Raw genomic sequence first — 230,686 nt, forward strand, 5'->3', positions numbered from 1 at the left:
TGATATTTTGAACGAGTTAAAAGAAGAAAACCAGTTTTTTCTTTATACTTTATGGAAAGACACATATTTACAACCATTTCAGAATGTTTTTGAGCAATTAGAAGTTAGCGGAACAATTCGCGAAGATGTTACTGCTGAACGTGCTGCTCGTTTTTTCCTTTCAGCAATCAGTCCACTTTTCTCTCGAATGAGTAGGTTTGAAAGCAATGAACCGATAAGTGTTCGTGTGAAAGAGAAGGTTGACTTTATTTTGTTTGGATTGTGCGAAAAAGAGGTATAACTTAATCAGAGTGATGACGAATGAATGTTACTATCTATATGCTATAACGGGAGCATGTGAGTAGTATCGCTTGTTGTCATTTTTTTTAAGCATATTTATCGATTGATAAGTGAAAATATGGTATTCTATTTATCAGTTGATAAATGAAGGGAGAAGTGAAAATGAATCATTTTTTAGAAAAAATTGCTGATGGCGTTGGAGGGAAGAAAGGGCGTTTTGTGACGCTTTCAATTTGGGTTCTTGCTGTAATTTTGTTACAACTCTTCTTGCCAAGTGCAGATGAATATAAAGATGATGCAGCAAGCGATCTTCCAAGTAATGAGCCGTCGGTTGTAGCGGACAATAAAGTAAAAACTTATTTTGGCGGACAGGCTGGAACGCCGCTTCTTATTACTTGGTATAGCGCAGATGGTTTAACGAATGAGGAACTGACAAATATTCAAGCCATTAATGCGTCGCTTACAAAAACACCTGTGGCACATCAAGAAGCAACCATTCCGATTGAAAAAATGCCGCCAATTATCTTAAAAAAACAACTTTCAGAAGATAAGACGACATTTATCCAAACCATTTTAATGGATGAATCTGCCACCGCAGATGAACTTAAAATTGGGATGGATGAAATAAAGACGCGTGCAGAAAGCGTGCTTGGCGAAGATCCTTTTAGTAAAAAAATATCAAGTAAAAATGAGCTAGTCGCTCGAACTACTGGGCCAGCTGGTATAAGTGTTGATGCGACAGGGCTGTTTCAGGATGCCGATGTGTCACTGCTCATTGCAACGGTACTCATCGTGTTGATTATCTTACTTATTATCTATCGTTCGCCAATATTGGCGCTTATCCCACTTGTTGCAGTTGGGTTTGCCTACATGATTATAACCCCATTACTTGGCTTCTTAGGCGAACAAGGGCTTATCACATATGGTTCACAAGGTCTTTCAATTATGACCGTACTTCTATTTGGAGCCGGGACCGATTATTGCTTGTTCCTTATTACACGTTATCGCTCTGTTTTACGTCATGAGGAAAACCGTTTCAAGGCTTTCCGAACAGCGTTTAGTGGAACGTCGGGCGCGATTTTACTAAGCGGACTTACTGTCATGGCGGCACTCTTAATGCTACTTGCTGCACAGTACGGTTCATTCCACAACTTTGCGATTCCGTTTAGCCTTGCCATTTTAGTTATGCTACTTTCGTCGCTTACGCTAGTCCCAGCACTCCTTGGCCTGTTCGGTCGCGTCTCATTTTGGCCATTTATCCCGCATCCAAATAAAAAACATAAAAGAGGCAATCAATTTTGGAATCGTGTTGGGAAATTGGCGACAAAGCATCCTGTTATTGTGACTGTCGTCGCACTCTTTTTATTGGGAGGAGCGGCACTTCAAACGACCAACGTTTCTTACACGTATGACACACTCTCTACTTTCCCAAAAGATATGCCTTCGCGAGAGGGTTTTAAGCTAATCAGTGACCATTACGGGGCTGGGTATTTAGCTAAGGTAGAGGTGCTCGCTGAGAATCCGACTGAGGCTTTAAAACAAGATTTAGAGAATGTAAAAGGTGTGGAATCGGTCGGTTTACCTGAGAGAAGCAAAGAGGATTCAAGTATGGTGAAATACGATATTGTGCTTGGGATGAATCCATATAGCAATGAAGCAATGGATTTAATTCCTAAAATCAAACAAGTGGCAAATGATGATGCGACAAACGCATATGTCGCTGGCCAAACGGCTTCTCAGTATGATAGTCGTGTGGTAACGGAACACGATGAAAAAGTGATTATTCCGCTTGTTATTGCGCTTATAAGTATTTTGTTACTCACCTATTTGCGTTCGATTACGGCGACGCTTTATCTCGTTCTTTCCGTGTTAATTTCTTATGCTTCTGCAATCGGGCTTGGTTGGCTCATTTTACATCACGGTTTTGGTGTACCTGCCATTTCAGGACTGATACCGCTCTATGCGTTTGTATTTATTGTGGCACTTGGCGAAGATTACAACATCTTTATGATTTCGAGTATTTGGAAAAACACGGAAAAATGGTCGCTACGAAAAGCTGTTCAAGAAGGTGTACATCAAACGGGTGGCGTTATTACATCGGCAGGAGTCATTTTAGCTGCAACTTTCTTAGTTTTAACAACATTACCAATTAATCTACTCGTTCAATTTGGGCTCATTACAGCAATTGGAATCTTACTTGATACATTTTTAGTCCGACCACTACTCGTCCCAGCTGTAACAACGCTATTTGGCAGATGGGCATTCTGGCCAGGCAAGAAATATAAAACAGTGGAGAAAGGTTAGAAAGAGCTTGGGACATAAATAAAAAATAGGTAAAAATCCAGTAAAATCCATTTTTTTAAATAGCAGGTTTACTGGATTTTTGCATATCTACTTTCTTTTTTTATAAGACAAAATCTAATTATCTCCCAAGCTCTTTTTTTGAAAAGAATAAAAATATTGTTTTTTGTAAAAGTCGCTATCTGAGTAATATTTCTAACTCTGTATTTGTCTAATCCTTCTGCGTTAAACCTCATCATTAATATGATGGAAAACATTATAGGAATACTGCAGGAACAATACAACAAACTCAAGAATAAGTTTCATAAAGTAGAAGCTGAGCTAATTTTCATTATAACAATCGCTCAAGTTCAATCCAATGATAAAAGCGGCATAAGATGCGGACTAACAAAGAGAACAAGGATGTATTATTCATGTGTGGTACTTTCAAATAATCATGTTCGAAAGCAGTATTTGCAACTTTCTAACAGACATAAGGCACTCGTGGAAATAACTAGCGCAGAAAGTATTATTAAATAAACAGTGGAATTTATGTGTCGGTGAACTGGTAATTCAGCATTTTTTTGTTTGAGATTTACTTTTTGTCAAGAAGGAAGATTGTAATTATAAATCTTCTTACACCCAAATAGGCATACTTTAAAAGTATTAGTTATGGTATGCTCGATTTGCCTTATAAAAAAGGAGAAATGAAACAGTGAATTATTTAGATTCAAAACAAAAGTATTCTGCATAAAGTAAGCCAACACCTATAATATAACTTATGTCTCTGTTTCTACAACCATAGGGAAACTTAAATTATATGTAGAAGGGGTGAATAAATGGTAAATACTAGTATTCTAGGCCTAGTGCTAGCGGCTGTTTTAGCGGTCTTAGTAATATTTATAGTTTTAAAGATAATCCAGAGGCTAAAAAAATCACACTTGTTAATTGAAGTTAGTCACTTGTGTAAAGTGCAATTCTTCGATAAGGAAATTAGAGAAGGTTTGCCAATCAACCAGGTTACGGAGAAAAATAAGATTAGATGACCAGCCATCTATCGAATTATACTTACGAAAGAATAGTAAAAATAGCTTACTTCATATGAAATATAGGATCACCATCTGCTATAGAGATACACATTGTAGAAGAAACTTGCTTCAAAACGATATAAAGGGATATAGCTGATATCTCAAGTGTGTGAATGCTGGCTGTTAAATTGGAGTCTACTTCACTTAAAATAAGGCTAACGTCTTGCGGTTTTAATTATTTAGAATAAAATTTTTTTAATACAGTTTTAAAATTGAGTTTCAAATACAAAAATAGGGGTAACTTAATTTAGTACCATAAATTAAATTGAGGGGGATATGTAATGATAATTACGAAGAAAAAAACCTTCTTAGGATTACTCTTTTTGTTAGCTTTATTAGTTGGGATTTCAGTTTTCAGTACTAATTCGAAAGCGGCAAGTATTAGTTTGCTAAAAAACAGTTCGTTAACTTCTGAGTACACCAATCAGCAATTAGACTTAAAACTAACGGGACAAACAGGGCTTGAAATTTCGCTTTTGACATCACAGTATGTTGGATTTAAAGTGGACGATAACCTCAAAGAGTTGCTATCGGACCAAACAGTAGCAGACTCTTTAAAAATTGATTATAGTGTTCCAACTCTGCTTGGTAATAAGACAGGAGTAGTGACGACTCTGGAGGTAAATCCGACTACAGGAATCATTTCCGGGCGCATTCCATTTAGTTTATTGAATATTGCTATTGGACAAACAGCAACATATCATTTAAGTAGCAATATCAACATACCAGCTGGTTCTTATGATTTTGAAGCGATTGCAGCTGATACACCAATCGATTTGCCACTTTTAGGGACAAGTGGAGCAAAATCTTCTATGACTGTTATTCCAACAAAGACACCAATTGAATTCTTTATTGGAACTACTCCAGAAGGAAACACATATGTTACATTTAGCCATGCCATTCCGGATACTTTTATTTCTTTCTTCCCATCTGAGGGTGGAGGAACAAAAACGGAAGCCGGCGAGGATGGCACCGGGAAAGTTACATTTAACAAAAAATTAACGGCTGGATCGACTATAGAGGTAACAATTAGTGAGCCGGATGGATCTGTTTATAAGGAAACGCTAGTAGTTCCTGCAGAGCCATTTTAATTAGGTAAACAATTAAGTGGCGTATGACGGTAATTTTGTCATACGCCACTAACGCAAATAGTTTAACATTATTTTTTGGATTCTGATGTTACAAAAAAGAATGAAAAATATACTATGAAATTTGTTAGAGGAGACTTTCTAAGAAGCGAGCTAGCAAATTATGTTGCATCAAATATGGGTATAAAGAGTCTAATAAAATAAAACGCGAAGAAGGCGTATCGGAAACAAAGCTTAATCAACTTTTAAGAAGCAGATTGATAAGTAAATAAAAAAACAGGCTACTTTGATATTTGTTCAGTAGCCTGTTTTTTATTCGCACTTTTTACCCTTGTTTTTATTTTAGATTCAGTTAAAGACAGGTGGTGATTTTTAAATATAAAACATATACCCGTCCTGAGGCTCATCTTTACTTTCGTTGGCCAGTAAATCTGCTAATGTAGTGTTATCTAAAACATTTCGAACGGCATCGCGCATGATAGTCCAAAGCTCACGTTGTGCTGCTTCCTCGTCTTCCATGCTTTCCACTAAAACAATAGGTCCCTCAAGCGTGCGAATCACATCTCCCGCAGTAATTTCACTTGGGTCAGCATTTAAAATATAGCCACCATGTGCACCGCGAATACTTTTGACGATACCAGCATTTCGAAGTGGACCGATTAGTTGTTCTAAATAATGTTCTGATAACTTTTTTTTCTCTGCAATACTCCGAAGAGATGTTGGACCTGTTCCTATTTGTCGTGCAAGTTCAAGGGCAATCGTTAAACCGTAGCGCCCTTTCGTTGTAATTTTCATGCTTAATCCTCCACTATTCCGCTAGACTTTATATAGAATCATTATAGCGGAAGTTTAGCTAGTACGCAACGAAGTCACCGCATATGGTATAATGTATTTGGAAATAGAGGAGGAAGAGAGTTTATGGCGATTCAACCTTTAGCATACCGAATGCGACCACGAAATTTAGATGAAATAGTTGGACAAAGTCATTTGGTAGGAAAAGATAAAATTATATATCGAATGGTAAAAGCGAAGCAACTATCGTCGATGATTTTATACGGGCCACCGGGTACTGGGAAAACATCCATTGCAAGCGCGATAGCAGGGAGCACAAAATACGCGTTTCGGACATTAAACGCGGTAACGAATAACAAAAAAGACATGGAAGTTGTGGCAGCTGAAGCGAAAATGAGCGGTACCGTGATTTTACTTTTAGATGAGGTGCATCGTTTGGATAAAGCGAAACAAGATTTTCTATTGCCGCATTTAGAGAGTGGCGCAATCATTTTAGTTGGGGCGACAACGAGCAATCCTTATATCGCCATCAACCCTGCCATACGGAGTAGAACGCAAATTTTTGAATTAAAGCCGCTTTCTGTTGCTGATATTGAAAAGACAATCGATAGGGCGCTTTCTGATTCAGAACGGGGACTTGGAAAGTATGATGTAGAACTTGAGGCGGATGCAAAAACGCATTTTGCGACCGCTAGTGGTGGAGATGTTAGGAGCGCGTTAAATGCACTTGAACTAGCTGTCATCTCGTCAGAACCGAATGAGGCAGGGAAAATCCATGTGTCACTTGCTACTGCTGAAGAGTGTTTACAAAGAAAAAGTTTAGCACATGATAAAGACGGTGATGCTCATTATGATGTGCTTAGTGCATTTCAAAAATCCGTACGCGGAAGTGATGTGAATGCTGCTCTACATTATATGGGACGTTTAATTGAAGCGGGAGATTTGGTGAGTATTTCAAGACGTCTTCTTGTGATGGCTTATGAAGATGTGGGGCTTGCGAATCCGGCTGCTTGTGCAAGAACATTATCGGCCATTCAAACGGCTGAAAAAGTTGGTTTCCCAGAAGCACGAATCCCGCTTTCAAATGCTGTTATTGAACTATGTTTATCACCAAAATCAAATTCTGCCATCTTGGCAATTGATGCGGCTCTTTCAGATATCCGAAAAGGGATAAGCGGCGAAGTACCTGATCATTTGCGTGATGGGCATTATTCGGGAGCAGAGAAGCTTGGCCGAGCAATTGATTATAAATACCCACATAATTATGAGAGCGCTTGGGTGGATCAAGAATATTTGCCGAATGCGCTTAAAAATAAACTGTACTATGAACCGAAGAAAAATTCGAAATTTGAACAAGCTTTTGCTGCGGTTTATGACAATATTAATGCGAATAAAAAGGGTGGGAAAAACAAAAAATAAAGCCACTAAAATTGAAAATTTACTTTAAATATGCTATTCTATTGTTAATAAAAGAAACCCTAATGTATTCGTTACAGTGCCATATATTTTTGAACCGAACAATTATGATTACCTTGGGAGCTTGGTGTTCAGACGCGGCGCAAATGCCTTCACACGAGGACTTGCAAATCGCCTGACAGAGCACCCACCTGTTTTTAAGCAGGTTCAAAGGGAGGGACTCCAAACGGTACGATTGGGGTTTCTTTTTGCTTTTTAGACACTAACTATTTGTAAGGAAGTCAGGTTGCTTTCGCTAGAAATAGTTGTTACAATAAGAAACGATTAAAGGCATAAAGCCGAAAAAAGGAAGAGATACATGATGGAAAATAAAATTTATTTAGATCATGCGGCAACGAGCCCGGTTCACCCAGAAGTCGTCCAAGCGATGCTCGGTGTGATGACAAATGATTACGGTAATCCGTCAAGTGTTCACTATGCGGGGCGTTCGGCACGTAAAACGCTTGATGAGGCACGTGCAAAGATTGCGAATCAAATTGGTGCTGCTCAGCGAGAAATTATTTTTACGAGTGGTGGAACGGAAGGCGATAATACGGCTGTCATTGGGACGGCGCTACACTTAAAGGAGCAGGGCAAACATATTATAACCTCACAAATCGAACATCATGCGGTCTTAAAATCGTGCGTTTATCTCGAGAGTCTTGGTTTTTCGGTAACTTATTTACCAGTAGATGAAAATGGTCTAGTACGTGTTTCAGACGTTCAGGCGGCGCTACGTGAGGATACGATTTTAGTTACCATTATGTATGGCAATAATGAAATGGGGGCTATTCAACCAATTGCTGAGATTGCAGAACTATTGAAAGGGCATCATGCGGTGTTTCATACGGATGCCGTTCAGGCGTTTGGGCTAGTTCCAATTGATGTTTCTGAGCTTGGCGTGGATTTACTAACGGCCTCTGCGCATAAAATTAACGGACCGCGTGGTGTGGGCTTTCTTTACGTCAAACAAGGTGTAGCACTTGAATTTCCATTTCACGGCGGCGAACAGGAACGCGCGCGGCGAGCGGGGACGGAGAATTTGGCGGGCATTGCGGGCTTTGCAAAGGCAAGTGAAGTCATGATGGCGAACAGGACGGATAAAGTTGCTGAATATGAAGAGTTTAAGGCGACTATGGTTGAAATTTTCTCCCAAAATGAATTGGCTTTTGAAGTAAATGGTGCAAAAGAAACGAGTTTACCGCATATTTTGAGTGTGCGTTTTCACGGTATTTCGGTGGAGCAGTTGCTTATGAATCTTGATATGGCGGGGGTTGCGGTATCAAGTGGTTCGGCGTGTACAGCGGGAACGGTAGATCCATCTCACGTTCTTGTGGCGATTTTTGGTCAAAATCATCCGGGAATCACTGAAACGGTACGTATTAGCTTTGGTCTTGGGAACACTTATGAGGAAATAGTGCTTGCAGCGAGCAAGATAACGGATGTTGTGAATCGTTTAGCGAAGCGGAAGGAGCAAAAGACGTGACGAAAAAAGAAAACAAAGATAAACGCGTGGTTGTGGGGATGTCAGGCGGTGTTGACTCCTCTGTAACCGCATATTTACTGAAAGAACAAGGGTATGACGTCATTGGTATTTTTATGAAAAATTGGGATGATACGGACGAATTTGGTGTCTGCACGGCAACGGAAGATTTTGAAGATGTCATTCGTGTTGCAAATCAAATTGGGATTCCGTATTATGCGGTTAATTTTGAGAAGGAATATTGGGATAAGGTGTTTACGTATTTTTTAGAGGAATACAAGCTCGGTAGAACGCCAAACCCGGATGTTATGTGTAACAAGGAAATAAAATTCAAGGCGTTTTTAGAACATGCGGCAAGTCTAGGAGCGGACTATGTAGCGACAGGGCATTATGCGCGGACAATCCGTGAGGACGGTGAAGTGAAATTGCTCCGCGGTGTGGATAACAATAAAGATCAAACGTACTTTTTGAATCAATTATCACAAGAACAGCTGTCACACGTTATGTTCCCACTAGGTGAAATGGAAAAAAGTGAAGTTCGTGAAATTGCGCAAAAAGCGGGTCTTGCGACGGCAAATAAAAAGGATTCCACGGGGATTTGTTTTATTGGCGAACGTAATTTTAAGCAGTTTTTAAGTGAATACTTGCCTGCAAGTCCGGGCGAGATGCAGACACTTGCTGGGAAAAGCATGGGTAAACATGATGGCTTAATGTACTATACAATTGGGCAACGCCATGGTTTAGGTATTGGCGGTGACGGAGAAGCTTGGTTTGTGGTTGGAAAGGATTTAGCTAAAAATGTTCTTTTTGTTGAACAAGGTTTCCATCATGATAGTTTATATTCGAATTCATTAATTGCTACGGATGTATCGTTTACTTCCAATAAACCAAAAGAACAACATTTTACGTGCACAGCGAAATTCCGTTATCGTCAAGTAGATTCTCTTGTTACAGTGCATTTACGTGCAGATAATACAGCTGAAGTGGTTTTTGATGAGCCAGTTCGCGCAATCACACCAGGGCAAGCTGTTGTTTTTTATGACGGTGAGGAATGTATTGGCGGGGCAACGATTGATACGGTATGGAAAGCAGACGAGCAATTAGATTATGTGGGGTAAATAGATTTTTGAACAGGGAAGTTGCATTTTAGGCGGCTTTCCTGTTTTTTATGTGCCAATCGTTATTTTTTAGTAAAAATATGGTAAAATATGAAACGAACGAGTGAAATGAGGATGAATATGAAAAAGATAATTGGCTTTTCAAGTATAGTGATTGTAGTACTTCTTTCGGTTTGGGGGTATTTTTATTTTAATACCTCGCCAAGTAAAGTAGCAGAAGAAGCTGCTAATTCTACAAAAATGGTAAATGTTTTTGAGGAGAATAATACACTCATTTTTGAGCCGAAAAAGAACCAGCAAGAAACAAGCGTGATTTTATATCCAGGTGCATTTGTGAATGCACTTAGTTATGCACCGCTTGCAAAAGAGCTTGCCGATTCTGGGTATAAAACGTATGTTGTTGAAATGCCTTTAGACCTCGCGGTGTTTGGGAAAAATAAAGCGGAGGCGATTATGAATGAGAATGCCGATGAGCATTTCGTAATTGGTGGTCATTCGCTTGGCGGGGTGATGGCGGCAAGGTTTGCGCATGAGCACACATCTGATTTACGTGGTGTGTTTTTCCTAGCGAGCTATCCAGATAAGAAGGGTTCTTTAAAACAAACTACACTTCCTGTTTTATCAATAACAGCTTCAAATGATGGAGTTTTGAATTTTAAAAAGTTTGAGGAAAACAAAAAGTACCTATCAGATGAAGCGACTTTTCTTAGCATAAAGGGTGGAAATCATGCGCAATTTGGTTCATACGGAAAACAAAACGGGGATCATAAAGCGAGTATTTCTGCGGAAATGCAAACGGATGAAACGGCGGAAGCGATGCTAAACTGGCTTCAAAATTCTGTAAACTAAAAGGAGGTATAAAATGGATAAAAATCAGCAAGGTATTGAGTTTATGCAGGAAGGTAAGTTAGAAGAGGCAGTTCAAATGTTTACAGAAGTTATTGAGGAGCATCCGACTGATCCAGTTGGCTATATTAACTTTGGTAATGTTTTACTTTCGATGGATGATTTTGAACGTGCGGAGTTATTTTTTAAACGAGCTACTGAACTGGATGCTACAGTTCCGGCGGCCTATTATAGTTTAGGTACGCTATACTTTGAACTTGAACGGTATCAAGATGCGATTCAAGCTTTTGAAAATGCCATTAGCCAAGGAATGGAAAATGCGGATGTGTTTTTCATGCTCGGAATTAGTTTTGTGAACGCTGACCAAAATACGTTAGCACTTGCTTATTTATTGCGCAGTACGGAGCTTAATCCAAATGATGCTGAAAGTGTTTTTCAATACGGGATTGCACTTGCAAAGGAAGGGTTATATGAAGAGGCGGAATTTCAATTGGAACGTGTGCTCACGCTAAAACCAGATGATGCAGATGCGCTATACAATTTGGGGGCGGTGTATTTGGCATGGCAAGGTGACATTGTTGTCTCAAAAAATTATTTTCTGCGTGCGGTAGCCGCTGATGAAAATCATGTGCTGGCTCAAAACGCGCTTATTGCCATTTCGGATTTGGAGAGAGACGTGGAATAGGCGTTTTATAAAAGAAAAGGGGTGAAAAATATGGCGACACAGGAATCGCTGGCACTTTTTCAACCGGAAAATGAGGAATGGTTTATGAAGGGCACGGTGCTGTCGACGATTTTTCATAACCCTGACAATTTATTTTCGGTTGTGCGTTTGCTTGTTAAGGAAACGAATACGACTTGGGACGAGAAAGATATTATTGTGACGGGGGTTTTTCCGAAGTTGCATGAACAAGAAGTATACATGTTTTACGGAAAAATCACAGAACATGCAAAGTTTGGTGAGCAATTTAAGGCAGAGAAGTTCCGAAAAGAGATGCCGCAAACAAAGGCGGGCATCGTGCAATATTTATCAGGTGAACTGTTTAAAGGCGTTGGGAAGAAAACAGCGGAAAATATTGTAGAGGTGCTCGGGGAAGACGCGATTTCAATCATGATGGCGGATCCAGACAGGCTTAACGATGTGCCAAAACTCCCTAAAAATACGGCGGATACGCTTATTGCGACGCTTCGGGAAAACCAAGGCTTAGAACATGTTATGATTGGTTTAAATGAATATGGCTTTGGTCCACAACTTTCGATGAAAATTTTTCAAGTCTATAAACAAAATGCGCTAGAAATTTTGGAAAAAAGCCCGTATAAGCTCATTGAAGATGTGAAAGGGATTGGTTTTCAGCGTGCTGATGATTTGGGAAGAAAGCTTGGTCTTGGCGGGGAACATCCGGAACGCATTCGCGCGGGTTTATTATATGTGATAGATACGGAATCAATTCGAAATGGCGATGTCTATTTGGAGCGAGCGGACTTCATTCGTGCGGCGCAAAATCTGCTGGAAGAAAGCGACCCTGTACCAATTCACGAGGAAAATGTGGAGCGCGAAATAAACTATTTATGTGATAGTGATAAAATTATTATTGAAAATACACGCGTTTATTTGCCGTCGTTATATTTTGCGGAAAACGGCCTAGCGCATCATATCAAACGGCTTATGGCCCAGTCTGAATATGCGGAACAATTTCCTGAGTCGGAATTTTTGCTCGCGCTTGGTGATTTGGAGGAGCGGATTCAAGTTTCTTACGGGGAGTCGCAAAAAGAGGCACTTCAAACGGCGCTACAGTCGCCTATGCTCGTTTTAACAGGCGGTCCTGGAACTGGGAAGACGACGGTCATTAAGGGAATCGTGGAGCTTTATAGCGAACTAAACGGTGTTAGTCTTGATCCGCATGCCTATAAAGACGGAGATAAGTTTCCAGTGCTACTAGCAGCGCCAACTGGGCGGGCAGCAAAACGGATGAGCGAATCTACTGGGCTTCCTGCCATGACGATTCACCGCTTGCTAGGAATGAATGGGCAAGAACAGTTAGATGATGAATCGGAACGCTTAATTGAAGGGCGACTTTTAATTGTTGATGAGATGTCGATGGTGGATATTTGGCTTATGAATCAATTGTTCCGCGCACTTCCAAGTCATATCCAAGTCATTTTAGTTGGCGATAAAGATCAGTTGCCATCTGTTGGACCGGGGCAAGTTTTAAAAGACATTTTAGAATCGAAAGTGATTCCAACGGTGGAATTAACGGATATTTATCGCCAAGAAGATGGCTCTTCGATTATTGAAATGGCGCATGACATTCGAGAAGGCTTCTTGCCGCAAGATTTTACAAAAAATCGCAAGGATCGCTCGTTTTTCCATTGCCATGTGAACCAAATTGCTGACGTTGTGGAACAGGTTGTGCAAAACGCAAAATCAAAGGGGTTTCGAGCGAAGGACATCCAAGTTTTAGCCCCCATGTATAGAGGTCCTGCGGGAATTAATGTGCTAAACAAAAATTTGCAGGAGATTTTCAACCCTAATGATACGGGGAAAAGGAAAGAACTGATTTTTGGGGATATAAAATACCGTGTGCATGACAAAGTGTTACAACTGGTCAATCAGCCGGAGAAGAATGTATTTAACGGTGATATTGGTGAAGTGGTATCGATCATGTATGCTAAGGAGAATACGGAAAATCAAGATATGATGGTGGTGCAGTTCGATCAAACGGAAGTAACATACTACCGCCAGGAATTTACACAACTTACGCATGCGTATTGTTGTTCGATTCATAAAGCTCAGGGGAGCGAATTTCCAATTGTCATTATGCCTGTTGTGCGAAGTTATTACCGTATGCTTAGACGTGATTTGCTTTATACAGGGGTGACGCGTAGCAAAAAGTTTCTAATTTTGTGCGGTGAGGAAGATGCTTTTCGCATGGGAATTGAGCGAACGGGTGAAACGGAGCGACAAACGACGCTACTTGAACGTTTGACAACTGATGAGACGCTTGAACTTGTTAGCAGCGTGAAGCGTCTTACGGAGGAGAATATGGCAGAAATTGATCCGATGATTGGGATGAGTGATGTTACGCCGTATACATTTATGTCAGCGTGACACATTAAGTACATTCAAAATAAAAACCAGTAAAATCCATTACAAATGGCGTTTTTACTGGTTTTTAATTTACACATCATTATCACGATAAAACGGCAATCGAATCGTAAAGGTCGCACCAGCGCCTGGCGAACTTTCTGCCTCAACACGACCACCATGATTTAAGACAAGTTGCTTCACGATGGAAAGCCCAATACCAGATTCCCCAAATGCTGTGTTCGTTCTCGAAATATCCGCTTTATAAAATCGCTCCCAAATCTGCTCGAGTTCCTCAGTATTCATACCAATTCCAGTATCTTGAATTTGCAAAATGGTCTCTTTATAATCTTTTAAGCCACGAAGAGTGATAGTCCCATTTTCGGTGAACTGAATACTATTTTTTACGATGTTTAAAACAATTTGGGTCAGCCGGTCATAATCTGCATAAACCTCTAAATCGAATGGTGCTTCGACAATCAATTTGTTATTTTTCTTACTGGCTAAAGGCTCTAATTGTTCACTAAGCAAATCAAAAAAGGCATGAACACCAAATTTTGTTTGGTATAAAACGATTTTATTTGCTTGAATGCGTTCGTAATCCAAGTTTTCATTCACCAATTTTGTGAGCCTTTTCGCTTCCGTATCAATCAACTGAACTGCTCGATTTGTTTCGCTCTCAGGAATGACATCATTTACAAGACCTTCCGTTAGCCCGCTAATTGTAGTGAGAGGCGTGCGCATTTCATGAGAGACATCCGCAATAAATTGCTGCCTACGCCGTTCTTGCCGTTCAATTTCCTCACGAGATTCGGCCAAGTTTTCCGTCATTTTATTGAAATCATGAGCTAGCTCGCCAATTTCATCAAACGAATTTTCCTTAAGCCGCGTCTCGTAATCTCCGCGTGTGACACGCTTTGTCGCATCGCGCAATTTATTAATCCGATTTACTTGGAATTTTGACATGAGTAAACTTAAAATTAAAGCTACCACAATCGAAATGAGAATGGTATAAAACATATATTGATTAATAGTACCAAGCACTTTCTCCGTTCCACTTATTGGCGCATTTAAAATCACAGAACCGAGGTAGCTGTCACCATTCATGATGGGCACGTACACCACAGACATTTCCTGATTAAAACGATCGTCCACTTTTATCGTGACGGTTTCACCTTTTTCCAGTTTCTCCATATCCGCGTCTGAAATTTTGAAATTAGGAGGCAAAGGGCGACTAGTATCTGGATAAATGGTTTGGTCATCAGTATTCATAATCGTATAGTGAATATTATTCACATCTAAAATTCGCTGATATGAATTCAACACCGATACTGTCTGATTTCCCGGCGCATATTTAATATCATTTGAAATCGTATCCCCGTATTTCGATAAAACACCTACCTGTTCCTCGAAAAAATAGTCCTTTAAAAAATGCGAAACAGATAGGCCAATCATCAAACAAGCAATGAGTAGAATGACAAATTGCGTTAAAAAAAGTTGATAAATATATTTAAATTTCAAAGCCATCATTCCGTTTCATCAAATTTATACCCAACACCCCAAATTGTATGGAGAAAAGGATGATTTTCCGTTGCAATTTTTTGGCGAAGTCGTTTAATATGCACATCAACAGTCCGTTCATCACCATAAAATTGATAACCCCAAACGCGTTCCAAAAGTTGCTCTCTTGAAAAGACTTGGCGCGGATGTTGCATTAAGAAATAAAGCAAATCGAACTCTTTTGGCGTAAGAGCTTCTAAAAGCTGATTGCCGTAAAAGACTTCCCGTGTTGTTTTACTAATTTTAAAATAGGTCGTCTGTAGAATGGAATCGTCTTCATTTGTAGAACTAGATCCAGCATGGCCACGTCTAGCGACAGCTTTTATTCGAGCCATCAAAGTAAGTGGACTAAATGGTTTTGTCACATAATCATCTGCGCCAATTTCAAGCCCTAAAACTTGGTCAGACTCTGATTCTTTCGCTGTTAAAATAATAATGGGCACATCGCTTGTTTCACGGATTTTTTTACATATCGTCATCCCGTCCATGCTTGGGAGCATTAAATCAATAATTATCATATCAAAATCTTCTTTTAAAAAAGTTTCATATCCAAGTTTACCATCATGCTTGAAAGTTGCTTCGATATTTTCTTTCATAAAAAACATTTCAATCATTTGGCAGACACTTTCGTTATCTTCAATCATTAATAGTTTCACTTGAATCCACTCCTCATAGATTAAAATTTAGACCAAAAACTTGAATTTAGCAAGCAATTACAGAAAGTTTAAAAGTTTGTTCATATTTATTTCATATACTTCAACTAATCTAGGTTTACTAGCAGTGAATGGAGGAAAAAGTATGAATTTTATTAAACGTGCATTTTTTAGCATGAAAGCGAGAATGGGTCGAACAGCCTTACAACTTATTATATTTACGATTGTTTCTGTACTTATATTATCCGGCTTTACGATTCAGTCTGCTGCAAATAAAGCAAGTGAAATGGCAAAAGAACAACTGGGCGGGACTGTAACACTTACAGTTGATAGGGAAAAGCAAATGGAAAAGCAGCAAACAAAGCAAAGCGAGAGTGACTCTAGCGAAAGAATGCCCCTGTCGTTTGAAAGCACACCAATTTCTTTAGAAAATGCGGAAAGTTTAGCGAAATTAAATCATGTTGCGAGTTACAATTATTACTCAAGCACGCAAGCCTTGGCGAAAGATTTTGACCCAGTAAAGTCTTCTTTGGACAATTCAACGACCAGCGAATCCGGGAATACTAACATGCCGCAAATGGGTGCAAACGAGAGTTCTGATCGGCAAATGACGCAAGCAGATTTAAGCATTAGTGGGGTGTTAAATTCTGCAACTTCAACGGATTTTGACGGCGGAACTGCGGAGCTAACAAGCGGGCGCGCTTTAACGAGTGACGATGTGAATAAAAATGTTGTGCTTGTAGAAGAAACACTTGCTAGTCAAAACGAATGGAAAATTGGCGATAAAATTAACATTCAATCTAGCGATGAGGCGTCGACAGTTGAGCTTGAAATTGTTGGCATTTATAAAACAAGTGATTCTGGAAATGACATGGCGAGCAATTTTTCGTTTTTAAATCCGTATAACAAGTTGTATGTTCCGTATACGGTCGCAAATACGCTAAAAGGCTCGGATTATAAAGACACAATTGATTCAGCTGTATACACGATGGATGATGCTGCCAATATTTCAAGTTTTGAAAAACAAGCGAAACAGGTAGATTCAATTGATTGGGATACTTTTAAATTAGATACGAATGATGCGCTTTATAAACAAATGGTGGGACCGATTAATAATGTGGCTGCATTTTCGAAAAATGTCGTTTACATTGTATCAATTGCTGGTGCATTAATTTTAGCATTACTCGTGATGATGCAAATTAGAGAACGTAAATATGAAATGGGCGTTTTACTCGCGATTGGCGAAAATCGAATGAAACTCATTGGTCAATTTTTCGTGGAAATTTTAATAGTTGCCTTGATTTCATTCATGATAGCAGGATTTAGCAGCCACTACGTTGCACAAATGGCTGGAAATCAATTGCTTTCGCAGCAGTCGGAAACGGAACAAACACAAGATGGAAATTCTAGTCCAGGTCCTGGTGGTGGCATGATGCGCGGAGGGTTTTCAAGCTTGACGCAAAATACCGAAGAAATTAAAGAACTGGACATTCAAGTTAACCTTCAAGATATGCTTAAAATGGGCGGAATTGGCGTTGGAATTGCTTTTATTTCAGTACTTCTACCTGCCATGACTATCTTACGAATGAATCCGAAAATGATTTTAACGAAACAGGAATAGAGGTGCACTGATGACAAAAATTTTAGAATTTGAGCAGGTTCATTATTGGTATAAAACGCAAGAAGAAAGTATTTTAACAGCAATTAATTACGTATTTAAGGCAGGGGTATTCTACACAGTTGTCGGTAGTTCAGGCTCTGGGAAAACAACGTTCCTTTCCTTAGCAGGTGGTTTAGACACACAAAAATCAGGCGAAATTTTTTACAAAGGGCGTTCTTTAAAAGAAATTGGATTATCATCATTTCGGAATAAATATGTTTCTATCGTTTTCCAAAGTTATAATCTTTTGACGTATATGACAGCACTTCAAAATGTGACAACAGCAATGGAAATTACAAAAGCGAAGCATCCCGACCGAAAAGAATTTGCTTTAGACATGCTTAGGAAAGTGGGTATTGATGAAAAAATGGCGAAGCAGCGTGTTTTGACACTTAGTGGTGGACAACAACAGCGTGTTGCGATTGCAAGAGCATTGTCTTGTGAAACAGATTTAATTGTTGCAGATGAACCAACTGGAAACCTTGATGAGCGGACAAGTAAGGAAGTAGTCCGACTGTTCCAAGATTTAGCACATAAAGAGGGAAAATGTGTTATTATGGTTACGCATGACCCGGAAATCTCTAAAGTGTCTGATGTGAAACTAACGCTTAAAAATGGGGAATTTCTTTCAAGAGATCAAATGCAATTTAACGGTTGACAGATAGGTGCGGCTTCTCTATAATTTAATTGAATATGCTAGACTTTGTAAGAACTTAATTTTAGAGTAGCTTACTTAAAAAGAGAACTTTTCCTTGGCTGAAAGAAAAGTAGAGGCCTCTATAAATCGCTCTCTTACACGTGAAAGTCCGTTCATCTGCGTTAAAGATGCTAAAGAGGTAATGATACAAGTCTTGTATCGTTGCAAACAGGGTGGTACCGCGAAAAACTCGTCCCTGTAGCAACGATTACAAGGCTTATTTTTTTCGAGGAGGAAAATAAAATGAAGCAACTAACGAGCAGTGAAGTAAGACAAATGTTTCTTGACTTTTTTAAAGAGAAAGGGCATGCTGTTGAGCCAAGTGCGCCACTTGTTCCTGTAAATGATCCGACACTTCTTTGGATTAATAGCGGTGTGGCAACGATGAAAAAATATTTTGATGGCTCTGTCATTCCGGATAACCCGCGCCTTGTTAATGCACAAAAATCGATTCGGACGAATGACATTGAAAATGTTGGTAAAACAGCGCGCCATCATACGTTTTTCGAAATGCTTGGGAATTTTTCAATTGGGGATTATTTTAAAGAGGGCGCTATTCAATTTGCTTGGGAATTTTTAACAAGCCCGAAATGGATTGGTTTTGACCCTGAGAAATTATATGTTACGGTGTACCCAGAAGACAAAGAAGCAAAAGCAATTTGGAAGGAAAAAATTGGGTTAACTGATGAACATATCGTTGAAATTGAGGACAATTTTTGGGATATTGGCGGCGGTCCATGCGGTCCAGATAGTGAAATCTTTTATGACCGCGGGGAAGCATTTGGAAATGATTCGAATGACCCGGAACTCTATCCAGGCGGTGAAAATGAACGTTATTTGGAAATTTGGAACTTAGTTTTTTCGCAATTTAATCATAATCCTGATGGCTCCTATACACCGCTTCCAAAACAAAATATTGATACGGGAATGGGTCTTGAACGCATGGTTTCCATTATTCAAGATGCAAAAACAAATTTTGAAACGGATTTATTTATGCCTATCATTCGTGAAGTGGAGCTTATTTCTGGCGAAAAATACGGTGTATCGGACGAAAAAGATGTTGCTTTTAAAGTTATTGCAGATCATATTCGTACGGTAGCTTTTGCTATTGGTGACGGGGCACTACCTTCTAACGAGGGGCGTGGTTATGTCCTTCGTCGTTTACTTCGTCGTGCGGTGCGCTATGCTAAACAACTTGGCATTAGTGATCCGTTTATGTTTAAACTTGTTCCGACTGTCGGCAAAATTATGAATGCTTTTTATCCGGAAGTTGAAAAACAACAAGCATTTATTGAAAAAGTAATTCGTAGTGAAGAGGAACGCTTCCATGAAACGTTAAATGAAGGTTTAGCTATTTTAGAAGATATTTTAAAAGAAGCGAAAAATGGTAAAGGTATTATTTCTGGAAAAGACATATTTAAATTATATGATACGTATGGTTTTCCGGTTGAATTAACGGAAGAATACGGTCTCGACCACGGTCTAAAAATTGACCATGAAGGTTTTGAAGCAGAAATGAAATTACAGCGCGACCGTGCGCGTGAGGCTCGTGCTGATGTACAGTCGATGCAAGTTCAAGGCGAACTGTTAGCGAATTTAACGGACGAAAGTGTTTTTGTAGGCTACGGTCAAACGGCGGTGGAGTCAGTTGTGTTGCACATCATTTCAGATGACCAGCTTGTTGGTGAGGCACCTGCCGGAAGTGATGTTCAAGTTATGTTTAAGGAAACTCCTTTTTATGCTGAAAGTGGGGGTCAAGTAGCGGATCACGGAACGGTGCAAAGCGATACGGGGCTGGCGTTTGTGAAGGATGTTCAAAAATCACCGAATAAGCAAAATCTGCACCGAATTTTGGTGAAAGAAGGTGTCATCAAAGTTGGTGATAAAGTCCAACTTACGGTGGATGAGTATGACCGCAAAAAAACGGTGAAAAACCATACGGCAACTCACCTTCTGCACCGTGCGCTAAAAGATGTGTTAGGGGAGCACGTTAACCAAGCTGGCTCACTCGTTGCACCAGATCGTTTACGCTTTGACTTCTCGCATTTCGGACAAATTACAGAAGAGGAACTGTCTAAAATGGAGGTAGTTGTAAATGAGAAAATCTGGGCGCAACTTGCCCTTGACATTCGCGAAATGCCAATTGATGAGGCGAAAGCACTGGGGGCGATGGCTCTTTTTGGAGAAAAATATGGTGATGTGGTGCGTGTTGTTAAAATTGGGGACTATAGCATTGAGCTTTGCGGTGGTGTCCATGTGAAAAATACGGCGGAAATTGGTTTATTTAAGATTCAAAGTGAAACAGGTATTGGTGCTGGAACACGCCGTATTGAGGCAGTCACTGGTGAGGCGGCTTATCATTTTGTGACAGAACAAGAAAATACGTTAAAAGAAGCAGCGAAAACTTTGAAAGCGAAACCTTCTGATACGCCACAAAAAATTGAACAGCTGCAAAATGAACTTCGCGAGGTACGTCGTGAAAATGATTCATTACAGGCGAAATTAGCAAGTGCTGCGAGTGCCGATATTTTTGCTAATGCAGAAGAAATTGATGGTGTTAAGGTAATCTACAAACAAGTAAATGCGAAAGATATGGCGAGCTTGCGCCAATTTGCGGACAATTGGAAGGATAAAAAAATCGGCGGTGTACTCGTTTTAGGCGCGGTTTCTAATGATAAGGCCAACTTAATCGCGGCAGTTTCGAAAGAGGCAATTGAAGCTGGTTTACATGCAGGTAAAATCATTAAGGAAGTGGCGACAATTTGCGGTGGTAACGGCGGCGGAAAGCCTGATTTAGCGCAAGCGGGCGGTAAAGATCCAGCGCTACTTGAAAAAGCGCTTGGCGCGGTGCCTGACATCATTTGCAAGCTGAAATAAGGGTGCCAAACAATTGGGTGTTTGTACGCTTGGCTTAAACTCTCAGTGTGTTGTTTTTGTGAACTCGTTTTAGACAATATTAAAATTGTGTTAAACATATATAATTTCTTTGTCAATTCTAAGTGGTTAGTGTAAAATAGGTGGAAGAGCGAAGGAATTGAGGTGTTTAGAATTATGGGTACTAAAGATCAAACAATGCATTATAATTTCGGTGACGGTTCCATTGAAGAAGATGTCAAAAAGATTATGAGCCAAGTCTACTCAGCGCTTGAAGAAAAGGGATATAACCCTGTCAATCAAATTGTTGGTTATTTGCTTTCTGGTGATCCGGCATATATCCCGCGTCACATGGATGCCCGAAACTTAATTCGTAAACTGGAACGTGATGAAATCATCGAAGAACTAGTTCGCGCATATTTAAAAAACAACGAAATTGGTGAAAAATGAGAATAATGGGTTTAGACGTCGGCTCAAAAACGGTCGGCGTTGCGATAAGTGATGCACTAGGCTGGACTGCACAAGGTATTGAAACGATTCCGATTAATGAAGAAGCGAAACAATTTGGCTATAATCGTGTACAGGAACTAGTAACAGAATATGATGTAGAAAAAATTATCGTGGGCTTACCTAAAAATATGAACAACACGCTAGGTCCACGTGCTGAGAGCTCCGAGAAGTACGCTGAAGTTCTTGAAAATCGGACGGGGATAAAAGTCGAGCTTTGGGACGAGCGTTTAACGACTCAAGCGGCTGAACGCACGCTTTTAGAAGCGGATGTAAGTCGAAAAAAAAGAAAGCAAGTCATTGATAAGTTGGCAGCTGTGATGATTTTACAGTCCTACCTAGATGCAAATAATTAAATGAGGTGACGTCTATGTCAGAAAACCATAATCACGAGGAAGAACAAAATTTTATTACGATTGTGAATGAAGAAGGTAAAGAAGAACAATTTGAAATTTTATTTAATTTTGATTCTGAGGAATTTGATAAATCATACGTACTTTACTTTCCCGCAGGGGCTAGCGAAGACGAAGAGATTGAAATTCTAGCCTCTTCTTACATTCAAGATGAAGAAGGAAGTAAGGGGCAATTGATGCCGGTTGAAACCGACGAAGAGTGGGATATGATTGAAGAAATCCTAGCTACTTTTTTAGCGGACGAAGATGAAGAATAATAATCAAGCCAAAAGGTATCCCGTTTCGGGATACCTTTTGTTTTAATTTTTTGCGCGTGCTTTTTTATTCCAAATTTTATAAGCGAGCCAGACGACAAAAATGATACAGAGGAGTAAAATTCCATATGAGATGGGGCGTGTATATTTTTCGACGATTGACCAGTTAGCTCCAAGCGTGTAGCCGAGCCATGTTAAAAATAAATTCCACGGAATACAGCCAAGAATTGTATAAAGAATAAATTTTGAAAGGTTCATTTTGGCGATTCCGGCCGGAAGTGAGATGAACGTTCGGATAACTGGGAGAATTCGACCAAAGAAGACGGCACTTGATCCGTAACGATTAAACCAGATTTCAGCCTTATCAAGATGTTTGACGTTTAGGAAAATATATTTCCCGTATTTTAAGACGAGTGTTCGTCCGCCAGCTTTTCCAATGTAGTAGGCAATAAGCGAGCCAACTAAGTTTCCAGCGATACCAGCAAATACGACAAGCCAAAAATTGAGCTTTCCAGCTTCGGCCATAAAACCACCAAATAACATCACAACTTCACTAGGAAGAGGGATACAGACGCTTTCAATGAGCATGGCAAGGAAAATCCCAAAATGCCCAAAGGTATCAATTAAATACATGACAAAATCTTGAAGGCTTTGAATAATGGTATGTAACATAAAAAGACTCCTTCTAAATACAATGTTAACTTTGTTATTATAGCACAAGGAAATCAAAACGCGTTATTTTTTATAAAAAAGGGTTTTTATATGTGTTTTTGTTTAATTTTTGTTATGATAGTTTTATTCGAAAAAACGAAAGAAGGGTTACCATGGAAAAATTTGTTGTAACGGTTCATATGGTGAGTGGGCGTACATATAGCAAAACGGTAGATAGCGATTCGCAGAAAAAAGCGATTTCAGAGGCATTAGTACCAACTGGAGAAGGAACATTTCTACTGGATGACAATGAAGGTCGTTCTGTTAGATTATATAAACGTAACATTGAATCGGTGGAATCCATTGAAGCTTAAAAGTGCCGAAAATTCTGAAAGTGACTTAGCTTTCAGGATTTTTTTTGTGAAATATTAAAATTTGTTAAAAAAAATAAATACGCATAGTAATGTGGGAAAAAAATCGGTATAATGAACTGGATAATGTAAAGAAACGAGGGGTCTACTTGAGTAAGTCTAAAGGTAAAAAAATGACCATTATTATTTCTGCTATTGTTCTAGTCCTTATCATCGCAACTTTTTCAGGTTATTTTTATATTCAAAGCCAACTAGGTGCAAAGGATGCAAGCAGTAAAAAAGAAGTTATTGTCGAAATTCCATCAGGATCCAATGTGAAAGATATTGGCAACCTATTAGAAGAAAAAAACGTTATTAATGATGCAAGAGTTTTTTCATATTATGTCAAATATACGAATGAGAGTAATTTAAAAGCTGGTAAATATCAACTTAGTCCAGCAATGGATACAGACGAAATTGTAAAAGTTCTGAAAGAAGGAGACACTGTTGCTCCCGAGAAGCTTGTCATTCCAGAAGGATATGCACTTGACCAAATTGCAGAAAGAATTGTGAATTACCAACCGAATTTGAAAAAAAGCGATGTTTTAAAAACAATGGATGACCCAAATTTTGTTAAAAAAATGATTAAAAAATATCCTGATACGCTAACAAATGCTGTGTTGAATAAAGAAATTAAACATCCGCTAGAAGGTTACTTATATCCAGCCACGTATACGTTTAAAGATTCAAATGCAAGTGCTGAAACAATCATTGAAGAAATGATTAAAGCAACGGACACAAACCTAGCACCGTACCGCGAAGAATTAACGAAGCAACAAAAATCAGTTCACGAATTTTTGACAATGTCTTCTTTAATCGAGAAAGAAGCAACGCAAAACGTAGACCGCAAAAAAATCGCGAGTGTTTTTTACAATCGTTTAGATGAAAATATGCGCTTACAAACCGATCCAACAGTTCTTTACGCACTCGGTGAACATAAAGATAGAACCCTTTATTCTGATTTAAAAGTAGATTCACCTTACAACACTTATCGTGTGAACGGCTTGCCGCCTGGACCGATTGCAAATAGTGGTCAAAGTTCCATGGAAGCAGCCCTTTATCCAGAGAAAACGGACTATCTATACTTTTTAGCAAATACAAAAACAGGGAAAGTTTACTTTTCAAAAACATTAGAGGAACATAATCGCTTGAAAGAAGAACATATTACAAGCAATCAAGAGTAAGAGGGGAAGTTTATGAATCAAACTATGCAAGATTACCTAGTTGCGCAAATTCCGAAACGTTCCGCTTTTTTTGCGGAAATGGAAGAGTTTGCGAAAGAAAATCATGTACCAATTATGGAAGCAGATTCCTTGCACGCGATGCTACAAATTATGGCAATTCAAAAACCAAAGCGTATTTTAGAGCTTGGGACAGCAATTGGATATTCAGCATTACGGATGCACGAAGTAATGCCAGATGTTGAAATTGTGACTATTGAACGTGATGAGTGGCGTTACCAATTGGCTTTAAAAAATGTTGAACGTTACGGAGCCAGAAAAATCGATTGCGTACTCGGAGATGCTCTCATAGATGCCGATAAATTGCTTGAAAAAGGACCGTATGATGCTATTTTTATAGACGCGGCGAAAGCGCAATATGAAAAGTTTTTCGCACTTTATACACCTGTTCTAAATCAAAGTGGCGTTTTATATAGCGATAATGTTTTATTTAAGGGACTAGCGCTTGATGAAACCGATGAGGTTAAGAAAAAGGCGCGTGTTGCTCGTAAAATGCGAGATTTTAACCAGTTTTTAGTACAACAAGAAAATTTTGTTACGACAACAATTCCGCTAGGAGATGGACTTGCAATTACTAGGAGGAGCGAAATATCATGAAGAAAAAGCCAGTTGTTGTTGGTGTCACAGGTGGATCAGGTTCTGGAAAGACAAGCGTATGTAAAAAAATATTCGATCATTTTGATGAGCATTCCATTTTAATGATTGAACAAGATTTTTACTATAAAGATCAAACGGAACTTTCTTTTGAAGAAAGACTAAAAACGAATTATGATCATCCTCTCGCATTCGATACAGATTTATTAATCGAACATATTAAGCAACTCATTCGCTTTGAAGCAATTGATAAACCTGTCTATGATTATACGAAACATACGCGTTCTGATATGCTTATTCATCAAGAACCACGCGATGTTATTATTTTAGAGGGAATTCTAATTTTAGAAGATCCTAGGTTGCGTGATTTAATGGATATTAAAGTATACGTGGATACAGATGATGACATTCGTATTATTCGCAGGTTGCTTCGTGATATTAAAGAACGTGAGCGTTCACTTGATTCTGTTATCGAGCAGTATTTAACAGTTGTAAAACCGATGCACAATGAATTTATTGAGCCAACAAAAAAATACGCCGACATTATTATTCCAGAAGGCGGACAAAATCATGTGGCGATTGATTTAATGACAACGAAAATTGCCAGCGTGCTTCAAGAAAATATGTAAGAGAAGATTCGTTGGGCTTGTCAAAGTATCCAAATTACTGTAAAATTTGCGTTATGAAATGAAAGAGATTTGCTTACTACTTGAAAGAATTGCTATCTTTCTCGCGTGAAGTAAATATTCGATCATGGTACGGAGATCGTCTCCGTGCTTTTCTATACAAAGAAATGTTCTAAAAGGAGAGAAACTATTTTGGCAACTGAAAAAGTATTTCCAATGACCCTTGATGGGAAAGCAAAATTAGAAAATGAATTGCATGAATTAAAAACGGTAAAACGTAAAGAAGTCGTAGAGCGTATTAAAATTGCGCGCGGTTTTGGTGATTTATCCGAGAACTCCGAATACGATTCTGCAAAAGATGAGCAAGCATTTGTTGAAGGACGCATTACAACAATTGAAAACATGCTTCGTAATGCGCACATCATTGATGGCTCTGAAGTGGACAACGATACGGTTTCACTTGGTAAGAAGGTAACATTTTTAGAAGTACCAGGCGGCGATGAAGAAACGTACACGATTGTTGGTAGTGCGGAAGCTGATCCATTTGAAGGACGTATTTCTAACGATTCCCCAATTGCAAAAGGTTTAATCGGCCATGAAGTTGGTGAAGAAGTAAATATTCAAACGCCTGGTGGCGATATGACCGTTAAAATTATCAAAATTGAAGCATAATCTTGCTTTTTAACAAGGTGGTGAGACTCAAATATGGTGACAAAGCAAAATAAAAATCGCCGTGTGAAACAAAATAGCGTGGAAGGATCTAGGCTAGAGTCGAACACGAAACGTAAAAAAACAAACTTGATTTTAAATATTTTAATCATCATTGTATCGCTTTTAATCATTACGTCGCTTTATTTCGTCATTTTAGCAACAGATAATTCTGATGCACCAACAGAAACGAAAACGGCATCTCAGACAACGAAAAAAGAAGATGCCGCTAAAGGCGAAAAAGATAAAAAAGTGGAAAAACCGGATGAGTCTGAACCGAAAGAAACGACAACAACCGAAAAAAGTGATGACCCAAACGTTAATCAAGTTATTACTAAAGACTGGAAATCTGTTGGTACAAAGCAATCAGGTGATCATGTTAACTCCTATGACGCGACAAGCCAAGATTGGAAAGAAAAAATTCAAGCTTTTTCGGAGGCAACTGGAATAGACGCAGATAACATGACACTTTGGTTTGTAGGACGCGGCGCAGATCCAGCAACAGAATCGATTGGAACAGTTTCAGAAAAAAGCACACCTGACAAAGCGTATCGTGTGTACATTGCTTGGCGTGACGGTGAGGGCTGGCAACCGATGAAAGTAGAAGAGTTAAAACAAAATGATAAGCGATAAACGCTGGTAGATTTCCGGCGTTTTTATTTAGATTAAAAGGAGGTTTTCCTTGTGATAGGAATTATTGGGGCGATGGAAGAAGAAGTAAAAATTTTAAAAGAGCAAATGACATTGCTTTTAGAAGAAGAAATCGCAGGAGCAAAATTTTATCGTGGGACGATTTATGAACAAGAAGTTGTGCTACTTCAATCAGGAATTGGCAAAGTCAATGCAGCTATTTCGGCAACAATTTTATGTGACCATTATAAGCCAGAATGTATTATTAATACTGGTTCAGCAGGTGGTATTGGTCAAGATTTGAATGTGTCTGATGTGATTATTTCAAACCAACTTACTTACGGAGACGTGGATGCAACGGTTTTTGGTTATACGTTCGGTCAAGTACCTCAAATGCCGGCCGTCTACCTTCCAGATTCCAATTTAATAAAGAAAGTTGAAAAAGTATATGTGAATCAATTACAAAAGACAACAAATAAAGCCGTTTTTGGATTAATTGCGACAACGGATTCTTTTATTTCAACAGAGGAACAGCGCGAAAGAATTACTAAGCATTTTCCAGAAGTAAAGGCGGTCGAAATGGAAGCAACAGCCATCGCACAAGTGGCGCATCAGTTTGATATTCCCTTCGTAATTATCCGAGCATTATCTGATGTGGCAGATAAAGAAGCTGCTCTTTCCTTTGAAAGTTTTCTTGAAACAGCTTCTAAAGCTTCATCGGAATGTATTTTAGCACTTTTAAAAGAATGGAATTAATAAAAGCGAGAATCCACTGGATTCTCGCTTTTGGCTTATAAATCATCCGTCAATTTTAGGAATTCATTGACATCATCTGCGGTAATTTGAACGGCACTTTCCCAAAAATCAGGTTTTGTTAAATCAACGCCAAGATGTTTTTTAGCCAGTTCTTCTGTTGTCATGGCACCAGTATCTTTTAATAGCGCGATATATTTATCTTCATAGCTTTCGCCTTCTTTTATAGCTTTATTGTAAATGCCAAGTGAGAAAAGGTAACCGAATGTGTACGGGAAGTTATAAAACGGCACTTCTGAAATGTAGAAATGAAGTTTTGAAGCCCAAAACTCAGGATGGTATTCATCAAGTGCATCTAAATACGCTTCACGCTGTGCCTCTTCCATTAAACGATTCAGTGCATCTACAGATAAAATGCCTTCTTTACGCGCTTCATAAAAGCGTGTTTCAAATAAGAAGCGGGCATGGATATTCATGAAGAATGCCACACTGCGACCAATTTTATCTTCAAGAAGTGTTATTTTTTCTTCCTTTGTGCTTGCTTCTTTTACAGATGCATCCGCAATAATCATTTCAGCAAATGTAGAAGCCGTTTCAGCAACATTCATCGCGTAATCCGTATTTTCAAATGGCTCATCACGAATTACATATGAATGAAACGCATGCCCAAGCTCATGTGCCAGTGTCGCAACAGTACCAGGCGCTCCGTCATAGGTCATAAAAATGCGACTTTCTTTAACTAAGGGAAAGTCTGTGCAAAAACCGCCTGGACGTTTATTATCACGATCTTCCGCTTCAATCCACTTGTTGGCGAAAGCATGTTCAGCAAAATGTGCCATTTTTGGACTAAATTTTTTGAACTGTTCAATGATGAATTCTGCGCCTTCTTGGAAAGAATATTTTTTCGCTTCTTCACTAAAAACTAGAGGAGCTTCTACGTCATAAAAGCTGAGTTTAGGAATACCAAGTAATTTGGCTTTACGGTCTAAGAACGCAGTAAATGTACTTTTATGTTCGCGAATCACGTTCCACATTGCATCTAAAGTACCTTGTTCCATACGATTTATCGAAAGTGGTTCAGCGAGCACATTGTCCCAATTGCGCATGCCATAGCTAGCCAAGCGAAAGCCAGCTAAATGATTTAATGTGTCAGCAAATAACCGTCCTTGTTCTTGCCAACTTTCTGTATAAGCTTGGAATACAGCTTTTCTGACGTCGCGATTTGGATGGTTCAACATGTTAAGTGCTTGTCCAGCTGAAAGGTCCTTTGCTTCGCCTAGAATATCGACTTTAACGCGAACTTTTGATACTACTGTGTCATAATGATCAGACCAGCCGCGGTAGCCGTCGACGGAAAGCGCATTAATAGCGGCTTCAATTTCTTTTGATCCTTTCTTTTGACGATTTGTACGCGCTTCATTTAAAACAAAAGCAATTTGTTCAAAGCCATTTTGTGCAAGGATTTCATTCCAAACACGGTCAGATACCTTAGCAAACTTTTCATGCCACTCATCTTCTGCCGTCTGTAAAATGGATTGATGCTGGTACACAAGAGCAGCGAGTTCAAGCGCACGTTCATCCCTAACATCAGCTGAAGATAAACATTCCAGATACGAACTTGCGGTTAGTAAAACGCGAGAAATATCAGCATTTTGATTAATTAAAATGAGAAATTCCGACGTATCTTCTGTATTTTCTGGGATACTCCAATCGTGAATGTTTTGCACAAATTGATCGAGCTCTTGTTTGTTTTTTTTAAGTGCATCACGGAGTTCAGTTGAGCTACTTCCCCCGCTATAAATTGAATCGAGATCCCAAATAAGGGAATAGTCTTTTGCCATATTTTTTTCCTCCCTAAAAACGCGTAATGATATGAGTATTTCTCCATCATTATAGCATTAAACCATTCTTTTTTTGTAAAAAATGCAGAAAGATGGTAAAATTTGTAGATTATCTTTGTAAATAACGGTATGATAGTATTTGCAGAATTTATACTATATAAAATGGGGTGCGAAAGAGTGCTAAAGCAATTTTCACCAGATCGGATGTTAAATTCTCCGTTTGGAATTACGGCAACGCATATTAAAAGTTTGGGAAAGACAACAATTTTAACTGATTTAGATAATACGCTTCTTGCTTGGGATGAGATGGATGCGACGCATGAAATTATCAACTGGTTTACACTACTTGAAGCGGAAGGCATTAAGGTGATGATTTTATCGAACAACTCGGAGGAACGCGTTGAACGTGTCGCACGCGCCACACGAATTCCATATTTAGCCAAAGCAAAAAAGCCACTTAGTAAAAATTTTAAAAAGGCACTGCGTGAGCTTGACTCGGCGCCGGAAGAAACGATTATGATTGGCGATCAGATTATGACGGACATTTTTGGCGGCAATAGGCAAAAATTGATGACGATTTTTGTACGCCCTGTGAAAGAAACGGACGGACTTGCGACAAAATTCAATCGTTTTATGGAGCGTATTATTTTGAAACGGTTAGCGAAAAAGCAACCGATGGAATGGGAGGATTCACTTTGACCGAAGAATTAAGATGTATTGGGTGTGGCGCGATTATCCAGTCTGTGGACAAATCAAAACCAGGCTATGCACCAAAGTCATCACTGGATAAAGAACAAGTCATTTGCCAGCGCTGCTTCCGCTTAAAACACTACAATGAAATCCAAGATGTTTCTTTAACAGATGATGATTTTTTGAAAATCTTAAATGATTTGGGGGCTAAAAAAGCACTCATTGTGTACGTTGTCGACATCTTCGACTTTGATGGGAGCTGGTTGCCTGGACTTCACCGCTTTGTTGGCAATAACCCAGTACTTCTTGTCGGAAATAAAGCAGATTTATTGCCCAAGTCTTTAAAACGAGATAAATTAACACGTTATATGCGCACGCGAGCAAAAGATTTAGGCTTACGTGCAGCAGATGTGGCCCTAATTAGTGCCGAAAAGGGTTATGGCTTTGAATCGCTGATGGAACAAATTGAAGAACTACGAGACGGTGAGGATGTTTTCGTTGTGGGCTGTACAAATGTTGGCAAATCAACCTTAATCAATCGCATTATTAAGTTTGCAACGGGGGAAAATAATGTCATTACAACTTCGCAATTTCCAGGAACGACGCTTGATAAGATAGAGATTCCACTGGAAGGAAACCGTGTGTTAGTAGATACGCCAGGAATTATTAATCATCATCAAATGGCACATTTTATCGGGCCAAAAACATTGAAGCTCATTACACCAAAAAAAGAAATCAAACCTGTTGTTTACCAATTAAATAGCGCGCAAACATTATTCTTTGGTGCACTCGCTCGTCTTGACTTCACAGAGGGTGAACGCTCATCGTTCATTGTTTACATGTCGAACCAGCTTGAGCCGCACCGGACGAAATTAGAAAAAGCGGACCATTTATATGACACACAAAAAGGCTTGATTTTAAGCCCGCCGAGCGAAAAAGATTTGGCAGATTTACCAGAACTCATCCCGCATACATTTGTCATTCGTGAAAAAGCGGACATCGTTTTTTCAGGTTTAGGCTGGGTATGCGTTCCAAATGGCCATGTTAAAGTAACCGCATGGGTGCCAAAAGGCGTTAATGTGACGATTCGCGAGCCACTAATTTAGGAGGCAATCAGGATGAAAAAACTAGCTGTAATCGGGAACCCAATTGCGCATTCGCTCTCACCAGAAATGCATCGTGCGGCAATTCGTGCGCTTAGTATAGATGCTGACTACACGCGCCAAAAAATGAGTGTTGAACATTTTGAAACAGAAATACCACTTTTTATGGAGAAAATGGATGGTTTTAATGTGACTGTGCCTTTTAAAGAACGGATTATTCCTTTTTTGGATGGCCTAGATGAATTTGCTGAAAATTGTGGCGCTGTAAATACGGTTGTTCGGGAAAACTCAAAATGGATTGGCTATAATACAGATGGCCTTGGCTATCTTTTAGGCCTAGCCGAAATTCATCCACTACACCCAAATGATACGGTTTTAATAATTGGTGCGGGTGGTGCGAGTAAAGGGATTTATTTCGCCATCAAGGAAAAAATTGGTTGCCATGTGGCAGTCACAAATCGCACCGTCATGAAGGCAAAAGAGATGATTTCTGACTATCCAGAAGATGCAGTGTTGACGATTTCAGAAGCAGAAAAGCAATTGGGGACATTTTCCGTTGTTATTCAAACCACTTCCGTTGGTCTTATGAAAACAGCGAACGAAATGCCACTTGCGCTTGATAATTTACGTCAAGGTACAGTGGTTAGTGATATTATTTATAATCCGAAACAAACACGGTTTTTAAAAGAAGCGAGTAAAAAGCAGGCCATCATTCAAAACGGCTTACCGATGTTTATTCATCAAGGTGCGCTAGCTTTTGAAAAATGGACGGGGCAAAAGCCTGATACAGAAATCATGAAACAGGCTGTGCTTGCTTCATTATAGGAGGAAAACAATGCTAACAAATCCACAAAAACGCTATTTGCGAAAAAGTGCGCATTCGCTTAACCCGATTTTTCAAGTTGGAAAAGGTGGAGTGTCACCTAATATGGTGATTCAAATTGCGGAAGCGCTTGAAGCTCGCGAACTTATTAAAATTTCCGTTTTACAAAATTGTGAGGTTCCAAAAGAAGAAGTAGCGGATACAATTTGCGGGCGTGCCCGTGCCGAGCTTGTTCAAGTGATTGGTCGCACAATTATTGTATATAAAGAATCGAAAACGAAAAAACAAATTGTATTACCTTAAATTTGAGGTGAAACCATGAAAAAACGCGTTGGTATTCTAGGTGGCACTTTTGATCCGCCACACATTGCACATTTGATAATTGCAAACGAGGTCAGGGAAGTGCTGAACTTGGAACAAATTATTTTCCTCCCAAATTCAGTGCCCCCACATAAACAAAGCGGAAACGTTTCGGCTAATGATCGCGCTACCATGTTGCAACTTGCGATTTCTAATAATCCGCATTTTGTGATGGATTCTAGGGAGCTTTTACGTGCGGGAAAATCTTTTACCTTTGACACCATGAAAGAAATGGTGGAAGAAAATCCAAATACAGATTACTATTTTATTATCGGTGGGGATATGGTAGAATACTTACCAAATTGGTATAACATTGACCAGTTGGTGGAGCTTGTTCAATTTGTGGGTGTAAACCGCCCAGAATATTGCCTTAAAACGCCCTATCCGGTTAAGAACGTGTCTGTGCCAGAAATGTCTATATCGTCTTCGCTCATTCGCGAACGTATGGCAAAAAAGATGCCGATTGATTACTTTTTACCGACACAAGTTGTGCGGTATGTGAAGGAGCATCAGTTATATGAATCGTGATGAAATGCTTGAAAAAGTGCGCCAAGCAATGCCAGAAAAAAGGTTCATTCATACGCTTGGTGTGGAGGAAACGGCTGTAAAGCTTGCAAAAATTTATTTTGAATCGGAAGAGAAGGCAAGTATAGCCGCAATTTTACATGATTATGCGAAATATCTTGATGACGAAAAAGCGCGCGCGATTATCATTCGAGCGAAAATGAATCCGGAATTTCTACGCTATCAAAATGCAATTTGGCATGCGCCAGTCGGGGCTTACTTGGCGGAACATGAATTTGGCATAACCGATACATTGATTTTAAATGCGATTCGCTGGCATACGACTGGTACGGAAAACATGTCGTCACTAGATAAAATTATTTTTTTAGCTGACTATACGGAGCCCGGTCGAGACTTCCCTGGCGTAGAAGAAGCGAGACAAATCACAGCGGCTTCTTTAGACAAGGGAATGTTATTTGCTCTTGGTCGTACGATTGGCTATTTAGCAAGCAAAGAGCAGCCGATATTTCCCGATACATTTTTAGCGTATAATTACTATGCCTGTTTAATTAAAGAAGGAGATGTTTTGAAATTTGAATAGTTACGATGTACTCATGTTAGTTGCAAAAGCGGCTGATGATAAACGTGCGGAAGATATTTTAGCACTAAATATGAAAGGTTTGTCCAGTTTTGCTGATTATTTTGTCATTTGTCATGGTAATTCTGATAAACAAGTAGAAGCTATTGCACGTGAAATTAAAAAACAAGCACAAGAAAACGATGTAGAAGTTAAACGTCTAGAGGGCTTAGAGGCAGCTCAGTGGGTGTTGATTGATTTAGGTGATGTGATTGTTCACGTATTCCACCGCGATGAACGCTCTTACTACAATTTGGAAAAATTATGGGGAGATGCCCCGCTTGAAGATGTTTCAAAGGCATTTACGTCATAAAGGAGATGTAGGGCTTTGAGCTACGAATTTTTCCCGCAAGTGTACGACGAACTAATGGATGCGGAATTGTATGATGAGTGGGCAGATTTTGCTCAAAAGCTACTCCCAAAAGGTAAAAGGACTTTACTTGATTTGGCTAGTGGCACCGGGGAGTTCGCCATTCGCATGCATTTCCGAGGCTACGAGGTCACAGGTCTTGATTTATCTGAGGAAATGATACGCGTGGCAGAAGCAAAAATAAACGCCACCAATTTACCCATTTCTTTTTTTGCAGAAAATATGACCAATTTTTCTTTCCAAAAGAGCTTCGATGTTGTGACATGTTTTTGTGATTCACTCAACTATTTAGAAACCGAAAAAGAGCTAGATGAAGCATTCATGCGAGTTTACGAGCATTTAAATACAGACGGAGTGTTCTTATTTGACGTACATTCAGTTTATAAAATAGATGTTGGCTTTGAAAATTATAGTTATGGCGACAGCGATTTAAGTGTCTCAACGATATGGAATTCATTTCCCGGAAAAGCGCCTCATTCGGTCGAACATGAGTTGACTTTTTTTGTTGAAAATAGCGATGGCTCCTACTTTAGGAAAGACGAACTTCATAAAGAAAGAACGTATCCGATTTCAACCTATGAAAAAAAATTAATTGCTGCCGGATTTAGCGAAATTCGTGTATATGCAGACTTTTCACTAGAAAAACCGCATGAAAAAAGTGAAAGGCTCTTCTTTTTAGCAAGAAAGTAGTGTAAAAAACTACTTTCTTTTTTTTATGTATTCGAGAGGAATTTAATTAGAGGTGTCGAATAAGTAAAAATAAAAGGAGTTCAAACATGAAAGAACTATATCAGAAGTATCCGAAATGGTTTTGGTCGCTTGGCGTAATCGCGTTTAGTGTCTTTATAGCAAGCTACTTCTTGCTTCAGCCCGAAACAAGTAACGCTACAGAAGACACAGGTTTTTCCAGTTTGTCAAATAAAGAAGGAACTGAAATAGAGGACACCAAAGTGAGCAAAACGGTCATGGTTGATGTAAAAGGTGCAGTAAAAAATCCAGGCGTTTATGAAATCGCGCTTGATGGGCGTGTAAAAGATGCCATTGCCGTATCAGGCGGTTTAACTGCCGATGCGGATTTAAATGCAATTAATTTAGCAGAAAAACTAAAAGATGAGATGATTATTACCGTCTATAAAATTGGAGAAGCTAAGCAAACTGTACAAAATAGCTCCGCAGACAAAACTGATTCTGGACAAAAAATAAATGTGAATCAAGCTTCAATTAGTGACTTACGGCAAGTTCCAGGCATTGGGGAGGCAAAAGCAAAAGCCATTATTGAATACCGAGAAAAAGAAGGGCTATTTCAAACGTTAGATGATTTAAAAAATGTGAGTGGAATTGGCGAAAAAACAGTAGACAAGTTAAAAGAACATTTAGAAGTATAAAATTTTTGATTGACTACCTAAAACATCAAACTTATACTTAAAAGTGAAAGCGAGGTAGAATCATGAAACGTATTGCTTGGGACCAGTTTTTTATGGCGCAAAGCCATCTCATTTCCTCTAGAAGTACATGTACGCGTCTAATGGTAGGGGCAACAATTGTACGCGATAAACGTATCATCGCAGGCGGGTATAACGGCTCTATTGCAGGTGGTGATCATTGTGCTGAACATGGTTGCCTAGTCGTCGAAGGTCACTGCATCCGAACAATTCATGCTGAAATGAATGCGATTTTACAATGTGCGAAATTTGGCGCATCGACTGATGGGGCGGAGATGTATGTGACACATTTCCCGTGTGTTGCCTGTTGTAAATCCATCATACAAGCTGGTATTCAAACAGTTTGCTATGCAGAAGATTATAAAAACCACCCATATGCTGTTGAATTATTTCAACAAGCGGGAGTGGAAGTGAAAAAAATCCCGTTTGATTCACATATTTTTGCGGGAGAAAAAGTAAATAAGGAAACGCTACTTCGTGAAGTCAAGGAAGCGGCTATTTCTGAACAAATACCTGATGAGTATATTCAAAAGCTCTATGCAAACTTAGAAAACAGACTATCTTAAGAAACGGAGTGAAGGCCATCGAACGATATATATTTTTTTCGGTTGTGGTGCTCATTTTTTCCATTCTAGGAGTCTTTTCGACTCCTCTTTTTTTAGCTCTTAGTTGCTTGTTCTGCCTGTTAATGACCTTAAAAGATAACAAATTCATTCTCTTGTTTTTTGTAGCCATAGCTAGTTTCATATATATGACAGTAATGGAGCAACACAATGTAAGCAAGTTGAAACCAGAAAAAATAAAAATAATTGACTCCATTCAATCTGAATTAAAAATTGACGGGGACAAGCTTCAGTTCATTTCTAGCTATCAGCAAGAAAAAATTCTTGTCACGTATAAAATGACTTCAAAAGAAGAGAAGGAACTTTTTCGAAAATTAAAACTCGGTATGACTTACAAGGCTAACGCAGTACTGGAACTACCATCACCGAACCGTAACGAGGACCAATTTAATTATCAAAATTATTTGAAGCGAAAAGGAATTCATTATATAGCAAAAGTGACGGCTATTCAATTTAGCGAATCAAAAAACGAGAACGTTCTCCAAAAGATTGCAAATATCAGACATTCAATTATCGACTACATTGAGCAAACTTTTGATAAAAATACATCGCCATACATCGCTGCTTTAATTGTTGGCGAAAAAAGTTTATTCGATGATAATATCTTTAGTCAATATCAAAAATTAGGAGTTGTGCATCTTTTAGCTATTTCAGGATTACATGTTAGTTTGTTTGTTTCTTTTTGCTTTCACTTATTCATTCGTGCTGGGGTAACACGTGAAGGAAGTCGCAACTTGCTCCTCATTTTGATTCCTGCCTATGCCTTATTAGCAGGGTTTAATCCACCGGTTGTTCGGGCAGCTGGCATGAGTTTTTTAATCTTACTTTCTACGCAAAAGCTGTCAACGCTATCCGCCATTTCTCTTACCTTTATTCTCTTTTTTATTTTCAACCCATATGTTGTTTTTGAAGTGGGTTTTCAATTAACCTATAGCGTTGCCTTTGCCCTCATTTTATCAAAACGAATTATCAGTCGAACGACAAATACGTGGCTACTAGGTCTTATTATATCGATTATTTCCACTTTGGCTTCTTCAATTGTGATGATGTTTCATTTTTACGAATTCTCAGTTATCGGAATCTTACTTAACATTTTTTACGTGCCATTATTTTCCGTTATCATCGTTCCACTTGTCTTTTTTTGTTTTCTCACTTCGCTACATCCATTACTTTTTGCTGTTCCAAATGCAATACTCACGCTACTTCTTCAGTTAACCGAACAAGTGACACAATTTTTGACGGCTTTTCCTTTTAAGAGCATAGTAACTGGCAGACCAAGTGGGATTTTCCTCTGTTTATTTATTGGAATGCTATATCTTTTTTTCTACTTATTTGAAAAACAATATTTGAAACGAGCCTTTTTAGTTTTGTTGGTTTATTTATGCTTATGCAATTGGCAAAATTTCCCGTTTAAAGGAGAAGTCGTAATTATTGATGTGGCACAAGGGGATAGCATTTTGATCCAGCTACCTCTGAATGCTGGAACCTTTTTAATTGATACAGGGGGAACACTTCCTTTTGCAAAGAAAGAGTGGCAATTAAAACAAAAAGAGTTCTCGGTAGGAGCAAATGTGCTGGCACCTAGCTTAAAAGCACGTGGGATTAAGCGGCTTGACAAAGTTTTTATCACACACGCTGATGCAGATCATATGGAGGCACTAGATGAGCTGGCGAGGGAAATACGAGTGGAGCAACTGTATATTGGTGCGGGTGCTGCTCAAAAAGCAATTTTACGAACCACCCTTTTAGAGTTAAGCGATATTCCAGTTCAAGAACTCACATCAGGTGCTTACTTTAATTACGGAGAAAACAGTTTGACAATTTTACATCCGAGTGAGAGGAGTGACGGTAGTAATAATGATTCACTTGTTATAAAAGCTAAGTTAGATGGCCTAACATGGCTTTTTACAGGAGACATTGAAGCTCAAGCTGAGGAGGTGCTTCGCCGTAGCGACATCCGAGCTGATGTTTTAAAAATAGCGCATCACGGGAGTAAAACTTCTACAACAGATGCTTTTGTGAAGGCAGTTGGTCCACATATAGGCTTGATTTCTTGTGGCTTGAATAATCGTTTTGGACACCCACACGCAGAAACACTTGCGACTCTTGAAAAAAATCAAGTTACAGTTTTTCGAACGGATCAAACTGGTATGATTACGTATGTTTTTGGTGAGGGGTTTCGTTTTACGCTTGAAAAGAAGGCGGGATTGGATTAGGATGGGAGAGAGGAGTGGTTGTTTTGATAGATGAGTGGAAGAAAATAGAACAAAAAAAGATTGCGCCAGTATACTTAATTATTGGCGTGGAAGATTATATTATTAACGAAACGAAAAAACGACTGCTTGAAAATGTTCTTTCGGAAGAAGATATGGAATTTAACTATGTCCATTTTGATTTAGATGAAACGCCCATTCAGTCTGTACTTGAAGAAGCAGAAACTTTGCCATTTTTTGGTGAGAAGCGTCTTGTTTTAGCTAGTAATCCAAGTTTTCTTACGACTGAAAAAAATAAAAGCAAGGTGGAGCATCAGACGGAAAAGTTAGAAGCTTATTTAAATGAGCCAGTTGATTATTCGATTTTATGTTTTATTGCACATGTTGAAAAACTAGATGAGCGCAAAAAACTTACGAAGTTACTTAAAAAGACAGCGACAGTTATTGAAGCAAAACGACCAAATGAAAAAGAATTTACTAGCTGGATTCAAAATAAAGTACAGCAAAATCAATTTGAGATAAAACAAGATGCCATTCTTCGTTTACTCGAACTAACTAGCGGAAATCTAACAACAGCGATGAATGAACTGGACAAACTTATGCTTTTTAAATTTGAGGAAAAAGAGATTGGGGTAAGTGACGTCGATAATTTAGTTGTTCGCTCACTCGAGCAAAATATTTTCTTACTGCTAGACAAATTGATTGCCCAAGATATTTCAGGTGCGCTTCGAATTTATTATGACTTGTTAAAACAAAAAGAAGAGCCAATTAAAATTATGGCTTTGATTGGAAGTCAGTTTCGTCTGTTAAGTCAGCTTAAGATTTTAGAAAAAGAGGGCTACAGTTCTCAACAAGCTGCAGGTACATTAAAAGTTCACCCTTTCCGGGCAAAATTAGCCGCAAAACAAGCACGTGGATTTAGCCAGGACGAGCTCCAGTATGCTTTGTTACGCATTTCAGAGATTGATTTAGAGCTTAAAACAGGAATTGGGAATAGAGAACAAAAGTTGGAATGGTTTTTGTTTGAACTAGAAGACTATCGTAAAAAGCAAAAAGGCCTTGTTTGAAAAGATGCAGACTGATGACAAATGAGATTCTTCGTAGATAAAGCCTACTCAGGTGCGCTCCGCTTTTGTACTTGGCTTTGTTTAGAATTTTACGATTCTGTTATCAGTCTAATTTTACACAAACAAAAAACACCACTGACAGTGATGTTTTCATCAATTATTTAACTTTAGCAGCTAAGCGAGATTTGTTACGAGCCGCTTTGTTTTTATGAATCAAGCCTTTAGATACAGCAGAATCGATTTTTTTGCTCGCAGCAACAAATAATTCTTGTTTATTGTCAGCGTTAGTAGCAGCAGCTTCTTCTACTTTTTTAATGGCTGTACGCATTGCGGAACGTTGAGCAACGTTACGGCTGTTGCGTGTTTCAGTTGTTTTTACACGTTTAATCGCAGATTTAATATTTGGCATTCCATTCACCTCCGTCCAAACTAATGAGGTACTATTTATTTCAAAACATACCCTTTTTAAATTACATCAGAACAAATGCTATTATACATAAAGATTGGCGGATTTGCAATAATACTTTCTGATTTTTATTTAAAAATCATTTATTTTTGAAAGAAGTCATTGAATAATCGTGTTTCTACTGATATAATCAAGCTTAGCTTGCCATCTTATAAGGGATGAGCCAAAATCAGGAGCTGGGATAATGAATAAAAAAGAAATGCTAGATAGACAAAAGAAAATAAGAAATTTTTCCATTATCGCTCATATCGACCATGGGAAGTCAACGTTAGCTGACCGAATTTTAGAAAAAACACATGCTTTGACACATCGTGAAATGAAAGATCAGTTACTTGATTCGATGGATCTTGAAAGAGAGCGTGGAATTACGATTAAATTAAATGCCGTTCAACTTAGCTACACTGCTAAAGACGGAGAAACATACACCTTCCACCTAATTGATACCCCAGGACATGTTGACTTTACTTATGAAGTATCGCGAAGTCTTGCTGCATGTGAGGGAGCGGTTTTAGTCGTGGATGCCGCCCAAGGTATTGAAGCGCAAACATTAGCAAATGTTTATTTAGCGCTTGATAATGATTTAGAAATATTGCCTGTTATTAATAAAATTGATTTACCTGCAGCCGATCCAGAACGAGTTCGCGAAGAAATTGAAGACGTTATCGGTCTTGACGCGAGTGAAGCGGTGCTCGCTTCTGCAAAGGCAGGGATTGGCATTGAAGATATTTTAGAGCAAATTGTGGAGAAAGTTCCGGCGCCGCAGGGAGATATTGATGCCCCTTTACAAGCGCTCATTTTTGACTCGGTATTTGATGCGTATCGCGGTGTTATTGCGAACATTAGAATTGTTGAAGGAACAGTAAAAGCAGGGGATAAAATCCGTATGATGTCAAATGGCAAGGAATTTGAAGTCACGGAGGTTGGTGTTTTTAAACCAAAAGCAACGGCTCAAGATGTTTTAATGGTTGGAGATGTCGGATATTTAACGGCATCAATTAAAAATGTTGGAGATACGCGTGTTGGGGATACAATTACACTTGCAAATAATCCTGCGAAGGAAGCGTTGCCTGGGTATCGAAAGTTAAACCCAATGGTATATTGTGGGTTGTACCCCATTGATTCTTCAAAATACAATGATTTGCGTGATGCGCTTGAAAAATTAGAATTAAATGATTCTGCACTACAATTTGAAGCTGAAACTTCTCAAGCACTAGGCTTTGGATTCCGTTCTGGATTTTTGGGACTATTGCATATGGAAATTATTCAAGAGCGGATTGAACGTGAATTTAATATTGATTTGATTACAACAGCGCCGAGTGTTATTTATCATGTGAATTTAACTGATGGGGAACAAATCATTGTAGATAATCCAGCAGAAATGCCTGAACCAGGTGTTATTGAATCAGTTGAGGAACCCTATGTGAAGGCAACTGTGATGGTTCCTAATGACTATGTTGGTGCGGTTATGGAACTTGCACAAAATAAACGTGGAAACTTCATTACGATGGAATATTTAGACGATATTCGGGTGAGTATCATTTATGAAATCCCACTATCTGAAATTGTGTATGATTTCTTTGATCAGTTGAAATCTAGCACAAAAGGATACGCCTCATTTGACTATGAGGTCCTAGGTTATCAGACTTCGAAACTCGTGAAAATGGATATTTTACTCAACGGGGAAAAAGTCGATGCACTTAGCTTTATTGTTCACCGAGACTTTGCTTATGAGCGTGGTAAAATTATAGTAGAAAAATTACGTGAACTGATTCCGCGCCAGCAATTTGAAGTGCCTATTCAAGCTGCAATTGGTACAAAAATAGTTGCTCGTTCAACGATTAAAGCTCTACGTAAAAATGTTTTAGCGAAATGCTACGGTGGAGACGTGTCGCGTAAACGCAAACTTCTCGAGAAGCAAAAAGAAGGTAAGAAGCGGATGAAGCAGATTGGTTCTGTGGAAGTACCGCAAGAAGCCTTTATGGCTATTTTAAAGATGGACGACAATCAATAAAACAAAAGAGTTGCCACTCGGTTTTGGCGGCTCTTTTTTAAAGAAAGAAGTGTGGCATGAATGACGGCCGTATATATTCATATTCCTTTTTGTGAACATATTTGTTATTATTGTGACTTTAATAAAGTATTTTTAGAAGGGCAACCAGTGGATCGCTACGTTGATTTGCTCATTCAAGAAATGGAGATGACGACAGCTGGGGAAAAATTAGATGTTGTTGAAACCGTATTTGTTGGGGGAGGGACGCCAACAACTTTAAGTGAGAGGCAGATTGAACGCCTTTGTGAAGCGATTTACCGGATTTTCCCACTTTCTCAAAATGTAGAGTTTTCTTTTGAGGCAAACCCAGGTGATCTTTCTCTATCGAAATTAAAAGCAATGCAACAAAATGGTGTGAATCGAATTAGTATGGGTGTTCAAAGTTTTAATAACGAGCTGCTAGAGAAAATTGGTAGAATTCATACAGTAGCAGATGTGTATCAGTCGATTCAGAATATGGAAAAAGTCGGTTTTGAAAATGTTAGTATTGATCTAATTTTTAGTTTGCCAGGACAAACGGAAGATGACTTTAAAGATACACTTCAAAAAGCTTTAACGCTTGATTTACCGCATTATTCTGCTTACTCGCTTATTATTGAACCGAAAACAATATTTTATAATTTAATGCAAAAAGGACAACTTATTTTACCAAGCCAAGATGCGGAGGCAAATATGTATGACTTTTTGATGAATGAAATGGAGCGGCACGGGAAAAAGCAATATGAAATTAGTAATTTTGCAAAAGAGGGCTTTAGGAGCCGCCATAACATCGTTTATTGGAGCAATGAGCATTATTTCGGCTTTGGAGCAGGGGCGCACGGATATTTAAATAATACACGGTACAGTAACTTTGGTCCGCTTAAGCAGTACATGACACCGCTTCTGGAAGGACGACTTCCGATTTTCCAAACCAAAGATTTATCTCTTAAAGAAGAGATGGAGGAAGAGATGTTTCTAGGTCTGCGTAAGGTAGATGGAGTAAATAAGGGACACTTTTTTGAGAAATTTGGGCAGGAATTAGAGACGACTTTTCAAAAGGCAATCGTAGCTACGAAAGAAAAAGGATGGCTTGAAAATACGAATGAAGTTGTAAAATTAACAAGAGCAGGTCGATTTTTAGGAAATAATGTTTTTCGTGAGTTCCTTTAAATCGCATGGTTGACCAATTTTGACCAAATAAGTCAGTCTTTAGTCGGAAATGAAGTGTTTTCAGTTGACTAGAGCTGATTTGTTTGGTAAATTTATACTTGTATTTAGCACTTGGACGTTTTGAGTGCTAAAAAAGAGGTGAAAGGTATGTTGACGGAAAGGCAGCTTCAGATTTTTCGAGCGATTATCGATCATTTCACTTGGACTGTTCAGCCTGTAGGTTCTAAAAATCTACTGAAAGAAAGCGACCTTCCTTACAGCTCTGCAACAATTCGAAATGAAATGAGTGTGCTTGAAGAGTATGGATTTATTGAAAAAACACATTCCTCTTCGGGACGTGTTCCTTCTGAGCAGGGTTACCGATTTTATGTGGATTATTTATTAAAGCCAAAGGAACTTTCAAAAGAAGATCAAAAACTAATTCAGTCGGTATTTCAAGCCGATTATGATGAGGCAGAAGAGCTTATTCAGAATTCGGCATCGCTACTTTCAGAATTGACGAGCTATACATCGATTGTCCTTGGGCCACATTCAGCGGCAAATCGGTTGAGCGGTTTTCGGTTTGTGCCAATTAGTCGTCAGCAAGCCATGCTTATTTTAATTACCGATCAAGGGCATGTAGACAATCATTTGGTGACACTTCCGAATGATGTGACACTTTCTGATATGGAGCGAACAGTAAATATTTTAAACGATCGCTTGGTCGGAGTTCCGCTTGATGCACTGGAAAGCCACATCGCGCACGAAGTACAGGCGCTTCTTACCGAACATGTTGAAAATGCTAACCACATGAGCGATATTTTGCTCAATACGCTACACCGAGTGAATAAAGAACGCATTTATCTCGGAGGGAAAACGAATATTTTAAATCAACCTGAGTTTCAAGATATTGCGAAAATTCGTGGTTTCTTGCAGCTCGTTGAAGCGGAAGATGTCCTTTATGATTTATTCCGCGATATTCCTGACGGGGTAGCGGTCAAATTTGGTCGTGAACTAAACAATGAGTTCATGGATGATTTGAGTATCATAACAGCGACCTACCAAATTGCTGATGAGCGTGTTGGTGGCATTGTTCTCCTTGGGCCAACGAGGATGGAGTATAGCCGAATGCTCGGGCTTGTTGATGTATTTAGTCGCGATTTAACAACGGTTTTAACAAAACTTTATCATGAGAACCAAAAATAGAAAGGGCTGAAGAAACGAGCGTTTTTTCAGGAGGTGACACTTTTGTCTGAGAAAAAAGATAAGCAAGCTAAAATTGAGGAAGAACTTCAAAAAGAAGCAGATGTTGAAACAAATGAAGTAGAAGTTGAGATGGAAGAACAGGAAACAGCAAAAGCTTTGGAAACAAAAATTGAAGAGTTAGAAGCAGAACTTGCTAAACAAGAAGATCGTTATTTGCGTTTACATGCTGATTTTGAGAATGTCAAAAAACGAAACACACTAGACCGTGAGGCAGCGATGAAGTTTCGTTCGCAAAGTTTAGCGGAGGATTTACTTCCAGCGCTTGATAGTTTTGAAAAAGCGCTTGATTCTGAATCGGAAAACGAGGAAGTACAGGCGATTTTAAAAGGAATGAATATGGTTTATAGTCAAATTATGACAGCTTTACAAAAAGAAGGCATCGAAAGCATTCCGGCTTTAGGCGAGCAATTCGATCCGAATTTCCATCAAGCGATTATGCAAGATCAAGATGAAAATGCGGCAAGCAATGAAATCACTGCAGAATTGCAAAAAGGCTATAAGATTAAAGATCGCGTCATTCGACCTTCCATGGTCAAAGTAAACGAGTAAACAACTTTATTTTATATATTCAGGAGGAAATGAAATTATGAGCAAAATTATTGGTATTGACTTAGGAACAACAAACTCAGCAGTCGCAGTATTAGAAGGTGGCGAAGCAAAAATTATCCCAAATCCAGAAGGTGCGCGTACAACTCCATCTGTTGTTGGGTTTAAAAATGGTGAACGTCAAGTTGGGGAAGTTGCCAAACGTGCAGCAATTACAAACCCGAACACAGTAAGCTCCATCAAGCGTCACATGGGAACTGATTACAAAGAAACCATTGAAGGTAAAGACTATTCACCACAAGAAATTAGTGCGATTATTTTACAATATTTAAAAGGCTATGCAGAAGATTATTTAGGTGAAAAAGTAGATAAAGCAGTTATCACAGTACCTGCGTACTTCAATGACGCTGAACGCCAAGCTACTAAAGATGCAGGTAAAATTGCTGGACTTGAAGTAGAACGAATTATCAATGAGCCAACTGCAGCAGCACTTGCATATGGCATGGATAAAACTGAACAAGACCAAACCATTTTAGTATTTGACCTTGGTGGTGGTACATTTGACGTTTCTATCCTTGAACTAGGCGATGGCGTTTTCGAAGTACATTCGACAGCAGGTGATAATCATCTTGGTGGTGATGATTTTGACCAAAAAATCATTGATTATTTAGTTGCTGAATTCAAAAAGGAAAATGGCATTGACCTTTCGAAAGACAAAATGGCATTACAACGTTTGAAAGATGCGGCTGAAAAAGCGAAAAAAGACTTATCTGGTGTTACAAGTACTCAAATTTCTTTACCGTTTATTACAGCAGGCGAAGCCGGTCCGCTTCACTTGGAAGTTAGTTTAACACGTGCGAAGTTTGATGAACTTACTCATGATTTAGTTGACAGAACAATTGGCCCAACTCGTCAAGCGCTTAAAGATGCAGGACTTTCTGCAAGTGATATTGACCAAGTTATCTTAGTTGGTGGATCAACGCGTATCCCGGCTGTTCAAGAAGCGGTTACAAGAGAGCTTGGGAAAGAACCTCATAAAGGCGTAAATCCTGATGAAGTTGTTGCAATGGGTGCAGCAATTCAAGGTGGCGTTATTACTGGTGATGTGAAAGACGTTGTGCTTCTTGATGTAACGCCTTTATCGCTTGGTATTGAAACAATGGGTGGCGTCATGACAGTCTTGATTGATCGTAATACAACTATTCCAACTTCTAAATCACAAACTTTCTCAACTGCGGCGGATAACCAACCAGCTGTTGACATCCATGTGCTTCAAGGTGAACGTCCAATGGCGAAAGATAATAAAACGCTTGGTCGCTTCCAACTTACGGATATTCCAGCAGCACCGCGTGGTATTCCGCAAATCGAAGTATCGTTTGATATCGATAAAAACGGTATTGTAACGGTTCGTGCAAAAGACCTTGGAACTGGTAAAGAACAAAATATCGTGATTAAATCTTCCTCAGGTTTAACAGATGAAGAAATTGATCGCATGGTAAAAGATGCAGAAGCAAACGCGGAAGAAGATAAGAAAAATAAAGAACATGCTGAACTTCGAAACAACGCTGACCAACTTGTCTTCACAGTAGATAAGACTCTTAAAGAGCTAGAAGGCAAAGTCGATGAAGAAGAAGTGAAAAAAGCAGAAACAGCACGTGACGAACTTCAAGAAGCTCTTAAAGGCGAAGATTTTGAAGCGATTCAAGCCAAAACAGATGCACTAAATGAAATCGTTCAAAACTTATCGGTTAAGCTTTATGAACAAGCTGCGGCTGAACAACAAGCGGCACAAGGTGAAAATCCTGAAGCAGCTGGTGGTTCTTCTGACGATGTGGTTGATGCTGAGTTTGAAGAAGTAAATGATGATGAGAAAAAAGAAGATAAATAAGTATGAAGTAGAAAAGGTCAAAGTCATAATGACTTTGGCTTTTTCCGGCTTATAGGCTGTTCTTAAAAGAGGTCTTGTGATACAATACGTAAGGATAATGAAAAGGAGTGATGGCGGATGGCCAAACGCGATTATTATGAAGTACTTGGCGTTTCAAAAAGCGCTACGGCAGATGAAATCAAAAAAGCATACCGGAAACTGTCTAAAAAGTACCATCCGGATATCAATAAAGAGAGTGGCGCTGATGAGAAATTCAAAGAGATTTCTGAGGCGTATGAAGTATTAAGTGATGACAATAAACGTGCACAGTACGATCAGTACGGACACGTTGATCCAAATCAAGGTTTTGGTGGCGGTTATTCAGGCGGCTATTCGAGTGGAGGTTTTTCAGGGTTTGAGGATATCTTTGACACCTTTTTCGGTGGCGGAGGCGCGCGTCAAGACCCGAATGCTCCGCGCCAAGGAAATGATTTACAATATACAATGCGCTTGAAATTCAAAGAAGCTGTTTTTGGAAAAGAAGCTGAAATTGAAATTCCACGTGAAGAAGAATGTGATACTTGTCATGGTTCAGGAGCTAAACCAGGAACGCATCCTGAAAAATGTTCGCACTGTGATGGTAAAGGCTCGATTAATGTGGAACAAAACACACCGTTTGGACGAATTGTTAATAAGCGTACATGTAGTTATTGTAACGGAACAGGTAAAGAAATTAAGGAAAAATGTTCTACATGCCACGGTACAGGACGCGTGAAAAAGACGAAAAAAATCAAATTGAAAGTTCCTGCCGGTGTTAATGACGGTCAACAAATGCGTGTTGCAGGTGAAGGTGAAGCTGGAATTAACGGTGGACCGAGCGGTGATTTATTCGTTGTCTTTGTCATTATCCCAGATGAATTTTTCGAACGTGATGGCGATGATATTTTTGTAGAAGTGCCGCTTACGTTTGTTCAAGCAGCATTGGGTGATGAAATTGATGTACCTACCGTACACGGTAAAGTCCGCCTGAAAATCCCTGCAGGTACCCAAACTGGCACGACTTTCAGGATGCGCGGTAAAGGTGTTCCACATCTTCGCGGCAACGGAACAGGCGATCAACATGTTTCTGTTAAAGTAATCGTTCCAAAAAAACTCGATGATAAACAAAAAGAAATTCTACGCGAGTTTGGAGCGACAACAGGAGATAAAGTGGACGAACAAACATCAGGTTTCTTCGACAAAATGAAAAAAGCTTTTAAAGGCGATTAAATGAAAACCGTATGTTGACTAAAAGTAGGTTTTTCAACATACGGTTTTTTACATAGGAGGAGTGAAACAAGTGGAGTGGTCTGAGGTTGAAATCCATACGTTAAATGAAGCAGTAGAACCAGTAGCCAATCAGCTAACAGAATACGGGGCTAGTGGTGTTTCGATTACAGATGCAAATGATTTTCACCGCGAGCGCGAAGATAAATTTGGCGAAATTTATGCGTTAAGTGCGGCCGATTACCCAAAAGATGGTGTAGTCATCAAAGCATACTTTTTAAAAACAGATGAATTTGTTGCCCAACTATCTGAAATGGAGGAAAAAGTCCGCGCTTTAGAACAATTTGATATTCCTTTAGGTGAACTTCGTTTTCAAGTCAATGATGTATTTGATGAAGACTGGGCAACGGCGTGGAAAAAATATTATCATCCTGTTCAAATTACTGAAAATATTACTGTAGCACCAACTTGGGAAAGTTATGTGGCTGGTCAAAATGAGATTGTCATTGAACTTGATCCAGGTATGGCCTTTGGAACGGGGACACATCCAACAACACAGCTTTGTTTGCGAGCGATTGAAACGTATTTAAAGAAAAATGATACCGTTATCGATGTCGGGACAGGTTCTGGGGTGCTTTCTATTTTATGTGCGAAACTAGGCGCGAAGGAAGTACTGGCAATGGATTTAGATGAGGTCGCAGTGCGAGCGGCACAGGAGAATATCAATCAAAACCAAGTGGAGGCAATTGTCACACTCAAACAAAATAACTTGCTCGAAGGTTTAAACGAGCGGGTCGACCTTATTGTGGCTAATATTTTAGCCGAGGTTATCTTGCTTTTCCCAGAAGATGTCTACCAAACATTAAAACCGGGTGGTATATTTATCGCTTCAGGGATTATCGCGGAGAAAAAGGAGGTTGTCCTTGAAGCAATTGTTTCGGCTGGTCTGACGATTGTTCAGACAGAAACGCAAGGGGATTGGGTCGCGATTATCGCAAAACGAGGTGAGGCGTGAGATGCAACGATATTTTATAAGTCAAAAAGTAGAGGTGGCAGAGCCTTTTCTAATTGATGGTAATGATTTTCATCATATCTCACGTGTCATGCGTATGAAAGTGGGTGACCGAGTTTTTGTTGTAGATGGAAGTGAGACTGCTTTTGTCGCAGAGCTTACGAATTTAACGGCTGAGTCTGCTGAACTTTGCGCTGTAGAAAAACTTGCTGAAAGTTCGGAGTTACCCGTACAAATTTCAATTGCGAGTGGCTTGCCAAAAGGTGATAAGTTGGAACTCATTGTGCAAAAGGCGACGGAATTAGGCGCCTATGCTTTTTTTCCTTTTGCAGCTGAGCGTTCAATTTCAAAATGGGAAGCAAAGAAAGTGCATAAAAAGCTCGAGCGCTTGGAAAAAATTGCGAAAGAAGCGGCGGAACAATCGCATCGTACACATATTCCAACTATTTCTTTTGCTGACAGTTTAACAACTTTAATGGCGACTTTTAAAGAGTATGACTATGTGCTTTGTGCGTACGAAGAAAGTGCACGTGAGTATGAAACAAAAACACTTGCTCTGACTTTTGAAAAAATGCAACCTGGTGAGAAGCTTTTAGTGCTTTTTGGTCCAGAAGGCGGCTTCAGTGAAAATGAAGTTGCTCGTCTAGTGGGAAAGGTAAAACTTGCTGGACTTGGTCCACGAATTTTACGAACTGAGACAGCTCCGCTCTATTGTTTAGGAGCAGCATCCTATTATTTTGAACTTCGTTAAATTGTCACTGGCTATTTTTTTAAGAAAGTTAGCGATTTCATGTTGACGCAAAAACAGCTTTCATATATAATTTTATATGAGTGAATGCTTATCCTGTTATGCTTTCAGAATTTTGCTAACAGTTCGCTAGCATTCTGAAGCCTTATAAGGACTTTCACTAGTCCATGTAAGTGTCGGAGGGAGGGAAAGAGAGATGTCAAAAACAGTAGTTCGTAAAAACGAATCGCTTGAAGATGCTCTTCGTCGCTTTAAACGTACTGTTTCCAAAAGTGGAACTTTGCAGGAATCTAGAAAGCGCGAATTTTATGAAAAACCAAGCGTAAAACGTAAGAAAAAATCAGAGGCAGCAAGAAAACGTAAATTCTAATATTAAGGCGATGATATCGTTGACACTGCTTGACAAATTAAATGAAGATATGAAGCAAGCTATGCGTAGTAAGGAAAAAGAAAAACTTTCTGTTATTCGCATGTTAAAAGCTGCTTTGCAAAATGAAGCGATTAATCAAGGTGGAACTCTTTCCAAAGATGATGAAATCACTGTTCTCGCTCGTGAAATGAAACAGCGTCGAGATTCTTTGTCTGAGTTTGAAAAAGCTCAGCGGGAAGATTTAGCTGAAAAAGTTCGTGCTGAAATAGTTATTGTGGAACACTATTCCCCGAAACAATTAACAGACGATGAGCTTGAAGAAATTGTAAAAGTAACGATTGCAGAAGTTGGCGCCACATCAAAAGCCGATTTTGGTAAAGTGATGGGTAAAATAATGCCGAAAGTAAAAGGCAGAGCTGACGGAAATGCAGTGAATAACTTTGTTAAAAAATATCTTTCATAAAATGTTAAAAAGGCTAGTCATTATGCTAGCCTTTTTTTGTTGCCAACGAGGCATCAGCCCGAGTTTTTCTTATGCTGCATTTTCGTGTATAATAGAAGTGAAATTTAGTTTAAACGATAAGGGGTTAAAGCATGCAAAATGAGTCCTACAATGAAATCATTGAATTAAATGAAATGACCGATGGGCGTGATTTATTCGGCAACAATGATGCTAACATCGATGTTTTAGAAGATTCTCTGCAAGTTAAAATTGTGACGCGTGGAGGCGATGTTTCTATTACAGGTACTGAAGAGGCCGTTTCTGAGACGAAACATGTCATTTTAGCTTTGATAGATGTGCTTAAAAAAGGTGTACACATCGATGGACGCGATGTGGCTCAAGCGATAAAAATGGAAAAAGGCGGGACGCTTGAATACTTTCCAACACTATTTGACGATGAAATTACAAAAAACGCACAAGGAAAACCAATCCGTCCGAAAACCTTCGGACAGCGGAAGTATATGCAAATGGTTCGTAAATATGACATCGTTTTTGGTGTTGGTCCAGCAGGAACAGGAAAGACATACTTAGCTGTTGTCATGGCCGTTGATGCTTGGAAAAAAGGGAAGGTAAGTAAAATTATTCTAACCCGTCCAGCGGTTGAAGCAGGAGAGAGTCTGGGATTTTTACCGGGCGATTTAAAAGAAAAAGTTGATCCATATTTGCGCCCCGTTTATGATGCACTGTATGATATTTTTGGTGTTGAACATACAACGCGTTTGATGGACCGAGGAGTCATTGAAATTGCGCCGCTTGCTTATATGCGTGGACGAACATTAGATAACGCCTTCGTCATTCTAGATGAGGCGCAAAACACAACGATTGCGCAAATGAAAATGTTCTTAACTAGGCTTGGCTATGACTCAAAAATGATAGTAAATGGTGATATGACACAAATTGATTTACCAAAAGGTGCGGTTAGTGGTCTAGTCAATGCTGAACAAGTTTTAAGCAACGTAAAAAATATCGGTTTCGTTTATTTCGAGCATCATGACGTGGTAAGGCATCCGCTTGTGGCAGAGATTATTAAGGCATATGAGCGAATTTAGCCGGGAAAGGGCTGTAATATAGGTGAGGCAAAAATGGCAAAACTTGTATAGCAAACACAAAGAAAAAGTTTTCATTCCATTATTTATCGCAGTTCTTTTTTTCGCGTCCTATTTTTTGCTCATTCAAGTGACAAAGCCTGAATCCTATCAGGCGAAGTTGTTTTCAGTTTCCGAAAAAACCATTCGATCTCCTCAAACGGTTGTGGATACGGAAAAAACAGAAGAGGAGAAGCGAAAAGCAAGCGATGAAGTGGAAGATGTCTATGTCTATAACCGGGAAACAGCCACAAATCAAGTTGCGTTTACAAAATCCATTTTTGATTATATCAACGAAGTAAGAACAGAAACAGCAGATGCTGAGAAAGAAGCTAAAGCGGAGGCTGATGCAAACAATAAGCCAGCACCAAAGCCTACAACGGACGAAAATAAACTTAAAAATTTCAAGGAAAAACTCGTCGGGGATCATGCTGAAAATATTACCGAAAATATTTCGGACACAACATTTATTAATCTTTTGAACGCCTCACAAGCTGATTTAAAAGCAATAGAAGACCAAGTTGTTTCTGAAGTAGAACGTGCTATGAGTGACCGCATTCGCGAAAGCAATTTAAATGCTAAAAAAATTCAAGCGCGTGATGCAATCGAATTGTCTGCTGTGCCATCAAATTATAAAACAAGCGCTAAATCGCTCGTCTCAAATGCCATTATTCCTAACGAAACGGTGGATAAAGATCAAACTAAAGCGCGAAAAAAAGAGGCTGCAGAAAATGTCGTTCCTGAAAAAATATTGCAAGGTCAGGTCATTGTCCAAGAAGGGCAAATTATTGATAGAGAAACATATCGCCAACTAGAATTACTCCATTTAATTGACCAAAAAATGCCCATCAAACAATATACAGGATATGCATTTTTAGTTTTAGCACTCTTTCTTTTACTTTATTTTTATACAAAGAAAAGAAAATACCCACCTAAAAAACGCCGTCAAACAATCTTGATTTTTACAAGTGTTTATGTGACAACGCTCGTCTTCTTCCTTGTTATACGCTGGCTTGAAGGGGCGAATATTATCAATATCGCTTTTGTCTTTCCAGCCGCCTTTATGCCAATGGTGTTGAAAATTCTTTTGAACGAACGCTTCGCTTTCTTCGGTATTATTGTTATGGCGATAACAAGCTTGTTTGCTTTTGAGTCAGATACAACAAGCATTATGAATGTACTAATGGTTGCTTTCATTCTCTTAAGCGGACTAACGAGTGTCGTCGCGCTAAAAGATTACAGCCGGCGCATTGCCATTTTTCAAACGGGCATCATTGTAGGCGCGCTAAACGTCGTCTATGCCATGTTACTTTTAGGGATTAATAATTCCACGATTCTTAGTTTAAACGCCATCCAAGTTATTTTTTACGCATTTTTAGGTGGAATAGGTTCATTTATGTTAGGCTTGGCGCTTATCCCGTTATTTGAAACAATGTTTGGTATTTTAACAACGAGTCGCCTCATTGAACTTGCGAATCCAAATCACCCGCTGCTCAAGAAAATTTTAATGAAAGCGCCTGGAACGTATCATCATAGTATGATGGTTGCAAACCTTGCTGAAACATGTGCAGATGAAATTGGTGCAAATAGTTTACTGGTGCGAGTGGGTTGTTTCTACCATGATATAGGCAAGACACTTCGGCCGCCGTATTTTGTGGAAAACCAATTGCATGGCATTAATCCGCACGATAGATTGACACCAAAGCAAAGTCGCGATATTATTTTAGCGCATACAACGGACGGGGCAGAAATTTTAAAGGAAAACCATATGCCACAGCCAATTATTGACATTGCACTTATGCATCATGGCACGACAATTTTGAAATATTTTTATGTGAAAGAAAAAGAAAACCATCCAGATGTAAGCGAAAATGAATTCCGCTATAGCGGACCAAAGCCGCAAACAAAGGAAGTTGCCATTATTAATATTGCGGACAGTGTGGAAGCCGCTGTACGTTCTTGTGATGCCCCGACGAAAGAAAAAATAAGTAATATTGTCGACGGGATTATTCGTGAACGTATTTTAGATGGTCAGTTCACAGAATGCGAGATTACACTCCGTGAAATTGAAATGATTCGTGAGACGTTAAAACGAACGCTACACGGGATATACCATCAGCGGATTCAATATCCTGATGATTCGAAAGGGGAAAATGAATGAGTGATTTTGAACTAGACTTATTTGACGAAACAGAGCAAGTAAGCGAAAAAGAACAAAACTTTATTCGTGATATTTTAAATTTTTCTGTAGATTATTTAAAACTAGAGGGTATGATTGAAATGTCAGTCACATTAACAGATAATCCGCGCATTCAAGAAATAAACCGCGAATATCGCGGGAAAAATCAACCTACAGATGTGATTTCCTTTGCACTCGAAGAACTTTTCGAAGATGAAATAGAAATTGTGTCAGAAGAAGAAATGCCGCGAAATATTGGCGATATTATCATCTCGATTGAACGTGCCAAAGAACAAGCTGATGAATATGGACATACTTTTGACCGTGAACTTGGATTTTTAGCCGTACATGGACTACTCCACTTGCTCGGATACGACCATATCGAGCCAGAGGACGAAAAGGAAATGTTCGGACTTCAAAAAGAAATGTTGGATGCTTATGGGTTACAAAGATAGAAAATATAAGCGAAATCGCAATTTATTTGAGTCATTTAAACATGCTTTTACGGGGGTAAAAACGGCAGCAGCCGAAGAGCGGAATATGCGAATTCACCTCCTAGTCACACTTGTCGTTTTGATTGCCGCCAAAGTATTTTCTGTGACAAAAACCGAATGGCTGATTCTTCTTGTCTGCATTTTCATTGTGATTATACTTGAAATGGTGAACACTGCAATTGAACGCGCAGTAGATGCCATTACAACTGATTTTTCCCCTGAAGCCAAAAAAGCCAAAGATGTAGCAGCAGGCGCCGTTTTAATTGCCTCGTTCATGTCTTTTGTTATCGGACTAATCATTTTTTTACCATATGTATTTGCTATTTTTTGAAAGATAGGAGTTTAAAACTATGAGAGAAAGTAATTTTATTGAGCTTGCCAAGCGCGCACGTGAATTTGCCTACGTGCCGTATTCCAAGTTTCCAGTTGGCGCTGCACTTGTGACAGAAGACGATGAAGTGGTTTTAGGCTGCAACATTGAAAACGCCTCATTTGGGCTAACAAATTGTGCGGAGCGAACGGCGATTTTTAAGGCCGTGTCAGAGGGAAAGACGAATTTTAAAAAACTGGTAGTCGTTGCAGATACAGACGGACCCGTTTCACCTTGCGGGGCATGCCGCCAAGTCATCAGTGAGTTTTGTGATAAAACTATGCCAGTTGTACTAACAAATCTAAAGGGCGATGCAGTTGAAGTGACAGTTGAACAATTGCTTCCTGGCGCCTTTACGAGTGGGGATATGGATAATGAACGATACGTTTAAGTCTGGTTTTGTTGCGATTGTTGGGCGCCCGAATGTAGGAAAGTCCACGCTTTTAAACCAAATAATAGGTCAAAAAATTGCGATTATGAGTGATAAGGCGCAAACAACTCGAAACAAAGTGCAAGGGGTTTATACGGAGAGTGATGCGCAAGTGGTGTTCATCGATACGCCAGGCATCCATAAACCTAAACATAAGCTTGGCGATTTTATGGTCAAAGTGGCCTTAAACACTTTTCGTGAGGTCGATTTAATTTACTTTGTAATTGATGCAGAAACAGGTTTTGGTCGCGGCGATGAATTTATCATCGAGAAATTAAAAAACGTGGAAACACCAGTTTTCTTACTTATTAATAAAATTGATTTAATCTCCAAAGAAAAATTAGTGGAGCTTATCGAAAAATATAAAGAGTTACTCGATTTTGCGGAAATTATTCCTATTTCGGCACTGCAGGGCGATCAGGTGCCAAATCTACTAACCGAAACGAAAAATTACTTAGATGAAGGTCCGATGTACTATCCAAAAGACCAAATCACTGACCACCCAGAGCGCTTCATTATATCTGAACTTATCCGTGAGCAAGTGCTCCAATTAACACGTGAGGAAGTCCCGCATTCGGTGGCGGTTGTCATCGAAGGTATCGAAAAAAATCCGAAAACGGAGAAGCTCACAATTATGGCAACAATCATTGTTGAACGTAGTACGCAAAAAGGTATTATTATCGGCAAACAAGGCCAAATGCTTAAGCAAATTGGTATGCGCGCAAGAAAAGAAATCGAACTTTTAATGGGTTCCAAAGTATTTTTAGAAGTTTGGGTGAAAGTCCAAAAAAACTGGCGCGACAAAGAGCATTATTTGCAGGATTATGGGTTTAATCAAGATGAATATTAAGAGACAGCGAGGAGCATTCCTCGCTGTTTCTTAGTTCCAAATTAAATTATCATACTCCATCTCAAGAAAACCATCATCACCTAAATACTCATAATAAATCGAAAAACTCACCGTTTTTCCAGGATCAATCTTTTCATGAAAGTAATCTTTCTTCTCCACATCGGCGTAATCATCGGCATCATATTGGAACAAATAAAAATCTTTTGCAGACACATAAATCGGTTCTTTACCGTCATTACGCATTCTGACATCGACTTTATAATATTTATCAATCCCACGCTCATCAACTTTGTATGTTGTTGGCTCTTTGACAAGGACAGTTGCATTCTCACTAGATTTCCCTTCTTCACCATAAGAGAGTTCCAAGTAATCTTCATCACTATACTCATCCGTATAACCATCACTATAATCGCTTGAGATTCCAGTATCGCTAGAGGCACTATGCTCGCTCATATAAAAAATAAATGCAGCAAGCCCAGTCAGACAGCTAAGTAAAAAAGCAGCTCCACCAATACTTGTAAATAAAACCCCCATAAGCTTCTTTTTCTTTAAAAGTAAGAATGCGACACCCGTAATGGTAGCGGCAAACGAAATTAAACAGACTAACCCAATGATAATCGAATAAATCATACGCGTTTCTCCTTTTTATGTATTACTAACATTGTACCACCTCCGCAGAGTTTAGAGAACTATAAGTGCATCAAAAAATAAAAATACAAGAGTGCGGTATAGATTTTTTTGATATAAAAGAATGAGGATTAATTTCGGTTGGCCTTTGCCTGGTACAAGAAAATCCTATCTTTTATTACGCTATTAAAATCGCTAACTCATTAAAAGAATAATGGAAGAAGATAATCATTATATGGATATATCTAACTAGACAGTTCATTCTGATTATGAAAAATCGTTTGTTTTAGAGTAATGACTATTTATCCTAAAAACGAATTTAGCATTTTATTTAAACTAACTTACGATTTTATGTTCTCATCTTTTTGGTATGACTATAATGTTACAGATGCTTTTAGAATATGCTTTTTCCGTGTATAATAAAAATTTAGGGGGTGTTCGAGTGGAAAAATGTGAAGGTATTGTTTTGCGTGCTAGCAATTACCGGGAGTCAGATAAAATTGTAGTCGTTTATACGCGTGAATTCGGGAAAATCGGAATGGTTGCACGCGGAGCTAAAAAAGGACAAAGTCGTCTTGCTGCTGTGACGCAACCTTTCACACAAGGAAACTTTACTTTTTTTGGAAATAAAGGGCTCGTAACACTCCAACAAGGCGATTTGATTCATAATTTTTCAGATATCCAAACAGATATTTTTTTAACAGCGTACGCCGCTTACGTTTGCGAACTACTTGATAAATCAGTAGAAGAGCGGAAACCAAACGCTTATATATACGAACTTGTTTCAGAAATTCTAAACGACATTGATGAAGGCTATGATGCGCAAATTTTAGTGCAGATTTTTGAAATGAAAATGTTGAATGTTTTAGGGCTTTATCCTGTTATGGATAAATGTGCGATTTGTGGGGCTACTTCCGGACATTTCGATTTTTCAACGCACGCAGACGGTCTTGTTTGCCACCGCTGCTTTGAAAAAGATCCTTATCGCTTACATTTACCAGAAAATGTTGTGAAACTTTTACGTTTATTTTATATTTTTAAGCTGGATCGCCTTGGCGAAATTAATGTAAAACCAGAAACAAAAGCGATACTTGAGAAAACCATTGATACGTATTACGAAGAAAAAACGGGACTCTTTTTGAAAAGCAAACGTTTTTTGCGTGACATGTCAAAGTGGGATCACATGTTGAAGAAAGAAGATAGCGATTGACAAAGCTAAAAAAATGAAGTATCTTGTAAATAAGATTTAAATAGGTACGATGATGAAAAAAAGTAGAAACAAGCTCTTTATTTAGCGAACTTGGATAGGTGAGAGCCAAGTGAAATCTTGTTTTGAAAAGGCATTTCGGAGTACAGACGAAATCAAGGTGGGAATTGTATAATTCCAAATAGGGTGGAACCGCGAGATAACTCTCGTCCCTATATGTTGTCATGGCATATAGAGACGGGAGTTTTTATATGGCCGTAAAACTTTGGAGGTGCTAGAAATGAATGTACAAAAAATGATTCGCACATTGCAAGACTATTGGTCAGAACAAGGCTGCATCATGTTGCAATCCTATGATGTTGAAAAAGGGGCTGGAACAATGAGTCCTTACACATTTTTAAAGGCAATTGGACCAGAGCCTTGGAAAGCGGGATATGTTGAGCCATCTCGTCGCCCAGCAGATGGTCGGTACGGGGAAAACCCTAACCGCTTATTCCAACATCATCAATTTCAAGTGGTTATGAAGCCATCACCAGTCAATATTCAAGAGCTTTACTTAGGCTCACTTGAAAAACTGGGCATTGATCCGTTAAAGCATGACATTCGCTTTGTTGAGGACAATTGGGAGAATCCTTCGCTAGGCTGTGCTGGTCTAGGCTGGGAAGTATGGCTTGATGGTATGGAAATTACACAATTCACTTATTTTCAACAAGTAGGTGGGTTGGAGTGCTCGCCAGTCACATCGGAAATTACTTACGGGTTAGAGCGTCTGGCAAGTTATATTCAAGATGAAGAAAATGTCTTTGATTTAGAGTGGACTGAAGGCATTTCGTATCGCGATATTTTCTATCAAGCAGAATATGAAAATTCGAAATATGCATTTGAAACATCCAATACGGAAATGTTGTTATCGCTATTTGACACATATGAGCGCGAAGCAGGCAACCAAATGGGCGAGGGACTTGTTTTCCCAGCATATGATTATGTACTAAAATGCTCACACACCTTTAATTTGCTCGATGCAAGAGGTGTTGTCTCTGTAACAGAGCGTGCACAGTATATTGGGCGAATTCGGAATCTCGCAAGACGAATCGCACGCACCTTTTATGAGGAACGCGAAAAACTTGGCTTCCCTTTAATAAAGGAGGAACAAAATCATGAATAAAGATTTTTTACTTGAAATCGGACTTGAAGAAATGCCTGCAAAATATATTTCGGCTTCAGCAGAACAGCTAAAAGAACGTGCCAGAGATTGGTTTAAAGAGAAAAAAATTGCAGTTGAAAAAATTCAAACATATTCATCGCCAAGACGACTTACAATTTTAGCGAAAAACGTTGCTGCACAACAAGAAGACCAAATAGAGGAAGCAAAAGGCCCTGCTAAAAAAATCGCTTTTGATGAAAACGGTGACTGGTCAAAGGCCGCTCAAGGATTCGCGAGAAGTCAAGGTGTTACACCAGATGACTTAACTTTTCGGGAAATAAAAGGCACCGAGTATATCTATATCAAAAAAGAAGTAAAAGGCCTCAAAACGTTTGATTTACTCCCTGAATTCCAAAAAATTATAACGGACATGACTTTCCCAGTTAGTATGCACTGGGCGGACCTCGATTTGCGCTATATTCGGCCAATTAAATGGCTAGTTGCATTATATGATACGGAAATTGTCCCATTTATAGTGGCTGGTGTGAAAACGGGAAATGAAACGCGGGGGCATCGCTTTCTTGGTAAGTCTACAATTGTGAAAACGCCATCTGATTATGAGCATCTACTCCTTGAACAATTTGTTATTGCAGATGCGGAAGCAAGGAAGGCGGCGATTTGCGAACAGATTGCGGAAGTCGAAACGATTCAGAACTGGCAAATTCCGACCGATGCAGATTTACTCGAGGAAGTAAATAATCTTGTCGAATATCCAACTGTTTTATTTGGAAATTTTGAGAACAAATATTTAGAGTTGCCAAAAGAAATTTTAATCACAACAATGAAGGAACACCAACGCTATTTCCCTGTATTTAGTAGAGATAAGGACTTATTGCCACATTTTATTACAGTTCGAAATGGCAATCATGAACATTTAGAAATTGTCCAAAAGGGAAATGAAAAAGTGCTTCGGGCACGGCTATCAGATGCCGATTTCTTCTATCAAGAAGATTTAAAAATGACGATTGATGAAGCGGTTCATAAACTTAAAAATATTGTATTTCATGAACGTCTTGGCTCTTTAACCGAAAAAATGAAACGGGTTCAAAAAGTGGCGCTTCTTCTAGCTGATTATTTGAACTGGACAGAAGATGAGAAAAAAGATATTTATCGTGTGACAGATATTTATAAATTTGATTTAGTCACCAATGTTGTTGGAGAATTTCCAGAATTGCAAGGGATTATGGGTGAGAAGTACGCCAAACTTCAAGGTGAGAACGAAGCTGTTGCAACTGCAATTCGGGAACACTATTTGCCAATTTCTTCTGAAGGCGAATTGCCAAAATCAGATTTAGGTGCGCTCATTTCTGTAGCGGATAAACTTGAAACGTTAATTAGCTTCTTCTGTATCAATATTATTCCAACTGGCTCAGCAGATCCATTTAGTCTTCGCCGTAGTGCATTTGGAGTTATGCGTATCATTCAAGCAAATGAATGGGATTTACCATTTGCAGAAGTACTGGCAGAAGTTGTTGGCATCGAACGGAAAGAAGGTTTTTCTGACTTACCAGGCGAAGAAGTTTATCAAGTGGCACAAAATTTCATGAAAAATCGCCTTCGTGTCATTTTACGCGGTCATAATGTGCGCCAAGATATTATAGAAGCTGTTGTGAGCGGTGAACCAAATCAAATCCCGCAAGTGATTGATAGTGCAAAAGTATTAAATGAATCGGCAAAAGATGATTGGTTCCGTCCGACTGTAGAAGCTTTAACACGTGTCACAAATATTGCGAAGAAGTATGATAATCATGAACCAGTAAACCCGAGCTTATTTGAAAATGAGTATGAGAAAGAACTCTTTGAAACCGTGCAGGAGTTAAAAAATGATTACCCAAATATGACAATTGTAGAGCGATTGAAGCGCTTTGCTAAAATTCGTCCCATCATTGATGCTTATTTTGAAAATACTCTTGTCATGAGTGAGAATGAAGCGCTAAAAGCAAATCGATTAGCCCTTCTTGTTGAACTCTCAACCTTTATCCGTGAATTTGCACAAATGGATGAAATTCAGGTAAAATAAATAGATAAAGTAAAGCAGGAATTTTTCTTGAAATGAAAGTTCCTGCTTTTTAAAGGAGACGTGTGTAATGACCCAACCAGCCGTTTATGTCGTTTCCGATTCAACTGGTGAAACTGCTGAACTTGTAACGCGAGCTGCACTAGCTCAATTTGGACAAACGCCAAAATTTATTCACCGCTTTCATCATGTTGATTCGCTTGAAATGATTGAAGAAATTATTGATTTAGTCGCTGTTAACAACGGTATTATTGTTCATACTGTCGTTTTAGAGGAAGTTCGTGTTCGCTTAAATGAAACAGCTGAAGCATATGGCGTTCCAATTATTGATATTTTCGGACCACTACTCGCCCAACTTGAAAAAACATACAAAATTAAGCCATTGTCTGAACCCGGCCGTGTCCGCTCGCTAGATGAAGCATATTTTAACAAGGTGGCTGCAATTGAATTTGCTGTAGAGAATGATGACGGAAGAAATCCCCGTGGCATTTTACAAGCAGATTATGTTTTAATTGGAATTTCACGGACATCTAAAACACCTTTGTCCCAGTATTTAGCTTTAAAAGGACTAAAGATTACGAACATCCCCATTGTGCCTGAAGCAAGTATTCCAGAAGAGTTATTTGAAATTGATCCTAAAAAGATTATTGGCCTTAAAATTAATAAGAAAAAATTAAATCAAATTCGCTCTGAACGATTAATTTCAATGGGATTAAGTGGGAAAGGTATGTATTCTAGCGGTGACAGAATTGATGCGGAACTGAAGTTTTTCAAAAAGTTAACGGATAAACTAGGCTGTTTTGTGCTAGATGTGACAAATAAAGCAGTTGAGGAGACAGCAAATGAAATTTTAAGCCATATCGGACAACTTGATGAAGAAAAATTTGATTTTTAAGAAGGAATTTTAACTTTTATGTCGAATATATATATTATACGTGCTTTTTAAGCTTGAAAATAAGATTTAATCGCGCGTATAATGCAATTTTGTGATATGCAAAATGACGATGCATAAAACGGGTGATCAACTCGTTTTTTCGTTTGTCATAAGCTGAAAAGGAGGGAATGATTTGCCAAAATTTATTGTGGATGCAGATGCATGCCCTGTAAAGACAGAAATAAATCAGCTCGCTAAAGAATTTCAGCTTGACGTTATTTATGTAGCGTCTTATAACCATTTTAGAAGTGTGGCAAATGATGAAACTTGGATTTATGTAGATACAGAAAAGGAGTCTGCAGATATTCGGATTGTCAATTTAGCTCAAAAAAACGATATTGTCGTCACGCAGGATATTGGCCTGGCGAGTATGCTACTTGCGAAATGTGTTGTTTTTTCTAACCGAGGTGAAATCTACTTGGAAGAAAGAATGACAATGATGCTTGAACAGCGTAACGATAGACGTAAAGAGCGGAAGCTTGGGAAGTATAGCAAAGGACCAAAGGCGATGACTGACCAAGATCGCAGGCACTTTTACCAAAATGTCCGTAATTTTTTAGAAAATAAAGTGGAGTTGACGATAAAAAATGAAAAGGATTCCTGAAGAAACGATTGACCGCATTCGGAATCAGACGGATATTGTAGATATTGTTGGTCACTACGTGCAACTCAAAAAACAAGGACGAAATTACATTGGTTTATGCCCTTTTCACGGCGAAAAAACACCTTCTTTCTCCGTTTCACCTGAAAAGCAGATTTTTCACTGCTTTGGTTGCGGAAAAGGCGGCAATGTATTTTCCTTTTTAATGGAACATGATCATCTAACTTTTACAGAAGCCGTTCATAAGGTAGCAGAAATGGGACACGTTGATGTGGATCTTCCCAAACTCTCAAGTGATGAAACTCTATCAGCACCTAAGAATACTAGTGAAGCTCAAAAAATGATTGATATGCATCAACTTGCTGCTAAGCTCTATCATTATTTACTCCTAGAAACCGAAGAGGGTCTCGAAGCTTTAGAGTATTTGAAGGAACGAGGGATGAGTGAGGAACTCATTCAAACTTTTCAAATTGGTTTTGCACCGAATCAACATGCAACGCTCACTTCCTTTTTTGAAAAGCGCGAGTTGGATTTACATCTGGCTGTTCAGGCTGGTTTGCTTTCTGAACGTGATGACGGGAAAATTGTTGACCGCTTTCGCAATCGAATTATGTTTCCCATAACAGATGATAGAGGGCAGCTTGTTGGCTTTTCAGGAAGGTTATATAATCAAACAGACGGTCCGAAATATTTAAATAGCCCGGAAACCCCTATTTTTAACAAAAGAAAGCTGTTGTATCATTTTTCAGAAGGTCGTCAGGCGATTCGAAAACATGAGGAAGTGCTTCTTTTAGAAGGTTTTATGGATGTTATTTCGGTAAGTGCGGCGGGGCTTTCAAATGGTGTTGCTTCGATGGGGACTAGTTTGACGGAAGAACATATTGGGCTGATTAAACGCGTGGCTAATCGTGCTGTTATTTGTTATGACGGAGACCGCGCAGGAATTGAGGCGGCTTTTAAGGCAGGGAACCTACTAGCGCAAGGAAGAGTAGAAATTTTTGTCCTGAGTCTGCCGAGCGGAAAAGACCCAGATGAATATATTCGAACGCACGGGGCAGAAAAATTTAACGCGCTTTATATGCATGAGCGGCAAACATGGACGGCGTTTAAATTGTATTATTTGAGCCGAAACCGCAATATGGCAAATGATACGGAACGCCTAGCCTATATTGATGAAGCACTGCTTGAGATTGGCAAAATTGACCAAGCTGTTGAACGCGAATTTTATTTAAAGCAACTCTCTCTTGAGTTTGATATTACAATCCCGACACTAAAAGAGCAACTTCAGCGTGCGATGCAAGAGTTAGCACGCCAAAAACCACGTGAAACGCAATTTGATGACTTTGCAAATCTGGCCCCACCACCAGATGATGATTTAAGTTTTGTATTTGAGCAACCAAGAGAACAGCAAAAACGTGAAGCACATTTTGTGGCAGAACAGCATTTACTGAAGGCGATGATTGAAAATCAAGATGCCTTTAGCCAAATTCATCAACTTTTAGAAGGTCTCGTTTTTTACAACGATGATTTTCAGGCGCTATATACACATTTAATTGCCTATTATTTAGACGGAAACGAAGCAAGTGCATCAAGGTTTATGGATCATATGACAGATATGCGCTTAAAAAATGTTGTATCAAGTCTTGAAATGTTGGAGTCACCTGAGGAACAAACGATAGAAGCTTATTCTGACTATATTTTAAGTATGAAAAAATATCGTCTTGAAATAAAGATTAAACAAAAGGAACAGGAAGTATCTGAAAAAATGCGTTTGCAAGACCATGAAGGGGCAATAAAGGCCTCTAGTGAAGTGATTCAGCTTCGAAAAAGTCTTGCTAATAAGGATTATGATTCTGCAATTGATGAAACGTTTTAAAACCGCGAAATGATGGTAATGACTAGTAGTTGGTCGTAACGCGGTATTTTGGGAGGAGGAAACAGGCAGTATGAGTGAAAAAGCACAAGAATTAAAACAAGAAACAATTGAACAAGCGAAAGAAGGACTAGTTGAAGAAGGTAAAAAGACAGGGATTTTAACCTATAGTCAAGTAGCTACTAGATTAGCTCCCTTTACACTAGATTCAGAGCAAATGGATGAGTACTTGGAACAGCTTAGCGAAGCAGGAATTGAAGTCGTAGATGATGACGATGATGCTGATCCAGATGAAACTGAGCTTGTAAAAGAAGAAACTGAAGAATTTGACCTCACAGATATGAGCGTTCCTCCTGGTGTTAAAATTAATGACCCTGTCCGCATGTATTTGAAAGAAATCGGTCGAGTGGACTTATTATCTGCTGATGAAGAAATTGCTCTTGCAAAACGTATTGAAGCAGGTGACATTGAAGCAAAAGGTCGTTTAGCAGAAGCGAATTTACGGCTCGTTGTAAGTATTGCCAAACGCTATGTTGGTCGTGGAATGCTTTTCCTCGATTTAATTCAAGAAGGAAATATGGGCTTAATGAAAGCTGTTGAAAAATTTGATTTTAACAAGGGCTTTAAATTTAGTACGTATGCCACATGGTGGATTAGACAAGCGATTACCCGCGCTATTGCTGACCAAGCACGTACAATTCGAATCCCAGTGCATATGGTCGAAACCATTAATAAGTTAATTCGAGTACAACGTTCCTTGCTTCAAGATTTGGGACGTGACCCATCTCCAGAAGAAATTGGAGAAGAAATGGATTTACCAACTGAAAAAGTTCGTGAAATCCTAAAAATTGCACAAGAACCGGTCTCGCTTGAAACACCAATTGGTGAGGAAGACGACTCTCACTTAGGTGATTTTATCGAAGACCAAGAGGCTACGTCGCCATCCGACCATGCAGCATATGAACTGTTAAAAGAACAACTTGAAGATGTGCTTGACACGCTGACTGACCGCGAGGAAAATGTACTTCGCCTTCGCTTTGGTTTAGATGATGGTCGTACACGTACACTAGAAGAAGTAGGCCGCGTGTTTGGCGTGACGCGTGAGCGTATTCGCCAAATTGAAGCGAAAGCACTTCGGAAGCTACGTCACCCAAGCAGAAGCAAACAATTGAAAGACTTTTTGGAATAAAAATAAGAGGTTTGAACTGGGCTTTTTACGCCTAGTTCCAACCTCCTTTTTATAGGGAGTGTCATAATGAACGAACAAAAACTATCAAAGCGCCTCACCAGTGTGGCAAATTACATACCTAAAGGCAGCCGAATTGCAGACATCGGTAGTGACCACGCTTACTTGCCTTGTTACGCCATTTTAAATGAAATGGCAAGTTTTATAGTGGCAGGCGAGGTCGCAAAAGGCCCGTTTGAATCGGCAAAGGAGCAAGTCCTAAAATCAGAACTGTCAGGAAAAATTGATGTGCGTTTTGGAGATGGACTGGCAGTCATAGAGTCGAAAGATGCCATTGACACAATTGTTATTGCAGGAATGGGTGGCACGTTAATTCGAATGATTTTAGAAGCAGAACCTGAAAAATTATCGACTGTTACGCGGCTTATTTTGCAGCCTAATATTGGGGCTTGGCAAATTCGTGAATGGGCGGAAAAAAATCAGTTCATGCTTGTTGCGGAAACCATTTTACGTGAAGATAATAAAATTTATGAAATTCTTGTCCTAGAGAAAACGGCAGAAAAAGCATACTATACGGACAAGGAGCGTCTACTCGGTCCATTTTTATTAGCCGAAAGAAATGAGATTTTTCTTGCAAAATGGCAACATGAGTTAGCAAATTGGCAACGAATTATTGAAGGGATTCAAAACGGGCAAGAAAGTGAACAAAATACGGACAAAATTGAAGAACTTACAAAAAAAATACAAATAGTAGAGGAAGTGCTCAGATGAAAGTAGCAAATGGTTATGAGTATGTTGCAATGCTAGAAGAGATTGCTCCAAAAGAGCTTGCTACGGAAGGTGATCCCATTGGCCTTCAATTGGGTGATCTCTCTAAAAAAGTACGCAAAATTATGTTCACCTTAGATGTCTTAGAAAGTGTTGTAGAAGAAGCAGTTAGTCAAAATGTTGATATGATTATTGCGCACCACCCATTTCTATTTCGACCGCTCAAAAAAATTGATATGACAAACTCGGAAGGGCGTATGATTCGAAAGCTAATCAAGCATGATATTATTGTTTACGCAGCGCATACCAATTTGGATATTGCAAACGGCGGGGTTAATGATATATTGGCAGAGCTTTTGCAGCTTGAAAATACGGAAATCATTGTGCCCACACATCGCAAAAATCATATGAAAATTTCTGTTTATGTTCCGGAAGATAACGTAAATGAAGTGCGGTTAGCCCTTATGCAAAACGGGGCCGGCAAGATTGGTGCAGAATACGAGGAATGTAGTTTCCAAACACTTGGAACGGGAGAGTTTAAACCAAGTGAAAAAGCAAACCCAACAATTGGTGAAAAGGGGGAGTTAACAGCTGTTTCTGAGGTTAAACTGGAAGCAGTAGTCCCTTCTAGCGTAGCTGATAACGTCATAAAAGCAGTACGCATTGCTCATCCTTACGAAGAGCCAGCGATTGATTTAGTTCGCCTGCAAAATCTGCATGAAACAAAAGGACTTGGCCGAATTGGTACACTAAAAAAAGAAATGAGCATCCTAGCTTTCATCGAAGAATTAAAGGGCGCACTCGCAATTAATCATGTTCGTTTCATCGGAGATCCTAATAAGCGTATTAAAAAAGTGGCTGTAATCGGTGGTGACGGAAACAAATTTATTCATGATGTCAAGCGTAGTGGGGCAGATGTTTTTGTAACGGGAGATATTTATTATCATACAGGCCACGACTTATTAGCAATTGACCTACCTACGATTGATGCGGGTCATAATATTGAAAAAGTAATGAAACGCTATTTAAAGACAGAATTTGAGAAAAGAGCGGAAAACTTACAGTATGAAGCAGAATTTGTTATTTCAGAAGCTCATACTGATCCGTTTATATTTTTATGAAAACAAAACTTATTCTTTTGCGTGGTAACTCAGGTAGTGGGAAAACGACGCTTGCACACGATTTAAATGCAAAATTACCAGGAACTAAATTACTTATTTCGCTAGATGTTGTTCGGCGGGAAATGCTTTTTGTAAAGGATGAGCCAAATAATCTTTCTATTGATTTAATCCAACAAATGGCCATTTATGGTAAAAATCGTGTTGATTATGTGATTTTAGAAGGCATTTTTGTGAAAAAAATTTACGGTACAATGTTAACCGAGCTTATTCAGCTGTTTGATGAGCAGGTCATCATTTGTTATTTTAATTTGTCGTTTCAAGAAACGTTAAAAAGACACCACACAAAAAAAGAAATAACGGAGTTTGGCGAAGTAGAGCTCAGACGATGGTTTAGAGAAAATGATGAACTGGGTGTTCCAAATGAAATTATTTTTACAGGTGATATGTCGTTAGAGCAGACTTTTCATTTGATTTTCCCCTAAACATTTAAAAAAAGTATATAACTACTGTAGAAACTCACAAAAATGCAACTTATAATATGTTATATGTAATGTTAAAATCCAAGTATCCTAAATATACTTAAGAAAGGTTTGGAGTAATAATGAAATTCATTATTGAGGATATATTAGATTATGTTCAAAAAAATGTATTTATTTCTGAATTGAAGGTAGAAGACGTTGCCGCTCATTTTGGATATGATAAATATTATTTTAGTAGAGAATTCAAGAATATAACTGGATATTCTCTTAATGAATATATTTCGAGCATAAGGACTGAAAAAGCGATTGAAATGATTCCTTCTGAAAAGAATGTTACCACTATCCAATCTTCGGTTGGCTATTCCAGTTCTGGGAGTTTTTCTACTATTTTTAAAAGATATACGGGATGTTCTCCAAAACAATATATGGGGGAAATGGATGATATATATACTCAAGTTAAAAATTTTGAATCTAGTACAAATAAAGCGTTAGAATATTACGAAAGCAGTAATAACTCCTTTTGTCATGTCACAATCGATGTGCCAAGTAGTTTTAAAACAGGAATTATCTTTATAGGCTTATTCCATACACCGATTCCAAACCATAAACCCATTTCTGGATTAGCAACTAAACAAAGACATCTCAATACGTTGAAAAGTATTCCTGATGGTGAATATTATTTATTAGCATGCGCGATTGATGCTTCAAATAATGCTTTTTCGTACTTTAATTTAAAAAATTGTTTACGAGGGAAAGTGAATGCAAAGTTATATTTTCCAGAGTGTAATGGTGCTCATTATACAATCAAGTTAAGACAACCAATACCAGAAGACCCGCCAATTTTGATTAATGCAGCTAAACTTTTAGCTTCTGTTTTTAAAAAAACCACAATGTAGAATAATATTTTTCGTTTCGTTCATGGTAAGATAAAATAAGATTGGAGGTGGTAATATGATTAAAACAAGCGTTCCTTATTTAGTGTATCAAGATGAGTGTGAACTAGCTTTAGCGTATTATGTTGATATTTTTGGTGCTGAAATTATTGAAAAAATAACATTTGAAGATATGGGATTTACAGAGGATGTAAATCGTAAATCATGCATTGGCCATGCTGTATTTAAATTAGGCGAAAGCATACTATATGCTTCTGACGCAACCGAAAATGAATATTTTCATAATAAGTCGACTAATGCGCAAATAGCTATTTGGCTTGAAATTGATTCAGTAGAAGCCATTACTTCATTAGAAAAGAAAATGCTTCAAACGGGTTCAACAAGTATTGATCCTTTACATGAAACCTTTTGGGGTTCAAAATATGCTAAAATCAAAGATAAATTTGGTATTTCATGGGAGCTGAATGCACAATTATAGATTTAGCCAATTATATTTAGATGGATTTGCGACCAAAACTAAACCTGATGACAGAAGTGCCAATATTCTGCTATCGGGTTTTATATATTGTTACTAAAAAATAAAGGCATGACGATAAAAAAATCTGCTCCGTTTTTCTACTTTTTATAGTTTCGTATAAAATGTATTCCTAGTGACAACTACTTTTCATCATAAAAAATCTTAGATTAAAGTATAACCAATTGATTGCGCGCTTGTGATTGATATATAAATCATAGGAACGTTTTTTTATGTGCGAAATGTTACTATAAACAAAAAAGACCAAAGATAAAGAAATAAAATTCTTTCAGACTGCTGACAAACGGCAATCTTCGTCGTTAAAGCCTCCGTTCCGATGCTCACGTACTCGAGTACGCTCCACTTCGGTACTCGGCTTTGCCTAGAATCTCACCATTTGTCAGCAGTCTGATTTTGCGTGGGTCGTTTTGTTTTGTGTGAACTTTAAGTTTTTCTTCAAGCTGAAAGAAATAAAATTCTTTGTCTTTGGTCTTTGGGGCGAGTAAATTTGCCTTTAAAGTAATGCTTTTTTGATTCTTTAACGACCGCCATTTTTTAAGTGTTCTAATCGCACGCGGCGTTTCTCTTCCATATTTTTCTTTTTGGCACGGGGGAGAATGGCTTCAGCGCTGACTTGGTGATGGCGTTCCCAAGTTGTTGGATCATTTGGTTCGTATTGTTCCAAGAAGATAAGTACTTCTCGGATAACATGTGTTGGTGTACTGGCACCTGCTGTTACAGCGACTTTCTTTGCATCTTTAATCCAGTCTAAATTGATTTCACTAACATCAGCCACTCGGTGCGCTGGAACTAAAGCTTTTTCAATAGACACTTGGGCGAGGCGATTTGTGTTGTTGCTTCTCGGATCACCTACAACAATCGTAACATCTGCGCCGACAGCTTGTTCAGCAACAGCCTCTTGGCGCGTCTGTGTCGCCATACAAATTTCCTTATGGTTTTCTGCTTGGGGGTATTTTGTTTGAATGTAGTCCATCAAATCGAGCACATCCCACTGACTCATCGTTGTCTGATTCGTGACGAATATTTTTTCAGAAGAAAGGTTTAAAGCATCAATATCGGCTTCTGTTTCAACGAGATGAACGATGTCTGGTGCGGTACCATATGCACCTTCTGGCTCTGGGTGCCCTTTTTTTCCAATATAAATGACATGATAACCTTCACTTTTTTTCTCTAAAATAAGGTCATAAGTGCGCATAACATCCGGACAAGTGGCATCAATCGTTACAAGTCCCTTTTCTTGTGCGATTTTTTTTACGCGAGGAGAAGTACCATGTGCTGTGAAAATAACCGTTCCAGTGTCAATTTTGTCGAGAATGGCCTCTCGATTATCGCCGTCAACGGTGTAGATGCCGATTTCTTCAAAAGCATCGGTAACATGTTTATTATGAACAATCATACCTAAAATATGAATAGGACGTGGTAAATTGGGGTCGAGTGAAGCGTTTTTAGCGATGACCATGGCATCGACAACGCCGTAACAATAACCGCGTGGGCTAATTTTGATAATTTCCATTGTATCCTCCTAAACTAAAAAAGCGAGTTCTACTCTTATTATAACGAAGAATCTTTTTTTTTGCTAGAACGGTTTTTTCTGTATTTTTTTGTCGCGGTCATGCGCTGTAGATGGTATAATGGCACAAGGAACTGAAACGGAGTGAAATGATGAATATGAAAAAGACAAGGTTTGAACAATTTGGTTTTCAACCTTTTATCAATGTTGCTATTGAAAAATTAGGTTTTTATGAACCAACAGAAGTGCAACAAAAGTTAATACCGGGTGTCATGCGCGGAGAGAGTATCATTGGGCAATCACAAACTGGAACGGGAAAAACACATACTTTTTTACTGCCGATTATTGAAAAAATTAATCCGCATAAGGACGTTTTGCAAGCGGTTATCACGGCGCCGAGTCGCGAACTGGCTACACAGATTTATAATGAGGTAAAAAAAATCACCCAATATAGCGAAAATGAAATTAGCGCGCAACTTATTATCGGCGGTACGGATAAAAAACGTGCAATCGAAAAGCTTAAAAAGCAGCCGCAAATTATTGTGGGGACACCGGGGCGTATAAATGATATGATTCGGGAAAACGCGTTACAAATTTATACGGCAAATGTACTGGTCATTGATGAAGCCGATATGACGCTTGATATGGGCTTTTTAAACGATGTGGATCAAATTGCTGGGAAAATGCCTCCTGAACTACAAATGTTAGTATTTTCGGCAACAATTCCGCAGAAGCTAAAACCTTTTCTTAAAAAATATATGGAAAATCCGCGTTATGAGCATATTACACCAAACGTAGTGGCATCTAAATCAGTGACACATGAACTAATTGCAGCTAAGAGTAAAAATAAAATGGACTTACTAAAGGATTGTCTTGTGACGTTCCAACCATTTTTAGCGATTGTGTTTACCAATACGAAACAAACGGCAGATGAAGTTCATGAGGGGCTTGTTAGTCGCGGTTTAAAAGTAGCTAAAATTCACGGTGATGTGAATCCACGTGAACGTAAACGGACGATGAAAGCCATTGAAAATATGGATTACCAATATATTGTCGCAACTGATCTTGCGGCAAGAGGAATCGATATTCAAGGCATAAGTCATGTGATTAATTATGAACTTCCGGACGATAATGATTTTTACATTCACCGTACAGGTCGAACAGGTCGGGCGGGGCATTCTGGTATTGCCCTCACCATTTTTGAACCTGCGGATGAGGATCGTTTAAATCAATTGGAAAAACTGGGAATTAGCTTTAAACATGTAGAGCTTAAAAAGGGCGAATTTGTTGAAGTACAAGATCGAAATAAACGCGCGAAACGTGAGGCAAAGCGCGAGGCGGCGGATCCACGTGAAATTGGTATGCGCAAAAAAGCGAAGCAGAAACGAAAACCTGGTTATAAGAAGAAAATTAACTATAAAATGGCGGAAATTAAACGTCGTGAAAATCGGAAAAAGAATCGAGGGAAAAAATGAGCAATTTAAGAATTGGTTCGCACGTTTCAATGAGCGGCAAAAAGATGCTATTAGGTGCAAGTGAGGAAGCAGCATCTTACGGAGCCAACACTTTTATGATTTATACGGGAGCTCCGCAAAATACGCGTCGAAAACCTATTGCTGAATTAAACATTGAAGCAGGTCAGACGCATATGGCGGAAAATGATATGCAAGATATCGTTGTTCATGCGCCGTACATTATTAATATCGGAAACGCGGTCAAGCCAGAAACATTTGAGCTTGGTGTAAGTTTCTTGCGTCAGGAAATTGAACGTACAGCGGCACTTTCTGCGAAGCAAATTGTGCTACATCCAGGTGCACATGTTGGAGAAGGTGCGCATGTTGGTATTAAGCAAATTATTAAAGGCTTAAACGAAGCACTCGATCCTAGTTTTGATGTGCAAATTGCGCTTGAAACAATGGCTGGAAAGGGAACGGAAATTGGACGTTCTTTTGAAGAAATCGCACAAATTATGGATGGTGTGACACATAACGAGCTTTTATCGGTCACTTTTGACACGTGTCATACGCATGATGCTGGGTATGATATTGTGAATGACTTTGATGGCGTTTTAAATGAGTTTGATAAAATGATTGGTATCGATCGCTTAAAAGTGCTTCACATCAATGATAGTAAAAATGTTTGTGGTGCGCATAAAGATCGCCATGCAAATATTGGTTTCGGGCACATTGGTTTTGATGCTTTGAATTATATCGTGCATCACCCTCAGTTAATGTCTGTTCCAAAGATTTTAGAAACACCTTATGTAGGTGAAGATAAAGCAAATAAAAAACCGCCATATCGATTCGAAATTGAGATGCTGCATAAGCAAAAGTTTGATGCTGATTTAATCGAGAAAATTATGGCTGATGAATAAGGAGAGATAAATATGGAAAAAATGTTAGTTTTTGGGCATAAAAATCCAGATACCGACACAATTTGTTCGGCTATTGCCTTCAGTGAACTAAAAAAAGCAGAAGGTTTTGATGTAGAAGCAGTTCGCCTTGGTGAATTAAATTCAGAAACAGAATTTGTTTTAAAAAGTGCAGGCATTGAAGCTCCGCGCTTAGTCCAAACAGTTGCAAATGAAGTCAATACAGTTTGCCTTGTCGACCATAACGAAGCGCAACAAAGCGCAGATGACATCAAAAATGTGACGGTACATACGGTCATTGACCATCATCGTATTGCAAACTTTGAAACAACAGACCCACTTTATTACCGTGCGGAGCCGGTTGGTTGTACCGCGACAATTCTTTTAAAACTTTTTGCAGAAAAAAATATAGAAGTATCAAATCTCGTTGCAAAATTAATGGTTTCCGCCATTATTTCGGACACACTTCTTTTTAAATCGCCAACATCAACAGCAGAAGACAAAGCTGCGGCAGAAAAACTAGCGAACATTGCGGGCATTGATTTACAATCTTACGGCATGGAAATGCTTCGTGCGGGCGCCGATGTAAGCAAAAAATCAGTTGCCGAGCTATTACTTGATGCGAAAGAATTTGATATGAACGGTCATAAAATTGAAATCGCACAAATTAATGTGGTAGATGAAGAAGATGTGTTATCACGTATGAGTGAAGTGGAACCTGTTATCCAAAAAGCAATCGCAGATAAAGGCTTAGGTTTATATCTATTCATCATCACAAATATTCTAACAAACGATTCTGTTGGCGTAGCCATTGGAACAGAAACAAAAGCTGTAGAAGAAGCATATAACGTAAAAATTGTAAACGGCAAAGCACCACTTAGAGGGGTTGTTTCACGTAAAAAACAAGTTGTTCCAATATTAACAGAGATTTTCTCTAAATAAAAAATAGCCAAGCGAAGTTGATCGCTTGGCTATTTTTTATTTGAATTGTTTTAAACGAAACCAATTTAACATGAAAATCATAATGGCCATAATGAGCGCCGTATAAGCGACAAAGGGCGCGAAGGCATAATCACGAACAAAAATACCAATAAATGCCCAAACAAAAACAAGTGGAACGATAAAATCATTTTGCTTGTAGCGAAAGACGAGAACGAAAAAGCTAGCTAAAAGGAGTATCACAATGGTTGCGCCTGATTGGAATGCCGTTAAACCTAAGACATTAAAGTAATAACAAATGTTAGCAATTGCCGCTACAAAAATCCAGCCAAGGTAAACGGAAATGGGCATGCGCCACAAACGCCGCTTTGAAATTTGCTTTTGATAGGCATAAAATAATAAAAGTGAAGTAAGGAGTAGTAGCATAACAATGATTGATAAAAAAATTAAGTTGAAATGCCACATAAAAATCCAAAGCACATTCAAAAGACTGCTAGTAATAAATACAAATGCAAGTTGATTTGTCACGTAAGCGTGCTTTATTGTGATGCCTACAAGCCAAATAAATAAGAGCAAATAAATAATACCCCAGATTGAAAATACATAGCCAGAAGGTGTAAACAAGGTTTGGTACCGGTTACTCACCTCACTTGTTGTTACCCCATTTAAAGGCAAAATATTGGCAAAAAGATTTACAGCCACCATGATAAAATACGTTATGTACATCCAGATTAATTTCATCTGTCACACCCCCTGACAACTTATTTCCCTAAAGTAGTAGAAAATAATCTTTTTTCTTAATCAGATTCATTACGATTTACATTTTATGATAAATCCGCTATACTAGGAAAGTGCTTGAGAAGCTCAAAAAGGAGTTTTGAAAATGAAGGAAATTTTGGAGATAAAAGGACTATCCTTTCATTATGACCATGAGGAAGTTCTTTCAAACATACACTTTTCTGTTAAAAAAGGAAGTTTTACAGGTATCATTGGGCCAAATGGCTCTGGCAAGTCAACGCTTTTAAAATTAGTTTTAGGGCTTTTAAAAAATCAAAAGGGAAGTATTTCTTTGTTTGGCGAGAAGCAACAAAATTTTCGCCATTTCGAAAAAATTGGTTTTGTTTCCCAAAAATCAAACGCGTTCAATTCAGCGTTCCCGGCTACCGTGAAGGAAGTTGTGGCGAGTGGTTTAACCAAGAAAAAAGGGCTTTTTAAAAGGCTAAATAAAGCGGATAATGAAGCTGTTTTTGAGGCGCTTCAAATCGTTTCGATGACTGATTTTTTAAACCGAAATATTGGTGAATTGTCAGGTGGTCAGCAGCAGCGCGTCTTTATAGCAAGATCACTCGTCAGTAAGCCAGAAATGCTTATTTTAGATGAACCGACTGTTGGTGTCGATGTGGAGAATGTTAAAGCTTTTTATGAGCTACTGGGAAAACTCAATCAGACGAAGAAAATGACGCTTATTCTTGTCACTCATGATATGCTTGCAATCAACAATTATGTCGACCACGTCATTAGCATAAACAAACGGATTTTGTTTGACGGGAGTGCGCGCGATTACCATCTTTATTTAGAGGAACGTGAAATCGAAGCGACCTCACGAGAATTTGAAAGAGAGGGGACGCATTGTGATTGCCACACTGTTTCATTATGATTTTATTCGAAATACCTTTATAGTTGGCCTTGTTATTGGCATTGTAGCACCGCTATTAGGCAGTTTTATTGTCGTTCGCAAATTGTCGCTTATGGCCGATGCACTTAGCCATGTAACGCTTGCAGGTATTGCTGTAAGTTTATTTTTAAGTAAAACATATGTGCCACTTGTTAGTTTAAATCCACTTTATTTAGGGTTTGGTTTTGCAACGGCGGGCTCACTTTTAATGGAAAAATTACGAACCGTTTACAAACATTTTGAAGAACTTGCTATCCCAATTATTATGTCCGCTGGCATGGGATTTTCCGTCATTTTTATTTCGCTTGCAAATGGTTTTAACACAGACTTATTTAGCTATTTATTTGGGAGCGTTAGTGCAGTGAGTAGAGCAGATATGTATACGATTGTCAGTATTTCTGTATTTGTCTTTATCGTCATTTTACTGCTGTACAAAGAATTATTTTTACTTTCGTTTGATGAAGAATATGCACGAGTTTCTGGAATACGTGCGAAAGCCTTTGATATTATTTTCATGGTACTTGTTGCACTCGTCATCGCAAGCTCCATGCGCATCGTAGGGATTTTACTCGTATCCTCACTCATGACTTTACCTGTTGCAGCAGCAATTCGTATTGCGAAAGGCTTTAAGCAGACAATTATTTTTGCGATTATTTTTGGAGAAATTTCCGTTATTGTGGGGCTTATTAGCGCCTATTATTTAGACTTAGCGCCTGGTGGGGCTATCGTTTTGCTATCTGTTATGATTTTGATTGTCACAATGGTTTATCAAAAAATTCGCATGCGCCTTATTCTTGCGAAAAGAGGTGAAGAAAATGGCATTATCAGCGAGTGAAGCACTCATGAAAATGAAAAATTGTGGGTATAAGCATACCGATAAACGACAATTTTTAATTGAATTATTTGCGCGTAAAAATTGCTATTTGACCGCAAAAGACGTACTTGAAAATATGAAAGATGATTTTCCTGGTATTAGCTTTGACACCATCTACCGAAATTTATCCCTTTTCGTCGAACTCGGCATTTTTGAAGAAACCGAACTTTCTGGTGAAAAAAACTTCCGTCTAGCATGCTCACATGAACATCATCACCATCATTTTATTTGCCTTAATTGCGGCAAAACAAAAGAAATTATGATGTGTCCAATGGATTTCCTAACCGAAGCTCTTCCCGGATACGAAATTGAAGGTCACAAATTTGAAGTCTATGGAAAATGTCCTGATTGTTTAAAAAACGCAGCTAGCTAGTTGCGTTTTTTCATTTTTGTTCATATTTCATTCATAATTATGACGCAAACCTTTCAAAACTATTGTTTATACTAATAAAGAATCGTAAGAGAAAGGAAGTCGTACATGAAAATCAAACAAACTTTAATTGTACTAGCAGCCACCACTACACTTGTATTAGGAGGGTGTTCAAGTAGTGCAGTTGTTAAAACAGATGCAGGAAATGTAACAGAAAGTGAACTTTATGAAGCACTAAAGACTAGTTATGGAAATGATGTCGTTCAGCAACTTACATTTGAAAAAATCCTTGAAAAAAAATACTCTGTATCTAGTAAAGAAGTGAATGCTGAATATAAAAAATATGCAGAACAATACGGAGATAGCTTTGAGTCAACGCTTGCTTCAAACAATTTGACTAAAGCAAGTTTTAAAGACAATATTAAATATAACTTACTCGTCCAAAAAGCAACTGAAGCAAATTTGAAAGTGACAGATAAAAAACTAAAAGAGTATTATAAGACTTGGGAACCTGATATTACAGTAAGTCACATTCTTGTTGAAGATGAAGCTACTGCAAAAGAAGTGAAGGAAAAACTTGCTAATGGTGAGAAGTTTGCAGATTTAGCCAAGGAGTACTCTACAGATACAGCCACTGCTGAAAATGGAGGTAAGCTAGATCCGTTTGGTCCAGGAGAAATGGATGAAGCCTTTGAAAAAGCTGCATATGCACTTAAAAATAAAGGAGATATTAGCAACCCAGTAAAAACTTCTTATGGTTACCATATCATCCAACTTGAAAACAAAACGGAGAAAAAATCTTTTAAAGAAGATAAAAGTAAGGTGAAAGCCGCCTATATTGAGTCACAAATGACATCTGAGAATATGACAAAAGCACTAAAAAAGGAACTAAAAGCCGCTAACATCAGCATAAAAGACAGTGACTTAAAAGATGCTTTTGCTGATTATACAAGTTCAAGTAAGTAGTGCAGAATAAAATCTCAAGTTGTCCATAAAAAAGAACCAAAAATCAAGCAATAGATTCATTTCTAAAAATGAACTGTACTTGTTTTTGGTTTTTTATTTTATAAGTCAAAACTTACCTTCTTATTTTAGTGAAGTTGGCCCCGTTTATTTGCCCAAACTTATAGCCAATAGAATCAACGAGCGTTGGCACTGTAGAAACTTCTTTTAGTTCTGCGAGTTTTAATACAATTTCTGCAGCCGCTTTCGAATCATCAAGGGCATTATGGTGATTAAAGTGAATACCAAAATAGTCCGCTACTTGATTTAAACGGTGGCTTTTTAATGGTAGAATTTGCTGAGATAAAATGCATGAACAGAAATAATCATTATTTGGTAAAAGCAATTGGTATTTTTCGGCTGACTTGCGGAAAACGCTAATATCAAAGCTAGCGAAATGAGCAGTTACGGGATTTGTTCCAATAAAATCATTCATAAACGGATAAATATCTTGAAAAGTTGGAGCATCACTTACATCATCTGGATAAATACCATGGATTTCAATATTTCGCCGGTAAAATGGCTCCACGGGATTAATTAAAGAATAAAAGGTATCACGAATTTCTCCATTTTCAACTTTTACAATTCCAACAGAGCAGGGGCTTGTTCGGTTGCCGTTTGCAGTTTCAAAATCAAGCATGCAGTAGTTTAATTGATTCATAATAAACCTCCTAAAAGAAAAAACGTAGTCCTGCCATTGAAAGTATACCAATAACAACGACCCATAGTAAATTTTTAGTTAAAATAGCAGTCAAAATGGTCGGTAGGGCGGCAAGAAACGGTAAGAGATTGAACGCTGGAAATTCACCGTCTCGCTTGATGAGTAAGCTCTGAATAAATAAGGCTGTTAAAATACAGAGCGGAACATAGGAGAGGTAACTCATAAGTATATCTGGTAGTTTCATTTTTTTTACAAAAAGAAATGGCAGAACACGAGGGACGAATGTGACAATCGCGCAACCGACTATCGTGAGAAAGGTGTATGTACTGATTGACATCTGTCTAAAATCACTCCCATCAAACAACCTAATAATGTAGCGCAAAGTACAGCAATCTCTGGTGTCATGATACGCATGAAAAGAAAGGTGAGGAACATAACACTTAGGATTACAAGTAACGAAGTTCTTATTTTTTTGCTCTTATCACTTATAAGTTGTAAATAAAGTAAACCGATAAACATGGCAGTCAGAGCGAAATCAAGACCAAATAGCTCAGGATTTGGCAACCAATTTCCAATAATTGCACCAACCAAACAAGCCAAAATCCAAGTGAGATACGCTGTTACGTTTAATCCGTGCATCCAAAAGGCACTCACTTCTTTTTTATTCCCGATTTGATTCATAGCAACTGCAAATGACTCATCTGTTAGTAATGCTCCAATACCAATGTTATGTAAGATGGAAGCTTTTTTAAAGCTCGGTGCTGTTGCCATGCTCATAAGTAGATGCCGTGAATTAATAAGAAAAGTTGTTGTCACAATCGCTGAAATTGGACTTTGCAGTAGTAATAATCCACAAATGATAAATTGAGCAGCTCCAGCATAAACAAGTGCCGAAAGCAGTACAATCTCTAAAATGCTCAAGTGTGAAGCTTTTCCGACAACGCCAGCAGCAATACCGATGCCAATATATCCAAAAACAGTTGGCAAACAAGCTTTTACGCCGTCCCAAAAAGTTAATTCTTTATCCATTTAAGACTCCTTTTTTACCTCATCATAGCATAAATGAGAACGTTTAGGAATAAAATTAAAGAGGTTAGAACTTCTACAAGTTCTAACCTCTTTAATAAGTTTTACTGTGCCGCAGCTTCTTCAGCTGCCTTTTTTATAAAGTATTCCTCGGCCAAAATGTCAATCTCTTTTTTAAGTTCATCGACCATAATTTCCTCAGGAACTTTCCGAACAATTTTACCGTGACGGAAGAGAAGGCCTTCTCCTTTAGCACCAGCAATCCCAATATCTGCCTCACGTGCTTCCCCAGGTCCGTTTACAGCACAACCAAGAACGGCCACTTTAATGGGGGCTTTTATGGTAGAAATATATTCCTCAACTTCATTTGCAATACTAATGAGATCAATTTCAATTCGGCCACAAGTTGGGCAAGAAATTAAAGTAGCAGCATTAGAAGAAAGGCCAAATGATTTTAATAATTCACGCGCCACTTTGACTTCTTCAACTGGATCGGCACTAAGTGAAACGCGAAGAGTATTCCCAATCCCGCGGCTTAAAATGGCACCAAGACCAGCGGCACTTTTTATCCCGCCAGCAAATTGTGTCCCAGACTCAGTAATTCCAAGGTGGAGTGGATAATTGAATGCGCGACTTGCCTTATCATAGGCCTCGATAGCTAAGTTTACATCGGAGGCTTTTAAAGAAACAATAATATCGTGAAAATCTAAATCTTCAAGTATCTTTATATGATGTAAAGCACTTTCAACCATGCCATCAGCAGTTGGATAACCATATTTTTGAATGATTTTCTTTTCAAGACTACCCGCATTGACACCAATTCGAATGGGAATGCCTTTTGCTTTTGCGGCATTTACGACTTTTTCCACTCGTTCCCGCCGCCCAATATTCCCAGGATTAATACGAATTTTATCAACACCTGCTTCAATCGCTTTAATCGCCAAACGATAATCAAAATGAATGTCCGCAACGAGCGGAATGTGGATGCGTTTTTTTATTTCGCTAAGCGCATCAGCAGCACGCTCATCAGGACAGGCAACTCGAACAATTTGACACCCAGCCTCTTCTAACCTCAGGATTTCAGCAACAGTGGCCTCCACATCATGCGTTTTTGTCGTTGCCATACTTTGAATAAATAATTCATTACTACCGCCAATAGTCAGATTTCCGACTTTTACAGGGCGTGTTTCCGTACGTAAAGTTCTCTCGTTCAAGGATAATTCGCTCCTTTATAGTGTTTTTCACCTAGTATCATACCATTTTTTTAGGGTGAAAGCACGATTTCAAGTATTAGAATTTGATAAGAAAAATGTAGCGTGCTGCGTTTATTTTTGCTCTTTCGCCTGCTTAGGTAAAGATCTAATTGCAAGAAAGAGGACAATTAATGTAACAAATAAATTGATTTCCATTCGGTAAGGAACAACAATTTGAAGCCAGTCCATTATCATTGTAAATGTTGCCGAAAGTGTAATAGCGTACGTCGCCATCATCCAATTTTCCTTGTAAGAAACGCTTCCCCGGCCAAAACCGGTTAAAATATAACCAAATAAGCCAGCAATTGCAACACGGAAAAAAGTTGATCCAAGTGAAAATAAAAAGATAATTAAAAGAATAACTGGAATGAAAAATTTCGACATATCCGTGATAGACTCATATAAGCTTAAAACATCGTCTTTATCTTTAATTCCAAGCGTATCATAGCTAATCGCCTGCGAAGTTCCAGCAGCTGTCACATAAATTTCTTTAGATAAAAAAGCAAAAGCCCCATCATAAGAACCAATTTTATTATCAACAGCATCTTCATCCAGTGTGCCGCTCGCATCAAAATAAACATGTAAATTCCCTTCATCAATTGAAATCGGTAAATCATCTTTTGATGGATCTTTTGTAACCAGTTTACCATTCTCGATTGAAAAATCAGGAATCTCATTTTTTAATGTACTTTCACCAACTTTAAGCGCATTGCTCGTGGTTGTTGCTGTATAATAGGCAAGTGGAAGGAAGATGATGAATGTTAAAACAATGATGTAGAAAATGCTAGATCTTACTTTATCTTTTCGGAAGTTTGCAATATCTATAGGAGAATACAGGCTCTTCCAAAAACGTTTAAAAATATTCATTTGTTCGTAAACACCTCACTGCTTGTTTTAAATTTTTCGAAAAGGGAAGAGAGTAGATGTGTGTACATAATCTCAACGTCTTTCGCTATTTCATCATAGCTTTATTTGAACTGAAAATCAATTCAAGCAGAAAAATTGCATGTGATTTCGGAAAGTGCTAGTCTAAAAGATGTAAGCGAGAAGATAAAATGGTACGGGTGAGGCTGTTTTTTTTTAGAAAGCTAAGTCTATTGGCATGGTCTGATTTGTTTACGCACAATCAAAATTATTTTTAAGGAGGAATTTTAAAATGACTTATGAATTACCAAAACTACCATATACTTACGATGCGCTAGAACCTAACTTCGATAAAGAGACAATGGAAATCCATTATTCAAAGCATCATAATACGTATGTTACAAAATTAAACGACGCGTTAAAAGGACATGATGATTTAGGAAGCCTACCTGTTGAAGAATTAGTTGCTAAATTAGATGTTGTCCCTGAAAATATCCGTACGGCTGTCCGCAATAATGGGGGCGGTCATGCAAATCATACACTATTTTGGTCCATTTTAAGCCCAAGTGGTGGTGGGGAACCTGCGGGTGACTTAAAAGCCGCTATTGATGCTAAATTTGGAAGCTTTGCTGATTTTAAAGCAAAATTCGCTGATGCAGCAGTTGCTCGCTTTGGCTCCGGCTGGGCCTTTCTTGTAGTGAAAAATGGTGCGCTTGAAATTATTAGCTTACCAAATCAAGATTCCCCGTTAAGCGATGGTTATACGCCAGTTCTTGGTTTAGATGTTTGGGAACATGCATACTACCTTAAATTCCAAAATCGCCGCCCAGAGTATATTGATACTTTCTGGAACGTAGTAAATTGGGATGAAGTTGCAAAACGTTTTGAAGCAGCAAAATAAATTAGTTAACCTATCAATATAAAGTATTAGAACCGTAAACGAGCCATGTTTGCGGTTCTTTATTTTTTCTTATACTATTTTTAATTAAATTCTAACTTACAGAAGGTGGAAAGTTATCCTGTTTTCAGATACAATGTAAAGAGCCATTACTTTTAAGAGAGGGTTTGTGATAGGTGAAACTGAATTTTAGAAAAAAGAAAGATAAATCAAAGAAAAAAAAACGTGCCGTCATACCACTCCGACTCAATATTCTTTTCTTCGTTATTTTTATTTTGTTTTCGGTACTCATTTTACGCCTCGGTATCGTACAAATTGTCCAAGGAGATACGTATAAAAGGCAACTAGAAGAAACGGAAAATGTTACGGTTTCAAAAAATGTACCACGTGGCGTTATTTATGATCGCAATTATAATCTATTAGTTGGAAATACAGCGGTGAAGTCGATTACGTATACAAGAAGTCAACAAACAAAACCATCTGAAACCTTACAAGTTGCACAAAAACTTGATAAGATGATTAAAGTTGAACCTGAAAAATTAACAGAACGTGATCAAAAAGATTATTGGATTTTAACTAATGAACAAGAATCGCTTAGCCGCTTAACTGCAAAGGAACAAGCACTTGATGCGTCTAAGTCCTATAAAATTCAAGTTGAAAAAGTAACAGACAAAGATTTAGCAAGTTTAACAGCGGATGACAAACGTATCGCTACAATTTATAAAAAAATGACAAGTGGCTATGCGATGACAGAAGCTGTTGTGAAAAGCAAAGATGTGACGGATGAAGAAATCGCACGGGTTAGCGAAAATCTCGAAAGTTTACCTGGTGTCGATACAACAACAGACTGGAATCGTTTTTATACCTATGATGAAACACTTCGTTCTATTTTAGGATCAGTGTCATCGGCAAAAGAAGGACTTCCAAAAGAAAAAGCAGAATATTACTTGTCGCAAGGCTATAGCCGAAATGATCGCGTTGGGAAAAGCTATCTAGAAGCGGAGTACCAAAACGTTTTAGCTGGTCAAAAATCGCAATCAGAAAGCGTACTTGACAGCCAAGGAAATATTATTGAAACGGTACAAAAAAATGAAGGCTCAAAAGGAAAAGACCTTGTTTTATCCGTTGATGTTGAATTTCAAAAAGCGGTAGAAGAAATTTTACGAAATAACATCAAAAAAGGTAAGTCTTCAGGTGGTTCTGATTTACTCGACCGCGCATTTGTTGTCGCAATGGACCCATATAGTGGCGAGGTCCTAAGTCTTGCGGGACAAAAAATAAATGACAAAGGTGAATTTGAAGATTACTCTCTTGGAACATTTACAACCGCCTATAATATGGGGTCAGCCGTTAAGGGCGCTACAGTTTTGAGTGGGATTATGAGTGATGCGATTACAAAAGATACTGTCTTTGTCGATCAGCCAATTGTTTTTAAAGGTACAAAACCAAAAAGTTCTTGGTTTAACCGACACGGGGAACGTTCGCTTGCGCTTAGCCCAGTGGGTGCGCTTGAAATTTCATCAAACTCCTATATGTACCAAGTTTCCATGAAAATGGGGGGAGCGAAATATGTACCGAATGGTCCACTTCGTGCACCACTTTCAACATTCGATAAAATGCGTTATTACTATAACCAATTTGGCTTAGGGGTTCGGACGGGCATTGATTTACCAGGCGAACAAGTAGGCTATAAAGGTCAAGACGATACAATTGGTAAGATTCTTGACTTTGCAATTGGTCAATATGATTCTTATACACCGCTTCAACTTGCGCAATATGCTTCAACGATTGCAAATGGTGGTTCACGTATTCAACCATCAATGGTGAAAGAAATTCGCAATCCAAGTACGTCTGGTGATACAGTTGGAACGGTTGCATCTAGTAATGAACCAAAAGTATTGAATCATTTAGGCGTTACAGAAGCAGATATTAAAACCGTACAAAATGGTTTTTATCAGGTGACACATGGTTCAAATGGTACGGCACGCTCTGTTTTTAGCTCAGCAGATTATGACGTAGCAGGAAAAACTGGTACGGCGCAAGGCTTCTATGATGGACCTAAAACAGCATCAAAAATGGCCGAAGTTTGGAATACAACTTTTGTTGGGTATGCACCAGCTAAAAAACCAGAAATTGCCATCGCAGTTGTTGTCCCTTGGGAATATCGTGATGGATACAGTGATAGTAAAATCAATATGAGCATTTCAAAAGAAGTTTTAGATAAATATTTTGAACTGAAGAAGAAACGCTCAGAGCAAAACAAAGAAACTTCAAATGTTGATCAACCCATTAACAATTTGCAAGCAGCACGTGTGGCACAATCAAAACAAACAGAAAAATAATGAGTAAGACCTTGTCTCTAAATCAGGCGAGGTCTTTTTTTCAAAAAAAGTGGAAAAGAACTGCGAAATACTGCGTTTTATGATATGATAAATAGAGTTTAAAGTGAACGATCACTTTGATGAAAGCAAAAATTAAAGGAGGAATAATGAATGACAAAAAGCTATCATGTTGCCGTTGTCGGTGCGACTGGCGCAGTAGGAACACAAATGATTCAGTTATTAGAAGAGGCGGCGACGTTTAAGATTAAGCAAATTTCTTTCTTATCTTCCGCACGTTCTGCAGGACAAACACTGACTTTTAAAGGAAAAGAAGTAGTCGTAAAAGAAGCTACACCTGAATCTTTTAATGGTGTTGATATAGCTTTATTTAGCGCTGGTGGCTCAGTTTCAAAAATGTTTGCTGGGGAAGCCGTGGCGCGTGGTGCCATCGTGATTGACAATACAAGTGCGTATCGTATGGATGAACAGGTTCCACTAGTTGTTCCTGAAGTGAATGAGCGGGCGCTAAAAAATCATCAAGGTATTATCGCAAATCCCAATTGTTCAACGATTCAGATGGTAGCGGCACTTGAGCCAATTCGAAAAGAATGGGGTTTAAAACGTGTCATTGTATCAACGTATCAAGCAGTTTCAGGTTCTGGCGTTTCAGCTATTCAAGAACTTCAGGAACAATCCCGTGCAGTATTAGATGAAAAGCCTTTTACGCCTGAAGTTATGCCTGTGAAAGGTGATAAAAAGCACTACCAAATTGCTTTTAACGCACTCCCACAAATTGATGTTTTCACTGAAAATGACTATACATACGAAGAAATGAAAATGATCAATGAAACGAAGAAAATTATGGAAGATGCATCAATTCAAGTGGCAGCAACTTGTGTGCGCATTCCAGTTGTTTCTGGACATTCTGAATCTGTCTATATTGAAGTTGAAAAAGAAACAGATGTTGCAAAACTAAGAGCTTGTTTGAAAGAGGCGCCAGGCGTTGTTTTAGAAGATGATCCAGAAACACAACTTTATCCGCAAGCAGCAAATGCGGCTGGTAAAAAAGAAGTGTTTGTTGGGCGAATTCGTCGCGATTTAGATAATCCGCTTGGTTTTCATCTTTGGATCGTGTCAGATAATTTACTTAAAGGAGCGGCTTGGAACTCTATTCAAATTGCAGAGAGCCTAGTTAAATTAGAAATTATTTAGAGGTGCGGGAATGAAAATAATAGTTCAAAAATTTGGCGGGACGTCCGTGCAAAGTCCAAAAACACGTGAAATGGCATTTAAACACATTAAACGTGCCGTTTCGGACGGCTATAAGGTCGTTGTTGTTGTGTCGGCAATTGGGCGGTACGGCGATCCGTATGCAACGGACACGCTACTTGAATTGATTGGCACCAAAAAGACGAAGCTTTCAAAGCGCGAACAGGACATGTTGCTTTCTGTTGGGGAAACAATTTCCTGTGCGGTTTTTACAAACATGTTGAAGGAATCTGGCGTTTTAGCAGAGGGGTTTTCAGGTGGGCAGGCTGGTATTCGCACAACGTCTGATCATTTGAATGCGAAAATCTTGGAAGTGGACACTGAACGAATAACAACAGCTTTAGAAAAAAATGATGTTCTTGTTGTTGCTGGTTTTCAAGGTGTTGATGAACGAAATGATGTGACGACGCTCGGCCGTGGTGGTAGCGATACATCAGCAGCGGCACTCGGTGTTGCGCTTCGGGCTGATTATATTGATATATATACGGATGTAGATGGCATGATGACAGCTGATCCGCGCATTGTCGAACATGCAAAAAGCTTACGGCAAGTGAGCTATAACGAAGTGTCCAATATGGCCTATCAAGGGGCAAAGGTTATTCACCCAAGAGCTGTTGAGATTGCGATGGCTGCAAAAATCCCAATGCGCATACGTTCTACTTATTTGGACGGAGAAGGTACGCTTGTTGCAAGCGGAGAAGCACCGCACTTTGATGTAAAAGAACGCCTTGTAACAGGCATTGCACACGTAACAGATTTAGTGCAGGTTTCTGTACAAACTGATGCAAAAAGGACACAGGAATCAGCCTTCGCTCTCTTAGCTGATGGCGGAATTAGCCTTGATTTCATCAATATCTCAGCGACAAATATCGTGTTTACAGTACCAGAAGAAAAGAAAGATACCGTTGAAAAGCTTTTAAAAACAAAAGATTTTTCGGTTATGTCTAAAACGGAGTGCGCGAAAGTTTCAATTGTTGGTGCGGGCATCACTGGTGTACCAGGTGTCACAGCAAAAATTGTTCGCGCGCTTGCCCAAAAAGGTATCCAAATTTTGCAATCTGCAGATAGTCATACAACCATCTGGGTTTTAGTCAGCGAAGACGATTTAGTTCCAGCAGTCAATGCTTTACATGATGAATTTTGTCTTGACTTTGAATAATTCCCTACGATTTAGGAGGAATAAAAATGAACTTTGGGAAAGTGATTACGGCGATGGTAACGCCGATTCATCCAGAAAAAAATGTAGTTTGCCGCAAACGAATTCATGCTTTAGTAAATTATTTGATTGAAAATGGCTCAGATGCGCTTGTCATTTCAGGCACAACAGGCGAGTCACCGACTTTAAGCCATGATGAAAAAATCAAATTGTTTACGGAAGTGGCAAAAGCAAATGATGGACGCGTAAAACTAATTGCGGGTACGGGATCGAACAATACTTTTGAAACAATTCGTTTTACGAAAGAAGTCGCCGAACTAGGCAGTTATGACGCAGCGTTAATTGTGGCGCCGTATTATAATAAGCCCAATCAAGATGGCCTTTATGCGCATTTTAAAACGGTTGCAGAAAATTCACCATTACCAGTGATGATTTATAATATTCCGGGTCGTTCCGTCGTGAACATCGAACCGGAAACAATTATTGAACTTGCGAAATTGGATAATATTGTTTCTGTTAAAGAATCAAGCGGAAACTTAGACAATATTTCTAAGATTATTGAAGAAACAGCGGATAATTTCTCTGTTTATAGCGGGGATGATAGCTTAACATTGCCCATTTTAGCTGTAGGTGGACAAGGCGTAGTATCTGTTCTTAGCCACGTAGCAGGCCCTGAGATGCAAGAAATGATTCATTTGTTTGAAAACGGGGAAGTGAGAAAGGCAGCCGCAATTCATCGGAAGTTGCTTCCGCTTATGACGGGTATTTTTGCCGTTCCAAATCCTGCCCCAACGAAGTTTTTATTACGAGAATTAGGGGTTGATGTTGGCCCTGTCAGACTTCCTCTTGTCGATTTGAATGCGGCGCAAGCGGAAAAATTACAATCTATTTATAAACAAGCGAAAAAAAACTAAAGGAGGTTTCCGCTTTGACAATTAAAAAAGCGAAACAGATTAAAATCATTCCTCTTGGTGGAGTGGCTGAAAGCGGAAAAAACATGTACGTGGTGGAAGTGGATGATGAACTTTTCATTCTTGATGCGGGGCTCATGTTCCCAGAAGATGAATTGCTCGGCATTGATGTTGTCATCCCTGATTTCCGATATTTGGAGGAAAATAAAGATAGGGTGAAAGCCATCGTATTATCACATGGACATGAAGATGCGATTGGTGCTTTACCGTATTTACTTCAAAAAGTAAAAGCGCCTGTTTACGGAACTGAGCTTACGATTGAACTTGCGAAAGCTTCTGTGAAAGAGTATAAAAAAGTCCGCTTTAAAAATTTCAATGTAATTGATGAAGATAGCGTAATTGAATTTAAAAAAGCGAATATTCGTTTCTTCCGTACAACCCACACGATTCCTGATTCCGTTGCAATTGTTGTTGATACGAGCGAAGGTGCAATTGTTTACACTGGGGACTTTAAAATTGATCAATCAGCGAAAGATGGCTATGAAACTAGTTTAAGTGCGATTGCTGACATCGGGGAAGCTGGCGTTCTTGCGTTACTATCCGATAGTTCGGAAGCAGAACATCCTGGGACAACTTCTAGTGATAGTGAGATCGAAGAAGAAGTACGTCATGCTTTCCGTACTGCCGAAGGGCGAATTATTGTGGCCTGTGTGGCTTCAAATGTTATTCGTTTGCAACAAGTTTTAGACGCTTCTGCTGCAACAAAACGTAAAGTTGTTATTGTTGGAAAGGAATTGGAACGAGTTGTAGAGATAACAAGACGCCTTGATAAACTTGTTGTCGAAGATGATTTGATTATCTCGCATAAAGACATGAAGAAATATAAAGACCATGAAATTACAGTCATTGAGACGGGGAACTTAGGAGAGCCTATTCAGTCACTTCAACAAATGACAAAAGGGAACCATCCACAACTTAATATTAAAGCGGGTGATACAGTTTATGTGACCACAACGCCAAGCCCTTCACTTGAGACGATGATGGCGAAAACAATTGATATGTTATACCGAGCGGGTGCTCGTGTTCTAACTATGAGTCGCAATTTATTTATTTCTGGTCACGGAAGTCAAGATGACTTAAAATTGGTATTGAATTTGCTGAAACCGACATATTTTATTCCAGTTCACGGGGAATACCGAATGTTAATTAGCCATGCAAAACTGGCATATAGTGTTGGAATTCCGAAAACCAATGTTTTTGTCGCAGGAAAAGGCGATGTAGTAGACTACAAGGCGGGCAAAATGACGATGGGGAATCGTGTTTTTGCTGGCAACACGCTTATTGACGGTCTAGGTGTTGGTGATGTAGGAAACATTGTACTGCGCGATCGCAAATTGCTTTCAGAAGATGGTATTTTTATCGTGGTTGTCACATTAAACCGTAAATCGAAAACGATTATTTCAGGTCCAGAAATTATTTCGCGCGGCTTCATTTATGTGCGCGAATCGGAACATTTGATTGAAGAATCGGCCAAGGTGGTTAGTAAAATCGTGCTAGACAACCTGCAAGAAAATGAATTTGAATGGGCAAAACTTAAACAAGATATTCGCGACAAATTAAATCGCTATTTGTTTGAGCAAACAAAACGTAGACCGATGATTCTTCCGATTATCATGGAAGTATAATAAAACTGCAAAGCCAGTAATGGTTTTGCAGTTTTTTGCCTCACTGTTAAATAAATGATATGATGAACACAATATTTCATTAAAAAGGAGACATAATATGGTATTTTGGATTTTTGGTGGAGGTATCTCCTTTATCTTATTCATTATAGGTGTTGTCATCCTCTTTTTCCCGAAAAAAAGAAAAGTGGGTGCCATTATTCTTTTGAGCGGTACTGTTTTGATGATTGCTTCGATAATTGGGATTATTGTAGCATTTAAAAACTTTCAAGATGTTCAAGATAACGTGCGTAATTTTTCAATGGCCAATGATTCAGAGGAGAGTGCGGCTACTGAATCAAAAACATATCAAGTTCATTTTAGCCAGACAGATGATCAAATTGAAAGTAAGATTACGAGTATTAAAGTGGAGAAAAAAACCATTTACTCCTCGCTTGAAGATAAAGAATTGCCAGGGAGCGTGACGATTGCACTTGAAATCACAAACCATGGTGATGAAAAAGTAACGACTTATCCGAACCAAGGGGAGTTAAAGACGCCAGAAGAAAGTGTAAATGGTGGGGATATGCTTCTTTCGAGTTTTGATGATAGTGAAATTGAAAAAGGCAAAACGATTTCTGGGGAGCTTGTTTTCCCGATTAGTAAAATTGATAAAGTCAGTGACATCAAGTGGGTATCTTTATCGTTTCTTTCTTATGTGGGCGATTCTGCTTCGCCAATTACGATAGATACAGGTGAAATTACTTTGAAGTGAGGCGGAAAATGGATTATATCAAATGGATTCGTTCAAAAGTAGGACATGAAAAAATTATTTTGACCTTTGTTGTTGGCATTATGCGCAATGAAAAAGGCCAGATTTTATTGCAACGCCGTGGTGACAGCAATCTTTGGGGCATAACGGGCGGTGCGATGGAGCTTTCTGAGAAACCTGAGGAGACACTTCGGCGTGAAATTTTTGAAGAAACTGGTATAGAGAAGTTTTCCATTCAAGGTTTCCAAGGTGTTTATACGACACTTGAACAGCACTATCCAAATGGTGATGTGGCACAGTGTGTTGATTTAGTGTACCAAGTCGATGTAACAGAAAATGTTGATTTAAGTTTTCATAATGAAGAAACGCTAGAATTGAAGTGGGTAGGGCAAAATGAGATTCCACCACTTTTCAATCCAACACACATGGAAATTATAGAAGATTACTTTAAAAAAGCGTGAATCCACCGGATTCACGCTTTTTTTAGTCATTCACTTGCATGACTTCTGCTAAGTAGCCGTCATAACTAATTTCTTTATTATAGAAATTATCTTTAGAAAGGTTCACAATTCGCGTTGCAATACTTTCTAACAACTGATGGTCGTGTGATGCTAAAATCATAGCCCCTTTAAAACTGAGTAGACCATTATTTAGTGCGGTAATTGATTCTAAATCCAAGTGGTTCGTTGGCTCATCAAGCAGTAGTACGTTGGAACCTGAAAGCATCATTTTCGACAACATACAACGTACCTTTTCACCTCCAGAAAGCACTTTAACTTTTTTAAGCACCTCATCACCACTAAAGAGCATGCGTCCAAGAAATCCGCGTAAGAACGCTTCAGAATCATCTTGTGGGGAATATTGACGCAACCACTCGACAAGATTTAGGTTGTTTTCAGTGAAAAATTCAGAGTTGTCTTTTGGGAAGTAGCTTTGGCTTGTTGTCACACCCCAGCGGAAAGTTCCAGAATCTGGTGTCAACTCACCTGCTAAAATTTGGAATAGCGTCGTTTTTGCAACTTCGTCATCCCCAACAAGCGCCACTTTATCGTCACGATTAATAGTGAAAGAAACATTATCTAACACCTTAACCCCGTCGATTTCTTTGGTTAAATTTTCTACGGTTAGAAGGTCATTCCCGACATCTCGGTCAGGCTTAAATTGAATGAATGGATAGCGCCGACTTGAAGGCTGAATATCTTCTAACGTAATCTTTTCAAGCATTTTCTTACGGCTAGTCGCTTGTTTTGATTTTGAGGCATTCGCACTGAAACGCGCAATGAAGTCCTGAAGTTCTTTCATCTTTTCTTCTTTCTTCTTGTTGCGGTCACTCATCATTGTTTGCGCGAGTTGGCTCGACTCGTACCAGAAATCATAGTTTCCAACATAGAGTTTAATTTTGCTAAAATCAAGATCGGCAATATGCGTACATACTTTGTTTAAAAAGTGACGGTCATGCGACACGACAATAACAGTGTTCTCAAAGTTGATGAGAAACTCCTCTAACCAATGAATTGCCCGAATGTCCAAGTGGTTGGTCGGCTCATCGAGTAGTAAAATATCAGGTTTGCCGAACAGAGCCTGTGCAAGTAAAACTTTCACTTTTTCAGAACCAGTTAAGTCTTTCATCAATTTGCCATGAAGTTCAGACGGGATACCAAGTCCATTTAAAAGAACAGCGGCATCTGCTTCCGCTTCCCAACCACCAAGTTCGCCGAATTCTCCTTCAAGTTCAGCAGCACGAATGCCATCTGCATCGCTAAAATCCGGTTTCATATAAATGGCATTTTTTTCTTCCATAATATCATAAAGCGTTTTATGACCCATAATCACAGTATTTAAAACGAGTTCATTATCGTACTGGAAATGATCTTGCTGTAGCACAGCTAGGCGTTCACCAGGCGTGATATGCACATTTCCTGCCTGTGAATCCACTTCACCAGATAGAACTTTTAAAAATGTTGATTTACCAGCACCATTTGCGCCTATTAAACCATAACAATTGCCAGGTGTAAATTTAATCGATACATCTTCAAATAGCTTTTTATCGCCATATCGAAGTGCGACGTTACTTACTGTTAACATTATTTTCCTCCTATAAAAAAGCACATTATCCCTATTTTACCATGCTAGTGCTCGTAAATAAAGCTTAATACATGCTATACTAAAAAAAGAGGGGGGAGAAAATGGATTTTGAATTAGAACGAATAAAATGGGTAGCCTTTTGCGAGTCACTGCAAGGAGCAAAACTGACCTTTCCGTTTGGAAAAGAAGCGAGTGTGATGAAAGTTTCTGACAAAATGTTTGCTCTCATTCACAAACACCAAGATATTCTTTTTGTTAGCGCAAAATGTGAGCCTGATAGAGCGGAGCGTTTAAAGGAAGAATACGAGGCAATTGTTGCGGGTTATCATTTGAATAAGACACACTGGATTTCTGTGATGATGACGAGTGCTTCTGATGTGCCAGATGAACTTCTTTTTGCTATCTTGGAAAATAGTTATAAACTGGTTTTTGCGAAGCTTAGTAAGCGGAAACAAAACGCAGTGCTTTTTTCAGGAGAAGATTAGGGTTTACTTTTCTTTTTAGCATGTTATAATAGGTTTTGTTAAGAATTTCATATTACGTTACCACAGGGGGGGCTTTAAGCTGAGATTGAGTGTTTTACTCTGACCCTTTGAACCTGTTCGTTAATACGAGCGTAGGGATTGTGGCGAATGCATTTTTCATATTGAAAACTGCTTTCTTCTGCGGTGCGTGTATGTCCAAAAGAAGAAGGGAGTTTATTTTTTATGTCAAACAAACGCTTAATTGTTTTACTCGAATGTGCGATTTTTGCTGCTATTGCAATGGTTCTGAGCTTTATACCGCTTGATATTGGTTCTAGTTTCTCCATTTCACTAGGGATGATTCCAATGTATGTGATTGCAATCAGAAGAGGCTTTTTCGCCGCCGGATTTTCTGGCTTACTTTGGGGGCTGCTCCATTTTTTAACTGGTAAAGCGTATATTTTAATGTGGAATCAGGCGCTTATCGAATATGTACTTGCTTTTGCTTTCATCGCTTTCTCAGGAATTTATTCTAAGAAAATTAGAGCTTTTTTAGCTGAGAAAAACTTAAAAAAAGCAATCACTTATGCATGGATTGCCATGTTTACCGGAGGAATTGCAAGGTATTTTTGGCATTATCTCGCTGGTGTTCTATTCTGGGGAGCGTATGCTTTTGCTGGTTGGAGTGCTCAACTTTTCTCCGTTGTCATGAACGGAATAAGTTGTCTTGCAACAGTTGTTGTTTGTGGGCTAGTGATTACCGTGATGATGAAAATGAAGCCGCAATTATTTCAACCCAAATAAACTATAAAACTCCTTGTCGTGCCATCTTCAAGGAGTTTTTCAAGTTACACTTAAGCAGGATGGTTTGCGTTTTATAAAGCACAAGTATATACTTTTTATATAGTCTCCTTATAGATTGTTCTATAAGGTTTTTTTGTTTAGTAGCTAGAGGAATAGGGAAATTACCTAAAGATTGGGTAAAATAGAAATACATATGGAGGTGTCCTTCGTGTTAAAGTTTGAACACGTTACGAAGACGTATAAAGGTGGGAAAAAGGCGGTTAGCGACCTAAACCTAAACATTGAAAAGGGAGAATTTATTTGCTTTATCGGACCTAGTGGGTGCGGAAAAACGACGACGATGAAAATGATAAATCGTTTAATTGAACCTTCTGAAGGTAAAATTTTCATCAACGATAAGGATATCTTACAAGAAGATCCTGTAAAGTTACGCCGGTCAATTGGGTATGTGATTCAACAAATCGGTCTCATGCCGCACATGACGATTCGCGACAACATCGTTTTAGTCCCAAAGCTTTTGAAGTGGTCGGATGAAAAGAAACATGAGCGCGCGAAAGAATTGATTAAACTGGTTGATTTGCCAGAAGAATATTTGGATAAATATCCGTATGAACTAAGTGGTGGGCAACAACAGCGTATTGGGGTGCTTCGTGCTTTAGCAGCTGACCAAACACTCATCTTGATGGATGAACCGTTTGGGGCGCTTGATCCAATTACGCGAGATGCTCTTCAAGAAGAGTTTAAAAGCTTACAACAGGAACTTGGGAAAACGATTATTTTTGTTACACATGATATGGATGAAGCGATAAAACTAGCTGATCGTATTGTCATTATGCGAGACGGAAAAGTCGTGCAATTTGATACGCCAGATGAAATTTTACGCAATCCTGCTGATTCATTTGTTGAAGATTTCATTGGGAAAGATCGTTTAATTGAAGCACAACCAAATGTAACAGTAGTTAGCCAAATTATGAATCCAAAACCAGTTTCCATTACGGCGGATAAATCTTTACAAGCCGCAATTCAGCTTATGAAAGAACGCCGAGTGGATACGCTTCTTGTCGTTGATGAGAAAAATATTTTGAAAGGTTTCATTGATGTCGAACAAATTGATTCTAATCGTCGTACAGCGACATCAGTTGTTGATATTTTGGAGAAAAATGTGTTTTTTGTGAAGGAAGACGCCTTACTTCGCGATACCGTACAACGTATTTTAAAACGCGGTTACAAATATGTGCCCGTTGTAGATAATGATAAAAAACTTGTTGGAATTGTGACACGTGCTAGTCTTGTTGATATGGTATACGATTCAATTTGGGGCGACGATACGTCTACTTCTCATGAAAAGAAAGGCGAAGAACTTGCGCACAGTAGTCAGGGGGGAGAATAATGGATGCCATTACGCAATTTTTCCAAGAAAATGGGCATAACTTGCTTGTTCAAACTTGGCAGCATCTTTACATATCGCTTGCCGCTGTTATTTTAGGCATCATTGTAGCCGTTCCTGTAGGTATTTTACTTACGCGTTCGCCGAAAATAGCGGATTTTGTGATTGGTGTTGTCAGTGTCTTACAAACAGTTCCGTCACTCGCCATTCTTGCGTTTATTATTCCAATTTTAGGCGTAGGTACATTCCCAGCAATTATTGCACTATTTATTTACGCGCTATTACCCATTTTACGTAATACGTTCATCGGGGTTCGCAGCGTAGATAAAAACTTAATTGAGTCGGGGCGTGGCATGGGAATGACAAGTTTTCAGCTTATTATAAACGTGGAAATTCCGAACTCAATTTCGGTTATTATGGCTGGAATTAGGCTGTCAGCTGTCTATATTATTGCGTGGGCAACGCTCGCGTCATATATTGGTGCTGGTGGACTAGGTGACTTTATTTTTAACGGCTTAAATTTATATCGTCCAGATTTAATTTTAGGTGGCGCGATTCCAGTTACTATTTTGGCGCTACTTGTTGAATATTTCCTCGGTAAACTCGAAAATATTTTAACACCAAAACCACTTCGCGATGCAAGAAACAACGGTTAGGAGGGACGGAAAATGAAAAAAATTACAACTTTAATAACTGTTTTATGTGCGTCTTTCGTCCTTTTAACAGGATGTTCACTGCCAGGTTTAGGCGGGGGCTCGGGTGATACCATTCGAATTGGTTCAATGTCAACAACAGAATCACAAATTGTTGCGAATATCGTGAAACAAATGATTGAGCATGACACAGATTTAAAAGTAGAGATGGTAAATAATTTAGGATCATCTGTTGTGCAACACCAGGCGATGGTGAACGGAGATGTGGATATTACAGCGACAAGATACACAGGAACCGATTTAGTTGGACCTCTTGGTGAAGAACCTATTAAAGATCCAGAGGAAGCTCTTTCCGCTGTTCAAAAAGGCTTTGAAGATAAATTCCAACAAACGTGGTTTGATTCTTATGGATTCGCAAACACATACGCCTTTATGGTGCGACAAGATACAGCTAAAAAATATAATTTAAATACGATTAGTGATATGCGTCCAGTCCAAAAAGAGCTTACAGCTGGGGTAGATAATTCCTGGATGGAACGTGCTGGCGATGGTTATAAAGCTTTTTCAAAGGAATACAACATCGATTTTAAAAAGATTTTTCCGATGCAAATTGGTTTGATTTATACGGCACTTAAAAATGATCAGATGGATGTGGCGCTCGGTTACTCGACGGACGGACGTATTCCAACCTATAATTTGAAGATTTTAGAAGATGATAAAAAATTCTTTCCACCATATGACGCCTCACCTGTAGCTACAGACGAGATTTTAAAAGAGCATCCGGAACTAAAAACTACTTTAAACAAACTAGTTGGAAAAATTTCTACAGAAGAAATGCAAAAGTTAAACTATCAGGCCGATGGTAAATTGAAAGAACCTTCTGTTGTTGCAGAAGAATTTCTTCAAAAAAATAACTATTTTGAGGATGAAAGCAAATGAATACGTTTAATCAATTAATTGACTATTATGCGACAAATGGGGCATATGTGGCGGAAGCTTTTTGGAGACACTTTTTGATGAGTATTTATGGTGTGCTTTTTGCTAGTATTGTTGCGATTCCACTCGGCATCTATATTGCACGTAAACGCCGACTTGCAAATTGGGTTATCCAAATTGCTAATATCATTCAAACGATTCCAGCGCTTGCTATGCTTGCTGTCTTGATGCTAATTATGGGTCTTGGCACAAATACGGTTGTACTCTCACTGTTTTTGTATTCGCTTTTACCGATTTTAAAGAATACGTATACGGGTATCCAAAATGTAGATGGTGCATTACTTGAGTCGGGGAAAGCTATGGGGATGACAAAATGGCAAGTTCTACGCATGATTGAGTTGCCGCTTGCGCTTTCTGTTATTATGGCTGGTATTCGTAACGCACTCGTTATTGCAATTGGTGTTGCTGCAATTGGAACATTTGTCGGAGCAGGCGGACTAGGGGACATTATTGTTCGAGGAACAAACGCGACAAACGGTACTGCCATTATTTTAGCCGGTGCGATTCCAACTGCACTAATGGCTATCATTGTTGACCTCGTACTTGGATTTATTGAACGTTCATTAAATCCTGTTAAGAATAAAAAGAAAAAATTAACTGAAGCGCTCTAGAAATAACAGGCAAATGTGGTGTAATTTTAACTGCATTTGCCTTTTTATTATAAAGAGGATTACCGTTTTTATGGTACTCTACACATGTATTTTCTTAATTTCCGCTTATAATTAACGATAATAAAATTATGTAAACTGTAAATTAAAAATATCTTAATATTTTCCCTCGAATTTTTCACCTAGATTCGTTATAATTAAATTATTAGAATAAGCGTAGTAAAGGTGTTGATTATAATGGCTAGCAAAATGTTGAAACCACAAAAGAAACTTTTAGAGCAAGACCATGTGTTACCTTATAAGATAGATGCGCAAGATCAATTATTTCAGGTTGTCATTTTTACCAAGCTAGGGAAAATCTCTGGCATCACTGTACTAAGAAGCGAAGATGAACTAGCTAGCCGAGAAGAGGCTTTAGCGGTCGTTCAAAAATTGCAGAAGTATAATTTTTATTTTGAATATTTGACAAAACGGGCTAGTATCGTGAAAGAACGTGACAGTATTGTGGCCGAACGAATTGAACAAGCCCAACTTATTTTAAACAATAACGTTTTGTTTGGAGAAAAACTTCAACCTACAATTGATCAACTTAGTCTTGCACTTGAAGTTTACAAACAACAACAGCATAAAATGGATATTTATCAAGAAGATATTGCGTTATTGAATGAAAAAATTAAAGAACAAGGGCTTATTAAGCCAGAAGACTGGACATCAGCAGAAGATTTATCGATTGCTTTTATGAAAGCGGCATATGCGCAAACTATCTATTTGGAGGCGACGAGAGAAAATCGTTCTGCTCTTGCCAAATGGTATCATACCCATCAAAAACAATTGCCATCTGAAGAACGAAAAGCACTAGCTAAAATGGTTAACGTTTTGAGCGATACAAATGGCGGCTTAGTTTTTGATCAAATTATTTCGCTACTTCCACTTTTAGAAGCAGGCTTACTAATTGATAAAACAAACCCCTTACCGAAACGCGCACAAGAGTTTAATATGGAGTATGAAGCACATTGTCGTTTTTATAAACCAAATACAAATAAAATTATCGAACTGATTCGAAACGAATGAGAGAAAAACTAGAATTTGTTTGACGCAAATTCTAGTTTTTTAAAAAAGAGAGGAATGGGAGATAGTATGGCAGATGAACGCTTTAAAAAAGTTTATACGCAAGGGAAAATGACAGTAATGGAAATTTGGGAAGATCAAGAAACGGGAATTCAGTATCTATATCATTATGCGGGTTACTCAGGAGGAATGACGCCACTCTTAGATGAAAATGGTCAACCCGTCCGGCGACAAGAAGACAAATAAACTCATTTTACTTGATAAATAATAAAAATGGATACTAAAAGCGATTAGCTTCTAGTATCCATTTTTATTATTTTTTAAGAATTTTTTCTTTAACTAAAAAGGCACGTGCAACTTCCTCAGCTGATTTTCCATTTACATTGACCTCATAGTTCATCTTTCGCATTTCATCATCCGTAATTTTGCCCGCAAGTTTATTTAGCGGTGCCCGAATTTCTGGATACTTCTCAATTGTTTTAGTGAGCATTAATGGGGCTCCTTGATACGGGGGGAAAAACTGTTTATCATCTTCTAAAACTTTTAATTGATATTGCGCGAGTTCACTATCTGTTGAATAGGCATCAATTAGATTAATATCATTCGCTTCAATAGCACTATAGCGTAGTTTTGGTTCCATCGTTTTTACACTATCAAATTGTAAGCCATATGTTTTTTGGATACCTTTATAGCCATCATCACGGTCATTAAACTCCAGCGTAAAACCAGCTTTCACAAGATTTTGTACGCCAGACAAATCGGAAATTTTTTGTAAATCATTTTGTTTCGCGAAATCGCTTGATACCGCAAGAGCATACGTATTATTATATTGCATAGGTTTTAAATAAGTCATATTAAATTGCTTGGCAAGTCCGTCTCTTGCCTGTTTGTAAACTTGATTCGCATCATGCGATTTGGCAGGATCGTTTGTAAAGGTTTCTAAAACGGTACCAGTGAATTCTGGATAGATGTCGATGTTACCGGATTTAAGTGCGTTAAATAGAAAGCTCGTTTTACCCATATTCGGCTTTAAATTGACGGTTAAATCTGTTTCATCTTCAATTACTAATTTATACATGTTAATTAGTATCTCTGGCTCAGCACCGAGCTTTCCAGCAATCGTAATTTCTTTCTTATCAGAAGTAAAGTACGGAACAATTATGAGTGCAGCAGTAAGCAGAATACCGATGGACACCGTTATAATAGTACTCCTAAAACTTGCCTTTTCTAAGAAGCGCAAAAGAACATCGAATAAAATCGCTAGAAGAGCCGCTGGAATGGCTCCAAGTAAGATTAAACTATTGTTGTTGCGGTCAATTCCAAGCAGAATTAAATCCCCAAGCCCACCAGCGCCAATAAGGGCAGCAAGAGTTGCCGTACCAATTATAAGCACCATCGCCGTACGAATTCCGGCCATAATAACTGGCATTGCAAGAGGTAGCTGTACTTTGTAAAGGCGACGCCACTTGTTCATACCCATAGCGCGCGATGCTTCAACGAGTGCCGGGTCCACTTCATTGATTCCTGTATATGTATTACGCAAAATCGGAAGTAACGCATAAATCACAAGTGCAATAATCGCTGGAACAATCCCAATACCAACAAGCGGAATCAAAAGACCAAGAAGAGCTAAAGACGGTATTGTTTGAAAAATAGCCGCGACTTGGATAATCGGTTCAGCTATTCGCTTATGCCTAGTTAAGTAGATGCCAAGCGGAAGGGCGATTAAAACAGCGATGAAAAGGGAAATGAATGAAATTTGAATATGCTGAACGAGCGCCGTCCAAAGAACATCTTTTCTTTCAATAAATGTATTGATGAGTGTATTCAATTCGCCTCACCAACCTGTTCTAATTGACTAGCTAAAAACTTCGTCAAATCTGCATGTGTCAGAGTATACATTCTCTTGTTATCATCTTGAATTTGCACCGCATTATCTACTGCCAACGCCCCAATAATTTCGCTAACTGTTGCATCATTCTTTAAAACTTTCAAATCAGGCGCATTTTTTTCCTCTAAAGCTAAGAGGTTTATAATGTCTTGTGCATTTTTATTTTCAGGTAATAAATGAGGTTTTGTAATATTTCCAGAATCAAGGAAATGTCTAACAAAGTCATTTTTCGGGTTTTTTAAAATATTTGAGGGGGTATCACACTGAACGATTTTTCCGTCTTGCATGAGGCAAATTCGGTCACCTAGCGCGAGCGCTTCTTGCATATCATGAGTAACAAAAACAATCGTCTTTTTAATTTTCTTTTGGAGGAGAGAAATATCCTGTTGTAGTTTTTGACGTGTAATAGGATCGAGTGCGCTAAATGGCTCATCCATTAAAATGATGCTAGGATCAGCGGCAAGTGCACGCACAACGCCAACACGTTGCTGTTCACCGCCAGAAAGCTCTTTTGGTTTACGATCACGATAAATTTCTGGATCAAGACCAACCATTTCGAGCAGTTCTGTTGTACGGTTATAAATTTTTTCTTTATCCCATTTTTTTAGTTCAGGAACAATCGCGATATTTTCAGCAATCGTCATATGCGGAAACAGGGCAATTTGTTGTAACACGTAACCAATATCGAAACGAAGTTCATGAATATTGTAGTCACTAATGCGTTTCTCATTGATATAAATCGTTCCTGTTGAAAGTGGAATGAGTCGATTAATCATTTTAAGTGTTGTTGTTTTTCCACAACCGCTTGGACCGATAAAAACAAAAAATTCACCATCTTTAATATCCAAGTTGAGCTTACTAACGGCAATATTATCATCCGTATAGTTTTTTGTGACATCTTTAAAACGTATCATAGGGTCCTCCAATCTTTTAAAACAAAAAAGCGAATATTTGTTCCTATACCCGAATTTACCATTTTTTAATCCAAAACACAATTATTTTACATTATTTTGTAAAAAACGGGCTTCATGGTAGAATAGAAGGAGTGAAACTTACAACGTGAATGGAAGGTTTTTAAAATGAAAAAAATAATGAAAGACTTAAACGAAATTTTGCCTAAATTAAATATGAAAGAAAATGAAAGTCTTGCTACATATACCTATACAAAAACAGGTGGAAATGCTGACTTATTTGTGATGCCATGTACAAATGAAGAAGTTCAAACCGTTGTGAAATATTGTCATGATAATCATGTGGCACTAACGATTTTAGGTAATGGTTCAAATTTAATTGTAAAAGATGGGGGCATTCGAGGGGTCGTTTTATATTTTGATGCACTAAATAAAGTAGAACGAAAAGAAACAACCATCTATGCAGGAAGTGGTGCCAAATTAATTGATGTATCACGTTTTGCCCGTGATGCAAGTCTTACTGGTCTTGAGTTTACCTGCGGAATTCCTGGTTCGGTTGGTGGTGCACTTTATATGAATGCCGGAGCATATGGCGGCGAAATTAGTGATTGCCTAGAGGGTGCCACTGTTCTAACATCTACTGGTGAATTACTTCATTTAAAGCGTTCAGAACTCGCAGCAAAATATCGTCATAGTACCGTCGCAGAAAAAAATTTGATTGTGCTGGAAGCAGAATTCAAACTGGCACTTTCAGAAAAACAACCAATAGAAACGAAAATGGCTGAATTAACTGAAGCACGCGAATCCAAACAGCCGCTTGAGTATCCTTCTTGTGGTAGTGTTTTTAAACGTCCACCAGGTCACTTCGCTGGTAAACTTATCCAAGAAAGTCACTTGCAAGGCTTCCAAATTGGTGGCGCACAGGTTTCTAAAAAACATGCTGGCTTTATTGTAAATGTTGGTGGTGCGACAGCAACGGATTATATGTTGGTTATCAAACATGTACAAGAAACTGTAAAACGCAATTTTGATGTCGATTTAGAAACAGAAGTACGTATTATCGGAGAAGACTAGCGCGTCATACTTGAGATGTATCTTTTAGAAGATTGCTGATTACAGCTAAGATATTTGTTACAATAACTAGGTAACTACTTTTTGGGAGGACTATATTTGGAAAGCTTATTTGATTTTTTTAGCAAAAAGAGCACGCGACGTGTCCTAGTCTTTATGTTAGTCGTATTTGTCTTGTATTTGCTCCGTAGTATGATAGACATTATACTGCTAACATTCATCTTTTCATTCCTCATTACAAGGCTTGAGAATTTTATTTTAAAACGGGTTTCTATTTACCGACAAATTATCGTTCTTATTCTGTATGCTTTAATCGCGCTTGGTCTCACATTTGTTGTTGTAAAATATATTCCAGTTCTAACTGAACAAATTGGACAACTTGTGAAATTTGCGAATACTTTCTTTACACAGGAATCGAATAATGAATTCATTAATTATATTATTACGATGGCCAATCAAATCGATATTATGAAATATACTGAACAGGGCGTTCAAATGATTGTCACGTATTTAACGAATATAAGCGTGGTAGCCTTCAATGTATTCATTGCGCTCATTTTAAGCCTGTTTTTCTCTTTAGGAAAAGATCAATTAATTACCTTTACGAATCAATTTGCGACTAGTAAAATTTCATTTGTTTATGATGAGATAAAGTACTTTGGTACAAAATTTGTTGGCACATTTGGTAAGGTTATTGAAGCGCAGTTTTTAATTGCGGTTGTAAACTGCATCCTAACTACAATTGCGTTATGGATTATGGGATTCCCGCAACTCTTAACACTCTCCATCATGGTCTTTTTACTAGGACTAATTCCAGTTGCAGGTGTTATTATTTCGATGATTCCGCTGACCATTATCGCATATACTGTTGGCGGCTTCCAATACGTCTTTTATATTTTAATTGTGGTCGTGATTATTCACGCGCTCGAATCATATGTGTTAAATCCCAAATTAATGTCTGCTAAAACTGACTTACCAGTTTTTTACACTTTTATCATCTTGATTTTTGGAGAACATTTCTTTGGTGTCTGGGGGCTGATCGTTGGTATTCCAGTTGTCATGTTTTTCCTTGATGTACTAGGAGTTACTGATCAAGCTGAACATTTACTTGAAAAGAAACCCAAAAATACGGATAAGGCTTAGACTCTGTGTCTAGGCTTTTTTATTTGTTTTTGATACAATAGGGAGAGAAAGAGGTGCGTAGTATTGGATAGACATTTGTTTATAATTTCTTTTGATGCTTTAGGCGCGAAAGATTTAGAAGATATTGAAAGTTTACCAAATTTTAAAAAGATAAAGGAAGAAGGCACTCATGTTAAAAAAGTCCGCTCGGTGTATCCTTCGCTAACTTATCCAGCTCATACCTCCATTATAACGGGACATTATCCACTTACTCATGGGGTTGTTAACAATACAAAAATTCAACCTGACAAAAATTCGCCCGATTGGTTTTGGTATAAGGATGCTATCAAAGTTCCAACATTGTATGAACTAGCAAAAGCAAAAGGGTATAAGACGGCTTCTTTTTTATGGCCAGTTGCCGCACAAAGTGGCATTGATTATAATATCGCAGAAATTTTTCCGAATCGTTTTTGGCTAAATCAAGTGATGGTTTCTCTTTGGGGAAGTTCACCGCTTTTTCTTTTAAATATGAATAAAAAATTTGGACATTTGCGAAATGGAATTCAGCAGCCTCAACTTGATGACTTTATTACGGCTGCTGTCTTAGATACCATTCAAACGAAAAAGCCGGGTCTTTTAATGGCTCATTTTGTGGATATGGACAGCATGCGGCATCGCTACGGTGTTAGTTCAAAAGAGGCGAACGAGGCACTACAACGGCACGACAAAAGATTAGGCGAAATCATTCGGGCAACTAAAAAGGCAGGTATTTTTGAAAAAAGTGTTTTCGCAGTTTTAGGGGATCATTATCAAATTGATGTTGATACAATCTTGCGGCTTAATGTTTTATTTGCTGAATACAACTGGTTGAGCGTTGGCAATGACAATAAAATAGAGGCATGGCAAGTTTATGCGAAAAGTTGTGATGGGTCTTGTTATATTTACATAAAAAATCCTGAACTTGAAAATCAAGTTTTTGAAGTATTGCAAAGCTTACCAGGGACAGAGAAAGTGTATAATTCAACTGAAATCATTCGCTTAGGTGCTGATGCGGAAGCGACATTTATGGTCGAAGGGATCCCAGGCTGTTATTTCATGGACAATATGGACGGGCCACTTGTTGAAGAGGTAACCGAAGAGAAGATTGGACAGCCAGATTATTATAATGCCGTGCATGGGTATCATCCGCAAAAACAAGATTACGAAACGACTTTACTTATAAGCGGTCCGGGAATAAAACGCGGAAAAGAAGTGGAGATGGCCAGTTTAATTGACGAGGCGCCGACTTTTGCAAAAATTTTGGGCTTTGAGATGCCAAAAGTCGAAGGGAAAGTCATCATTGACATTTTTGAGGGAGAATAAGGGATGTTTACAAAAGAGGAGAAAAGTTGGATACTTCAAGATTGGGCAAATTCTGCCTATTCCATTATGATTACAACGGCAATCTTGCCGATTTATTTTAAAAGTGTAGCATCGAGTGCTGGCGTAAGTGATTATATGTCAACGGCTTATTGGGGTTATGCAAATTCAATTGGGACTTTGCTCATTTCTTGTTTAGCTCCGATTCTTGGGACGATTGCGGATTACCAGTTTTTCAAAAAAAGATTCTTTAATATTTTTACGCTTTTAGGGATTTTATGTACGGTTTCGTTCGTTTTTGTGCCTAATGATGGCTGGCTCATTTTGCTCGGTCTTTATGCGCTATCTCTAATTGGTTTTTCTGGTGCGAATATTTTTTACGATAGTTTTTTAGTGGATGTAACGACAAATGACCGGATGGACCGAATTTCATCAGCTGGTTATGCGTTTGGTTATTTAGGAAGCTCAATTCCGTTTATCATCTTTATTATTTTAAAAGCAACCGGGATACTTCCAATTAGTGATGTTGCTTTAGTAAATATCGGTTTCCTGCTTACGGCAATTTGGTGGCTCGGTTTTACAATACCTTTCTTTAAAAATGTTCATCAAAAGCATTTTCTTGAACGTGTGAAAAATCCAGTGCGAACAAGTTTTAAGCGTTTATTTACAACACTTCGTCAAATTGGTCAGTACCGCACGATTGGATTGTTTTTAATCGCATATTTCTTTTATATTGACGGTGTAGATACCATTTTTCGCATGGCAACATCATATGGCATTGATTTAGGTATTACGGACACAACTTTAATTATTATTTTACTAGTCACACAACTGATTGCATTTCCGTTCACCATTTTGTATGGCTTTTTAGCTAAACACTTTGGGGCAAAAAAGTTGATTCTCATTGCTATTTTTGTCTACCTTGTCATTTGTGTATATGCGCTATTTATGAAAACAACGCTTGATTTTTGGATTTTAGCTATACTTGTAGGAACAAGCCAAGGGGGCATTCAAGCTTTAAGCCGTTCATTTTTTGGTAAAATCATTCCAAAAGAGCGCTCTAATGAGTTTTATGGTTTCTACAATATATTTGGAAAGTTTTCTGCGATTATTGGCCCTGCGCTAATGGGGATAATCACGCAACTAACTGGAAAGACATCTTACGGGGTTTCAAGTTTAATTGTTCTATTCTTAATTGGCGGGGTTTTATTTTTATTCGTACGTGAGGAACAAATTTAAACTTTCTTTAAGTCCTTTTAACGAATTGTTTAAAGATAAGCGCTATACTAATATAAACAATTCAAGTTAGGAGGAAACAAAATGAAAAAAATAGCTTCTATAGGAATCTTGCCTTTTGTTTCCGTAGCGCTAGCACTGTATCTCTACATTTACTATTTTAAAGGTTGGTTGTTATTTTATTTACATCATATTATGGAAACCTATACTTTTATTGATTACATCGTGATTGGACTAACAGCTCTTTTTATTTACCTCATCGGCATACAATTGGTGGAATGGAAGTTCAATAGAAAGTTAACAATCTTAGCTTACGTGCTATATTTTGCAAGTTTGATTGTCTTGCTATTTGGTAAAGCAAGTCATGTTCAAGGCTTCTCTTTTGAAACTTTTGATTTTATTCTTCCATTTTTAGAAGGCAATTTACGAGTCATTACAACAGGAAATATCCTAGCATTTATTCCAATCGGGTTTTTATTTTATAAGTGGCGTTTCATTCAAACTTTGCTCATATCTATTTTCCTGATTACGTTAGTTGAAACTGCTCAATTTATTTTCGCAGTTGGTTTTTTCGATACAGGTGATATCTTTTTAAATGTATTAGGTATTATGAGTGGATATGCTTTCATTCGATTAAAAGCATTCATATCAATGAGAAAGCAATTTGTAAAAAGTCAATGATTTCATTGGCTTTTTTTTATGACCAAAATGGCATTAGAACAGCTTTTTATCCTAACGTATTTTTTTATAGTGAAAAAAATATAATAAAAGTGTTGACGAAATCACTACTTTGTATTACTATATAGTTGTACCTAGTAATACAAAGTAGAGAGGTGGACGTTATGAAAGGATTGACAGAGCTGTTAAAAGGCGTCTTAGAAGGTATGATCCTCCAGAAAATTTCTAAAGGAGAAACATATGGTTATGAAATCACGAAGTATTTAAATGACTTAGGTTTTGATGAAATTGTTGAGGGGACCGTATATACGATTTTAATGCGTATAGAAAAGAAAGGCCTTGTAGAAGTTGAAAAGAAAAAATCTGATTTAGGCCCTGCTAGAAAGTTTTATACACTAAATAGTACGGGTAAAGAAGAATTGGCTAGCTTTTGGAAACGTTGGGAGTTTGTTGCTGCTAAAATGGTAGAGGTTGAAGGAGGGGAATCGAAATGATAAAGTGGTTTAAAAAATATCGCGAAGAAAAGCGTGCATATAGAGCTTACAAAAAACGTGTTACTGCCTTACCAACTGAGTATCGCCGTGTCATGGAAGGTATCCAAACGTATTTATGGAATTTCGCGAATGGTTCTGGCATGATGGATATTTTAATAAATGTACTTGAAATGTTTGAAAATGCTGTGGAAGATAAACTAGATGTGCACGATGTTGTTGGTGATGATTTAGCAGAGTTTGCAGATAATTTACTAAGCGAATTTCCAGAAGAAACATGGATGGAAAAACAACGTAATGCGCTTAGAAAAACGTTAAAATAGAAAGGAGAGGCTATGATGCCTATTATCGATATTCAGAATATTAAAAAAAGTTTTAAAAAACAAACAGTTTTAGAAGATGTGAGTATTCAAGTTGAAGCAGGAAGTATTTATACGTTACTTGGTGCGAATGGTGCTGGGAAGAGTACATTGCTTAAAATAATGACAGGTCTATTAAATAGTGACGGAGGCCAAGTTGAAATTGACCAATTGTCAGTTGATAAAGACCCACGAGAAGCACAAAAAGTCTTTAGTTACAATGCTCAACATGCAAGTGTTGACGAAGTGCTAAGCGGCTTAGAAAACTTGATACTCATTGGAAAACTTAGACACGTTTCAAATCCTAAAAAAGTGGCTCTTTCACTTTTAGAGCAGTTTGGCTTACTGGATGCGAAAGATAAAATTGTTTCCACATATTCAGGTGGGATGAAACGTAGACTGGACCTAGCTATGAGTTTAGTGGGGGATGCTAAAATTTTGTTTTTAGATGAACCTACGACAGGGCTTGACCCAAGTAGCCGACTTGATTTATGGAAAGTTATTCGGAATCTCCAAAATAGTGGAAAAACAATTTTCTTAACAACGCAATACTTGGAAGAAGCAGATCAATTAGCTGATACAATAGGCTTTTTAAAAGACGGAAAGATTATTGCAACCGGAACGCCTAAAGAAATGAAACGCTTAGCGGGTGAGAACAGACTACATTTGACTTTCTCTCCGGAAGATTTAAAGCAAGCAAAAGAAGTTTTGATAGATTTCCAACCAAAAGTGCTTGCCCCTGAACTAATTTCTATTGAACTTACTGAAGAAATGACAACAATTTTGAATATTTTAAAAGTGTTAAACGATCATCAACTTGAACCGACTGATTTTGAAACAATCCGTCCAACGCTTGACGATGTTTTCGTAACACTGACGAAAGGGTGAACAATAATGAAAGAGTATTTTAGTGATATCTTCGCGCTATCTGGGCGCATTATTAAACATAACTTACGTAGTATCGACACGATGATTACAGTTGTGATTATGCCAATTATGATTATGTTAGGTATGGTTTATATTTTCGGAGGTTCCGTACAAATTCAAGGTTTATCTCATCAAGACTATGTGGACTACATTATGCCAGGTATTTTGCTAATTACCATTGCTTCAAGCTCAGCTTATACATCGCTTCGTATCAATCTTGATAAATCAGCAGGAATGTTTGAGCGGTTTAAATCAATGCCAATCGCCAAATCTGCTGTTTTAGGTGGACATGTGTTAGCCTCTGTTATTTTTATGATGATTTCTTGTGCAGCTGTTCTTTTAGTAGGATTACTCATTGGTTTCCGCTCTGATGCAAACATCGGGGAATGGCTACTCATTATTTTGCTACTCATTTTGTTTGCTTTCATGTTAACATGGCTTTCAGTACCGTTTGGTTTAATGGCTGGAAGTATTGAGGGAGCAGGTGCCTTCTCATATGTTATCTTAATGCTTCTATTTGTTAGTTCGGCGTTTGTTCCCGTTGATGGAATGAACAAGTTTGTCCGAATTTTTGCAGAAAATCAACCTATGACACCGATTATTCAAACATTACGTGATTTATTTAATGCCCAGCCACTGACAAGTGATGCATGGCTTTCTCTAGCTTGGATTGCAGGGTTGCTAATTATTTCTTACATTGCGGGCATGAGAGTTTATCGAAAAGTATAATATGAAAAAGCCTTTCCAAATGGGAGGGTTTTTTTTTGAATAAATCCACTATATTGTCGTAGAATTTAAAACCTATTTCAAAGTATAATTTTAAAGGTTTATTATTTAAAATAAATCAATAGCACATGCTATTTGCTAGTAGAATATTATGTATATGTTTGATTTATTTTTTCAGAAAAATACATAAAAACTGTAAGATTTAATCATTTATATGGTTATTTAGGACCAAAAACGGGGTTTCTAGGGAAGTTTACACTTTTAACGCTAAAATTGTGATATAGTGAACATGATTCATCACATCACGGTGAATCAACTTATCATCTTTTGAGATAATGAAAACAACCGCAAAAAGGGCCTTTTGGAAGGGGCTCTTTTTGTGGTTCCATTATTGTAAATTTACGTAAATGATATGTTATAATAGCAAAGTGCCTAAAATAGAGCTGGCAGCTTAAAATAAGGAGAGATAAACACTAAATGACATATGCACTCGAAATTAAAGACTTAAAAAAAGTATATGCAACTGGCGTTGAAGCTTTACGTGGAATCAATTTAGTTGTAGAAGAAGGAGACTTCTACGCACTTTTAGGACCAAATGGCGCCGGAAAATCAACGACAATTGGAATTATTACTTCGCTTGTTAATAAAACTTCAGGCAAGGTAAATGTTTTCGGTTATGATTTAGATACTGAATTAGTTCGAGCGAAACAGCAAATTGGCCTAGTTCCGCAAGAATTTAACTTTAATCCATTTGAAACTGTTCAACAAATTGTTGTAAATCAAGCTGGCTATTACGGAGTTTCACGCAAAGAAGCACTTAAGCGAAGCGAAAAATATTTAAAACAATCTGATTTATGGGAAAAACGCAATGTGCGTGCCCGAATGCTATCAGGAGGTATGAAACGGCGCTTAATGATTGCTCGTGCACTTATGCATGAACCACGCTTGCTCATTTTAGATGAGCCAACTGCTGGCGTGGATATTGAACTTCGACGTGAGATGTGGAAGTTCCTTAAAGAATTAAATGAACAAGGGACAACCATTATTTTAACGACACATTACTTGGAAGAAGCTGAGATGCTTTGCCGTAACATTGGAATCATCCAGACTGGTGAACTAATTGAAAACACCAGCATGAAATCGCTACTCGCGAAACTACAATTTGAAACGTTTCTTTTTGATCTTGCACCTTTTGAGAAAAAACCTGAAATTACTGGCTATAAAAGTTTTTTCGAAGACGAGTTAACGCTCGCTGTTGAAGTCGAACGCAATCAAGGGATCAACGAAATATTTGAGCAGCTCTCGGGACAAAATATAAAAGTTCTTTCGATGCGAAATAAATCCAATCGTTTGGAAGAATTGTTTTTAAAAATCACTGAAGAAGAGCACCGAGTGGAGGAAAAAAATGTTTAATCTATATTACACAGCGCTAAAAAGTTTAGCTGTAAAAGAAACTAACCGTTATATGCGTATTTGGGTGCAAACCTTAGTACCGCCGGTCATTACAACATCGCTTTACTTTGTTATTTTTGGTAATTTAATTGGCGGACGAATCGGGGAGATGGGTGGCTTCTCCTACATGGAATTTATTGTGCCTGGCTTAATTATGATGTCTGCCATCACAAGTTCCTACTCAAATGTTTCCTCTTCCTTTTTCTCACAAAAATTCCAAAAGAATATTGAAGAATTACTAATTGCGCCAGTCCCAACACATGTTATTATTTGGGGATTTGTTATCGGTGGTTTAGGAAGAAGTATTCTCGTGAGCGCACTCGTTACCATGATTTCCCTTTTCTTTGTACCTTTACAAGTTTTTTCTTGGCCGATTATCATTATCGCCCTTTTGATGACAGTCATTTTATTCTCACTAGCAGGCTTATTAAATGGTATTTTTGCCCAATCTTTTGATGATGTATCAATTGTACCAACTTTCGTCTTACAACCCTTAACATATCTTGGCGGTGTATTTTATTCTGTAGCCATGTTACCACCGTTTTGGCAAGCTGTTTCAAAAATTAATCCCATTGTTTACATGATTTCTGGATTTCGATATGGCTTTCTTGGAAAAACGGATGTATCGCTTTTTGTATCTGTAGGAATTCTCGTACTTTTCATTGCCGTACTTTACTCCGTTTGCTGGTATTTAATTGAAAAGGGACGAGGCTTAAGAAGCTAAATAAGTTACATTTATTCACAAATAGTCTGTACAATCTAATGATTTTGTGTAAAATGTACCGTTTTGATGCTTAAATAGTATAGAATGTTCTTATTTTGTTCACAGCTTTTATGTTATAAAATATGATAGTATATAATTATTCACCAGGCATCTATAGATTTAACCAACTCATTTCTGTTACGAAAAAAGCGACTTCTTAAAATAGAGGTCGTTTTTTTTATTTCTAATTCTACGCATTCATTCTATCTCGCAAAACCTAATTTTATAAAAAGATAATTATTTTGTTTTGTTAGTCGTTTTTAGTGGAATAATTTACTTATCAAGGTGAGGGAGTTGGGAGAATGAAGGAGAAAAAGGTAATTTGGTTTGCTCTTTTTGGATTTTTACTACTTATTATTCTAGTCTCAGTTATGTTTGTGAAGCATCAAGATGCTGTGAAAGCAGAAGAAAAAGAAGAGGCAAGAAAAGTAGCATTAGAACGAGAAAAATCGTTAGAAAAAAACGCGACTTCTGCGGTTCAGCGTTTGTTTTCTTCTGAAAATAAGGACTTATTGAGTGATACATATTCTGAAGAGTTAAAAATGAAGGCTAAACAACTTGTAAAACAACTGCCTAATACTAATAAAAAAGCTAATTTAAAAGAAAAATTAGCTCGAGTTGATCAAATTGTTAGCCAGATAGCTACAAATCAAATGAAGGTGAACGCCTTATTCTCGGATAAAAGCAAGCAAACGCTCGCACAAAATGTTACGCATGAAAAAGTAGATACCGTAAAAAGTGCCGTAACAAATGAAACTTTACAAGCGAAGGCAAAAAAAGTTCAACTGGCTGATGTGCAAAAAGCATATCATCTGCTCACGCAACAACAAGAGGTAGAAAAAAGGAATGAAGAAGGTTCAACTAAAGAGCAAACTACTGGAAATCGCACTCAAACACCATCTGGAGAGTCTCATCCTACGACTGATTCATCAAAATCATCTACAAGTGCTCAAAAAAGCGAACAGCCAAAAAGTAGTTCAAGCAATGCTACAGCAAGGTCTTCTGCTGTAAATGAGAATATGCCTACCGTTGCAAAAATGAAGCTTGCTTCACGAACAAATCAAATCATTACTGTAGTAGCAAATGGAACAAGTGCAAATGTAAAATTTTGGGAAAAATCAGGTGGACAATGGAAACAAATATTTTCTACTTATGGTCAAGTAGGTGCGCAAGGGATTGGCTCAGCAGATGAATACCATAGTCGAACACCGAGAGGGGCGTATTCACTTGGTTTTGCTTTTGGAACTAGCAATCCAGGTACAGCTTTATCATTTAGACAAATTACAAATCGGAGTTATTGGATTTCAAATGTGAATGATAGTCAGTATAATACATGGCAAGAACGCGACTCATCAAATAATGCTGATGAGCATATGGCAAACTATCCGGCGCAATACCGCTACGGTGTCGTGATAAATTACAATACAAGTCGAACAAAAGGTGCCGGATCTGGCTTTTTCTTACATTGCAGTAATGGCGCTCCAACTGCAGGCTGTGTCGCAATCCCAACGAACCAAATGGTAACGGTATTGCAAAAACTTCATAGCGGAGCCTATATTGTGAATGTGACAAGCGAAGAAGAATTATTACAATATTAATGTACAAAAAAGAGCAAAAACAAAATTTGCTCTTTTTTTGTACTAAAAGTAGCTTTTGAATTAAAAAAACACTATGGCATGACTTATCAAATATCTTTGAGGAGGTGTAAAAAAAGATAACGGATGTGGAATAGGGAGGATTGATTTTACAAGCTTTTGGAACTCGGCAACTTTTAAATTTTCTAGTTTACATAACATATATTATAGGAAGTATTGAATTATCGTAAACAAAAACGCCTTCTATAAGGAAAACGTTTTTGCAGAGTTTATTCCATTATTTCAACTGTATGTTCTACAGGTCGCACCTTCAAAAATAAAATGCCCATTCCAACAATTGCTAAAGCGGCAGCAATTAAAAATGGATAGCTTGTTCCAAATGCTTCGCTAATAATTCCTGAACATAATGGTGCAAATGCAGCACCTAACCAGCGAATAAAGTTATATGCGCCACTTGTCACGCTACGTGCGTATGGTGAATGCTCTATGACCGTTGTTGTAAATAAAGCGTTGTTTATTCCTAAAATTAAGCCTGAGATGATGATTAAAATGATTCTGATCCATAGAATGTTAACTAGACCTAAGAAAATCAAAATAACCGCACATGTAATTAAAGTGAATTTTAATATTGTTTTTGAATTGAATCTAGTTTCTAAATCATGTGCCACTTTGGCGGAACCAAATGCAAGGCATAGCCCCCAAGCGAAAAAGACAAAACCAATTTTTATGGCAGATAATCCAAGGACAAGTGGTGAAAAAGCGAGAATGGTGAAGAAACAATAATAGTAAAACATCCCACTAAGCGAAATTTGCAGGAATGGTTTATAGGTAAACAAATGCAACATTTGCTTAATCGGAACTTGCTTTTTACCTGTAGAGATTTCAATGTTTTTCGGTGCTTTCACTTTAAATAAAATAAGCAAACATGCAATGAAAATCAAAATGGCGGTTGCTAAAAATGGATAACGCCATGATATATTTCCTAAAACACCACCTAGTAACGGACCAAATGCCATTCCAAGCCCCATAGCTGACTCATATAAGCCAATGGCGTGAGAGGTTGTATGAGAAAGTGAAATTAAAAGCGTCATAGCAGTTGCTAGAAACATTGAATTCCCAAGTCCCCACCCTGCTCTAAAGATAGATAATGCGCCAATGCTATTTGAAAAGCTACAGAGAAGTGCAAAAATAGTAACTAAAAATAGTCCACTAACAATGAGCCTTTTATCCCCTACTTTACTTGCGACAATCCCAATTGGAATCATCATGATGGCCATCGTAAAAATGTAGGCCGTAAATAGCATTTCTACTTGTGAATGTGTGGCCCCAATACTTGAGGCGATGCTCGGTAGAATGGGATCGACAATCCCAATTCCCATAAAAGCAAGTAGTGATGCCGCAAAAGTAATCCATTTACCAGTATTTTTCTGTTGTTCCGTTAACATGTTCGTTCCACTTCTTTCTATTTTTTCGACTTTTTAAGTGTATCGTTATTTTATCTATATGTCAATATTTACATATGTTGTTTTTAGCGAATTCTTTGCACAAATCCGCTAAATCGATTACAATGAGCAAGAAGAAAGCTACTGGAAAGGAAGTAAACTTTGTGAAGTCTAAAATTAATTTACTTGGCTATACATTGCTTGAAATGATTGCTCGCGAAGCTTCGAGTGGCTATGACCTTGCTAATCGCCTTCGAATCATGCAAAATACGAATCATAGCCAAATCTACCCAATGCTTGCAAAGCTTGAAGACGAGGGCTATTTGACCGTTCACACGCAGCAACAAGAAGGAAAACCGAATAAAAAGATCTACGCCATCACAGAAAACGGTATTTTTTTATTAAAGGAATGGTCCGAAACAGCGCTCAAAATACCAGTAACGCGTGATGAATTTATTATCAAACTGCAACTGGATTGGCTAAATCCAGAACGAACAGCGATTCTTTTAGAAGAACGCTTGACCTATTTAGATGGGCAACTGCGATTGACAGAAGATAGTTTAGAACATTTCGAGAAACTATTGGGACTGGTGAATGAGAATGATTTTGCAAACAACATGCCCTATCAAATTTATTTGCGAAAACGTGACTTAATCTGTGCTGAAATCAATTGGTGCCAGGACATTTTAAAGCATAAAAAATAAGCCTTCGTTGCAGAAGGCTTATTTTTTATGCATAAGTGGCCGTTTTTAAAATTTCATTGGCCATTTTAATTGTTTCCTCATCAGGCGGTTCGATTCCTTCAAGTGGATAACGAATGCCAAGTTCTTTCCATTTGTAAACACCCATCGTGTGATAGGCCAACACTTCGACGCGCTTCACATTCGGTAAAGTATCGATGAAATCACGTAAAGCTGTCAAGTCTTCTGGGTCATCCGTTTTTGTCGGAATTAAAACATGGCGCACCCAAATGGCTTGGTTTTTATCACGTAAATAATGCGCAAAGTCTAAAATTGGTGCATTCGATTTTGTTGTAAGTTTTAAGTGTTTCTCAGGATTCATTTGTTTAATGTCAAGCAAGATTAAATCTGTCACTTCCATGAGCCGATCAAGCTTTTCAATGAATTCAGGTTCACGTGTGAAACAACCACCGCAACTATCGATAGTTGTGTGAATCCCGGCTTTTTTACATAAAGTAAAGAACTCAATTAAGAAATCGATTTGTAAAAGTGGCTCCCCGCCACTAACAGTAACACCACCACCAGAAGCATCCCAAAATTCGCGGTATTTAATCGCTTCATCAAAAACATCTTGTGCCGAACGCTCTAAACCCGTACCAATTTTCCAAGTGTCAGGGTTATGGCAGAACTGGCAACGTAGTAAACACCCCTGCATAAATACAATAAAACGGATTCCCGGACCGTCAACCGTCCCCATTGATTCAACTGAATGTACGCGTCCCATTACTTCTGACATAACAACCTCTTCCTTTCGATTGGCTTAAAAAGGGGGATGCTGCTTCTCGCCTAGCATCCCCTTTTTGAAATCTACTTTTTTATTTATTACATGCTTTCGTGCATTGTGCGGTGGATAACATCTAATTGTTGTTCACGAGTAAGTTTAATGAAGTTAACTGCGTATCCAGAAACACGAATCGTTAGTTGCGGATATTTTTCTGGGTGATCCATTGCATCCATTAATGTATCACGATTGAATACGTTGATGTTTAAATGATGTCCCATTTTACTAGAATAGCCATCTAACATAGCTACTAAGTTATTGATTTGAGATTCATCTTCGCGACCAAGAGCTTTTGGTACGATAGAGAATGTATTGGAGATACCATCTTGACCATATTCATATGGTAATTTTGCAACAGATGAAAGGGAAGCAAGAGCTCCTTTTGTATCACGACCGTGCATTGGGTTCGCACCAGGTGCAAATGGTTCCCCGGCACGACGTCCGTCTGGTGTGTTACCTGTTTTCTTACCATAAACCACGTTTGAAGTGATTGTAAGAACAGACGTTGTATGAACAGAATCACGATAAGTTTTATGTTTTTTAACTTTTGTCATGAAGCGTTTTAATAAATCAACAGCAATTTCATCAACGCGATCATCATTATTACCATATTTAGGATAGTCACCTTCAATTTGGTAATCTGTTACGATACCATCTTCGTCACGAACTGGTGTTACTTTAGCGTATTTAATTGCAGAAAGGGAATCAGCTGCAACAGATAGGCCGGCAATACCAGTCGCCATTGTGCGTAAGATATGTGTATCATGTAATGCCATTTCGATACGTTCATAGGAATATTTATCATGCATATAGTGAATAACATTTAAAGTGTTTAAATAGAGTTCTGCAATCCATTCCATCATAGCATCATATTTTTCCATTACTTCGTCGTATTCAAGAACATCACTCTCGATTGGACGGAAAGCTGGACCAACTTGTACTTTTGATTTTTCATCAACGCCGCCGTTAATTGCATAAAGCAATGTTTTTGCTAAGTTAGCACGAGCGCCGAAGAATTGCATTTGTTTACCAACACGCATTGCAGATACACAACAAGCAATGGCATAATCATCGCCCCATTTTGGACGCATAACATCGTCATTTTCGTATTGAATAGCAGATGTTTTAATAGACATTTTCGCACAGAATTTTTTAAATCCTGATGGAAGTTCAGTAGACCAAAGTACAGTTAAGTTTGGTTCTGGAGCTGGACCTAAGTTGTCTAATGTATGCAAGAAACGGAATGAATTTTTAGTTACAAGTGGAAGACCATCTTCACTAATCCCACCGATAGACTCAGTTACCCAAGTTGGGTCTCCAGAGAATAATTCATTGTAGTCTGGTGTACGCGCGAATTTAACAAGACGAAGTTTCATGATGAAGTGATCCACAATTTCTTGTGCTTCTTCTTCAGTTAAAACGCCATTGCGTAAATCACGTTCAACGTAGATGTCTAGGAATGTAGAAGTACGTCCTAAACTCATCGCCGCACCGTTTTGTTCTTTAATGGCAGCTAGATAGCCTAAATATAACCATTGGAACGCTTCTTGAGCTGTTTTTGCTGGCTTAGAAATATCAAAACCGTGTTTTTCCCCTAAAACTTTAAGTTCTTGAAGTGCACGAATTTGTTCGTTGATTTCTTCACGTAAGCGAATGATATCATCGCTCATCGTGCGAAGACCTGTGTTATTTAAATCTTGTTTCTTTTGGCTAATTAAGTAATCTACACCATAAAGCGCAACACGACGATAGTCACCGATGATACGACCACGGCCATATGCATCTGGTAAACCAGTAATAACACCAGATTTACGAGCAGCACGCATTTCAGCAGTGTAAGCATCAAATACACCTTGGTTATGCGTTTTGCGGTATTCAGTGAAGATATGGCTAATTTCTTCATCAACTTTAAAGCCATAAGATTCAGCAGCTACTTCTGCCATACGGATTCCACCAAATGGTTGTAATCCACGTTTAAATGGTTTGTCAGTTTGGAAACCAACAACTTTTTCTAAGTCTTTGTTTAAGTATCCAGGGTCATGAGAAGTAATAGTCGATACAATCTTTGTATCCATATCCAAAACGCCACCGTTTTCACGTTCTTGTTTTGTCAAATCCATTACTTGATCCCATAGTTTTGTTGTTGCATCAGTTGGTCCAACTAAAAAGCTGTCGTCCCCTTCATACAAGCGATAGTTTTTTAAAATGAAATCTCGAACATCTACTTCTTCTTGCCAGTTACCACCAGTAAATTCATACCATTGTTCAGTCATTATGGAAACCCTCCTGTTATTTTGCTCATTTTCGAGCGTTTGTTAGTGAGCAAAGTTAGTTATATTTATACTGTTATCATAACATAAAATAAAAAAAATGCTACAGTTTTGTGCATCTTTTTTCAAACTTTTTTATTACAATTTTGTTACAAAACGTCCGAATGGCTTTCTTATCCCTTGTTTTCAGCCTGTTTTTTATTTTGGTTGAAACAATTTATTTTTGAATGTTGATTGATTTCACTTTGCCTGTATCAGTTCAATACATCCTTTTTGTTATAGTACAGTTTTAGAAACCGCTTTCTGTTTCATATAATTGTTTTTCATGAAAACAACTCGACTAATGAAAATTAGTCGAGTTGTTCAGCCCACAATTCTTTATTTGAAGTTGTTACTGCTGCCGCACCAGCCTCTAATACGGTATCAATTTGAGATTTCCTTTCTATTAAGCCACCTGCAATAATTGGAATTTGAAGCTTTTTGCTTAAGTCCGCAATTTGTTCAGGTAAAATTCCTGGTAAAAGCTCAATCGCATCTGGTTCAACTTTTTCAACTAATTTCATGCCTTTTTGATATGCGCTTGAGTCAATCATGAATAGGCGCTGAATAGCAAGCACCTTATGTTGTTTGGCTTTTAAAATAACATTTCCACGTGTTGAAATGATGCCATCAGGACGGATTTGTTGGCAAATAAAATCAATGGCATAGTCATCGTTTTTTAGCCCATTAATTAAATCTGCGTGAAGCAAAACTTTTTTACCAGTAGATTTTGCAAAGTCGACAAGTGATTTTACCTGAGCCACATGTGTTTCAAGCATGACCATATATTGAACTGATTGCTTGGTAATTTTCTCAATATCACGTTGATGATGGGCAGCTGGAATAATTTTTTGTCCGCCAAATAGTTCCATCCCTTTTTCTCCTTACATAACCCGCTTAAACATTTTTTCAAGCTCATAGGTCGTATATTTAATAATAACCGGTCTGCCGTGTGGACAAGTAAATGGATCACTTGCCTCGCGTAATGTATCGAGAAGAGCTTCCATATCAGCAGTCGTTAAATAATGATTGGCCTTAATAGATTTTTTGCAACTCATCATAATGGCCGTATCTTCACGGAGTTTATGAATACTAATATTTGGCGCATGAAGAGCTTCGTCCACAATGGAGCGAAGTGTTTCCTCTTCTTCACCTTTAGGAAACCAAGTTGGGTGCGCTCGGATAATAAAACTATTTTGTCCGAATGATTCCAAAAAGACACCGACTTCTTTCAGACGCTCCGTTTCAGCGCTTAGACGAATATACTCATCATTCGAAAATTCTAGAACAATCGGGACGAGTAGTTCTTGTAATTCGCGTTCCACCTCACCAATTTTCTCACGGAAAAACTCATATTTAATACGTTCCTGCGCCGCATGTTGATCAATAATAAAAAGTCCCTCTTCGTTTTGTGCCAAAATATAGGTCGCGTGCATTTGCCCAATCGGGTACATTTTCGGGATACGCTCCTTCTTCTCTTCTACAACAGGTGTCGCGTCTGATACATACTCCTCAGGGGGTTCTTTTACAAGCGAATCCAAGTTTTCAAGCCTATCCTCTTCCTCAGGAATAAAGTCTGGAACATTTGGCTTTTCGAATAAAGTTGGTGATTCTTGACGTTTTGGTTCGCGTTCTGCTTCAAAGTCAATTTGCGTTTGTTCAGAAATTATCTTCTCGCGTTTTGACACGCTCCCGTCTGGAATAAGTTGGAGTTTATGAAAAGCCTCTTTGATGGCTGCCGTAATAAGCTGACCGAGCTCTTTTTCTTTACTAATACGAACTTCTAGTTTGGCAGGATGAACATTGACGTCAACGATAATGGGGTCCATTTCAATTTGCAAAACAATAATTGGAAAGCGCCCAATTGGTAGTAACGTATGGTAGCCTTCTTGAATAGCCTTGACAAGTGCGAAATTTTTAATGAATCGCCCATTAATAATCGTAGAAATATAATTGCGATTTGAGCGATTAACTTCAGGTAGCACCCCGTAACCGCTCACCTTAAAATCAAGTGATTCAGCAGAAATAGGGATTGTCTTTTTCGCAATTTGCACGCCGTAAATAGCCGCAATTACTTGGCGCAAATCATTGTTTCCGCTCGTACTTAATAATGATTTGCCGTTATGACTTAGTCGGAAACTAATTTCAGGATGAGAAAGTGCAAGGCGGTTAACAACATCTGTAATATTTCCAAGTTCTGTTGGCAAACTTTTTAAATATTTTAAGCGAGCTGGTGTGTTGTAAAAAAGGTTACTCACTTCAATTTGTGTCCCGCGTCTTGCAGCATCATGATGTTTTTCTTTTTCTTGGCCACCTTCGATAACAATTTTTGTTCCTGTTTCGCCTGTCGAAGTTGTCATTTCAACACGTGCTACAGAAGCGATACTTGGAAGAGCCTCACCTCTAAACCCGAGCGTATGCACGCGAAATAAATCATTTTCATTTTTAATTTTACTCGTCGCATGGCGCAAAAAAGCAGTTGAAACATCTTCTGGATCAATGCCAGCGCCGTTATCAATGACTGTCATTTTTGATAAACCAGCTTCTTCTATCAATATGTCAATGACCGAACTTCCTGCGTCAATCGCATTTTCCAAAAGTTCTTTAATGACAGATGCGGGTCGTTCGACTACTTCACCCGCCGCAATTTTATTTGACAAATCGTCTGTCAACTCAATAATTTTGGCCATAAAATCACAACCTTTTATAATTTGCTTTGTAATTCATACAATTTGTTCATCGCGTCCATTGGCGTCATTTGCATCAAATTTAATTTTTTGATTTCCTTTTCGACCGTACTACTTGCTATTTGTTCTTTTACAGGTGTCTCCAATTCAAACAGTGGTAGTTGCATATCATTTGTTACATCGTTTTTTTCGACCTCTTTTGGAGATGCAACCACTTGATTTCCTTCCGCTTCAAGCGTCGCCAGAATTTCAGAAGCACGCTTAATTAAAGAAGCCGGCAATTCCGCAAGCTCCGCTACATGGATTCCGTAACTTTTATCTGCTGGACCTTCATTAATCTTATGAAGAAAAACGACTTTTCCATTTTCCTCTACCGCACTAACATGAATATTGCGTAGTTTTGGTAATGCTTCATCTAAAACCGTCAGTTCATGATAGTGAGTTGAAAATAACGTTTTTGCATGGACTTCACTATGAATATACTCAATAATCGCCTGGGCTAGCGCCATACCATCATAAGTGGCTGTTCCGCGTCCAATTTCATCAAATAAGATTAGACTATTTGATGTTGCATGTACAATGGCGTTGCGTGCTTCAAGCATTTCCACCATGAAAGTACTCTGTCCAGCAATTAGATCGTCTGCTGCGCCAATACGTGTGAAAACTTGATCGAAAATAGGAAGTGTCGCGCGTTCTGCTGGGACAAAACAGCCAATTTGAGCACAGATTGCCGTTAGTGCAACTTGGCGCATATACGTACTCTTACCGGACATATTTGGTCCCGTAATAAGCAAAATTTCGCGATTTTTGTTCATTAGGCAATCATTTGCAACATAACTTTGTGCGCCCATGACTTTTTCAACTACCGGATGACGACCTTGAACAATTTCGAGCTTGCCGTCTGCGCTTAATTCTGGACGAATGAAATGATTTTTCTCGCTAATTTCGGCAAAGCTTTGCAAGCAATCAATTTCACTTACAGCTCTTGCAAGGGCTTGAAGACGTTCAATATAGTCTTTGACAGTTTCCCGAACTTCTGTAAACAATCGGTATTCAAGTTCAATACTTTTTTCTTCCGCATCAAGAATTAGTTTTTCTTTTTCTTTTAGTTCTGGAGTAATATAACGTTCAGCATTTGTCAACGTCTGCTTCCGCTCATAACGCCCTTCTTGTAATAAATGCGTATTAGCACGAGTCACTTCTATATAGTATCCAAATACTCGGTTGAAACCAACTTTAAGTGATTTAATACCTGTTAGTTCACGCTCTTTCCGTTCTAATTCTGCAATCCAAGTCTTCCCGTTTCGACTGGCATCACGGTATGTATCAAGTTCTGTGTTGTAGCCGTCACGAATAATGCCACCTTCTCGAATGGAGAGCGGCGGGGAATCAATAATCGCTTTTTCAAGTAAGCTAGTTAGCTCCTCGCAAGGGTCAAGCTTTTCGCCTAAACTATTTAAATGTTTAGCACCTTCCATACTTGCAAGTACGGCTTTAATTTTCGGAATTTGAAACATTGAATTACGAAGCTGAACTAAATCGCGAGCATTGACATTTCCATATGCCACTCGTCCAGATAAACGCTCTAAATCATAGACGTTTTTTAAGTTTTCGACAAGTTCAACGCGCTCAAAGAAATGTTTCATCAATTCTTCCACATCATTTTGTCGACCAAAAATCATGTCGTGGTCAATAAGCGGTCTGTCAATCCATTGTTTGAGTAAGCGTCCGCCCATTGCGGTTTTTGTATGATCAAGCAACCATAAAAGCGTTCCAACTCGCCCCTTGCCGCGGATGGATTCCGAAAGTTCCAAGTTACGTTTGGAATAATAGTCCATTTTCATAAAGTGACTCGTTTCATAATGGACAGCTTTTTGAAGGTGCCCTAAATCGCGTTTTTGAGTATCGGAAAGGTAGTGCAGTAATAAGGCAATCGCTTTTTTCTCCGAGAGTGCAGTGACACGGTCTATAAGTTTATTGGCTAGATCGCATTCTGTCTTTTCATGATTGGAAACAAGTATCCCCATTTGTTTTGTTAATTCTTCAGATAAAAGGAGCCCGTCGTCCTTACGAGCTACGAGTTCTTTTGCAGAAAGGGTTGTTAATTCGTTTAATAAACGGTCTTCGCGTGCTTCTAAAACGGTTGATTTGAGTTCTCCAGTTGATAAGTCACAGTAAGCAAAGCCGAATTCTTTATCTTCATATAAATAAAAAGCAGCGATATAGTTGTTTTCTTTCTCTTTTAGCCCTTTTTCGTCCATTACGGTTCCAGGAGAAATGAGTTGAACGACTTCTCGCTTTACCATGCCTTTTGTCGTTTTGGGGTCTTCTACTTGTTCACAAATCGCTACTTTATAACCTTTTTCAATCAATGTATCGATATAACCACTTGCTGAATGATAAGGTACACCACACATTGGGATTTTACCTTCTCCTCCGCCCTCGCGCCCAGTTAATGTAATTTCTAAAATTTGTGATGCTTTTAATGCATCTTCAAAAAACATTTCATAAAAATCACCTAGACGAAAGAAAAGGAAAGCGTCTTGGTAGTTCTCCTTAATACTTAAGTATTGTTGCATCATTGGTGTGTACGTTGTCATTTTCTACATCATCCCTTACTTCATCGCGTTTTTTTCATCTTTTTATTATACCATAAATTTTTTCTTGATTAAAAAATAAATAGACTGACGACAAAAAGTCATCAGTCTAAGTCTTTCTTTAACTCACTATAAATTGAATCCGTAATCGTTTGCAGCAAATCATTGGCGTCGTTTTGTGCGCGTCTAAATTCTCTTACAACAGGCAAATCGTCAATTTCTTTTTTTAACGCTTCAATTTGTGCTTCTGATTGCTTCATTGCCTCATATTTTCCGTAATGTTCGAGATTGACAGATTGCTTTTGCAACTGTTTAATTTCCGCAATTTTTGCTTGAACTTTTTGATTCGCATTAATTTGTTCTTCTGCTTTTTTATAAAATTCGATTTCTTCCGTATGCGCAAGTGCTTCTTTCAATTCTTCAGCTTTTTTCAAAATGTCTTCTTTTTTGTACGGCAAGCTAACACCCCTCTTTTATTCATAAAATGGATGATCATCGTTAATTAAAATACGTTCAATTTTAGATGCACGCCCTGTTTTTTCATCTAAAGTGATTAAACAAGCAGACAACACGCCGCGACCTTCTTTAGGCACTTCAAACCGAGTTGGCAGCTGTGTTTTAAAGCGACGTAGCACAGCCTCTTTATTCATCCCAAGAATGGCATCATATGGTCCAGTCATCCCGGCATCCGTTAAATAAGCAGTACCTTTTGGTAAAATTCGTTCATCGGCCGTTTGCACATGTGTATGTGTTCCGACAACAGCGGTGACGCGTCCATCTAAATGCCAGCCCATCGCTTCTTTTTCGCTCGTTGTTTCAGCATGAAAATCAACAAAGATAACATTTGTTTTTTTAGATGCTTCTTGAACAAGTGTATCAATCATTTCAAAAGGATCTTTCAAGTCTTGCCCCATAAACGTCCGTCCCTGTAGGTTAATTATCGTAACAAGAGTTTCATTTGCTTTCACATACACCATACCTGACCCAGGCGCACCTTCTGGGTAATTTGCTGGACGCGCTAAATATTTTGCATCATCAATAAATTCAAACACATCGCGATTATCAAACCCGTGATTTCCAAGGGTAACCGCATTTGCCCCTTGCTCTAAAAAAGTTTTATAAATTTTTTCCGTAATCCCACGACCAGATGCAGCATTCTCACCATTTAAAATGGTTACAGTAGGTTTATACTTTTGCTTTAGTTTGGGTAAATATTCGGAAATCATCTGGCGACCAATCGAACCAACACAATCACCTATAAATAAAATTTTCATTTTTTGTTTCTCCGTTCCATTAAAAATTTACTTAAAATGCTTTTTTCGACGTTCTAAAAGAGCAACATCCCGAAAAACACCATCCATCTTTCCTAAGTTTTTATGTATAGCAAGTGTTTCAAAGCCAAATTTGTGATGTAGCGCAATGCTCGCCTCGTTTTCTGGGAAAACAAGTGATATTAAAGTCCAAAAGCCCGCTTTTTCACTTTCTGTCATTAAGTTTTCCATAAGCAATTTGCCAACGCCCATTCCTTGTGCGGCATTTGCAATATAGATACTTATTTCAGCGACACCTTGGTAACTTGGCATACTTGAAAACGGCAAAAGCGCTGCCCAGCCAATAACTTCCCCCGCCCTTTTCGCAACCAAACGACAATCCTTAAGATATTTTGCATCCCACTCATGAAAGGCGAGCGGTTCAGTGAGAAATGTAGCATTTCTTGATTCAATGCCTTCTAAATGAATGGCTGCAACATCGGCATAGTCCTCTTTTTGCATGACTTCAATTAAAATCTCCATCTCGCTTTGCCTCCCTTCTTTAATTTAAAATCCGGTAAACGTTATAAATTCCTAAAACATTAGCTTTCCCGCCCAATAAGCGAATTTCTTCAAGGGCATTTTGAATGAGTTCTGCTTTGTTTTCAGAAAGTAAGTCAATTAAAAAGAAATATTCCCCAAGTGCAGTTTTTAGTGGACGCGATTCTATCTTACTCATATCAATGTTTCGCCAAGCAAAAGTGGATAGAATTTTATGCAAAGCACCTGGAATATTGTTTGGTAACAGTACACTAACAGATGTTTTTTCCTCTTCTTTTTTCAATGGAATCGATACTTTTTTTCTGCTAAGCACGACAAAACGTGTTTGATTTAGTTCAATATCTTGCGCATTTTCTTTCACAATTTGAAGGCCGTATTCCTCTGCAGCCATTCGCGGTGCAATGGCTGCAACGAGTTCACTTTCATGCTCGCTGACCCACTTGGCTGCATAAGCCGTTGAAGGAGTAGCCTCACGTACTGCACCGTACAATTCTTCTTTCAAAAATGTCTCACACTGTGCGAGTCCTTGTGGATGGCTCATAATTTTTTGAACGGATTGCCAAGAAGCTGCATTAGTTTTATGTACCATGACATGTTGCGCAATTGGTAAAACTAGTTCTGCCTGAATCGGAACATCTGAAAAATGGAATAAATAATCAAGCGTAATATTTACGCCACCTTCAATCGTGTTTTCAACAGGGACAACAGCCGCATCGACTTCGTTATTTTGAATCGCCATTATACATTCTGGGATAGAGGCAGTCGGAATTAAACTTGCTCCTCTAAAAGCACTCTTTGCGGCACTATGCGTAAAAGAAGCCGCAGGGCCTAGATAAGCAATTTTCATAAGGTCAACACTCCTTTCTAACGTAACAGGCTGATGACAAACCGAAATTATAGTTTGTCATCAGCCTGATTCTATTACTCTTGGAATTCAAATTCAAAATCAAGCAGACGAACAGTGTCGCCATCTTCTGCACCACGTTTACGCAGTTCCTCGTCAACACCCATAGCGCGAAGCTGTCTTGCGAAACGATTAATGGAAGCATCTCTTTCAAAGTTTGTCATCGCAAATAGTCGTTCAACTTTTTCACCACTTAGAACAAAAGCACCGTCCGGGTCACGTGAAACAACAAAATCAGGTTCTTCTGCTTCAAATTTATATAGCACCGTATTCTCTTCTTCTTTTTCGAGCAGTTCATCAAGCGGGAATTCAGGCGTAGTTTCAAGCTTATCAGCAATCGCAAGTAAAAGCGCATTTAACCCCGTTTTGGTTAAAGCAGAAATTGGAAAAACGGGAATACCCTTGTCTAATTTCCCTTTGAATTTTTGCAAATTCTCTTCGGCATCTGGCATATCCATTTTATTCGCAACAACGATTTGTGGACGCTCTAAAAGACGTAAATTGTAGTCTTCAAGTTCTTTGTTTATCGTCACGAAATCTTCATAAGGATCGCGACCTTCCGCACCAGACATATCAACGACGTGTACAATGACACGCGTCCGTTCAATATGGCGCAAAAATTGGTGTCCTAACCCGATGCCTTGACTAGCACCTTCAATAAGCCCTGGCAAGTCAGCCATAACAAAGCTACGTCCATCGCCAGTATCCACCATGCCCAAGTTTGGAACAAGTGTTGTAAAATGATAGGCTGCAATTTTTGGACGTGCTGCAGAGACAATGGAAAGAAGTGTAGATTTTCCAACACTTGGAAATCCTACTAGCCCAACATCAGCGAGTACCTTTAATTCAAGCTGAACTGTACGCTCTTGCCCAGGCTCTCCGTTTTCAGATAGTTCTGGAGCAGGATTTGCTGGCGTTGCAAAACGTTTATTTCCGCGTCCGCCGCGCCCCCCTTTTGCGATAATAGCTTCTTGTCCATTTGCGACTAAGTCTGCAATGATTTCCCCAGAGTCAAGGTCTTTCACGATTGTGCCTGGCGGGACAGGAATAACTAAGTCATTTGCACCGCGCCCGTGCATACTTTTACTCATTCCATTTTCTCCGTGCTCCGCTTTAAATTTTCGCTTAAAACGAAAATCTACTAAAGTGCGCAACCCTTCATCTACTTTAAAAATTATATTGGCACCCTTACCTCCGTCACCACCAGCAGGTCCGCCATTTGGAACGAATTTTTCACGACGAAAAGCAACCATACCGTCGCCGCCATTCCCTGCTCTTACATTAATCTTAACCTGATCTACAAACATATTGTTTTAATCTCCCGTTCTTTAAAGTCTTATTTATCATTATATCAATAAAATTGCCAATCACACAACATTTATTTATATACATAAAAAAGATGCTAGAAACAAGTCCTAACACCTTTTCTTTTTTTATTTAAATGCTTGCGCCGCTTTAACAGCTTTGTGCCAGCCTTCATACAGCGTCTCGCGTTCATCGTCCTTCATTTTAACCTCAAATTTCTTATCGAGTTTCCAGCGCTTGACGATTTCATTTTTATCTTCCCAAACGCCTACCGCAAGCCCAGCCAAATAAGCAGCGCCTAAAACGGTAGTTTCCAAATTGTCTGGCCGCTCAACCGGGACGTTTAAAATATCCGCCTGAAACTGCATTAGGAAATTGTTTGCGGAAGCACCACCATCAACACGAAGGGCTTTGAGCTTAATTTTTGAGTCTTCTTCCATCGCATGTAGTACATCACGCGTTTGATACGCAAGAGATTCTAGAGTTGCTCGAACAAATTGTTCTTTTTCAGTACCGCGTGTTAGACCGAAAACAGCACCACGCACATCTGAATCCCAGTACGGAGCGCCTAATCCAACAAATGCTGGGACAACATACACACCATCTGATGATTCAATCTTTTCTGCATAGCCTTCCGATTCGCTTGATTGGCGTAACATGCGTAAACCATCGCGTAACCACTGGATAGCTGAACCAGCGACGAAGATACTACCTTCTAACGCATATTCCACTTTCCCATCAATTCCCCAAGCGAGGGTTGTTAATAAGCCATTTTCAGACCGAACTGCTTTTTCTCCTGTATTCATTAGTAAGAAGCAACCAGTTCCGTATGTGTTTTTCGCCATACCACTTTCAAAACAGCCTTGACCAAATAGTGCAGACTGTTGGTCACCAGCGATACCTGCAACTGGCACCTCTTCACCAAAGAAATGATAAGGTACGGTTGTTTCATAAACTTCAGACGATTGACGCACCTCTGGAAGCATAGATTTTGGAATATTTAACATTTCAAGTAGTTCATCATCCCATTTTAAATCATAAATATTGTAAAGAAGTGTACGTGAAGCATTGGAATAGTCGGTAACATGAGCTTTTCCACCAGTTAATTTCCAAACAAGCCAACTATCGATTGTTCCAAATAGTAATTCGCCATTTTCAGCACGTTCTTGCGCGCCTTCTACATTATCCAAAATCCAACGAACTTTCGTACCAGAGAAATAAGCGTCAATTAAAAGACCTGTTTTTTCACGAACCATGTCCTCTTTGCCTGCTTCTTTTAACTCTTTACAAATGTCTGCTGTCTGACGAGATTGCCAGACAATAGCGTTATAAATGGGATTTCCAGTTTCTTTATCCCATACAACGGCTGTTTCACGTTGATTGGTAATACCAATACCCGCAATTTGTTTAGAGGAAATATTCGTTTTAAGTAGTACACCCGCAATTACAGCAAGTATTGAAGCCCAAATTTCGTTTGCATTGTGTTCCACCCAACCAGGTTTTGGAAAAATTTGTTCGAATTCTTCTTGTTCTACCCCGATTACTTCTCCGTCACTATCAATAATCATTGCTCGTGAACTAGTTGTTCCTTGATCGAGCGCTAAAATATATTTTTTTTCCACAGAAATTGCCTCCTCTAAGTATAGGGATATGAGCATCCCTTTATCTTATGTGTATTATACTAAATCTTTTTTCTTGTCGAGTGTCATTGTGAAAATTAAAACGAGAATAAATAGTGCTGCAAAAACCCATAGCCAAACGCCCATATCTTTGTTTACAACAGCATTATAAACAAGTGCTCCAAGTCCCCCGCCTAAAATAGGTCCAATGACTGGAACCCAAGAATAAGACCAGTCGGAACCACCTTTTCCTGAGATGGGCCAAACAAAGTGGGCAATGCGCGGTCCTAAATCACGAGCAGGATTAATGGCATACCCAGTTGTTCCACCAAGACTCATCCCAATTACAACAATAAGACCGCCGACCACAAGTGGATTTAAGCCATCAGCAAAATGATTTGCGCCTAAAGATAATAAACCAAATACTAAAATAAAAGTACCTAATGCTTCACCAAAAACGTTAGATGTATAATGCCGAATTGCTGGTGCGGTGGAGAAAACGCCTAATTTTGTTGCTTTGTCTTCGGTTTTTTTCCAGTGTGGATAATAGTGTAACCAGACTAATGTGGCACCTATAAAAGCACCAATGAACTGGGCAGCGATATACGGGAAAACATAATCCCAAGGGAATGCTCCTGCAAGAGCCATGCCAACCGTTACGGCCGGATTTAAGTGCGCCATACTCATGTAACCGGAAACATAAACGCCCATTGTAACAGCGAGTCCCCAGGCAATGGCAACAACAACCCAGCCTGCGTTCTCAGCTTTAGACCACTTGAGCGAAACGCCAGCAACAACGCCTCCCCCAAAAAGTACTAGTACAGCAGTTCCAAGCAACTCGCCTAAAAACTGTGTCCCTAAACTAGTGTCAATCATTTAGAACATCTCCTTTTTATCCTTTGAGTTTGGTCTGTCTTTCTTTTATTCCCCTTAACAAACAACCCAAACTTCATTTTATTTCAAAAAAAGAATGACAACCAAAACATTGGCAAATTTTAAATATTGCCGTTCTGATTGTCATCTCTTCTCCTGACAAGTTGATTAACTTGGTTCTATTAAAGCATACCGAGAAAGCGCTGTCAACGAATGAACTTGCTAAAATTTTCACATTTTAAAAAACGAATTCCTTTCTTGCTGAGCGTTTAAAAAGAGTAATGTTTTTATTTTCACATAAAAAAACCAAGGTGAAAAACACCTCGGTTTTAATCTTACGCTTCTTGCGCAGCAGGATAAACACTAACTTTCTTTTTGTCACGACCCATACGTTCAAAACGTACTACGCCGTCTGTTTTAGCGAAAAGTGTATCATCGCCTCCACGACCTACGTTAGTTCCTGGATAAATTTTTGTTCCACGTTGACGATAAAGGATTGAACCGCCAGTAACGAATTGACCGTCTGCACGTTTCGCTCCTAGACGTTTAGACTCGGAATCACGACCATTGGAAGTGGAACCACCGCCTTTTTTGTGGGCAAAATGTTGAATATCAAATTTTAACATGAAATACACCTCCTATTTGGAGTTAATTTTAATATGATCAGGATAGCTGTACGCTAATGACCTAAGTTGATTCACCATTCCATTTAATAGGATTTGAACGCGTTCATTTAAAACAAATTCTTCTGGAACTGTATAAAAGAGATAGCCAGATTCCTCTTCAAAAACTGGAGGAACGCCTTCCATATCTTCTAAAGCACCAATCATTCCAAAAACAATTGATGATGCTCCTGCACAAACGAGATCTCTCCCACTTTCAGCAAAATCAGCATGTCCCTTCATGATAAATGATACAATGTGTTCATTTTTCCAATTAATATCGACTTGAATCATGGTTTCGTCCTTTCAAATTAAGCATTGATTGCATCAATTGTTAATTTTGTGTAAGGTTGACGATGACCTTGTTTTTTGTGGTAGTTCTTCTTAGGTTTATATTTATAAACCGTAAGTTTTTTAGCACGACCTTGCTTAGTAAGTTTAGCCGTAACAGTTGCCCCTTCAACGAAAGGAGCTCCCACCTTGCTTGCGTCGCCACCAACAAAAAGAACTTTATCAAAAGTAACCACATCACCAACTTCTCCAGCTAATTTTTCAACATAGATTTCTTGGCCTGCTTCAACTTTGATTTGTTTCCCACCAGTTTCAATAATTGCGTACATACTTGCACCTCCTCATACTCAGACTCGCCATCGTTGGGGGCAAAAATGCACTTAACCCAATTCTGCGCGGTTGTAGCGTGGTGCGCTACAAACATAACAGTAAAATAATATCATACGAAGCTTCTAGTGTCAATCCTTATTCTACTCGGGTAATCTGGTAGAACGGGATTATTTCATCTGCAATTTCCCAATCTATGGGTGCATCGGGTAAAACGTCTAAGTCTAAAAAGGCAGATAAAACAGCTTCAGTCGTTACAATTAAAATAAAATTAAGTGAATTAAGATCAAAGGTTTTAAGCTCACGTTCAAGCTCATAGGCAAGTGAATCAGCAGATGTTACATGCCCGACTCCCTTGCAACTCGGACAGATTTCGGTAGTTCTCTCAAGAAGAGACGCTTCTTTTTTTCGTCGTGTTAGTTGCATAAGTCCTGTTTTAGAAAAACCAGCAATTTGTGTCGTTACTAGCTCTTTTTTTGCCATATGTTCCATTTCTTCTAAAAGTTTTGCATGGTCTGTAGATGACATACCACCGATAAAGTCAATCACAATAAATCCGCTAATTTGGCGCAAGCGAATTTGACGTAAAATTTCGGGAATCGCTTCAAAATTCACTCTTGCAACTGTATTTTCTTTTGTAAAGTCGCCAGAAAAGCTTCCAGAATTCACGTCAATGACCCACATCGCCTCGGTTTTTTCAATAAACAAGGAAGAACCATTTTTCAGATGAACAATGGGTTGTAGCAATTTAGTAAGGCTAGTATTTAGCTTAAAAGTATCGAAAATATCATTGTCCGTGACTAATTTTGTAGCAAACGGAAGCGAAATATCAGAGAAAACTTCTTTAATTTCGTAAGCATCTCTAAAACGTGTGATTTTTTCAAAAAATAAATCTTCTGACGCATGAATAAGCCCTAGCCGCTTTTGTTTCGCTGCTTTCTGCTCAAGTAAAGCAAACTCTTTTTTTAGCTCTTCAAAGTGTGAAACAAGCTCTGCTTCCGTCAAATTTTCTGAATCAGAACGAATAATAACCGCTTCTTCGGGCATTAAAACAGGGGTCATTATTTCCTGTAACCTCGTTTTTTCATTTTCATTTATGCGTTTTGAAACTGACAAATACTCCTTCCCTTTCATATAAACGAGATAAGAATTTGAAACTTCCAGGATTCCAGTGACAAGAGGCAATTTTGTTTTTGAACCCATTCGAACAACTTGAACAAGTACGCGCATACCTTGTGTTAAAACCATGGAGTTTGGCAGGTCTTTTAAGTGTAAAAAGCCTTTTTCTGAACCGAGGTTTAAAAAAGCAGCATCTAATTTTTTATCAATTTTTTCAATTTGCGCTAAAAAAATATGACCTACTTGAGCGTTTTGGCTAGGTCGGAAAAGTTGGAAATCAACTAATTGTTTATCCTGCACGACCGCCATTCGCTTTTCTGTATTTTTTGCATTAATAATAAGTTGCGCCATGAAAATTCCCACCTTCTTTAAAAAAAGCCCCCTTTTCAGAGGGCTATCTCATCTATTATTTACCACTAAAAAGTTTTTTTAATCGTGCAAAAAAACCTTCTTTTTTGGTCTCAATCGACATAAGTGGAATTGACTCACCTAGGATGCGTCGCACGATATTTCGGTACCCTTGTGATGCCCGATTATTTGGCAACATAGCAACGGGATCACCACTATTTGAAGAACGAATAACCTCATCATCATCAATGATAATACCTAATAGCTCGATTGATAAATGCGTTGTAATTTCATCTATATCCATTACATCGCCATTTTGCATCATTTGTGTCCGAATCCGATTAATAATTAATTTTGGTGGCTCAATATCTTCTTTTTCAAGTAAGCCAATAATTCTATCTGCATCACGAACTGCAGAAATTTCAGGCGTTGTTACAACAATTGCTTGGTCAGCGCCAGCTACTGCATTTTTATAACCAGTTTCAATTCCAGCAGGCGAATCAATCAAAACATAATCATAATCTGGTTTAAGCTCATCAATTAATGCTTTCATTTGATCAGCGCTAACAGCAGTTTTATCAGTAGTCTGTGCAGCTGGCAAAAGGAAAAGTAAGTCATCAAAACGCTTATCTTTAACCAAAGCTTGATGAATCTTGCATCTCCCTTCAATGACATCTACTAAATCATAAATAATACGATTTTCCAGCCCAAGAATAACATCTAAGTTTCGAAGGCCAATATCCATATCGACCAAGCAAACTTTTTTGCCTTGAAGCGCAAGAGCTGTTCCTAGATTGGCGGTTGAAGTTGTTTTTCCAACGCCGCCTTTCCCAGAAGTAATGACTATAGCCTCACCCATGTTTATCGTCCTCCCTCAAAATTCGAAATTTCAGGTCTAATTTTTCTAATTTTATGTATATCATCAATTATGATTGCATCACTATGAATATAGGCTGAAAATAGTTCTGTATCCACAACATCCTTATAATCTTCACTATCAAAACCAAAAACTTTATCCGCAATACGAATTTGTGAAGGATATAAAAATTTACCCGCAACAATGGCTTTTTCATTGCCCTCAAACCCTGCATGCACGATGCCTTTAATCTGCCCTAAAACAAAAATATTTCCAGTTGACCTTATTTGTCCACCAGGATTAATATCCCCGATAAGAAGCACATCACCAGTTGCTTGAATAACTTGTCCAGAACGAATGATAGTTGCAAGTGAATAGATTTGATCGGATTCTTTCCATTTTTTTGCATCTGACTTCGTCATCACGTTACTATAAAAAGCACCAATCTTCATCTGGCTATTTTCCGCAATAATCTTTGCAATGCTAGCCTCTTCTATTTCTGAGAAAAGACGATTCCCAATTTGCACTTGGACTGAAAGCTTCTCGCCAGAATAAGGTGCTGTTTTTTGTTCTTTTAAAAGACTAATTAATTCCACTTCTAATTCATCAATGCTTGCAGTGTCGCTTAAGAAAATTTGAATACCTTCTTTTGTTCCTTTCATTTGAACATTCTTCTTCATTCCCCTATCACCCCGCTAAACTCGTTTTCTTAAAACCGATTGCTTGTTTTATTATAGCAGAACTTTCATCTCATTAACATAAAAAAACAGCTAACTCGTGCTTATCAAGTGCAGAACTTTCAATACTTGATAATAACTCGCACGATTTTAGCTGCTTTTATTAGGATTCAGATTTTTTTAATTTGAATAAGAAATAGCGGAACGGAAAGAATACAACTAGAAAAAAAGCAAAGTTTAATATAAGTGTTGTCCACAATCTATAGTCAATAAACTCAGCTAAACTCATTGTTGTTGTTCCGATTAAATAATAAAAAGCATACACAAGTGCTTCGCTTAATATAACATTAAAAACAGCAATTAACCCAACTAGAACAATATTATTCTGCAAAACTTTCAAGAATTTATCTGTTATATACACAATGAACGGGAAAATCGCAAAGTAGATGCCCATCACACCTGTATAGTAAATATCAAATAAAAGACCTAACACGAATGCATAAATAAGAGTTGTATTCCGTTTGTAGAAGGCTGTCATAATGATTAACATGATAAGAAGAAAATGAGGGATAAATAACCTATCTTCTCCAAACAATTCTTGTCCAAATTGGAGACTAACAACACCTTCTAAAATAAAAGTACCAACCATGATTGCTGGAAGCCAAATATTTTTTTTGACATTCATGATTAATTGCCCCCAGTCGAGTCAGTATCTTCATCACTCGATGTAGAAGTTTCCGCTGTACGTTTTAAAATTGTTACATGATTTAAATCATACATATTAGCTCCAGGCTTCACATAAGCAGTTTGTGATAATCCCATTTTATCAGTTTCCACTTTTTCAATTGTTCCAATGAAAATGCCAGAAGGGAATTTTCCGCCAAGACCCGAAGTCACAATTTTTTGGCCTTTCGTAAACTTCATATCATATGGCAACTGTTTTAATTCTAGCAATTTAGTATCACTATCATAACCATTAATAATGCCATAAGCAGATGCACTTCCTTGAACCATTGCAGAAACACGATTACGTGTGTCAGAAGATGTCAAAAGCTCAACAGTTGATGATTTTGCACCAGTAGTCGTTATTCGACCAACAAGCCCGCCTGATGTAACAACAGCCATATCCGGTTTCACACCATCTCTTGAACCTTTATCAATTTCAACTTGCTCATTCCAATTTGTTGGATTTCGCGAAATGACTGAGCCATTTATAGGGTCATAATCGCTTAAACTCGATTGGATATTAAGTGAATCCTTTAATTCTTTATTTTCCTTTTGTAAATCTGCAACATTACTTTCCAGTTGTGCCAATTCTTCTAAACGTTTTTTTAAATGCTCATTCTCAGTATAAGTGTTTTTTAAATCTTGTGCGCCACTTATAACACCAGAAACAAAACTTGCTGGTTTTGAAACAATATTCTCTCCAAAACCAACCACATCTTTGACAAATTGTTCGGGCCACGATGCATTTTCTCTGTCTCTGAGAGAAAAACCGACAAGGGCCACAAGAACAATGATAGCTATCAGCATGATAATTAAACGCTTATTTAGAAAAAATTGTGGCATAATGAACACCTCATCTCGTTAATCCTCTTTTTTTCGATTTGAAGCTAACACTTTCTAGTTGAAATAAATGAGTGTTCCATTTAGTTCATTTTTTTCTTTTTATATAAATCCATATTTTCAAGTGCTTTCCCAGTCCCAATTGCCACACAATCAAGCGGTTCATCCGCAATAATTACCGGCATTTTTGTTTCTTCAGAAATGACAGAGTCTAGATTACGTAATAACGCTCCACCACCAGTAAGTACAATCCCTTTATCCATAATATCAGCCGACAATTCAGGCGGTGTATTTTCAAGCGTACTCTTAACCGCATCAATAATAGCTGAAATTGTATCAGATAAAGCTTCGCTAACCTCTTCAGGTGTCACTTCAATCGTTTTCGGTAATCCAGTAACAAGATCACGACCACGAATGCTGAAAGGTTCTAAATCCAGATTGGTAGCATCAGCAGAACCAATTTCCATTTTAATGGATTCAGCTGTACGATCTCCAATAAGTAAGTTATATTTTTTACGAATATAATTAATGATAGATTCATCAAGATCATCCCCAGCAGTGCGAACTGAACGACTTGTGACAATACCACCTAAAGAAATGACAGCTACCTCAGTAGTACCTCCACCAATATCAACGACCATACTACCAGTTGGATCCCAAACAGGAAGTCCAGCGCCAATAGCTGCAGCAAATGGTTCTTCAATTGTATAAGCATCTTTTGCACCAGCCTGCCTTGTCGCATCAATAACTGCACGTTTTTCTACGCCAGTAATACCAGAAGGAACGCAAATCATGACAAATGGTTTACTTGCGCTCATGCCTTTACTTGCTTTTTGAATATAATACTTCATCATTGCTGCTGTAGTATCATAATCCGCAATTACCCCATCTTTCATTGGACGAATAGCTACAATATTACCCGGTGTTCTGCCAATCATGTTTTTAGCTTCATTACCAACGGCCACAATCTCTTGAGTATCTTTTTTCATTGCAACTACGGAAGGCTCTCTTAAAACAATACTCTTCCCTTTCATGTATACAAGTGTATTCGCAGTTCCTAAATCAATGCCGATATCTTTGTTTCCAAATCCAAACATCTGTATTCTCCTTTTCTTTCAAAAATTAAACTTTTGTATAAGTAATAATGAAGCTGACACATTTGCACAGTTCAAAAATGAAGTTTACCTTATCCCTCGAGTGCCACTATCTCTATCTCAACACATATACAACCATTTTATTATAACATAACTGTTTCATTGCGGCATCAATTTTTAAATAAGAAGAAATAAAATTATAGTTTTCTTTAAAAATACTTTTTTTCTTTCATACTAAGATGTTTGTTTCTCCCAATAATGATATGATCTAGCAAACGAATACCTAATAGTTCTCCGGAATTGGCAAGTCGTTTCGTGACTCGAATATCTTCTTGTGAAGGTGTTGGATCACCAGACGGATGATTATGAAAGCAAATAAGTGAGGCGGCAGATAATTTTAGCGCAATCCGAAAAACTTCACGTGGATGTACTACACTAATATTTAAGCTGCCAATGAATACGGTTTCCCGATGGATAATTTGATTTTTGACATTTAAAAAAACACAGTGGAAATGTTCTTGATATAGAAAGCTAAGTTCTGGCTGTACAATTGAAACTGCATCAAATGGAGTTTTTATAATAGTAGTGCTTTTCTCATTTTGATTTAGCCTTTTTCCCATTTCAAGAGCTGCAACAATTTTTGCTGCTTTTGCAAGACCAATACCATTTATTTTTTGAAATTCTTCAATTGTAGCATGCTGGACGCTATCGAGTTCACGGAAACGCATAACAATCCGATTTGCGACAGAAAGAACAGATTCGTTTTTTGTTCCAGTTTCAATAATTAGAGCAATTAATTCTGAAAGAGTCAGCGCATCTGGGCCATATTTTGCCAATTTTTCTCGAGGTTGGTCATCTAATTTCAAATTCATTCAAATCCGCCAACTTTCAAACATAGATAACTTAAATATCCTAAAAATATAAAAGGGATAAAAGGAATCATTTTTTTTCGGGAGATTTTATTAGCTAGATAAGCGACTCCTAAAGAAATAGCAGCAATTATAAGTGCATAGATAAATATTTTATAACTTGCTACAAACCCAACAGCTACACCTAGGATGATTAATACTTTAATATCTCCTAATCCAAACCCTTTTTTGGCAAAATAATAACAGATGCTATAAGCGACAAGACTAATTATAAATTGACTAATGACAAATATAATTCCTCTGTTTAAGAGTTGGAAAATGAGCGTCACTATCAGAAAAAATCCCAGTATAGCGTTAGGGACATGTAAAAAATAAATATCAGTCAAAAGAAAATAGTATAAAAATAGAAATATAATGAAGTGAATGATACCTATAAAATGCATGAGATAGAACTGATACATAATAAGCATTAGGGCTGGAAAGGTAATTTCTTGCCAGAGATACATCTTATATAACGCTTTTTCACAGCAAATTGTTTTTCCCTTCTGAATGAAATATGAAAAAATCGGAATCATCTGTTTAAATGAAATCTTCTGTTTGCAATAATCACAATGAGAAAGACGGAATAAAAAAGGTTTCTTTTGTGGTATATTTTGTGCGCAGACGTGTAAAAAAGAACCAAAGACCGAACTGTAAATGAAAACAAGTATATAGCTCAATTTATCAGGACCTCCATTTTTTCTAGATTTTAACAGTATTTTTTATAAAAGTCATATGGGTAAAAATCCATTTTAGAAGTACTTTTTATCTGAAATTATCAGAATTGCTTAGCTAAAAAGATTATTTTTAAAGAGACTTTTTTAAGAAGAATCATTTTCAACATTTGCTTTTTATTTTTTGATAATCTATATTAAAAAAACTCCCCCGTTTCGGAGGAGAATAGCTTGTTTAGTTTTTATTTAATAAAAACTTTCGAACTTCTGAAATGAAATAAAGTGAACCAGAAATGTAAACTGTAGAAGTCGATTTTGTTGCTTGTTTTTCAGATATAAATTCTTTCCAGTTTGGAACTGCATTTATTCCATATTCTTTTGAAATTCTTCTTACATCTTCTTTAGAAAAAGACCTTGGAAAATCAAAAGTTGTAAGATGAAGGCGTATCTGTTGAAGTTTTTTTAAGGATTGAATCATGCTTCCATAATCTTTATCACTTAAAATACTAATTAAAAGTTCTACATGTTCTTCGCCTTTTAGATGATTCATAAGTGCCTGGATTCCTTCTGGATTATGTGCACCGTCTAAGACGAAATCAGGCATTCCCTGAATTGTCTCAAGCCTTCCCGCCCAAAATGCTTCTTCTAAACCTTGATAAATGGAATTTTTATTTAAAGATATGAGTTTTTCTTCTTTTAGAATAAGCAAAGTTTGAATGGCAACAGAAGCATTTTGAATTTGGTGGTGCCCTTTTAATCCAATTACAAGATCTGGAAGTTCTAGTTTTTCCGTATAAAAAGTAAAAGCGTTTTTTGCAATATTTTTGGAATTAAAATCTTTACCATAATAATAAAAAGGAGCATTTTCTTTATCTGCCAATTTCTGTAGTACATCAATGACGTTTGGTTGGGTCACACCTGATATCACTGGAACGCTTTGTTTGATAATACCGCCTTTTTCAAATGCGATTTCTTCAAGCGAATTGCCTAAAAATTCCATATGGTCGAGTCCAATTGTTGTTATGACAGAGATAAGTGGCGTAAGTACGTTTGTCGAATCGAGACGACCTCCTAAACCAACTTCAATGATGCCAAAGTCAATTTGATCATAGTCAGCGAAATAGAGAAACATCATCGTTGTAATAATTTCAAACTCTGATGGAGGTCCAAGATCAGTTTTAGCAAGTTCTGAAGCTAAAGGAGCTACGCGATTAGCCAACTTTAAAATCATATCATCTGAAATAGGTTCATTGTTGACAGAAATACGTTCATTAAAACGTTCGATATACGGGGAAGTAAACGTCCCAATTCGATATCCTTCTGCTTCAAGAACCGAACGGAGAAATGTTAATGTTGAACCTTTGCCATTAGTTCCAGCGACATGAATCCACTTTGTCTCTTTTTCTGGATGACCAAGCATGTCTAACATCTTTTCCATTCGAGAAAGTCCGGGTTTAATTCCTAGACGTAATGTGCCATGAATCCAGTCTAAAGCTTTGTCATATGAAGTGAACTCCAAATATATCAACTCCCTTAAAAAAGCAGCCCTATCCTATTCGGTAAGACTGCCGTTTAGCTTAGTTTTTCTTCAAATTTGCAATACGTTCTTCAACAGAAGCTTTTTTAGTTAAATAATCTTGTTCTTTTGCTCTTTCTTCAGCAACAACTTTTTCTGGAGCTTTTGAAATAAAGCGTTCATTTGACAACTTGCCTTGAACACGTGCTACTTCTTGATTCCACTTCAGAAGTTCTTTCTCTAGGCGGGTGATTTCTTCTTCAATGTTAATTAAACCATCGAGTGGTAAGTAGATTTCTACACCAGAAATAACTGCAGTCATCGCAGAGTCAGATGGTTTCAAGTCAAAGGAAATAGTCAATGTTTCAGGATTACAGAAGCGTTCAAGATAAGATATATTTTCTTCTAAAATAGCTTTAAATTTATGATTAGCTGGTTTAAGTTCTATTTTAATTTGTTTGCTTAAAGGTGTATTAACTTCAGCGCGGATATTACGCACTGCTCGAATGATGTCAACTAAAGTTTTCATTGCTTCGGATGATTCACGATCAATTTGCTTTTCATTTACTTTTGGCCAAGTGGCAATTGTAATAGATTTTCCTACATGTGGTAAATTTTGCCAAATCTCCTCTGTCACAAATGGCATAAACGGGTGAAGCAGCCGCATTGTGTTATCCAAAACAAACGCAAGAACAGAACGAGTTGTTTTCTTTGCTTGCATGTCTTCGCCGTATAAAGAGATTTTCGCAATTTCGATATACCAATCACAAAATTCATCCCAAATGAAATTATATAAAGTCCGCCCTACTTCACCAAACTCGTATTTTTCAGAAAGTACAGTAACGGTTTCAATTGTTTCATTCAAACGAGTTAAAATCCATTTATCACTTACTTCTACAATGTTGGATAAATCAATTTCATCATATTTTAATCCATCCATGTTAATTAGCGCAAATCTTGAAGCGTTCCAAATTTTATTTATAAAGTTCCAAGATGCTTCGACCTTCTCAAAACTAAATTTTAAATCTTGTCCTGGCGAAGTTCCTGTTGATAAAGTGTAGCGAAGTGAGTCAGCACCGTATTTATCAATTACATCAATTGGATCTACACCGTTGCCAAGAGATTTAGACATCTTACGTCCCTCTGCATCACGCACAAGACCATGAATGAGTGTATCTTTAAATGGGCGCTTCCCAGTGAATTCCACAGACTGGAAGATCATGCGTGATACCCAGAAATAAATAATATCATACCCTGTTACTAATGTATGATTCGGGAAGAAATGTTTATAGTCAGGTGCATCAGTGTCTGGCCATCCCATTGTTGAAAAAGGCCAAAGTGCGGAACTAAACCAAGTATCTAATACATCTTCATCTTGTTCCCAATCAGATACGCTTTCTGGCGCTTCTTCTCCAACATAGATTTCGCCAGTTTGCTTGTGATACCAAGCAGGAATACGATGCCCCCACCATAATTGTCTAGATACGCACCAATCATGAATGTTCTCCATCCAAGTCGTATACGTTTTTTCAAAGCGATTTGGTACGAAATTAACTTTTGAGTCTTCCTCTAATTGTATTGCAAGCGCAGCTTTCGCTAGAGGTTCCATTTTAACAAACCATTGCATGGATAGATATGGCTCTACAACAGCATCAGTACGCTCTGAATGCCCTACTGCATGCATGTGAGGTTCTTGTTTGATAAACAGATTAAGCGCTTTGAAATCTTGAATAATTGCCTTACGTGCCTCAAAACGATCCATGCCATTATATTTGCCAGAAGCTTCATTCATTGTACCGTCTTCGTTCATAATAATAATTCGTGGTAAATCATGACGGTTCCCTACTTCAAAATCATTTGGATCATGAGCCGGTGTGATTTTAACGGCGCCAGAACCAAAGTCGCGTTCTACATACTCATCTGCAACAATTGGGATTTCTCGATTTAAGATGGGGAGTAAAATAGTTTTTCCAATTAAATGTGCATAGCGTTCGTCCTTTGGATGTACTGCAACTGCTGTATCACCAGGAATAGTTTCTGGACGAGTAGTAGCTACTTCTAAATAACCAGAGCCATCAGATAAAGGATATTTTAAATGATAGAAGTTTCCTTCCACTTCCTTATGGATAACTTCAATATCAGAAAGAGCTGTTTTAGCAACTGGATCCCAATTAATAATATACTGTCCTCGGTAAATTAAGCCCTTTTTATACAAAGAAACAAAGACTTTTTTCACAGCATCAGAAAGACCTTCATCTAGTGTGAAGCGTTCTCTCGAGTAATCTAGTCCTAAACCTAACTTTTCCCATTGTTCACGAATAAAAGAAGCGTATTCTTCTTTCCATTCCCAAGATTTTTCAAGAAATTTCTCACGACCAATGTCATGACGACTTATATTCGATTCTTTTAATTTAGCTTCCACTTTTGCTTGAGTTGCAATCCCTGCGTGATCCATACCAGGTAAATATAATGTATCAAAACCTTGCATCCTTTTCATCCGAGTAATAATATCTTGTAAAGTGGTGTCCCATGCATGTCCTAGATGCAGTTTTCCAGTCACGTTTGGTGGCGGAATAACAACACTATACGGCTCTTTTTCTAAATTTCCCTCTGCTTTGAAAAAATCATTTTCAAGCCACCAACTATATTTACCTGCTTCCACTTTATTAGGTTCATATTTTGTTGGCATCTCAATTTCATTTTGGTTTTCCATCTTAAAACCTCCTATTTTGTCAAATAAAAAACTCTTTTCATCCTTATAAAAGGACGAAAAGAGTTTGGAATCGCGGTACCACCTTTTTACTCAAAAAAATTGAGCACTTCATTCATTTAACGATGAGTTTCACCGGCTTTTCCTACTTTAGTTCAGAAAAGCAGCTCCAAGGCTACCTTCAATTATTTCGTATGAAAGTTTTCACCAACCACTTTCTCTCTAAAAAACGAAAATAATTTACTCTTCCTCTTCCAAGCTTTTTAGCCATATAGAATATACATGTAGTTTACCAAAATGAGGCTATTTCGTCAATTAGCTTTCAGTATTTTACATGTTTGTTCGAAAGCCTCAAGTGTTTTATCGATTTCTTTTTCAGTGTGGGCTGTTGAAATGAAAATACCTTCAAATTGAGATGGTGGCAGGAAAATGCCTTGGTTCAACATTTCACGGTAATAAGCGCTAAAGAAATTTAAATCACTTGTTTTTGCCTCATCGAAATTCGTCACTTTTTTATCTGTAAAGAAAAAGCCGAACATAGAACCAGCTTTGTTAATTGAAAGGGGTACATCATATTTAGCCGAAATACTTGTCAGCCCTTCTTCCATTCGTTTAATTAAACTGCGAAACTGATCGTAATGATGCGGGGTTAATTGAGAAATTGTTTCATAGCCAGCTGTCATTGCTAATGGATTGCCACTCAATGTGCCAGCTTGATAAATAGGTCCTGCTGGAGCAATTTGTTCCATGATTTCACGTTTCCCGCCGTAAGCGCCAACTGGCATGCCACCGCCAATTACCTTACCAAGACATGTTAAATCTGGCGTTACAACGTAATAGCCTTGAGCAGAATAATAATCAACACGAAATCCAGTCATGACTTCATCAAAAATTAGCAAGCTACCAAATTTTGTAGTCAAATCGCGGAGTCCTTCTAAAAAACCGGCGATGGGTGGAACAACACCCATATTTCCAGCAACAGGTTCTACAATAACGCACGCAATTTGTTCACCGTAATGACTAAAAGCTAGGCGCGCACTTTCTAAATCGTTATACGGAACGGTAATCGTGTCTTCGGCGAGCTTGCTTGTGACACCGGGGGAGTCTGGTAAACCGAGCGTCGCAACTCCAGACCCTGCTTTAATCAAAAGAGAATCACCATGACCGTGGTAGCTACCCTCGAATTTTAAAATCTTATCGCGTTTTGTGTAGCCTCTTGCTAGGCGAATAGCGCTCATCGTTGCTTCTGTTCCTGAAGAAACCATGCGTACAATATCAATTGATGGCACACGTTCGATTACAAGTTTGGCTAATTCATTTTCGATTTCTGTTGGAGTCCCAAAACTTGTACCTTTTTGGATTGTCTTTGTTAAAGCTGCGACCACATTTGGATTTGCATGTCCTAATATGAGTGGTCCCCATGATAAAACATAATCGATATAATTGTTACCATCAATATCAGTTAAATAGGCGCCTGTTCCGTGGTCCATAAAAACGGGTGTTGCGTCGACTGATTTAAATGCCCGAACAGGGCTGTTGACACCACCCGGCATTAGCTTTAAGGCTTCAGTAAAAGCTTTTTTCGAGTTTGAAAAATCCAATCTTATCCCTCCAGTTTGTTTAAATATGTAGCAACGTCTTTAGCAAAATACGTGATAATCAAATCGGCTCCCGCACGTTTCATACTGAGTAGCATCTCCATCACGATTTTTTCTTCATCAATCCAATTATTTTGGCTAGCGGCTTTCACCATGGCATATTCTCCGCTTACATTGTATGCAACAACAGGAAGATGCGTCTCATTCCGGATATCACGAACAATATCTAAATAGGATAAAGCAGGTTTAACGATAATAAAGTCTGCCCCTTCTTTTTCATCACTTTTGGCTTCTAAAAAGGCTTCATGACGATTTGCGGGGTCCATCTGATAGGTTTTTCGGTCGCCAAATTGTGGTGCACCATCTGCAGCGTCGCGGAACGGACCATAAAAGGCCGAAGCGTATTTCACGGCATACGACATGATGGGAATATTTTCAAAGCCAGCTTCATCGAGACCACTGCGAATGGCTTGGACAAAGCCGTCCATCATATTAGATGGCGCAATAATATCAGCACCTGCACGTGCTTGGCTGACGGCTGTTTGAACAAGAATTTCGAGAGATTCATCGTTTAAAACCCGCTCACCTTGAACAAGACCGCAATGCCCATGATCTGTAAATTCACAAAGGCAAGTATCGGCGATGACAAGAAGATTTGGAAAAGCTTCTTTAATAAGTTGTGTTGCTTTTTGGATGATGCCATGTGAATGAAAGGCACCTGTTCCAATTGCATCTTTTTCAGAAGGAATGCCGAATAAAATGACAGCTTGGATACCACACGAAACAACACTTTCTATCTCTTGCTTTAACGCAGAAAGAGGGTATTGAAATACACCAGGCATAGAGGCTACTTCGGTTACCTCATCGCCTTCTTCTTTAATAAAAAGCGGATATATAAAATCGTTCATTGTTAAGTTGTTTTCACGAACTAAATCACGCATTGCAACAGACGATCTTAGTTTGCGATGTCGATCAAAATTTATCATCTTCTATCTCCTTTATTAAGCTATCCATTGTATAAGTTGCTGGTTGGACATCTACTTTGAAACCATCTCGTTCGATGGCTTCGCTTGTAACAGGACCAATCGAAGCAATTTTAAAAGCCTTTTGAACAGCGTTTTTCTTAAAAATCTTTTTGAAATTTTTCCATGCAGATGGGCTTGCGAAAGTCATGTAAAAATTGCTCTCACTTTCCATTGCGGCACGCAGCTGTGTAGGCGCTGCTTCAGGCATAACCGTGTCATATAAAAAAATCCGCCTCACTGAAACCCCTCTTTTTTGTAATAAAACGGGGATAACGCTTCGCCCTTTCAAACTTTGCGGAAAAAGCACCGCCGGATTTCCACTTATAAATTGAAGCCACTCAAAAATAAAAACATCCGTTTCAAACTTGTTTGGAATAAAATCAGCAACTAAACCAAATTTTTCTAAAGCTAACGCCGTTTGTGTTCCAATTACAGCAATTTTGAGTGATTTTGGCCAAATTTTAAAGTGGTCAAAAAAATAATAAACAGCATTTTGACTTGTAAAAAACAGCCAATCATAATCATCAAGAATTATATTTTCTTCTATACGGAGTGGACGCGTTTCAATTAATGGTATCGAAATGGCACGAATCGCATTTGTTTCTATCTTTCGAATCGCTTCCAGATTTTTTGCTGCTTCACGTGTTAAAATGACCGTTTTCATAGCGAACGCAGCTCGTCAATTAGCTCTTTTGCGCCCTGTTCTAAAAGTATGTTCGCCGCTTCTGTGCCAATTGTTTCTGGAACATCACCACTTTTTTGAACTTTTAATTGCGTCCTTCCGTCAGCACTCCCAACAAAGCCTGTGAAGGAAAGTCCATGTGCCTCTTTTTGAGCGAAACCAGCAATTGGGATTTCACAGCCACCATTCAATGTTTTTAAGAAGGTACGTTCAGCTTGAACACAAAATGCCGTTTCTGCATTATGAATGGCGCTTAGCATCGTTTTTAGTTCCTCATCATTGTTTCGGCATTCAATTGCCAAGGCGCCTTGTCCAACTGCGGGTAAACAAGTTTCAACATCAAGAGTTTGGCGTTTTAGCGTTTCATCAGAAAGCCAACCCATGCGCGCTAAACCTGCTTCTGCTAGGAGAATCGCGTCGAAGTCTTCTGTATGCAGCTTTTTTAAGCGAGTATCGATATTGCCACGTATAAACTTGATTTGAAAATCTGCGCGATAGCGTTTTAACATGGAAGCACGTCGTAAGCTACTTGTTCCAATAATCGCGCCATGAGGTAGCTCATCTAAACTATTTTCTTTTGCAAAAACAACACAATCATAGGGAGATTCTCTTTTTGGGATGGCACCAATTATTAAGCCTTCTTGCAGTTCAGAAGGTACGTCTTTCATACTATGAACAGCAAAATCTATCTTTTTATCCACTAAAGCTTGCTCAACTTCTGAAACGAAAAGTCCTTTTCCGCCGACTTTACTCAATGTAACATCTAAAATACGGTCGCCTTTTGTCACAATCTCATGAATTTTAAACGAAGCATCCGGGAATTTTTCCTTTAGTGCGCTAATAACATGACCTGTTTGTGTTAGAGCGAGTTTACTGCTTCTGGAGCCAACAATTATTTCACGTTTCATACGTTTTCCTCATTTCTTTAGCTTGCTGTGAAGATTCCGCCATTTGTAAGCCAAAAATTTCTTTAAATAGTTGAATTTTTGTTTCAGAATCGGCATCAATAGACATTTCTTTAATCTCAGATACGGGATTTTTTAGAAGTTGGTTAATAATGCTCTTCATATGTTTACCAATTAACAGATACTCCCGTTCCGTCAACCCTGGAAGCTTATTCTCCAAACTCTTCATTGTCTCAGACTGAATTTGCAATGCGTTTTCCCGAAGTTCACGAATTAACGGAACAACACCTAACTGCTTTTCCCATTCAAAAAAGGCAGCAGTTTCAGCTTCAATTTCAGATTCTAAAGCCTTAACGATTTGTTTGCGCTCTTTTGTGTTTGCTGAAATAATCCCGTCTAAATCGTCTAAATCGTATAAAAAGATGTGAGGTAATTCTGCGCACATAGGATCTACATTTCGCGGCATCGCAATATCAATAATAAGAAGTGGCTTTGACCGATTTAAAACAACTTTTCTAGCCATGCTTTCGGTTACAACGAATTCATTTGCTCCTGTTGAAACAATGATAATATCGGCTTTTTCCATTTCTTTATCTAAATCTTGTATTGGCGAAAAAGAAGCGTGAAATTGATGAGCAAGATCTAGACCTGTTTTTTCTGTACGGTTCATTATGGTAACCCTTTCGACGCCGCTTCCAGTTAAATTTTTTAAGGCAAGCTCGCTCATTTTTCCGGCACCAAGTAATAAAACGGATTGTTTATTTAAATTTGTATAAATTGATTTTGCAACTTCAACGGCAGCATAGCTAACAGAAACAGCATTTTCATTGATACGCGTATCATGATGCGTTTTTTTTGAAAAGCGGATTGCTGCAGGGAAGAGCTGATTAAATAGCGTTCCAGTCGTACCAGTAGATTGCGCCAATTGGAAAGCGTGTTTGACCTGACCTAAAATTTGCGTTTCACCTAAAACGAGTGAATCAAGCCCTGAAGTGACTTCAAAAAGATGCGAAACAGCCTGTTTTTCCTCATAAAAAAAGAGATAGTTCGCGAGTATATCAATATCCTCTTGAAACCATTTGGCAAGAAAACGTTTCATATAATAACGCGCTGTGTGAATTTGATCGACAACAGCGAAAATTTCAGTTCGATTGCATGTTGAAATAATCACATTTTCAAGTATACTTTTCTCTTTGTTAAGTGCAGAGAGTGCGAGTTCTTCTTCATCACTCCGAAAGACAAGTTTCTCCCTAATCTCGATTGGTGCCGTTTTATGGTTAAGTCCGACAGACAATATGTACATCTAAAAGTCCCCCTACAAATGAGATATTTTTATTTTATCATTTTAGTTAGTGTAAGTTCAATTAGCTGGTTTTTTAAAATTATTATCTGTAATAGAAAAATGAGCTTAAATGATAGTCATTCAGCTCATCTTCTGTTCAATAAATTTCCATGCCTCTTCTTTTCCCATGCCAGTCTCAGAAGAGAACATTACGAAATCATCTTCTTTATCAAAATCAAGTGTTTCGCGCACAATTTTAGCATGTTTTTGCCATTTACTGCGCGGAATTTTATCCGCTTTTGTCGCAATGATGATAACAGGTATGTGATAATATTTAAGAAATTCATACATCATTACATCGTCATTTGTTGGCTTATGTCTTAAATCAACAATTTGAATGACCGCACGCAATTGTTCACGCGAAGTAATATATGTTTCAATCATTTCGCCCCATTTTTCACGCTCGCGTTTTGAAACTTTTGCGAAACCATAGCCTGGAACGTCAACAAAATAAAATTTTTCTTCAATTTTATAGAAGTTAAGTGTTTGTGTTTTGCCCGGTTTTTGTGAAATACGTGCCATGCTTTTTCGGCGAATCATTTTATTGATAAATGAAGATTTTCCAACATTAGAACGCCCTGCTAGTGCAAATTCAGGCAAAGAGTCTGCCGGATATTGCTCTTGCCAAACCGCACTAATGACAAGTTCTACATTATTTACATCCATAATTTAAGCCCTCGCTTTTCTAATCTCGTTCTAGTATAACGGAAAAACGCTTTTCCCACAACAGCAATTGCAGGAAAAGCGCATTCACTTAATATTTATTTACTTCTTGAAGCACTTTTTGGATAAAGTCTTCTAGTTTTATTGTTTCGGAGTCTTTCGAACCATACTTACGGGCATTTACTTCGCCGCTTTCTGCTTCTTGATCCCCAAGAACAAGAGCGTAAGGGATTTTTTGAGTTTGCGCTTCACGGATTTTATATCCAAGCTTCTCATTACGGTCATCCACTTCAACACGGAAACCAGCACGTTGAAGTTTATCTTGGACACTCTTCGCATAAGCTAAGTGAGCATCTGCATTCACTGGAATAATTTCCATTTGTACTGGAGCGAGCCAAGTCGGGAAAGCCCCTTTATACTCTTCAATCAAGTAGGCAACAAAGCGTTCCATCGTAGATACTACGCCGCGGTGGATGACAACAGGGCGGTGTTTTTCCCCGTCTTCGCCAATATAAGTTAAGTCAAAGCGTTCAGGTAATAAAAAGTCTAGCTGTACAGTTGAAAGTGTTTCTTCCTTACCAATTGCAGTTTTCACTTGAACGTCAAGTTTAGGACCATAAAAAGCAGCTTCACCTTCTGCTTCAAAATAATCCATCCCCATTTCATCCATAGCTTCTTTTAACATACTTTGAGCTTTTTCCCACATTGCGTCATCATCAAAGTATTTTTCAGTGTTTTCAGGGTCGCGGTAACTTAAACGGAAATTAAAATCATTAATATTGAAGTCTTTATATACTTCTAATATCAGTTCCAATACACGTTTGAACTCATCTTTAATTTGGTCAGGACGGACGAAAACATGTGCGTCATTTAAAGTCATACCTCGAACACGTTGTAAGCCTGAAAGTGCGCCACTCATTTCGTAGCGGTGCATAAGACCAAGTTCTGCGATACGAATGGGTAGTTCTCGGTAACTATGAATATCATTTTTATAAATCATCATGTGGTGCGGACAATTCATTGGACGAAGAACAAGCTCTTCATTATCCATTTTCATAGTTGGAAACATATCTTCATGATAGTGATCCCAGTGGCCACTTGTTTTATACAATTCAACGTTCGCCATCACAGGAGTGTACACGTGGTTATAACCTAATCGTTCTTCTTTATCTACAATGTAACGTTCAATTACACGGCGGATAGTTGCCCCTTTTGGTAACCATAACGGCAACCCTTGTCCCACTTCAGCCGAGTTTGCAAACAAGTCCAGCTCTTTCCCGAGCTTACGATGGTCACGTTCACGAGCTTCTTCTTGCATTTTTAAAAAGTTCGCCAAGTCTGATTTGTTGAAAAAGGCAGTTCCATAAATCCGTTGAAGCATTTTATTCTTGCTATCACCGCGCCAGTATGCCCCAGCAACACTCAACAATTTGAAAATTTGGATTTTGCCAGTGGATGGTACGTGGATGCCTCGGCATAAATCGAAAAATTCACCTTGCGTATAAATTGTAACGTTTTCTTCTTCAGGGATAGCAGCGATTAATTCAATTTTATACGGGTCGTTGATAGCCTTAAAGCGTTTAATCGCCTCATCACGAGAAACAACTTCACGAGAAATAGGTAAGTTTTCACGCACAATATTTTGCATTTCTTTTTCAATCGCCGCAAATGATTCTTCACTAAGTACGCTATCTGTATCAATATCGTAATAAAAACCTGTGTCAATTGCTGGACCAACGCCGAATTTAGCATCTGGATATAAGCGTTTTACCGCTTGGGCTAAAAGGTGAGCGGAACTATGACGTAAAATACCAAGCGCATCTTCGTGGTCAGGAGTCACAATTTCAATCGCCCCGTCTTCTTCAATTGGTGTCGCTAAATCCACCAATGTGCCATTAATTTTTCCTGCTAATGCTTTCTTTTTAAGACTTGGGCTAATGGATTCTGCGATGTCGGCTGTTGAAACGCCCTTATCAAATTCTTTTACTGCGCCATCTGGAAATGAAATTTTCATGTGATCTACTCCTTTATTTAGATTACAACTAATGAATGAGAAACAACAAAAAAACTCGTCCCTATATACAAGGGACGAGTTTATATACTCGTGGTTCCACCCAAGATTTGGAATAAGATATGCTTACTTATTCCCTCTTGCCGCCTATAACGAGAGCGAATCGTCTATCTTTACTTGCTACTGCGTTCCAGATAGAAGTTCAAAGGTGGTCCAGCTTAATTTACTGTTAGGAGGTTCTCAGCTACTCCTCCGTCTCTGAAACATGCCATTAAGTGGTTGTCCTTATCATTACTTGTGATTTATTATTACTCATTATACGCACAAAGAAAATGATTTGCAAGCTTTTCTTTTTTTATTTTAATTTCTGCGGTTGGTGCCGTTCAATTCGATTTCTTTGGCTAAAAAGCGAATACGCTCCATAATTCGTCGTGCTTTCAGCTGCTCCTCCATCCCATTTTGTGAAAAAGTGAGGTGGTTTTCGAGTTGCGCCATATTGTAATTCGATGAGAAAAATGTTGGCAATTGCTCTTGCATGCGGAATTGTAAAATAGCACCTAAAACCTCGTCGCGCGTCCAGGCTGTCATCGCTTCTGCTCCAATATCGTCAAGCATTAAAATTTCAGTTTCTTTTGCGAATTGAATCTTCTCTCCTACTGTGTTGTCAGAAATGGATTGTTTAATTTCACGCATGAACTCAGGTAAGTAGACAAGCGTCGTCGAAACACCACGTAATGCAAGTTCTCGCGCAATGGCGCCAAGTAAATAGGACTTTCCTGTGCCAAAACTTCCGTGAATGTATAGCCCTTTTACAGCATTTTTATCAGCTTTAAACTCTTTCAAAAAATTAAATGCTTCAACGAGTGCATATTGACGAGCATCTTCATCCGTATAAAATTGGTCGAGAGAGGCTTCCACAATTTGTTTTGGCATATAGAGCGAACGAATTCGTCTTTCTACAGCACGCCGTTTATCTTGTTCAATTTTTTCAGGCGTCGGGTAATACGTTACCGTCATAAAATCACCGTTTAGAACAAGTTTTGGTGCATATCCAGGCATTAGCGTTTCTTTTTTTTCTTTAAAATTTTGGTCTTGCGTCATAAATTCATAGAGATTAGAAATATTTTGATTAATCATTTGTTCTGAAATATCCGCTTTATTTTCTAGCAAAAAAATACGAATGGGTTCATACGATAAAACTTTTTCCTTCACCTGTTGATATTCTTTTTCAAAGTCCCGTCCTTCAAAAAGCTGGCCTAGTGTACGTTCGATTTTATCCACTTGACTCACCTACCTTTTCAATTGTTCTTTAATTCGTTTCACTTGTTCTTCTAGTGCCGCTTTTTCTTTGTCAGACAGTTTCTTGTCTGCTGGTTTCGTCTCTTCCTTATCAAACCACTCAGGAAGCACTTCTTTTCTTTTGTTTTGGGAAAAATTACGTTTTTGTTTAGCTTTATTTTCCGGCTCGTCCTTCAAACGTTTATATTTCTCATGTTCAGAAAGTGCAAGCTCCATTGCTTCTTTTGCCGTCTTCACATTTTTGCGCTTCCAATGAGCTGCAATTGTCATCATATAGTTTTTTGAAAGCTTTCGGTCAAGACGTAAAAGAACATATTCAATAAGCACGTTCATGACGGGTTCAGGTAAGTTTTGTTGTGTCATCACTTCTTCTACAGTACGTAAATCTGTTTCAGCTGGCGTAGCCCCGTCCGCGATATCTACTAAAAGTTGGAAAGGAGTCACACGTTCAAGATAAAGTTGTAACGCTGTTTCGTCGTTCATTTCTAGCATAGGCGCCTCGTCCGTACTTTCTTTTTTCATTTGCAAAGTTGGGAGTGCGCGGTGTTCAATTTGATAGCTGTCCCGAATGATTTTCCGCAAAAGTTCACAACTAATAGAGCCGTCAGCATTTAATGCGCGATATAAAAAGTTTGCCATTTCTTTTTCTAAAGTGCCATAAATACTATTCATATTTAAAATCGTCAGTTCTACTTCTTTTGTGATGGCAGAGCGGCGAACTAAATTTGGTGATAAAACTTGATAAAATGTTTGGAAATCAAAGTTTTTAGCGTCTAGTTCAATTTCTTTTGGCCGATTTTTGGCAAATAGCTCTTCATTTTCCACTTTGATATTGGCTACTTCATTCATGTGAAACGCTTCAAAGACATCTTGAAAAGCACATGTTACTTCTTTAAAATTGGTTTCAGAAAAGGCGTCATCTGCAAAAAATTGACGTAGCCGGTTATACTGGCGCGCTCCGATTTTACTATACAAATAAATATTTAATAAGCCATCATTGAAAAATTGCGCTGGACTGAGTGGTGGCATGACTTCATAGACAAAACGGCGGTCTTCATTTTCAGTCTGCACATAGGTTTTTAAAAGTCCTAAACCTTCAAGTTTTATGCGCGCATCAAAAAAATCCTTTAAGCTTAAAGAAAGCATGTTTAGAAGTTGCGTATGCGCATGTTCTTTGCTCCACAAGCGATTCTCCTCGACTTCAGCAAGAAGCGTTTGATACACGGCAAGGCAATTTGCGCCCATAAGTGGCTGGTAAAGCATTGTTGCCACTTTTTGATCAAAACTTGTGATGACACCGTTCATTTTGACGCGATAAGCATCAACAGGTCTTAGTTCCATCCAGAATTCACTCAACAGCTATCATCCTTTTTTATTTTTATCCATCAGTTCTTTTAATTCATCAACAAACACATTTATATCTTTAAACTGGCGATATACAGAAGCAAATCGTACGTACGCAACCTCATCAAGCTTCGCAAGTTTATTCATCACTTTTTCACCGATAAGGTCAGAAGGAACCTCACTATCCCCAATATTTCGGAGTTCTCGCTCGGTTTCCGTTACAATTTCTTCTAGTTGTTCCATGCTAATAGGGCGTTTTTCACAAGCGCGGATTAAACCACGACGTACTTTTTCACGAGCAAACTCTTCGCGTGCCCCGTCTTTTTTTACGACAATAAGCGGACTTTCCTCCACTTTTTCAAATGTTGTAAAACGAAAACCACATTTCTCACATTCACGTCTTCTACGAATGGAGTTTCCATCATCAGCAGGTCTCGAATCCACAACGCGTGTACCATTATATTTGCATGTAGGACATTTCATTCATTCGTTCAACTCCTATGTCTCGCTCTTTTTTATTCATTATACCATGACTTTAGCCACTGTAAAAACTCATTCACTTGTTTTTTTGTTGCCATAAGAGAATCATTATTGTCAATCACAAAATCTGCATAGCGTTTTTTTTCATCAATTGGAATTTGGCTTTCTATCCGAACTTTAGCTTCCGCTTCTGTTAAATGATTTCGCTCCATTAAACGAGTTAGCTGTGTTTCTTCGCTCGTTGCCACAACAAGCGTAATATCGACTATATCCGTTAATTGACTCTCAAATAGGAGTGGAATATCAAACACAACCCACTTTTCTCCCTTAGAAAAAAGGACTCGTCGTTTAGCGAGCATATCGGCACGCACGAGTGGATGGACAATTTGATTTAGCAGCTCACGTTTTTTAGCGTCATTAAAAATGACTTCACCAAGTTTGTTGCGGTTAAGTGAACCGTCCGCCTGTAAAATTTCCTCTCCAAAAGTTGCTGTAATTTTTTTTAATCCCGCTGTACCAGGCATGACAACCTCACGAGCCGAAATGTCCGCATCAACAACTGGCACACCAGCTTCTTGTAACATTTTACTTACCGTAGATTTCCCTGTTGCGATGCTTCCTGTAAGTCCGATAGTCATTCCCACAATTTTTCACCTACTTTTGGCAGTTTGGGCAAAAATGTGTACCACGCCCATTTAATTTAATTTTTTCAATTTTAGTTCCGCAAATCGGACAAGGTTCACCGTCCTGACCATAAACAACTAGCTTTTCCTGATAGCGACCGAGTTGCCCTTCTGAATTTACATAAGTACGAATTGTAGAGCCGCCAAGTGCGACAGCTTCTGCCATAATCGACTTTGTCGCCTCATAAATCCGAGCGATTTCAGCATTTGTTAAAGAATTTGCTGACCGGCTTGGTAGCACTTTTGCCAAAAAACAAATTTCATCCGCATAAATATTTCCCACCCCGGCAACTGCCTTTTGGTCTAAAAGTACCGTTTTAATCGCACGTGTTGTTTTCTTTAAAGAAGCTGCAAATGAGGATTTTAAGAACTGCGTATCGAGTGGCTCAGGACCTAATTTTTGAATGGAACGCGTTTTTTCTTCACCAAATTTTTCAATTAATTCAAGCGTGCCAAATTTACGAACATCTAAAAATCTCAGTTCCGTTTGATCCGTAAAATGAAAAATGACGTGTGTATGTTTTGAAACGTCCTCTGTTTCATGCTGCAAACGAAATTTCCCTTCCATACGCAAATGTGCCAAAACAGAGCCATCTGTCAAGTCGAAAATGAGAAATTTACCGCGGCGCCTTACCGCTTCGAATTTTTGTCCCACAAGCAAGTGAATAAATTCATCCACTTCAGGCCGTACAATCATTTTTGGCACATGTACTGTCATTTGGTCGATTTTTTTCCCAATAATAAGGTTTTCTAATGTACTTCGAACATTTTCAACTTCTGGTAATTCTGGCATATTTACTCCTTACTTCGCGTCGTACCAAGTGTTTCCGAATGCTGTATCCACTTTAAGCGGCACATTTAATTCCGCAGCATTTTCCATGACATCTGGAACAATTTTTTCCAAAATCTCAATTTCATGTTCAGGTGCCTCAAAAATCAGCTCATCATGTACTTGAAGTAGTAAACGCGCTTCTAATTTCTCTTTTTCTAGACGCTCTTGCATTAAAATCATCGCTTTTTTAATAATATCAGCAGCACTACCTTGAATAGGCGTATTCATTGCCGTCCTTTCAGCAAAACTGCGAACATTAAAGTTGCGACTTATAATTTCAGGAATATAACGTCTGCGATGTAAAATCGTTTCTACATAGCCTTTTTCTTTCGCAAAACGTACAATCGTATGCATATATTCTTGAACATCTGGGTAGCTCTCAAAATAACGATCAATAAAATCTTTTGCTTCCTTACGTGTAATCCCAAGGTTTTGTGATAGCCCGTAGTCACTAATCCCGTAAACAATCCCGAAATTTACCGCCTTCGCTTGTCTGCGCATAAGCGAGTCCACTTCGCCTTCACTTACATGAAAAACATCCATCGCCGTTTTCGTATGAATATCATAGTCATGCCTAAACGCATAAATTAAGTTCTCATCACCTGAAATATGCGCCAAAACACGAAGCTCTACTTGCGAATAATCGGCCGAAAAAATCTTCCAACCATCGACACTCGGTACAAATGCCTGACGAATTTTTCGCCCTTCCTCCAGACGAATTGGAATATTTTGTAGATTCGGATCCACAGAACTTAGTCGACCCGTTTGGGCTAAAGTCTGATTAAAACGCGTGTGTACTTTTTGTGTGTCCTTATCGATCACTTTTAGTAAGCCTTCAATATAAGTGGATTGAATTTTTCCAAGCTGGCGATAAACTAAAATGTCATCGATAATCGCATGGCTACCAGATAAAGCTTCCAAAACATCCGCAGCGGTTGAATAGCCCGTTTTTGTTTTCTTAATAACAGGTAAATTGAGCTTCTCAAATAAAACAACGCCAAGCTGTTTCGGTGAGTTAATATTAAATTCATATCCTGCAAGCGAATGAATCGATTTTTCAAGCGTTTCAATACGTTCAGACAGTTCGGTTTTCATCTCAAGTAAACGATTTGAATCTACACGAACACCTTGCATTTCCATATCCGCTAGTACAATCGAAAGTGGCAATTCAAGCTCCTTCATCAGCTCTAATTGCTCATTATTTTCGAGCTCACGAATAAGTGGCTTCTCAAGCTCAAATGTTGCAACCGCCTTATAAGCCAAATGTTTAGCCACAATTTCCTCATCAGGAATCGCCCGTTTCGCACCTTTTCCGTAAACAGCTTCATCCGTTTGAACATTTTCATAATCATGACGAACCACAACACTCGAAAAATCATCAATTGTGTCCGATGGATTAAGCAAATACGAAGCAAGCATAATATCAAACGTTAAACCCTCCGAGATAATCCCAAGACGGCTTGCTGCTACCTTTGTTTTTTTTGCATCATAGACAATCTTTTGACTTTTTTTAGAAGAAAGAAAGTTTTTAAACGCATCACTCGCTTTAGCAGTCTTTTCGTTAAAGAAAAAGGTTCCTTTGGTCGAATGAACAGCAAAACCAACAAAACGAGCTGTGTGATAATTTTCATTTTCTAGCTCAATATACAGCGCCGTTTTGTCCGCATAATGCGCACTCGTAAACTCAGTTATCGTTTCGAATTCAATAGCTGCAAGTGGCTGTTTTTCGGTAGTTGCATCATCAAAATTTTTCAAAATCGTTTTAAAATCCATTTCCTTTAAAAATGGAATCACTTTTTCAGTTTGAAATCCAGCATATTTCGTATCTGCAAGAGATGTTTCAATTGGTGAATCGGTATTGATTGTTGCTAATTCCTTACTTAAAATGGCCATTTCCTTATTATCTATCACTTTTTCTTTCAGCTTTTTGCCAGAAATTTCATCTGCGCGCTCTAAAACACCTTCGACAGTCCCGCCAAATTCATGCAACAACTTAAGCGCCGTTTTTTCCCCAACGCCTGGAATCCCAGGAATATTATCCGAAGAATCTCCCATTAAACCTTTCATATCAATGATTTGTGCGGGGGTAAGACCGTATTTTTCTTGAAGTGTTTCAGGCGTATTTTTTTCCATATCTGTAATGCCTTTTTTAGTAATATAAACTGTCACTTTTTCGCTTGCCAATTGAGTTAAATCACGGTCACCTGTGATGATGACCGTTTCAATATTTTCACTTTCTGCTTTTTTAGCAAGCGTCCCAATAATATCATCTGCTTCATAATCTTTTAATTCATAACGCGGGATGTCATAAGCATCTAAAAGTTCGCGAATAAACGGAAATTGTTCTGAAAGTTCACTAGGTGTTTTTTGTCGTCCACCTTTATATTCTTTAAACGTTTTATGACGGAAAGTTGTTTTTCCTGCATCGAAAGCAACCAATAAATGGTCAGGCTTTTCATTCTCTATGACATTGTTTAACATCATCGCAAAACCATACACCGCATTTGTATAAATTCCTTTATCATTTGTTAATAAGGGTAATGCGTAAAATGCGCGATTTGCAATACTATTCCCGTCGATTAATACTAATTTACTCACAGGAAAACCTCCTTTTATTCCAAGTTCTCACTTATGACCATTTTACCATACAAATGGGTTAAAAGAAAAAGCTGGAGACCAACCCCAACTTTTTCCGAACATTTTTCTACATTTCTTCAAATACAACCCATTAAAACATTACATTTTTACATATTATTGATTAATTCATCCGCAAATTCCGAACATTTAACTTCAGTTGCCCCTTCCATTAGGCGGGCGAAATCATATGTGACTGTTTTGCTGGCAATCGTTTTCTCCATCGAATCAGTAATTTTCTTAGCCGCTTCCACCCAGCCAATATGTTCTAAAAGAAGTGTTCCAGAAAGAATAACTGATGACGGATTTACTTTATCCAAGTTCGCATATTTTGGCGCCGTTCCGTGAGTTGCTTCAAAAATGGCATGTCCTGTATCGTAATTAATATTCGCACCAGGTGCAATTCCAATTCCTCCAACTTGTGCAGCTAATGCATCAGAAATGTAATCACCGTTTAAATTCATCGTTGCAACAACATCAAATTCAGCTGGACGGGTTAAAATTTGTTGCAAGAAAATATCTGCAATCGAATCTTTAATCAAAATCTTTCCTGTTTGAAGCGCTTCTTCTTGTTGTCTATCCGCTTCCGCCGCGCCAGATTCCTCTTTGATGCGGTCGTATTGATTCCATGTAAACACTTGATTCTTAAACTCGCGTTCAGCAAGCTCATAACCCCAGTTTTTAAACGCACCTTCGGTGAACTTCATAATATTACCTTTATGAACAAGTGTCACCGAATCACGCTTTTCGCTAATAGCATATTGAATTGCCGCACGAACAAGGCGTTCCGTTCCTTCTTTAGAAACCGGTTTAACGCCAATTCCAGAAGTCTCGGGGAAGCGAATTTTATTGACACCAAACTCTGTTTTCAAGAAAGAAATAAGTTTTTCCGCTTCTTTGCTTCCTTCTTTAAATTCGATACCTGCATAAATATCCTCCGTATTCTCACGGAAAATGACCATATCGGTATCTTCTGGACGCTTAACTGGTGAAGGTACACCATTAAAATAGCGAACTGGTCGAAGACAAACATAGAGGTCAAGTTCTTGACGAAGTGCAACGTTTAATGAACGAATACCGCCGCCAATTGGTGTTGTAAGTGGCCCTTTAATGGCAATAAAGTATTCCCGAATGATGTCTAACGTTTCTTGCGGTAACCATTCGCCCGTTTGATTGAATGCTTTTTCACCAGCAAGTACTTCCTTCCATTCAATTTTACGATCTCCAGCATATGCTTTTTCTACAGCAGCATCTAACACGCGTTGTGCTGCTCGCCAAATATCAGGTCCAGTGCCGTCTCCTTCAATAAAAGGGATAATTGGGTTATTTGGTGTATTTAAAACGCCATTTTGTACAGTAATTTTTTCAGCCATTCATTTTCCTCCTCAAACTCTTTTTTCAATCGGTTGATAAACACGTGCTTCTGGTCCAACGTAAATTGCGCGTGGGCGAATTAAACGATTATCACGATATTGTTCAAAAATATGTGCTAGCCAACCCGAAACTCGGCTTACAGAGAAGACAAGTGTAAATAAATCTGCATCAATGCCCAGTGCATGATAGACCGATGCAGAATAGAAATCAACGTTTGGACGTAAATGTTTTAACTCCCAAACAGCTTCTTCTACTTGACTCGATAGTTCAAACCATTTTTCTTCATTTTTTTCTTTTGTGAGGCGTTCAGACATTTCTTTTAAGTACTTCGCACGTGGATCACCGCCGCGATAAACACGATGCCCAAAGCCCATAATTTTTTGCTTTTGATCGATTTTATATTGAATATAGTCACGTACATTACTAGAAGCACTATCAATTTCGACAAGCATATCAAAAACTCGTTCATTTGCCCCGCCGTGAAGAGGTCCTTTTAAAGCACCAATCGCCGCAGTCACACCAGAGTATACATCTGACAAGGTTGCAACACACACACGTGCTGTAAACGTAGAAGCATTGAATTCATGATCAGCATGTAGAACAAGCGCCTTATTCATCGCCTCAACCGACAAAGGATCTGCTTCTTCTCCTGTAATCATATACAAAAAATTCGCAGCAACGCTTAAGCCGGTTTTAGGAGGAATTGGATCAAGTCCTCTACGAATACGCGCAAAAGCAGCAACAATGGTTGGCATTTTCGCTTGTAGACGTAAGCCTTTTTTATAAATGGATTCTCCGTCATCGAGTTCTGACTCTGTATCAAATACACCCAACATGGAAACTGTTGTCCGAAGTACGCTCATCGGGTGTAATTTTTGGTGATTTTGCATGCGCAAGCTTGTGATGATTGTGTCAGATACCGCCATATGTTCGCTAATTTCATCTTTAAATTTAATCAGTTCTTGCTTATTTGGAAGTCTAAGGTGCCAAAGCAAATAAACAACTTCTTCAAAGCTTACATTATTTTCTACTAAATCATCAATGGAGTAGCCAACGTATTTTAATGTATCATCTATAATGGAACTAATCGATGTTTCCGCTACATAAACATTTTCCAATCCTTTTGAAACAGTCATGAAAATCCTCCTTCACTTCTTCGTAAAGAAATTTTATTTTGTAAAAAAAGTGACCAGTTGCATCGCCATATAAGCGATTCCTGCTGCAATAACTGGTCCAGCAGCGATACCTCGAAATAATACCACAGCCAGAATCGTCCCAAAAACGAGAGATACCGTAATTTGCGGATCTGCCGCCATATAGCTAACACCTTTTCTGGACAAAATGGAAACTAAGATACCCGCCGATAAGCCAATCCAACCAGCAGGTGACTTAAACGATTCAATCAAGTCTTTAAAGCCGATTTGTCCTGTTGCAATCGGAATCAAGATGGCAATCGTAATAATTGTCACACCCCAATTGATTCCCTTAGCTTGAACTACTTCCATAATTTTTGTGTTTCCAGCAAAAAGTTTTAGCAAAATAACAACTGCCACACCAATGATGAGCGAGTTATTTTTAGCGATAATCCCTAGTAATAAAAATAAGAGTAAAAATAGCATACTTTCTGTAAACATTTAGGACACCCTTCTTGCTACCTTGAAAATGCACAAGATAGAAAATATTATAGCATAAAATGAAGAAATAGCATAAAATAAACCTATCTTATTTCATAAATAACATAAGAAATTGCTATTACATTTTTCCCAAAAGAAGCGAGCCTTTGACAGCCCGCACCTTCTACATATCAAAATAATAGTCTGTTTTATGTTGATGACTTGTAAACCATTTCGTCAGTTTCGGTTTTAAGAGATTCCGTATGAACGGAATGAAAAGCAATAGACCGAGAACAGTTGTTAAGGCGCCAGGAATCGTCATTAGAAGTGCTGAAACAAAAAAACAAATTGTATCCAGCAAATACGGTGCAACTGTTCGACCGTCGCGGATATTTCTGAAAATGTTTCGTCCTACTTTTTTAAACATATAAACGCCAAGTGTAGTAGAAATGACTTGGATGAGAGCGAGCGGCCAAAAACCAATTGCTTTAAAAAGCCATACATAAATAAGAAGCTCAACAAAACCGTATAAAATCCAATATACAAATAATTTTTTCAAGCTATCAACTCCAATGATAATCATGTTTTTATTATAACGCATTTTGCCCCGATAAAAAAACAAAAGGCTAAGACGCTAGCGTCTTAGCCTTTTGTTTAATAATTTTAGTGTGTAGCTGTTTTACCGTTATATACGCTACCTTGACGAGCGTCAACAGTAATTGTTTCACCATCATTGATTAAAGAAGTTGCATCTTTTGCACCGACAACGACTGGGATACCCAAATTAATTCCTACAACAGCAGCATGGCTAGTTAAGCCGCCTTCTTCGACAATTACTGCGGCACTCTTCTCAAATGCCGCCATCATGTCTTTATCTGTTGTTTTCACAACAAGTATTCCACCTTCTTCAGCTTTAGCTAGTGCTTCTTCATTTGTTTTCGCTACAATCGCTTTTCCACTTACAGAACTACGCCCAATTCCGTGGCCTTTTACGACTTTTTCGCCGATAAGTTGAATTTTCATCAAGTTTGTTGTACCACTTTCAGTTACGGGTACACCAGCAGTGATAATGATTAAATCACCTTGTTGTGCTAATCCAGAAGCGATGGACTCTTTAACAGCTAAATCAAACATATCATCTGTGTTTTGAACTGGTTTCGCTAGACGTGCATATACACCCCAAGAAAGTGCTAATGCACGGCAAACGTGTTCGTTAAATGTGACTGCTAAAATATGAGATTTTGGACGGTATTTCGAAATCATACGTGCTGTGTGACCGCTTTGTGTCGCAGCAACAATTGTTTGAACATCTAAATTACGTGCAGTATGTCCGACTGCTTGACCAATTGCTTCTGTCATATCAGTGTTAGCATGCATTTTAAGCGCAAATTTATCTTGAGTGACTAGGGCTTCTTCAGTGCGAAGCGCAATCTTTGCCATCATTTGAACAGATTCAACTGGATAATCCCCGGCAGCTGTTTCCCCGGAAAGCATAATTGCATCTGTGCCATCAAAAATCGCATTTGCAACATCTGATGCTTCCGCGCGTGTTGGGCGTGGGTTACGTTGCATAGAATCAAGCATTTGAGTTGCTGTTACAACAGGTTTTCCTAATTTATTGCATTTACGAATTAATTCTTTTTGTACAATTGGAACTTCCTCGGCAGGAATTTCAACACCAAGGTCACCACGAGCCACCATTAAACCTTGAGAAACTTGAAGAATTTCATCGATATTATCGACACCTTCTTGGTTTTCAATCTTAGGAATAATTTGAACGTGTGTCGCATTGTTTTCTTCCAAGATTTTAGTAATTTCTAACACGTCAGAAGCACGACGAACGAATGAAGCCGCAATAAAATCAATGCCTTGTTCTAAACCAAAACGAATGTCATTGGCATCTTTTTCAGTAATTCCTGGCAAATTGATAGAAACGTTAGGAACATTAACACCTTTTTTATTTTTCAAAACACCTGCGTTTAATACTTTTGTAACTAATTCGCGGTTGCTTTCATCTTTTTCAGTTACTTCTAAACCAATTAGGCCATCGTCTAAGAGAATGCTAGAACCAATTTCAACATCATCAAAAAGTTCGCCATAAGTAACAGAGAATTTTTCTTTTGTTCCTTCAACTGGAGTCATGGAGATACGAACAACGTCTCCTGTTGTAAATTCAAGTTTTCCACCGACCATGTCATTCGTACGGATTTCTGGACCTTTTGTATCAAGTAATAAAGCAACTGGTTTCCCAGTTTTTTTCGCTGCTTCACGGATATTTTGAATACGTGCTCCGTGTTCCTCATAATCACCATGTGAGAAATTTAAACGTGCAACGTTCATTCCTGATTCGATTAATTGTACTAGTGTTTCTACTGATTCACTAGCAGGTCCGATTGTACAAACAATTTTCGTTTTTTTCATTTTCCTATTCCTCCTAGAAACTACCATTCATACTTTTCATTATAAACACATCTAACTCATTTTACCAGTAACAGCCATAGGACACAAGCTGTTTGTGAACTTTTATGCAAGTTGCTATCATTCTTCATGTTTTTTTGTGCAACATGACAATGAACGCATTTTCATAAATTATTTTCATAAATCTTCGCGAAAAAAGGTCACCTCAAGTTCGTTCTGGTGACCGAATTTCAATTAAATTGAAAGAATTGATGCAAGTTTAAACATGTCATCATCCAATTTATGTTTTTCTTTTAAAATTTCTGTAATGTCGTTTTCCACGATTTTATTTTCGCGGATTCCAACTGCAAGACCACCGCGGTTTTCAAGTAATAAATCAACCGCACGTGAACCTAAGCGACTCGCTAAAACACGATCAAACGCTGTTGGGCTACCACCACGTTGCACATGACCAAGAACTGTGACACGTGCATGATAATCACCATATTCAGCAAGACGGCTGGCGAATTCATTCCCAGACATTACCCCTTCAGCAACAACGATGATACTATGTTTTTTACCACGTTCACGCCCTTTATTTAAACGAGCGACGATTTCGTCCATGTTGAATTCTTCTTCTGGCACGATAATCGCTTCTGCCCCGCCTGCAAGACCAGACCAAAGTGCGATGTCACCAGCATCACGACCCATCACTTCAATAATGAAAGTACGTTCATGACTTGTTGCTGTATCGCGAATTTTATCGAGCGCATCTAATACAGTATTAAGTGCAGTATCAAAGCCAATTGTAAAATCAGTTCCAGAAATATCGTTATCAATCGTTCCAGGAATCCCAATTGTCGGGAAGCCACGTTTTGTTAACGCTTCTGCTCCGTGATAAGAGCCATCTCCACCAATTACAACAAGCCCATCAATTTGATGTTTTTTTAGTTGTTCAATGCCTTTTAATTGGCCTTCTTCTGTAGCAAACTCAGGATAGCGAGCCGAGTACAAGAAAGTACCACCACGTTGAACTTTATCGCCAACGGAGCCTAGTTCAAGTTTATGGATATTACCGTTCACTAAACCAAGGAAACCATAATTAATTCCGTAAACTTCTAACCCTGCATAAATAGCCTTACGAACAACAGCACGGGCTGCAGCATTCATACCTGGCGCGTCCCCGCCACTTGTTAAAATTGCTATACGTTTCATCTTTTACTACCACCTCAGAAAATGATATTTTTCCATCACACGCTCCTATTTTACATGAAAATACATAAAATGAAAAGCATGAACACAGACTTTTTACAAATCTTTCTTTATATAAAAAATATTGGTAAAGTATGCACAAACATTTTATTTCGCGATTTTAAATCAATTGGTCTATATCAATTAGCATGCTAAAAACCTCACAAGACAAAAAAGTGTAAGAAGTATTTAGACAAAACTTCCTACACTAAGATTCTAAATATCGGTATAAACACCAATTTTTTTAAATTTTTTATAACGCTGTTCAATTAATTGTTCTTTTGTAAATGATGTTAACGTACGAATTGATTTAGCCAGTGTTTCATCAATCCGCTTCGCTTGTTCGCGAACGTTTTGATGGGCGCCGCCAAGCACTTCTGGAATAATACCATCTGTAACGCCTAAATCAAATAAATCTTCAGCCGTAATGCGCATAGATTCCGCCGCTTTTTTCGCCATACTTGCATCTTTCCATAAAATTGCTGCAGCGCCTTCTGGTGAGATAACAGAAAATACCGCATTTTCTAGCATGAAAATTTGATTCCCAAGACCGAGAGCAAGCGCGCCGCCACTACCACCTTCGCCAATGACAATAGAAATAATCGGCACTTCTAAATCGCTCATTTCATATAGATTGCGCGCAATGGCTTCACTTTGACCGCGTTCCTCAGCGGCACGTCCAGGATAGGCACCTTTTGTATCAATAAAACAAATAATTGGTCGACCAAATTTGTTCGCCTGCTTCATTAGGCGCAATGATTTTCTAAAGCCTTCGGGGTGAGGCATGCCAAAATTACGATATAAATTGTCTTTCGTATCTTTCCCGCGTTGATGTCCGATTACCGTGACCGGAATTCCTCGGTATTTCGCCACACCACCAACAATAGCAGGGTCATCACCAAAATAGCGATCACCGTGAAGCTCCATAAAATCTTCAAATAAAAGATGAATATAATCAAGTGTTGTCGGACGCTCAGGATGTCTTGCAACTTGAAATTTGTCCCATGCAGACATGTTGCTATAAATGTCATCTTCAAGTTTTGCTAAACGATGTTCTAGTTTTTCAATTTCCTTTGTAAGATCTACATCTGATTTCTCATTGTACTCTTTTAAATCTGCAATTTTTGATCGTAGTTCTAGTACTGGTTGTTCAAAATCCATTTCATTCGCCATTTGATTCGGTTGCCTCCTCATCTGGTTTTTGGTGGAACTCTAGTAGAAAGCGCAGTTTTTCTCTTAAATCTAGTCTCGAAATAACCGCATCAAGTTGCCCGTGTTTTAATAAAAATTCTGCAGTTTGAAAATCTTCTGGGAGTTCCTCACGCACTGTTTGCTCAATGACACGTCTTCCGGCAAAACCAATGAGCGCTCCAGGTTCTGCAAAGTTAAAGTCACCAAGCGAGGCAAAGCTAGCCGATACGCCGCCTGTCGTCGGATGCGTCATGACTGTCATGATAAGTCCTTTATGATTGCTAAACCGTTTAAATGCCACAGAAGTTTTCGCCATTTGCATAAGGGAAAGCATACCTTCTTGCATTCTAGCACCACCTGATGCTGTAAAAATGACAAAAGGTTTGCCTGTACGGTCTGCTTCTTCTACTGCTAACAAAATTTTCTCCCCAACAACAGATCCCATGCTTGCCATACGGAAACGCGAATCCATCGCAGCAATCACAAGCGGAAATCCACCAATTTTGGCATGACCGGTTAAAATGGCTTCGTTCAAATCGGTTTTTTCTTTATCTTTCTCAATTTTTTCCAAGTAATTTTCAAACCCAAGTGGATTTGCGGTTGTTAGCCCTTCATTTAATTCGCTAAATGAATTTTCATCGACTAACATCTCAATTCTTTTTCTGGCTCCGATAGGATGATGAAAACCACAATGACTGCACACCATCAAATTTTTCTCAAGTTCCTTCGTGTACATGATTTTTTTACACTCTGGACATTTGGTCATAATCCCTTCAGGAACATCGTGTTTCGCTCCTTCAGTAGGAATGGCCGCATATTTTTTCTTCTTTGGCTTCGTAAATAAATCTCCTAACAAAGATGAAACCTCCCCTATCTATGCTTTTTAAATGATCCGTAACAAAATAAAAATGTATAAGTGCTTAAAATAATAGTTACGAATAGGAAAATAATTTCTTTTAAAGAAACAGCAGCCTACTAAAATGCGTTAGCAGACTGCAAGCATCGTTTTCCACTCTAAACTATACCATATTTTTATATCGTATAGGAAATGAAAAAACTATTTTTATTTGAACACAACATTTTGTTCCCCTAACCAATCTTTTAATTCTTTTTCTAATTTTGCTGAAAAAGTAACGTTTAATTTTGCGGGTAACGCCATCGTTTCGCGTGTCCCAGAAATATGGACGACGACAACGGATGACCCTGGATGCGCTTTGCAAAGTTGATGGACTTTCATAAGGGCCGACTTTTCTTCCACTTTTAAAAATAAGCGTTTTGGAAGCTCTAAAGAATCCAGAGTTTGTACATGTTGTACGACTGCCTGAAGTTCCCCGTTTCGTTCATCCATTTTCACTTGTAACGCAACGAGACTCCCTTTTTCAGTGAGCGCTGCAAATTGCCGATAGGCTTCTGGGAATAATACAGCGCTTATTTCTTTACTATCATCACTGATAGTTAAAAAGCACATGTTTTCCCCTTTTTTTGTACGAATGATTTTTTGATTTAAAATATAAGCGCCAATCATAGTTTTCTGCCCTTTTTTTAGCTCATGAAGTGCTGGCATTTGTAGATTCTGCATTTTAGTTTGGTAGCGTGAAATTGGATGGGCGGACATATATTGCCCTGTGTATTCCTTTTCAAGCTCGAGCTTTTCCTGTTCGTTTAAAGGTGGAACTTCTCGGTATCTTGGTTTAATTGACTTTAGAAAATCATCATCTTCTGTAAATAAATTTATCCCTTTTTCATCATTTCCGAGTAAATTTGTAAATTGTAGCGCTCCATCAATTGATGCAATAAGTGTTGCACGTTCATGACCAAACTCGTCAAAGCAGCCTGAATAAATGAGTGCTTCTAAAATGATTCGTGTCAACATTTTACTTGGCATACGCTCGCAAAAGTCAAAGAAATCTTGGAAGGGTCTTATCTTGCGCTCTTCGATAAAAGCGAGAATAAATTTATTCGGCACTTTCCGGATGACCCGGAAACTATAACGAATAGCATCTCCTTCCACTTGGAAATAATAGTGACTCTTATTAATGCTAGGCGGGAGCATTGTAATCCCATATTTTTTCACTTCTGTAACATATTGGCTGATTTTCGCATCATTTCCAAAAACTGAACTAAGTAAAGCAGACATGAATTCTGCGGGAAAATGGGCTTTTAAGTAAGCAAGTTGAAACGCAATTTTAGAGTAAGCTGCGGCATGGCTGCGGTTAAAACCGTAATTGGCGAAGCGAACAATCATGTCATAGACTTCATTTGCACTTGTTTCAAAATAGCCTTTTTTGACGGCCCCAAGCACAAAATTTTGGCGTTGCTCGTTTAATACGTCTGCCTTTTTCTTGCTGACTGCACGGCGAAGTAAATCGGCTTCACCGAGTGAAAAGCCTGCCATTTGATTAGCCACTTGAATAATTTGTTCTTGGTAGACGATTACGCCATATGTGACTTCTAAAATGGGTTTTAAATCAGGATGCGGGTATTCAATAGCTTGTTTGCCGTGCTTTCGCGCAATAAACGTGTCGATTTGTTCCATCGGCCCAGGACGATAGAGTGCATCGACTGCGACAATATCTTCAAAGGAAGTGGGTTGCAAATTGCGGAGCACGCGTCTAATGCCATCTGATTCAAATTGGAAAACACCCGTTGTATCGCCGCGTTTAAATAATTCAAGCGTTTTTTTATCGTTTAAAGGAATATCTTGAATGGTTAAAGACATTTGGCGGTTGTAGTTCACAGAACGCAAAACGCGGTCTAATAAACTTAAGTTACGCAAACCTAAAAAATCCATTTTAAGCAAACCGATTGCTTCTAAATCATTCATCGGATATTGCGTTAGAAGCGCATCGTTGCTACCAGTCTGTAGCGGAACTTGACTTACGAGTGGTTCATCTGAGATGACGATGCCAGCAGCATGCGTTGAAATGTGACGCGGTAGACCTTCTAACTGGCAAGCTACTTCCCAAATCATTTCGTTTTCTTTTGAGCTCGAAATATGACGATCGAGCCGGTCATTTAGTTCACGTGCTTTTGCGAGCGTGATACCCAGTTGATTAGGAATTAATTTGGCCCATTCCGCAAGTTGTACAGTATTTAAGCCAAATGTTCGTGCTGTATCACGAATAGCTGCTTTTGCGGCAAGCGTTCCAAATGTGCCAATTTGCGCAACATGCTTCGCTCCGTACTTGTGAACTACATAGGAAATAACATCATCACGCTTGTTATCAGGAAAATCTAAGTCAATATCGGGCATCGTCACCCGCTCAGGATTTAAAAATCGCTCAAATAGTAAATTATATAAAATCGGATCAACATCTGTAATCTGTAAAACGTATGAAACGAGTGAACCGGCAGCAGAACCACGCCCTGGACCTGTTAAAATACCATGTTCACGTGCATACTTCATCACATCCCACACAATTAAAAAGTAATCGGCAAAACCCATTCGGACGATGACATCAAGTTCGTAAAAAAGCCGCTCCTCATATTCAGGTCGACCATCAAGCCCACGTGAAATGAGCCCAGCTCTTGCCACTTCATGCAAAACGTCTTTCGCAGACTCCCCTTTCTTTACAGGAAAGCGAGGTAAAAGATGTTGATGCATAGCAACTTCCGCGTTACATCGGTCCGCTATTTCGCCAGCTCGCATGAGTGCTTCTTCTTCAAAGCTAGATGTGTACTCACGCGCCATCTCAGAAGGACTTGCAAAATAAGTTGGTCCAGCAAGTTCAAGTGATGTCCAGTCCACTGTTTGATTATCACGAATGGCTTGTAAAACCGTGGTAGCTTGAATATCTTTTGGACGCATATAACGTACATTTTTCGATGCAACGACAAAAAGCGCGTTTGATTTCGCAAATTCCGCTACAGCCTGTGCCATTTTCGCTTGATGTTTTTGGAGTGTCAAATAAAAATTAGCCTCACCAAAAATAGCTTGCCATTCCAAAACCACTTCTTTAGCCGCTTCCAGATTTCCTTCCAAAAGTAATTGTTCAATCTCACCTGTTCCACCCGGTGAAAGCGCAATGATGCCGCTACAATAAGAACGCAACCATTTAAGTGGCATCTCTTCGGCCTCTTCACGCGTTTTAATGGCACTTGCTATTTTTAAAAGATTGTAGTAACCATCAGTTGTTTCAGCAAGCAAAACCAGCTCGTAGGTTTTTCCAGGATTAATAACACCTTCAATATCAATGGTCATTCCAATGATTGGCTTAATACCTTCTTTTTTACACGTTGTATAAAATTCAATCGCACCATAAAGCGCGTTTTTATCCGTAATTGCTAGCGCAGAATAATGGTAATCTTTCGCCGTCTGGACGAGTTCTGAAATTCGCGCTGTACTAGACAGCAAATGATAGGCACTCGCCACTTGTAAATGAACAAATCCCACTACTCTCGCTCCCTTCAAATCGTTCTCTTCTCATTATAGCTTTTACGCAAAAAAAAAGAAAGTATGTTCGTAAAAAAAGAGTTTGCCGATTGACAAACTCCTCATCACCTAGCCAATCAATTTGCAATATAAGCATCACAAATTTGATACAATTTTTGTTCCATTTCTAAAACTTCTTCTTTTGTATAAACCGTTGCCCCAGAGGCGAGCGGATGACCGCCACCACGATATTCTTTCGCTAATTCATTAATGATTGGACCTTTTGAACGAAGGCGTGCCCGAATTTCACTATCTTCCTCAACGAACATAATCCAAGCTTTTAAGCCTTCAATGTTTTCGATCGAGCTCACCAAATCGGAGGCTTGTTTCGGTAAAACATCAAATTTTTGTAGAACTTCTTTAGAAATATAAATGGTTGCTGCACCATTTTTATGCATATTAAGGTTTTCAAAGATGTAGCCTGATAATTTGACGGTTTTAAGTGGTCGCTGATATAAATTTTGGTAGAGTTCCGGGCGATTAAATGGAAATTTCACGAGTTTTGCCGCGAGGCGTAGCGTTTCTTCCGTTGTGCTTGGGTATAAAAATCTGCCCGTATCGCCAACGATTCCAGCATAAAGAAGTCTAGCCGCAGCTTTATTTAAAACGAGTTCATCTTGAAATTCCTCATAAAAGGAAGTAATCATTTCACTGCACGAGGATGCCTGAGTGTTAACCCATAAAAGGTCTCCGTAAGCGTCGTCGTTTGGGTGGTGATCAATTTTTAGCAACTTTGCACCCATTTGGTAGCGCGAGTCGTCTATTCGTTCTGTATTCGCCGTGTCGCAAACTATAACGAGCGCTCCTTTGTAAATTTCATCAGCAATAACATCGACTTCGCCTAAAAAAGCAAGCGTTGGCTCCTTTGAACCTACTGAAAACACTTTTTTTTCGGGAAAAGTAGCACGAATGATTTCTGCTAGTCCCATTTGCGAGCCATATGCGTCTGGATCAGGGCGCACGTGCCGGTGCAAAATAATGGTTTGATAAGCTTTTATTTCTTCTAAAATTTCTTTTTTCATCTTTACACCTCTTTTTTTAGCGCTCCATCATTTGGCAAGCGACAATCGCCTTTCCAGTTAAAATACCTTCTAAATAAAGCTCAACATCTAGTTTACCTGCTTTTCGACCCATTTCAAGTACGCGCGGTTTAATAGATAGTGTGGCATCCATTTGGACAGGCTTTAAGAAATACATGGTTACATTTTCAATTGCGACATTTCTTTTTTTCATTGTAAATAATTTTTGTTGTACAACATCACAAACTAGTTGTGTGAAGACGCCGTATGATAGTGTACCAAGCGAGTTTGTCATTTGAGGTGTTACTTTAAACTCATAGGTATGCTCTTGGTCATCCGTTTCTTTTTCATCGAGCTGCTTTGCAATCGTATCATCAATGGTTTCGCCAACTTGAGGCTGCTTTTGAATCATTTGCATGGATTTTAAAATATCCTGCCTGCTAACAATACCTATTAGCGTTAGGTCATCCTTTACAACGGGAATAACTTCAATACTTTCCCACACCATCATGTGCGCAACAGAGGCGACGCTCATTTTTGCCCCAACTGTTAGTGGGTTTTTAGTCATGACGCGCTCAATCGAAATGGCATGATTTTTATCAATAATATCTTTATTTGTTACCATACCAACAAGGCGATTCGCTTTATTGACGACTGGAAAACGGCTATGTCCTGTTTTTTCTTGTAATTTATGCCAATCGTCTACTTTTTCAGACGTATCTAAATAAGCAATATCTTCGAGTGGTGTTGAAATATCTTCCACAAGAACAACTTCTTTTTTAATTAATTGGTCATAAATGGCACGGTTAATCATCGTTGCGACCGTAAATGTATCATATGAAGTTGAGAGAATCGGCAATTCTTTTTCATCCGCTAGACGTTTCACTTCATCATTTGTATCAAACCCACCTGTAATCAAAACGGCTGCACCTCGGTGCAAGGCAAGTTCATGTGCGCGTTCACGGTTTCCAACAATGACTAAATTTCCAGCGTCTGTATAACGTTCCATAGCTTCGACTGTCATGGCACCGATGACAAACTTGTTTAATGACTTATATAAGCCTTCTCGTCCGCCGAGCACTTGACCATCAATCATATTAACAATTTCAGCAAATGTAAGCTTTTCAATGCTATCTTTTTGCTTCCGTTCAATTCGAAGTGTCCCGACTCGTTTTATTGTTGATACAAAACCAATAATTTCAGCATCTTTAATGGCGCGATAAGCGGTGCCTTCACTAACAGAAAGATTTTTAGCAATTTTCCGCACCGAAATTTTTTCACCTACAGCAAGGTTTTCAATGTATTTTAATATTTGTTCATGTTTAGTAGCCATTTTTTTCACCTATTTCTTTAAACTTCGATTTCGTCTCCTATTTCCATCACTTTCCCAGTCCTGTTTACCGATAATGATTTCACAAACGCCTCTGCATCTTGTTCGATAAGTGGAAAAGTATTGTAGTGCATGGGAACAACTGTGTTGGCCTGTAAAAAGTCAGCCGCAAGTTTGGCGTCACTTGGGCCCATTGTAAAATTATCACCAATTGGTAAAAAAGCTACCTCAATTGGGCTTTGTTCGCCAATCAATTTCATATCAGAGAAAAGCCCCGTATCCCCGGCGTGATAAATAGATTTTCCGTCTATCGTGAAAACGAAACCATTTGGCAGCCCCAAATTGATAATTTTGCCATCCAAAACGGTAGCAGATCCGTGAAAGGCTTGCGTCAATTTAACCGTTCCAAAGTCAAACTCCCTTTTTCCTCCAATGTGCATAGCTGCAATGTTTTGGACCCCTTGTAAACCAAAGAAAGTAGCGAGTTCAGCGTTACAAATTATCGTTGCGCCTGATTGTTTGGCGATTTCCACTGTATCGCCTACATGGTCATCATGCCCGTGAGTTACCGCAATATAATCTGGTTTTTGTTCTCCAACAACTAAATCACATGCTGGATTGCCGGAAATAAAAGGATCCACGAGTATCATTCGCCCATTCGTTACTATTTTGATACAAGATTGCCCGTGAAATGAAATTTTCACATTCAAAACTCCCCTTCGTATTTTTGTGTTATAAACTGCTATAGTATAGATGATAAAGCTTTAATAAAAACAAAACGAACCACTGATATATATAGCTTTATCTGTACCACTTTAATTTTATAGTTATTAGAATAGAAAAGCAACTATAAGCGTGCGAAAAGCTAAAAATCATGCTATGATGAATAAGAACTCGCTTCGGAAAGAAGGTAAAAAAATGGAAAAAAATATTGATGTTTTAGAAGATTGGTTAAAAGAGCAAAATGCTTCGGCTGCTTTTATCACTGACCCAGAAAACATAGCGTACTTTACAGGCTACCATAGTGAGCCTCATGAACGTGTACTTGGGTTGATCGTTTTCAAAGAGCATCCGCCGTTTCTTTTCACACCAGGACTCGAAGTTGAAGATGCTAAGACGAGCGGCTGGAAACACGACGTTTACGGTTATAGTGATACGGAAGATCCTTTTCAAATCATTGCCGAACAAATTCAAGCTCGGGTTAAAAATCCGACCAAGATTGCGCTAGAAAAAAATCATATTACTTTAGACCGCTTTGAACAGCTTTCAGGCAAATTTAGCGCCGCTTCTTTTGTACCCATTGAACATAAAATACAAATGATTCGGCTTGTTAAAACGCCAAACGAGCTTAAAATTTTGAAAGAAGCTGCACTTCTTGCTGATTATGCCGTTCAAGTTGGCGTTAATGAAATTGCTGAGGGCAAAACGGAAGCTGAAATTGTTGCAAAAATTGAATATGAAATGAAGAAAAAAGGCGTTTCGAAAATGAGTTTTGATACGATGGTTTTAACTGGTAAAAATGGCGCACTTCCACACGGAACACCAGGTGACACAAAAATAAAAAAAGGCGATTTAGTCCTATTTGATTTAGGTGTTGTGCATAATGGGTATTGCTCGGATATTACGCGTACAGTTGCGTTTGGTGAAATTTCCGCGGAGCAAAAGAAAATTTATGATACGGTTTTAGATGCACAGCAAAAAGCAATTGCCAAGGTTCGCGCTGGTGCGCCGGCTAAAGAACTTGATCTGACGGCCAGAAACACAATTCGTGACGCTGGATATGGTGATTACTTCCCGCACCGATTAGGTCACGGTTTAGGAGCTAGCGTTCATGAGTTCCCTTCCATTACAGAAACAAATGATATGCCACTTGCTGAAAACATGGTTTTTACTATTGAACCGGGCATCTATGTTCCTGGAGTTGCTGGCGTTCGAATTGAAGATGATATTGTCGTGACAAAAGACGGATATGAAATTTTAACTGAGTTTCCGAAAGAACTATTGGTTATTGAATAAATAGAGCGAAAAAAGAAAATCCATAAACTGGGTTTTCTTTTTTATTGATTAATCTTTAAAATTAAAAGACTAGACATTTAAAAATAAATAGGTATAATATTCACTAGAAAACGTTTTCTTTTAAAAAAAGGAGGATTATGCTAGTGAATAAATTTATGGAAATGCTTGGAAATAAACTAATGCCGCTTGCTGCTAAACTTGGTGAAAATCGTTATTTAAGTAGTTTACGTGATGCTTTTATGCTTGCTTTCCCGCTCACAATGTTTGGCTCCATTGCGGTTGTACTTATGAATCTCCCTTTTTGGAGTGATTCAACGAAAGAAATGCTACAACTTTACTTAGGAAATGCCCAAAATGCGACAATGAGCATGATGACGGTATTCGTCGTTTTCGGAATTGGCTACTCTTTGTCTAGTTATTATAAAGTGGAGGCGATTTATGGTGGTGCGGTGGCGCTTGCTAGCTTCTTAATTTTAACCCCCTTCTTCTTTAATAGTGCAAAAGGAGAACTCATTACTGGAGCTCTTTCACTTGACCGTTTAGGTGCTAAAGGGATGTTTATCGGAATGATAACGGGTTTTGTTGCCGCTGAATTTTACCGCTTCTTTGTACGGAAAAACTGGACGATTAAAATGCCGCCTGGTGTCCCGCCAGCTGTAGCGAAATCATTTGCTGCGCTCATTCCTGCTATTTTAACATTAACAATTTTTCTAGCTATTAACGTTCTCGTTCAAGCTGTTTTCAATACAAATTTGCATGACGTTATTTATACAGTCATTCAAAAACCATTAGTTGGTCTTGGTTCTGGAATTGTTCCAACCCTTATCGCTCTTTTCTTTGTACAATTGCTATGGTTTTTCGGGCTACATGGGCAAATTATCGTCAACTCTGTAATGGACCCCATTTGGAATACGCTTATGCTGGAAAACTTAGATGCCTATAAAGCGGGCGACCCGCTACCACATATTATTACAAAACCGTTCATGGAAGTTTTCACTGTTGGAATGGGTGGTTCTGGGATGACGCTTGCTGTTGTCATCACACTTGCTTTTTTATGAAAAGTAAACAAAGTAAAGAAATTGGTAGACTTGCATTAGGTCCTGGTATTTTCAACGTAAATGAACCGGTCTTATTTGGACTACCAATTGTCTTAAATGCAACTATTTTTATTCCATGGATTATTGCCCCGCTCATCGTTACACTTTTCAATTATTTCGTTATGGCTGCGGGAATTGTGCCAACCCCAACTGGTGTTGCTGTGCCTTGGACTGTCCCAATCATTTTAAATGGTATTTTAGCAACGAATTCATGGCTTGGCGGAGCTTTACAAATTGTTGATTTCTTCATTGTTTTTGTGATTTGGTATCCGTTCTTGAAATTGGTGGATCGTAGTAACATTGAGCGCGAATCAGTTGCTTCGGAAGAATAATTCGTCTTTTAGTATCTGATGTGCTATAATTTCCCTGAGAAATGACTAGATGTTTAGGAAAAGAGGCACGTACATGTTGAAATATGAAATGATTGCAACGAATATCCGCGAAAAAATACATGCTGGAATCTATCCTCCTGATTCTCTTTTGCCTGACCAAATTAGTTTGTGTAAAGAATATGAATGTAGCCGCATGACGATTAAAAAGGCTTTTGATATTTTAGCAATGGAGGGACTCGTTTATAGGCAACGAGGAGCAGGAACTTTTGTGATGAAAAATGCGCTGGCCAATAAGCAAGATGCGAGCTTGCGAGATTATGAAGGGTTAACGAAAATGATGGGTGAAGCGCATATTTCAAGCCAAATTATCGAGTTTACGATTCTATTTCCAGATGAAAAAACACAGGAACAGCTGTTAATTAAAAAAAATCAGCCTGTTTACTCTATCATTCGTTTGCGTTTATTAGACGGGAATCCTTACGTGTTAGAACACACGATTATGCCAGTCGACCTCGTTCATGGATTATCTGAGGATATATTAAAACATTCGATTTATGCGTATTTAAAGGAAACACTTGGCTACGTTTTAAGTGGTGCTTTTCGTAAAATCAATGCAGATAAGCCTTCTGAGTATGATAAAACGTATTTAAATTGCGGTGAGCATGATCCTGTTTTAGAGGTGGAACAAGTTGTCTATTTAAAAGACGGAAGACCCATTGAATATTCAAGGTCAAGGCACCGTTATGATACGCGGAGCTTTGTCATGCTAGATCACCGTGAGCAGTAAAAAGAAACCTTCTTTTTGGCCCTTTAATGGGCTTTTAAGAAGGTTTCTTTTTATTATTTGGCAGTTGTATTATTTAATAATGTACTTAGTTCCTTATAATCATAGCCTAAATCACGGGCCACCGCTTGATACGTAACATTCCCTAAAAAGGTATTGACCCCTTTGTAAAGATGGAAATCATTTGTGACGGCTTGGATAAGACCTTGATTTGCTAGTTTTAAACCGAATTGTAACGTTGCGTTCGTTAATGCCATTGTCGATGTACGTGGCACAGCGCCAGGCATGTTGGCCACCGCATAATGAACCACGCCATGTTTTTCATAAGTTGGATTATCATGCGTTGTAACGCGGTCACTCGTTTCAAAGATGCCACCTTGATCGATAGCAATATCGACTAAAACGCTACCGGGTTTCATTTGTTTCACCATATGTTCCTTCACAAGTTTTGGCGCTCTTGCTCCTGGAATTAAAACAGCGCCAATGACGAGATCAGCATTTTTCACGGATTCTTCAATGTTGAAATCATTACTCATTAATGTTGTGACATCATTGCCAAAGATATCGTCTAATTCGCGCAACCGGTGTAAATTTAAATCTAAAATGGTTACGCTTGCGCCTAAACCAATTGCAATTTTAGCAGCATTCGTTCCAGCCATACCGCCGCCAATAATCGTAACGTTGCTTCGTTCAACACCTGGCACACCACTAAGTAAAACACCCATGCCACCATGAATTTTTTGAAGGAATTGTGCACCAATTTGTGTTGCCATTCGCCCTGCTACTTCACTCATTGGACTTAAAAGTGGCAACGAGCGGTCATCTAACTCAACGGTTTCATATGCCACACTATTTACTTTATTTTTAACTAAAGCTTCTGTTAGTTCTGGCTCGTTGGCTAAATGCAAATATGTGAAAAGAAGTAATCCTTCACGGAAATATTGATATTCAGAAGCAATGGGTTCTTTTACTTTTACAACCATTTCAGCAGCCCATGCCTCTTTCGCTGTCTCTACGATTTTCGCCCCTGCATTTACATAATCGATATCATGAAAATTCGAACCTAGACCAGCATTTTTTTCAACTAAAACAGTATGCCCAGCGTTGACGTAAGAAAGTACACTAGCTGGAGTCATTGCAACTCGGTTTTCATTGTTTTTTATTTCTTTCGGTACACCTATAATCATTTAAAATCTCTCCTTTTTGTAGTGAAATATACCCATAGTTAACCGCTTACATTTAAATTTTAACACAATTTTCCTGAATTGAGCAATAATAAGACTTCCATTTTTAGCAATTTTTTTTACGATGTCAATCATTGGTTTTATGCGCTTTTTATCACAATCTTTTCTTTTATAAAACGATGAATAAACTCACCTCTTCTTATTCAAAATTTTTCGCCGTTTTTGTGGTTGTTTTTTAAAAAAAGGGGTAAAATATAAAGTATAGAAAAAATTAATCTTGGGAGGGTTTTTTATGTTACAACAGTACAAACGAATTCTAGTAGCGGTGGATGGATCGAAAGAAGCGGAGCAAGCTTTTCAAAAGGCAATTCAAGTGGCGAAACGAAATGACGGTTCTCTTGGGCTTGTTCATGTTATTGATACACGTGCTTTCTCGTCAGTGGCAAACTATGACACGAGCATGGCGGATAAAGCGACAGAATATGCGGATGAGCTTTTGAGTGGTTACAAAGAAGATGCTTTAAAAGCTGGTGTAACAAAAGTAGAAACTTACATTGAATACGGCTCTCCGAAGACGGCGATTACAAAAGAAGCGGCAAAAGCATTTCAAGCTGATTTAATTATGTGTGGTGCGACTGGTCTAAACGCAGTTGAGCGCTTACTAATTGGCAGCGTTTCTGAATATATTATTCGTCATTCCCCTTGTGACGTACTCGTTGTTCGAAATGATGAACCTGAATATGCGGAGTAAAAAAAAAAGCACATTTCTGCTCTTTAGAAATGTGCTTTTAAATTGAAATTAAAGATGCGCCTATCTAATAGATAGGCGCCAATTATTATGCGCGTTCAGCTTTAATTTTTTCCACGTCACGTGCAATCATTAATTCTTCGTTTGTTGGAATCACAATGACTTTAACTGGTGAATGTGGATAGTTTAGAAAAGCTTCCTCACCGTGAACTTGGTTAAGAGCTGGATCCCAGTAAACGCCCATAAATTCTAAGCCACGTAAAACGCGTTCGCGAATGAAAGAACTGTTTTCACCAATCCCAGCTGTAAAGATAATGGCATCAACACCGTTCATACGTGCTGCATAAGAACCAATATACTTATGGATACGATCAACAAAAACTTCTAATGCTAAGTCAGCACGTTCATTTCCTTTTGAAGCTTCTTGTTCAAGGTCACGAAGGTCACTTGAAATACCAGATACACCAAGCATACCTGATTCTTTATTTAGCACATCTAAAACTTGTTCAGCCGTTTTCCCCGTTTTTTCCATGATGAAAGGAATAAGTGCCGGGTCAATGTTTCCTGAACGAGTTCCCATGGAAACCCCTGCAAGTGGCGTGAAGCCCATCGAAGTATCCATTGATTTACCACCTTCAATAGCTGCAATACTTGCGCCATTTCCAAGGTGACACGTTAATAAACGTAATTCTTCAACTGGACGACCGAGAAGTTCTGCCGCACGTTCAGATACATATTTATGGCTTGTACCATGGAATCCGTATTTACGGATGCCGTAATCTTCATAATAGCTGTACGGCAAGCTGTATAGGTAACTTGCTTCTGGCATTGTTTGGTGAAATGCTGTGTCAAAAACAGCAACGGAAATAATATCTGGTAGTATTTTTTTAAAAGCTTTAATTCCTGTTACATTCGCAGGGTTATGAAGCGGTGCAAGTTCAGAAAGCTCTTCAATATCTTGAATAACTTGTTCATCGATAAAAACGGACTCTGGGAATTTTTCTCCGCCGTGTACAACACGATGGCCAACACCTGTAATTTCATCATAAGACGAGATAACGTTGTTAGAAATTAGTTTTTCAAGTAGCATTTGAACGGCTACTTCATGATCTGGAATATCGGTTGTTTCGGTGATTTTCTCCCCGTCTACCGTAATCGTAAAGATGGAATCCTTTAATCCAATACGTTCTACAATACCTTTCGTAATGACTTCCTCAGAAGGCATGTCATAAAGTTGAAATTTGAGTGATGAGCTTCCAGCGTTAATCGCAATTGTTTTTTCCATTTTGTTTTGTTCAATTCCCTTCTCGTTTATTTTCACGGAACCAATCTTCAATCTGTGCCAAAATCGGCGCAGTAATACGCGGATCAGAAAGTGAAGATAGATTGGCCAGCAAAACTTCATTTGGCTTACGGACATTTTCTCCGTCTTTTTGTAACATCAAAATACTTTTTCGTGCTTCTTCTGACTTAAATAGTGAATCAGGCAACTTAATGATACCTTGCATGTAACCATATTTTTTGACAAAACGATCTAGTTTTGCAAAATCGGTTGTTTGAAACATTGCATCAGGTACAAGGAAAAATAAATAGCCCCCTGGTTTAGTATAACGCATTCCTTGCTCGATAAATAAATAGTGAGCAAACGAATGTCCATCTGTTCGGCGCAGCTCAAAATCCTCTGCACGTGCATCATTTGGATAATACCCAATAGGCAAGTCACTAATAACTACATCTACTGGATCCACAAGTAAATTGCTGAGACCATCCTGATGAATCAGATTAACGGGTACTCCTTGTAAATCTGCACTTACAAGGGCAAGAGAAATAAGCAAATCATCCACTTCAACTCCAGTAGCTGCAACTGAGACTTTTTCTTTTAGTGTAAGTTGATTTATCATTGTTGTTAATAAGTTTCCCGTTCCAACAGCTGGATCAAGTACTGTGATTTGTTCTTTCGATTTCATAGCCTTCTCTACTAAGTAGGTTAAAATAAAACCAATCGAATCAGGCGTCATTTGGTGATTCATTTGAATACCGTGCTTCATGCCTTTTAAAAGCGCAAGTTGAAAGCTTTTGCGAATATCTTCCGCTGCAAATGCTTCTAATTGAATTGTTTCATATTTCGCCATCAATTTTTCCACTTGCAAATCGGACAATTCTTCTTTTTGCAAAACTTCATGTTGAAATAAATTCTCGCTAGTTTCATAAACTGCTTCCAGATAGCTCATTTCAAGTGCATTTTGCAAAATAATTGCTGTTTCATCAAGCACTTGGAATATTTCCGGAGTTGCTGTATTTTCCAAAAATAACACCTCGAATTTTTTTCATTACTAACACCACAAAACATTATACAGTATTTCCTGCTAACTTAAAAGCATTTTCTTTTAAAAGAAAATGCTTTTTTGTCCGATTTTTAATACAGTTTCTAGGCAAAATTAATACAGGAAAACAGCTCTCCATCCTTTGACAGAGAGCTGTTTTTTTACTGGGCATGTTTTGCGCTTTCGATAGCTTTTTCATAATTTGGATGATTTGTTCCTTCTGATACATATTCTGAATAGACAATTTGGCCAGAAGTATCTACGACAAACACGGAACGAGCAAGCAAACGCAATTCCTTCATCACAACACCATACGCTTCGCCAAATGACAAATCGCGATGATCAGAAAGTGTAATCACGTTATTAAGACCCTCAGAAGCACACCATTTCTTTTGAGCAAACGGCAAATCGACTGAAATTGTTAACACAACCGTATTTTCTAAACTACTTGCCTCTTCATTAAAACGGCGAGTTTGCTGTGAGCATACACTTGTATCAATCGATGGTATGACGCTAATGATGCGCACTTTACCATCAAAATCATGAAGTGTAACGGGCTCTAAATCGCGATTTAAAACTGTGAAATTAGGTGCAGTTTCACCAACTTTTTGTTCATTTCCTAAAAGTGTGACTGGATTCCCTTTAAATGTTACATTTGCCATAAAAATCTCCTCCTTAAACTTTCCACCTCTCTATTGTAGGGAAAATTTACGCTTCAAGCTATTAATCTGCTTTCAGAAAGAGCCATTAAGTTTTCGTGGACGACGGCTGTTTGTTCCATTAAATCGGCGATCCCTTGTTTATGGGGTGTAAAAGCTACAACCAAATAGAGTGGTAAAATATTTTTTTGAACAAATCGTAAGGCTCCTTCACGAAATAGAACATTTAGCCATGTTAATTTTTCGCCGTCTTCTCGAATAACTTTTAAACCAAAAACCATTTTCCCAAGTGTTTGCGCAAAAAACTTCGTCATTAAAATAAAATAAAGCAAGAAGAGAATGGTTTTGACGAAACCGACTAAGCTAAAAAGACCACCTGAGAAGTCAAATTGTAAGATGCGCAAAATCGGATTGATAATAATCCCGTTTAAAGCCGCAATTACAATTAAATCCATAATATAAGCGAAAAAGCGAATCCAAAATCCGGCAAAATAGGGTTTTGGTATGTTCTGAAAAGGTGAACTTGGTGCTTCGTAATGAAAAATTTGTCGTTCTTTTTCTTCCAAAATAATCTCCTCCTATTCCCCGTAAAGGTACATCATTCGCGGTGCTTCAAGCGTTCCAGTTTGCTTCATGATGGTGATTAGATCGGCGTTTTTTCCGCTTAGTGACGTTGCCGCGCTCGAGAACAAGCTCCCAAACCCTGCTGCTGCGTCGTATTTAAAAACTGTTGCATCTTGTAAATTATAATCTTTTTGCAAAGCAGCTAGTGCTGTTTCTTGATAGCCAAATTCGTCAATTAAGCCAATTTCTTTTGCTTGGCGTCCATCGTAAATTCTGCCATCTGCTATTTTTTTGACTTCCGCTTCTGTCATATTGCGTCCTTCTTCAACAACTTGAACAAATTCATTATAAGAATCATCAATCATTCGTTGCATGATTTGTTTTTCTTCCGCTGTCATCGGTCTTGATCCACTCATAATATCTTTATATTCTCCACTTTTAATCGTATTATCAGAGATTCCAACTTTTTTCATTAATTCACTATAATCGTAGCCGCGCATAATCACTCCAAGCGACCCAGTTAGTGTTTCTTTACTAGCAAAAATTTTATCGGCTGGGGTTGAGATATAGTAGCCACCTGATGCGGCCATACTTCCCATAGAAACATAAAATGGGATTTTCCGCTCGGACTTAATTTGTAATATTTTATCACGGATTTGTGCAGACTCCATCACTCCCCCGCCAGGTGAGTTCACATATAATAATACCGCCTTTACATTGGAATCTTTTCGAACTGCTTCAAGTTCTTCCATAAATGTGACATGGTTATAGCCTGATGAACTAAATAGTGAGGTATCTTCCCCCGTATTTTGAATGGTACCATCAACAGACAAAATGGCAACTTTATTTTCACTCCCCACCTTTACTTCCTTTTCTGTTAATTCATTGCTAGATAGTAGTGAACTTACAACACTTTTCGTGTTTTGTTCTTCCTTATCGCTTGTTAGAAAAGTAGATGTAAGTTTTGTAACACCAGAAATGATGATGAGAACAAAGACAAGTAAAAGCGCAATCCATCGTTTAGCATTCATTTTTCCCTCTCCTTTTTCATTACAGATAGTGTAAGTGTATCAAGAGAAAAACATCTCGACAACTAAAAATTATCAGTTTTAAAAAGCAATCTTTTAAAAAGCATGTTATGATAATAAAGAAGATTTTCAACTAAAATTTTTGAAATTGCCACTGGAGGGACAAACATGTCAAAACAAATTTTCCATTTTTCTTACCGGAAAACCGAAGAACTGCATAAAATTGCAAAGGATTTAAAGAAAATTACAACAGATTATGGTTTTGAGCTAACTGAAGACTATCAAAAAGCAACCGTTATTATTAGTATCGGTGGTGATGGTGCATTTTTAAAATCCGTCCGTGAAACAAATTACCGTCAAGATTGCCTATATGCTGGGATTGCTTTAACTGAACAGCTTGGTCAATACTGTGATTTCCACATCCATCAATTAGATGAAATTATTAAAGCTGCTTCTGAAGAGCGTTGGCTTGTTAGACGATACCCAACCATTTACGGGACCGTAAATAATACGAAAGCTTTTTATGTTCTAAACGAGTTTAACATTCGCTCGTCCATCATTCGAACACTTACGATGGATTTGTACATTAACGATAGCCATTTTGAAACGTTCCGCGGCGATGGGATGGTTATTTCAACTCCAACTGGAAGTACAGCTTACAATAAATCTGTAAACGGCTCAATTGTTGACCCTCTTCTGCCATCTATGCAAGTTAGTGAACTAGCATCACTTAACAACAATCGTTTTAGAACACTTGGCTCATCGTTTATTTTAAGCCCAAAACGAAAACTTAAAATTGTCCTCGGTTCTGAAGGAAACAATGAATTCCCTCTAATTGGAATGGATAGTGAAGCGCTAAGTATTCAACATGTTCACGAAATTAACTTAGAAGTCGGCGATCGTTTCATCAATATCATCAAACTACCAGACAATTCTTTCTGGGACAAAGTAAAACGAAATTTCTTATAGCAAACAAAAAGCACTTACCATTTGGTAGGTGCTTTTAAAATTGATGCAAGCAATGCTTTTTGTGCATGTAGTCGATTTCCCGCTTGCTGATAAACGAGTGAATGTTCGGGGTTATCAATGACCGCACTACTCACTTCTTCGCCGCGGTGAGCTGGTAAACAATGCAGAAAGTGATAGTCTGGTTTTGCGTAGCTTGCGAGCGTTTCATTTACTTGATAATTTTGTCCAAAAGTTTGTAGACGTAATTGATTTTCTTCTTCCTGTCCCATGCTCGTCCATACATCTGTATAAATGAAATCGGCGTTACTCACTGCCACAACAGGGTCTGTAGTTTGTTGAATGTTCGCACCACTAGTTGTAGCGAGCTCTTTAGCTAGTGTTAAAATTTCGTTATTTACAAGAAAATTTTCAGGAGTGGCGAGCGTAAAATCAAGCCCAACCTTTGAGCAAGCGATTAGTAGCGAATGGCAAACATTATTCCCATCGCCAACATAAGCTAATTTCACTCCTTCAAACTGATCTTTTAACTCAAGAATGGTAAGTAAATCCGCTAGCGCTTGGCACGGATGATGCAAATCAGTCAGCCCATTGATAACCGGGATTTTAGCATGTGTGGCAAGTTCCTCAACTTTAGAATGGCTAAATGTTCGTATCATGATGGCATCTAAATACTCGTCTAGCACGTTAGCCGTATCAATAATTGGCTCACCTCTTCCAATTTGAAGCTCTTTTGCATTCATAACAACAGCCTGACCTCCGAGTTGCAAAATACCTGCTTCGAAAGAGACACGTGTTCTTGTAGAAGGTTTATCAAAAATCATACCGAGAATTTTCCCACTTAGCGCATGGGTATAATCGGCAGGGTTTGTTTTCATATCAAGTGCGAGCGCAAGTAAATCCAAAATCTCCTCTTTTTCCCATTCCAAAAGTGTCAATAAATCTTTCCCTACTGCTTTTTCAGTTTTAACTGGCATATTTTCACCCTTCTTTCAAAATTTTTTGGAGAACAGAAAACGCATAATCAAGTTCTTGGTACGAAACGGTGAGTGGCGGCATGATTCGCAAAACTTTTTCTCCTGCGCTTAAAAAGAGCACCCCGTCTCCCCTCGCATTTTGAAGCACTTCTTCCACCTGCGTTTGAAGTTCGATGCCAAGCAAGAAACCTTCGCCGCGCACTTCTTTTACAACCTCATACTCTAAAAGTGTATCTAATTTTCTTCTAAAATAAGCTGCTTTTTCTCTGACCTCTGCTAGAAAAAGCGCGCTTGAAAGTTGCGTCAAAACCATTTCAGCAGCCGCTAACACAACTTGATTTCCTCCGAAAGTTGAGCCATGTGTTCCGTTTGAAAAAGTGGCAAACAAATCTTTATCGCCCACTATCGCACCAATTGGTAAGCCATTCCCCAATCCTTTAGCAAGTGTTATAATATCTGGTTTAATCTTTTTTTGTTCAAACGCATACATCGTTCCAGTACGCCCCATTCCTGTCTGTACCTCATCAATGATTAAAAGCGTCCCATTTTGATGGCATAAATTGGCAACCTTTTGTAAAAAATCATGATTTGCAGGGTGAATTCCACCTTCACCTTGAATAATCTCAAGCATCACAGCAGCTACATTATCGTCTAACAAATTTTGAAAGGTAGAAAAATCGTTGTAAGGGGCATAAATAAATCCTTCTAACATCTTTCCGTAGCCAGTCTTCACCTTCTCTTGTCCCGTTGCCGCCATTGCACCAAATGTTCGTCCGTGAAAAGATTGTAAAAATGTAATAATATTTGCGCGTCCTGTATGCTTTCTTGCAAGTTTAATGGCTGCTTCATTTGCCTCTGCCCCACTATTACAGAAAAAAGAATAAGTTAAATTCCCCTTTGCAAGTAGTGCCGAAACACGTTCTTGCCTTTGATTTAAAAATAAATTAGAAGTATGCCAAATTTGCTCCAATTGCTCGTTCACCGCCTGATGCACTTGCGGGTTTACGTGGCCTAAATTACAGACACCAATACCACTCGTAAAATCTAAATATCGTTTTCCTTGCTCATCAAATACCACTGTGCCACTTCCTGATACTAGCTCAATAGTTAGACGTTGATAGGTTGGAAATAAATGCGTCAAGATATTGTCACCTCCTGTTTTATTTGTGTCCCTGACGTCCCAATTTGATTGGTGATAAAAACATTTTCAACACCATTTTGAGCGGCTAAAACAGCACTTTCAAGCTTAGGAATCATTCCGCCACTTACCACTCCATTTTTAATCAAAAAATCGATTTTATTTGTCGTGATGCTCTGTAAAACTGCATCGTTTTCTTGAACGCCAGGAACGTCGGTTAGCATGTAAAATGTTTTTGCTTCTAGTGCTGAAGCTACAGCGCAAGCAGCCGAATCAGCATTCACATTCCACCACTGTTGGTTTAAATCAATGGCAAGTGGCGCAAGTAGGAGCACTGAATTAATTGCTAGTAGTTCCCTAAGCAATGCTACATTCACCTGTTTTATTTCCCCCACAAAACCGAGTTCCGCTTCGTCTATCGGTACAGCTTCAAGCAGGTTCATATCGCCTGCGTTTAATCCAAGTAGCGGAATATTTTCACTTTGAAATTTAGCGGAAATTTGCGGTTGTACTTGCCCAATCAAAACCATTTTCGTAATCTCAAGCACTTCCTTTGTCGTTACTCGACGGCCATTTTTCTTCATAACTGAAATCCCCAAGCGCTCCATCATATCGCTAATCGATTGCCCGCCGCCGTGTATCATTACAATTTTCTTATTCATATGACGCCATTTTTGTATTTGTTCAAAAAAATGCGCATCTAAATCCTGACTTGCTACTCCTCCAAGCTTCAAAGCAATAATTTCTTCCATCGCAAAGCTCCTTTACGTCCGGTAACAGGCGTTAATTTTGACATACTCATAACTCAAGTCACAGCCCCATGCAAGACCATTTTCAAGACCCGTATGCAAATCCACTTCAATTCGGATCAAATCCGCTTCACGCAAATAGCTCTGCAAATCCCCCTCCGAATAATGACAAGTCTCACTTTTGTTTAAAATCAAATGTGGCCCCACGCGAATTGAAATGCAGTCAGGCGAAAACCTGCCGCCAGAATATCCAATCGCACAAATGATTCGCCCCCAATTCGCATCGCCGCCAAACAAAGCCGTCTTGACCAAGCTCGAAGATACAATTTTTTTCGCAATCATCCTCGCGTCAAGTTCGCTCGTCGCCCCGTTCACCGCCACCTCAATAAGTTTTGTTGCCCCTTCACCATCACGCGCAATTGCCTTTGCCAGATGTTCAAACACCATGTATAACATATTTGAAAATTTCTTAAATTCAGGATTTTCTTCCGTCAGCGCTTCATGCTTAGCTAGCCCATTCGCCAGCACAATAACCATGTCATTTGTTGACGTATCCCCATCAACCGTAATTTGATTAAACGTCTCGTTCACTAAGTTTTTGACAAGCATTTGCAAAACTTCACTTGAAATGTTAGCGTCAGTCGTTACAAACGCAAGCATTGTCGCCATATTTGGGTGAATCATTCCCGATCCCTTTGCAACACCACTCATCGTTACAAGCTGTCCACCAATCATTTCCTGCACCACAATTTGTTTTTCTTTTGTATCTGTAGTTAAAATAGCTTCCTCAAAATCACTTGCCTGACCATGTTTTAACCGCAACATTTTAATCCCGTTCGTAATTTTATCAAGCTCTAAATACTCCCCAATCACGCCCGTTGAACAAACAGCGACAGCCTCATTTGCGACCCCCAATTGCTTCGCCGCAAACTCCTGCATATAAAATGCATCGTTAAGTCCCTGCCTCCCCGTACAGGCATTGGCATTTCCACTGTTTACCACAACCGCCTGGAGCGTATCACTTTGTTTCATCGCTTGTTTTGTCACTTGAATTGGCGCCGCCTGAATTTGGTTAGTCGTATAGACGACAGCAGCACTCGCTGGAACTTCTGAAAAAATCCACCCAATATCTTTCCTCTTTCGTTTTAATCCAGCATGTTTCCCGTCCGCATAAAAACCTTTTGGCGATGCAATTGTCCCCTTGATTACTTCCATTTTAAAGCTCCCCTTCCTAAGGAAAAATCGGCGAATGAAGAAGTCCTGTACTTTCCTCCAAACCGAACATTAAATTTAAATTTTGAACAGCCTGTCCCGAAGCTCCTTTGACCAAATTATCCAGCACAGAAACAATCGTTAGAATGCCCGTTTCGCTATTATATGAAAGACCAATATCACAAAAATTGGAGCCGATAACATGTTTAATGCTTGGTAAATCGCCAAGTGGTCGAATTCGAACAAATTTTTTCTGTGCGTACGTTCTTTGTAAGACGCCTTCACACTCGTTTGACTCATCTTCGTCCATCGTGAGATAAAGCGTTGATAAAATGCCTCGTGTTGTTGGCAAAAGTGAGGTTGTAAATTGGATTTTAGCACTTCGCTGATTTCGCTCTTGGAGCACGCGCATAATTTCTGGAATATGCTGATGTTCGTTTAATTTATACACGCTTAGATTATCATGGACGTGTACAAAATGACTCGCCTCATTTGCTGTTTTCCCGGCTCCTGAAACACCTGATTTTGCATCAATCACAATCGGACTAGAAATCTTAAACTCAGAAACAAGCGGCAAGAGCGGTAATAAAACTGATGTTGCATAGCAACCTGGATTGGCCACCCATTTGGCAGCCAAATTTTTCCGATGCTCCGCTAGGCCATACTCCATTTTTTCTAAATAAACGGCATCCGCCGGCGCTTTGTGATACCACTTTTCATAACTCTCTGCCGCTAAGCGAAAGTCGCCAGATAAATCAATTACTGGAAAACCAGCTTGTATAAACGGAATTGCGGCCGTTTTCGAAACACCAGATGGGGTAGCAAAAAGAACGCAATCAGCTTGTGCCATAATGCGTTCTGGGTTGACCTCTTCTAAAGTTCCGCTGTAAATTGATTTCAAATGAGGAAAAAGTGTTGTAATTTCCATACCTACATTTGAATAATTATGTATGGAGGTAATTTTAAATATTGGATGATTATGCAAAATACGAATTAACTCTAAACCACTATAACCTGTTGCCCCTACAATTGAAACTTTCATTATAATCACCTCCATAGTAGATTTTCAAAATATTAATACTCATTATAATATTGTATATTTATAATGTCAAATGGTTTTTTATAAAAATAAAAAACCTTAAATCAAAGTGCACTCACTTCAATTTAAGATTTTCATTAATTCGGCTTTCTTATTTTAAAAATTATCCACTTGCTAAATACGTAATTAAGAACAAGAACCACGATATTCACTAAAATTTTCGCCCATGTTTCATTCATGAAGAAAACATCAATGAATACAACCATAAGGGCCATATCGACTAAAAAGGTAATAAAACGAAATCCTACAAATGATGTAAATTCCGCTAATTTCTCCCTTAAACCGGGCGTATAGCTTTCAAATACATACTTTTTATTTGAAAAATAAGCAAACAATACGGATAAAATCCATGCTATCGTATTGGCAAGGCGGTAGTCCCACCCTAAGAATGAAGCAAAGAACCAAAAGGCAACAACATTGATAACTGTTGCAAATCCTCCCATAACAAGATACATTAAAATGCTATGAATTTTTTCCGTATACCACGGGAATGTTTCAATTAACCATTTCTTTAATTTTTCCATCTAGCAGCCTCTCTTTCTAGTTAAAATAAGTCTGCAAACTCATCTTTAATTTTCACTTCTTCGGCCACTTCAACAGAGAATGTTTCTATTCCAGCTAAAGCTTTATCGATAAGCAAATCAAAGTCAATAAAACTTTCGTAATGCATGACTTTCTCTAATTTAGGCTTTGTTTTCGGTGCTGCAGGCGTAAAAATTGTACAGCAGTCTTCAAACGGTTGAATGGAAAGTTCAAATGTGTCAATATCTTGCGCAATTTTGATGATTTCATTTTTATCCATAGAAACAACTGGTCGAATAATCGGCGTTGTTGTCACTGCACCAATCGCTAACATGCTTTCTAACGTTTGACTTGCTACTTGGCCTAAACTCTCACCATTTACAATTGCCAGCCCATTTCGTTTTTTCCTGAGCGCATCTGTAATTCGGAGCATTAAACGCCGTGTCACAGTCATAACATAGCTTTCCGGTACTTGTTTTTTTATAGTTTCTTGGATTTCAGTAAACGGCACAACATGCATTTGAATTTGCCCACTATATTTGGCAATTTTACGCGCCAAATCAATTGCTTTTTGTTTTGCCTGCTCACTCGTGTACGGCGGACTATGAAAATGAACCGCCTCTACCTCGACACCACGTTTCATTGCAAGATAGCCAGCAACTGGACTATCAATTCCGCCAGATAACATGAGCATCGCGCGTCCCGAAGAACTAACAGGCAAACCACCAGCCCCTAAAATCGTTTCGCAGGATAAAAACACGCCGTCTGAACGGACTTCAACATTTAGTTTTAAGTCTGGCTTTTTAACATTAACCGATAAATCGTCTAGTTTCCGAAGAACAAAAGCGCCGACTTCTTGATTAAGCTCATTTGAATCAAGTGGGAAATCGCGAAAACTCCGTCTAGCCGCTACTTTAAACGTCCCTCCAGGTTGATGATGTTCCTTAACAAGCAAGTAAGATGCTTCATTAATTTTATCCACATCAAGCTCCACTTTCACAACAGGACTAAACGATTGAATCCCAAAAATGGGTTTGAGACGCAAAGCTACTACTTCGTGATCAGCACCGTTCAAATATAGCTGCATTCGGTCGCGTTCACCGTGTACTTTAATTTCTGGCATATCCTTTAAAGCGCGTTTCACATTCGTCGCTAGTCTCGCCACAAATTGTTTGCGGTTTTTTCCTTTTGTCGATAATTCGCCGTAACGAATTAAAATACGTTCGAATTTCATTATTTCACCACTTCATTAATTTTTTGTAAAATGTTCTTTAAAAATCCAATAAATTGTTCCGCCTCATATGTCGTATTCTCATAAGACAAACTTAAACGAATTGCTCCAGTCGCCTGCTCTTCAGGGACTTTCATCGCGTGTAGTGTACTGCTTTCAAGCTTAGCGCGCGAGGAGCAGGCACTTGTCGTTGAAACAAAAACTTCTTTTTCCTCCAAAGCATGAACGAGCACTTCACCACGCTGCTTTTTGACAGAGAAACAAATGATGTGCGGGGCGGAGCTAGCTGTGTCTGTGTGAATCGTCACACCATCTAGTTTTCCAATTTCTTCTACTAGAAAATCACGTAAATGAATCAAATCAGCAACTTTCGTCTTGAAGTCGGCAAGCGATAGGCGAATTGCTTTCGCAAGTGCGACGATGCCCGCCGTATTTTCAGTACCACTTCTTAAACCAAATTCTTGACCACCACCAAGCATTTCTGGGTGAAGGTTTAGCTTGTTTTTCTTATACAAAATGCCTGTACCGCGCAAACCATGTAGCTTGTGTCCAGAAATTGACATCGCATCAATTCCAACAAGGTCTAGTTCCTTTTTCGTAAACCCTTGTACATTATCCACATGGAAAAATGGCAATTCTGTGTTTGCTAAAAGATTGCCCACTTCTTGAATCGGTTGCACCGCACCGACTTCATTATTGACATGCATAATTGATACTAAAATGGTTTCTTTACATAGCGCCTTCTTTAAATCCTCAAGGCGAATTTGTCCTGTTTCTGTTACAGGTAAATAGGTTACACGAAAGCCATTTTGTTCAAGCTCTTGCATCACTTCTTTAACCGAAGGATGTTCAACTTGTGTTGTAATAATATGTTTCCCGCGATTTTTGTAAGCATAGGCAATGCCTTTTATGGCTAAATTATTACTTTCTGTTCCGCCTGATGTGAAAATAATTTCTTCAGTGCGAACAGACATGAGTGTTGCAATTTGTTTCCTTGCTTCCTCGTGAAGCTCCCGCACTTTTTGTCCAAATTTATGCAAAGAAGAAGGGTTGGCAAAATACTGATTTGCTACTTTCGTATATGTTTCAAGTGCTGCTGCATAAGGCTTTGTCGTAGCACTATTATCAAAATAAATCATTTGGGACATGCGCCTCCTAAAAGTTATCCTTCACTATTTTACCACAACTGTCAAGAAAAAGAAGTACAGACTGACGACAAAGAGTAATCAACTGCAGCAAACTACAGAATCTCACCTTCTATCATCAGTCTGATTCACAAATTCATAAGGGAGGAAGAAACTAAAGGCTACTCCTCGGAAAATGCTTTTTCAATCTTCTTGAATGCACCAACCTCGACTTTTTCAAGTGCAGTGACAGCAATTTCAAGTGCTTTTTTATATTGGAAATCTTCATAGAAATGCTGTTCAGCTTTTGTTAGTTCCGCATCAAGCTCCTGATTTTCAAAGCGGTACCGATTTGCATATTGAACAACTGATTCTACAAGCGCTGCATTTTCAATCATTTCAGCGACCTTCGTTGAAATATGTTCCAAATCTTCTTTTGCAGTTTGCCAGTTTTTGGAGACGGTTTTCATTTTAAGCGGGCGATCACTTAAACTTTCTTCCATTTTTTCAAGCGCCACATACATATTTGCCTCAAGCTCATCATATTCAGCAGGAACGCCAGGTAAGCGTGCCCGGTCAATTTGACGCTTTAGTTGCATCGTTTGGCGTTTCATCCGTTCCATATCCTCGCGTGCTTCAATTTCATCTTTTCTAAGTGAGCGTAAATCCTCGCCAATCTTATCTTGCTCAATTGCAATAGTTAAAAGTTTTTCATCAATATCTTTTAGTGCATCTTGAATGACCGAATAGGCTATTTTTTGCTCACTAAGCTTGGTAAGTGTTTGACTGAAAATTTCTTTTTGATCAGCTAGGTTCGCAGAAGTCGCAAGATATGTTGCAAGCTCTTCTTCCGAAACATGATATGTTTCTTTTACTTCCCCAATTTGTTCTGCGAGTTTTGCCGAAAGTTCCATTTGGGCTTCAAGTTTTTCAGAAACAGCAGATCGGTTTTCAGTAACAAAATTTTTCGCATGAACTTCACCTTCAAGCGCATCATAAAATAAATTGATTTCTGTATGTATACCAGCAATTAAAGTTTCCGCATCACCGAGCTCACCCTTTAACACAAGTTCATCTGCTTTTTTTACTTGCTCCGATAATCTCGCATGTTCTTTATCAAACTCTAGCTGTTCAAGAAAATAGCCAGCATTTAACATTTCCGCGTAACCCTCTTTAAGCTGAGCTAATTCATCACTCAATACGGTCTCCGTTTCATGTAAAAGCTTCGGCGTTTTCTCCATTTCTACTTCTAAAACCTGTAAATCTTTTTTAGCTAAAATAATAATTTCGCGAGCCTCTAAATGGTCACCCTTGTCCGTGTAGTCATCATAACGGTTAATTTTTTCGCCAGCTTCATTAAGCGCCGTCTCATAGCGTTCAAGCGTTCCACCAAGTTTAAAACCTTGAGTTAAAATCATGCGCCGCATTTCTGCTAATTTTTCATTTGTCGCCCGACTTTCCTTGGCATTTTTTTCTTCACTTGTAAGAAGCTCTTTTAAGCCATTTAAAATTTGATTCATCTGTTGATCAATAATCACAAGCATTTGTTCTAAATCATTTTCATTTTGTGTCGCCGAGCCAAAACGATACTTATCCGTATTCATCTCCGCTTCCATCAAAACCTCTTCAACGTCAGGAAAAAGTCTCGTTTCGATTTCGTCCCAAGATTTTCGCCAAGACTCGAATAGCTCCTCTGTTTGTCCTGTTAATTTTAATTTTTTCACTTTTGAAAGTTCATCAATGACTGGACGGTCCCTAAGCGCCAGTTTTTGTTCCTCAAGTGAATTGATTCTCGTATAATGTTTCTTTTTAAGTAAATAGCCAGTGCCGAAAAGGGCAATAGCAATAAGAATGATCCCGATTAAAATATAAAAAAACATCCAAAATCCTCCATTTCCACAAATGCTGTCCTTGGCTTTCTTAAAAGCCCTAATGAAAGTGCTAGGCACGACCTAATCCATCCTTTATTCTACCATGATTTCGAAAATATTACTTCCGTTAACTGCATTTTTTTGAAAAAAAGTCATTCTGCTAGAAGCGGCTTTTTAAAATATGCTATACTTTTTACATAAAATTACTAGAAATGTGGTGAAAGTATGATTGAAATTCCAAAATTCCAAGGCTCCAAAGAGCAAAATTATGAGCTTGCTTCAAAACAAGTAGCCGCTTTAATTCAAGATGAGCCAAGCATGATTGCAAATTTAAGCAATGTGTCTGCCCTTTTAAACCAAGCTTTAGACAATATTAATTGGGTTGGATTCTATTTATATGAAGAAAAGACTGATCAACTTGTTCTCGGTCCGTTTCAAGGTCTCCCGGCCTGTATTCGTATTCCAAACGGCCGAGGTGTTTGTGGTAGTGCGCTAAAAGAACAGAAAACATATATCGTAGAAGATGTAAATACCTTCCCCGGACATATTGCCTGTGACGCTGCCAGTCGATCTGAAATTGTTATACCGCTATCCAAAAACGGTAAAATGATTGGTGTGTTAGATATCGACAGCCCTATTACCTCTCGCTTCGATGCCATTGATCAAGAATGGCTTGAAAGAATCAGAGACTTAATCATCGCTGAAATCAGTTGACAATACAGGTGTTTTTATACTATACTAGAAGGCGTGTAAAATGCAGCTTGTTTAGTGTGGACTAGTAAGTTGTTTGCCCCCAGATTTCTGTGGTATATTGTGTAACCCTGCGGCTGCATAGGTGAAGATATATGAAGGTAGACTGCCCTAGCATTCATACGAACTCGTTTGTTTTATGCCAAAAAACAAATTAAAAGGAGGAGTCTTTAATGGCTCGATACACTGGTCCAAGTTGGAAAATTTCCCGTCGTCTTGGGATTTCACTTTCCGGCACTGGTAAAGAATTAGAGCGTCGTCCGTACGCTCCAGGACAACATGGTCCTAACCAACGTAAAAAAATGTCTGAATATGGTTTGCAACAAGCTGAAAAGCAAAAATTGCGTCATATGTACGGACTAACTGAACGTCAATTCAAAAACACGTTCAACAAAGCTGGCAAACTTCAAGGTAAACATGGTGAAAACTTCATGATTTTACTTGAACAACGCCTTGACAATTTGGTTTACCGCATGGGTCTTGCACGTACTCGTCGTGCAGCTCGTCAACTTGTAAACCATGGTCACATTTTAGTAGACGGAAAACGTGTTGACATCCCTTCCTACCAAGTTTCAGTAGGTCAAGCGATTAGTATCCGTGAAAAATCTGCTAAAAACTCTGCAATTGCTGAAAGCTTAGAAGTATCTAGCTTCGTACCTGAGTACGTAACTTTTGATGCTGACAAATTAGAAGGTTCTTTAAACCGCCTTCCTGAGCGTTCTGAACTTGCTGCTGAAATTAATGAAGCCTTTATCGTTGAGTTCTACTCTCGTTAATCGTCTAATGACACTTCAGTCAAAGCCCTTTGCTTTTTGCAAAGGGCTTTTTATTGTGACAACAATCTAGTTACATACTTGCAAAACTGTAAGCCAAGATCCCCTCATTGTCATCTACATCGAGGGAATCCCCTTCTTTCACTTGTTATACTACATTTATAATAACAAAAGAAAGTTGGTATTTTTATGAAAGCATTATGGGGTACAATTATTACGGCGGCTGTCTTAGCCTTACTCATTGGTGGAGGCTACTATTTCATGAATTATAATCACATTGGGGCAGACACCTATTATACAAAAATTACAACAGATGGAGAAAAAGAAAATGCGCACGCGGACTCAACGCGTTATAATTACACCCTTCCTGGTTTTAATGAAGAAGGCAAAGAAAAAGAACTCGATTTTTCAGCCATTAAAAACTTGCGCAAAGGCGCTTATTTAAAAATCTACACAAAACCAATTAAAGGCGTCACCTCCTATGAAGAAGTTCAAAAAGCAGATATTCCAAAAGAAGCACAAGCAAAGGTAAATTAAAAAAAGGAATTTCACTGATTAAAGTGGAATTCCTTTTTTCTTTACGCATAACGGATTAAGAAATATTTTTTCTTCCCGCGTCTAACAATCGTAAATTGTCCTTCAATGCGGTCAGAAGCGTTAATGACTTTTTCAAGATCTTGTGTTCGCTCTCCGTTAATATAAATTGCGCCATTAGAAATATCTTCGCGCGACTGGCGTTTAGAAGGCTCTATACCAAGCTCAACAAGCCAATCAACTAACTTAGCCTCACTAGTATCCGCTTCAAAAGTCGGCACATCTTTAAAACCCTGTTCAATTTCCGCAGCTGTCAAACTCGCTACATCACCACTAAAAAGTGCTGCCGAAATTTTAATTGCCTGCGCAAGAGCCTCCTCACTATGAATAAACTTCGTCATATGAGCCGCAAGCGTTTTTTGCGCCGCACGTAAATGAGGCTCTTCTTCTACTTGGCGTCTTAAATCATTAATTTCTGTTTCAGATAAAAATGTAAAGTACTTCAAGTATTTTACGACATCGCGGTCGTCTGTATTAATCCAAAATTGATAAAACTCATACGGTGTTGTTTTTTCCGCATCTAGCCAAATTGCGCCACCTTCTGTTTTTCCGAATTTTGTTCCGTCAGCTTTCGTTAAAAGTGGAATTGTTAAGCCAAATGCTTTTGCGTTTTCACCTTGTTTTTTGCGAATTAAATCAAGCCCTGCTGTAATATTCCCCCACTGATCGGAACCACCGATTTGCAAGCGGCAATTGTTGTGTTCGTAGAGATGATTGTAATCCATTGCTTGTAAAATTTGGTAAGCGAACTCTGTAAACGAAATACCGACCTCTAGACGGCTTGCTACGATATCCTTTGCGAGCATCGTATTCACATTAAAGTTTTTCCCGTAATCTCTTAGAAAATCAAGTATAGATAAATCCTTTGTCCAGTCATAGTTATTCACCATCGTCGCTGCACTACTGCCTTCGAAGTCAAAAATTTGACCAAGTTGGGTGCGTAAACTTGCAACGTTTTGGTTGATTTGATCAAGCGATTGCAGCTTGCGCTCTTCTTTTTTACCACTAGGGTCCCCAATTGTACCTGTAGCTCCGCCAACTAAAATAATGGGACGGTGCCCAGCATCTTGAAAGCGTCGCAAAATCATAAAGGGAATTAAATGCCCGATGTGCATAGAATCTCCTGTTGGATCAATACCGCAATATAATGAAATGGATTCCTTCGCGGTTAATTCGCGCAACCCAGCCTCATCTGTCTGCTGATAAATTGCTCCGCGCCATTCTAGTTCATCAATAATATTCATTTTAAAACCTTCTTTCTCATTTTTATTCAATAAAAAAGCCCTCCGCTAAAAAATAGCGAAGGGACGTGTTAACGTGGTACCACCCAACTTGAAACTTCATTGCTTAACGGTTTTTAACCGGCCGCATATGCGGCGTGACTCCAGGATGTAATTCATTCCTTATTTGTACCAGTTCACAGCAACCACTGGTTCTCTCATAACAGGGATAAGCAACTACTTCGTCCGTTCATCGTCATTTACATATTCAAAGTATAGTTTTAGTTATACCATTATTAAAATCGTTCGTCAAGATTTGTTTTACTTTGTCGTACCGCGAAGTTTTTCGCTATGCGGTAAAACAACAGTTTTTTCTTCAACATCTTCATTTGTCATGAGTTTTGTTAAAAGACGCATTGCAACAGCACCAATATCATAAAGTGGTTGAACAATCGTTGATAGCTGCGGACGAGCCATAAGCGTTAACTTTGTATTGTTGCTTGTCATGACTTCTAGTTCATTAGGGACACTTACACCGGCATCTAGTGCAGCATTTAAAACGCCGATAGCCAGTTCATCATCGGTCACGATAGCAGCATTTGGTCTCGATTTTAACCCAGAAAGTTTTTCCCAAGCTTTTACCCCTGCATTGTAGTTATAATCTGCTTCAATGACATAGGTTTCATCGTATTTAATTCCTGCGTCTTTTAAAGCATCTTTATAGCCTTCTAGTTTAAATTCGCGGTTAACTGGCTCCTCTAGTGAACCAGTGATAAATGCGATTTGTTTGTGCCCATTAGCGATAAAGCGAGCAACCGCTGATTTTGTCGCTTCACGGTAATCAATATTAACGGAAGCAAGTTTCTGTTCCATATCGACAGCCCCAGCGAGTACTACAGGTGCCGGAGAGCGATCAAATTCTTCTTGTAATTGTGCAGTGATTTTTTCGCCCATGTAGATGATTCCATCCACTTGTTTGCCGAGTAAAGTATTCAAAACTTGTAGCTCTTTATCTTCATTTTCATCCGAGCTACTTAAAATAATATTGTATTTATACATCGTCGCAATATCTTCTATCCCTCTTGCAAGTTCCGCGTAAAAGACGTTAGAAATATCTGGAATAATCACGCCAACAGTTGTTGTACGTTTGCTAGCAAGCCCTCGCGCTACGGCATTCGGGCGATAACCTAGCTGATTAATCACATCTAAAACTTTTTTTCTTGTTACTGGTTTAACATTTGGATTTCCGTTCACGACACGTGATACAGTTGCCATTGACACATTTGCTTCACGAGCAACATCATAAATGGTCACATTCATCTCAATTCACACTCCAAAAAAATATTTAAAGAAGCAAGTTGCTTCCAATGTAAACGTAAACATCATTACCTTCACTTTATCATACAGCAAACATTTGTGTTATGCAATTGTTTTTATCTCTGTTTTTCATTAATTTTCATATTAAAATAGCATGAATATGATAAAAAAACATATATCCCGGCATGAAAAGGCTTACTTTCAATAAAAAATAGTAGCCCTCCGATAGATTATCAGAAAGCTACTTCCTTTTTATTTTACTCGATGTGCCATTAATTTTGATGCTAAAATTTCTTCCCAGAAAGCGTCGAATTCGGGAATGTTCATTTGCTGTGCAGAATCAGAAAGAGCAACAGCTGGATCTGGATGAACTTCTGCCATCACACCATCAGCCTCAATCGCAAGTGCGGCCTTCGCACATGGTAGTAGCAAGTCTTTACGACCAGTGGAATGGGTTACATCAACCATGACAGGCAAATGCGTTTCTTTCTTTAAAATCGGAACAGCAGAAATGTCTAACGTATTTCGAGTTGCCTTCTCATATGTTCTAATACCGCGTTCGCATAAAATAATTTGACCATTTCCTTGAGACATAATATACTCAGCTGCCCCAATGAATTCCTCAATTGTAGCTGATAAGCCGCGTTTTAAGAGAATCGGCTTATTCACACGTCCTGCTTCTTTTAAAAGCTCAAAGTTTTGCATGTTACGTGCGCCAATTTGAATGACATCCACATAATCAAGCGCTGTTTCAATATCTGCAGGAGTCACAATTTCGCTAATTACACCTAAACCATACTCATCAGAAATGCGCTTTAAAATTTGTAAGCCTTCAAGTCCGAGACCTTGGAAATCATATGGACTTGTACGCGGTTTAAACGCACCGCCGCGAATTAATTTAAGTCCTTTATCACGGATAGAAGCAGCCACTTTAGCCACTTGGTCATAAGACTCAACCGAACACGGTCCAAAAACGAAAACCGGCTCTCCGTTTCCAATTGGAAGGCCGTTTACATTTACAATGGTATCTTCTTTTTTATTTTTACGCGAGACGAGAAGTGCTTTTGAATGATCTTCTTCTTGCAACTCAAGTCCTGCCTTAAAAATTTCTTTGAACAAATGTTCAATTGTCGAATCCTCAAATGGTCCATGATTGCTTTCGACAATTTGATTCAACATGTCTCTTTCACGGAGCGGATCAAATCGTAGCGAACCTTGCACTCCTTTAATTTTACCAATTTCTTGTACTAAGTTTGCACGCTTATTAATCACATTTAGTAATTCAATGTTGAGTTCGTCCACCTGATTACGCAGTGCATCTAAGTCTTTGTTCACCATTAGTATTCCACCCTTCTGTCACCTTATATAAAGATTACCATTTATTATAGAGGATAACGCGTTGTTTGTCATCACTCTTTCGCGCTTAATCGCTTTTAAGTGATAAAGCAAAGAAAGTTATACCAGTTATATTATCATTCCTCGCTTGATTTGGCAAGCTCTTCCATAAAAAAACATTGCACGAAAAAGTGCAATGTTTTCAAGTCTTACTTTTTAATGATTTTTTCAGCTTCTTCTTTACCAGACTCAATTGTTTTTTTTGCGTCAGATTTAGCTTTATCAGCAGCCTTTTGAACATCTTTAGAAGCATTTTCCACTTCTTCTTTTACGTTTTCAGCTGCACTAGAAACCGCCTCGGCATCTTCTTCTTTATTTTTTAAAACGACATCTTTTACTGATTTACCTTGTTTTGCAACTGTGTCCGCTAATTGTTGTGACTTGTCTCTTACGACTTCTACAAAACCACCAGCGGAATCTTTTAATTGGCTTGTTTTGTCTTTTGCAACACCGCCAATTTCAATGCCTTTTTCGTAGGCAACCTCTTTCCATTCGTTGCCTTTTTCTTTAAGTACATCGACTTGTTCGTTTAAATCACTACGTAATTCTTTTCCTGACTTAGGTGCTAAAAGTAAAGCTGTTACTGAGCCAACAATTCCTCCGATTAAACCACCGATTAGAAAATCTTTTACATTTAATCCATCTTTATCTGCCATATTTTTCCCCTCCATATCAAGATATTGTATCGTTTGAAGCTTCTTTCGCCGCTTCTTTTGCGGCTTTGCTTGCTTTCATTTTATCTTTAAAAGCAAGAATTGAATTGCTAATCGAAACTGCTTGAGCAATTTTTTTATCGTTTGCAGAAACTTTATTTGTTGCCAATGTAGCAAGCTCACGCACAGATTGGCTTAAGCCAAGTAGAGAAGTTCCAACATCACCAATTGCATCAAAAACTGGATCCACTTTTGCCACTTTTCCGTTTACATCTTCAAGTAAATCATTTGTTTTATCGAGTATTTTTTGTGTCTCTCCCGAAATTCCTTGTAACTCTGTCGCCATTTTGTCTACAGTTTTTGCTACTTCATCAAGTGTTTGTGATGTTGATTTCAACGTCTTGCTTAAGTAAATTGCAATAACAAATAAGCCGATTGCCGCGATGAGTGCTGCAATATATAGAATGACAATCATTTACTCACACCTCCATATTCTACTTCTTTACCCTATCATTAATTATGTAAAACTAAAACGATTTCACGTCTTACATATCTATTTTAGCAATTTCAAACGAAAAAATAAAATAAAATGAATTTTTATGCGTTCCCATTCCTTCTTTTTTCATGTAAAATAAGAAAGAAAACTTTTTAGGGAGGCATTTAAATGAAAGATCCACGTATTCAAAAATTAGCCTACAATCTTATCAATTATTCTGTTAAACTTCAAAAAGGCGAAAAAGTATTAATTGAAAACTTTGGTTTACAAACCGAACTTGTTCAAGCTTTAGTGTCGGAAGCATATAAAGCAGGCGGTCACCCATTTGTTTCTATCAAAGAGCCAAAAATTGACCGCGCCCTTCTACTTGGAGCAAGTAAAGAGCAGTATGAACTAATGGCTTCTTTTGAAGGAGCTGTGATGAAGGAAATGGACGCATATATTGGCTTGCGTTCTGGCGATAACATCAACGAACTATCTGATGTTCCTTCTGAAAAAATGAAAATTTCTGGTGGCACACTTGGAAAAATGCATACAGATATTCGTGTTAAGCAAACTAGATGGGTTGTCTTGCGTTATCCAACTTCTTCCATGGCCCAACTATCTGGTATGAGCACGGAAGGTTTTGAGGACTTTTATTTTGACGTCTGTACGCTCGACTATGCAAAAATGAGTGCTGCCATGGACAATTTAGTGGCATTGATGAATAAAACGGATAAGGTGCGTCTTGTGGGCCCTGGGACGGATTTAAGTTTTTCGATCAAAGATATTCCTGCTGTAAAATGTGCAGGCGAATTAAACATTCCTGATGGTGAAGTTTATACGGCACCTGTTCGTGACTCTATAGAGGGAACATTAAGTTACAACGCGCCAAGTCCTTACCAAGGTTTTGTTTTTGAAAATGTTTCCTTTACATTTAAAAATGGTCAAATTGTTGAAGCTACGTCAAACGATACCAAACGCATCAATGAAATTTTAGATACAGATGAAGGTGCGCGCTTCATTGGTGAATTCGCAATCGGCGTAAATCCATTTATTCATGAACCGATGGGTGACATTTTGTTTGATGAAAAAATCGAAGGTAGTTTCCATTTTACGCCTGGACAATGCTATGATGAAGCATATAATGGGAATACTTCAGCCATTCATTGGGATTTAGTTAACATTCAACGTCCAGAATACGGCGGTGGTGAAATATATTTCGATGATGTTTTAATTCGTAAGGATGGTCTGTTCGTGCTAACTGAATTAGACATTTTAAATCCTTCAAACTTAGTTTAAAAATAGCTTGGACAACATTAAAAAGAACCAAAAATTAGGCAAAGGTCATTTTAAAAATGATAGGATTGCTTGATTTTTGGTTCTATTTTTTATTGACTTAAAACTTTTCTACCATTTGACTTCGCAAAGTCCGCCTGTTTGCAAGCTTGTTAATACGCGTAAAATTTCATCCACTTCACGAGATACCGTATTAACATGAATGGTTTCGTATTGAATTTTACCTGTTGGATCGATAATGAAAAGCCCGCGAAGTGCTTCTTCATTTTCTTCATCAAAAACACCATAATTATGCGCTACAGTTCGCGATACATCTTCAAGTAATGGATAAAGAATTGGACCAATCCCACCTTTTGAAACGGGTGTTTGTACCCATTTTAAATGTGTTTGAACAGAATCTGTTGAAATGCCCACAATTTCCGTGTTTAAGTTTTGGAACTCCTTTACTCTAGCTGAAATCGCGATGATTTCTGCAGGGCAAATGATTGTAAAGTCTTTTGGATAAAAAAACAGCACGAGCCATTTATCAGATGTTAATAAATCTGATAAACTTAGCTTTTTAATGGTCAAATCTGGCATTACTGCTTGTTCACAGAAATCTGGCGCCTTGTTGCCTACTAGTCGTATAGCCACGTCAAAAGTCCCTCCTAGTTGCTTTTTTAGTGTCGCATTTAGAAAAGAGCTGATACATGAGTACCAGCTTAACTTGTTTTAATTAAAAGGCAGCTTTTTCGCTTAAATTTTGTGTTTTTGGCTGGTTATCTAATACCTTTTCATAAGCTGCTTGGAATTTTTGAACATCTCCAGCTCCCATAAATAAGATAACCGCACTGTCATAAGCAAGAAGCGCATCCGTATGTTCTTCTTTAATTACATGATGTCCTTTTGTCTTTTTAGCCAAATCATAGATGGTCAAATTACCTGTTTTTTCCCGAGCAGAACCGAAAATATCGCAAAGATAAACTTCATCTGCTAAGTTTAAGCTATCCGCAAATCCTTGTAAAAAGGCTTTTGTTCGCGTAAATGTATGTGGCTGGAAAACAGCAACAACTTGTTTATCAGGATATTTTTGTCGTGCCGCATTCACCGTTGCACGAATTTCAGATGGATGATGAGCATAGTCATCAACTAAAATTTGATTTGCTTTTTCTGTAATGCTAAAACGTCTTTTTACTCCTTCAAATGTGAGCAACTCTTTTTTCACTGCTTCCATGCTTAACTTGTCATAATGTGTGAGCGAAATAACACTTAAGGCATTTAAAACATTATGGTCCCCGTAAGTTGGAATTTCGAAATTACCTAAAAGTGTGCCATTATGATAAACATCAAATAGCGTACCCGTTGTTTTTTTCACAACATTTTTTGCAACGTATTCATTTTCGTCACCAAAGCCAAAATAGATAACTGGAATAGTCAACACATCTTCTAAACGACGAAGTTGAATATCATCACCCAAGGCAAAGACAGCTTTTTTTACTTGTTTACCAAAAGTCTCAAACGCATTAAAAACATCATCAACACTCTTAAAGTAATCTGGATGATCCCAGTCAATATTTGTCATAATGGCATATGTAGGCTTATATGCAAGAAAATGGCGTTGATATTCACATGCTTCGATTGCAAAGTATTCCGCATTTTTATCCCCTTTACCAGTGCCATCCCCTATTAAATATGATGATGGCTTAATGGATTCTAGCACATGCGAAAGTAAGCCGGTTGTTGATGTTTTACCATGTGAACCGGTCACTGCTACACTTGTATAGCCATCTAGTAGTTGACCTAAAAACTTATGATAACGAATAACTGGTAAGTCCATTTCTAAAGCCTTCGCTATTTCCTCATGCGTATCTGGAAAAGCATTTCCAGCAATAATTGTTAAACCTTCTTGAATATTTTCTGAGCTAAATGATAAAATTGGAATATCTTTATTTTCTAATGCTTTTTGTGTAAAGAAATACTTCTCGACATCACTACCCTGCACCTTGTATCCTTTATCATGTAAAATTTGAGCTAATGCACTCATTCCCGCGCCTTTAATCCCAACAAAATGATAAGTTGTCATTATTTCGAACCCCCGTATTTTCAACTTGAAGAGGGTGTCTAAAAAGAATTATAACTTCGTATTTTAGACATCATCTTACTTCCTGTTCATAATAGTGTTTAATGTAAAATTATTCTATGCCTTTGTTCACTCGTTATATTATAGCATTTATCGCTTGTTTAGAACAACGATTCTTCCAAATCACGGAAAAAGACTTAGACAATGTAGCAAGAAAACGTTTTAATTCCCCCGTAACTAGTTCTTTTATATGCATTTAGCCCTAGTTTACTGTATCTTTACTTCGTAGCTTTTCAAGCTGTTCATGCGTGATAATGACATCTCGTGGTTTAGAGCCATTTGTACCAGAAACAATTTGATAGTTTTCTAATGTTTCCATCAGTCTTGCCGCACGATTATAGCCAATTCTAAAGTGACGTTGCAAAAGTGACGTTGATGCTGCTTTTTGATTCATGACAAAATCACATGCCTCATCAAAAAGTTCATCCTCCTCCTCGCGTAGCGTTTCTTTTGCGAGTAGCTCTTCTTCTACAAATAAGTAATTTGGCTCTCCTTGGTTACGCACGTGGTTTACGACTGCATCAATCTCTTCATCGCTTACAAATGTTCCTTGTAATCTGACTGGTTTACTTACACCACTAGGCAAAAAGAGCATATCTCCTTTTCCAAGCAATTTCTCAGCACCAGTTGCATCAAGAATCGTTCTTGAATCAATGGAACTTGATACAGAAAAGGAAACGCGTGTTGGAATATTTGCTTTAATAAGTCCCGTAATAACATCAACCGATGGACGTTGCGTCGCTACAATCATATGAATACCACATGCTCTAGCTTTTTGAGCAATGCGACTAATGGATTCTTCCACATCATTTGGTGCGACCATCATTAAATCAGCTAATTCGTCAATGACGATTAAGATATACGGAAGTTTTTCCCCAGAGTGCCCTTCTGCTTCTGACAACTGATTATAACGTTCCATATTGCGGACACCTGTATGTGAGAAGAGCTGATAGCGTCTCTCCATTTCTTCCACTGCCCATTTTAGTGCTGCAGTCGCTGCTTTTGCATCGGTAATAACAGGACTTACAAGGTGCGGGATGCGGTTGTACGGTGCAAGTTCTACCATTTTTGGATCAATTAAAAGGAGCTTTAATTGATCAGGTCGCGCTTTATAAAGTAGACTGACTAATAATGAGTTAATACATACACTTTTTCCCGAACCTGTTGCACCAGCAATAAGACCGTGCGGCATTTTTTGCAAATCCGTGACGATAGGCGCACCTGAAATATCGAGTCCGAGTGCGGCGGTAAGTGGTGAATGATTCTCTTTAAAAATCGAAGTATTCATAATTTCAGAAATCATGACTGGCCGACTTGAAGGGTTTGGAATTTCAATACCAATTGTACTTTTCCCTGGAATTGGTGCTTCAATTCGAATATCTTTTGCAGCTAAACTTAATTTAATATCATCGGTTAAATTGGTAATTTTACTCACTTTGACGCCTTTTTCAGGTTGGACTTCAAAACGCGTCACAGACGGACCTTGTGTTCGGTTCACAACATGTGCTTCTACATTGAAGTTTTTTAGCGTTTCATTCAAAAGTTCTTCCTGATAATCAAGCCACCCCTCATCTTTGCTTGATGAAACAGGCGGGCTTAATAAACGTAGCGAAGGAAGATAGTACGAGGATGGCACCTCCTCCCCTTCCGACACTTTTTTCTCTGGAACAGTGACCACTTGCTCAGTTTGCGCCAAATAGGAATCCGTTTCCTCATTTGGCTCATCTTTCTGATCGTTATTTACCATCATCACATTAAACGGAATATGAGATTTCATTGCTTTTTTTTGTCGCGGAGAAGTTTTTTCTAGTTGTTTTATTTGAGGTTCTCTCACTTCTTCACTTTTTTTTAAAATAGGTTCTTCCGTGGTTACAGCTGTATGTATATCCTTAGTAACTTCTGATTTTTCCTCCACAAATTGCTCTACTTCTTCAATGATTAAAGAAATACGTTCTTGCTTGGCCTTTTCAGCAGTTTGATTGTCTAAATCAAATTCAAAACGACTTGGCCGTTTATGGAAAGCAAAAACTGGCGACGGAACATCAGTCGGCGTAAATTTTTCTTTCATTGCAATTTTAGTTTCAGTAGTAGCTCGTGTTTCTTTCACTTCACTAATTGATTTTGAAGTTCTACTAACCGGTTCACTTTTAGCCGGTACATCATCAGGAATAACTGGAAAGCGAAAATTCCCTTTTGGATATTCATATACCATTTTTGTCGCAACTGCGCGTTTTTTCTGTCCTTTATTTATGGAAGGACGTTCTACTACGCTAGTATTTTTTTGCTTTTCTTCTTTTGTTTTGGTTTTTACGGTTGTTGTTTGCTTCTTCGGTGTTTCATCTTTTGTTTCTTCAAAATCCCCAAAGAAAAAATCTTTTAACCATCCCATATCTATCACACCTAATTTTGATTTTCTTTTTTGATTCTAACAGAGAAAAATAATTAAAGCTATACATGTCTATCATAATTTCATATTTATCATTTTTAAAAGCGAGTTACCCATTGATGCTAAAGGCTTTTATATAGGTATAACTTAATCTTATAACCGAAATTCTGGAGATAAAAAGAACAATTACGAAGTGTATTGTACACACTTTTGTTCATAAAAAAACTAGCTAGATGATTACTAGCTAGTTTTAGCTTAAAAAGAAACAGGAAAAGCTCCGCCGACTTCATAATCAGTTTCTAAAACAAGAATACCTTTTTCTTGCGGTGCATCCGGGATAGCTAATTCACGTGCCGCACATAGCATGCCGAAAGAGTCAATGCCTCGTAAATTAGATGGTTTAATCACAAGACCGCTTGGCATAACTGCACCAATTTTAGCTACTACAACTTTTTGGCCTGTATCTACATTTGGCGCACCGCAGACAATTTGTAGCTTCTCATTTTTAACATCTACTTGGCAAATACGAAGTTTGTCAGCATTTGGATGCTTTTCGATACTTTCTACATAGCCAACAACAAATTTTGGTGATAAATCAATATCTAAATTATCAGTAAAGCCCGCATTTCTAACAAGCTCCTGCAATTGTGCAACGATTTCTTCCGTTAAAACGACTTTTCCGTTTGCTTGTAACACGAAATAATTGGATGCGTTAAAAATGTTAAAGCCGCTTAATTCACCGCTTTCAGTGTCAAAAATTCGTACTACATCGCCTTTTTTTTGAAATGAACGCGTATAGCGATCAATGTCTTTCACGGCAACAATTAGCGTGTCACCAATTCCATTTTTATTGTAAAATACGTTTGCTATCAAGTTCCCCTACTCCTTTGGTCTATTTTTCGCCATAATAAATATCGGTTCCAGTTTACCATTATTATACACAAATGGCAAAGACGTAACCGGCACAATGCCTTCTGAGAAAAATTGCATCGTCATGTGCGCTAACACATCGTAGCCAGTATTATTTTGAATATCTGCTAATATTAGCACATCTTGATGTGGTATCGCAATGACCATTTCACCTGTAAACCGCTTTCGCAAGTCTGCTAAAAATTTTTCATTACAAACACGACTAGCATCGTAGCCATCATGCGTACTTAAAAAGTAAAAATCATTGCCGGAGACCACATCCCTTTTTAAAGGTGTTTCCAGTTTTTCTACGTTTTGCATGGCGATTCTTCGTAAATCAGCAAGTAAAATGCCCGCTTGGACTAAATCATTTTCTGTGATAAATTTATAGGATTTTCCCGTATCAAATACATAAAAGAGGTTTGTCTCAGCTGTATGTTTCTCACATAACAATATTTCGCCTTTTTTTGTCTTTTGCGGGAAAGAACCTGCCCGAATGACTGGGAAAATTTTATCATCATTACCAATTAAATTGATTTTTTGCTGATTCGCCCGAAAACCTTCTTCCACATAATATTCGATTTTTTGAAAGGAACTCGCTCCTTCTTCTTCAAATCGTGCAATCAATTGCGGGATAGATAATGTGATTGTGTGACCATTTTCAGAAACTTTTAGACGTTCCTTTTCCCTATCAAAAGAAAACGTTCGACCTTCTTTTTGTAGCATTTCTTCTAATTTCACTTTCATACCGAGTGTTGTAATCTTCAAAGAGCTTCCTCCTTTTAAAGCGCAGCTAAAAAGTCATTGATTTCTTCTTTTGTTTTACGATCCTTACTCACAAATCGCCCAATTTCTTCTCCGTCTTCAAATGCTAAAAAACTTGGGATTCCAAAAATGGCAAGTTCCGCACATAAATCGATAAATTCATCACGGTCAACATGATAAAAACTAAAGTCTTCATTTTCTGCTTCAATTTCTGGCATAACAGGCTCGATAAAACGGCAATCACCGCACCAATCTGCACTAAACATAAAAACCGTTTTCCCCTGTTCCTTCAATTGTTGGAATTCCTTAACAGACTTTAAATTTTTCATTTTAAAACGCTCCTTTACATTCTTCTTGTTAAATCGTACCTAAAGTTTACGAGTTCGTCCAGAAATCCGCTTTCTGCAAAAGATTTGAAGCGTTTTCTTTTTTTCGCTATGATAAAGAGGAAAGGAGTGTTTAGCAAATGAACTATCACATTTATTTAGCGGGCGAAATTCATTCCGATTGGCGAAATGAACTTCGCCGTGCAATCGGTGATGTAACAGGCGTTTCATTTACATTCACAGGTCCAGAAGAAAATCACGAAAAATCAGATTCTATTGGTGAAAATATTCTAGGCGAGCAGCCAAATGCGCTATATCGTGACATTCAATCTTCCAAAATCAACAATTTACGAACGCAGCTTTTTTTGAATAAAGCCGATCTTGTGATTGCTTATTTTGGTGAAGAATTTAAGCAGTGGAATACGGCTTCCGATGCCTCATTCGCTATTGCAAGCGGCAAACCGCTTATCTTAATTCGCCCGGAAAAATTGCATCATCCATTAAAAGAATTGTCAGAACGCGCAAACGTCACCGTTCGAAATATCGATGAAGCTGCAAAAGTGCTTCGTTATACATTTAGCTAGTCGCAAAAAAGCACGAAAATCAACGGTTTGATTTTCGTGTTTTTTTGCGTTCTGCGATATAAAATTGCAAACCTTCATAAGACAATATCAGCACACCTGCAATGATAGCTGTAAGCGACCAGCCTTGTTCGAAGTTGCTATTTTTTTGCACACTTAGAATGAAACAAATGACGCCACTAACAAGGAGCATTACACCGATTAAAACCGTCGCTTTCTTCAAAAAGCTAAGCATTTTCACGTATAGTGCTGTAAGTTGTTTTGTCAAGGTTACGAATAATCGTCGTAATCATTTCTTTTGCAGCAGCGTAGTCATCTACATGCAAGATGGAATTGCTTGAATGAATATATCTTGACGGAACACCAATCACTGCGCTTGGAATACCACTTAATGAAGTATGTACTTTTCCAGCATCCGTGCCACCTGGCGAGGTGAAATATTGATACGGAATTTGATTGCTTTCTGCTGTATCGAGCAAAAACTCGCGCATACCTCGGTGCATAATCATAGTCCGGTCAAAAATACGCATTAAGAAGCCTTTACCAAGCTGACCAAATTGCGTTTTGTCCCCTGTTGTATCATTTGCAGGGCTCGCATCTAGCGCGAAGAATAAATCTGGTTGAATCATATTTGCGCTAACACCAGCGCCTCTAAGCCCCACTTCTTCTTGAACGTTTGCTCCCGAGAAAAGCGTGTTTGGAAGTGGTTCATCTTTTAGTTCTTTTAAAAGCTCGATTGCGAGTCCAACACCGTAGCGATTATCCCACGCTTTCGCTAAAATTTTCTTAGGGTTTGCAAGAGGTGTAAATTCAGATACTGGTACGATAAATTGACCGGGTTTAAGTCCAAGTTCTTTTGCTTCTTCTAAAGAATCAGCGCCGATATCAATTAACAAGTTTTTAGGATCCGTTGGTTTATTTCGCTCTGCATCAGACATTAAATGCGGGGGAACAGACGCGATTACGCCAATAACTGGACCATTTGTTGTCATGACTTGAACGCGCTGTGCTTGCATGACTTGGGGATTCCAACCGCCGATAGTTTGGAAACGAAGCATGCCAGCTTTTGTAATTTGTGTAATCATAAAGCCTACTTCATCCATATGTCCAGCAACTAAAATGCGCGGGCCAGATGTATCGCCGCGTCTCACACCAAAAATGCCGCCAAGACCGTCTTGTACGACCTCATCTGAAACGGGTTCGATTTCTTTCCTTATAAAATCCCGCACTCGAAATTCATCACCGGATGTTCCTTGTAACTCGGTTAATGTTTTAAACAACGTTAATGTTTCTTCTTTCACTCTCAATCACCCTTTCACTCTAACTCTTTTAGTATAGCAAGATTCATTATGTTTTGAAAGCGTCATTAAAAATACTTTTCATTTTCAAAAAGTATAGTATAATGAGTACGTAAGTAAATTTCACTTGTAGAGCGAAATGATTGAGGGAGGAAAAACATGGACTGGAAAGCTTTTGTTGCTGGTGCTGCTTTCGGCGCTGCTTTTGGTCATTTACTGAACCATTACTGTCTTTCAGATAAATCAATATCTGGCGATGTTATTTTAGAAAGTGTCAAGGATGCTTTTAAAAAGGATGGACCTATTGAAGGCTCTTGGATTCAACTTAAAAAACAACATTATAAAAAATATGCCATTGATACGTTTGTTTATCATGGTGGGATTACAGCCATTCGCGAGGGTGAAAAGAAACAGTTTGAATTTATTGCGGATGCAAAAACAGGTACAATCATTGACGTATATCTTACATAAGTAAATGCCCCTTTATTTAAAAGGGGCATTTTTATGCGATTTTCATATACCCTAATAAGGTATTCAAAAACCGATACCCCTTCCCCCTATCTAAATTTACAAAACAAAAAAAGAAACTTAAAAGCTTCTTTTTTTCTCCACTTTATTTGTTATCTCACCTGCACCGTTAAGTTGAATGGCTTCATAAAATGCGTCATGATAAAATAGAAACCATGTTTTTTCGTCCATCCATTTCGCAAACCACTTTTCTTTTGCATAGATGCTGTCCATTGGATAGTCGTCGTAGGCAGTCACCCAGAGTGGATTTAAATGTGCATGTGTTGGGAATATATCGCCTAGATGAACAGCACGCATTTCTTTAGAAGTAATCTGAACGATACCGTGACCTGCACTATGGCCTCCCGTATGGTGCATCGTCACGCCAGGAAGAACCTCCATTTCTCCTGAATAAGTATGTATTTGGTGCGAAATTTTTTGCCAGTTTTCTGACCAATAAGTTGCTTTTGAACGGATATTTGGAGCCCGCATTTCTTCCCACTCCGTTAGAGAAGTAATGATTTTGGCATTAGGAAAGACAGACACAAGCGTTCCGTCCCCACTGACTCCAGTTAGTCCAGTTACATGATCAAAGTGCAGATGTGTCATAAGCACAAAGTCAATTTCTTCTGGGGTTACGCCTAAACGAGCTAAATCTTGAATGATAAAAGACTCTTCTTCTACTGAAAAATTCCTTTTTTGTTTCTCCGTAAGTCGGTTCATTCCAATTCCTGCATCAATAAGAACATGTTTTCCTCCGACTTCAAAATACATGGGATCAGCATATGCTGCAATTTGGTTTGCTTCATTAACTGGATATTTTTTCTCCCAAAGCGCTTTTGGTACAACACCAAACATTGCTCCACCATCAAAAGCTAATTTCCCGCCCCTTAACCAGTGGATTTCAATTTCGCCAATTTTCATTAGACCACCTCTTGTTTACATAATATTATTATAGAAAAGAAGTCGCAATCAGCAACTTCTTGTTTCGTTTATTTAAATGACGCCTCTAAACGATAAATTGGAAAACCTTTTTGTGAAAATTTTTCTTCGTATTCTGTCATGATATTGTCGTCTATTTCATCGGCATGTAAATCGAGTGACACATCAGCTAGTTGCATGCCATATTCGGAAAAAGCAACTAGAGAATATTCAAATAAGCTACGATTATCCGTTTTAAAATGGATTTCACCATTAACAGGCAAAAGCGATTTATAAATATCTAAAAATAGCGGATTCGTCAAGCGGCGTTTTGTGTGCCGTTTTTTTGGCCATGGATCAGAAAAATTCAAGTAAATTCGCGCCACCTCACCTGGTTCGAAATACTCAAGTAGTTCTGCCCCGTCAACAGACAGTAAACGTGCGTTTGAAACACCCGCATGTAAAACTTTATCAAGCGCAACAACAAGCACACTTTCAACAACTTCAATACCGATATAATTAACTTCTGGATTTTGTTTAGCCATGCCGCTTACAAATTGGCCTTTTCCAGAACCAATTTCAATATGGATGGGATTTTGATTCCCGAAAAGCTCTTGCCACTTTCCTTTATAGTCAGCCGGATTTGCCACGCAAACTTCAGGATGACTTAACAATTTATCTTTTGCCCATGGTTTATGCTTTACACGCATGAATTGGTTACACCTCATTATCTTCTAAGATTACTTTTAAAAGCACACTTGCTTTTGAACGTTCCTGCTCGGCAATATTAGCCGTATAGATACGTGTCAATGCCTGACATAAACCGTACCATTTTAACTTTTGGTGCAGTTTTTCTGAATAAGCTTCTCCGTATGCAAGAAGCCACTCGCTCCACTTGGATCGGGGAATATACTGATAAAGAAGCATGGCTAAGTCGCTTGCGTGATCAGCAAGCATGGCGGAATCCCAGTCGACTAGATAAAGTTCATCTTTTAATGAAATCATCCAGTTGCTATGATTCATATCACCGTGACACACGACTAGCTCATCTGATGTTATTTGCTCGGCATGATTTAACAGGTATGTATGGGCAAACTTTTCTTCATCGCTGAACTGCTCTTCAAAATTATTTAAATTTGCGAGCATTTTTTCAGGAGATAAGGAACTATTCTCAATTTTTCGCAACATTTTTTTTAGTGGTTGCGAACGGTGAATTTTACTTAAAAGCTCAGCCACACGTTTATCTGCCATTTCATCCGCATCTAAAATATGTGCCTCGACCCATTTTTGAGCAGTAATGACATCGCCATTTTCCACTCGTCTGGTCCATACAAGTTTAGGCACGATATTCTCAGCAGAAAGTGCAGCTAAAAAAGGCGAAGAATTCCTCTTTAAAAAGAATTTTTCGTCCTCCTTTCTTGCAATAAAAGCTTGACCGGTTTCCCCCCCGGCAGAACTTATCTCATATTCAGCCCCAAAAAAATAATCTTTCATCCTGAAACACACCTTTTTAGTACGATTTATTACTTAGCAAATAAATCATGTCTAAAATTGATTGTACTTCTCTAATAGAAGTAAGTCAAGTCAACATATGTTCGGGCTTTCATTTTTTTAATATAAAAAATCCGCCTACTGCTTTTTAGGCGGATTTAAAATTAATTTTTATGGACAACTGGATTTAGTCCAGAGGGATTTTTCCGAATGAACAATGTTAATATACATGCAATAACACTAGAGAGTGCAGCAATTAAAAAGGCTGTATCAATCCCGTGAATTAAAACATGATTTGCCAGCTGTTCTTTTGTTTTCCCTGCAACATCAGTGGCTGTGAGCGAGTTTGCAAAGCTACTAGCGCTTTTAGACATGACTGTAATAAGCGCTGCTGTTCCTATTGACCCGGCAACTTGTCTCATTGTATTAAACATTGCTGAACCATGCGCTGCTATTTCAAGTGGTAAGGAATTGAGAGCAGCGGTTTGAAGCGGCATCATCACCATCGCCATACCACCTGCACGAATCGTTTGGAACACGACAATATAAGTAAGTGTTGTCGTTTCATCGATGTTTGAAAACATAAATGTTGAAGCCGTCATAATAATAAGTCCCACGAGTGACAAATATTTTGCACCAAATCGGTCAAACATCATACCCGTGACAGGTGATAAAACGGCCGTTATAAGCGCCCCAGGAAGAAGGACTAAACCTGATTCTAGCGGAGAGTAACCACGCACACTCTGTAAGAATATTGGCAGTAAAAGCATACCACCAAACAAACCCATAAAAACAAAAAAACTAATAATCGTTGTTAAAGTAAAGGTCGGATTTTTAAACACCTTAAAGTTAAGAAGTGGCGTTTTTGCTCTCCCTTGGTACCAAATGAATAGCGCCAAAACAATAAGACCAATAGCAATACAGCCAAAAACTTTAAACGTAAGCCAGTCGTGATCCCCAGCGTTACTAAATCCAAGTAATAAACTACCAAACCCAACTGTTGACATGACAACGCCAAGAATATCCAATTTTGGAAATGAACGCTTCCCAACATTTCGAAGCAAGAAAATGGCTACAATAATATCAACTATTGCAAATGGAATGATGATGAAAAATAAATCGCGCCAAGCATATTCTTGAACAATCCAACCCGAGAGCGTCGGACCAATTGCGGGTGCAAAGTTCATGGCAAGACCAATAAGTCCCATCGCGCGCCCACGTCGTTCAATTGGAAATAGATTTAAGACAACGACGGTTAGAAGTGGCATAACAATTCCCGCGCCAACTGCTTGAACCATACGCCCAGCAATTAGCATCGAATAGTTTTGCGCAAATCCCCCAATTGCTGTCCCAATTGCAAATGTAATCATGGCGAATAAATAGAGTTGTCGCGTTGTAAATCGTTCAATTAAAAATGCGGTCATTGGAATCATGACACCATTTACAAGCATAAAACCTGTAGAAAGCCATTGTCCTTGACTCGCCGTAATATTAAAGTCTTTCATAATACTCGGTAAAGCTACATTCATTAGTGTCTGATTTAATATCGTTACAAAAGCACCCATCAGCATAACTATTAAAATACCGTTTCTTTTTACCGAGGTCGTCTTCGTCTGTGCATTCATTCTTGCATCCCTCTTTCTAAAATTTGAATCATTTGCTGATGTGTTGTAAGCATTTCCGTGAGTTCGCGCTCACCAATTTCAAGAATGGGTTCAAGGCGTTTAAAGAAAACATCATATGTTGTTGCTGCTTTTTCTTCACCAAGCTCAGTTAATGCTAAATTTAACGTTCGACGGTTTAGTTCCACCCTATTCCGTGTTAAAAAACCAGCTTTAACAAGGCGATCAACAATTCCAGATGTAGTACTTTTACTTAATTTCATTCGGTCTGCTAACTCACCAAGCGTAAGATGAGGCTCACGTTTTAAAGAACTTAAAGCAAGTAATTGTGTTGTTGTGATTCCACGTTTATTTGCCTCCTCGGCGAGATACTGATGCGTTTTTCGAGATACTTCACGAAAAGACAAAATCACTTCTCTTACTAACTTTTCATCCACAAATCTTCCCCCTTTAACAATTGTTTGTATAGAAATAATTCGCATACGAACAATTAGCAAGATGAATTATACGCCTTTATTTTAGTAAGGTCAAGCCCATTTTTTTGATTTTTTTCACAGAAAACGCTATCAAATGTGTATACATGCCATCTTAAGCAATATGTCATTTTTTACATATAAAAAACAGGGAGGAACACTCCCTGTTTCTATTAAATATTCTCTTTCACTAAAGAACCGCAAGCTGAAACAATTTCTTCTTCAAATAATTGATGTAATCGTGCAGTGACAGGACCACGTTCACCGTTTCCAATAACAGTGTCGTCAACTTTCGTAATTGGAGTCACTTCAAGTGTCGTGCTTGAGATAAAGACTTCATCTGCATTCAATAGTTCTTGTATGGTAAAGTCACGCTCCTCGTATGGGATAGCTCCTTTTTCTGCCGCTTTTAAAATCACCTGTCTTGTAATACCATTTAAAATTAAATTATCAGCAGCATGCGTAATTAATGTACCATCTTTAATGATGGAAACATTTGAAGCTGAACATTCTGTAACTAAATCACCACGATGAAGAATAGCTTCTAATGCCCCTTTTTGATGCGCTTTATTTTTTGCTAGAATATTACCAAGCAAGCTAATGCTCTTAATATCACAGCGCAACCAGCGTATATCTTCTTCTGTTATTGCTGTTCCACCAACAACAAATTGCATTTCATTTCGAGGCACTTCACGTGCTGCTGCCGTCAAAATCCCTTCAAGAGGGAATTCATCAGGAATAATATGGTTTCGAGGCTGCTGAATGCCTCGAGTTACTTGTAAGTATACATTTCCTGTTGAAATTTGATTTACTTTTGCAAGCTCTAAAAGGGAGTCGTAAAGCTTTTCTTTTGGAAATGGAATGACCAAATCAATTTTTGACGCACTCGCATATAAGCGGTCAATATGTTCTTTGGCGGTAAAAAATTTTCCGTTGTACATACGTACCACTTCATATACACCATCACCAAATTGATATCCGCGGTCCTCAATATCAACGTAGGCATCTTCTCGGTCTACGATTTTATCTCCAACTAATACTTTCAAGAAAATCACTCCTTTTTAAAGTAAAAACTGCTACGAAACTAACGTAGCAGCTAGAATTTTTTCAATTATACCTCTTATTTTGCCAATTTGTAAAGAGCTTCAGCATAAATAGCCGTAGCCTTTAATAAATCATCAAAATAACTAAATTCATCTTTTTGGTGCATAGTATCCTCGCGTCCTGGGAAAAGTGCTCCAAATGCGACACCCGTTTCTAAGTGCCGCGCATAAGTACCGCCACCAATTGCAAGTAGAGTCGCTTCCTCACCTGTTTGTTTGGTATATACTTCTTGCAAGGTTTGGATAAGCGGGTGATCTTGCGGTACAAATAATGGTTTTGAATCATCATAGTGTGAATAGCGACCGTTATACTCAAATACGACTGTTTCCATCTTCGTTTTAAGACGGTCCATGTTGGCAGTTACTGGATAGCGGAAGTTAAGACCGTAACGTCCACCTTCTTCACTACTATAGCGAATAATACCAACGTTCATCGTCAATTCGCCACTTTCCTTATCTTCGTAATTGATGCCAAGTTTAACAGCACGCGAATCATTATATAAGTAGTCGCGACCAAAAGTAACGAAATCATTTGCTGAGCCTGATAACTCAAATTTCCCTAAAAAGGCAACTAAATGGAGCCCTGCATTCACGCCGTTATTTGGTTCCATTGCATGCGCAGATTTACCTACAACAGAAAGCGTAACGGATGTTGCATCCACATCAAATTCTCCTGTTACATCATGGCTAGAAAGGAAATTATTAAATTCTTGTTTTAATAAATCAACATCTTTTACTTCTTTTAAAACAGCACGCGCATGGTCAGGTACCATGTTGTAACGTGCACCAGATTCAAAGCTTACCAATTGGAACGCTTGGTAACTGTTTGGCTTGTTGTCTTTAAATGAAACGTCAAGTTCAGAAATTCCTTTTTCAGCATGAATGATTGGAAATTCAGCATCTGGAACAAATGCAACAGTTGGTTGTTCTTCCGTTTCAAAATAACGCTCAACACAACTCATACCACTTTCCTCATCCGATCCTACAATAATACGAATTCTTTTTGAAATTGGTAAATCGAGTTCTTTTAAGATTTTAAGTGCATAATAACCGGCAATTGTTGGTCCTTTATCATCGGCTACACCGCGTGCATAAAGTTTGCCATCTTTCAGTACTGGTTCAAATGGTCCATTTGTCCACCCATCTCCAACAGGCACCACATCAACATGTCCAAGAACGCCGACAAGCTCATCACCTGATCCGTACTCAATATGACCTGCAACATTAGCGACTTCTTTTGTTGTAAAACCGTCTTTTTCGCCTAATCGGATCATGTAATCTAGCGCTTTTTTCACATCTGGTCCAAAAGGCGCTTCGTCAGTTGCTTTTGCATCATCGCGCACACTCGGAATACGGAGTAACCCTTCTAAATCTTTTAAGAAAGCGTCTTTCCTACTTTCAACTTCTTTTTGCCAATTGATTTCCGACATTTTCTTCATTCCTTCCAAAATAAACTCTGCATTACCATTGTAAACCCTTTTTCCTATCGAGGAAAGTAGAAACCTAGGTTTTCAAGAAATAATTACATAATTCCTTTTATCGCGTCAAAATCCCAACGATTCATTCGCGAACTAAAGACAACATCTAAATCTTCTATACCCGCTTTTGAAAGTGGCAACCATTTATGAGCTTTATGTTCTTCTGACAATTTGATTTCGCCATCATCAGGCATTGAAACAAGATACATTACACCTGTAATCTGATAATCTGTATGAAAAAATTCCCATGTATCATACAAAATAAAAGGTTGCACTTGTAAAGTTGTTTCCTCATAAACTTCGCGGAATAGACATTCTGCGTGTGTTTCGCCGTAGTTCATTCTTCCTCCTGGCAAGTCATATACATCTTCAACTTGTTCAGCACGTTTTAGAGCTAAAAAATGTCCGTCCTTTATGATGACGGCTTTTACTGCAGGAAAGACTGGTTTCATTTTACAAACACCCCTATACTTCGCTAAAATTAAAATAAATTATCCGCCATCTATTTTATCTTCTTTGGCGAATAAAATCCAATTTTTTAAAGGGCTGTGAACTTTATGAAAAAAATAACGCCAAAAGCCATTTGCAGTTTTATTTCAAAACGTGAGGATGAAGGTTACAAAAATCAATATGGCAAAGTCCTTATTGTTGCCGGGAACGAAATGTATGGTGGGGCTGCTATCTTGGCGGCAGAAGGAAGTGTTTATAGCGGAGCTGGATTAACAACACTCGCTTCGCACCACGTCAATCGTTCGAGTTTACACAGTCGCTTACCTGAATGTATGTTTTTAGATTATGCAAAATTAACTGAACTTGAGTGTTTATTAGCGACTTTCGATACCATTCTGATTGGTCCTGGACTTGGTCTTGACGGTGAGGCATACGCACTCATGGAATTTATTTTGCAACATGCCGAAAGTCACCAAAACATCATTATAGATGGTGACGGGATTACACTTTATGCAAAAGGTGATCTTCCTAAGCCAAATTGCGCACTTTACTTTACTCCGCATGCAGGCGAATGGGAACGTTTGAAAAAACTTGCACCGGATGAAGCGACACCAGATGAAGTTCGCCGTGCACTCGGTGCGACAATTGTTTTAAAAGGACATCGAACAAAAGTGCTGACTGCAGAAGAAAATTGGCAAAATATATACGGTTCCCCTGCTATGGCAACTGGTGGAATGGGCGATACGTTAAGTGGTATCATTGCCGGCTTAATAAAACAAACGACCGAACCACTTCACGGCGTTTTAGCTGGCGTTTTTTTCCATAGCTATATTGGCGATATTTTGGCAAAAAAGAAGTTCGTTGTGCTGCCCACTCACATTTCAAAGGAGCTACCCACATATTTGAAGATTTTTAGCGAAATGCAAGATGATTGAGTGGATTGACAATTTTATATGAAAATAAGAAAGTAGCATTTGATTTTATATGAATGGAGGTAAAAACATGTATCGCATAAACATAATAGGCCCTTCTGGTTCTGGAAAATCAACATTAGCAAGAGAGATTGGACTTAAACTTGGAATTCCTGTAATTCACCTAGATACCTTATTTTTTAAACCCAACTGGGAGCCGGTTCCTAAGGAAGAATTTCTAAAACATATCGAAAAAATCATAACTTTAGAGGAAAATTGGATTATAGAAGGCAATTATTCGGATACATGGGAAACCAGGTTTCCGCCGTCCAACTGCATTATTTTTTTAGATTATCCGAGGCACATCTATTTTTTCCGCGCCCTAAAGCGCCTCACTCAATATTACGGTAAAACGCGACCAGATTCCGCAGCCGGATGCCCAGAAAGACTAGATTTCGAATTTTTAAAATTTGTTTGGGACTTCCCTAAAAGACGTAGCGAACTTCTTAGAAAACTTAATGAAGAAAAAACACCCGTACATATTTTTAAATCCCCTAAGGAAACAACTGATTTTCTAAAAAATATAAAATAAAAACGCCTCGCTATTTATGCAAGACGTTTTAGACTGCTGACAAACGGCAATTTTCGTCGTTAAAGCCTCCGTTCCGATGCGCTCCGCATAACTTCTCACATACTCGAGTACGCGCCACTTCGGTACTCGGCTTTGCCTAGAATCTCATCAGTTGTCAGCAGTCTGATTTTGCGTGGGTCGTTTTGTTTTGTGTAAACTTTAAGTTTTTCTTCAAGCTGGTTTTTATTTTATTTGATGCCTAATTTTTGACGTAGTCTCGTGCCACGTGGTCCAAACAATTTATCAGAAAGGTGTAATTTAAAAGCAAGATAGGCATAAATAATAGCTCCCACCCCACCACAAATGATAACTAAAATTGTTGCAGTCATTTTGTGATCTGGACTTAAAATGAATGACAGCGGGAAATAAACGGCCAAAACTGCAAGAGACATAATGAGTGTTAAAAAGATAAATAAAACGACCCTTCGAAGGATAAGTCTAAATGAAAAATGGACATACTTTTTAATAATAATAAGCATGAAAATACACGAAACGGCGTATCCGATACCCGTTGCTAAAATAGAACCTTTTGCCTCTAGAAGCATGATAAGCGGCATTTGTAAAACGGATTTTGCAAGCAAGCCTAGTAGCAAACCTAAAACAGTGAAGCGCTGCTCATCAATCCCTTGAAGAACGGCTGCTGTAACTCCGAACAAGGAAAACAAGACGGCGATGGGTGCAAAAAATTGGAGTAAGTCCGTCCCTACTTCATTCGCTTTAAAGAAAACCGTAAATAAAGGTCTTGCAAGTAACGCAATCCCGATACAAGCTGGAATTGTTAAAAAGAGCAAAATTTGGAAAACGTCATTTAATTGGCGTTTGACTTGTTCTTTTTCATTTCGAACATAAGCAGCCGTCACAAGCGGAACGAGTGCCATAGAAAAGGCTATCGCAAGCGTACCGGGAATCATGATTAATTTTTGTACATCGAAGTTAATAATCGCAACATATTCTTTTACTTGATTGGCGGAAATCCCAATATATTGAAGAACTCGTCCCATCGTAAACTGGTCAATCAACTGGTAAAGAGAAGTCGCAGATCCGACAATAATAAAAGGAATAGCCGATAAAATGATTTGCTTATATAAGGTAGGTATGGAAACTTTAAGTTCATTTCGACTATCGACTAACATGCGGTCAAGTCCTGGTTTTCGTTTAAAGTAATACCATACTAAAAGAGCAAAACTCGCAAGTGCCCCAACGAATGCGGAAAAAGTTGCCAAACTAATTGCTGTGACGATACTTCCGTCTAACACATATAGGACGACAAATGTACTGGCAAGTAAAAATAAAATACGTACAAGCTGTTCGACAACTTGTGATACAGCAGATGGCCCCATAGAATTGTATCCTTGAAAAAAACCGCGAAGCAAACTCATAATTGGAATGATAAGAAGAGCAAAACTAACTGCTCGAATAACTTGGATACCGTCTGCTAAACTATAGCCACCTTCTAGTTGTTGTAAGCTAGCAAGAAATGGTGCAAGTGAATACATGGCGATAAAGCAAATAATTCCTGAGGCAATCATTAGATAAATCCCCGTCCTAAATAAACGGCGCCCAATTTCATATTCTTCCATCGCATTATATTTTGCTATGTATTTTGCAACAGCAAGTGGAATCCCAGCGGTTGCCACACTTAAAAACAATTGGTACGGGACATAGCCAAAGTTGTAAAGAAGCATCGGGTCATCGCCCCCGACAATCGCATAAAAAGGTATAACATACAAAATCCCAAGCACCTTGGAAAGAAGCGTACCAAGTGTCAGGATAAACGTTCCTCTAAGCAGTTTTGAACCCATCTTCAAACTTCCTTTACTAAAAAATAAAATCTTCTTCAAACAGATGACACAAACTGCCAGCTATTTAGTCTCTTGTTAACTTTACCACTTTATCCTCCAAAAAAAAAGAACAAACTTTAAAAGAACTATTACTAGTACGGAAAAGCTCTTTTAAATGTTTATTCCTTTACTAAAATTTTAACTAAGAGAAAGTTATTTAACTTTCCTTTTCACTTTCCCCTTTACGCAGGGAAGAAATCGCAATCACACTAAGTAAAATCAGCATACCAGGGATAAGTAAACTACTCAAATTAAAACCGCCATTTATCATACCGAGACCAATCGAGACAATCATAAATACAATATAAAAAATATACAGGCGAACATGAACATCAAGCCCTTTTCTTAAACGGCGAAATGCAAGCAAAAATAAAACCGAAAAAAGCACAAAAAAGACAACATTGATTGACGTATTAAAAAGAGCAGTCCGAATCACACTTTGCGTCAGTTTTAACGTTTCTTGATTTGGAATCACAAGCACAACCGTGATTAAGCCCACAATAGCAAGAATCGCCTGCAAAATCGATACAAGCGCAATAATAATCGTAGTCGTTTTCGCCTGTTTCAAATACATTTCAGTCATACAAACACCACACTTTCAAACTGACTTTACCATACCGCTTGTAACCCGTCAAATCATGCTAGACCGCTGTTACTTTGGATAAAAAATCGGCCAATTCCTCGTGCTTCGCATCACGGAGGAGCGACACAATTTTACTACCGATTACAACCCCATCTGCGACTTGCATAAATTGTTCAACATGTTCCACTTTTGATACACCGAAGCCAGCTAAAACAGGAATATCCGTTTGTGCTCTCAATTTTTGCAAATGTGAACCGATATTTTCCCCAAAAGTTTGCCTTGTTCCTGTTGTTCCGTTCACTGTCACGGCATAAATGAAGCCTTCTGCGGATTTGACAAGCTGCGCAATTCGCTCGTTAGAACTCGTTAAGGAAACAAGTGGTACTAAAGCGATGTCGGTACCATCAAGATATGGTGTCAGTAAATCTTGATGTTCAAATGGTAAATCAGGAATGATTAAGCCTTTTACATTTGTTTCGCGCAAACTTTCGATAAATGCTTCAGCGCCAATTTGGAAGACGGGATTAAAATACGTCATGATGACGAGAGGTACATTTGTTTGTATGTTTTGTAACGTCCGTACGATTTCTTTTAAGCTAGTTTGCTCATTTAAAGCGCGTAGCCCAGCTTGCTGAATAATTGGTCCGTCTGCTACTGGGTCGGAGAAAGGGACACCAATTTCGATGGCAGAAACTCCGTTTTCTTCCAAAAAAGAAATGGTTTGCGCTAGTTTGTCTAGTCCGCCGTCTCCTGCCATGATGTACGGCACGATAAGCGGTTTATTTTGAGATTTTCGTTCGTTTAAAACGCGCGTTAAAGTTTTCATTCTACTTCCCCCTTCAGTCTCGCTTGCATTTGATTTACATCTTTATCTCCGCGCCCTGACAGACAAACGACAATACTCGCCTCTTTTGGCATTGTTCCAGCAAGTTTCACAGCATAACTAATAGCATGGGAGCTTTCGAGTGCGGGAATGATCCCTTCTGTTTGACAAAGAAGTTGGAAAGCTTGAATCGCTTCATCATCTGTAACCGATGTATAAGTGGCTCTTCCTAATTGGTTAAAATATGAATGTTCTGGTCCGATTCCAGGGTAGTCCAGTCCTGCGGATATTGAAAAGGCTTCTAAAATTTGACCATTTTCATCTTGTAATACATCCATCATCGCTCCGTGAAGGACACCTTTTTTTCCGTTTGTAATCGATGCAGCTTGAAAATCTGTGTCTAAGCCTAAACCAGCTGCCTCAACACCAATCATCCTTACACTCTCATCTGTTACAAATGGATAAAATAGCCCCATTGCATTACTGCCACCACCAACACACGCTACAACTGCATCTGGTAATTTTCCTTCTGCTTTTAAATGTTGTGCCCGCGCTTCTTTTCCAATGACACTTTGAAAATCACGCACAATTTGCGGGAATGGATGCGGGCCAAGTACTGAACCCATAATATAATGCGTGTCTTCAATATGCTCCACCCAGTAACGTAGTGTTTCATTCACCGCATCTTTTAATGTTCTACTGCCAGACGTGACACTCACTACTTTTGCACCGAGAAGTTCCATTCGAAATACATTTAACGACTGCCTTTTAATATCTTCCTCACCCATAAAAATGGTACACTCCATATTAAAGAGTGCCGCAACCGTTGCCGTCGCAACACCGTGTTGCCCGGCCCCAGTTTCTGCGACCACCTTTTTCTTCCCCATTGCCTTTGCAAGTAACGCCTGCCCAATTGTATTATTAATTTTATGCGCACCCGTGTGATTCAAGTCTTCACGCTTTAAATAAATTTTTGCGCCACCCGCATATTCTGTCAATTGTTCTGCAAAATAAAGCGGCGTCTTTCGTCCCACATATTGTTCTAAGTAATTCGCCAGTTCTTCTTTAAATTCATCTGTCTTAGACAGCTTTTGATACGCTTCTTCTAATTCTAAAATCGCATGCATTAAAGATTCTGGAACAAAACGTCCGCCGTAACTTCCGTAAAATCCTTTTTCATTTGGTGCCTCATAGTGCATTGTCATTCGCTCCTTTTGCATTTTCAATAAATGCTTTGATTTTCATTTTATCTTTCACATCATTTGTTTCTACGCCAGACGAAACGTCCACGCCAAACGGGTCGAAAATTCGAATGGCTTCTGTGACATTTTGCGGGTTTAGCCCGCCAGCAATGATAAGGCGGCTTTTGGGTAAGTCGCGCATTCCCATTTTTTCCCAATCAAAAGTCTCTCCTGAACCGCCTTCAAACTCTTTTGGCGGTGCATCAAGTAAAATTAAGCAATCCTGATAAGCTGAAACATCCCCGTCTATTTCACCGTTTCGCACTTTAAAAGCCTTAATGGCTGGACCGACTTGTTTAGTAAATTCTGACGTCTCATTCCCGTGAAGCTGAATAATATCAAGCGGCACATTTTCTTTTAAAAATAAAACTTCTTCCAAATCAGGATTTACAAAAACGCCTACTTTTAAAACTTCATCTGGTAAGACTGCTGCCATTTTGCGCGCTTCTTCTACATTCACTTGACGTTTACTTTTAGCAAAGACAAAGCCAATCATATCTGCGCCCATTTCAGCTGCGAATTTTGCATCAGCCATCGTTTTTAACCCACAAATTTTCACTTTCATCTCAAAACACGCAACCTTTCTGCTGCCTCGCGCGGATTATCTTCGCGCATGAGCGCTTCTCCAACAAGAACAGCACGATAACTCTTTCGCACGCGACGAACATCATCTGCCGTTTTAAATCCTGATTCACTTATATAAAAAGCAGCTTGATTGACCATTTCTCGCGCAAGTGATTCACTAATTGCAATATCGACTTCAAAAGTCTTTAGATTTCGGTTGTTTACACCAATTAATTTCGCTCCTGTGCGTTCTGCAATTTTTAGTTCCTCAAGATTATGCACTTCAACTAGAGGCAACAAGCCAATTTCATTTGCTTTTTTATATAAAGAATTCAGCTCAGACTCACTAAGCGCCGCCACAATTAGTAAAATAGCTGAAGCACCGCAATTTTTTGCACGAATCATCTGCTTTTCACTTATAATAAAATCTTTACACAAAACTGGAACAGAAACGGCTTTTGCAACAGCTTGTAAATCTTTTATTGATCCTTTAAAAAAGATTTCATCGGTTAACACCGAAATCATTCCGGCACCTGCTTGTTCGTATGCTCTAGCTTGTTTGACTGGATCTACATGTAAATTGATTGTTCCTTTGGACGGGGAAGCTCGCTTAACTTCGGCAATCAATTGCATTCTTTCAGGATTATTTGCTAAAAATTCTAGAAAACTCGGCTTTTCAGGTCGAATTTTTAGCACCTCGTCTTCCATTTTTGCTACTTCCTCATGTTTAGCTATAAGTATTTCATCTAAAAAAGATGTCATCCCACCAAAACCTCCTTCTGTGCAGCAAGCAGTTCATGCAACTTGTTTTTCGCTTCGCCGCTTGCAACAACATGTCTTGCCATAACTACACCCTCTTCTATCGACGCCACTTTCCCGTACGTATAAAAACCAAGCCCAGCATTTAATAAAACCGTATCTAAACAAGGACCTTGTTCATTGTCTAAAACACGTGTTAAAATTTGGCTGTTTCGTTTAGCATCGCCACCTTGAATTTGTTCGCGCGTTGTCTTCTCTAATCCCACATCATCAGGCGAAAACGTAAACTCTTGAATGTTTCCATCCGCATACACGGCGATATGATTTTCACCAAGTAAAGTAGCCTCGTCCATATATCCCGCACCGTTTACAACAACAGCACGTTTACGACCGAGTTTTCCGAGCGCTTGAGCAGTTTCTCGTAAAATATCCCGCCTGTAACTCCCCATAAGTTGAGCTTCTAGTGGAACTGGGTTTGTCATCGGTCCAATTAAATTGAAAATCGTTGGTGTTTTTAACGTTTTACGAACATGCATCACAAATTTCATAGCTGGATGAATGTTTGGCGCAAATAGGAAAGCAATTCCGACATTTTCAAGTAAGTGTGCCATCATATCAGGTGTGAGAGCAATTTGAATACCAAGTTCGGAGCAAACATCAGCACTTCCTGAACGACTGGAAACGCTGCGGTTCCCGTGTTTTGCCATCTTTATTCCACCTGCAGCAAGCACAAAAGCACTTGTGGTACTAATATTAAAAGTATTCGACTTGTCACCACCCGTGCCGCAATTGTCCATCGCATCACCATTTGAATAAGGGATTTTCGTAGCAAGCTTTTGCATAGTACTCGCTAAACCAGAAATTTCATCCAGCGTTTCGCCTTTTATTTTTAGTGCCATTAATACGGCAGAAATTTCAATCTCAGATAGATTTCCTTGTAGCATATTTGTTGCTAAATGACTCATTTCTAGTTCTGATAAATTTTCTTTTGCGTACAATTTTTCCAAAGCTACATCCATTTTTACCCCACCTTCCTTTTTGTCATTTCAACAAAATTCTTAATAATCTGTTTTCCGTATGGTGTTCCAATTGACTCAGGGTGAAATTGTAAGCCAAATACTGGTTTACCGTGCACTTTCATCGCCATCATTTCCTTATCATCCAAAGCCTCACCTAACGAGTAAAGTTTTTCACCCAAACTACTTTTTTGAACAATAAGCGAGTGATAACGCATGACTTCAAACGTTGCAGGTATTCCGCGGAATAGTTCTGACTCAGCACGTTCCATTTTTGAAATCTTTCCATGGCGAATTTCATTTGCTTGAACTACTCTTGCACCATACACCTCACCAATCGCCTGATGCCCTAAACAAATCCCTAAAATCGGTTTTTCATCTGCCAACTTACGAATAAGTGCTTCTAAATCACCAGCGGAAGACGGTTTTCCAGGTCCTGGAGATAAAACGATGCCACTTGCCGCCTCCGCTCGCTGAAATAAGTCCTTCGCATCATTTCGAATTACTTCAACCTCCGCAAACTCTTGAATAAATTGCGCCAAATTATACGTAAACGAGTCATAATTATCAACTAAAAGAATCATTTCCCCACCTCCAGTAGAGCTTTTGCCTTTTGTAACGTTTCATTGTATTCACTTTCTGGGTTAGAGTCATAAACAATACCTGCACCTGCTTGAACGTATACATGCGCCTCATGAATGACTGCCATTCGAATGGCTAGCGCAAAATCTGCATTACCTCGTTTTGTCACATAGCCAACCGCACCACCATACGGACCACGTTTCACATCCTCCCATTCATAAAGGCGCTGCATCGCGCGGATTTTTGGTGCGCCGCTTACAGTTCCAGCTGGTAAAACAGATTTGAGAGCATCAAAAGCATGAAGTTCTGGCAATAGTCGCCCTTCCACGATGGAAACAAGATGCATCACAAAACGATAATGTTCGATTGTTAAATAAAGGGGAACTGAAACCGAGCCAACTGCGCTCACTCGTCCAATATCATTTCTTCCTAGGTCAACTAACATACGGTGTTCTGCGAGTTCTTTCTCATCAGCTAGCAATTCGGTTTCGAGCATTTTATCTTCAGCTGCCGTCTGCCCTCTTTTTCTAGTGCCTGCAATTGGATTTGTCTGAACTAAATCACCATTTATGCTAACTAGGCTTTCTGGTGATGAACCAACGAGCTTCGTTTCCCCAAAATCAATGAAAAATAAATACGGAGAAGGGTTTAAAAGACGGAGTTTACGATAAAATGAGAAGGCATCGCCAGAAAACTCTGCCTCAAGCCGTTGTGATAAGACAACCTGAAAAAAGTCTCCCGCCTCAATAAATGCTTTCGCACGCTCAACTTTTTCTATAAAAGTGGCCTTCTCAAGCTTACTTTTAAAAGTAAGTGGTTCAAGCTTGGCCGGGTCAGCTTCTCCTTCTTTTGAGGTGAAAATTTCATGTTCCAAATCTACTAGCGCAGCCTGCAATTCTGCTTCCTCACGCTTCGAATAGGTATCATCCTCAACTAGCGTCAAGCGCTCAAATTTATGATCAAAAATGATATAAGAGTCGTATAAAAAAAAGTGCGCATCCGGAAGTTTTAAATCATCACATTTTGGCTCCCCAATATTTTCATAAAGTCGTACCATATCATAACCTACATAGCCAATTCCCCCCGCCTCAAATGGAAGTGACAATTGTTCCCTGCTCACACTTACAATTTGCTCATGCAATTTTTCAAGCGGATCTTCGGTAATGGTTTCGACACCGTCCTTAATGAATCGATTTCCGAAAATTTGAATTTCATGTACAGGGTTAAATGCGATAATCGAATACCTTCCCGCTTCCGCATCTTTTGCAGTTCCTTCTAATAAACTTTTGTTTTTCCCACTTAACCTTCTATAAATAAGTGGAATTGTTAACGTATCTGCTTCTACTGTTTTTTGCATCATCCGTCTCCCCTTTTCCAAAAATAAAAAGCCCCCTAAAGAACAATTTGTCCTTTAGAGGGCGAATGTATCGCGGTACCACCTCAAGTTTTAAGAATGATTTCTTAATCTCTTGTTTTTAACGGTAACAAACCGTCAATCCCTACTTTTAGTTCAAGATTGAACGCGCAAGGCCCATTCCTCTATTCTTCAAGACAAGCTTCCACCAACCGCTTGCTCTCTAAACTTTCCAAATAAAGTACTCTTCCTGCTTTAT

General features: G+C 38.5%; 223 protein-coding genes, 1 other RNA gene, 1 pseudogene, 1 riboswitch and 6 other annotated features (2 of these 232 cut by a window edge). Of the genes and pseudogenes, 112 read left to right on the forward strand and 113 right to left on the reverse strand.

Going from position 1 to position 230,686, the window contains the following annotated elements:
• The 3 genes from R8923_RS01310 to R8923_RS01320 form a co-directional block, all read left to right on the forward strand.
• Positions 1-280, forward strand: partial view of a TetR/AcrR family transcriptional regulator gene (locus R8923_RS01310; protein ID WP_485870948.1) — the 3' end only. It extends 326 nt beyond the left edge of the window; 280 of the gene's 606 nt are visible here — the last part of the coding sequence; its start codon lies off the left edge, out of view; it ends in the stop codon at positions 278-280.
• A gap of 161 nt (positions 281-441) precedes the next feature.
• Complete coding sequence (locus tag R8923_RS01315) at positions 442-2,583, forward strand: MMPL family transporter (RefSeq protein WP_485870949.1); 2,142 nt, start codon at positions 442-444, stop codon at positions 2,581-2,583.
• A gap of 1,345 nt (positions 2,584-3,928) precedes the next feature.
• Entirely contained in the window at positions 3,929-4,738 is an 810-nt protein-coding gene (locus R8923_RS01320; protein WP_485870950.1) for a hypothetical protein, read from the forward strand.
• A gap of 369 nt (positions 4,739-5,107) precedes the next feature.
• Here the strand turns inward: R8923_RS01320 and cymR are convergent, their stop codons facing one another.
• Entirely contained in the window at positions 5,108-5,530 is a 423-nt protein-coding gene (gene cymR, locus R8923_RS01325) for a cysteine metabolism transcriptional regulator CymR (RefSeq protein ID WP_485870951.1), read from the reverse strand.
• Positions 5,531-5,653: 123 nt separating this feature from the next.
• Between cymR and R8923_RS01330 the strand changes: the two genes are divergently transcribed.
• From R8923_RS01330 to recD2, 7 genes are all read left to right on the forward strand, one after another.
• Positions 5,654-6,946 (forward strand): replication-associated recombination protein A, encoded by a 1,293-nt coding sequence (locus R8923_RS01330; RefSeq protein ID WP_485870952.1) that lies wholly within the window; start codon positions 5,654-5,656, stop codon positions 6,944-6,946.
• 53 nt (positions 6,947-6,999) lie between these two features.
• A non-coding RNA gene (ssrS, locus tag R8923_RS01335) (6S RNA) lies at positions 7,000-7,189 on the forward strand.
• 115 nt (positions 7,190-7,304) lie between these two features.
• Positions 7,305-8,468, forward strand: a complete 1,164-nt coding sequence (locus R8923_RS01340) for a cysteine desulfurase family protein (RefSeq protein ID WP_485871210.1) — start codon at positions 7,305-7,307, stop codon at positions 8,466-8,468.
• The gene (mnmA, locus tag R8923_RS01345; protein WP_485870953.1) at positions 8,465-9,583 is read left to right on the forward strand and encodes a tRNA 2-thiouridine(34) synthase MnmA; all 1,119 of its coding nucleotides are present in this window, start codon (positions 8,465-8,467) and stop codon (positions 9,581-9,583) included. The genes R8923_RS01340 and mnmA overlap by 4 nt, the downstream gene beginning before the upstream one ends.
• Before the next feature lie 120 nt (positions 9,584-9,703).
• On the forward strand, positions 9,704-10,432 hold the full coding sequence (locus tag R8923_RS01350) for an alpha/beta hydrolase (RefSeq protein WP_485870954.1): 729 nt from the start codon (positions 9,704-9,706) through the stop codon (positions 10,430-10,432).
• Between the two features lie 13 nt (positions 10,433-10,445).
• Positions 10,446-11,114 carry a tetratricopeptide repeat protein gene (locus R8923_RS01355; protein ID WP_485870955.1) on the forward strand — a complete coding sequence of 223 codons (669 nt, stop codon included), beginning with the start codon at positions 10,446-10,448 and terminating at the stop codon, positions 11,112-11,114.
• Positions 11,115-11,144: 30 nt separating this feature from the next.
• Positions 11,145-13,538 carry an SF1B family DNA helicase RecD2 gene (gene recD2, locus R8923_RS01360; RefSeq protein ID WP_485870956.1) on the forward strand — a complete coding sequence of 798 codons (2,394 nt, stop codon included), beginning with the start codon at positions 11,145-11,147 and terminating at the stop codon, positions 13,536-13,538.
• Between the two features lie 69 nt (positions 13,539-13,607).
• Here the strand turns inward: recD2 and pieS are convergent, their stop codons facing one another.
• Complete coding sequence (gene pieS / locus R8923_RS01365) at positions 13,608-15,044, reverse strand: two component system sensor histidine kinase PieS (RefSeq protein ID WP_485870957.1); 1,437 nt, start codon at positions 15,042-15,044, stop codon at positions 13,608-13,610.
• Positions 15,041-15,730, reverse strand: a complete 690-nt coding sequence (pieR, locus tag R8923_RS01370) for a two component system response regulator PieR (protein WP_485870958.1) — start codon at positions 15,728-15,730, stop codon at positions 15,041-15,043. Before pieR ends, pieS begins: the two co-directional genes overlap by 4 nt.
• 142 nt (positions 15,731-15,872) lie before the next feature.
• Between pieR and R8923_RS01375 the strand changes: the two genes are divergently transcribed.
• The 6 genes from R8923_RS01375 to R8923_RS01400 all read left to right on the forward strand — a co-directional run bounded on the left by R8923_RS01375 (position 15,873) and on the right by R8923_RS01400 (position 22,135).
• Positions 15,873-17,348, forward strand: coding sequence for an ABC transporter permease (locus tag R8923_RS01375; protein WP_485870959.1), 1,476 nt, complete (start codon positions 15,873-15,875; stop codon positions 17,346-17,348).
• Between the two features lie 10 nt (positions 17,349-17,358).
• On the forward strand, positions 17,359-18,045 hold the full coding sequence (locus R8923_RS01380; RefSeq protein WP_485870960.1) for an ABC transporter ATP-binding protein: 687 nt from the start codon (positions 17,359-17,361) through the stop codon (positions 18,043-18,045).
• A 282-nt stretch (positions 18,046-18,327) separates the two neighbouring features.
• Positions 18,328-20,961, forward strand: a complete 2,634-nt coding sequence (alaS, locus tag R8923_RS01385) for an alanine--tRNA ligase (RefSeq protein WP_485870961.1) — start codon at positions 18,328-18,330, stop codon at positions 20,959-20,961.
• A 174-nt stretch (positions 20,962-21,135) separates the two neighbouring features.
• A complete protein-coding gene (locus R8923_RS01390; RefSeq protein ID WP_485870962.1) occupies positions 21,136-21,408 on the forward strand; it encodes an IreB family regulatory phosphoprotein in 273 nt (90 codons plus the stop codon).
• Complete coding sequence (ruvX, locus tag R8923_RS01395; protein WP_485870963.1) at positions 21,405-21,821, forward strand: Holliday junction resolvase RuvX; 417 nt, start codon at positions 21,405-21,407, stop codon at positions 21,819-21,821. The genes R8923_RS01390 and ruvX overlap by 4 nt, the downstream gene beginning before the upstream one ends.
• A gap of 14 nt (positions 21,822-21,835) precedes the next feature.
• Positions 21,836-22,135 carry a DUF1292 domain-containing protein gene (locus tag R8923_RS01400; RefSeq protein ID WP_485870964.1) on the forward strand — a complete coding sequence of 100 codons (300 nt, stop codon included), beginning with the start codon at positions 21,836-21,838 and terminating at the stop codon, positions 22,133-22,135.
• Between the two features lie 42 nt (positions 22,136-22,177).
• Here the strand turns inward: R8923_RS01400 and R8923_RS01405 are convergent, their stop codons facing one another.
• Positions 22,178-22,804, reverse strand: coding sequence for a DedA family protein (locus R8923_RS01405; protein ID WP_485870965.1), 627 nt, complete (start codon positions 22,802-22,804; stop codon positions 22,178-22,180).
• A gap of 152 nt (positions 22,805-22,956) precedes the next feature.
• Here R8923_RS01405 and R8923_RS01410 point away from each other — a divergent pair, with 152 nt between their 5' ends.
• The 7 genes from R8923_RS01410 to R8923_RS01440 all read left to right on the forward strand — a co-directional run bounded on the left by R8923_RS01410 (position 22,957) and on the right by R8923_RS01440 (position 27,748).
• Complete coding sequence (locus R8923_RS01410) at positions 22,957-23,157, forward strand: hypothetical protein (RefSeq protein ID WP_485870966.1); 201 nt, start codon at positions 22,957-22,959, stop codon at positions 23,155-23,157.
• 146 nt (positions 23,158-23,303) lie between these two features.
• Complete coding sequence (mltG, locus tag R8923_RS01415) at positions 23,304-24,377, forward strand: endolytic transglycosylase MltG (protein WP_485870967.1); 1,074 nt, start codon at positions 23,304-23,306, stop codon at positions 24,375-24,377.
• A gap of 12 nt (positions 24,378-24,389) precedes the next feature.
• On the forward strand, positions 24,390-25,031 hold the full coding sequence (locus R8923_RS01420; protein ID WP_485870968.1) for an O-methyltransferase: 642 nt from the start codon (positions 24,390-24,392) through the stop codon (positions 25,029-25,031).
• Positions 25,028-25,657 (forward strand): uridine kinase, encoded by a 630-nt coding sequence (gene udk / locus R8923_RS01425; protein WP_485870969.1) that lies wholly within the window; start codon positions 25,028-25,030, stop codon positions 25,655-25,657. Before R8923_RS01420 ends, udk begins: the two co-directional genes overlap by 4 nt.
• 189 nt (positions 25,658-25,846) lie before the next feature.
• Positions 25,847-26,326 carry a transcription elongation factor GreA gene (gene greA, locus R8923_RS01430; RefSeq protein ID WP_485870970.1) on the forward strand — a complete coding sequence of 160 codons (480 nt, stop codon included), beginning with the start codon at positions 25,847-25,849 and terminating at the stop codon, positions 26,324-26,326.
• 33 nt (positions 26,327-26,359) lie between these two features.
• Entirely contained in the window at positions 26,360-26,995 is a 636-nt protein-coding gene (locus R8923_RS01435; RefSeq protein ID WP_485870971.1) for a YrrS family protein, read from the forward strand.
• Positions 26,996-27,046: 51 nt separating this feature from the next.
• Positions 27,047-27,748 (forward strand): 5'-methylthioadenosine/adenosylhomocysteine nucleosidase, encoded by a 702-nt coding sequence (locus R8923_RS01440; RefSeq protein WP_485870972.1) that lies wholly within the window; start codon positions 27,047-27,049, stop codon positions 27,746-27,748.
• A 35-nt stretch (positions 27,749-27,783) separates the two neighbouring features.
• On the opposite strand, the gene R8923_RS01445 is transcribed toward R8923_RS01440, so the two are convergent.
• Entirely contained in the window at positions 27,784-29,586 is a 1,803-nt protein-coding gene (locus R8923_RS01445; protein WP_485870973.1) for a M3 family oligoendopeptidase, read from the reverse strand.
• A gap of 177 nt (positions 29,587-29,763) precedes the next feature.
• Here R8923_RS01445 and R8923_RS01450 point away from each other — a divergent pair, with 177 nt between their 5' ends.
• The 12 genes from R8923_RS01450 to holA all read left to right on the forward strand — a co-directional run bounded on the left by R8923_RS01450 (position 29,764) and on the right by holA (position 39,418).
• The gene (locus tag R8923_RS01450) at positions 29,764-30,285 is read left to right on the forward strand and encodes a YqeG family HAD IIIA-type phosphatase (RefSeq protein WP_485870974.1); all 522 of its coding nucleotides are present in this window, start codon (positions 29,764-29,766) and stop codon (positions 30,283-30,285) included.
• A complete protein-coding gene (gene yqeH / locus R8923_RS01455; protein WP_485870975.1) occupies positions 30,282-31,382 on the forward strand; it encodes a ribosome biogenesis GTPase YqeH in 1,101 nt (366 codons plus the stop codon). The genes R8923_RS01450 and yqeH overlap by 4 nt, the downstream gene beginning before the upstream one ends.
• A gap of 12 nt (positions 31,383-31,394) precedes the next feature.
• On the forward strand, positions 31,395-32,204 hold the full coding sequence (gene aroE / locus R8923_RS01460) for a shikimate dehydrogenase (protein WP_485870976.1): 810 nt from the start codon (positions 31,395-31,397) through the stop codon (positions 32,202-32,204).
• Between the two features lie 10 nt (positions 32,205-32,214).
• Positions 32,215-32,505, forward strand: a complete 291-nt coding sequence (gene yhbY / locus R8923_RS01465) for a ribosome assembly RNA-binding protein YhbY (protein WP_485870977.1) — start codon at positions 32,215-32,217, stop codon at positions 32,503-32,505.
• Positions 32,506-32,520: 15 nt separating this feature from the next.
• A complete protein-coding gene (locus R8923_RS01470; RefSeq protein WP_485870978.1) occupies positions 32,521-33,090 on the forward strand; it encodes a nicotinate-nucleotide adenylyltransferase in 570 nt (189 codons plus the stop codon).
• On the forward strand, positions 33,080-33,667 hold the full coding sequence (yqeK, locus tag R8923_RS01475) for a bis(5'-nucleosyl)-tetraphosphatase (symmetrical) YqeK (RefSeq protein WP_485870979.1): 588 nt from the start codon (positions 33,080-33,082) through the stop codon (positions 33,665-33,667). Before R8923_RS01470 ends, yqeK begins: the two co-directional genes overlap by 11 nt.
• On the forward strand, positions 33,660-34,016 hold the full coding sequence (gene rsfS / locus R8923_RS01480) for a ribosome silencing factor (protein WP_485870980.1): 357 nt from the start codon (positions 33,660-33,662) through the stop codon (positions 34,014-34,016). Before yqeK ends, rsfS begins: the two co-directional genes overlap by 8 nt.
• 15 nt (positions 34,017-34,031) lie before the next feature.
• Positions 34,032-34,763 carry a class I SAM-dependent DNA methyltransferase gene (locus R8923_RS01485; RefSeq protein WP_485870981.1) on the forward strand — a complete coding sequence of 244 codons (732 nt, stop codon included), beginning with the start codon at positions 34,032-34,034 and terminating at the stop codon, positions 34,761-34,763.
• A gap of 86 nt (positions 34,764-34,849) precedes the next feature.
• Complete coding sequence (locus tag R8923_RS01490) at positions 34,850-35,458, forward strand: helix-hairpin-helix domain-containing protein (protein ID WP_485870982.1); 609 nt, start codon at positions 34,850-34,852, stop codon at positions 35,456-35,458.
• 62 nt (positions 35,459-35,520) lie between these two features.
• On the forward strand, positions 35,521-36,081 hold the full coding sequence (locus R8923_RS01495; protein ID WP_485870983.1) for a ComE operon protein 2: 561 nt from the start codon (positions 35,521-35,523) through the stop codon (positions 36,079-36,081).
• A 47-nt stretch (positions 36,082-36,128) separates the two neighbouring features.
• Positions 36,129-38,354 (forward strand): DNA internalization-related competence protein ComEC/Rec2, encoded by a 2,226-nt coding sequence (locus tag R8923_RS01500; protein ID WP_485871211.1) that lies wholly within the window; start codon positions 36,129-36,131, stop codon positions 38,352-38,354.
• 23 nt (positions 38,355-38,377) lie between these two features.
• A complete protein-coding gene (holA, locus tag R8923_RS01505; RefSeq protein ID WP_485870984.1) occupies positions 38,378-39,418 on the forward strand; it encodes a DNA polymerase III subunit delta in 1,041 nt (346 codons plus the stop codon).
• Between the two features lie 157 nt (positions 39,419-39,575).
• Here the strand turns inward: holA and rpsT are convergent, their stop codons facing one another.
• On the reverse strand, positions 39,576-39,827 hold the full coding sequence (rpsT, locus tag R8923_RS01510) for a 30S ribosomal protein S20 (protein ID WP_485870985.1): 252 nt from the start codon (positions 39,825-39,827) through the stop codon (positions 39,576-39,578).
• Between the two features lie 241 nt (positions 39,828-40,068).
• Between rpsT and lepA the strand changes: the two genes are divergently transcribed.
• The 16 genes from lepA (at position 40,069) to era (ending at position 56,047) form a co-directional block, all read left to right on the forward strand.
• Positions 40,069-41,895, forward strand: a complete 1,827-nt coding sequence (gene lepA, locus R8923_RS01515; protein ID WP_485870986.1) for a translation elongation factor 4 — start codon at positions 40,069-40,071, stop codon at positions 41,893-41,895.
• Between the two features lie 60 nt (positions 41,896-41,955).
• Positions 41,956-43,083, forward strand: coding sequence for a radical SAM family heme chaperone HemW (hemW, locus tag R8923_RS01520; protein ID WP_485870987.1), 1,128 nt, complete (start codon positions 41,956-41,958; stop codon positions 43,081-43,083).
• A 147-nt stretch (positions 43,084-43,230) separates the two neighbouring features.
• The gene (hrcA, locus tag R8923_RS01525) at positions 43,231-44,268 is read left to right on the forward strand and encodes a heat-inducible transcriptional repressor HrcA (RefSeq protein ID WP_485870988.1); all 1,038 of its coding nucleotides are present in this window, start codon (positions 43,231-43,233) and stop codon (positions 44,266-44,268) included.
• Between the two features lie 42 nt (positions 44,269-44,310).
• Positions 44,311-44,877, forward strand: a complete 567-nt coding sequence (grpE, locus tag R8923_RS01530) for a nucleotide exchange factor GrpE (protein WP_485870989.1) — start codon at positions 44,311-44,313, stop codon at positions 44,875-44,877.
• A 37-nt stretch (positions 44,878-44,914) separates the two neighbouring features.
• Positions 44,915-46,762: a molecular chaperone DnaK gene (gene dnaK / locus R8923_RS01535; protein ID WP_485870990.1), complete on the forward strand. Its 1,848-nt coding sequence runs from the start codon at positions 44,915-44,917 to the stop codon at positions 46,760-46,762.
• 117 nt (positions 46,763-46,879) lie between these two features.
• A complete protein-coding gene (gene dnaJ, locus R8923_RS01540; protein WP_485870991.1) occupies positions 46,880-48,010 on the forward strand; it encodes a molecular chaperone DnaJ in 1,131 nt (376 codons plus the stop codon).
• Between the two features lie 70 nt (positions 48,011-48,080).
• Positions 48,081-49,022, forward strand: coding sequence for a 50S ribosomal protein L11 methyltransferase (gene prmA, locus R8923_RS01545; protein ID WP_485870992.1), 942 nt, complete (start codon positions 48,081-48,083; stop codon positions 49,020-49,022).
• 1 nt (position 49,023) lies between these two features.
• The gene (locus tag R8923_RS01550; RefSeq protein ID WP_485870993.1) at positions 49,024-49,770 is read left to right on the forward strand and encodes a 16S rRNA (uracil(1498)-N(3))-methyltransferase; all 747 of its coding nucleotides are present in this window, start codon (positions 49,024-49,026) and stop codon (positions 49,768-49,770) included.
• 193 nt (positions 49,771-49,963) lie between these two features.
• On the forward strand, positions 49,964-50,137 hold the full coding sequence (gene rpsU, locus R8923_RS01555) for a 30S ribosomal protein S21 (protein ID WP_003719762.1): 174 nt from the start codon (positions 49,964-49,966) through the stop codon (positions 50,135-50,137).
• Between the two features lie 19 nt (positions 50,138-50,156).
• A complete protein-coding gene (locus R8923_RS01560; RefSeq protein ID WP_485870994.1) occupies positions 50,157-50,600 on the forward strand; it encodes a GatB/YqeY domain-containing protein in 444 nt (147 codons plus the stop codon).
• 131 nt (positions 50,601-50,731) lie between these two features.
• Positions 50,732-51,688, forward strand: a complete 957-nt coding sequence (locus R8923_RS01565) for a PhoH family protein (protein WP_485870995.1) — start codon at positions 50,732-50,734, stop codon at positions 51,686-51,688.
• Between the two features lie 22 nt (positions 51,689-51,710).
• Entirely contained in the window at positions 51,711-53,885 is a 2,175-nt protein-coding gene (locus R8923_RS01570) for an HD family phosphohydrolase (protein WP_485870996.1), read from the forward strand.
• Entirely contained in the window at positions 53,882-54,358 is a 477-nt protein-coding gene (gene ybeY / locus R8923_RS01575; RefSeq protein ID WP_485870997.1) for an rRNA maturation RNase YbeY, read from the forward strand. Before R8923_RS01570 ends, ybeY begins: the two co-directional genes overlap by 4 nt.
• Positions 54,336-54,728 carry a diacylglycerol kinase family protein gene (locus R8923_RS01580; protein ID WP_485870998.1) on the forward strand — a complete coding sequence of 131 codons (393 nt, stop codon included), beginning with the start codon at positions 54,336-54,338 and terminating at the stop codon, positions 54,726-54,728. Before ybeY ends, R8923_RS01580 begins: the two co-directional genes overlap by 23 nt.
• A 19-nt stretch (positions 54,729-54,747) precedes the next feature.
• On the forward strand, positions 54,748-55,158 hold the full coding sequence (locus R8923_RS01585; RefSeq protein ID WP_485870999.1) for a cytidine deaminase: 411 nt from the start codon (positions 54,748-54,750) through the stop codon (positions 55,156-55,158).
• Positions 55,142-56,047: a GTPase Era gene (gene era, locus R8923_RS01590; RefSeq protein WP_485871000.1), complete on the forward strand. Its 906-nt coding sequence runs from the start codon at positions 55,142-55,144 to the stop codon at positions 56,045-56,047. Before R8923_RS01585 ends, era begins: the two co-directional genes overlap by 17 nt.
• A 30-nt stretch (positions 56,048-56,077) precedes the next feature.
• Here the strand turns inward: era and R8923_RS01595 are convergent, their stop codons facing one another.
• Positions 56,078-56,677 carry a DUF4352 domain-containing protein gene (locus tag R8923_RS01595; RefSeq protein ID WP_485871001.1) on the reverse strand — a complete coding sequence of 200 codons (600 nt, stop codon included), beginning with the start codon at positions 56,675-56,677 and terminating at the stop codon, positions 56,078-56,080.
• Positions 56,678-57,116: 439 nt separating this feature from the next.
• Between R8923_RS01595 and recO the strand changes: the two genes are divergently transcribed.
• The 12 genes from recO to R8923_RS01655 all read left to right on the forward strand — a co-directional run bounded on the left by recO (position 57,117) and on the right by R8923_RS01655 (position 69,435).
• A complete protein-coding gene (recO, locus tag R8923_RS01600; protein WP_485871002.1) occupies positions 57,117-57,884 on the forward strand; it encodes a DNA repair protein RecO in 768 nt (255 codons plus the stop codon).
• Between the two features lie 40 nt (positions 57,885-57,924).
• Positions 57,925-58,098, forward strand: a binding site (T-box leader).
• A 63-nt stretch (positions 58,099-58,161) separates the two neighbouring features.
• Positions 58,162-59,046, forward strand: coding sequence for a glycine--tRNA ligase subunit alpha (glyQ, locus tag R8923_RS01605; RefSeq protein WP_485871003.1), 885 nt, complete (start codon positions 58,162-58,164; stop codon positions 59,044-59,046).
• On the forward strand, positions 59,039-61,105 hold the full coding sequence (glyS, locus tag R8923_RS01610) for a glycine--tRNA ligase subunit beta (protein WP_485871004.1): 2,067 nt from the start codon (positions 59,039-59,041) through the stop codon (positions 61,103-61,105). Before glyQ ends, glyS begins: the two co-directional genes overlap by 8 nt.
• Before the next feature lie 67 nt (positions 61,106-61,172).
• Positions 61,173-61,997 (forward strand): pyruvate, water dikinase regulatory protein, encoded by an 825-nt coding sequence (locus R8923_RS01615; RefSeq protein ID WP_485871005.1) that lies wholly within the window; start codon positions 61,173-61,175, stop codon positions 61,995-61,997.
• 172 nt (positions 61,998-62,169) lie between these two features.
• Positions 62,170-62,640 carry a YaiI/YqxD family protein gene (locus R8923_RS01620; RefSeq protein ID WP_485871006.1) on the forward strand — a complete coding sequence of 157 codons (471 nt, stop codon included), beginning with the start codon at positions 62,170-62,172 and terminating at the stop codon, positions 62,638-62,640.
• Positions 62,624-64,513: a DNA primase gene (dnaG, locus tag R8923_RS01625; protein ID WP_485871007.1), complete on the forward strand. Its 1,890-nt coding sequence runs from the start codon at positions 62,624-62,626 to the stop codon at positions 64,511-64,513. The genes R8923_RS01620 and dnaG overlap by 17 nt, the downstream gene beginning before the upstream one ends.
• A 70-nt stretch (positions 64,514-64,583) precedes the next feature.
• Positions 64,584-65,699: an RNA polymerase sigma factor RpoD gene (gene rpoD / locus R8923_RS01630; protein ID WP_485871008.1), complete on the forward strand. Its 1,116-nt coding sequence runs from the start codon at positions 64,584-64,586 to the stop codon at positions 65,697-65,699.
• A gap of 66 nt (positions 65,700-65,765) precedes the next feature.
• Positions 65,766-66,467 (forward strand): tRNA (adenine(22)-N(1))-methyltransferase, encoded by a 702-nt coding sequence (locus R8923_RS01635; RefSeq protein ID WP_485871009.1) that lies wholly within the window; start codon positions 65,766-65,768, stop codon positions 66,465-66,467.
• Positions 66,464-67,585, forward strand: coding sequence for a Nif3-like dinuclear metal center hexameric protein (locus R8923_RS01640; RefSeq protein WP_485871010.1), 1,122 nt, complete (start codon positions 66,464-66,466; stop codon positions 67,583-67,585). The genes R8923_RS01635 and R8923_RS01640 overlap by 4 nt, the downstream gene beginning before the upstream one ends.
• Positions 67,582-68,067, forward strand: a complete 486-nt coding sequence (locus R8923_RS01645) for an AAA family ATPase (protein WP_485871011.1) — start codon at positions 67,582-67,584, stop codon at positions 68,065-68,067. Before R8923_RS01640 ends, R8923_RS01645 begins: the two co-directional genes overlap by 4 nt.
• A gap of 119 nt (positions 68,068-68,186) precedes the next feature.
• A complete protein-coding gene (locus tag R8923_RS01650) occupies positions 68,187-68,960 on the forward strand; it encodes an AraC family transcriptional regulator (protein ID WP_485871012.1) in 774 nt (257 codons plus the stop codon).
• 55 nt (positions 68,961-69,015) lie between these two features.
• Complete coding sequence (locus tag R8923_RS01655; RefSeq protein WP_485871013.1) at positions 69,016-69,435, forward strand: VOC family protein; 420 nt, start codon at positions 69,016-69,018, stop codon at positions 69,433-69,435.
• Between the two features lie 574 nt (positions 69,436-70,009).
• On the opposite strand, the gene R8923_RS01660 is transcribed toward R8923_RS01655, so the two are convergent.
• Positions 70,010-71,005: a 4-hydroxy-3-methylbut-2-enyl diphosphate reductase gene (locus R8923_RS01660; RefSeq protein ID WP_485871014.1), complete on the reverse strand. Its 996-nt coding sequence runs from the start codon at positions 71,003-71,005 to the stop codon at positions 70,010-70,012.
• 155 nt (positions 71,006-71,160) lie between these two features.
• On the opposite strand from R8923_RS01660, the gene R8923_RS01665 reads away from it, so the two are divergent.
• Genes R8923_RS01665 through R8923_RS01675 form a run of 3 tightly spaced genes read left to right on the forward strand, consistent with a single transcriptional unit; the run spans position 71,161 to position 74,315 of the window.
• Positions 71,161-72,477: a DEAD/DEAH box helicase gene (locus R8923_RS01665; RefSeq protein ID WP_485871015.1), complete on the forward strand. Its 1,317-nt coding sequence runs from the start codon at positions 71,161-71,163 to the stop codon at positions 72,475-72,477.
• Entirely contained in the window at positions 72,474-73,376 is a 903-nt protein-coding gene (locus R8923_RS01670) for a deoxyribonuclease IV (protein ID WP_485871016.1), read from the forward strand. The genes R8923_RS01665 and R8923_RS01670 overlap by 4 nt, the downstream gene beginning before the upstream one ends.
• A gap of 12 nt (positions 73,377-73,388) precedes the next feature.
• On the forward strand, positions 73,389-74,315 hold the full coding sequence (locus tag R8923_RS01675) for a manganese-dependent inorganic pyrophosphatase (RefSeq protein WP_485871017.1): 927 nt from the start codon (positions 73,389-73,391) through the stop codon (positions 74,313-74,315).
• A 36-nt stretch (positions 74,316-74,351) separates the two neighbouring features.
• Here R8923_RS01675 and R8923_RS01680 read toward each other — a convergent pair whose 3' ends face one another.
• Positions 74,352-75,053, reverse strand: coding sequence for a tryptophan-rich sensory protein (locus R8923_RS01680; RefSeq protein WP_485871018.1), 702 nt, complete (start codon positions 75,051-75,053; stop codon positions 74,352-74,354).
• Between the two features lie 142 nt (positions 75,054-75,195).
• Here R8923_RS01680 and R8923_RS01685 point away from each other — a divergent pair, with 142 nt between their 5' ends.
• The 4 genes from R8923_RS01685 to R8923_RS01700 all read left to right on the forward strand — a co-directional run bounded on the left by R8923_RS01685 (position 75,196) and on the right by R8923_RS01700 (position 78,197).
• On the forward strand, positions 75,196-75,969 hold the full coding sequence (locus R8923_RS01685; RefSeq protein ID WP_485871019.1) for a metal ABC transporter ATP-binding protein: 774 nt from the start codon (positions 75,196-75,198) through the stop codon (positions 75,967-75,969).
• On the forward strand, positions 75,944-76,822 hold the full coding sequence (locus tag R8923_RS01690; protein WP_485871020.1) for a metal ABC transporter permease: 879 nt from the start codon (positions 75,944-75,946) through the stop codon (positions 76,820-76,822). The genes R8923_RS01685 and R8923_RS01690 overlap by 26 nt, the downstream gene beginning before the upstream one ends.
• On the forward strand, positions 76,803-77,234 hold the full coding sequence (locus R8923_RS01695; protein WP_485871021.1) for a Fur family transcriptional regulator: 432 nt from the start codon (positions 76,803-76,805) through the stop codon (positions 77,232-77,234). The genes R8923_RS01690 and R8923_RS01695 overlap by 20 nt, the downstream gene beginning before the upstream one ends.
• Positions 77,235-77,339: 105 nt before the next feature.
• Entirely contained in the window at positions 77,340-78,197 is an 858-nt protein-coding gene (locus R8923_RS01700) for a peptidylprolyl isomerase (protein WP_485871022.1), read from the forward strand.
• A 112-nt stretch (positions 78,198-78,309) separates the two neighbouring features.
• On the opposite strand, the gene R8923_RS01705 is transcribed toward R8923_RS01700, so the two are convergent.
• The 5 genes from R8923_RS01705 to R8923_RS01725 form a co-directional block, all read right to left on the reverse strand.
• Positions 78,310-78,894 (reverse strand): 3'-5' exonuclease, encoded by a 585-nt coding sequence (locus tag R8923_RS01705; RefSeq protein WP_485871023.1) that lies wholly within the window; start codon positions 78,892-78,894, stop codon positions 78,310-78,312.
• 10 nt (positions 78,895-78,904) lie between these two features.
• Positions 78,905-79,231: an AzlD domain-containing protein gene (locus R8923_RS01710; RefSeq protein ID WP_485871024.1), complete on the reverse strand. Its 327-nt coding sequence runs from the start codon at positions 79,229-79,231 to the stop codon at positions 78,905-78,907.
• Complete coding sequence (locus R8923_RS01715) at positions 79,198-79,923, reverse strand: AzlC family ABC transporter permease (protein WP_485871025.1); 726 nt, start codon at positions 79,921-79,923, stop codon at positions 79,198-79,200. Before R8923_RS01715 ends, R8923_RS01710 begins: the two co-directional genes overlap by 34 nt.
• Positions 79,924-80,024: 101 nt before the next feature.
• On the reverse strand, positions 80,025-81,134 hold the full coding sequence (ispG, locus tag R8923_RS01720) for a flavodoxin-dependent (E)-4-hydroxy-3-methylbut-2-enyl-diphosphate synthase (RefSeq protein ID WP_485871026.1): 1,110 nt from the start codon (positions 81,132-81,134) through the stop codon (positions 80,025-80,027).
• 111 nt (positions 81,135-81,245) lie between these two features.
• The gene (locus R8923_RS01725) at positions 81,246-82,040 is read right to left on the reverse strand and encodes a DUF1189 domain-containing protein (protein ID WP_485871027.1); all 795 of its coding nucleotides are present in this window, start codon (positions 82,038-82,040) and stop codon (positions 81,246-81,248) included.
• Between the two features lie 289 nt (positions 82,041-82,329).
• Here R8923_RS01725 and R8923_RS01730 point away from each other — a divergent pair, with 289 nt between their 5' ends.
• The 8 genes from R8923_RS01730 (at position 82,330) to R8923_RS01765 (ending at position 91,486) form a co-directional block, all read left to right on the forward strand.
• Complete coding sequence (locus R8923_RS01730; protein WP_485871028.1) at positions 82,330-82,938, forward strand: superoxide dismutase; 609 nt, start codon at positions 82,330-82,332, stop codon at positions 82,936-82,938.
• A gap of 173 nt (positions 82,939-83,111) precedes the next feature.
• Complete coding sequence (locus tag R8923_RS01735; protein ID WP_485871029.1) at positions 83,112-85,277, forward strand: peptidoglycan D,D-transpeptidase FtsI family protein; 2,166 nt, start codon at positions 83,112-83,114, stop codon at positions 85,275-85,277.
• 150 nt (positions 85,278-85,427) lie between these two features.
• Positions 85,428-86,468: an aspartate-semialdehyde dehydrogenase gene (locus tag R8923_RS01740; RefSeq protein WP_485871030.1), complete on the forward strand. Its 1,041-nt coding sequence runs from the start codon at positions 85,428-85,430 to the stop codon at positions 86,466-86,468.
• A 10-nt stretch (positions 86,469-86,478) separates the two neighbouring features.
• Positions 86,479-87,684, forward strand: coding sequence for an aspartate kinase (gene dapG, locus R8923_RS01745; RefSeq protein ID WP_485871031.1), 1,206 nt, complete (start codon positions 86,479-86,481; stop codon positions 87,682-87,684).
• A gap of 26 nt (positions 87,685-87,710) precedes the next feature.
• Complete coding sequence (dapA, locus tag R8923_RS01750; protein WP_485871032.1) at positions 87,711-88,595, forward strand: 4-hydroxy-tetrahydrodipicolinate synthase; 885 nt, start codon at positions 87,711-87,713, stop codon at positions 88,593-88,595.
• A gap of 14 nt (positions 88,596-88,609) precedes the next feature.
• Complete coding sequence (locus R8923_RS01755; RefSeq protein ID WP_485871033.1) at positions 88,610-90,277, forward strand: ribonuclease J; 1,668 nt, start codon at positions 88,610-88,612, stop codon at positions 90,275-90,277.
• A gap of 97 nt (positions 90,278-90,374) precedes the next feature.
• Positions 90,375-91,028 (forward strand): DUF4352 domain-containing protein, encoded by a 654-nt coding sequence (locus R8923_RS01760; RefSeq protein WP_485871034.1) that lies wholly within the window; start codon positions 90,375-90,377, stop codon positions 91,026-91,028.
• A gap of 8 nt (positions 91,029-91,036) precedes the next feature.
• On the forward strand, positions 91,037-91,486 hold the full coding sequence (locus R8923_RS01765; RefSeq protein ID WP_485871035.1) for an NUDIX hydrolase: 450 nt from the start codon (positions 91,037-91,039) through the stop codon (positions 91,484-91,486).
• Between the two features lie 22 nt (positions 91,487-91,508).
• Here the strand turns inward: R8923_RS01765 and R8923_RS01770 are convergent, their stop codons facing one another.
• Complete coding sequence (locus R8923_RS01770) at positions 91,509-93,110, reverse strand: ABC-F family ATP-binding cassette domain-containing protein (RefSeq protein WP_485871036.1); 1,602 nt, start codon at positions 93,108-93,110, stop codon at positions 91,509-91,511.
• Positions 93,111-93,211: 101 nt separating this feature from the next.
• On the opposite strand from R8923_RS01770, the gene R8923_RS01775 reads away from it, so the two are divergent.
• The 8 genes from R8923_RS01775 (at position 93,212) to R8923_RS01810 (ending at position 99,336) form a co-directional block, all read left to right on the forward strand.
• Positions 93,212-93,595, forward strand: a complete 384-nt coding sequence (locus tag R8923_RS01775) for an MmcQ/YjbR family DNA-binding protein (RefSeq protein ID WP_485871037.1) — start codon at positions 93,212-93,214, stop codon at positions 93,593-93,595.
• A 55-nt stretch (positions 93,596-93,650) separates the two neighbouring features.
• Positions 93,651-93,751, forward strand: a riboswitch (TPP riboswitch).
• A gap of 66 nt (positions 93,752-93,817) precedes the next feature.
• Positions 93,818-94,378 (forward strand): energy-coupled thiamine transporter ThiT, encoded by a 561-nt coding sequence (thiT, locus tag R8923_RS01780; protein ID WP_485871038.1) that lies wholly within the window; start codon positions 93,818-93,820, stop codon positions 94,376-94,378.
• A gap of 208 nt (positions 94,379-94,586) precedes the next feature.
• Positions 94,587-95,768: a betaine/proline/choline family ABC transporter ATP-binding protein gene (locus tag R8923_RS01785; RefSeq protein ID WP_485871039.1), complete on the forward strand. Its 1,182-nt coding sequence runs from the start codon at positions 94,587-94,589 to the stop codon at positions 95,766-95,768.
• Entirely contained in the window at positions 95,768-96,421 is a 654-nt protein-coding gene (locus R8923_RS01790) for an ABC transporter permease (RefSeq protein ID WP_485871040.1), read from the forward strand. Before R8923_RS01785 ends, R8923_RS01790 begins: the two co-directional genes overlap by 1 nt.
• A gap of 12 nt (positions 96,422-96,433) precedes the next feature.
• Positions 96,434-97,357 (forward strand): osmoprotectant ABC transporter substrate-binding protein, encoded by a 924-nt coding sequence (locus tag R8923_RS01795; protein WP_485871041.1) that lies wholly within the window; start codon positions 96,434-96,436, stop codon positions 97,355-97,357.
• Positions 97,354-98,025 (forward strand): ABC transporter permease, encoded by a 672-nt coding sequence (locus R8923_RS01800; protein ID WP_088808960.1) that lies wholly within the window; start codon positions 97,354-97,356, stop codon positions 98,023-98,025. Before R8923_RS01795 ends, R8923_RS01800 begins: the two co-directional genes overlap by 4 nt.
• 234 nt (positions 98,026-98,259) lie before the next feature.
• Positions 98,260-99,093 (forward strand): hypothetical protein, encoded by an 834-nt coding sequence (locus tag R8923_RS01805; protein ID WP_485871042.1) that lies wholly within the window; start codon positions 98,260-98,262, stop codon positions 99,091-99,093.
• 66 nt (positions 99,094-99,159) lie between these two features.
• Positions 99,160-99,336, forward strand: a complete 177-nt coding sequence (locus R8923_RS01810; RefSeq protein ID WP_485871043.1) for a DUF6440 family protein — start codon at positions 99,160-99,162, stop codon at positions 99,334-99,336.
• A 67-nt stretch (positions 99,337-99,403) separates the two neighbouring features.
• On the opposite strand, the gene R8923_RS01815 is transcribed toward R8923_RS01810, so the two are convergent.
• Positions 99,404-100,921, reverse strand: a complete 1,518-nt coding sequence (locus tag R8923_RS01815; RefSeq protein ID WP_485871044.1) for an ABC transporter permease/substrate-binding protein — start codon at positions 100,919-100,921, stop codon at positions 99,404-99,406.
• Positions 100,918-101,895, reverse strand: a complete 978-nt coding sequence (locus tag R8923_RS01820; protein ID WP_485871045.1) for an ABC transporter ATP-binding protein — start codon at positions 101,893-101,895, stop codon at positions 100,918-100,920. The genes R8923_RS01815 and R8923_RS01820 overlap by 4 nt, the downstream gene beginning before the upstream one ends.
• Positions 101,896-102,060: 165 nt before the next feature.
• Between R8923_RS01820 and murB the strand changes: the two genes are divergently transcribed.
• The 12 genes from murB (at position 102,061) to R8923_RS01880 (ending at position 113,674) form a co-directional block, all read left to right on the forward strand.
• On the forward strand, positions 102,061-102,966 hold the full coding sequence (murB, locus tag R8923_RS01825; RefSeq protein ID WP_485871046.1) for a UDP-N-acetylmuramate dehydrogenase: 906 nt from the start codon (positions 102,061-102,063) through the stop codon (positions 102,964-102,966).
• A gap of 96 nt (positions 102,967-103,062) precedes the next feature.
• Complete coding sequence (locus R8923_RS01830) at positions 103,063-104,106, forward strand: AI-2E family transporter (protein ID WP_485871047.1); 1,044 nt, start codon at positions 103,063-103,065, stop codon at positions 104,104-104,106.
• A 63-nt stretch (positions 104,107-104,169) separates the two neighbouring features.
• Positions 104,170-105,447: an alkaline phosphatase family protein gene (locus tag R8923_RS01835; protein WP_485871048.1), complete on the forward strand. Its 1,278-nt coding sequence runs from the start codon at positions 104,170-104,172 to the stop codon at positions 105,445-105,447.
• A 3-nt stretch (positions 105,448-105,450) separates the two neighbouring features.
• Positions 105,451-106,683 (forward strand): MFS transporter, encoded by a 1,233-nt coding sequence (locus tag R8923_RS01840; protein WP_485871049.1) that lies wholly within the window; start codon positions 105,451-105,453, stop codon positions 106,681-106,683.
• A gap of 81 nt (positions 106,684-106,764) precedes the next feature.
• A complete protein-coding gene (locus R8923_RS01845) occupies positions 106,765-107,361 on the forward strand; it encodes a VanZ family protein (RefSeq protein ID WP_485871050.1) in 597 nt (198 codons plus the stop codon).
• Between the two features lie 161 nt (positions 107,362-107,522).
• Entirely contained in the window at positions 107,523-107,852 is a 330-nt protein-coding gene (locus R8923_RS01850; RefSeq protein WP_485871051.1) for a PadR family transcriptional regulator, read from the forward strand.
• Positions 107,849-108,172 (forward strand): DUF1048 domain-containing protein, encoded by a 324-nt coding sequence (locus R8923_RS01855; protein WP_485871052.1) that lies wholly within the window; start codon positions 107,849-107,851, stop codon positions 108,170-108,172. Before R8923_RS01850 ends, R8923_RS01855 begins: the two co-directional genes overlap by 4 nt.
• A gap of 15 nt (positions 108,173-108,187) precedes the next feature.
• On the forward strand, positions 108,188-109,096 hold the full coding sequence (locus R8923_RS01860) for an ABC transporter ATP-binding protein (RefSeq protein ID WP_485871053.1): 909 nt from the start codon (positions 108,188-108,190) through the stop codon (positions 109,094-109,096).
• A gap of 6 nt (positions 109,097-109,102) precedes the next feature.
• A complete protein-coding gene (locus R8923_RS01865) occupies positions 109,103-109,864 on the forward strand; it encodes an ABC transporter permease (protein WP_485871054.1) in 762 nt (253 codons plus the stop codon).
• Between the two features lie 474 nt (positions 109,865-110,338).
• A complete protein-coding gene (locus R8923_RS01870; protein ID WP_485871055.1) occupies positions 110,339-111,274 on the forward strand; it encodes an ABC transporter ATP-binding protein in 936 nt (311 codons plus the stop codon).
• Positions 111,267-112,037: an ABC transporter permease gene (locus tag R8923_RS01875; protein WP_485871056.1), complete on the forward strand. Its 771-nt coding sequence runs from the start codon at positions 111,267-111,269 to the stop codon at positions 112,035-112,037. Before R8923_RS01870 ends, R8923_RS01875 begins: the two co-directional genes overlap by 8 nt.
• 341 nt (positions 112,038-112,378) lie before the next feature.
• A complete protein-coding gene (locus R8923_RS01880) occupies positions 112,379-113,674 on the forward strand; it encodes a toxin Cry1Ac domain D-VI-related protein (protein ID WP_485871057.1) in 1,296 nt (431 codons plus the stop codon).
• Between the two features lie 266 nt (positions 113,675-113,940).
• Here R8923_RS01880 and R8923_RS01885 read toward each other — a convergent pair whose 3' ends face one another.
• Positions 113,941-115,116, reverse strand: a complete 1,176-nt coding sequence (locus R8923_RS01885) for an MFS transporter (RefSeq protein ID WP_485871058.1) — start codon at positions 115,114-115,116, stop codon at positions 113,941-113,943.
• 122 nt (positions 115,117-115,238) lie between these two features.
• Between R8923_RS01885 and R8923_RS01890 the strand changes: the two genes are divergently transcribed.
• A complete protein-coding gene (locus tag R8923_RS01890; protein WP_485871059.1) occupies positions 115,239-115,817 on the forward strand; it encodes a PadR family transcriptional regulator in 579 nt (192 codons plus the stop codon).
• 25 nt (positions 115,818-115,842) lie between these two features.
• On the opposite strand, the gene pflA is transcribed toward R8923_RS01890, so the two are convergent.
• From pflA to R8923_RS02140, 50 genes are all read right to left on the reverse strand, one after another.
• A complete protein-coding gene (pflA, locus tag R8923_RS01895; protein ID WP_485871060.1) occupies positions 115,843-116,589 on the reverse strand; it encodes a pyruvate formate-lyase-activating protein in 747 nt (248 codons plus the stop codon).
• Positions 116,590-116,675: 86 nt separating this feature from the next.
• Complete coding sequence (gene pflB / locus R8923_RS01900; protein WP_485871061.1) at positions 116,676-118,907, reverse strand: formate C-acetyltransferase; 2,232 nt, start codon at positions 118,905-118,907, stop codon at positions 116,676-116,678.
• Positions 118,908-119,254: 347 nt separating this feature from the next.
• The gene (locus R8923_RS01905) at positions 119,255-119,815 is read right to left on the reverse strand and encodes a glycerol-3-phosphate responsive antiterminator (RefSeq protein ID WP_485871062.1); all 561 of its coding nucleotides are present in this window, start codon (positions 119,813-119,815) and stop codon (positions 119,255-119,257) included.
• A gap of 12 nt (positions 119,816-119,827) precedes the next feature.
• Positions 119,828-121,633, reverse strand: coding sequence for a DNA mismatch repair endonuclease MutL (gene mutL / locus R8923_RS01910; RefSeq protein ID WP_485871063.1), 1,806 nt, complete (start codon positions 121,631-121,633; stop codon positions 119,828-119,830).
• Between the two features lie 14 nt (positions 121,634-121,647).
• The gene (gene mutS / locus R8923_RS01915) at positions 121,648-124,230 is read right to left on the reverse strand and encodes a DNA mismatch repair protein MutS (RefSeq protein ID WP_485871064.1); all 2,583 of its coding nucleotides are present in this window, start codon (positions 124,228-124,230) and stop codon (positions 121,648-121,650) included.
• 101 nt (positions 124,231-124,331) lie between these two features.
• Positions 124,332-124,685, reverse strand: a complete 354-nt coding sequence (locus R8923_RS01920; protein WP_485871065.1) for a YlbF/YmcA family competence regulator — start codon at positions 124,683-124,685, stop codon at positions 124,332-124,334.
• A gap of 15 nt (positions 124,686-124,700) precedes the next feature.
• Entirely contained in the window at positions 124,701-125,501 is an 801-nt protein-coding gene (locus tag R8923_RS01925) for a TIGR00282 family metallophosphoesterase (RefSeq protein ID WP_485871066.1), read from the reverse strand.
• Positions 125,502-125,528: 27 nt separating this feature from the next.
• Complete coding sequence (locus R8923_RS01930) at positions 125,529-126,020, reverse strand: GNAT family N-acetyltransferase (RefSeq protein ID WP_485871067.1); 492 nt, start codon at positions 126,018-126,020, stop codon at positions 125,529-125,531.
• Between the two features lie 19 nt (positions 126,021-126,039).
• On the reverse strand, positions 126,040-126,885 hold the full coding sequence (pheA, locus tag R8923_RS01935) for a prephenate dehydratase (RefSeq protein ID WP_485871068.1): 846 nt from the start codon (positions 126,883-126,885) through the stop codon (positions 126,040-126,042).
• A 74-nt stretch (positions 126,886-126,959) separates the two neighbouring features.
• Positions 126,960-128,249: a GTPase ObgE gene (gene obgE, locus R8923_RS01940; protein WP_485871069.1), complete on the reverse strand. Its 1,290-nt coding sequence runs from the start codon at positions 128,247-128,249 to the stop codon at positions 126,960-126,962.
• A gap of 126 nt (positions 128,250-128,375) precedes the next feature.
• Positions 128,376-129,869, reverse strand: coding sequence for a glycerol kinase GlpK (glpK, locus tag R8923_RS01945; protein WP_485871070.1), 1,494 nt, complete (start codon positions 129,867-129,869; stop codon positions 128,376-128,378).
• Positions 129,870-129,923: 54 nt separating this feature from the next.
• A complete protein-coding gene (locus R8923_RS01950) occupies positions 129,924-130,742 on the reverse strand; it encodes an MIP/aquaporin family protein (RefSeq protein WP_485871071.1) in 819 nt (272 codons plus the stop codon).
• 332 nt (positions 130,743-131,074) lie between these two features.
• Entirely contained in the window at positions 131,075-131,365 is a 291-nt protein-coding gene (gene rpmA, locus R8923_RS01955) for a 50S ribosomal protein L27 (RefSeq protein ID WP_007475125.1), read from the reverse strand.
• A gap of 12 nt (positions 131,366-131,377) precedes the next feature.
• Positions 131,378-131,695 (reverse strand): ribosomal-processing cysteine protease Prp, encoded by a 318-nt coding sequence (locus tag R8923_RS01960; protein WP_485871072.1) that lies wholly within the window; start codon positions 131,693-131,695, stop codon positions 131,378-131,380.
• Positions 131,696-131,712: 17 nt separating this feature from the next.
• Positions 131,713-132,021, reverse strand: coding sequence for a 50S ribosomal protein L21 (gene rplU / locus R8923_RS01965; protein ID WP_485871073.1), 309 nt, complete (start codon positions 132,019-132,021; stop codon positions 131,713-131,715).
• A gap of 10 nt (positions 132,022-132,031) precedes the next feature.
• Positions 132,032-132,103, reverse strand: a sequence feature (ribosomal protein L21 leader region).
• A 54-nt stretch (positions 132,104-132,157) separates the two neighbouring features.
• On the reverse strand, positions 132,158-133,489 hold the full coding sequence (locus tag R8923_RS01970) for a ribonuclease E/G (protein WP_485871074.1): 1,332 nt from the start codon (positions 133,487-133,489) through the stop codon (positions 132,158-132,160).
• 55 nt (positions 133,490-133,544) lie between these two features.
• Complete coding sequence (minD, locus tag R8923_RS01975; RefSeq protein ID WP_485871075.1) at positions 133,545-134,345, reverse strand: septum site-determining protein MinD; 801 nt, start codon at positions 134,343-134,345, stop codon at positions 133,545-133,547.
• Positions 134,346-134,347: 2 nt separating this feature from the next.
• Positions 134,348-135,022 carry a septum site-determining protein MinC gene (minC, locus tag R8923_RS01980; RefSeq protein WP_485871076.1) on the reverse strand — a complete coding sequence of 225 codons (675 nt, stop codon included), beginning with the start codon at positions 135,020-135,022 and terminating at the stop codon, positions 134,348-134,350.
• Between the two features lie 160 nt (positions 135,023-135,182).
• A complete protein-coding gene (gene mreD / locus R8923_RS01985) occupies positions 135,183-135,704 on the reverse strand; it encodes a rod shape-determining protein MreD (RefSeq protein WP_485871077.1) in 522 nt (173 codons plus the stop codon).
• 2 nt (positions 135,705-135,706) lie between these two features.
• The gene (gene mreC / locus R8923_RS01990) at positions 135,707-136,588 is read right to left on the reverse strand and encodes a rod shape-determining protein MreC (RefSeq protein WP_485871078.1); all 882 of its coding nucleotides are present in this window, start codon (positions 136,586-136,588) and stop codon (positions 135,707-135,709) included.
• Positions 136,589-136,668: 80 nt separating this feature from the next.
• Positions 136,669-137,682 (reverse strand): rod shape-determining protein, encoded by a 1,014-nt coding sequence (locus tag R8923_RS01995; protein WP_485871079.1) that lies wholly within the window; start codon positions 137,680-137,682, stop codon positions 136,669-136,671.
• Positions 137,683-137,888: 206 nt separating this feature from the next.
• Positions 137,889-138,551 (reverse strand): RadC family protein, encoded by a 663-nt coding sequence (radC, locus tag R8923_RS02000; protein WP_485871080.1) that lies wholly within the window; start codon positions 138,549-138,551, stop codon positions 137,889-137,891.
• Complete coding sequence (locus R8923_RS02005) at positions 138,548-139,267, reverse strand: prepilin peptidase (RefSeq protein ID WP_485871081.1); 720 nt, start codon at positions 139,265-139,267, stop codon at positions 138,548-138,550. Before R8923_RS02005 ends, radC begins: the two co-directional genes overlap by 4 nt.
• Positions 139,268-139,496: 229 nt before the next feature.
• Positions 139,497-140,780 (reverse strand): bifunctional folylpolyglutamate synthase/dihydrofolate synthase, encoded by a 1,284-nt coding sequence (locus R8923_RS02010; protein WP_485871082.1) that lies wholly within the window; start codon positions 140,778-140,780, stop codon positions 139,497-139,499.
• A gap of 58 nt (positions 140,781-140,838) precedes the next feature.
• The gene (locus tag R8923_RS02015) at positions 140,839-143,490 is read right to left on the reverse strand and encodes a valine--tRNA ligase (RefSeq protein ID WP_485871083.1); all 2,652 of its coding nucleotides are present in this window, start codon (positions 143,488-143,490) and stop codon (positions 140,839-140,841) included.
• 46 nt (positions 143,491-143,536) lie between these two features.
• Positions 143,537-143,753: a binding site (T-box leader), on the reverse strand.
• Positions 143,754-143,798: 45 nt separating this feature from the next.
• The gene (hemL, locus tag R8923_RS02020) at positions 143,799-145,088 is read right to left on the reverse strand and encodes a glutamate-1-semialdehyde 2,1-aminomutase (protein ID WP_485871084.1); all 1,290 of its coding nucleotides are present in this window, start codon (positions 145,086-145,088) and stop codon (positions 143,799-143,801) included.
• A gap of 2 nt (positions 145,089-145,090) precedes the next feature.
• On the reverse strand, positions 145,091-146,071 hold the full coding sequence (gene hemB, locus R8923_RS02025; protein WP_485871085.1) for a porphobilinogen synthase: 981 nt from the start codon (positions 146,069-146,071) through the stop codon (positions 145,091-145,093).
• Positions 146,058-146,774: a uroporphyrinogen-III synthase gene (locus R8923_RS02030; protein ID WP_485871086.1), complete on the reverse strand. Its 717-nt coding sequence runs from the start codon at positions 146,772-146,774 to the stop codon at positions 146,058-146,060. The genes hemB and R8923_RS02030 overlap by 14 nt, the downstream gene beginning before the upstream one ends.
• Positions 146,771-147,700 (reverse strand): hydroxymethylbilane synthase, encoded by a 930-nt coding sequence (gene hemC / locus R8923_RS02035; RefSeq protein ID WP_485871087.1) that lies wholly within the window; start codon positions 147,698-147,700, stop codon positions 146,771-146,773. The genes R8923_RS02030 and hemC overlap by 4 nt, the downstream gene beginning before the upstream one ends.
• Positions 147,690-149,000 (reverse strand): glutamyl-tRNA reductase, encoded by a 1,311-nt coding sequence (gene hemA / locus R8923_RS02040; RefSeq protein ID WP_485871088.1) that lies wholly within the window; start codon positions 148,998-149,000, stop codon positions 147,690-147,692. The genes hemC and hemA overlap by 11 nt, the downstream gene beginning before the upstream one ends.
• Positions 149,001-149,120: 120 nt before the next feature.
• Positions 149,121-149,705 carry a ribosome biogenesis GTP-binding protein YihA/YsxC gene (yihA, locus tag R8923_RS02045; protein WP_485871089.1) on the reverse strand — a complete coding sequence of 195 codons (585 nt, stop codon included), beginning with the start codon at positions 149,703-149,705 and terminating at the stop codon, positions 149,121-149,123.
• Between the two features lie 88 nt (positions 149,706-149,793).
• Positions 149,794-151,716 (reverse strand): threonine--tRNA ligase, encoded by a 1,923-nt coding sequence (gene thrS / locus R8923_RS02050; protein ID WP_485871090.1) that lies wholly within the window; start codon positions 151,714-151,716, stop codon positions 149,794-149,796.
• Between the two features lie 67 nt (positions 151,717-151,783).
• Positions 151,784-152,014, reverse strand: a binding site (T-box leader).
• A 59-nt stretch (positions 152,015-152,073) separates the two neighbouring features.
• Complete coding sequence (gene dnaI, locus R8923_RS02055) at positions 152,074-152,994, reverse strand: primosomal protein DnaI (RefSeq protein ID WP_485871091.1); 921 nt, start codon at positions 152,992-152,994, stop codon at positions 152,074-152,076.
• 9 nt (positions 152,995-153,003) lie between these two features.
• Positions 153,004-154,368 carry a replication initiation and membrane attachment family protein gene (locus R8923_RS02060; protein ID WP_485871092.1) on the reverse strand — a complete coding sequence of 455 codons (1,365 nt, stop codon included), beginning with the start codon at positions 154,366-154,368 and terminating at the stop codon, positions 153,004-153,006.
• A 6-nt stretch (positions 154,369-154,374) separates the two neighbouring features.
• Positions 154,375-154,839, reverse strand: a complete 465-nt coding sequence (nrdR, locus tag R8923_RS02065) for a transcriptional regulator NrdR (RefSeq protein WP_485871093.1) — start codon at positions 154,837-154,839, stop codon at positions 154,375-154,377.
• A gap of 32 nt (positions 154,840-154,871) precedes the next feature.
• Positions 154,872-155,480, reverse strand: coding sequence for a dephospho-CoA kinase (gene coaE, locus R8923_RS02070; RefSeq protein ID WP_485871094.1), 609 nt, complete (start codon positions 155,478-155,480; stop codon positions 154,872-154,874).
• 10 nt (positions 155,481-155,490) lie between these two features.
• Positions 155,491-156,312 (reverse strand): DNA-formamidopyrimidine glycosylase, encoded by an 822-nt coding sequence (gene mutM, locus R8923_RS02075; protein WP_485871095.1) that lies wholly within the window; start codon positions 156,310-156,312, stop codon positions 155,491-155,493.
• A gap of 9 nt (positions 156,313-156,321) precedes the next feature.
• Positions 156,322-158,949, reverse strand: coding sequence for a DNA polymerase I (polA, locus tag R8923_RS02080; RefSeq protein ID WP_485871096.1), 2,628 nt, complete (start codon positions 158,947-158,949; stop codon positions 156,322-156,324).
• A gap of 146 nt (positions 158,950-159,095) precedes the next feature.
• Positions 159,096-160,358, reverse strand: coding sequence for an NADP-dependent isocitrate dehydrogenase (gene icd / locus R8923_RS02085; RefSeq protein ID WP_485871097.1), 1,263 nt, complete (start codon positions 160,356-160,358; stop codon positions 159,096-159,098).
• 12 nt (positions 160,359-160,370) lie between these two features.
• The gene (citZ, locus tag R8923_RS02090; protein ID WP_485871098.1) at positions 160,371-161,495 is read right to left on the reverse strand and encodes a citrate synthase; all 1,125 of its coding nucleotides are present in this window, start codon (positions 161,493-161,495) and stop codon (positions 160,371-160,373) included.
• 33 nt (positions 161,496-161,528) lie between these two features.
• Positions 161,529-161,993, reverse strand: coding sequence for a DUF441 domain-containing protein (locus R8923_RS02095; protein ID WP_088808882.1), 465 nt, complete (start codon positions 161,991-161,993; stop codon positions 161,529-161,531).
• Between the two features lie 163 nt (positions 161,994-162,156).
• Entirely contained in the window at positions 162,157-162,531 is a 375-nt protein-coding gene (locus R8923_RS02100; RefSeq protein WP_485871099.1) for an FxsA family protein, read from the reverse strand.
• Positions 162,532-162,635: 104 nt separating this feature from the next.
• On the reverse strand, positions 162,636-164,393 hold the full coding sequence (pyk, locus tag R8923_RS02105; RefSeq protein WP_485871100.1) for a pyruvate kinase: 1,758 nt from the start codon (positions 164,391-164,393) through the stop codon (positions 162,636-162,638).
• A gap of 231 nt (positions 164,394-164,624) precedes the next feature.
• Positions 164,625-165,584 (reverse strand): 6-phosphofructokinase, encoded by a 960-nt coding sequence (gene pfkA / locus R8923_RS02110; protein ID WP_485871101.1) that lies wholly within the window; start codon positions 165,582-165,584, stop codon positions 164,625-164,627.
• A 252-nt stretch (positions 165,585-165,836) separates the two neighbouring features.
• The gene (gene accA / locus R8923_RS02115) at positions 165,837-166,793 is read right to left on the reverse strand and encodes an acetyl-CoA carboxylase carboxyl transferase subunit alpha (RefSeq protein ID WP_485871102.1); all 957 of its coding nucleotides are present in this window, start codon (positions 166,791-166,793) and stop codon (positions 165,837-165,839) included.
• Complete coding sequence (gene accD, locus R8923_RS02120) at positions 166,783-167,667, reverse strand: acetyl-CoA carboxylase, carboxyltransferase subunit beta (RefSeq protein ID WP_485871103.1); 885 nt, start codon at positions 167,665-167,667, stop codon at positions 166,783-166,785. The genes accA and accD overlap by 11 nt, the downstream gene beginning before the upstream one ends.
• 207 nt (positions 167,668-167,874) lie before the next feature.
• Positions 167,875-171,204, reverse strand: coding sequence for a DNA polymerase III subunit alpha (dnaE, locus tag R8923_RS02125; protein WP_485871104.1), 3,330 nt, complete (start codon positions 171,202-171,204; stop codon positions 167,875-167,877).
• Positions 171,205-171,320: 116 nt separating this feature from the next.
• The gene (locus R8923_RS02130; RefSeq protein WP_485871105.1) at positions 171,321-172,265 is read right to left on the reverse strand and encodes a DHH family phosphoesterase; all 945 of its coding nucleotides are present in this window, start codon (positions 172,263-172,265) and stop codon (positions 171,321-171,323) included.
• A gap of 16 nt (positions 172,266-172,281) precedes the next feature.
• Positions 172,282-173,595 (reverse strand): CBS-HotDog domain-containing transcription factor YtoI, encoded by a 1,314-nt coding sequence (ytoI, locus tag R8923_RS02135; RefSeq protein ID WP_485871106.1) that lies wholly within the window; start codon positions 173,593-173,595, stop codon positions 172,282-172,284.
• Between the two features lie 17 nt (positions 173,596-173,612).
• Entirely contained in the window at positions 173,613-174,296 is a 684-nt protein-coding gene (locus tag R8923_RS02140; RefSeq protein WP_485871107.1) for a metal-dependent hydrolase, read from the reverse strand.
• 214 nt (positions 174,297-174,510) lie between these two features.
• Here R8923_RS02140 and R8923_RS02145 point away from each other — a divergent pair, with 214 nt between their 5' ends.
• From R8923_RS02145 to R8923_RS02155, 3 genes and pseudogenes are all read left to right on the forward strand, one after another.
• Positions 174,511-175,608 carry a M24 family metallopeptidase gene (locus R8923_RS02145; RefSeq protein ID WP_485871108.1) on the forward strand — a complete coding sequence of 366 codons (1,098 nt, stop codon included), beginning with the start codon at positions 174,511-174,513 and terminating at the stop codon, positions 175,606-175,608.
• A 143-nt stretch (positions 175,609-175,751) separates the two neighbouring features.
• Positions 175,752-177,037 (forward strand): annotated as a pseudogene (celB, locus tag R8923_RS02150) (PTS cellobiose transporter subunit IIC).
• A 73-nt stretch (positions 177,038-177,110) separates the two neighbouring features.
• Entirely contained in the window at positions 177,111-177,824 is a 714-nt protein-coding gene (locus R8923_RS02155) for a GntR family transcriptional regulator (protein WP_485871109.1), read from the forward strand.
• A 53-nt stretch (positions 177,825-177,877) separates the two neighbouring features.
• Here the strand turns inward: R8923_RS02155 and ald are convergent, their stop codons facing one another.
• Positions 177,878-179,008, reverse strand: coding sequence for an alanine dehydrogenase (gene ald, locus R8923_RS02160; RefSeq protein WP_485871110.1), 1,131 nt, complete (start codon positions 179,006-179,008; stop codon positions 177,878-177,880).
• A 289-nt stretch (positions 179,009-179,297) separates the two neighbouring features.
• Here ald and R8923_RS02165 point away from each other — a divergent pair, with 289 nt between their 5' ends.
• Complete coding sequence (locus tag R8923_RS02165) at positions 179,298-179,756, forward strand: universal stress protein (RefSeq protein WP_485871111.1); 459 nt, start codon at positions 179,298-179,300, stop codon at positions 179,754-179,756.
• Between the two features lie 85 nt (positions 179,757-179,841).
• On the opposite strand, the gene R8923_RS02170 is transcribed toward R8923_RS02165, so the two are convergent.
• The 5 genes from R8923_RS02170 to sppA form a co-directional block, all read right to left on the reverse strand.
• Complete coding sequence (locus R8923_RS02170; protein ID WP_485871212.1) at positions 179,842-181,038, reverse strand: acetate kinase; 1,197 nt, start codon at positions 181,036-181,038, stop codon at positions 179,842-179,844.
• Positions 181,039-181,048: 10 nt separating this feature from the next.
• Positions 181,049-182,059: a class I SAM-dependent methyltransferase gene (locus R8923_RS02175; RefSeq protein WP_485871112.1), complete on the reverse strand. Its 1,011-nt coding sequence runs from the start codon at positions 182,057-182,059 to the stop codon at positions 181,049-181,051.
• 179 nt (positions 182,060-182,238) lie between these two features.
• Positions 182,239-182,739, reverse strand: a complete 501-nt coding sequence (tpx, locus tag R8923_RS02180) for a thiol peroxidase (RefSeq protein WP_485871113.1) — start codon at positions 182,737-182,739, stop codon at positions 182,239-182,241.
• Between the two features lie 53 nt (positions 182,740-182,792).
• A complete protein-coding gene (locus R8923_RS02185; RefSeq protein WP_485871114.1) occupies positions 182,793-183,302 on the reverse strand; it encodes an RDD family protein in 510 nt (169 codons plus the stop codon).
• A gap of 12 nt (positions 183,303-183,314) precedes the next feature.
• A complete protein-coding gene (gene sppA, locus R8923_RS02190) occupies positions 183,315-184,331 on the reverse strand; it encodes a signal peptide peptidase SppA (RefSeq protein ID WP_485871115.1) in 1,017 nt (338 codons plus the stop codon).
• A 165-nt stretch (positions 184,332-184,496) separates the two neighbouring features.
• Between sppA and R8923_RS02195 the strand changes: the two genes are divergently transcribed.
• Entirely contained in the window at positions 184,497-185,297 is an 801-nt protein-coding gene (locus R8923_RS02195; protein WP_485871116.1) for an NAD kinase, read from the forward strand.
• Between the two features lie 14 nt (positions 185,298-185,311).
• Here the strand turns inward: R8923_RS02195 and argF are convergent, their stop codons facing one another.
• From argF to R8923_RS02240, 9 genes are all read right to left on the reverse strand, one after another.
• Complete coding sequence (argF, locus tag R8923_RS02200; protein WP_485871117.1) at positions 185,312-186,271, reverse strand: ornithine carbamoyltransferase; 960 nt, start codon at positions 186,269-186,271, stop codon at positions 185,312-185,314.
• Between the two features lie 4 nt (positions 186,272-186,275).
• Positions 186,276-187,412, reverse strand: coding sequence for an acetylornithine transaminase (argD, locus tag R8923_RS02205; RefSeq protein WP_485871118.1), 1,137 nt, complete (start codon positions 187,410-187,412; stop codon positions 186,276-186,278).
• Complete coding sequence (gene argB, locus R8923_RS02210) at positions 187,409-188,161, reverse strand: acetylglutamate kinase (protein ID WP_485871119.1); 753 nt, start codon at positions 188,159-188,161, stop codon at positions 187,409-187,411. Before argB ends, argD begins: the two co-directional genes overlap by 4 nt.
• 12 nt (positions 188,162-188,173) lie before the next feature.
• Positions 188,174-189,373 (reverse strand): bifunctional glutamate N-acetyltransferase/amino-acid acetyltransferase ArgJ, encoded by a 1,200-nt coding sequence (argJ, locus tag R8923_RS02215; RefSeq protein ID WP_485871120.1) that lies wholly within the window; start codon positions 189,371-189,373, stop codon positions 188,174-188,176.
• A 16-nt stretch (positions 189,374-189,389) separates the two neighbouring features.
• Complete coding sequence (argC, locus tag R8923_RS02220) at positions 189,390-190,412, reverse strand: N-acetyl-gamma-glutamyl-phosphate reductase (RefSeq protein WP_485871121.1); 1,023 nt, start codon at positions 190,410-190,412, stop codon at positions 189,390-189,392.
• Between the two features lie 134 nt (positions 190,413-190,546).
• Positions 190,547-190,993 carry a GtrA family protein gene (locus tag R8923_RS02225; protein WP_485871122.1) on the reverse strand — a complete coding sequence of 149 codons (447 nt, stop codon included), beginning with the start codon at positions 190,991-190,993 and terminating at the stop codon, positions 190,547-190,549.
• 20 nt (positions 190,994-191,013) lie between these two features.
• Positions 191,014-192,225, reverse strand: coding sequence for a tRNA uracil 4-sulfurtransferase ThiI (gene thiI / locus R8923_RS02230; protein WP_485871123.1), 1,212 nt, complete (start codon positions 192,223-192,225; stop codon positions 191,014-191,016).
• A complete protein-coding gene (locus R8923_RS02235) occupies positions 192,225-193,361 on the reverse strand; it encodes a cysteine desulfurase family protein (RefSeq protein ID WP_485871124.1) in 1,137 nt (378 codons plus the stop codon). The genes thiI and R8923_RS02235 overlap by 1 nt, the downstream gene beginning before the upstream one ends.
• 167 nt (positions 193,362-193,528) lie before the next feature.
• Positions 193,529-195,226, reverse strand: a complete 1,698-nt coding sequence (locus R8923_RS02240) for a septation ring formation regulator EzrA (protein WP_485871125.1) — start codon at positions 195,224-195,226, stop codon at positions 193,529-193,531.
• A gap of 216 nt (positions 195,227-195,442) precedes the next feature.
• Between R8923_RS02240 and R8923_RS02245 the strand changes: the two genes are divergently transcribed.
• The 3 genes from R8923_RS02245 (at position 195,443) to R8923_RS02255 (ending at position 197,277) form a co-directional block, all read left to right on the forward strand.
• Positions 195,443-195,931 carry a GAF domain-containing protein gene (locus tag R8923_RS02245; protein ID WP_485871126.1) on the forward strand — a complete coding sequence of 163 codons (489 nt, stop codon included), beginning with the start codon at positions 195,443-195,445 and terminating at the stop codon, positions 195,929-195,931.
• Between the two features lie 209 nt (positions 195,932-196,140).
• A complete protein-coding gene (rpsD, locus tag R8923_RS02250; RefSeq protein WP_088808855.1) occupies positions 196,141-196,743 on the forward strand; it encodes a 30S ribosomal protein S4 in 603 nt (200 codons plus the stop codon).
• A gap of 186 nt (positions 196,744-196,929) precedes the next feature.
• A complete protein-coding gene (locus tag R8923_RS02255; protein ID WP_485871127.1) occupies positions 196,930-197,277 on the forward strand; it encodes a YxeA family protein in 348 nt (115 codons plus the stop codon).
• Positions 197,278-197,318: 41 nt separating this feature from the next.
• Here the strand turns inward: R8923_RS02255 and tyrS are convergent, their stop codons facing one another.
• From tyrS to R8923_RS02280, 5 genes are all read right to left on the reverse strand, one after another.
• Positions 197,319-198,578 carry a tyrosine--tRNA ligase gene (gene tyrS, locus R8923_RS02260; protein WP_485871213.1) on the reverse strand — a complete coding sequence of 420 codons (1,260 nt, stop codon included), beginning with the start codon at positions 198,576-198,578 and terminating at the stop codon, positions 197,319-197,321.
• A 56-nt stretch (positions 198,579-198,634) separates the two neighbouring features.
• Positions 198,635-198,817: a binding site (T-box leader), on the reverse strand.
• 58 nt (positions 198,818-198,875) lie between these two features.
• Positions 198,876-199,874 (reverse strand): catabolite control protein A, encoded by a 999-nt coding sequence (gene ccpA, locus R8923_RS02265; protein WP_485871128.1) that lies wholly within the window; start codon positions 199,872-199,874, stop codon positions 198,876-198,878.
• 249 nt (positions 199,875-200,123) lie between these two features.
• Entirely contained in the window at positions 200,124-201,209 is a 1,086-nt protein-coding gene (locus tag R8923_RS02270; RefSeq protein ID WP_485871129.1) for a bifunctional 3-deoxy-7-phosphoheptulonate synthase/chorismate mutase, read from the reverse strand.
• 206 nt (positions 201,210-201,415) lie between these two features.
• The gene (locus tag R8923_RS02275; protein ID WP_485871130.1) at positions 201,416-201,922 is read right to left on the reverse strand and encodes a YtxH domain-containing protein; all 507 of its coding nucleotides are present in this window, start codon (positions 201,920-201,922) and stop codon (positions 201,416-201,418) included.
• Positions 201,923-201,938: 16 nt separating this feature from the next.
• Complete coding sequence (locus R8923_RS02280; protein WP_485871131.1) at positions 201,939-202,394, reverse strand: DUF948 domain-containing protein; 456 nt, start codon at positions 202,392-202,394, stop codon at positions 201,939-201,941.
• Between the two features lie 189 nt (positions 202,395-202,583).
• Between R8923_RS02280 and R8923_RS02285 the strand changes: the two genes are divergently transcribed.
• Positions 202,584-203,696 (forward strand): aminopeptidase, encoded by a 1,113-nt coding sequence (locus R8923_RS02285; RefSeq protein ID WP_485871132.1) that lies wholly within the window; start codon positions 202,584-202,586, stop codon positions 203,694-203,696.
• 108 nt (positions 203,697-203,804) lie between these two features.
• On the opposite strand, the gene R8923_RS02290 is transcribed toward R8923_RS02285, so the two are convergent.
• The 6 genes from R8923_RS02290 to R8923_RS02315 all read right to left on the reverse strand — a co-directional run bounded on the left by R8923_RS02290 (position 203,805) and on the right by R8923_RS02315 (position 210,201).
• Complete coding sequence (locus R8923_RS02290) at positions 203,805-204,326, reverse strand: peroxiredoxin (protein ID WP_485871133.1); 522 nt, start codon at positions 204,324-204,326, stop codon at positions 203,805-203,807.
• Positions 204,327-204,408: 82 nt separating this feature from the next.
• A complete protein-coding gene (gene murC, locus R8923_RS02295) occupies positions 204,409-205,755 on the reverse strand; it encodes a UDP-N-acetylmuramate--L-alanine ligase (RefSeq protein WP_485871134.1) in 1,347 nt (448 codons plus the stop codon).
• A gap of 259 nt (positions 205,756-206,014) precedes the next feature.
• Positions 206,015-208,201, reverse strand: coding sequence for a DNA translocase FtsK (locus tag R8923_RS02300; protein WP_485871135.1), 2,187 nt, complete (start codon positions 208,199-208,201; stop codon positions 206,015-206,017).
• 252 nt (positions 208,202-208,453) lie between these two features.
• A complete protein-coding gene (gene ytpR, locus R8923_RS02305; RefSeq protein WP_485871136.1) occupies positions 208,454-209,071 on the reverse strand; it encodes a YtpR family tRNA-binding protein in 618 nt (205 codons plus the stop codon).
• A 6-nt stretch (positions 209,072-209,077) separates the two neighbouring features.
• Entirely contained in the window at positions 209,078-209,854 is a 777-nt protein-coding gene (locus tag R8923_RS02310; RefSeq protein WP_485871214.1) for a DUF1444 domain-containing protein, read from the reverse strand.
• Between the two features lie 35 nt (positions 209,855-209,889).
• Positions 209,890-210,201, reverse strand: a complete 312-nt coding sequence (locus R8923_RS02315) for a thioredoxin family protein (protein WP_485871137.1) — start codon at positions 210,199-210,201, stop codon at positions 209,890-209,892.
• Between the two features lie 137 nt (positions 210,202-210,338).
• On the opposite strand from R8923_RS02315, the gene R8923_RS02320 reads away from it, so the two are divergent.
• Complete coding sequence (locus tag R8923_RS02320; protein ID WP_485871138.1) at positions 210,339-210,782, forward strand: YtoQ family protein; 444 nt, start codon at positions 210,339-210,341, stop codon at positions 210,780-210,782.
• Between the two features lie 19 nt (positions 210,783-210,801).
• Here the strand turns inward: R8923_RS02320 and R8923_RS02325 are convergent, their stop codons facing one another.
• Complete coding sequence (locus R8923_RS02325; RefSeq protein WP_485871139.1) at positions 210,802-211,002, reverse strand: hypothetical protein; 201 nt, start codon at positions 211,000-211,002, stop codon at positions 210,802-210,804.
• 4 nt (positions 211,003-211,006) lie between these two features.
• A complete protein-coding gene (locus R8923_RS02330) occupies positions 211,007-212,080 on the reverse strand; it encodes a M42 family metallopeptidase (protein ID WP_485871140.1) in 1,074 nt (357 codons plus the stop codon).
• 156 nt (positions 212,081-212,236) lie between these two features.
• On the opposite strand from R8923_RS02330, the gene R8923_RS02335 reads away from it, so the two are divergent.
• A complete protein-coding gene (locus R8923_RS02335) occupies positions 212,237-212,548 on the forward strand; it encodes a hypothetical protein (protein ID WP_485871141.1) in 312 nt (103 codons plus the stop codon).
• A gap of 117 nt (positions 212,549-212,665) precedes the next feature.
• Here R8923_RS02335 and R8923_RS02340 read toward each other — a convergent pair whose 3' ends face one another.
• The 8 genes from R8923_RS02340 to R8923_RS02375 all read right to left on the reverse strand — a co-directional run bounded on the left by R8923_RS02340 (position 212,666) and on the right by R8923_RS02375 (position 220,124).
• Positions 212,666-213,508 (reverse strand): YtnP family quorum-quenching lactonase, encoded by an 843-nt coding sequence (locus R8923_RS02340; RefSeq protein WP_485871142.1) that lies wholly within the window; start codon positions 213,506-213,508, stop codon positions 212,666-212,668.
• Between the two features lie 68 nt (positions 213,509-213,576).
• Positions 213,577-214,215 carry a tRNA (guanosine(46)-N7)-methyltransferase TrmB gene (trmB, locus tag R8923_RS02345; RefSeq protein WP_485871143.1) on the reverse strand — a complete coding sequence of 213 codons (639 nt, stop codon included), beginning with the start codon at positions 214,213-214,215 and terminating at the stop codon, positions 213,577-213,579.
• 7 nt (positions 214,216-214,222) lie between these two features.
• A complete protein-coding gene (locus R8923_RS02350; RefSeq protein ID WP_485871144.1) occupies positions 214,223-214,999 on the reverse strand; it encodes a phosphotransferase in 777 nt (258 codons plus the stop codon).
• Between the two features lie 161 nt (positions 215,000-215,160).
• On the reverse strand, positions 215,161-216,621 hold the full coding sequence (gene mdrM, locus R8923_RS02355) for a multidrug efflux MFS transporter MdrM (protein ID WP_485871145.1): 1,461 nt from the start codon (positions 216,619-216,621) through the stop codon (positions 215,161-215,163).
• A complete protein-coding gene (locus R8923_RS02360) occupies positions 216,618-217,055 on the reverse strand; it encodes a MarR family winged helix-turn-helix transcriptional regulator (protein WP_485871146.1) in 438 nt (145 codons plus the stop codon). The genes mdrM and R8923_RS02360 overlap by 4 nt, the downstream gene beginning before the upstream one ends.
• Before the next feature lie 209 nt (positions 217,056-217,264).
• On the reverse strand, positions 217,265-218,137 hold the full coding sequence (gene dat / locus R8923_RS02365; protein WP_485871147.1) for a D-amino-acid transaminase: 873 nt from the start codon (positions 218,135-218,137) through the stop codon (positions 217,265-217,267).
• Between the two features lie 74 nt (positions 218,138-218,211).
• The gene (gene pepV, locus R8923_RS02370) at positions 218,212-219,624 is read right to left on the reverse strand and encodes a dipeptidase PepV (RefSeq protein WP_485871148.1); all 1,413 of its coding nucleotides are present in this window, start codon (positions 219,622-219,624) and stop codon (positions 218,212-218,214) included.
• Positions 219,625-219,716: 92 nt separating this feature from the next.
• Positions 219,717-220,124 (reverse strand): NUDIX hydrolase, encoded by a 408-nt coding sequence (locus R8923_RS02375; protein WP_485871149.1) that lies wholly within the window; start codon positions 220,122-220,124, stop codon positions 219,717-219,719.
• A 105-nt stretch (positions 220,125-220,229) separates the two neighbouring features.
• Between R8923_RS02375 and R8923_RS02380 the strand changes: the two genes are divergently transcribed.
• A complete protein-coding gene (locus tag R8923_RS02380; protein ID WP_485871150.1) occupies positions 220,230-221,057 on the forward strand; it encodes an NAD(P)H-hydrate dehydratase in 828 nt (275 codons plus the stop codon).
• A 67-nt stretch (positions 221,058-221,124) separates the two neighbouring features.
• Positions 221,125-221,625: a P-loop NTPase family protein gene (locus tag R8923_RS02385; RefSeq protein ID WP_485871151.1), complete on the forward strand. Its 501-nt coding sequence runs from the start codon at positions 221,125-221,127 to the stop codon at positions 221,623-221,625.
• 227 nt (positions 221,626-221,852) lie between these two features.
• Here the strand turns inward: R8923_RS02385 and R8923_RS02390 are convergent, their stop codons facing one another.
• The 9 genes from R8923_RS02390 to trpE all read right to left on the reverse strand — a co-directional run bounded on the left by R8923_RS02390 (position 221,853) and on the right by trpE (position 230,430).
• Positions 221,853-223,466 carry a putative polysaccharide biosynthesis protein gene (locus tag R8923_RS02390; protein ID WP_485871152.1) on the reverse strand — a complete coding sequence of 538 codons (1,614 nt, stop codon included), beginning with the start codon at positions 223,464-223,466 and terminating at the stop codon, positions 221,853-221,855.
• A 196-nt stretch (positions 223,467-223,662) separates the two neighbouring features.
• On the reverse strand, positions 223,663-224,088 hold the full coding sequence (locus R8923_RS02395) for a hypothetical protein (protein ID WP_485871153.1): 426 nt from the start codon (positions 224,086-224,088) through the stop codon (positions 223,663-223,665).
• Positions 224,089-224,146: 58 nt separating this feature from the next.
• Entirely contained in the window at positions 224,147-224,914 is a 768-nt protein-coding gene (gene trpA, locus R8923_RS02400) for a tryptophan synthase subunit alpha (RefSeq protein ID WP_485871154.1), read from the reverse strand.
• Positions 224,911-226,110 (reverse strand): tryptophan synthase subunit beta, encoded by a 1,200-nt coding sequence (gene trpB / locus R8923_RS02405; protein ID WP_485871155.1) that lies wholly within the window; start codon positions 226,108-226,110, stop codon positions 224,911-224,913. The genes trpA and trpB overlap by 4 nt, the downstream gene beginning before the upstream one ends.
• The gene (locus R8923_RS02410) at positions 226,100-226,717 is read right to left on the reverse strand and encodes a phosphoribosylanthranilate isomerase (protein ID WP_485871156.1); all 618 of its coding nucleotides are present in this window, start codon (positions 226,715-226,717) and stop codon (positions 226,100-226,102) included. Before R8923_RS02410 ends, trpB begins: the two co-directional genes overlap by 11 nt.
• The gene (gene trpC / locus R8923_RS02415) at positions 226,714-227,478 is read right to left on the reverse strand and encodes an indole-3-glycerol phosphate synthase TrpC (RefSeq protein WP_485871157.1); all 765 of its coding nucleotides are present in this window, start codon (positions 227,476-227,478) and stop codon (positions 226,714-226,716) included. The genes R8923_RS02410 and trpC overlap by 4 nt, the downstream gene beginning before the upstream one ends.
• Positions 227,475-228,494: an anthranilate phosphoribosyltransferase gene (gene trpD / locus R8923_RS02420; protein WP_485871158.1), complete on the reverse strand. Its 1,020-nt coding sequence runs from the start codon at positions 228,492-228,494 to the stop codon at positions 227,475-227,477. Before trpD ends, trpC begins: the two co-directional genes overlap by 4 nt.
• A gap of 2 nt (positions 228,495-228,496) precedes the next feature.
• Complete coding sequence (locus R8923_RS02425; RefSeq protein WP_485871159.1) at positions 228,497-229,075, reverse strand: anthranilate synthase component II; 579 nt, start codon at positions 229,073-229,075, stop codon at positions 228,497-228,499.
• The gene (trpE, locus tag R8923_RS02430) at positions 229,072-230,430 is read right to left on the reverse strand and encodes an anthranilate synthase component I (RefSeq protein ID WP_485871215.1); all 1,359 of its coding nucleotides are present in this window, start codon (positions 230,428-230,430) and stop codon (positions 229,072-229,074) included. Before trpE ends, R8923_RS02425 begins: the two co-directional genes overlap by 4 nt.
• Before the next feature lie 54 nt (positions 230,431-230,484).
• Positions 230,485-230,686: a binding site (T-box leader), on the reverse strand (it continues 8 nt past the right edge of the window).

It is taken from the genome of Listeria tempestatis, from assembly GCF_963575625.1.
GTDB lineage: Bacteria > Bacillota > Bacilli > Lactobacillales > Listeriaceae > Listeria > Listeria tempestatis.

Bases quoted from the DNA above. Each gene is read 5' to 3' on its own strand.
- R8923_RS01820 (WP_485871045.1), bottom strand. From the start codon at position 101,895: ATGATACGTTTTAAAGATGTCACAAAAAACTATACGGATGATAATATT.
- R8923_RS02235 (WP_485871124.1), bottom strand. From the start codon at position 193,361: ATGATTTATTTTGATAATAGTGCTACGACAAAGCCTTATGCAGCAGCA.
- R8923_RS02425 (WP_485871159.1), bottom strand. From the start codon at position 229,075: ATGATTCTTTTAGTTGATAATTATGACTCGTTTACGTATAATTTGGCG.
- R8923_RS02315 (WP_485871137.1), bottom strand. From the start codon at position 210,201: ATGAAAAATTTAAAGTCTGTTAAGGAATTCCAACAATTGAAGGAACAG.
- trpC (WP_485871157.1), bottom strand. From the start codon at position 227,478: ATGACATCTTTTTTAGATGAAATACTTATAGCTAAACATGAGGAAGTA.
- yqeK (WP_485870979.1), top strand. From the start codon at position 33,080: ATGAATCGTGATGAAATGCTTGAAAAAGTGCGCCAAGCAATGCCAGAA.
- mdrM (WP_485871145.1), bottom strand. From the start codon at position 216,621: ATGAATGCACAGACGAAGACGACCTCGGTAAAAAGAAACGGTATTTTA.
- R8923_RS01595 (WP_485871001.1), bottom strand. From the start codon at position 56,677: ATGATTTATTCGATTATCATTGGGTTAGTCTGTTTAATTTCGTTTGCC.
- trpA (WP_485871154.1), bottom strand. From the start codon at position 224,914: ATGAAAACTTTAACGCGCGTTTTAAACGAACGAAAATCTCAAAATAAA.
- pfkA (WP_485871101.1), bottom strand. From the start codon at position 165,584: ATGAAACGTATAGCAATTTTAACAAGTGGCGGGGACGCGCCAGGTATG.
- icd (WP_485871097.1), bottom strand. From the start codon at position 160,358: ATGGCTGAAAAAATTACTGTACAAAATGGCGTTTTAAATACACCAAAT.
- R8923_RS02155 (WP_485871109.1), top strand. From the start codon at position 177,111: ATGTTGAAATATGAAATGATTGCAACGAATATCCGCGAAAAAATACAT.
- lepA (WP_485870986.1), top strand. From the start codon at position 40,069: ATGAATAAAAAAGAAATGCTAGATAGACAAAAGAAAATAAGAAATTTT.
- cymR (WP_485870951.1), bottom strand. From the start codon at position 5,530: ATGAAAATTACAACGAAAGGGCGCTACGGTTTAACGATTGCCCTTGAA.
- thiT (WP_485871038.1), top strand. From the start codon at position 93,818: ATGTCAAACAAACGCTTAATTGTTTTACTCGAATGTGCGATTTTTGCT.
- R8923_RS01375 (WP_485870959.1), top strand. From the start codon at position 15,873: ATGAATTTTATTAAACGTGCATTTTTTAGCATGAAAGCGAGAATGGGT.
- mutL (WP_485871063.1), bottom strand. From the start codon at position 121,633: ATGGCCAAAATTATTGAGTTGACAGACGATTTGTCAAATAAAATTGCG.
- mutM (WP_485871095.1), bottom strand. From the start codon at position 156,312: ATGCCAGAATTACCAGAAGTTGAAAATGTTCGAAGTACATTAGAAAAC.
- rpsT (WP_485870985.1), bottom strand. From the start codon at position 39,827: ATGCCAAATATTAAATCTGCGATTAAACGTGTAAAAACAACTGAAACA.
- R8923_RS01885 (WP_485871058.1), bottom strand. From the start codon at position 115,116: ATGTTAACGGAACAACAGAAAAATACTGGTAAATGGATTACTTTTGCG.
- R8923_RS01445 (WP_485870973.1), bottom strand. From the start codon at position 29,586: ATGGCAAAAGACTATTCCCTTATTTGGGATCTCGATTCAATTTATAGC.
- recD2 (WP_485870956.1), top strand. From the start codon at position 11,145: ATGGCGACACAGGAATCGCTGGCACTTTTTCAACCGGAAAATGAGGAA.
- dnaK (WP_485870990.1), top strand. From the start codon at position 44,915: ATGAGCAAAATTATTGGTATTGACTTAGGAACAACAAACTCAGCAGTC.
- rpmA (WP_007475125.1), bottom strand. From the start codon at position 131,365: ATGTTAAAATTTGATATTCAACATTTTGCCCACAAAAAAGGCGGTGGT.
- R8923_RS01670 (WP_485871016.1), top strand. From the start codon at position 72,474: ATGAGCAATTTAAGAATTGGTTCGCACGTTTCAATGAGCGGCAAAAAG.
- rpsD (WP_088808855.1), top strand. From the start codon at position 196,141: ATGGCTCGATACACTGGTCCAAGTTGGAAAATTTCCCGTCGTCTTGGG.
- R8923_RS01490 (WP_485870982.1), top strand. From the start codon at position 34,850: ATGAAAGAACTATATCAGAAGTATCCGAAATGGTTTTGGTCGCTTGGC.
- R8923_RS01775 (WP_485871037.1), top strand. From the start codon at position 93,212: ATGGATTTTGAATTAGAACGAATAAAATGGGTAGCCTTTTGCGAGTCA.
- R8923_RS01715 (WP_485871025.1), bottom strand. From the start codon at position 79,923: ATGGATAAAGAATTAACTTTTTGGGACGGCGTAAAAGCTTGTTTGCCA.
- murB (WP_485871046.1), top strand. From the start codon at position 102,061: ATGAAAAAAATAATGAAAGACTTAAACGAAATTTTGCCTAAATTAAAT.
- hemC (WP_485871087.1), bottom strand. From the start codon at position 147,700: ATGAAACGTGAAATAATTGTTGGCTCCAGAAGCAGTAAACTCGCTCTA.
- R8923_RS01995 (WP_485871079.1), bottom strand. From the start codon at position 137,682: ATGTTTGGATTTGGAAACAAAGATATCGGCATTGATTTAGGAACTGCG.
- R8923_RS01705 (WP_485871023.1), bottom strand. From the start codon at position 78,894: ATGAATCAATTAAACTACTGCATGCTTGATTTTGAAACTGCAAACGGC.
- pheA (WP_485871068.1), bottom strand. From the start codon at position 126,885: ATGAAAATTGCTTATCTAGGCCCTGCGGCTTCTTTTACGCATAGTGCC.
- R8923_RS01805 (WP_485871042.1), top strand. From the start codon at position 98,260: ATGGCTAGCAAAATGTTGAAACCACAAAAGAAACTTTTAGAGCAAGAC.
- dnaJ (WP_485870991.1), top strand. From the start codon at position 46,880: ATGGCCAAACGCGATTATTATGAAGTACTTGGCGTTTCAAAAAGCGCT.
- R8923_RS02015 (WP_485871083.1), bottom strand. From the start codon at position 143,490: ATGGAAAACCAAAATGAAATTGAGATGCCAACAAAATATGAACCTAAT.
- R8923_RS02285 (WP_485871132.1), top strand. From the start codon at position 202,584: ATGAAAGATCCACGTATTCAAAAATTAGCCTACAATCTTATCAATTAT.
- R8923_RS01725 (WP_485871027.1), bottom strand. From the start codon at position 82,040: ATGAATATTTTTAAACGTTTTTGGAAGAGCCTGTATTCTCCTATAGAT.
- R8923_RS01315 (WP_485870949.1), top strand. From the start codon at position 442: ATGAATCATTTTTTAGAAAAAATTGCTGATGGCGTTGGAGGGAAGAAA.
- R8923_RS01655 (WP_485871013.1), top strand. From the start codon at position 69,016: ATGATTAAAACAAGCGTTCCTTATTTAGTGTATCAAGATGAGTGTGAA.
- accA (WP_485871102.1), bottom strand. From the start codon at position 166,793: ATGGCGAATGAAATGGATTTTGAACAACCAGTACTAGAACTACGATCA.
- R8923_RS01330 (WP_485870952.1), top strand. From the start codon at position 5,654: ATGGCGATTCAACCTTTAGCATACCGAATGCGACCACGAAATTTAGAT.
- R8923_RS02395 (WP_485871153.1), bottom strand. From the start codon at position 224,088: ATGACTGAAATGTATTTGAAACAGGCGAAAACGACTACGATTATTATT.
- aroE (WP_485870976.1), top strand. From the start codon at position 31,395: ATGAAAAAACTAGCTGTAATCGGGAACCCAATTGCGCATTCGCTCTCA.
- R8923_RS02275 (WP_485871130.1), bottom strand. From the start codon at position 201,922: ATGGCAGATAAAGATGGATTAAATGTAAAAGATTTTCTAATCGGTGGT.
- dnaG (WP_485871007.1), top strand. From the start codon at position 62,624: ATGAAAAGGATTCCTGAAGAAACGATTGACCGCATTCGGAATCAGACG.
- pflA (WP_485871060.1), bottom strand. From the start codon at position 116,589: ATGTCAGAAGTAATGGGACGCGTACATTCAGTTGAATCAATGGGGACG.
- ytoI (WP_485871106.1), bottom strand. From the start codon at position 173,595: ATGGCTACTAAACATGAACAAATATTAAAATACATTGAAAACCTTGCT.
- R8923_RS01565 (WP_485870995.1), top strand. From the start codon at position 50,732: ATGCAAAATGAGTCCTACAATGAAATCATTGAATTAAATGAAATGACC.
- R8923_RS02380 (WP_485871150.1), top strand. From the start codon at position 220,230: ATGAAAAAAATAACGCCAAAAGCCATTTGCAGTTTTATTTCAAAACGT.
- R8923_RS01795 (WP_485871041.1), top strand. From the start codon at position 96,434: ATGAAAAAAATTACAACTTTAATAACTGTTTTATGTGCGTCTTTCGTC.
- sppA (WP_485871115.1), bottom strand. From the start codon at position 184,331: ATGAATGCTAAACGATGGATTGCGCTTTTACTTGTCTTTGTTCTCATC.
- argF (WP_485871117.1), bottom strand. From the start codon at position 186,271: ATGCCAGTTAAAACTGAAAAAGCAGTAGGGAAAGATTTATTGACACTT.
- R8923_RS01390 (WP_485870962.1), top strand. From the start codon at position 21,136: ATGGGTACTAAAGATCAAACAATGCATTATAATTTCGGTGACGGTTCC.
- ybeY (WP_485870997.1), top strand. From the start codon at position 53,882: ATGAGTGATTTTGAACTAGACTTATTTGACGAAACAGAGCAAGTAAGC.
- minC (WP_485871076.1), bottom strand. From the start codon at position 135,022: ATGAAGAAGAATGTTCAAATGAAAGGAACAAAAGAAGGTATTCAAATT.
- R8923_RS01770 (WP_485871036.1), bottom strand. From the start codon at position 93,110: ATGTTAACAGTAAGTAACGTCGCACTTCGATATGGCGATAAAAAGCTA.
- R8923_RS02390 (WP_485871152.1), bottom strand. From the start codon at position 223,466: ATGGGTTCAAAACTGCTTAGAGGAACGTTTATCCTGACACTTGGTACG.
- R8923_RS01925 (WP_485871066.1), bottom strand. From the start codon at position 125,501: ATGAAAATTTTATTTATAGGTGATTGTGTTGGTTCGATTGGTCGCCAG.
- R8923_RS01400 (WP_485870964.1), top strand. From the start codon at position 21,836: ATGTCAGAAAACCATAATCACGAGGAAGAACAAAATTTTATTACGATT.
- R8923_RS01435 (WP_485870971.1), top strand. From the start codon at position 26,360: ATGGTGACAAAGCAAAATAAAAATCGCCGTGTGAAACAAAATAGCGTG.
- argB (WP_485871119.1), bottom strand. From the start codon at position 188,161: ATGGAAGAAATTATTGCTTTGAAGCTTGGAGGAGTAGCAAGTCAGGAT.
- R8923_RS01970 (WP_485871074.1), bottom strand. From the start codon at position 133,489: ATGGCGCAACTTATTATTAATGCAAAAAATACAGAAAAGCGAATGGCG.
- argC (WP_485871121.1), bottom strand. From the start codon at position 190,412: ATGAAAGTTTCAATTGTAGGGGCAACAGGTTATAGTGGTTTAGAGTTA.
- dapA (WP_485871032.1), top strand. From the start codon at position 87,711: ATGAACTTTGGGAAAGTGATTACGGCGATGGTAACGCCGATTCATCCA.
- R8923_RS01880 (WP_485871057.1), top strand. From the start codon at position 112,379: ATGAAGGAGAAAAAGGTAATTTGGTTTGCTCTTTTTGGATTTTTACTA.
- nrdR (WP_485871093.1), bottom strand. From the start codon at position 154,839: ATGAAATGTCCTACATGCAAATATAATGGTACACGCGTTGTGGATTCG.
- R8923_RS02385 (WP_485871151.1), top strand. From the start codon at position 221,125: ATGTATCGCATAAACATAATAGGCCCTTCTGGTTCTGGAAAATCAACA.
- R8923_RS01635 (WP_485871009.1), top strand. From the start codon at position 65,766: ATGAACGAACAAAAACTATCAAAGCGCCTCACCAGTGTGGCAAATTAC.
- ccpA (WP_485871128.1), bottom strand. From the start codon at position 199,874: ATGAATGTGACCATTTATGATGTTGCTCGTGAAGCAAATGTGTCAATG.
- pflB (WP_485871061.1), bottom strand. From the start codon at position 118,907: ATGACTGAACAATGGTATGAATTTACTGGTGGTAACTGGCAAGAAGAA.
- R8923_RS01950 (WP_485871071.1), bottom strand. From the start codon at position 130,742: ATGATTGACACTAGTTTAGGGACACAGTTTTTAGGCGAGTTGCTTGGA.
- R8923_RS01855 (WP_485871052.1), top strand. From the start codon at position 107,849: ATGATAAAGTGGTTTAAAAAATATCGCGAAGAAAAGCGTGCATATAGA.
- alaS (WP_485870961.1), top strand. From the start codon at position 18,328: ATGAAGCAACTAACGAGCAGTGAAGTAAGACAAATGTTTCTTGACTTT.
- R8923_RS02130 (WP_485871105.1), bottom strand. From the start codon at position 172,265: ATGAAAAAAGAAATTTTAGAAGAAATAAAAGCTTATCAAACCATTATT.
- R8923_RS02095 (WP_088808882.1), bottom strand. From the start codon at position 161,993: ATGTTTACAGAAAGTATGCTATTTTTACTCTTATTTTTATTACTAGGG.
- R8923_RS01410 (WP_485870966.1), top strand. From the start codon at position 22,957: ATGGAAAAATTTGTTGTAACGGTTCATATGGTGAGTGGGCGTACATAT.
- hemW (WP_485870987.1), top strand. From the start codon at position 41,956: ATGACGGCCGTATATATTCATATTCCTTTTTGTGAACATATTTGTTAT.
- R8923_RS01865 (WP_485871054.1), top strand. From the start codon at position 109,103: ATGAAAGAGTATTTTAGTGATATCTTCGCGCTATCTGGGCGCATTATT.
- R8923_RS01665 (WP_485871015.1), top strand. From the start codon at position 71,161: ATGAAAAAGACAAGGTTTGAACAATTTGGTTTTCAACCTTTTATCAAT.
- glyQ (WP_485871003.1), top strand. From the start codon at position 58,162: ATGAATGTACAAAAAATGATTCGCACATTGCAAGACTATTGGTCAGAA.
- R8923_RS02255 (WP_485871127.1), top strand. From the start codon at position 196,930: ATGAAAGCATTATGGGGTACAATTATTACGGCGGCTGTCTTAGCCTTA.
- R8923_RS01340 (WP_485871210.1), top strand. From the start codon at position 7,305: ATGGAAAATAAAATTTATTTAGATCATGCGGCAACGAGCCCGGTTCAC.
- hrcA (WP_485870988.1), top strand. From the start codon at position 43,231: ATGTTGACGGAAAGGCAGCTTCAGATTTTTCGAGCGATTATCGATCAT.
- R8923_RS02145 (WP_485871108.1), top strand. From the start codon at position 174,511: ATGGAAAAAAATATTGATGTTTTAGAAGATTGGTTAAAAGAGCAAAAT.
- R8923_RS01685 (WP_485871019.1), top strand. From the start codon at position 75,196: ATGAAGGAAATTTTGGAGATAAAAGGACTATCCTTTCATTATGACCAT.
- pepV (WP_485871148.1), bottom strand. From the start codon at position 219,624: ATGTCGGAAATCAATTGGCAAAAAGAAGTTGAAAGTAGGAAAGACGCT.
- era (WP_485871000.1), top strand. From the start codon at position 55,142: ATGAACGATACGTTTAAGTCTGGTTTTGTTGCGATTGTTGGGCGCCCG.
- R8923_RS02240 (WP_485871125.1), bottom strand. From the start codon at position 195,226: ATGTTTTTTTATATTTTAATCGGGATCATTCTTATTGCTATTGCCCTT.
- R8923_RS02335 (WP_485871141.1), top strand. From the start codon at position 212,237: ATGGACTGGAAAGCTTTTGTTGCTGGTGCTGCTTTCGGCGCTGCTTTT.
- hemA (WP_485871088.1), bottom strand. From the start codon at position 149,000: ATGTACATATTGTCTGTCGGACTTAACCATAAAACGGCACCAATCGAG.
- R8923_RS01890 (WP_485871059.1), top strand. From the start codon at position 115,239: ATGAGCAAGAAGAAAGCTACTGGAAAGGAAGTAAACTTTGTGAAGTCT.
- R8923_RS02170 (WP_485871212.1), bottom strand. From the start codon at position 181,038: ATGGAAAAAACAATTGCGATTAACGCTGGAAGCTCATCACTCAAATTT.
- obgE (WP_485871069.1), bottom strand. From the start codon at position 128,249: ATGTTTGTAGATCAGGTTAAGATTAATGTAAGAGCAGGGAATGGCGGC.
- R8923_RS02165 (WP_485871111.1), top strand. From the start codon at position 179,298: ATGTTACAACAGTACAAACGAATTCTAGTAGCGGTGGATGGATCGAAA.
- ruvX (WP_485870963.1), top strand. From the start codon at position 21,405: ATGAGAATAATGGGTTTAGACGTCGGCTCAAAAACGGTCGGCGTTGCG.
- mreC (WP_485871078.1), bottom strand. From the start codon at position 136,588: ATGCCACAATTTTTTCTAAATAAGCGTTTAATTATCATGCTGATAGCT.
- argJ (WP_485871120.1), bottom strand. From the start codon at position 189,373: ATGGAAGTAATCAAGGGGACAATTGCATCGCCAAAAGGTTTTTATGCG.
- dapG (WP_485871031.1), top strand. From the start codon at position 86,479: ATGAAAATAATAGTTCAAAAATTTGGCGGGACGTCCGTGCAAAGTCCA.
- mreD (WP_485871077.1), bottom strand. From the start codon at position 135,704: ATGAATGTCAAAAAAAATATTTGGCTTCCAGCAATCATGGTTGGTACT.
- R8923_RS02375 (WP_485871149.1), bottom strand. From the start codon at position 220,124: ATGAAACCAGTCTTTCCTGCAGTAAAAGCCGTCATCATAAAGGACGGA.
- ald (WP_485871110.1), bottom strand. From the start codon at position 179,008: ATGATTATAGGTGTACCGAAAGAAATAAAAAACAATGAAAACCGAGTT.
- R8923_RS01960 (WP_485871072.1), bottom strand. From the start codon at position 131,695: ATGATTCAAGTCGATATTAATTGGAAAAATGAACACATTGTATCATTT.
- R8923_RS01790 (WP_485871040.1), top strand. From the start codon at position 95,768: ATGGATGCCATTACGCAATTTTTCCAAGAAAATGGGCATAACTTGCTT.
- R8923_RS01810 (WP_485871043.1), top strand. From the start codon at position 99,160: ATGGCAGATGAACGCTTTAAAAAAGTTTATACGCAAGGGAAAATGACA.
- R8923_RS01420 (WP_485870968.1), top strand. From the start codon at position 24,390: ATGAATCAAACTATGCAAGATTACCTAGTTGCGCAAATTCCGAAACGT.
- R8923_RS01615 (WP_485871005.1), top strand. From the start codon at position 61,173: ATGACCCAACCAGCCGTTTATGTCGTTTCCGATTCAACTGGTGAAACT.
- R8923_RS02350 (WP_485871144.1), bottom strand. From the start codon at position 214,999: ATGAAAGATTATTTTTTTGGGGCTGAATATGAGATAAGTTCTGCCGGG.
- R8923_RS01740 (WP_485871030.1), top strand. From the start codon at position 85,428: ATGACAAAAAGCTATCATGTTGCCGTTGTCGGTGCGACTGGCGCAGTA.
- R8923_RS01645 (WP_485871011.1), top strand. From the start codon at position 67,582: ATGAAAACAAAACTTATTCTTTTGCGTGGTAACTCAGGTAGTGGGAAA.
- mutS (WP_485871064.1), bottom strand. From the start codon at position 124,230: ATGACAACGTACACACCAATGATGCAACAATACTTAAGTATTAAGGAG.
- R8923_RS01650 (WP_485871012.1), top strand. From the start codon at position 68,187: ATGAAATTCATTATTGAGGATATATTAGATTATGTTCAAAAAAATGTA.
- udk (WP_485870969.1), top strand. From the start codon at position 25,028: ATGAAGAAAAAGCCAGTTGTTGTTGGTGTCACAGGTGGATCAGGTTCT.
- R8923_RS01550 (WP_485870993.1), top strand. From the start codon at position 49,024: ATGCAACGATATTTTATAAGTCAAAAAGTAGAGGTGGCAGAGCCTTTT.
- radC (WP_485871080.1), bottom strand. From the start codon at position 138,551: ATGAATTTGAAATTAGATGACCAACCTCGAGAAAAATTGGCAAAATAT.
- R8923_RS01495 (WP_485870983.1), top strand. From the start codon at position 35,521: ATGAAACGTATTGCTTGGGACCAGTTTTTTATGGCGCAAAGCCATCTC.
- R8923_RS01840 (WP_485871049.1), top strand. From the start codon at position 105,451: ATGTTTACAAAAGAGGAGAAAAGTTGGATACTTCAAGATTGGGCAAAT.
- R8923_RS01700 (WP_485871022.1), top strand. From the start codon at position 77,340: ATGAAAATCAAACAAACTTTAATTGTACTAGCAGCCACCACTACACTT.
- tpx (WP_485871113.1), bottom strand. From the start codon at position 182,739: ATGGCAAATGTAACATTTAAAGGGAATCCAGTCACACTTTTAGGAAAT.
- murC (WP_485871134.1), bottom strand. From the start codon at position 205,755: ATGACAACTTATCATTTTGTTGGGATTAAAGGCGCGGGAATGAGTGCA.
- R8923_RS01640 (WP_485871010.1), top strand. From the start codon at position 66,464: ATGAAAGTAGCAAATGGTTATGAGTATGTTGCAATGCTAGAAGAGATT.
- R8923_RS02410 (WP_485871156.1), bottom strand. From the start codon at position 226,717: ATGAAAGTGAAAATTTGTGGGTTAAAAACGATGGCTGATGCAAAATTC.
- R8923_RS01930 (WP_485871067.1), bottom strand. From the start codon at position 126,020: ATGGAGATTTTAATTGAAGTCATGCAAAAAGAGGACTATGCCGATGTT.
- R8923_RS01405 (WP_485870965.1), bottom strand. From the start codon at position 22,804: ATGTTACATACCATTATTCAAAGCCTTCAAGATTTTGTCATGTATTTA.
- thiI (WP_485871123.1), bottom strand. From the start codon at position 192,225: ATGAAATTCGAACGTATTTTAATTCGTTACGGCGAATTATCGACAAAA.
- R8923_RS01760 (WP_485871034.1), top strand. From the start codon at position 90,375: ATGGTATTTTGGATTTTTGGTGGAGGTATCTCCTTTATCTTATTCATT.
- R8923_RS01320 (WP_485870950.1), top strand. From the start codon at position 3,929: ATGATAATTACGAAGAAAAAAACCTTCTTAGGATTACTCTTTTTGTTA.
- R8923_RS01680 (WP_485871018.1), bottom strand. From the start codon at position 75,053: ATGAAATTAATCTGGATGTACATAACGTATTTTATCATGGTGGCTGTA.
- R8923_RS02270 (WP_485871129.1), bottom strand. From the start codon at position 201,209: ATGGTGAACAAAGACTTAGATGCACTGCGTAATCAGGTGGACGAACTC.
- R8923_RS02320 (WP_485871138.1), top strand. From the start codon at position 210,339: ATGAACTATCACATTTATTTAGCGGGCGAAATTCATTCCGATTGGCGA.
- yihA (WP_485871089.1), bottom strand. From the start codon at position 149,705: ATGGATGTAAATAATGTAGAACTTGTCATTAGTGCGGTTTGGCAAGAG.
- R8923_RS01710 (WP_485871024.1), bottom strand. From the start codon at position 79,231: ATGTCAATCAGTACATACACCTTTCTCACGATAGTCGGTTGCGCGATT.
- pieS (WP_485870957.1), bottom strand. From the start codon at position 15,044: ATGATGGCTTTGAAATTTAAATATATTTATCAACTTTTTTTAACGCAA.
- R8923_RS02195 (WP_485871116.1), top strand. From the start codon at position 184,497: ATGTCAAAACAAATTTTCCATTTTTCTTACCGGAAAACCGAAGAACTG.
- R8923_RS01350 (WP_485870954.1), top strand. From the start codon at position 9,704: ATGAAAAAGATAATTGGCTTTTCAAGTATAGTGATTGTAGTACTTCTT.
- rpoD (WP_485871008.1), top strand. From the start codon at position 64,584: ATGAGTGAAAAAGCACAAGAATTAAAACAAGAAACAATTGAACAAGCG.
- trpB (WP_485871155.1), bottom strand. From the start codon at position 226,110: ATGCACTATGAGGCACCAAATGAAAAAGGATTTTACGGAAGTTACGGC.
- citZ (WP_485871098.1), bottom strand. From the start codon at position 161,495: ATGACTGTTTCAAAAGGATTGGAAAATGTTTATGTAGCGGAAACATCG.
- R8923_RS01355 (WP_485870955.1), top strand. From the start codon at position 10,446: ATGGATAAAAATCAGCAAGGTATTGAGTTTATGCAGGAAGGTAAGTTA.
- R8923_RS01905 (WP_485871062.1), bottom strand. From the start codon at position 119,815: ATGGAACTATTTGGCGGACAAAAAATTATTCCAGCTGCCCATCATCAA.
- trpE (WP_485871215.1), bottom strand. From the start codon at position 230,430: ATGCAAAAAACAGTAGAAGCAGATACGTTAACAATTCCACTTATTTAT.
- R8923_RS02340 (WP_485871142.1), bottom strand. From the start codon at position 213,508: ATGAAAATTGGCGAAATTGAAATCCACTGGTTAAGGGGCGGGAAATTA.
- R8923_RS02280 (WP_485871131.1), bottom strand. From the start codon at position 202,394: ATGATTGTCATTCTATATATTGCAGCACTCATCGCGGCAATCGGCTTA.
- R8923_RS02245 (WP_485871126.1), top strand. From the start codon at position 195,443: ATGATTGAAATTCCAAAATTCCAAGGCTCCAAAGAGCAAAATTATGAG.
- R8923_RS01875 (WP_485871056.1), top strand. From the start codon at position 111,267: ATGTTTAATCTATATTACACAGCGCTAAAAAGTTTAGCTGTAAAAGAA.
- thrS (WP_485871090.1), bottom strand. From the start codon at position 151,716: ATGAAAATTTCATTTCCAGATGGCGCAGTAAAAGAATTTGATAAGGGC.
- R8923_RS01380 (WP_485870960.1), top strand. From the start codon at position 17,359: ATGACAAAAATTTTAGAATTTGAGCAGGTTCATTATTGGTATAAAACG.
- R8923_RS01660 (WP_485871014.1), bottom strand. From the start codon at position 71,005: ATGGAAATTATCAAAATTAGCCCACGCGGTTATTGTTACGGCGTTGTC.
- R8923_RS01730 (WP_485871028.1), top strand. From the start codon at position 82,330: ATGACTTATGAATTACCAAAACTACCATATACTTACGATGCGCTAGAA.
- R8923_RS02310 (WP_485871214.1), bottom strand. From the start codon at position 209,854: ATGAAAGTGAAATTAGAAGAAATGCTACAAAAAGAAGGTCGAACGTTT.
- hemB (WP_485871085.1), bottom strand. From the start codon at position 146,071: ATGATAAATTTTGATCGACATCGCAAACTAAGATCGTCTGTTGCAATG.
- trpD (WP_485871158.1), bottom strand. From the start codon at position 228,494: ATGGATGTAGCTTTGGAAAAATTGTACGCAAAAGAAAATTTATCAGAA.
- tyrS (WP_485871213.1), bottom strand. From the start codon at position 198,578: ATGAATATTATTGATGAACTAGAATGGCGCGGAGCAATTTATCAGCAG.
- R8923_RS01800 (WP_088808960.1), top strand. From the start codon at position 97,354: ATGAATACGTTTAATCAATTAATTGACTATTATGCGACAAATGGGGCA.
- glyS (WP_485871004.1), top strand. From the start codon at position 59,039: ATGAATAAAGATTTTTTACTTGAAATCGGACTTGAAGAAATGCCTGCA.
- R8923_RS01860 (WP_485871053.1), top strand. From the start codon at position 108,188: ATGCCTATTATCGATATTCAGAATATTAAAAAAAGTTTTAAAAAACAA.
- R8923_RS01850 (WP_485871051.1), top strand. From the start codon at position 107,523: ATGAAAGGATTGACAGAGCTGTTAAAAGGCGTCTTAGAAGGTATGATC.
- R8923_RS01580 (WP_485870998.1), top strand. From the start codon at position 54,336: ATGCTTATGGGTTACAAAGATAGAAAATATAAGCGAAATCGCAATTTA.
- R8923_RS01585 (WP_485870999.1), top strand. From the start codon at position 54,748: ATGAGAGAAAGTAATTTTATTGAGCTTGCCAAGCGCGCACGTGAATTT.
- R8923_RS02225 (WP_485871122.1), bottom strand. From the start codon at position 190,993: ATGGAAAAATTAAAGAAATGGTTAATTGAAACATTCCCGTGGTATACG.
- rplU (WP_485871073.1), bottom strand. From the start codon at position 132,021: ATGTACGCAATTATTGAAACTGGTGGGAAACAAATCAAAGTTGAAGCA.
- rpsU (WP_003719762.1), top strand. From the start codon at position 49,964: ATGTCAAAAACAGTAGTTCGTAAAAACGAATCGCTTGAAGATGCTCTT.
- trmB (WP_485871143.1), bottom strand. From the start codon at position 214,215: ATGCGTGTAAAGCATAAACCATGGGCAAAAGATAAATTGTTAAGTCAT.
- R8923_RS01765 (WP_485871035.1), top strand. From the start codon at position 91,037: ATGGATTATATCAAATGGATTCGTTCAAAAGTAGGACATGAAAAAATT.
- R8923_RS01870 (WP_485871055.1), top strand. From the start codon at position 110,339: ATGACATATGCACTCGAAATTAAAGACTTAAAAAAAGTATATGCAACT.
- R8923_RS01845 (WP_485871050.1), top strand. From the start codon at position 106,765: ATGAAAAAAATAGCTTCTATAGGAATCTTGCCTTTTGTTTCCGTAGCG.
- R8923_RS02300 (WP_485871135.1), bottom strand. From the start codon at position 208,201: ATGGGATGGTTAAAAGATTTTTTCTTTGGGGATTTTGAAGAAACAAAA.
- R8923_RS01470 (WP_485870978.1), top strand. From the start codon at position 32,521: ATGAAAAAACGCGTTGGTATTCTAGGTGGCACTTTTGATCCGCCACAC.
- R8923_RS02030 (WP_485871086.1), bottom strand. From the start codon at position 146,774: ATGAAAACGGTCATTTTAACACGTGAAGCAGCAAAAAATCTGGAAGCG.
- R8923_RS01675 (WP_485871017.1), top strand. From the start codon at position 73,389: ATGGAAAAAATGTTAGTTTTTGGGCATAAAAATCCAGATACCGACACA.
- R8923_RS01695 (WP_485871021.1), top strand. From the start codon at position 76,803: ATGGCATTATCAGCGAGTGAAGCACTCATGAAAATGAAAAATTGTGGG.
- minD (WP_485871075.1), bottom strand. From the start codon at position 134,345: ATGGGTGAGGCTATAGTCATTACTTCTGGGAAAGGCGGCGTTGGAAAA.
- pyk (WP_485871100.1), bottom strand. From the start codon at position 164,393: ATGAAAAAAACGAAAATTGTTTGTACAATCGGACCTGCTAGTGAATCA.
- yhbY (WP_485870977.1), top strand. From the start codon at position 32,215: ATGCTAACAAATCCACAAAAACGCTATTTGCGAAAAAGTGCGCATTCG.